A 230,686-nucleotide genomic window follows, 5' to 3' on the forward strand; every position below is an offset into this window, starting at 1 on the left:
GCCAGACCATGGCATATGGGAGATCCGGGGCGAGAAGCGTGAGTTCCTGCACTCTCGCCTGATGTGTTGGGTGGCTATGGACAGAGCGATCAAGATCGCTGAGCAACGCTCGTTCCCATACCCAAGGGCCGAATGGGAACAGGTACGCGATGAGATATACAAAGACATTTACCACAATTTTTGGAATGAAGACATAAAGGCCTGGGTGCAGTATAAAGGAAGCGACCAAGTAGATGCCAGTGCGCTGCTGATGCCGCTTACACACTACATAGCCCCGTTAGAGCCCCGCTGGCTGAGCACCATGGACGCGATCGAGAAACAGCTCAAGTCTGACGTGCTGATCTACCGCTATCGCATCACAGAAGATGCCATTGACGGGTTAGAAGGCGAAGAGGGCACGTTCAACATGTGCTCGTTTTGGTTCATTGAATCGCTGGCCAAAAGCGGGCGTGTGGAAGAAGCGGTGGAGAACTTCGAGAAGATGATCGGTTATGCCAACCACCTGGGCTTGTTCAGCGAAGAGTTGAGTCACAAAGGCGAGCATTTAGGCAACTTTCCGCAGGCGTTCACGCACCTATCATTGATAAGTGCAGCACTTGAATTGAATAAGCAATTGGATCGGCTGTGATCAGATCTTTGCTTATGGGTATAAGATCATCTTAGTGACGTGGCTTTCTTTTGAGCACACCGCCGGCGGCCTCTTTGATCGAGCTGGTAAAGATGAACGCTTTAGGGTCTATCTCATGCACCAGGTTACGCAGGCGGCGTACCTCTAAACGGGTCACTACCGTGAACACGATATCTACCGGCTGGCTAATGTCAAAGCTTTCTTTCAAAAAGCCGCGTTCGCCTTTGTAAACCGTGATGCCACGACCTAACACCATGACCAACTTTTGCTTCACTTCCTCGCTGCAACCTGATATAATAGTGACGCCGGTATATTCTTCCAAACCCTCGATCACAAAGTTGATCGTGCGCGATGCGGTGTAGTAAGTTAAGATAGAGTACAAAGCGGTAGGTAGCCCAAGTTTGATGGCCGCGATCAGGAAGATGATGATATTTATACCGAGGATGATCTCGCTTATGGTAAAGCTAATGCGCCTGCCGGTGTAAAGTGCGAGAACCTCTATACCATCCAGGGCACATCCACCACGAATGGCCAGGCCAATGCCAATACCCATGAATACCCCGCCAAAGATAGATACGAGCAACTTATCTGAAGTGACCTGCGGGTAATGGATGAATGACAAACAAAGCCCCAGTCCCAGTATCGCTACCAGTGTTTTGATGGCAAAGGCCTTGTTCACCTGGAAAATACCCATGATGATGAACGGGATGTTGGCCAGCACGATCACATACGCGATATCGAAATGATAGATCTCATGCAACAGGAGTGAGATACCGGTAACACCGCCATCAAAGAACATATTGGGTACCAGGAAACTCTTTAGGGCGAACCCGCAGAACAGGATGCCTGCTATGATATGTAAGGTATCAACAAGCCAGTGAGGCAGATCTAATTTTTTCACGTGAGGTATCATTATCGTTATCGCCCGGCCACCATGATCAGCTGAGCGATAAGCATTGTTAGGATCGACCATGCCTGCGGTACCGTATGTCAAATATGGCCTGCAAAGGCCGCATGATCGATCTTCTTTGCACTGCTAAGATATTCAATTGTTTGGCAAGTTTGAAACTTTAGCCACAATAGGTACACAACTTTCGGGGATCGGCCAACGATCAGCTGTGACCATCGCACTTAATGCAGCAGCTTGCCCATACTTCGGTACAGCATCGAATAAGCGGTTTTTTTAGTTATTTTAGCAACACAACCCAAAGCACCTATAACCATGCAGGTATTTACCTTTCTTGCAGCCTTTTTGCTCTCCATACGCCTGAAGAAGATATTACATCCAACGCCCCTGTATCCTAAATGGCGGGCAAGGATCAACTACGCCTGGTTCATATGGGTGATCTACCTGATCGCTCAAACCACGAAGAACGAAGGTGTGGTAGGTCTGATCGGGGCTGCGGTATTACTGGGCTGCATCATGTACCTCAACAGCGACCCTGATCTATCCACATTCAAATTCTACATCACGGCGCACTATCCGCTCATCGCTATCACCTTTATTGATTCATTGGTATACCTGATCGATGAGTCATTTTACGAGTCATGGCAGGTTTACTTTGTATGCGCTACATTATTTGCCTTTGGGTGGATATTTGCCCGATGGGCCAGCTCGCAAAAGCAGCGTAAAGAACTGGAAATGGCCACCCGCCGCAACGCCGTACTTGACCAACTGGTAGCCGAACGCACTGCCGAGCTCACTAAACAAAAGGAAGAACTTCAAGAGACCATCAAACTCTTACAGGCTACCCAGGCGCAATTGATCCAGCAGGAAAAATTGGCCTCACTGGGTGAGCTTACTGCCGGTATCGCCCACGAGATACAGAACCCATTGAATTTCGTCAACAACTTCTCGGAGGTAAGTGTAGAATTGATAGATGAGATGCAGGAAGAACTGGCCAAAGGCGACACCGAAGAGGCTGGCTTCATAGCCGACGACCTGAAGCAAAACCTTCAAAAGATCATCCATCACGGTAAACGGGCCGATAGCATCGTGAAAGGCATGTTGCAACACAGCCGTGCCGGTGGCGACAGTAAGGAACCTACCGACATTAACAAACTGGCTGATGAGTACATGCGCCTCAGCTATCACGGTCTGCGCGCCAAGGATAAATCCTTTAACGCCGAACTGGTGACCAATTTGGATGAGAACTTGCCTTTAGCTAAGGTCGTTGCACAAGATGTAGGCCGCGTACTGCTCAACCTGTTCACCAACGCCTTTTATGCCACGCATCAAAAAAAACTGGCTGATCCTTCATACCGGCCAGTAGTGGAGTTGACCACCATGCAGCAGGGCAGCAATATCATCATCACGGTAAAAGATAACGGTACCGGTATACCAGATGCCATTAAGGATAAGATCATGCAGCCGTTCTTTACCACCAAGCCTACAGGCGAGGGTACCGGGCTGGGCCTTTCTTTAAGCTATGACATCATTGTGAATGCTCATGGCGGCAAGATCGACATTAACAGCGCCGAGGGCCAGGGAGCCGAGTTCAAGATCAGTTTGCCGGTGTAAAACTGACCTGCTTTATAGTTACAAGGCCACCGGCCGGTAATGCAAAGTTATGTCAAAAGGCCCGTTAGCGGGCAATGGCCCGCACAGGGCATCAAAATAAAAGAAGTATATTTAACGCACATGAAAATATTGGTTGTTGACGATGAGGCTGACGTGCAGCCCCTGTTCCTTCAGCGGTTCCGTAAAGAGATACGCGGACATGAGTTCGAGTTCGATTTTGCCATGTCGGGCGAGGAGGCTTTAAGCTACATGGAACAAAAACACTCTGAGGTGGTCCTGATCCTGTCAGACATCAATATGCCGGGGATGAGCGGCCTTGACCTGCTATCAAAGATCAGACATGACTACGATGCACCGCCGCCGGTAGTGATGATGATCACCGCCTACGGCGATGAGGAAAGCCACCGCCAGGCCATAGAAAATGGAGCCAACGACTTTTTGACCAAGCCGCTTGACTTTGACCTGTTAAAACAAAAACTTAAAACTGTTATATTATAATGGCTAAAATATTGGTAGTTGACGATGAGACCGATCTGGAACTGCTGGTAAAGCAAAAATTCAGGCGCAAGATCCGCGAGAACGTTTATGAGTTCATTTTTGCTCATAACGGCGAGGAAGCGCTGGAAAAGGTAAAAGAGCACGCCGATCTTGACATCATCCTGAGCGACATTAATATGCCTGTGATGGATGGCCTTACCCTGCTTAGCCATTTGCCCGAGGCCAACCCCATGGTAAAAGCCGTGGTGGTATCGGCCTATGGTGATATGGAGAACATCCGCACCGCCATGAACCGCGGCGCTTTCGACTTTATATGCAAGCCTGTTGACTTTGACGATCTTGACGTGACCATGGAGAAGACCATTATGCACGTGAAGCAGTTGCAGGAGACCATCAAGGCCATCAAAGAGAATAACATCCTCAAGATGTACGTGGATGAGACCGTGCTCAACTTCATGACTCATAAGGAATTTGAGAATAGCCTGTTGCAGAATGAGATGCTTGACGCCACCGTGATGTTCATTGACGTATGCGGCTTTACCTCTATAACCGAGCAAACGCCTGCCAATGAGGTGGTGAACCTGCTGAACGGCCTGTTCGATCGTATCGTGAAAGAGATCATTGCCCAGGGCGGCCACGTAGATAAATTTATGGGTGATGCCGTGATGGCCGTATTCAGGGGCAATTATCACCTTGACCGCGCCATTGATGCTGCGCTGATGGTGAGGCACCATATCGGCCAGTTGCCGCCGTTCACTTCGGGCGATAAGACCTATCAACCCCAAATATCCATCGGCATCAACTCTGGCGAAATGATCTCGGGCAATATCGGTTCGGCTTCCTTAAAACGCCTGGACTATACCGTTATCGGTGATGTGGTGAACCTTTCGCAACGCTTACAATCGGCAGCAAAGGCCGGCCAGATCATTGTGAGCGAGAACGTGCATGAAAAGATCAAAGAATCATTCAGCTGCGAAAAACTTGGCGAGGTAAGCCTCAAGAACAAGGCTAACCCGATCACCATCTATAACGTGATCGAGTAATAATAGCCGATAGACATAAAATAAAAGGCCGCTCATCGCGGCCCTTTTATTTTAATTATGGTCCATATGCTCATCAAAGTAGCTCATGCCAGGCATACCGATCGGTGCGCCGGGTGGCATCTCTAATGCAGGCATTGGTTCGTACTTGCCGGGATCGGCCTTAAAGTTCTCGATCTGCGCCAGCGCGAACTGGATGTTGGCCTTTTGCTCCGCGGTGGCCGAAGCTTGCTTAGCGGTCAGCCAGTCCTTCAGGTCGGCCACCTTAAGCATGGCCTGGCCACGCACGATCTTTGATGCACGGGTATTACCCGCCAATTGCAGCATATACTCCAGCACCAGGTTATTCACCATGCTTTGTAACTCGCCATGGTAACCTGCTTGTACCGGTGCTTTCCAGGTACGTTCGATCAGCTTATCGGCAACGGCCAAAAAGCCGGGCTGCTTACTGTCGCGGCCATGGTACTCGATCAGGCGGGCCGCACGTTCAGCGTTCAATAACGATGATATGGTCTCGCCTGCGGCTGATTCGGCCGCGGCGATCGGGTCAAAGGTGGGGCCGGTGTTACCACTAAAGGTCTCCATGGATGCCGGATAGCCGGTAGGCCGGGGCGGAATATTAGCGATCAGTTTCTCCGGCAGGGCCAGTGCCTCTGGTGTAATGGTGTTGGTCAGCGCATCAAAGGCTCGCCATTGCTGGGCGGGGTCTACCATTTGGGTAGGCACTTGTCCATCGTTCTTAACGGCGTGAGTAAAGTACAAGCCGCCAACTGATTTGGCCACCGCCTCTATCTGGTAACGGTGCAACAGGTACATGGGCACTAACACTTCCTCCAAAGTGGCCATAGGTGCCCCTTGCGGAATAGCTTTTTCTGAGAAGTTGTTAAGCACCTGGCGCCTGATCTTCATTAGCTTGTCCAGCTCATCTATCGGGTTCACGCCATCGTCCCACTGGTTGGAGGCCGGGTGGGTATAACCACCGATATCAGGGATGTATTTAAAGCCCATCTTGATGGTCTCGGCCATGATCTTATCCAAGGCGGCATTCTCGTCAGCTTCTTTCGAAAGGTCCGAATAACCCCAGATCACAGCACGTTTATCCCAGCTACCGATCCCTTTGGCATAAGCATCGCTCAGGTCTATGGTCCCATCGGCCTTTAAGGTCATGCGTGGGAACGGGTAGTCCATTACCGAAGCACGCTCCTTAGGGCTGGCGGCAAAGTTGTGCGTGAAACCCAACGTGTGGCCTATCTCATGAGCAGACAGTTGCCTGATACGCGCCAGGGCCATATCCTCCATCTTTTTGCTTACCGGCTTGCCATTCTCATAAGGTTGCAGCAAACCCTCTGCGATCATATAATCCTGGCGATGACGGTCAGACCCTAAAGTGACCACACCTTTAATGATCTCGCCGGTGCGCGGGTCGCAGTATGATGAGCCGAAGGAGAACGCACGGGGGTTGCCGGCACGATCCACCCAGTTCACGATGTTGTAACGGATGTCCATCGGGTCGGCACCTTCGGGCAGTTCCTTTACCTGGAACGCGTTCTTGTACCCTGCGGCCTCAAAGGCCTGGTTCCACCATGATCCGCCTTCGATCAAAGCACGCTTTACTTTTTCGGGCGCACCTCGATCCACGTAGTAAACGATAGGTTTGACCGCTTCGCTCACCGCAGCCTTAGGGTCCTTTTTCTGCAAACGGTGCCTGCGGCTAAAGCGCTTTACCAGCGGCTCATCCATCGGTGCCGAAAAATCCATATAAGTAAATTGGAACAGGCTCGATCTTGGGTCGAACTTACGAGGCTTGTAGTTGCCATCAGGCAGTTCAACAAAGGACTGGTGCATACGCAGCGTTACAGCACCAGGGTCGGGTGCTATGCCGCCTCCGTAACCACGGCCGCCACCTGATCCGCCCACCAATGTTACCATGGCCTCGAATTCGGTATTCTTAGGAAAATTTTTGGTATTAGGGAGAAATATGGCCGAGCGGGTCTCATCTATCCGGTAGCCCGCGCCACCTGCAGCAGCGCCGCCACGTGTTGCCGCACCACGACCACCAGCACCACCTGATGCCAGTCGCGGGCCAAGGTTTTGGCTGTCACGTACCAGGAACGGTGTCAGATCGATCAGTACCTTATCCCCTTCAACGGCCACAGGTGTAAAGCCCCATATCACCGACTTGGCAAAGGCTTTTTCTACCGCTTCCTTTTCATCAGCGTTACCACTGGCCCGGTAATCATAGTTAGGCTCGAGCAGCATCACCTTCGGCCCCACTTTAATGAATTTGGCTATATCGATAGATGCACCGCCACGCTCAGCCGCACGGCCGGCCCCGTCTATCAACGAGGTATAATACAGGAACTCCTGGTCGAACTTGTCGATCTCCAGTAATACCTTCCCCGTCTTCTCGTCGTAATAAAAATTAAAGAAGCCATCGTACTTTTTCATGCCCTGCGTGGCCGAGGCGATACTTGCGGCGGGCGCTGCCGTTGTGGTACGTGCCGCCCGGCCCGGCGGTGGGCCATCTTGTGCCAGGGCAAAGCCACTAAGGGCCATGGCGCCAAACAATAATGCTAAACGTGATCTCATGTTGCTATAAATTTGTGGCTAAGGATGGGGTCCGTCGCCGGTGTTCAGTTAGTCCGCTTCAATTTATCGATAAAGCAGCAAAAACCTGCACGACCTCTAAGGTTCGGCCATAAAAAGGCGGCTTGTTAACAAGATCTTTACGAAAAGCATTGGTCACCCATAGGTAAAGTGCAGTGCTGGTCGGTCATGATCAGCGCGACCACCGAACATCTGCCGTAAATTTGAGTTAGTGATATATGTCATTGCCCGAAGCAACCGAAAAGATATACATTAGAGATAAGCGCTCACCTACGCCTAAACATGCAGGCGTATCAAAGGTAATGAGCGCCAATAAGGCCAAGGACACCAAACCCGAACTGACCTTGCGTAAACTGCTCTGGGAGCAAGGTGTACGCGGCTACCGGCTCAACTGGAAAAAGGTTCCGGGCCGGCCCGATATTGCCTTTCCTGGTAAAAAGGTGGCCGTATTTGTACATGGCTGCTTTTGGCACCGCTGCCCCATTTGCGCCCGTACGCTGCCCAAGCACAATACCGATTTTTGGAAAGCCAAGTTTGACCGCAACACCCAGCGCGATGAAAGCAAGAAAGAGCAACTGGAAACCCTGGGATGGACGGTAGTGACCGTTTGGGAATGCGAGATCAAAAAGGATGCGGCAGGCGTGACCAAAAGGATCACTGATACACTTGGTAAAGGGCCGTTCACTGATGCTGAAGCACCCGCATCAGCTGCGACAGGTCAACAGGCTTAGTGATATGATCATCCATACCGGCCTCAAAGCATGCCTCTTTATCCTCTAACATGGCATTGGCGGTCATGGCCACTATGCGCGGCTGTTCCTGGTGATGCTTGCGGATGTGGCGCGTAGCGGCCAGGCCGTCCATCTCGGGCATCTGAAGGTCCATCAATACCAGGTCGTAGTTTTGTTTCTCCAGTGCGGCAACGGCCTCTATACCGTTCTCGGCCAGATCAGGACTGTATCCTAACTTCTTCAGGATCCTCATGATCACCAACTGGTTCATTTTATTGTCCTCGGCCACTAATATGCTCAACGGATACAGCTCGGCGTGATCGCTTTGCAAGGTGGCGGTTCGGGCTGGTTGCTGGCGGGCCCGCTGCTGGTCAAGCAAACTCATAATGGCGTTGCTTAGTTGCACTTGCCGTACAGGTTTACTCAGTATATTCACGAACAGGTCGCGGTCGGCCTTGGGCACATCATGCCCTGGGCTGCACAACGCGATCATGGATAAGGCCGGGTATTGCTTGCGTACCGTAACCGCCAGTTCGGCACCTGTACCTACCGCCAGTCCCTGATCAATGATCAATAGCTCCGGCGTCCAACCACTGTTCAATATGCTCAACGCCTCTTGAGCTGATGCCACATCCTTTACCTCCATTTGCCATTGCTGCAACTGCAGAGAGAGGAAATGCCTGTTAGTGTCGTTATCATCTACCAGCAATACTTTTTTGCCGGCAAATACCGAACGGTCAGGCCCAGCAGCAGTAGTAGACTCCTCAGCTTGTGTACCGGGCAGATCGATCACAAATTTGAACTCTGACCCTACCCCCATTTGGCTGCTTACCTCAATGTTGCCGCCCATCAACCCTACCAGTTTATTACTGATCAACAGCCCCAGCCCCGATCCGCCGAACTTACGGGCCGTACTCATTTCAGCCTGCGAGTAGGCCTCAAATAAGGTGGGTATCTTATCGGCGGGAATGCCGATACCGGTATCGCGTACTTTGAAGTGCAGCCTTGAGGCATCGCCGGTATCACTGGTATCGATAGTAAGCACCACTTCGCCTTGCTGCGTAAATTTGATGGCGTTACCGATCAGGTTAATGAGTACCTGCCTCAGGCGCATACTGTCGCCCGTGAGGTGAGTGGGTATGGCAGGATCAATGTAGTAGGTGAGCTCTACCGGTAGCCCCCAGAGTTTGCCTGGGAACAGGTCCATTACACTCTCGATGCAATTGCGCAGCTCGAAGGTGTGGGGATCAAGCTCCATTTTGCCCGATTCGATCTTCGAGAGGTCAAGAATGTCATTGATCACATTAAGCAGGGCCTCGGCGCTTTGCACGATGGCGCCGGCGTATTCCTCCTGCTCGGCGTTCAGCTCCGTGTCTTTAAGCAAGGCAGCCATCCCCAGTATACCGTTCATCGGCGTACGTATCTCATGGCTCATGGAGGCCAGGAAGATACTTTTGGCCTGGTTGGCCTTTTTATGCCTGAAAACGTCTAACTGTTTACGGTAGATCACGATCAGAAAACACACAACAATGGTGAATGAGCACATCATGCCCATGACCACCAATGCTTCTATGTTATCTTTTATTTCGTTCATTTAAAAACGCCACCAAAAAAATGATGTACATGATCAGTACCAGGGTAGCATGCATGCCCCATATCAGCCGGTTGGCCGTTTTGGAAGCCAATTGACCCACTACGTTGGAGAAGATGAACTGGATGATCGCACTGCAAAAATAGATCAGGAAGCCGCCCGCAACGATGCGCCCCGATGTAGTGCTGTGATCCGCCCTAGTCGCATTGTTCTGCAACGAGAGGTACATGATACTGGCCACAATGATCAATATGGCACCTATTGGCCTTGTATACGTGTTGTACTCGTAAATGCTTTGAAAAAAAGTAAAATTGATCACGCAGTACACCGGGAAGGCGATCATGCCCAGGTTGAACCAGGGGTCAAGCTTTCTATCATTGAACGCCAGTTTGTAGTACCACATCACCACCACCGTTTCGAACAGGGTATACAGGTGCAGGCCCGGCATGTTATTGCGGTGCATAGTGGCCACCACTATGCCCGCGATATTGATCAGTAACGCGCCGCAAAGGTAAACGAGCAACCTTTTTAATGGCGGGTCTATCTTTTTATAGTTCAGGAAGCCCGCACCTATAGGCAATAGGGTGCTTGCAGGTACGATCACTCCCTGGTAATAGTATAAAAAACTCCTCATAAGGTTAGGTTATGCCTGTTGGGCTTATCCGCCAAAAAGGGGACTATCTTCATCACAAGCAGTAGGGCAAGGCATGGTGTAATCGTACACTTCCGAATCATCCGGATCATTGATGTCCTTACCACTATCTGCCTTGTATAACACATCTTCACCAAAGGTCTTACCTTCAACCTTGCGCACCGGCACCATCACAAAACTCACATCGTTCACCACCTCTTCTTCAGCAGGTATGTCGATGGTAAAGTAAGCGCGTACCCCTACCAGATCTTCGTTCTGGTGCATCAGTCGTGACAGTTTCTCGATATCGTCCTTAGAGATGTAAACCGCTTTGGGCAGTTTGCGCGCACTTGCCGAAGGGCTCACTTTGGTAACGAAGTTGCGCCAGTTGGTAGTACGTTCGATAGCGGTAGCTACCGGAATAATAACGGTTGTCGGCTGAGTAAGATCAATTTTGGCCATAATGCAATAGTTTAATTTATTTGATAAAAATAATGTTCTTTCAAATAAAAACGCCAAAACGATACTATTTTTTAGCTTTTAAGATCCGCCATTCGTAATGCTAACGCGGCCGCTTTATGAATGCTCAGGCCCCTTGAGGAACCACATCTTGACCCATTGATCGATTCTTGCTTATATTACCCTCCTGCATAAGCAAAACATAAAGCCGAACGTTGTAAAGTTATGACCATGAAGATACCTGCCCGTTATTTGTTCACCTGCATGCTGCTGCTGATCGGCCTAGCCACCCGCGCTCAGGATGCCGGATCACTGATCATGCAGGGCACTCAACTAAGCAACGCCGGCAATTACAGCGCCGCCACAGACCGCTTCCGCTCGGCGTTGGCACTGGATAGCACCAATGTGACCGCAAAATATCAACTGGCCTTTGCGCTTAACGCCATGGGTAAAGGCACTACGGCGCTACCTTACTTGCAGCAGGTAGTAGCTGCGCCTGGTCAAACACCTGCGGTGTTGAGCACTTCATACGGGTTAATGGCCGGCATCTACGACCGATCGGGGCAGGCAGGGCAGGCGATCACCAGTTACCAAAAAGCCTTGAAGATCGATAGTGGTAACTATGGGCTCCTGTATGGTTTGGGACTGGCCTACTTCCGCGACCGCCAGTACGCACAGGCCGAACGCGCGGCCATCAAGGCTATCAAAGCCGACCCGGGACAGGCGGGTAGCATGCGGCTTTATGGGCTGGTCACCTTCCATCAGAACAAGCGGGCACCTGCCTTGCTGAGTTTGTGCTACTTCCTGTGGCTCGAGCCTAAAGGCCCCCATAGCGAGGAAGCCTATACCAACATCCAAAGCATCATTCAAGGTGGTGTGCTCAAAGCCGAGCCCGGCGCCAGGCCGCCACGTACCGATGCGGCCAACCTTGCCTTTAACCAGGCGCTAACTGGCTCGGTAGCTGCCGTGAACAAACGTAAGTACATTGCCCCTGCTGATAGATTCACTGATCAGTTGCAGGCCATATTTACCTCGGTAGGTACACTGGCCCAACGGCAAACGGGTGAGCCTTTCTTCCGTACGGAGCTGGCCACATTTTTTGAGCGGCTGGCACGATCAGGACACATACAGGCCTTCGCGCGCTCCATCGCACAGGCCGGCGATAGTGGCTCGGCGGCGTGGCTGGCATCTCACGAAAAGGAGACCGCCGCACTGGCCGAATGGATGAAAGTCAACAAGCGATAATACCACCAGATCGAGCCACAGCCACCTAAAGCTAAAATGTTGATAAACAGACAAATGTTAACAAATAAATCACGCGCTTTTAACGTTCATATGAATAAGTATCACTTATTTTTATAGACCCCTCTTACGGGTCATCAAAAACCACATCTGTATGACCTGGAGAAAATTTAGCGGCGAGATCCTTCGCACCCCCATTCTCGAAGAAGTTGAAAAGGCCATTGAGCGGGAGACCGCACTGGGCAACAAGTTAAAGGTTTGCATTGGCACCGATTCGCAGGTGAAAGGCGACGTGACCGACCTGGCCACCGTGATCGTTTTTTTGCGCGAGCAGCGCGGCGGTTTCATGTTCATCCACCAGGAACGCACCACCAAAAAATGGAGCATCAAGGAACGCATGCTGAACGAGGTACAGCGCTCCATCGATGTGGCCTACAGCCTGTGCGACCTGCTCGACCTTTATGATGTTGAACTGGAGGTGCATGCCGATATCAACACCAACCCCATGTTCAAATCGAACCAGGCGCTGCATGAGGCCATGGGCTACATCCTGAGCATGGGTTTCGTGTTCAAGGCCAAGCCTGAGGCTTTTGCCAGTTCATATTGTGCTAACAAGATGGTGCAATAGGTACGATAAGCCTTTGATCCTGAACCAACTTAAAATGCCCGGACCGGGCATAAAGGGCACCGCTTGCGCCGGTTAAAACCTTAGCGGCCAATGTTGGTTAGCTATGAGTGAGAACATATGAACGCCGTTGGGAACAATTTATTCCCATTACCCTTGATGAAGCCTGGGACTTCTTTTCGTCGCCGCTGAACTTAGCCAAGATCACGCCTGCCGATATGCGGTTCACGGTAACATCACCTTTTACAGCCGATACAAAAATGTACGCGGGCATGATCATTACTTATAAGGTAAGTCCACTGTTCGGTATCAAAATGAACTGGATGACCGAGATTACGCACGTACAAGACAAGGTTTACTTTGTTGATGAGCAACGCTTTGGGCCCTACGCCTTGTGGCACCACCAGCATCACTTTAAAGAAGTACCCGGCGGAGTAATGATGACCGACATCCTGAACTATGCCATTGGCTTTGGCCCTGCCGGACCTATCGCCAATAAGATATTGGTAAAGAACAAGATCGAGCAGATATTTAGGTACCGCACCAAAGCCATTGAAAAGATGTTCGGTCAATAATCGACCCGCTTGCCCAGGAAGTTATCTATTTTATAGATAAATGCTAACGACCCATTACTGGCAATACCGGTATTACGGCCTATTACGAACTGGCTTGCTGTTAAGAAGAGAGAGATACTACTGTTAAAGGTGTGGCCGTAGCTCAGGCTAACCTGTGTAAAAGTGTAATCGCGTGCGGTATAAATGTTACGGGTAAATGCCGTGAGAACACTCTTGGATATGATCCCCGACACCCCTAAACTAAGCTGATCACGAAATCTTTTATCCAGCGTTATTCCAAATGAAGCGCTGTATCGGTCTTGAATGGGGCCATCGTTACCAAAATATTTACGAACTCCGTTCTCGATACTGAGCGAATAAAAACTCTTACCCAATTTGCCTGCGCCTGAAAAACCCAACCGCAGCTCGCCGCCCGGTTGTGCATAACCCAATCCTTGCGTAGTGTATAAAGGAACAATAGCTGTGCCCTGTAACGTAAAATAATATTTGTAACTGATGTTGGCCAAATAATAACGCAGGCCAAATTCTGCATCACCAAAACCAGACCTTGAAAATGGTGCACTAACGCTATCGGTAAGCCTATAGCTTAAGTAGGGCACCGAAGCGAAAGCTGCCAATTTACGCACAATGCCATACTCGGCACTAACGCTAAAGCTACTAGTGGTGAACGATCCATTATTGGCCCGGTTCACGCGCCTGCCGGTCGAATCCCAATACTGGTGAGAGGTATAATAACTAAAAGATGGCGAAACAATGAACCTGCCCGGCCGCGTTGGCCAGCCACAATAAGCCTTTAAACAAATGAACAGGCAAAAAGCGGTAGCTGAAAGTATCTTTTTAACCAAAACTTAGTGTATTATTCTTGATCGATCTGTTAAAATAAGGCGAACGTATCACGCATCCACCGGCCTTCGTACTCCTTGTAATATAGCGCGACCTCATGCCCCAGATCCGGGAACAGGATCATATGCTTCTTTACCATAAGATTATTGAAGGCCGTATATTCATTATCAGGCGGAGCCAAATGGTCCAGCAGGCCTATACCCATCAGGGTAGGACATTTGATATTGGTGGCAAAGTTCTTGGTGTCAAAATAAGATAGATTGTCCAAAAGCTTTTCCATGGTCAAACCCCGGTTACGCCGTATGTACCGGTTAAAATCGCGCAGTGGCCAAACAACCTTGCCGGGCAGGGCTTTTACATCGCATAAAATAGGGTTTTGTGCCGAACACAATTTAATGCGATGATCCAAACTGGCCGTGGCTATGGATAAAAACCCGCCCATACTTCCCCCCGACACCATGATATTATCATGATCCAGTTCATCGCGCGAAAATATGAAATCGACCATGCGTACACAGTCCATAATGGCACCACGCATCACGTATCGTTTCTTATCTTCTAAGCCTGTAAATATATAATCATCGCGAAGGGTCCGGATCCGGTCCTTACTGTTGCCTTGCCCCCTCACGTTAAGTACCACAATGGCAAGATCTTCGTCTGAACCGAACATGGGCTTCAGATCGACCTGGTAACCTGGTAAACCTAACAATACCGGGAATTTTTTCCGATTGTTCTTGGTTTCGGGTATGGTCATCCATCCACGAACAGTTATATTATCGAGCGACCTCATCTCGATAGCATATACCCGTCTGTTATCACGTGAGGAGTCGGGTAGTTCGGTAACCTTAAAATTGGCCTCAACCTTGGACAAATCTTCGAGGGTCTTTGCCCAAAAACTATCAAAATCGGCGGGTTTGCTATTTTCTGACCTGATCTGGGTAGGATCCACTCCAAAAACGCGCCTTACAGTATCATCATACTCCGGAAAATTGACCATGAACTGCACTTTATAAAACCCGGCAGATTGCTCAGGGATGCGCAGCGTAACATTTTTAGATCCCTTTTTACCGATGCTTACGTTGACCGATCTTTGAGTGACCTCCTTGTCGGCCAGTGTCAGTACTCGATAGCCAAGTGTTCCGGTTTGCTTGCTGTTGAAGGTGTTTTGCAATTCAACATTGTATACAATGCTACTGTTAGCACCAAATACCGCATCTTTTTTTGCGGGCGTACTCTTTATTACCACCTCGCCCTCATCATCCTGGGCAAGTACCCTGTTGCCCTGCAAGATCAAGCATAGCAGACATGCACACAAGGTGATAAGTTTAAAAACAGATATTTTTTGTGCTCTTATAAACATACGTTGATCTAACAAAGCATCAACCGATCACTGACAACTGGTCAAGATCACGGTATCATGCAAAAACATACATGACCGACCGCCTTACGAAGATACGATAACTGCACTTCGTTTGTTTAGGCGTTTTGATCATTATGATCAAATGCGGTATCAATGTCCAAATTTTTAATTAGGCGCCCGTAATGATTCTTTGAACCACAGTAACTGGAACATGAAATAATCAAATGTCATTTCGTGGGCCTTATCGGGCGCTACCTTAAATTCCTTTTGGTCAGTAGTAAGTTTGTTGTACATACCAAAACTGCAGCGCGGCGGACAAAACTCATCTAACAGACCTACCCCCATTAATACAGGCACTTTTATACGGTTTATAAAGTTTTGCGGATCATAATAATCCCATATTGAAAGGAACCTTTGCAGTGTGAAGGTACGGTGAAGTTTTAGGTATTCCTGGAAGCGGCTCATTGGCCAAGTCGTTTTAGGGTACGATGTCCCTATGCGATAAGCATCGTGCATATCAGCGTATAACGGCAGCTCAAAAGTACAGGCCGTTATGCGTTTATCTAAAGCCGCCGTCACAATGGCCAGCGTAGCACCCTGGCTTCCCCCGTAAGCGCAAACGCGGGTAGTGTTCAATTTATAATCGGCGCCTTGCGACATAATGAAATCGAGCCCGCGTATGCAATCCATATAAACACCGTGATAGATATAAAGATCGCGGTTCTCGATATTGGTCAGGTTATACCGGTCGCTTTGGGGAGCAACGGTCTCCCGACTTAAGCCGTTGCCACGCACATCTAAAGAAAAAACGGCAAAATCTGGCTTATCGATCTCAGGGGTCATGGCTATGTTGTAACCGGGCAGTTTGTATATCACCGGCCAGTTCTTCCCCTCGGTGGGTACGGTAAGCCATCCATAGATCTTGGTATTATTCCACGATCGCATCTCCACCTTGTAAACCGTTACATCTTTGGTCGATCGCTTGGCATCCTCGGTCACCTTGTAAGCGGGCGCGATCTTAGCCAACTGATCTTTCGACTTAGACCAAAACTCGCTAAAATCGGCTGGCATGAACGATTCCGTCCTTATCTTCTCGGGGCTTACCACCACCACTTTTTTTACCGTATCGTCATAGTAGCTCAGGTTAAAAGCAAAATGCACCCGATAAACGCCTGCGGCCTGATGCGGGATCCGGATGCTGTAAGAGTTAGAGCCTTTTTTGCCTAAACGAACGCTTTTTGACCCGGTAAAAACTTTCTTCCAATCATCGGTAAGCAGTTCGTAGGTCAGCTTACCATCCTGCTTTACGTTATAGGTGCTTTTTACGTTCAGCTTGTAAGTAATGCTACTATTATCGTCATAGATCGCATTTTTGTTGCCGGGCTTAGTGTCAATAAATATTTCGCCTTTAGGATCATCCTCTTGTGCACGCACCTGGGTCACGGTCCCAAAGGCCATCAAACAAACTAATAATATGGTGAGCTTTGACATGATGAACGTTAACTGAATATATATTGATGATCTGATCAAAACTTAAATATAGCAAATACGGCAAAGCCCGAGCCTTGCGCCGCGTTCTCTCCTGTCAGCGTGGTAAAGCCACTGCCGAAAATTGAGAACTTGTTGGTGAACTTGTATCCGTAATTTATCGATCCTTTAATGTAATAACCGTTATAAACCAAATTAGGATTAATGGCCACTAAGTTGCGATTGGTGCTGTAGGAGCTGATGCCACCAATATCTGCGCTGAGTTGATGTTTTTTGCGCTTATCTAATGCCGAACCAACGGTCAACGATGCTACGATCTGGTTGGGTCCCTTCTCATCAAAATAATGGCGAAACCCGGCCTCGGCATTAAAGTATGACGGGCCAGCCAGTTCACCCGCGAACATCAGTTTGCCCTCGGTGCCCAATACACCGTATCCTAAGGTATTACCCGTATTTTTTATGGTGTACAGCGGTGCGATCACCGTGCCCTGCACTGATAGAAATCTCTTGTATTTCCAATGTGCGATGTTGTAACTTAATCCAAGTGTGGCATCTCCCAGGCCGGCAACAGATGGCAGTCTGCTACCCCCTATACTACTGGTTTGGCTTGTAAAGTTAACGCTGGCCAAAATATCAGCCCGGCGGCTTATGCCTACCCCGCCGTATAACCCTACCGAGTATGCGTTAAAACGGCTGCCGTTGCCTCCGTTTATTTTATTACCGTTTTGATCCCATTGGTTCTTTGAGGTATAATAGGTGAACGAGGGTGTGAAGATGTGTCTGTACTTGCCTATAGGCCAACCTGCATACACATTGGAAACGCTGCCAATGAGCAATATGGTGAAAACACTTAACAGGTAATTTTTTTTCATCGATCAGCAGTGTAACAATAGTTCTATTAGGGTATAATTTAATTTTTGATCAGCGATGGGTCGTTATTTGGAGTGCGGGGTTTAGCCTTGATCAGAAGATCAGAATTGCGGATATAATGATTCAGAGGCTCTTCTATCATTTTAAATAACAATATCGATGCCGCATTCAATAGCACGAACTGTATCACAAGGTTCACCACATCGTTCTCCAACGGCGAGTGCTCAAAGGATAGACCGTGCTTGTCATAGAAATCGAAGATGAGATCGTTGCCCCAATTTAGCAGATCATTAAGCAGATCTTTGATGTAGCCCAGGTGGATCAGGTAAAAGATGTATGAGCTTTTGCCTAACAGTTCCACAAATTTAAAGGATAGGATGGTCTTGAACACGGTGCTTTCGGTAAGAAGCCCGTAAAAGAACATGGCTATACACGGTGGCAGCAGGTAATTGTTAGTAAGGATACCGAACGGGTTATGTAAACCGGCCATCCATCCTTGGGGGATGCTTAGTTGCGACATGATGCCCACGCAAACCATCATCAGCAAAAAGCCTAAATAGGTGTATTTGATCTTGTTGGTACGTGTGGTGCCCCGGTTGAGCATAATGAGCGCCAGCTGTATACCTACAAAGAACTCGAAACAACGCCCCAAAAAGGTGTATACCATGGTAAAGGTGAAGTTGCCGAAGAAACCGTAGAAGTTGACATTACGAAAGATGACCACCAGCAGCAAGCCTACCGCCGTAATGAGCGCGGGTTGTAAAAAGAATACCCTGATACGCTTGTTGATCAAAAAGATGAACGGGGCCGAGAAGTAAAAACACTCCTCTACCGTGAGCGACCAGCCCTGCGCTATACCCGTATCCCACAATTGCGCAAAAAAACCACGTACAAAGGTCACGTGCATAATGAGTAGGCCCAACGGGCTCGGAAAGCCATGCGTGATCTTTTGATCGCCGGTAAAATAATAATATACAAAGGCCAATACCGTGAGCAGGAAGTACATAGGATAAATGCGTGCTATCCTATTTTTTAGATACTGCTTGAACCAATCTTTAGTTAAATGAAAATTATTATAATAGCGGAATGTGATCAAAAAGCCTGACAGCACAAAGAATATGGTCACACCCATATGAAATTCCTGTAGAAATCTTTGCACAGCATGGGGAAAATTCCCGTCAAACACGTAATCAAAGTGAGATATAAAGACCAGATACGCTGCTAACGCACGTACACCGGTAAGGGCAGGTATGTAATTAGGCTGGTTTCTTTGCGACACGATAGGCTGTTTGAACTCTAAATTAATGATCAGTTCATTACAAAGCAAATACCAGATCCAAAGTTAACGCCAGGCAGAGCCCTGTATCACACCCCGATCAATGATGCGCTGATCGATGTAGTGCTGTATCTCTGATTTTTTTAACTGCCAGTTAGGGGCTATAAGCAATTCGCGGTCGCTCAGTCCGAAAAGGCGCTGTACCACCACATCGGGGCGTACCAGCGGCAGCAGGTCGCACAAAAAGTCGGCATACTCATCAATACTGAACAGCTTGAACGGTTCGCGCTTGTACTTAACGCCCATTACCGATCCCTCAACGATGTGCAGGTGATGGAACTTCACGAACTTGATCTGCGTGTGGCGGTTGATCTCGTCAGCATAGCGCAGCATCATATCACGCGTTTCCCACGGGAAACCAAATATGGTATGCACGCAAATATCCAGCTTGCTGTTCTCCACCAGTTTCAGTGCGTTCAGCAGGTCCTCATGGCTACATCCACGGTTGATCTGGTCAAGCGTTTCGTTGTAAATGGATTCCATGCCCATTTCCAGGTCCACATCAAAGCGGTCGGTATAGCTTTCTAACAGAGCTATCTTTTCAGCATCGATACAGTCGGGCCGGGTACCTATAGATAGACCTACGGTGTTCTCCGGATCAACGCTCAATGCCTCGTCATACATCATTTTGAGATAATGCGTTGGTGCGTAGGTATTGGTATTGGGCTGAAAGTAAATGATGAACTTATCGGCCTTGTTACCGTTGCGGGCGCGCTCGATACCCCTGATCACCTGCTCGCGCAAATTGGGAGTGCTGCGCGATACCGAGGGCGTGAAAGAGTCGACATTGCAGTAGGTGCAACCTCCGTAGCCTTTGGAGCCATCGCGGTTAGGGCAGGTGAAACCACCATCAACGATCACTTTGAACACGCGCTGACCATCGTACTTGTTACGCAGCCACGCGCCGTAATTGTTATATCCCTTAAACCCCTGTCTAGCTGTTGTTTCTGTTACCTGCATGTGAACCACAAAGATACAAAATAGCCGCAATGTACTGTCCGTGTGTTGTTGATATTGCTTTGTGCTGATGCACGTACCATATCAGCGCATATCAAAACAATGACACCTTAGGATAAAAAATGAACCGGATACCCGGCTAAAGCTACGTTAAGCCGCCTTGAAATTACCGAAAACGTAAGCAATGGCACATTGATTGCGAAATGATAGCTATTCTATCCGTTCCGTATGACAGATTTTTTGATCAAGTATGATGCCGAGATCATTGCCTTTTTGGTCTTTGGCGCTGTGGTTTTGTTGGGCTTCGTTTTTATTGGCAAACTTGGCCGCCGGTCGACCAACGCCGATCAAAAGGACTCGGGCACGAGAGCTTATCTTACTGGCATCAACGCCGAAGAGAAAGAAGAAGACGAGTAAAACTCAGCAAGTCACCGCAAAGACCGATCTGGACAAATGATCAGAAACAAAAGGTCCCCTCAAGCTAAGCGCCGGAGGGGACCTTTGTTGTTTTATATGGATATCTTTCGCCTTAGCGCTTCTCTACGCGATCGTAAAAACCACCAAAAGAGTTGGTCCGTACCGCTTCCTCGGCAAAAAAGTCGCCTGGGAAACCGAGACTGATCTTGCTGGCCTCATCCAGTTTGGCCAATTGCTCGTTGGTTAGCGTCAGATCAACGGTGCGCAGGTTCTGCTGCAACTGATCCACTTTGGTAGCACCGACTATCGGGATGCACGAGAAATTCTGCTGCATCATCCATTTCAAAGCCACGTGAGCCGGCTCGGCACCTACCTCGGTGGCTATATCCATCACCACGCGGGTAATGCGTTCGCTATTTTCGTTACGTCGGTTGCTTTCGGCCTTAACCCGACCGTTCTCGCCACGCAGGTATTTACCGGTAAGTGCACCACCAGCCAGCGGTGCCCATGGGGTAATGGTAAGCCCAAAGTGTTTGGCCATAGGTATCAGCTCGCGCTCGGGCGTACGCTGGATCAGGCTGTACTCTACCTGTAAGGCCACAAATTGACTCCAGCCCATCAGTTCGGCCAGTGTGTTGCCTTTAGCCACAACCCAGGCCGGTGTATCACTAATGGCCGCATAGTTCACCTTGCCCTGGCGAATCAGGTCGTCAAGCCCGCGCATCACCTCGTCAATAGGCGTAAGGTCGTCCCATATGTGCAGGTATAGCACATCGATAAAATCGGTATTAAGGCGCTTTAAACTACCTTCCACGCTGCGCATCATGTTCTTGCGGTTATTGCCCGATGCATTGGGGTTGGTGGTGTTATCTTTCAGGGTATACTTGGTGGCCACCACAAAATGATCGCGGTCATGGTTACCCAGGTATTCGCCAATGATCTTTTCGCTGGTGCCCAGCTTATAGATGTTGGCCGTATCTAAAAAGTTGCCACCCGCCTCGGCATAAGCATCCATGATCTTGAAGCTGGTGTCCTGATCGGCCCCCCAGCCACCTTCGGTACCGAAGCCCATGGTACCCAAACATAGTTCAGAAACTTTGAGGCCCGACCGGCCCAGTAATTTGTATCTCATAGGTGTAGATGTTCGGGCTCCTTTAGCGGAGCGCGTTAAGCAAAACTAACACAATTGACCGATCAATGGCAACATGTTCACTGTTTCGATCATGTAACACTTTGGGGCTTAAAAACGGTGCCACATCGGCTTGCGAAACCGACTTTTTCAAACTTATTTCAAGAAATACCTGCAAATGTCAACATTTATCCTCGCCACCAGGTGTGTGATACGCTGGTGAAACAAAACCAGCATCGCACGTGTACCTAATTTACCTAACCCCATAACGTAACCATTATGAAGATCATCCACACCAAAGAGCCGGTGGCCGCGGCCGAAATCAAACAGTTCCTGGAGCGTGAGCTACCACCACAATTCAAGCTGCAGCGCCACGCCGACATCGACCTCATCTTCACCGAAAGCACCAACGGCCTCCAGATCGGTCAACCTGACCTGTACGAGGACTGGTTATTCAACATTGAACTCGTGAACCCTGAGGAGATACACATCACCAAATCGGAGCACTACACCGACGATGTGAATGTGTTGACGCTGGAAGACATCATGAACAACCTGTTCCTCCAATTTCCGGGCCGTCAAAACATTGACCATATCGCGGAGGAGTCATAAGCCATACAGCCACAATAAAAAAGCCATACTGATGATCAGTATGGCTTTCGTGTTTTATATGGAGCGGCTGTTAACCGTGGATCCACGAGAATTTGTATTCGAGCATCGGGTTCTTCATACGCTCGGCCACCCTGATCAGGCGGTCAGGCAAGCTCGTGATATAATCACGGGCTTTTTCGCCGGCCTCGTTCAGTTCGGTGCGGCTTTCGATCTGCCACTCATCGATCAAGCTTTTCAGGATGTCCACATAGTCAATGGCGGTATAGATACCCAAACGTTGCGCAGCATCGGTAAAGTGACCGAAGGTTTGACCGATCTTTAAACCAACCTCACGCAGGAAGTGGGCCGGCATCACGATCTTTTTGCGCATCATATCCTCAAAGGCGATCATGGCCTCGTTGGCGTCTACCTCGAATATCTTGCTGATGAAGTGCTTGTATGCCTTAGCATGGCGGGCCTCGTCAGATGCGATCACACCACACATTTTTGACAACAACATATCACCATCTTTTTTAGCTTGCGAAGCTACCCTACGGTGCGATACATTGGTGGCCAGCTCCTGGAAGGAGGTATAGATAAAGTTTCGGTAAGGGTCTGTACCGGTACCAATGTCAAAACCATCGGCAATGAGGTATTGGGTAGATACTTCCATGGCGCGCATGTTCACACGACCTGATAAGTACAGGTACTTGTTCAGCAGGTCGCCGTGGCGGTTCTCCTCGGCGGTCCAATGGCGGGTCCAGGTCATCCAGCCGCCATGCTCGGTCTTATCCACACCTTCTACCATGCTCAGCCACGACTCGTAGGTAGGCAGTGCTTCCTCGGTAATAGTATCACCGATCAGTACGGCCACCAGGTCATATGACAGGCCTTTGGCGCTTTCTTGTAATTCCTTGATCTCCTGGAAAAAAGTATCACGTGTTGAGTCGGGCAACAGGTCTGAAGGCTGCCATATCTGATCGATAGGCTTCAAAAATTCATGCATCTTTTCGAGCATGTATTTTTCAATATGCTTCATTACCTCGCGACGCTTCTCTTCGAAAAATCTCATAATTATATAAAGTACGCAAAGATACTCATAAAAAACGTTATGACTTCATTTATTATTTGACGCCTACCGGTTCAAGGCCGATAGCATCCTGCATGCAAGCAGGTAGTGTTGCCATAGATGGTTTACCCGAAAAAATGGAGAAATTCCCATTATATTCCCACAAAATGCCGGATATTTGCATCTCTTTCAAGGTTTCGTTTACGGCTTTTATATAACGGCATCGGCTATCGGCATCGGCGTATTTGTTATACACTCCATACTCGCTGCATAATATTGGAACGTAATACTTGCCCGCCCAGTTTTTAACGATCTGCATTTTATCTTTGATAGAGCCTGCATTACCATCATTGCGGTACTGATAGTAGTTTGTTTCACCCCAGGTGCCTTTTGCTTTAGGAGCAAGTGCGGGAAATTTTTCCACACTGTAGGGAAATGGCACCCCGATCGTAGATACCTGATCCCCTACCCAAGTGGCCCCTTGGTGAGTAAAGAAAAAAGGTTCATAAAAATGAAATGTGTAGATAATGTTCTCATCGGCCAGCCGCACCATACGGCTCAACTCATAAATGCTGTTGTAATTCGATGCACCCACCAGCAGTGTACGACCCTTATCGATCTTGCGGATGGCCGTCACGATGTTATAGGCTGCGTCCTTCCATAGCTGCGGGTCCATGGGAGGCGGCTCGTTGTAGATCTCGAAATACAGGTCATTGGCGCTCAAGTTCCGGTAAAGCCGTGCCAGGCGCGCCCAGGTATCGATCACGGCCTTTGTTTCAGCTGTATGGTTACTATCGGCCAGTGTGCCATAATGATAATCAATGATCAGTTTTAACTTATATCGCTTGCACCAGGCCCATACCTGATCAATGTTCTTGAACAACTTGGCGTTGGCCGCCTTATGTTTTTCGTAATACTTAAATGCTACCGGCAGCCGCACACTGTTAAAGCCAAGTTTTTTGATGAGGTCAAGGTCGGCCGAGGTGATCGGGCGCCGGTCGAGTGCCTTTGGGTCCCAGGTCTGTTCGAGCCATGAGATATTAATGCCCTTACCTAAGGATGCTGCCCTACGGAAGGCAGTTGCCCTGTCCTGAGCCAATGTTGGTGTGCTTTTTGCAAATGTGAAGCAAACTGCAAGGAAAAATATAAGGGCACATGTTTCATAACAGTTTAGATCTGAGTGATCAGGTTTATTATCTTTTATGTAAAATGCCATTTTTTTTATAGTTTTAACAAGATCTGACCGAACGTCAAGATCTTGACCTTTATCCAATACTAACGATCATAATGATTGCTCAGATCAGTAAAGAAGAACTTGTCAAGGAGACCCGGAAGAAAGCCTGGTTCTTAACCAATAACATCATTTGGTCAATCATTTTCCTGTACCCGCTTTTAGGTATCATTGATTTTGTGTACGCACCTAAGTACTGGGCCGAGTTCACGGTGGTGCGCATCATTGTGGTGGTGATCATCTACGGCGCTTACACCTTTGTACAGCAACGCAAATACGACTATAAAGTTCTGTTACACATCAGTTTCTTTTTGCTCTCGCTGGTGATGGCGGTATTGGTGAACCTGGTAGATATCTCCAATCTCACTATCTACTTCCTGATGTATGCCATCATTATTCTGTTCTTTAACATTCAGGTATTTTGGGAGCCGGTCAATTCACTCATCCAATCGTTAATGGCGATCCTGATGGTAGCCATCTTTTACAACCTGCTGAATGAGTACACGCTCGATATCTTTATCTCCAACGGTGGTCAGTACTTTTTCATCATCGCACTGGCCTCATGCCTGATCCCTAACTCACGGTATAAGATCCTACAGCGTGAGGTAAGCTCTCAGCTCATCATCGAGCAAACCAACGAGCAGCTAAAATCGCAGAACCGCGACATCCTGGAGAAGAACAGCATCATTGACCTTCAATACGATAAACTGCTGAGGTTAGACGAGCAAAAGAACAGCTTCATCAACATAGCAGGCCATGATCTAAAGAACCTGGTAGGCTCCATAGTAGTGAGTAATAACATGATCCTGGAAGAGGACCATCGCCTGAGCGAAGATCAAAAGGAGTTCTCGAAATTCATAGGCGACTCGGCCGAGAAGATGCAATACTTGCTTAAAACGCTGATGGACGTTAAAGAGATCGAATCGACCGAGATCAAGTTCAACATGGAAGTGTTCGATGCCAATGCCGTCGCTTCGCAGGTATTCAGAGGTCTTATCGATACTGCAGCATTGAAGAACGTTCACCTGGTGAACAACATCCTCAAATTGCCGATCAATGTAAGGCTCGATAAAGTATTTACCAGCCAGGTATTCCAAAACCTGCTTTCGAACGCTATCAAGTTCTCGCAAACCAATAACAACATCAGGGTGGTCACCAGCCTGCAGCGCCAAAAGTTCTCGTTAGAGATCATTGACGAAGGTTTGGCCATCGGTCAGCATGAACTGGATATCATGTTCAATAAACTGAAGACCCTGAACGATGCATCAGGATCGGCCGCCGAAAGCCGCATGGGCCTGGGCCTATCGATCGCCAAGCTGATGACCATTGAGATGGGCGGCGAGCTGACCTACCGCAGCGATGATAACGGTAACTACTTTAAAGTTGAATTTCAAGCCATAAGCTAATATAACCTGCAAACCCGATATGAATAAATTTTTTACCTTCTTAGTTTTACTGACCACCTTGCTGACCAAGGTAACGTTGGCCCAAACTAACATTTCTTTTAAGACCTACGGCCACGACGATGAAGTGGTTTACGGTATGAGTGGTGTGAGCTCGTTCTACTTCAGGATGGACCCACAGGTTGACATGAACCGTAGTAAACTGGTCTTGTTCTATGAGCCATCACAGGCCCTGATCAAGAACATGTCGTTCGTTAACATCCTGATCGCCGACAAACCAGTGTATAGCGGGCGTATGACCCAGGATTCGATCCAGCGTTTGGTGATCCCTCTTGACCGCAGCTACCTTACAGACAATAACCAGTTCCTGAAGGTACAGGTAAAGACCTTGCTGACCATTACCGACAACAAGTGTAAGGATCTTGATAATCCAGCCATGTGGATCAAGGTAAAAGGTTACTCATTCCTGTCGTTGGTTAAAAATGCTAAGGACCTAAACAACCACGTGAACATCAGCAACGCCTTTGAGTCAAAAACAGCTATCGTTTACCCGTCGGTACCAAGCCTGAATGACCTTAAAGCTGTGGCATGGGCATATAACAAGATCAAACGTTCATTAGCGGTTAGCGACCTGCGTGTTTACGCTGCCGATCGCGTGCCTGACAGCATTCGCAACTATGTGATGGTAGGTACACTGGATGCTTTACCTGCCGATAAACGCAGCCTGATCAAAGTAACTCCGGGCGGTGGTCAGGGCTTGATCTACATCCACAAAGGCGGTGTCGATTCTGCAGCTTTCCGTCCTCATTTCGTGTCATCCATATCGGGCGCACGCCAGGCTTTCTCCAATAACGAGATCATGTTCGTTACCGGTGCCGATGATAGCGGCTACGAAAAAGCGATCACCGCTTTAGGTAACTACAGCGTGCTTAACTCATCATTTGGTAACTACCTGGTGATCAACACTGCCGATAATGATAAGCTCATGACCCTGAACCGTCAGCGTACCAAGCTGACCTTCCGCGATGTGGGTGGCGTATCGAACTTTATGTCGGGTATCGGTTCGTTACGTAGCGTTTATAACTTCAAGAACAGCGATTTCACTTTCACACCGAAAGAGATCGAGATGCACTTTGTGGCCAACTACAGCGGCATGAGCGCTAATGATCGCGGTTTCTTTAATATATACCTGAACGGTATGCTGATCAGCAGCGAGAAACTGAACGAATCGGGCAAGTTGAACGCAACGGTAGTAGTTAACCGCTACCAGCACCGTAAGTACAACTCATTGACCGCCGAGTTCCGTTTTTACCCATCTAACGGTAACTGCCAAAACAGCTTCCTGAACTTCTTTGGTGAGATCGATGTTGACAAATCATACCTCGAGTCACGTAATCCATTCGTGAACAATACCCTGAGCTTCTACCAATATCCTGAAGCATTTAACGAAGGTGACACCCGTATAGTAGTGAGCAAGAACGCTGCTAAATATGCTGCCGGCGCTATTGGTGAGGTGGTATACGAGCTGAACAATAACCTGAACAGCAACAACTTCCCTACCTTTGCCTACTCTGACGAAGTTACTGATGCTGACCTGAAGAAATACAACGTGATCGCGTTACTATCGAAAGATGATCAGCTGATGGAAAAATTCCCTGATGCGCCGATCAAATTCAACCATGCGTTCCGCCTTTACCGTAACGAGGATAACAAAGATGTTTATTCCCTGTCTGACTCGGTATCTAACGGTCTGTCGCAGATCTTCTACGGTCGTGGTAGCAACAATGCTTCATTGGTATTGACCGCTACCGGTAGTGACCTGAGCGGTGCGTTCCTGTCGGCCGCCAAAGCGATCACCGAGCAGTTATCTACTCTTAACAGTAACGTTTGCGTGTCTGACGTGATGGGTAACAAATACCTGTTCAACATTGACAAAGCATCTGACAACATCGAGTATACCGATGCTAAAAGCGGCCTGGCCCGTTTTTGGGAAAATTATAACCTGTACATCCTGTTAGGCGTATTAGTGCTGATCTTACTGGCATTCTTGTACGTACGTTCAAGAGTACAACGCTCGCAAGATTTCCTGGGCGAGTAATTCACCGGGAGTTATTTGTCTTAAACAGAATAACAATAGCAGAAGATCTCGCATTTTCTGCTATTGTTCATTACAATATCTTATTTCTACACCAAGCTTATGCGTAATACCCTGGGTCACGGTCAAGTTTCTCATGATACCGGCGATATCTATTCGGGCGCACGTAATTCATCAACCTTTGGTTTGCTGGTACAGGACGGGTTCCTGAACTATGGCGAACTGGACAGGATCGATGAATATGCGGCCAAGATCGGTGGATCGGCCATTAAGATCGCGTTGAACTTTGGTTTCATCTCACGTAAGAACTACGAACGCTCACTATCCAATGCAGGTTATGTTTTTGAGCAGATACGTGAAGAAGCCTTTGACCGCGAGGTGCTGGACAAGGTCGATCTTCGTTTCGTTGACGAGCACCTGGCCATCCCCCTTCGTATAGAGAACGATAAGGTGGTGACCATTATGGCCGACCCTGATGATCAGCTGTTCATCGACTTTATAAGGCTTACGTATAACAAAGAGCCATCCATCATACTGGCATCCGATCTTGACATCACCTGGTTAAGCCACAAGCTGCTGGGTGAGCAATATGTAAAGTCGGCCGTGTTCGAGTTGTTGAACAATGATAATAAAAGCTCGGCACTTACCACCTTTACCTCTGGCCAGCTCATCTTCATCTTTGGCTTTATTGGCTTGCTGGCAGCTGGTCTGGTGCTCAACTTCAAGATCACCTCCATCATCCTGAACGTGATCATGAGTACGTTCTTCCTGCTTACGATCACTTTTAAGCTATTCTTATCGCTGGTTGGATCTAAGTTCGAACTGTACCAGGCCGTTACCCGCAGCGAGCTTAAAGCGATCAATGATGATGAGTTACCGGTGTACACTATTCACTTGCCGGTTTATAAGGAAGATAAGCTGATCAAAAAGCTGATCTGGAACTTGCAGAGTATCGATTACCCGCGCGACCGCTTAGACATCAAACTCCTGATCGAGGAGGATGATGACAAAACGCTGAACGCGGTACGCAACCTGGATTTCCCGGCCATTTTTGAGGTGATCGTGGTACCGTTCCACATGCCCAAGACCAAGCCTAAGGCTTGTAACTATGGATTGCACTTTTCGCGCGGTACGTTCCTGACCATTTATGATGCGGAGGACATTCCGGATACGGATCAGCTAAAAAAGGTGGTAGCGATGTTCAACAAGCTGCCTGAAGAGTATATATGCGTACAATGTGCATTAAATTACTTCAATCGTAACGAGAACTTCCTGACCCGGATGTTCACGCTGGAGTACTCCTACTGGTTCGATTATGTATTGCCGGGCCTTGATACACTGGATATCCCGATCCCGCTGGGTGGTACCAGTAACCACTTTAAACTGGCGCAACTGGTAGAGCTGGGCGCCTGGGATCCGTTCAACGTGACCGAAGACGCCGACTTGGGTGTGCGCGCCTATGCAAAGGGCCACAAGATCGCGGTGATCAACTCCACCACGTACGAAGAAGCTAACAACGACTTTTTTAACTGGATCCGTCAGCGCTCGCGCTGGATCAAGGGTTATATGCAAACCTACCTGGTACACATGCGCAACCCGCTGGCACTGATCCGCAAGATCGGTTTCAGGGGTTTCCTAGGTTTCAACTTCTTCGTGGGCGCTACACCCATCATGTTCCTGATCAACCCGATCCTGATCCTGATCTTTGTTGCCTACGTGGTGTTCGACCTGGGGATCATCCGCACGTTATTCCCCGACTGGGTGCTGTTCATCTCCATCTTTAACCTGATGGTGGGTAACATCCTGATGATCTATGTGAACATGATGGCCGTTTTTAAACGCCGTTATTACGAGCTGATCCTATTCGCGATAGCAAATCCGCTATACTGGCTCATGCACTCGATAGCTGCGTACAAAGGCTTGTATCAGCTGATCGTGAATCCTTTTTATTGGGAAAAAACGAACCATGGTTTGAGTAAGACCCATAATCAAGTTACTACGCCTAAACAATGAAACGGTCAAAAAATTTCTATCTCATACTCATAGCCCTCATACTGGCGGTATACTACATTTTTGTTGGGGTATATCTTAACAAATTGGGTTATACCAATCATGAGCAGCTTTTTTATATCGAGAAGGCCAAGATCGTGACGCATGGTATAGGCAACAAGCTCCGTGTAATGGGTCTGACCTCGCCATTGTTGCCATTTTACGGATCATACATCTTCAGCTTCATCAATAATACCCTTGCACCGGTGCTGGCCTCGGCCGTAGGGACCGCGCTGTTATTCTTTATGATGGCCAACTCCTTGGTAAAACGTAATAAGGATAACTTTTACCTGGCCTTGCTTGTGATATTATTCACGTTCCACCCGGGTTTGATCTATACCGCTTGTTCGGGTAAATCCACCTATATGGTGCTGATCTTCTTTTACCTGTTCTTCCTGAACATGCTGAGGTTCTATAACTCCAATACTACTTACCACATATCCATAGCCAGTATATTTTTCGTGCTATTGGTTTTTAGTGATTACAAGTGCGTATGGTTGGCACTGTTCTTTATACCGTTGGTGTTATCCATCTCACTGCATAGTTTGAACCTGAGCGAAAAGGAACCAGTGTTCAGGTTGCATTTGAGCTTCAACAATCCGTCGTTAAGGCGTAAGTTGGTGAACAAAACGTTCTCGATATATAGTATCATCTTCATCCTGCCACTGGCCTCGGTGGCCTTGTACAAGGTATTGAACCTGACACACGCCGATGACCTGAATTACTTTTTAGATAGCCCTTATGCTACCTGGAACATCATTGCCGACCAGTTCGAATACAGCAACCATGCACTGGCATCAAGGTATGATATTCCAGAGATATCGATATTGGTGTCATTAAAGGCGATCGTATTTTGCCCGATGGTGGTGTTGGCCATCTATCTATTCAAGCAGAACACCTACCAGATCCTTACACTGCTTACCCCTTTCGGCCTCATCGAGTTCCTGAAGGTGAAGTATGATAAGGTGAATCTGGTTTACGGTTATTACCTGCTTTTCCTGGTGCTGGCATTGCTTTGTATCATCTTCAGAGCCCGTTTCATCCGTAACCAGAATGCTCTTAAATTAACGCTGGTGATCGTGGCAGTGGTACAGATCTACATTGGTTACATCTTTTTGGCCAGATCGTACATCCACGAAGAGAGCCACTTTGTTGAAGTGTTGCGCGAACGTACTGCTGATAAAGTTGACGAGCAGAACCGGGAGATAGCCGATTACCTGAACAAGTTAGGGAAGAACGACAAGGTGCTGGTAGACGACGCCGTAGCATATACTGTAGGCTCGTACGTGAAAGACATAACCAAACTGACCCTTCCATATCAGGAAAGCTATTTGAGTGCCGTAGAAGCGCCGGAAAAGTACGACGGCTACGTGCTGATCGCCAATGATGAGAACCCGATGTTGGGCTATACCCAGCTGACCGATTTTTACATGACCGGTATTAGGCGTAAGAACCCAAAACTGAACGCATACAAAATATACGTGACCGACTACTGGACCTTATACCGGTTATTGGAATAACATTTAATTGAGTAATTATAATACGAAGGCCTGGTCGTTTGACCAGGCCTTTTATTTTTGTTTATATGCATGTAAAGATCTGCAAGAAATGTAATACCTCAAACTGGGGAACATAGACATCATCCAGTTCGGGCAAGCTACATACTTATTGTCGTAATGGTCGTGCCCTTAAATATAGCTCGTTCAAGAAGGCCAATGGCGGTAAACATACTCGTATGGAGTGGCTGCAAAAATTATCATCAACTCCGACGTGTGCTCTCTGCCATAGGATGTGGTATACTATACCTGCAAGACCAGATAAGCGCTATCGTAACGTTTGGACAAAAGGTCTTATCATTCTCTTAAGCAGGGGTGTTTCGGATGATATTGACAATATACAGGCCATGTGCTATGCCTGTAACTTTGCGAAGTGCAATAGAGCGTAGAGCCTGCTCACTTTGATAAGAATTGGATATGGTAAGCAAGGCGAATGTAGATAAGCTCGAGAGAAAGTTGGAACCACAAGATCGAATAAGACAGCCATCAAGGCAGTGTCACATTGAGGATCAGGTGTAGGACGATATAGATTTTATAGGCCTTCACAAACCCGTTATAAACGACAAAAGCCCCGAGGTTTTGAGGACCTAGGGGCTATTTGTTGTAAAGGTTGGCACCGACCTACTCTCCCACGTTTTACCGCAGTACCATCGGCTCAGGCGGGCTTAACTTCTCTGTTCGGAATGGGAAGAGGTGGACACCGCCGATATAGGCACCTGAATATCTTAATGTTCGTTAGGGTAGTGAGTATCTGGTATCAGGTATCAAGACATTTTATCTTGTTACTTGCTACTATGTACTTGTTACTCCACGGAACAATGACATATTATTGGAAGAAGTGATCTTATTATACTGAGATCAGATTACAGTACTATTTGTGTTTTTGAGTTCGGTGGTGAGACCGGAAAGATCTCACCACCTTATCTGTTATTGAAGAAAGCGTCGGGCAATTAGTATCACTCGGCTATGATGTCACCACCTTTACACCTATGACCTATCAACGTGGTAGTCTTCCACGACCCTCAAGGGAAGTCTCATCTTGTGGCTAGTTTCGCACTTAGATGCTTTCAGCGCTTATCTATTCCGAACGTAGCTACTCTGCAGTACAGCTGGCGCCATAACAGATTCACTAGAGGTTCGTCCAACCCGGTCCTCTCGTACTAAGGTCAGCCCCACTCAAACTTCCAACGCCCACAACAGATAGGGACCGAACTGTCTCGCGACGTTCTGAACCCAGCTCGCGTGCCACTTTAATCGGCGAACAGCCGAACCCTTGGGACCTTCTCCAGCCCCAGGATGTGACGAGCCGACATCGAGGTGCCAAACCTCCCCGTCGATATGAGCTCTTGGGGGAGATCAGCCTGTTATCCCCAGCGTACCTTTTATCCTTTGAGCGATGGCCCTTCCATGCAGAACCACCGGATCACTATATCCGTCTTTCGACCCAGCTCGACTTGTCTGTCTCACTGTCAAGCAAGCTTATGCTATTGCACTCCGCGTACGGTTACCAAGCGTACTGAGCTTACCTTTGAAAGCCTCCGTTACCTTTTTGGAGGCGACCACCCCAGTCAAACTACCCGCCAAACAATGTCCTCCGCTTTGCGGAGTTAGACACCAGATACAGAAAGGGTGGTATTTCAACGTTGACTAACCGACTCCTAGCGAAGCCGGATCACAGTCTCCCACCTATCCTACACATCCTGTACCCGATATCAATGTTAAGTTGTAGTGAAGGTGCATGGGGTCTTTCCGTCCCGTTGCGGGTAACCGGCGTCTTCACCGATACCACAATTTCACCGAGCTCATGGCTGAGACAGCGCCCAGATCGTTACACCATTCGTGCAGGTCGGAACTTACCCGACAAGGAATTTCGCTACCTTAGGACCGTTATAGTTACGGCCGCCGTTTACCGGGGCTTCGATTCAATGCTTCGCCTTGCGACTAACATCCCCTCTTAACCTTCCGGCACCGGGCAGGTGTCAGGCCTTATACGTCATCTTTCGATTTTGCAAAGCCATGTGTTTTTGTTAAACAGTCGCCTGGGCCTTTTCACTGCGGCTTGCATTGCTGCAAGCGCCCCTTCTCCCGAAGTTACAGGGCCATTTTGCCGAGTTCCTTAGCCATGAATCACTCGAGCACCTGAGGATCCTCTCCTCGACCACCTGTGTCGGTTTGCGGTACGGGTCTTTATGACCTGAAGCTTAGCAGGTTTTCTTGGAAGTCTGATTACCATCACTATCCACTCGCCCGAAGGTCTGCGGTACTATCAGCTTTCAGCAAACAGGGCGTACTTTACTACCCCGCCTATACCTACGGCCTTTAACGTTCTATTCCGTCAGAACGCGGATGTGTCACTACTCCGTCACTGCATCGCAGTCATAAAAAGTACTGGAATATTAACCAGTTGTCCATCGGGATCTCCACTCGGATTACCCTTAGGCCCCGACTAACCCTGATCCGATTAGCGTTGATCAGGAAACCTTGGTCTTTCGGTGGGCGGGTTTCTCTCCCGCCTTATCGTTACTTATGCCTACATTTGCTTTTCTGCAACCTCCACATGCACTTGTCGTGTCATGCTTCGCCGGCGGCAGAATGCTCCCCTACCAGTACACTTAAAAGTGTAATCCATAGCTTCGGTATACTATTTAATGCCCGTTTATTATCCATGCCCGGCCGCTCGACTAGTGAGCTGTTACGCACTCTTTAAATGAATGGCTGCTTCCAAGCCAACATCCTAGCTGTCTGTGCAGCCGGACCTCGTTAGTTCAACTTAATAGTAATTTGGGGACCTTAGCTGATGGTCTGGGTTCTTTCCCTCTCGGCCCTGGACCTTAGCACCCAGAGCCTCACTGCAGCGTATATTATTCAGCATTCGGAGTTTGTCTGGATTTGGTAGGATATGACTCCCCCGCACCCAATCAGTAGCTCTACCTCTGTATAACTTTACCGCCACGCTGTTCCTAAAAACATTTCGGGGAGTACGAGCTATTTCCCAGTTTGATTAGCCTTTCACCCCTACCCACAGGTCATCCGGAAACTTTTCAACGTTTATCGGTTCGGTCCTCCAGTACCTGTTACGGCACCTTCAACCTGCCCATGGGTAGATCACAAGGTTTCGCGTCTACCTCCTCTGACTGCACGCCCTATTCAGACTCGCTTTCGCTTCGGCTTCGTGTCTTAAACACTTAACCTTGCCAGAGAAGAGTAACTCGTAGGCTCATTATGCAAAAGGCACGCCGTCACAGAACAGGTCTGCTCCGACCGCTTGTAAGTACACGGTTTCAGGTTCTATTTCACTCCCCTGTTCGGGGTTCTTTTCACCTTTCCCTCACGGTACTGGTCCACTATCGGTCTCTCAGTAGTATTTAGCCTTACCGGATGGTGCCGGCAGATTCCTACAGGGCGTCTCCGACCCCGCAGTACTCAGGAACTCACTAGGTCATCATTTATTACGCGTACGCAGCTCTCATGCTCTATGGCGGGCCTTCCCATGCCCTTCCGCTTCTATTTGATGTAACCATGTCGTGGTCCTACAACCCCCAGTATGCCGTAACATATTGGGTTTGGGCTGTTTCCCTTTCGCTCGCCACTACTCAGGAAATCACTATTGTTTTCTCTTCCTCTGTTTACTTAGATGTTTCAGTTCAACAGGTTCGCGCTTTTGCGATCATCCTTCAGATGATCAGGTTTCCCCATTCGGACATCTCCGGATCAATTCATATTTGCTGATCCCCGGAGCTTTTCGCAGCTTATCACGTCCTTCATCGCCTCTGAGAGCCAAGGCATCCCCCGTGTACCCTTCTTTACTTTCTTCTACGCACCCCGCTTTTGCTCGGGGCGGTATGTTTTATTTAGATGTTGCTCTGGTATCAAGTAGTTAGTATCTCGTATCAAGACCGAGGTCCTGCTACTTGCTACTTCGTACCTGCTACTGATCTCAACGTCCTTCACTGTTGTTTGATTCAGTTTTTACAATTACTTCTTCCAATATGTCAAAGAACTTTCGTACGCATCTGTAACGTCATCCCCTTGTGAGATGACTGTAGTGTACAATGTGGAGAATAACGGATTCGAACCGTTGACCCCCTGCGTGCAAGGCAGGTGCTCTAGCCAGCTGAGCTAATTCCCCTTTCAAAAAGATGTCGTTACCCTGTAGTAGTCTCGAGCAGATTTGAACTGCTGACCCCTACATTATCAGTGTAGTGCTCTAACCAAACTGAGCTACGAGACTATGGTTTGATGTAGCCACTTTACTGATATGGCCTCTTCTTTTTTAAGGGTTTCTCTTTCCTCTTCTTTTTTAACTTCTTAAGAAATACATGTGCGTAGCAGTTTCACTCTTTATCAAGGTTACTTCGACCTCTCTCTTTTCACTTGGATACTGCTCCAGAAAGGAGGTATTCCAGCCGCACCTTCCGGTACGGCTACCTTGTTACGACTTAGCCCCAGTTACCGGTTTTACCCTAGGACGCTCCTTGCGGTAACATACTTCAGGTACCCCCAGCTTCCATGGCTTGACGGGCGGTGTGTACAAGGCCCGGGAACGTATTCACCGCGTCATTGCTGATACGCGATTACTAGCGAATCCAACTTCACGGGGTCGAGTTGCAGACCCCGATCCGAACTGTGAACAGCTTTTTGAGATTGGCATCCTGTTGCCAGGTAGCTGCCCTCTGTACTGCCCATTGTAGCACGTGTGTAGCCCCGGACGTAAGGGCCATGATGACTTGACGTCGTCCCCTCCTTCCTCTCTACTTGCGTAGGCAGTCTGTTTAGAGTCCCCACCTTTACATGCTGGCAACTAAACATAGGGGTTGCGCTCGTTGCGGGACTTAACCCAACACCTCACGGCACGAGCTGACGACAGCCATGCAGCACCTAGTTTCGTGTCCCGAAGGACTGATCCGTCTCTGGATCATTCACTAACTTTCAAGCCCGGGTAAGGTTCCTCGCGTATCATCGAATTAAACCACATGCTCCTCCGCTTGTGCGGGCCCCCGTCAATTCCTTTGAGTTTCACCCTTGCGGGCGTACTCCCCAGGTGGAATACTTAACGCTTTCGCTTAGACGCTGACCGTATATCGCCAACATCGAGTATTCATCGTTTAGGGCGTGGACTACCAGGGTATCTAATCCTGTTTGATCCCCACGCTTTCGTGCCTCAGTGTCAATCACACTTTAGTGAGCTGCCTTCGCGATCGGTGTTCTGTGACATATCTATGCATTTCACCGCTACTTGTCACATTCCGCCCACTTCAACTGTATTCAAGCCCGGCAGTATCAAAGGCACTGCGACAGTTAAGCTGCCGTCTTTCACCCCTGACTTACCAGGCCACCTACGCACCCTTTAAACCCAATAAATCCGGATAACGCTTGGATCCTCCGTATTACCGCGGCTGCTGGCACGGAGTTAGCCGATCCTTATTCTTACCGTACATTCAGCTTCTCACACGTGAAAAGGTTTATTCCGGTACAAAAGCAGTTTACAACCCGTAGGGCCGTCTTCCTGCACGCGGCATGGCTGGTTCAGACTTGCGTCCATTGACCAATATTCCTTACTGCTGCCTCCCGTAGGAGTCTGGTCCGTGTCTCAGTACCAGTGTGGGGGGTCATCCTCTCAGATCCCCTAGACATCGTCGCCTTGGTGGGCCGTTACCCCGCCAACTAGCTAATGTCCCGCATGCCCATCTTTATCCTATAAATATTTGATCACATTGAAATGCTTCATCGTGATGTTATGCGGTGTTAATCTCTCTTTCGAGAGGCTATCCCCCTGATAAAGGTAGGTTACATACGTGTTACGCACCCGTGCGCCACTCTCACAGGGAGCAAGCTCCCTGATCCCGTCCGACTTGCATGTATTAGGCCTGCCGCTAGCGTTCATCCTGAGCCAGGATCAAACTCTCCATTGTAAAATGTTTTGTTCGATACATGACCCTATTCTCTCAAATAGAAATCTGTATTAATAATGATAAGCCCTAAAGCTCATCTTTGTATCTTTATACAGTATCCGAAAAGTTGGTTTATTTGTTGACCTGAAAGGTCTTCTTTAACTTGACTTGGAGTTACCGACATCTCTCGATGTCTCTCCCGCTACGCTACATGTTACTTCTTAAAAGAACTTTGTCGCTTCCCCGTCTCGGTTCAGCTTTTATATCTTCTCACCATTGCGGTGGCCGATCTTCATTTGTTTTGTTTCGCTCCTTCCGGAGCTTTCAGAGACATCGTGCCTCTTACTTCTTGTTCCCTTTCTTTCTGAACTTTCGTTCGTTCCGTTTGGGAGTGCAAAGGTAGAAAGCTTTTTGTTATTTGCAAAATTTATTTTTATTTATTTTGCGGGGCTTTCTTTTCGTTACCGGTCGCCTCTCAGCTCCCTTTCACCCTTTACCTTTTTAAGAACTTTTTCCCTCCGGCTCGTTCGCCTTGGGGCTGCAAAGATGCGAACTTTTTTGTATTCATGTCAAGGGTTATTTTAAAATAATTTTTCACCACTTGAACTTCAAAAAACGACCCGCGTTTCTCATTTGCGGGGCTGCAAAGGTAGAAAAATATACACTCGCCGCAAACTAATCTTGATCTTATTTGTAAGCGATACGCTAATCGACTCTTTTACAGCTTCAAAAACTTCACCAGCCGTACAAGACCTATCAATTCTTGACGCATCGAACGCTAAAACCGCTGTTCCGGTCATCCGTATCGGGTTTTAAAACGTTGTTATTACCTGTGATATTATACGTTATGGCAAAATCAGCATAGGCCTCTGTAGTAGCACTCCACCATGTGGCCGAAAAACCTGCGTTGTCATCAACACCATTGTTGTTACGTCCGCCACCAGGTAAAGCTCCAAAGCCTATCGCACGCCCGTCATCATTACTTGGCTGCTGCCAGTTGCTGTGCTTACCGGCTTTCATCTTACCCCCAGCTATTGCAGTTCCACCCAATGCCTGCATCAAGGTGCGCCACTCGGCATCAGTAGGGATGTGCCAGCCCTTAGGGGCAAGCTTGCGCCGATCCGCCATGGCACGCCAATTATATAGCAGGCCATATAAGGCGACGTTCTTTTCATCATCATTATAAGTACACCATGCACCGGTGGTTCGGTCGCGCCATTGGCCGCTGTCACTTATGTGAGGTATCGCATCACCGTTACTGTAATGGGTCACCCTTAGGTTCTCGGCCATCCATACCTGACCGCCTATCCTGATAGTACGGTAAGTATTTCCATCAATGTCGGTCATGGTACCCGCATATTGTGGTGCTGATGCCCGATGAGCCTCCGGCTTTGCTTTTGTGTTGGCACCATCATGACAACCACCCATCATAATGGCTAATCCTGTTATGTATATATATACGCGCAACATCATATCATATGATCAGTTGTTAAACAAACTATACCCATGTACTACTTATATATACAGCGGTACATGGGTAAGTAAGCTTAGAGGCTACCAACTATCAAAGCTGTCAATAATTGATGGTTTATAAAGTATTACCGCTAGATACGCTGTTGGGCCCGGCTAAACTGAGGCCGTTCCCGTTGAGCTTGCAATTTTTAACGGTGTTATAGTCTGACGGCGATGTTTCGCGAATGCCATACGCATTACTGTAGATGTTCAGGTTTTGCACCAGATTGTCGCGGCATATATAGCTCAGCGTGGTAGAGAAGCGGATACCATCGGACCCATTGCCTGATATGGTGCCGCCGTTGATCCTGATCTGTTGGGCATTTTCCAGCAAGGCACCGTGCGACTGGCAATCCTTTGCGTTCAGCGTACCGATGGTACAACCGTTACTACTGGTAACGCTGAAGAACCCGCGACCGCAGCCGGTAGAGTTAACGGTAGTGACCTGGATATTGGGCCCTGCATTGTTAGCGATACGGAAACCGGCGTAACCGGTGCCACGGCCGCAGTTGGTGGCGTTCACCGTTCCTACCGTACCATTTTTTGATTTATTGAGCAGCAACCCGCAAGCACCAGCATTGGTGGCGGTCACGGTGCCAATAGTAAAGCCATCTACGCCATAGGTCTCTACGGCATTATCACCTGAGCCGCTGATATCGCAACTGGTGAGCGTTAAGTTGCGCGACCAATCGCCCTTGCTGTCATCCACCCTAATACCTAAACCCGACGAGGAGTTGAGCGTCATGATGATATTGCTGAGCGTGATGTTGCTACAGGTTTTTAGCCAGATGCCATAACGGGGGTTACCGGTCACCTTCATGTTCTTGATCTCGATATCGGTGCGGCGTTCGCCCTGTATAGGTACGATGAGCTGATCGCTGCTATTGCAGTTAAAGGTGGTATTGGCAAAATCGAGCACGGTATAGCTGGGGATGTTGACGGCCTTGATGGCACCGCCCGACTGGCCCGAACTGCCGGAGTTCTTAATCAGTACCGTTTCTTTAGAGGTACGGCCGGCGGTAAGGTTATTACAGGCGGCCTGGATGGCGGCAATGTAATCGGTACCGGTGTATTTGGTCACGCCGTTCACCTTGGCGGTATAAGTGCCGCTGGAGCCGGTCACCTCGGCCGAACTCACGGCCGTGACCGCACGTACGTCGGCGGGCGCGTCAGTTTTTGGAGTAGGGTCGGCTTGTTGGTTCTTGGTACAGGCGGATGCGAACAGCAACAAAGCTGCTGCGGCCGCACGCAAAGGCATGCCGCCCGATAGGATGTGTGTTTTCATAATAGGTCTTAATTAGTTGGTTAACTGATAATTGGTAACACAAATGTGACCTCTGTTAAGTGAACGACCATCCTGCGCTTTCCTGAACTGTGACGAAACATGCTATTAACCTATTGTATATGCATGTGCCTACCGAAAGGTTAAAATATGTTAAATGCGCTTTTTGATAAGCTTAAAAGCACTATCCGCCTGTTATTTTCGTCCATAAATAAATAATTGATTGATCTACATTATATAATTATCTTTGCAGGATGTTTAAAAAGCAACGTGCTATAATTGCAAGCTTACTGGTTACCACCGTTTTAATTATCGGGAGTTGTAAAAGCAACTACGAGAAATTGAAAGAGGGTAACGATAGGGCCAAGCAGTATCAGCAAGCCATTAAGTACTACAATAAAAAAGAATACTCTAAAGCACTGGAGCTTTTTGAGCTGCTTACCCCAAAGTACCGCGGGCACGGCGAGGCTGAGGAGTTGTTCTACTACTACGCATACGCTAACTATTACCTAAAGGATTATACATCGGCTCGTTATCATTTCAAGAACTTTGCTGATATGTACCCGAGCAGTAACCGCGCCGAAGAGTGCCGCTACATGTCGGCCTTTTGCTATTACAAGGATTCGCCTAACTATAGTTTAGATCAGGATAATACTACTAAAGCGATAGAGACGCTGCAGCTGTTCATCAACTTATATCCAAAAAGTGAGCGCAGTGCCGAAGCGGCCAAACTGATCCAGAACCTGCGTGATAAGTTGGAGACCAAAGCTTACGCCAACGCTAAATTGTATTTGGACATCGGCGATTATCTTTCGGCAGTGATCGCGTTCAACAACGCCCTGCGCGATTACCCTGATACCAAATATGGTGAGGAGATGGAGTACCTGATGATCAAGGCGCAATACATGTACGCCCGCAATAGCTCAGAGGCCCGCCAGGAAGAACGCTTTAACCAAGCGATCGCCTATGCCGACCAGTTCACCGAGAAATATGCTACCAGCAAGTACAAGGATGATGCTACGGATTACCGCCGATACAGCGAAAGAGGTATAGCCGCCAGCAAACGTACCTTAGCCGCCTGGGAAGCTGAAGGCAAACTGCACAAAAAATTATCGAAGGATAGCACCCGCAGGTCGGGCCAGCAACAATCGGTAGATGATAGAACCAATCAAAAAAGTCCGCAAAACTAAAATATACGAACATGAGCAATAACAATAATAATAAACCGACCGTGGCCAGCAGCACCGTTACACGCGATCTGCGCGACCTCGACCGTAGCACCAACAACTTGTACGAGTCGATCGTGATCATGTCGAAACGTGCTAACCAGATATCTAACAATATCAAAGAGGAGCTTCACCAGAAATTGTCTGAGTTCGCTTCAGCTAATGATAACCTGGAAGAGGTATTTGAGAACCGCGAGCAGATCGAGATCTCGAAACACTACGAGCGTTTGCCAAAACCAACCCTGGTAGCTGTTCAGGAGTTTTTGGAAGACAAGGTTTACTTCCGTAACCCGAACAAAGAGACCAAAGAATAATACACCAGCTTCCCCAGCGGGAAGCAGAAAGAAGTATATAAAGCCGGATAGTGTTCTATCCGGCTTTTTTGATAAAAAGTGATCCGGGTTGAAAAGGATCCAGTACAGGTTAGCTACATTTGTATCATGCTGAACGGCAAAAAAATAGTTTTAGGAGTATGCGGAAGCATTGCAGCATACAAAGCGGCAACGCTGGTACGGCTACTGGTGAAGGCAGGTGCCGAGGTACAGGTGATCATGACCGCCGATGCCGTGAGCTTCATCACTCCGCTAACCTTATCTACCCTATCGAAAAAGCCGGTACTGGTCAATTACTTTGAGCCTACCACCGGCGTTTGGAACAACCATGTGGAGCTGGGCCTTTGGGCGGATATGTTCCTGATCGCACCGGCCAGTGCCAATACCTTAGCTAAAATGGCCAATGGTCAGTGCGATAACCTGCTTACTGCCGCCTACCTTTCGGCTAAGTGTCCGGTGTATTTTGCCCCGGCCATGGACCTGGATATGTGGCGCCACCCGGCCACGCTTAATAATGTGCAGCGCCTGCAAAGCTATGGCAACATCCTGATCCAGCCCGGTACCGGCGAACTGGCCAGTGGATTGCATGGCGAGGGCCGCATGGCCGAACCGGAAGAGATAGTGGACCTGCTCATCTCAGCGGTCAATGACACGTTCCCTTTAAAAGGGAAAAAGATCATGGTAACGGCCGGGCCAACGCATGAGGCCATTGACCCTGTGCGCTTTATCGGCAATCATTCATCAGGGAAGATGGGTTTTGCCATTGCTGAGGAACTGGCCAAACAAGGGGCTACGGTGACACTGATCAGTGGCCCTTCTGCACAGGCAGTGAACCACCCAGGTATCACCCGCATCGATGTCACCTCGGCCGCCGAGATGCTGGATGCCTGCCTCACCAACTTTGAAACAGTCGACGCCTGCGTGATGAGCGCCGCCGTGGCTGATTATACGCCTGTTGAGGTGGCCACGCAAAAGATCAAAAAACAGACCGATAGCTTTAATATCGAACTGAAAAAGACCACCGACATACTGCGCACGCTTGGCGAACGCAAAAGCCCCGGCCAGGTGCTGATCGGCTTTGCCCTTGAAACGCAGAACGAGGAACAGAACGCGGTGGACAAGCTTCGTAAAAAGAACCTTGACCTGATCATCCTTAATTCGTTAAATGATGCAGGTGCGGGTTTTGCGCTCGATACCAACAAGATCACCATGATCGATAAGGACCTGGTGTATACCACCTTTGATATCAAGAGCAAGACCGAGGTAGCTGCCGATATTTGCCGCGAACTGATCAAACTGATGGCGTGATGAAAAAACTGTGCTTATTGCTACTGGTCTGCCTAATCGGCCTTACCGCCGCCGCCCAGGACCTTAATGCCCGGGTGGAGGTGCTATCGCCCAAGATCGCTACCACCAATAAGCGCATATTCGTGACGTTGCAAAATGCCATGCGCGATTTTTTGAACGGCCGCAAGTGGAGCGCCGACGCCATACAACCGCAGGAAAAGATAGATTGCAACTTTATCCTCACCATTACCGCGTGGGATAACAGCACCACCTTTAGCGGCGAGTTGCAGGTACAGAGCACACGCCCGGTATACAATGCCTCATACAACAGTCCGGTGTTCAGCGTGAACGATCGCGACTTCGATTTTACGTATACCGAAGGGCAGACCATCGACTTCAACAACCAGAACTTCCAGAGCAATCTGGCCTCAGTGATGGCCTTTTATGCTTACATGATCCTGGCCTTTGATTATGATAGCTTCAGCAAATTCGGGGGTACGCCTTATTATGCCAACGCCCAAACGGTGGTGATCAATGCGCAAAGTTCATCATATAAAGGCTGGAAGGCTTTTGATAATAACACCAACCGCTACTGGCTCTCTGAGAATACGATCAACCGCACTTACATTCCACTGCGCGAGTTCCTGTACATTTACCATCGCCAGGGGCTCGACCTTATGGCCGATAACGCCGTTAAAGCACGCGCCAACATCGCGGCCGCACTACCTGTACTTACCCAGCTGGACCGCGTGCGCGTAGGGGCCACCTTGCCTACCCTGTTCTTTTTGGCGAAGCGTAGCGAACTGGTCTCCCTCTTTGCCCAGGCCTCACCGCAGCAACGCACACAGGCCATGAATATCCTGAGCCAGGCCGACCCGGCCAACGGCAACCTTTACAAAGCGCTTCAGCAGTGATCCTGAGCTAGTTTTAAAATATTTTTATCAAAATATTTTGATATACGAAATCCATCGTAGATATTTGTACGACAAGATTCGTACATAATGGATATCAAACCAACAGAAAGTGAATTAGAGATATTGCAGGTGCTTTGGAAAAAGGGCCAGTGCTCGGTACGTGATGTGCACGAGGAACTGCTTAAAACCAAGGAGGCTGGTTACACCACTACCCTCAAGCTCATGCAGATCATGCATGATAAAGGACTGGTAACGCGCGATGCCTCGGCCAAAACGCACATCTATACTGCGGCCATGAGCGAGCAGCAAGTGAAAAAGAGCGCGCTCGATAAATTCATCAATACCGTGTTCAAAGGTTCGGCGGCCGATCTGGTGATGCAGGCCCTGGGTAACCACCAGGCCTCTAAAGATGAGATAGCGGCCATTAAAGATTATCTGAAAAAATTTGAATGATCTGATCCCTAAAGTCTCATGGAAACACTGCTGTATAATTTAGGACAAGCGCTTGGTATGGCCATATTGCATTCATTATGGCAAGGGCTGCTCATTTACCTCCTGCTCAGGTGCCTGTTGGGCGCACTGCCGGGCATAGGTTCAAGCGGGCGGTACAACCTTTCGGTAGCTGCTATGCTGGGTATCGGGGTTTGGTTCATGGTCACCCTGATCAGTGAACTTTACGAACAGGACTGGAACACCTACACAGCAGTGATCCCTCAGGCTTATCCTTTTTCGCTGAAAACGCTGGGCACATCGGCCATTAAAGCTTATGAGAGTTACAGCATCAGCCTGCGCCCACAATTGCCCTTCATCAGCATGTTGTATGCATGTGGACTGCTCTTACAAGGCACGCGGCTATACTATGGGCGCCAGCAATTAAGGGCACTTAAAAAGACCCTGCTACCTGACGCTGCCTTGCACGCACAGATCCAGCGTTTGGCTCAGCGCCTCAAGATCAGTAAGCCAGTGCAGGCCGGTATGAGCCATTTGGCTACTGTACCCTGCGTGGCCGGCTACCTTAAACCGGTGATCTTTATGCCTGCGGCCATGTTCACCTGCTTATCGCCTCAGGAGATCGAGGCCATATTGGTGCACGAACTGGCCCACATCAGGCGGCATGATCATTTGATCAACTACCTGCAGCAATTGCAGGCGGCCGTCCTGTTCTTCAATCCTTTTAACATCCTTATAGACCGGATGATCGATACTGAGCGCGAGCATTGCTGCGACGATATGGTGGTGAACGTGACCGGCCAGCCGTTGCATTATGCTTATGCCCTGCTTAAGATACAGGAAGCTCAGCCTCAACAGAACGCCCTGGCCTTGGCGGCCGGTGGCAAGAACCATTTACTTAACCGAATAGAACGCATCATGAAAACGACAACACCTGCGGGTAACGTACGTCACCTCGCACTATCATTGGTATTACTCACCGGCAGCGTATGCAGCATCGCCTGGTTCAACCCCGAATTTAAGGACGGCAAATTACTGGTCAAGCACGTTGATGTACCTGCCGTACTGCACACCTTTATTGACACCGTACCTAAAGCACCTAAGCCCCCAAAACCGGCCAAACCCGTTGCTCCGGTAAAAGCCATGATGCCTGTGGTGCCACCGGTAGCAGCAAAAAGCATAGCCGAGGACCCTAACATGGACAGCCTGGCGGCCGAAGTGAGAAAATATTCGGACCGGGTGACCAAATTTTACCTGAGCCCAAAGTTCGCCTCCATTCGCAAAGAGTTAGAGCAGACCACGGTACAGATCGCCACCCGCATGAAAGACCCTGAGATGCAGGCCCTGATCGCTCAACAAATGCAGCATGCCAGCCGCATCACCAGCTCCCCCGAGTTCAATGAACTGGTGACCGAAGCCTCGCAAAAGGCCCTGGAACTGACCAAGTACATGGGCGATACCACCAGCAAGGATTATCGTAAGACCTCGATCGAGCTACAGGCTATCAGTAAAAAGTTGGAATCATTAGGCAAAGGGTTCGAGGTTAGTGCCAACGGCGAAAGAACACGCACCCTGGACAAAAGCCTGGATAGCCTCAACGCCAAAATAGCGGCACGCCAAAAAGAGCTGAACATTGCGCCACTACAGGCCAAGATGAAAAGGATACAAGCGCAGATGGAGCAGTATGCTAACTCGCCTGAGATCAAGAAAGACCAGAAAAAGCTTCAGGAAGCTGCGGCCAAGCTATACCAGCGTAGCAGCAAATTGGGTTATAATAATGCTAACGAGATCAGAAAGCAGATTGATATCAAAGAAAGACCTGAACAACCCGAACTGAAAGAAAAGATAGAGATCAGGGAGAAGCCTGAATTGAAGGAAAAGATCGAGATCAAAGAGAAGTCCGAAAAGCCTGAACTCAAAGAGATCCAGATCAAAGAAAAGACCGAAAAGCCGTAAGGCGGGTGCAGCTGCACCAATTGCTATACATCATCCCATCCCGTCATGCCGATGCATATCGCCATCCCTCAAGTGCGCTACCTTGCATGTGGGATGCTGAAACAAGTTCAGCATGACGGGATGGGTTACTGTGCCCCCACCTTCACCAACCCCGTCATGCCGATGCATATCGGTATCGCTCAGGACAAGTAGCCAACCTTGCTGTGAGATGCTGAAACAAGTTCAGCATGACGGGATGGGTTACCACAGTGCTATCCTACACACTGTCATGTTGAGCGTAGTCGAAACATCTTATACATGCGAACCGATCGTGTTACTTGATAGGACGCTTCGGCTACGCTCAGCATGACATTTTTATTTAAGGATTTAAGAGCTGCTCTCACCCCCGAACCGGTCATGCCGATGCATATCGGCATCCCTCAGGACAAGTAGCCGACCTTGCTGTGACAATACCCTATACCTTGTCATGTTGAGCGTAGCCGAAACATCTTATACATGCGACCGATGGTGTTACATAATAGGATGCTTCGGCTGCGCTCAGCATGACATTTTTATTTAAGGGCTTCTCTCCCCCCGACCGGTCATGCCGATGCATATCGGCATCCCTCAGGACAAGTGGACAATAAGCTAACCTTGCATGTGGGATGCTGAAACAAGTTCATCATGACGGAATGGGTTAATATGGTAACACCCCACACGCTGTCATGTTGAGCGTAGTCGAAACATCTTATACATGCGAACCGATCGTGTTATTCGATAGGATGCTTCGGCTACGCTCAGCATGACATTTTTATTTAAGGATTTAAAAGCTGCTCTCACCCCCGAACCGGTCATGCCGATGCATATCGGCATCTCTCAGGACAAGTGGACAATAAGCTAACCTTGCATGTGGGATGCTGAAACAAGTTCAGCATGACTGGATCTGAGTAGATAAAGCCCGTCCAAAAAATAACGCCACCCTCACCTGTAGGCATTGCTTTTGCATTTGAGTATCTTTGTGGTACCAATACGAACATCTGCATGCTGCAACAGCTAACCATTCATAATTATGCTTTGATCGATAACCTGCAGATCAGTTTTGATGCAGGGCTGAACATCATTACCGGCGAAACAGGTGCCGGTAAATCGATCATATTGGGGGCATTATCGCTCATTTTAGGTCAGCGTGCCGAGAGCAAGTATTTTTTTGACCAGCAAAAGAAATGCATCATAGAGGGTACGTTCCATATAGACGAACTGCACCTCAAGAACTTTTTTGAGGAAAATGACCTGGATCACCACGCCGAGACCATTTTGCGCCGCGAGATATCGGCCGATGGTCGGTCGCGGGCCTTTGTGAACGATACACCTGTGAACCTGGCCACGCTTAAACTGCTGGGCGAGCAACTGATCGATATCCACTCACAGCAGGCCACACGCGAGATCAACGACCCGGCCTTTCAACTGTTGGTGGTGGATAGTGTGGCCAAGCACCAACCTTTGCTGGCCGAATATCAGACCAACTATCGCGCGTATAAAAAGGCCACCACTCGTTTACAACAACTCATTGCCGACAACGACAAGGCCAAGGCCGACCTGGATTATTACCAGTTCCAGTATGATGAGCTGGAAAAGGCCGGTTTACAAGCCGACGAGCAGGCCGACCTTGAGCAGGAACTGTACACGCTGAACAACGCCGAAGAGATCAAACGCAACCTGACCGGCGCCTTGTACCTGATACAGGATGGCGAGGCTGCCGTTACGTTGCAGCTCAAAGAGGCTTACCAACAATTATCGGCCCTTGAAAAATATAACCCTGCCATTGCCGAACTGCATGAACGCCTGAACAGCACCCTGATCGAGCTGAAGGATATAGCGGCCGAGATAGAGACCATTGAGCAGCAGACCATGACCAATGAGGCCCGCGCCGATGAGGTGAACACTCGCCTGAGCATGATCTACAACCTGCAAAAAAAGCACCGGGTTAATACTAATGCCGAGTTACTGGCCATACAGGAGGACCTATCGGCCAAAGTACAGCAAGCCCTTTTTGGCGACGAAGAGATCAGCGGTTTACAACAAGAGATCGATCTGCAACGCAAAGACCTTACTACGCTGGCCGGTCAGCTGTCAGCCAACCGGGTCAAAGCATTACCCGATATCGAGAAACAAGTGATGAGCACCCTGGCCGAAATGGGAATGGGTAATGCCCACCTGAAGATAGACCATACCTCCACCCCCGGTCATGAACTCACCCGTACCGGTACCGACCAGATCAAGTTCCTGTTCACGGCCAACAAAGGGCATAACCTGGCCGAAATGAGTAAGGTGGCGTCGGGGGGTGAGCTTTCGAGGTTGATGCTGAGCATCAAATCCATCATTGCGCGCTATACCGCATTGCCCACCATTATTTTTGACGAGATCGATACAGGGGTGTCAGGTGAAGTGGCTAACAAGGTGGGCGTTATTATGGAGCGCCTGGCGGGCAACTTGCAGGTGATCACCATTACACACTTACCGCAGATCGCCAGCAAAGGCGAAAGCCATTATTTTGTGTATAAGAACAACGACTCGGCTACCACTTATACCCAGATCAAGCAGCTTAACGAGCAGGAACGCGTGACCGAGATAGCCAAAATGCTGAGCGGCGACAAGCCAGGCGAAAGTGCCCTGCAAAATGCCCGCGAACTACTGAATAGCTGATCATTATGAGGGAACTCCTTCTGTTGATCGGCTTATTAGTTCTTTGCAGTACCGGCAAAGCGCAATATGTACCCAAAACGCAGTATAGGGACACCATATTCCTTAGAGGTTATATTTATGACCACAAGGGGAACCCGGTTTCAGGAATGGTATTGCGATCAAGACATAACGATACTACTTATGGTTCGCCGCTTTTAAGTGAAACAGATGCTAATGGATATTTTGCTATAAATGGAGCAATGGTGAACGATACCCTCACTATCGAAAGGCACTTTTTGTATAAAGAACAAAAGCTATATAATAAAGGTAGTCGTTATATGGTGATCTATTTACCATTACCTAATGATAATATAGACCTTAACGCCGATAAACCTATAACAGTAGCGCATGTGAGGCAAACTCAAAGAATGCCCTTTATATTTCAGCCTCCTAATAGTTACCCTAATCCCGGTGTATTTTCTAATGTACAGCAATACCCGCATTATAAGGGCGAAACTCCGGCTTTTTTAGACTCAGTTAAAAAACATCTGATATATCCTCACCAAGCGGTAGCTAACAATATAGCAGGCATGGTCAAAATATCGTTCCTTGTAGATCGTGATGGTACACCCAGAGATCTTACAGTGTTAAACGGCTTAGGCTATGGCTGCGATCAAGCGGTGATGGACGCTATAAGATACGCCGGCAAATGGGACCCTGCGAAAAGTAACGGACGAGCCACAACAATTCATCAAACTATTACTGTTGAATTCAAATTGACCGATAAGTGATCGCATCTTATTGACCGCTCTTCATGTGCCCTCATATCAAGTGACACTTTCATTTTATAAGAGACCTCGATCCCGGCCGAAGAACACGCACCCTTAGTGTACCGAAAAGGTGTTACATCGCTGTAACAAAATTCCCTGAATTTCCCCACTTTTCAGCATTACGAATTTCATAAAAACCCAACTTTTTCCACATTTTCCAACAAAAAGCTGAAATGTAACACCATTTGTAACACGGTAACACTTGGATGTAACAGCTCAAGACAGCGGGCTAAGTGTTTTAAAGGTGATAAAACCGATAGTATCCACCCCTTTTTGCGAATTTCATAACGGGCAGTTGACTGATATTAGGAATGGACTACCGCCTTTGACCGCCGATCTTTTTTTATCCTGCTGGCTTACTGCTAAATAATTTTTACCTTTACCACCCGATAATCAATTCCACTATAATGGCTTATAATTTATTACAAGGTAAAAAAGGTATCATTTTTGGCGCCTTGAACGAGCAATCTATCGCCTGGAAAGTAGCACAACGCGCAACCCAGGAAGGTGCCCAGATCGTACTTTCGAACGCCCCTATAGCCCTGCGCATGGGCGAGCTTAACAAACTTGCCGAAGAGTGCAATGCCCCGGTGATCGGTGCCGATGTTACCAATATGGATGATATCAACAACCTGTTCACCAAAACGCAGGAGCACTTTAACGGTGGCGTGGATTTCATTCTGCACTCTATCGGTATGAGCGTTAACGTACGCAAGAACATCCCATACACCGACAATAACTACGATTTCACTTTCAAAGGATTTGATATATCGGCCCTGAGCTTGCACCGCATCCTGCAGGCGGCCATGAAGCATGACGCTATCAACGAGTGGGGTTCGGTAGTGGCTTTGAGCTACATCGCCGCTCAGCGCTACTTCCCTGGTTACAATGATATGGCCGATAACAAAGCCGTATTGGAAAGCATTGCCCGTAACTTTGGTTACGAGTACGGCATGAAAAAGAACGTACGTGTGAACACCATCTCACAATCACCTACCCGCACCACTGCCGGATCAGGCGTTAAAGGTTTTGATGGCTTTATCGAATTCGCCGAAAAGATGAGTCCGCTGGGTAATGCCACCGCCGACCAGTGCGCCGACTACGCGATCACCCTGTTCAGCGACCTCACCAAAATGGTGACCATGCAGAACCTGTTCCACGATGGCGGTTTCTCATACACTGGTGTTACACAGGCAGTTATTGACCAAATGAGCAAATAAAACATACCCCACCGTTATAAAAAAGCCGCAGCTTGCACTGCGGCTTTTTTATTTTGAAAACAACTAACTATTTAGTTAATTGCATCATGCGGATCAAGTTCTTACTGTATCTCCTGGTGTTGCCCTTGTGGGTAAGTGCGCAAAATACCATTAGCGGTAAGGTGATCGGGCTGTATGATAAAAAGCCTATCGTTAAGGCAAGCATCTTTTTAAGCAACACCACTGTAGGAGGAGCCACAGGCGAGGATGGTAGTTACTTGCTCACCAACGTAAAGCCCGGACAGTATGATATGGTGGTATCGGCCATCGGCTTTGAGACCGTCCATAGGACCGTGATGGTGAACGCCAACGTGACCATACCCTTCATCGAACTGGAACCCAAGACCATTGACCTCAAAGCCGTAGAGGTAAAACCCGACCCCGAATGGGAACAGAACTATAAGCTATTTAAGACCGAGTTCTTTGGCGAACATCCCTTTGCGCAGCAATGCAAGATACTGAACCCCGAGGTGATCAACCTGACATATGACAGAAAGGCTAACGCACTGATCGGCTCGTCTAACGATTATATCGAATTTGAAAATAATGCGCTGGGCTATAAGATCAAATATCTGTTGCTCGACTTTGAACGCAATTATGCTAATCAGAGGTTCTATTACCAAGGCAATGTCTTGTTCAGCCCCATGAAAGGCACACCCCGCCAAATGAAAAAGTGGATGAAGAACCGGCTGGAAGCATATAACGGCTCGTCGCAACATTATCTGAGGTCGGTATTGCAGCGATCGGCCGAGGCTCAGGGTTTTAAAACGCTTACCTTGATGCGCAAGCCTAATCCAGCCCGCCCGCCTGACAGTTTGATACAAGCTAAATTGAAAGAGTTTAGAGCGAAAAGGTTACAAGGCAGCAGTATGGTCATGTCGGGCGGAGATTCTCTTATTTATTGGGGGAACAAGAACCGATTATCAAAAACGGTGGAGATACTGGTTACCAAACCACTCCGGGTAGACAGCCTATTGAAACGCACAGACCAGCGGGGGATATTTGCTTTTGGCTATCAATACATACCTTATGTTATTTACACCAAAAAAAGTGATGATGGCAGCTATACTAATAAGCCGCTGAACGCACCCAACAACCGAACCAGCCTGATGGTGATCAATGACCCCTACATCTTTTTTGACATGAACGGAGTGATCATTAATCCTACCTCCATAATTTTTGAAGGCTATTGGGCAAAAGACCGTATGGCCAAAATGCTTCCGGTAGATTATGACCCTAACGAGGCGGACAATAAAAAGTAAAATTAGAGCTTACACATAAAGCAAGAATTTCCCAGATAATTCAATAATTTCCATACAAATTTTCGGGTTCAACGGTAAAACCTGTACAACTAAAAAGAGCCGCTGATCGATCAGCGGCTCTTTTTAGTTGTACAAGAAGTTCTTAGCCTTCTTGCTCGGTCTCCGAGGTCTTGCTCTCGCCGCTGTGCTTGGCGATCACTTTGATCTCGTTGGCCTCTTTGTCAAAGTCAACTTCCATAACGTCACCATCGGTCAGTTCACCTTTCAAGATTTCTTCTGCGATCGGATCCTCCAGGTATTTTTGGATGGCTCGTTTCAACGGACGTGCACCGAAGTTCTCGTCGTAACCGCGCTCTGCGATCACTTCTTTAGCATTTTCGGTCAGTTCAACTTTATAACCCAATCCATTGATACGGCCGAACAATGAAGCCAGCTCGATATCGATGATCTTGTAGATGTTCTCTTTGGTCAATGAGTTGAACACGATCACATCGTCGATACGGTTCAGGAACTCAGGAGCGAAAGCACGTTTCAAAGCGTTCTCGATCACGCCTCTTGAATGGGCGTCAGCCTGGTTAGCTTTAGCGGTAGTGCTGAAACCAACGCCTTGACCAAAGTCTTTTAACTGACGGGCACCAATGTTAGAGGTCATAATGATGATCGTATTCCTAAAGTCCACCTTACGGCCTAATGAATCGGTCAATTGACCTTCGTCTAATACCTGTAACAGAATGTTGAACACGTCAGGGTGAGCCTTCTCGATCTCGTCAAGTAATACTACCGCATATGGTTTGCGACGTACCTTTTCGGTCAATTGGCCACCTTCTTCGTAACCCACGTAGCCCGGAGGCGCTCCTACCAAGCGTGACACAGCGAATTTCTCCATGTACTCGCTCATATCGATCTGGATTAAGGCATCCTCGGTATCGAACATAAAGCGCGCAAGCTCTTTGGCTAACTCGGTCTTACCAACACCGGTAGGACCTAAGAAGATGAACGAACCGATCGGCTTTTTAGGATCTTTCAATCCGGCACGGGTACGTTGAATAGCACGGGTCAATTTCTTGATCGCATCATCCTGGCCAATGATCTTGTCCTGAATGCTCAAGCCCATATTCAGCAGTTTTTGGCTGTCGGCCTGACCAACTTTTTGAACCGGTATACCGGTCATCATGGCCACAACTTCGGCAACGTTCTCTTCAGATACGGTGTAACGTTTCGATTTGGTCTCAGCTTCCCAAGCTGCTTTAGCTTGCTCTAACTCTTCCAACAAATGCTTTTCAGTATCACGAAGCTTGGCTGCTTCTTCGTACTTCTGGCTGCGAACCACCTTGTTCTTCTCAACCTTGATCTGCTCGATCTTTTGCTCGATCTCCAGTATGTTCTCTGGCACGTGGATGTTGGTCAAGTGTACCCTTGAACCAGCCTCATCCAATGCATCGATCGCTTTATCAGGTAAGAACCTGTCGGTGATGTAGCGGGCAGTTAAGCTTACGCAGGCATTGATCGCTTCAGGAGTATAGGTAACACCATGGTGCTCTTCATACTTGTCCTTAATGCGGGTCAGGATCTCGATGGTCTCATCAGGGCTGGCAGGTTCCACCATCACCTTTTGGAAACGACGATCTAGCGCGCCATCTTTTTCAATGTACTGGCGATACTCATCTAAAGTGGTGGCGCCAATGCATTGTATCTCACCCCTGGCCAAAGCCGGTTTAAACATGTTCGACGCATCCAAAGAACCTGAGGCACCACCGGCACCTACTATGGTATGGATCTCGTCAATGAACAAGATCACGTCTGGCGATTTTTCCAGCTCGTTCATCACGGCTTTCATACGCTCCTCGAACTGGCCACGGTATTTAGTACCGGCCACAAGAGAAGCAAGGTCTAACGTAACCACTCGTTTGTTGAACAACACGCGCGATACTTTACGTTGAACAATGCGCAAGGCAAGTCCTTCGGCAATGGCCGATTTACCCACACCCGGCTCACCGATCAGTATCGGGTTGTTCTTTTTACGGCGAGACAGGATCTGCGATACACGCTCGATCTCTTTCTCACGACCAACGATCGGATCCAGGCGGCCTTCTTCGGCAGCTTTGGTCAGGTCGCGGCCAAAGTTATCCAGCACTGGTGTCTTCGATTTAATGTCTGACACTTTTTTAGGCTGGCTGAATGATTCTTCTTCTTTAAAATCATCATCACCACCAGTAGATGAACCTGGCATCTCATCAGTGATGTTCTTATGCGCTTCTACCTCACCTTTAAAGATCTCATAGTTCACATTGAATTGCATCAGCAATTGTGAGGCTATGTTATCTTCATCACGTAAAATAGAGAGTAATAAGTGTTCGGTTCCAATGATATCACTTTTGAATATCTTGGCTTCCAAATAAGTTATTTTTAAAACCTTCTCGGCTTGTTTGGTCAAAGGAATGCTGCCGATATGAACGTTGGTTCCGGTAGTACCTTTAACAGCATCTTCAACAGCGCGGCGTAACTTGGCGGTATCCACATTTAAGCCTTTCAGCAATTTTATGGCTATCCCGTCGCCGTCGCGAATAAGTCCTAATAACAGATGTTCTGTTCCTATGTAGTCATGACCAAGGCGCAGAGCCTCTTCCCGACTGTAGGAGATCACATCCTTAACACGTGGCGAAAATTTAGCTTCCATCGAGTACCTTTCTATATTTTAATTTTTTTTGACCCGATCAAATATCGTTTTAAGGGTACCCAAAAGGATCTTATAAGTTTTAACAACAATGTTGCCAACCTTCAACAGCGGCTATTTTAAATTGCTATTTAATTGTAATGTATGGTCGGCTGGCCCGCGGCCCGGCTCACCGGGTCGACAATTATGACATTCAACGCTAAATAAACACGTTCAACAACTGCAATTTAGTATTTGATGCGAATAATTGTATAAAGTTTAACAAAATATATCGGCCAGCTTCACTTATGCCTTTCCTGAAAATTAGTCACACTAACTGTGTCAAATAGGCATAAGGGTTGAACGCAAAGTTGCGGTATAGAGTTTCAGTTATTTACAAATCGATATCAGCACTGAGATATGTTCGGTCGAACGCTTATCGAATGATGCTATTGTAGTTGCAAAGCCCCGCTATTTGGCTGATATTTGAATTTCAACATATCAAGAATGGCTGACGAAAAGATCATATTCTCGATGGCTGGTGTAAGTAAGATATACCCGCCTCAAAAACAAGTACTAAAGAACATATACCTATCTTTTTTCTATGGCGCTAAGATCGGCGTTATAGGTTTGAACGGTTCAGGTAAATCATCATTGCTCAAGATCATTGCAGGGTTAGATAAGTCGATCCAAGGCGAGGTCGTTTTCTCACCCGGTTACTCAGTAGGCTACCTGGCACAGGAGCCTGAGCTCGACCCTGAAAAGACCGTACGCGAGGTAGTGGAAGAAGGCGTTGCTGAGACCACTGCAATATTAAAGGAATACGAAGAGATCAACGAGAAATTCGGCCTTCCGGAATATTATGAGGATGCCGATGCGATGGATAAGTTGATGACCCGCCAGGGTGAACTGCAGGACATCATCGACTCATCGAACGCTTGGGAACTGGACACCAAATTGGAACGTGCGATGGATGCCCTGCGTTGTCCTGACCCTGACACCAAGATCGCCGTGCTGTCAGGTGGTGAGCGTCGCCGCGTGGCTATGTGCCGCTTGTTGTTACAAGAGCCAGATGTGTTGTTGCTGGATGAGCCTACCAACCACTTAGATGCCGAAAGTATCGATTGGCTGGAGCAGCACTTAAAGCAATATAAAGGTACCGTGATCGCCGTAACGCACGACCGTTACTTCCTGGATAACGTAGCCGGCTGGATCCTAGAGCTTGACCGCGGCGAAGGTATCCCGTGGAAAGGCAACTACTCGAGTTGGCTGGATCAAAAGGCTAAACGCTTGGCTCAGGAAGAAAAGACCGAAAGCAAACGCCAAAAGACCCTTGAGCGCGAGCTGGAGTGGGTGCGTATGGCTCCCAAAGCCCGCCATGCCAAGGGTAAGGCCCGTTTGGCTAACTACGAGAAACTGGCCAGTGAGGAAACACGCGAGCGTGAAGACAAACTGGAACTGTTCATCCCGCCAGGCCCGCGGTTGGGCAATGTGGTGATCGAGGTGAACAACGTGACCAAGGCTTATGGCGACAGGGTATTATTCGAGAACCTGAGTTTCTCGTTACCTCCGGCAGGTATCGTAGGTATCATTGGACCTAACGGCGCCGGTAAGACCACCCTGTTCCGTTTGATCACCGGCCAGGAGCAGCCTGATGCAGGTACCTTCCGCGTGGGTGAGACCGTTAAGTTAGGTTATGTTGACCAGATGCATGACGACCTGAAGGCCGACAAGTCGGTTTGGGAGAACATCACCGACGGGCAGGAGACCATTATGCTGGGTAACCGCCCGGTCAACTCGCGCGCTTACGTATCGCGTTTTAACTTCAACGGCGGGGATCAGCAAAAAAAGGTAAATGTTTTATCGGGTGGTGAGCGTAACCGGGTACACCTGGCCATCACGCTCAAAAAAGGCTCGAACGTTCTGTTACTCGATGAGCCTACCAATGATATTGACGTGAACACCTTACGTTCATTGGAGGAGGCGCTTGATGATTTTGGTGGTTGCGCCGTGATCATCAGTCACGACCGCTGGTTCCTGGATCGTATCTGTACCCACATCATTGCTTTTGAAGGCGACTCGCAGGTGTATTTCTTTGAAGGTAACTATAGCGACTACGAAGAGAACCGCAAGAAGCGCCTGGGCGATGTAGCGCCTAAGCGCATTAAATACAAAAAACTGGTAGAATAGCATCTACCGATTTATAAACAAAAAAGGTTGCCCTTGATCAAGGGCAACCTTTTTTGTTTTATTGAACAGCTGGCTGAACTTCCAGTTCGTTAGAGCCTTTAGGGCTCGGGCCGTATTGGTTGGTGCCCGGGTCACCTGCGGCGAACAGCATCCACAGACCGTAAAAAGGAATAAGCTGATACCAGCCCGAGTTGCCACGGTCATGGCAGCGTTTGGTATTTTGCGCTAACGCGAACCACAACAACACTGGGAAGGCCAGCAATAATAACATAGAGCCACCTGCAAGGATGCTCATGATCGCGAAAGCAGAGATAGCAGCATATACTACGAAAGATAGTACATACTCGGTACGGCCGATACGGCCTTTGAGAGATAAGGGTCTTTTGAACATGGTTGGTTGGTTTAAGACCATTAAGCTAAATACTATATTTTATTATTGCAAAATTTTTTAGCAAATTAATGTTAAAGCAATAAAATCATTGCTGAACAGCATTATAGTTGCTTGATAGTTACTGAACAGAAGTACAGGCGAGACAAAGCGATGGGCGAATAACCATGATCAATAGCCGATCAATAATGACCTTTTAAGGCAATGATGACGCCGTAACCATCTGGGTCATTATACTGGGTACCGTTTTGTTGCCAATATGGATTTTTAGGCACGACCGGCATCACATCAAATGAGGTGAACCTTTGCTGAACAGTGGTCAGTTCCTCAGCGCTGTCCATATAAAACACCAGCGGGTCATCAGCATCAGGATGATGAACGGGTGGATGTTGGGATGTAGTGAACTCTAAATGCCAGGGTGCTTTCGGGATGCCGATGAATACACCATCGTAGCCATTGTGGTCGGCGAATCGACCCAATACCTCCAACCCAAGTATATCGCCATAAAAGCGGATCATTCGGTCAAGGTCGGTAGTATGGCGGGCCACGCGCAGCGTCATAACGCTATTTTTGGCTGGCCCATACCCCAGCCATTGGTAAAGTACGAATTGATATTGACCGGTAACCGCCCCGAAGGAGTAAGCTGACGCGAAAGCACCCGGGCCGCAGCACGTTGCATGCTTTCATCTTTTTGGTAAGCCGCTAATAACACCCCCGTACGCTCGATGCCCGGCATGGATGCCAGCGTGTAAGGGTTAGCAAAAAGGCTGAGCGCTGCATTCGGCATCTCGGCGATCTGGACTACAGCATCCTTAACTTGTGCCGTAAGGTCCAATTTGCTTTGCGGGCGCAAGCGTTCATCATGCACGCCAATGATGATCTGCTTGTAACCCTTAAGATCGTTGATCAGCTTATTGATCTCGTAAGGCTGGGCGTTCTTTTTCAGCGTGAAGAGCGTACTGTTCAAGTAATATTTGGCCAGTTCTTGCTGGTAAACGGTAGGCAGTGTAACGCCTATGCTCACCAAGGCGGTCTTCTGCATAAAGTTGAACCTTTCCAACAGGCCGTTGTCCTGTAGCATGGTCACGGCATTATCGCTCAATTGCTGCACCAGCTCTTTGGCGGTGTTGCGGTTGAGGTCGGCACTGATGCCTTGCACATCGGCAGGACTATAATTGGCTAACCCAGCCCAGTACTTGGCGTACAGTACTTTTTTTACCTTGGCATCCAATACCGCATCGCTTACCTTGCCGCTACGGATGGCTCGCCTGATCGCCTTGATGGCTCCGTATGAGTTCTCTGATAGCTCGATGATATCGGTGCCGGCCATGAACGCCCGAAGGTCGGCCTCACCATTAGGGAAATATTTGGTCACGCCTTTCATCTCCATGGCATCAGACACTACCAGTCCTTTAAAACCCAACTGGTTCTTGAGTATACCGGTAATGATGGGCCGCGACAACGACGAAGGCATATTTTTGGCCGGTTCCAATGCCGGAATACTCAGGTGAGCCACCATGACACCACTTATACCCGCCTTGATGGCTTCTTTAAAAGGATACTCTTCCAACGTATCTAACCGCTGGCGGGTGAACGGCAACTGCGGCAGGTCAAAATGCGAATCGACGTTGGTATCGCCATGACCCGGGAAGTGCTTGGCGGTGGTAATCAGCCCAGCCTGCTGCATGCCCTGCATGTAAGCGATGCCACGCAGGGCCACTTTGTATTTGTCATCACCAAATGACCGGTAGTTGATCACCGGATTATTGGGATTGTTGTTCACATCCAACACCGGAGCAAAATTGATATGGGCACCTATACGCTTAAAATCGAACGCGATCTGTTTACCCATTTCGCGAATGAGCTTGTCGTTCTGTATAGCGCCCAACGTCATTTGGTATGGGTATGATATGGTCGAATCCAGTCGCATGCCCAGCCCCCATTCGCCATCCATGGCCACCAGCATGGGTATGTTGGATAGTTTTTGATAACGGTTTGTGAGTTGTGCCTGCCTTACCGGCCCACCCTGGAAGAACACCAGACCGCCGGGTTGCTCTTCCTGGATCACTCGTGCCACCGAATCGGCATAGGCCTGCCCCTTATTAGTATGCGCCCTGATGAAGAACAGTTGCGCGATCTTATGCTTGCGATCAAGGGTCTTAAAAACCGAATCGACCCAACGGTTGGGTGTATTCAATGACGAGATAAAGTCAGCTTTTTGGGCAAAGCTCGCAGTGGCGGTCAACAGTAGCGCGGCGGCAGTTACCGTACTTCTTTTCAGGATGTTCATAAATTACGTACGTCAAAAGTAAGCAAAGCAGCCCTTAAAAAGTTTTTAACTGAACGGTCAAAATATTGGCGGCAATATTCAGCTACAGCCCCAGTACCTGTGCAGCTTTGTCGGCGGTCAAACCGAGGCCATCAATTATCACCTTGGCGCGGGTATAAAATGGTTCGCGTTCGGTCAATTTTTCGGCAATGAAAGCTACCAGTTCGTCGCCATGCTTATCGCGAAGGATCGGCCGTGCCTCTTTCCCGTGCTCTAAGCGATCGGCCAATGTCTTAGGTGACAACTTAATATACAGGGTGGTGCCATTGGCGTTCATCCAATCCATATTGTCAAAAAAGCAGGGGGCGCCGCCTCCGGTGGAAATGATCACATTTTCGGGGTAGGCGGTTTGCCTCAATATCTCTGACTCGGCCACGCGGAACGCTGTTTCGCCAAATGAGGAAAAGTATTCGGCTATGGTCATGCCGGCCTGCTCTTCCAATGCGTGGTCAAGGTCGATGAAGTCATAGTTGAGCCGGCTGGCCAGCTTACGGCCAAGGGTGGTCTTGCCGCTACCCATGTAGCCGATCAGGAAGATACGCGCCATTTATTTTTTAAGTAAAGATCTTTTGATAAAATAGGTCATGAGCAGTACGATGCCCTCGGCCGCTGCTGCAGGGATGCAGAAAAATCCTGCAAAAAGTGGGTTGCCGTTATATTCGCCCCAAAGCACTAAGGTGAAGATGAACGCGATAATGAGCGACACCAACAGGATAAGCACCAACCTGCCCTTGCCAAAGAACGGCTTAAGCAACAGCCACTGGATCACCCGTGCGATCACGAATACCGGGAAGCTCATGTAAGCGATGAGCATGAACAGCTCGGGCAATGATATTTTTTGGTGAAGCATCGGTTAACTGAATTTGACCCGCGGATCGATCCATACGTAGATCACATCGACCATAATATTGATGATCACAAAAATAAAGGCAATGAATAAGATCGAGCCAATGATCACCGGAAAATCAGACATCTCCAGGGCATCCACCGTCACTTTTCCCAAGCCATTATAGCCGAACACATACTCCACAAAGAACGAACCTGCCAGCAACGAGGCGAACCAGTTGGCAATGGCCGTGATCACCGGATTGATCGCATTGGGCAGCGCATGACGGTAGATGACCGTATTTCTGCTCAAACCTTTGGCCTTGGCGGTGCGGATAAAATCCTGCCCTAACACCTCGAGCATAGAGCTGCGGGTGAGTTGTACGATGATAGCCAACGGGCGTAAACCCAGCGTGACCGCCGGCAGGATGACGTTACTCCAGGTGAGCACCTCGCCTTTGAACGGGTCGTAGCTGTATAAACTACCGGTCATGTTCAACCCGGTATAACGGTTCCAAACAAAGCCGAACAGCCAGGCAATGATGATACCGGCAAAGAACGATGGTGCCGATATACCTAGCACCGAAAAGCCAACTGCCAAGCGGTCGATCCAGGTATTTTGATGGACGGCGCTTAGCACACCCAACAATATGCCTAATACGATCGCCATCAGCATAGCCAGCACGGCCAGCACGAGGGTATTAGGGATAACTTGCATTAGCAGTTCGGCCACATCCTTATGTGTCTGGTACGAACGGCGCAGGTAGGGCCATTTCAGGCAAACTGCATGCGTGGCCGATACTGGGAACAACTTTATATATCCGTACCGCTCCTGCTCCTCGGCACTGCGCTCATGTATGCCAATGGGCGAAAGATCATTTAAATAATAAAGGAACTGCACGGGCACAGGCTTATCTAACCCGAACTCCTTACGCACTGCCTCCAACGACTGTACATCGGCGCGCTGACCTTGGGTCATGCGGGCAGGGTCCACCGGTAGTATGTTGAACAGGAAGAACACCACCACCACGATGCCCAGCATCACGGCCAGGCTATATCCTATTTTACGAAGCAGGTAATTGATGATCATGCCACTATTGCTTTTGCAGGTATCGCTTCACCAAACCATCATACGAAGGTATGGTATGATGATGCCATTTATTGATCACCGTGCCATTCTTGAGCAGTATCACACCCGGGTTAGCCCGTACCATGGTCTTGAGCGGCACGCCATCAGCATGAAATATCTCAAAGACCAGATGGTGCTGCTTGCTGAATGCTGCCGCATCGGCAGGTGAGGCTGCGGTAAGCATGACCGTACGCATGTTGTAATTTTGCCGCAGATCAATGGCCATAGCGTTCAATTTGCCCAAGGCGGCCTCATTGGCATGATGGAGGTCATACGCTACGACCACCAGACTGTAGAACGGGTTGCCTAATAGTTCTTGCGTATAATCACTGCCATGACCATCATTGATACCCAGATCGCGGATCTTGGGTTCAAAGCCTTTTTTGATGAGTTTGCGCTCCGGGTCGCCCTGTATCTGCCAATTAGCGTCTTTCCAAATGCCGCTTTTCAGGTACTCCTTGTCGTTCATGTTCTTCTCGGTACCAGTGGCTTTATTCTTGAGATGATAGGTCAGTTCGTACTCATCGGGCAAAGCACCGGCAGGGGTACTCATTTGTTGCGGGATGTTATTGCCTATCCTGTAAGGCAAAAAGTCGAACACGGGCAGGAAGTTGTAGGTGTACAGTCCGATGCCTAATGACACTACAACTGCGGCGGTAAGCCAGATCTTCTCGGCCTTTTCGCTCACCAGCGGCCTGATGCTTTTGCGGTTGAAGAACACGACCAGCACCAAGGCCAGCAATACCATATCCTTACCGAACGATTGCCATGGCGTAAGCGGTATGGCATCGCCAAAACAACCACAGGTTTGCACCACCTTAAAAAAGGCAGAATAAAACGTCAGGAACCCGAAGAAGATGATCAGTAGCAAAAGCCCCCAGGTCACGGTGTTGATGCGTATACCGATCAGCAACGTAAAACCCAGCACCATTTCCATGGCACAAAGTATTATACATAAACTTAGCGACAGATCATTCAAAAAGGTCATGTGGAACACCTCAAAGTATTCTTCCAGCTTATACGAGAAGCCGAGTGGATCATTAGCCTTGATCAGCCCCGAAAATATAAAGAGCAGGCCTACGGCTATGCGGCAAAACCATACCCCCCAGCCCCCTAAAGGGGGAGTTGGAACGTTGTCCTTATGATATGTAGATGTATCCAATCTATTATTTTTAAATACTTCAAGAGTTCCCCCTTCAGGGGGTTAGGGGGTTTTGATCAATGCGAATACCGCGTAGTTGAGCATATCCTGATAGTTTGCCTTTACCCCTTCTGATGCCAGGGTAAGTCCCTGATTATCCTCGATCTGTTTTACACGGAGCAATTTCATCAGGATCAGATCAGTGAGCGAACTGACACGCATATCGCGCCAGGCCTCTCCGTAGTCATGATTTTTGGCCATCATCAGGTCACGGGTCTCGTTGGCAAAGCGATCAAATAACTGCGCCACCTGGTCGACCGGCATTTCCAATGGCGTATCCGCACCACATTCCAGTTGCATCATGGCGATCAAGCAGTAATTGACGATGCCGATGTACTCGCCCTTGATGTCATCGCCCACCATCGATACTTTTTTCTCCTCCAGCGTGCGGATGCGCTGCGCCTTGATGAAGATCTGATCGGTAATGGATGATGGCCTAAGGATGCGCCAGGCCGTACCGTAATCGCGTGTTTTTTTGATGAACAGGCTTTTACAGTTGTCGATCACGGCATTATATTCTGCTATGGTATTGCTCAAAACGGTAGATCTTACTTTTAGTGAACTATATTTGCGGCACCGGTAAATATACCCGGCCGTAAATGGCTAAAGATACAGTTTTTCGTAAAAAGGCGATCATTAATGCAGGTGGTAAGCTGATCGATCTGAGTGTGCCTCAAGTGATGGGCATCATCAACCTTACGCCCGATTCTTTCTTTAGTGCAAGCCGCAAACCTGCGGTAGATGACGCCGTGCTGCAAGCCAAGCAAATGCTTGCCGAAGGTGCTGGAATGCTCGATCTGGGCGCTTACTCATCTCGCCCGGGCGCTGCTGACATTGGTCCGCAGGAGGAGAAGGACCGTCTGCTACCAGCGGTTGAGGCTATCGTAAAAGCTTATCCTGATGCGGTATTATCTATCGATACCTTTAGAGCTGATGTTGCCGAGGAGGCCATTAAGGCCGGAGCACACATTATTAATGACATAGGCGGCGGCACCTTAGATGAGGACATGTTCAGCACCGTGGCCCGCTTGCAGGTTCCTTACATATTAATGCACATGAAAGGAACTCCACAAAACATGGTACAAATGGCCAGTTATACCGATATATTCAGCGAGGTGTTCGACCATTTTGTGGAGCGTTATGAGACCCTGCGTGGCATGGGCATCCACGATGTGATCCTTGACCCCGGCTTTGGTTTTGCCAAGACCGCCGAACATAGCTACGAATTGCTTGATCGTATGAGCGGCTTCAAGATGTTGCAACTACCTTTATTGGCAGGCGTATCGCGCAAGCGCATAATCTACGGGCTATTGGGCACCACCGCCAACGAGGCATTGAACGGCACCACCGTGCTGAACACCATAGCGCTCAACAAGGGGGCCGACATTTTAAGAGTGCACGATGTTAAAGCGGCAGTAGAAGCCGTGAAGCTGTGGCATGCGGTAAGCAATGCAGGCGAACACGACAAATAACGACCAGAAAAATCTATTACTGATCTCGGTCAGGCAACTGCAAATACTCGCCTTCCTCGATCACAGCTTTCTTTTTAATCACCAGGCGTTGCTGCGAGATATCGTAACGGTCGAAGATGGACATCACGTGGACCTTCAGCCCGTCGATAGATACCGGCGCGCCCAGTTCTACGTCGTAAATATTGGTCTCTACTATATTACGGCCATCTACCACAATGGTCAGGCCCGAACCTATGGCCTCCATCATGTTACCTTCGGTGATCAGCAGGCCGGCATCTTCGCCCAAACCTATACCCAGCATGCCCGGGTTACTGGCCACTGCGTAGAACAAACGGCCTATGCGTCCGCGCTGTACAAAGTGGGTATCAATGATCATGTGATCAATAAAGCCTAAACCGGCGGTGATCTGCACCTCGCCTTTTACAAGGGCCTCATTGCTCGATCCACGGTAGATCATATTGGTAGACGCGGCTGCCGCCCCTGCCGAGGTGCCTGCTATAATGAAATTTTCTTTTTGATAGCGGTTCTTCAAGATCTGCAAAAATTCGGTACCACCGAATATGGAACTTAAGCGCAACTGATCGCCACCGCTGAACATCACCACATCGGCCCTGCGAATGCGCTCGAGCACCTCAGGGTCCTGGGCATCCTCGCGGCTGCGGATATCTAAAATGTTGATGTTGGTGATCGATAGCTGGTTGAAGGATCTAATATATTCCTGACCTACTAACTCGGGGATCTGGGAGGCGGTCACCACGATCTCGACCTGTGAACCTAAGCCTTTTGCCGATTCGTTGATAATGCGGCGAAGGATACCGCGTTCGAAGAACTTGATGTAATGCGGCTGCATGATGTGTTCTTCGGCACTCAAATTAGTGCCCATATCTACTGCTCCGCCTATGATAACTAATTTACCTTTCGGCTCATTCATCCTTTTAAATTAACTGGTACAATTACAAAGTAATAAAAAAATGAAAGGATACCACACATTTGATCGATAAAATTGCTTTATATCAGCAAAAACCGTAACGCCTTAACACTAACATTAAATTAAAGCACGATATAGTCCCGCCAAAGCTGCTTTGATAGAACATACTGAGTTATTGACCCATTACGAACGATACTGATCGATCATCATATATGAAAATAGAGAACATTCAGGTGCTGCGTGGCCCCAACATTTGGAGCGTTACGCGCAAAAAACTGATACAAATGCGCCTGGACCTGGAAGAGATGGAGCACAGGCCCACCAACACCATCGAAGGCTTTTACGAACGCCTCAAGACACTTATACCCAGCATGTACGGCCACCGCTGTTCACCTGGCGTACCTGGTGGTTTTTTTGAACGGGTGGAACAAGGCACCTGGATGGGCCATGTGATCGAACACATTGCCCTGGAGATACAAAGCCTTGCCGGCATGTACACCGGTTTTGGCCGTACCCGTGAGACCAAGACACCAGGCACCTACAATGTAGTGTTCAACTACGTGGAGGAGAAGGTGGGCGTTTTTGCGGCCGAGGCTGCCGTGCGCATAGCTGAAGCCCTGATCGCCGGTGAGAGCTACGCGCTGGAGGCCGATATACAGACCATGCGCGAGATAAGGGAGAACACTCGTTTAGGACCGAGTACCGGATCGATCGTGGAAGAGGCCATAGCGCGTGATATCCCTTGGATAAGGTTGAACAATCAATCGTTGGTGCAGCTGGGCTATGGTAAGAACCAGGTGCGCATCCGTGCCACCATGACCGAGAAGACCAGCAGCATAGCCGTGGATCTGGCCAGTAACAAGGAAGAGACCAAGCGTATATTGCAGGAGCAGGCCATCCCCGTGGCCAAAGGCATGACCATATCCTCAGCTGCCGATGTGAAGACCGCCATCAAGAAGGTCGGCTTCCCACTGGTATTTAAACCGCTGGATGGCAACCACGGCCGTGGCGCCACCATTAACGTAAAGACCGAAGAGGACGCAGTGCTGGCTTTTGAGCATGCGTCCAAGATATCGCGCAAGGTGATCGTAGAGCGATTCATCAGTGGTTTTGATTTCAGGGTATTGGTGATCGATAACAAGATGGTGGCCGCAGCGCTGCGCGTACCTGCCCATGTTAAGGGCGATGGCCGATCGACCATCCAACAACTGATCGATAAGGAGAACATGGACCCACGCCGTGGTTACGGCCACGAGAACGTGCTGACCCACATCTCGATAGACCGCGATACGCTGGACCTGCTGACTAAAAAAGGTTATACGCTGGAAAGCGTGCCTGCCGACGGGGTCACGGTATATTTGAAATCGACCGCTAACCTGAGCACAGGTGGTACCTCTATCGATGTGACCGACCAGGTACACCCCGAGAACGTTTTTATTTGTGAGCGTATATCGCGCGTGATAGGACTGGATATCTGTGGTATAGATATTATGGCACCGAACCTGACCGAGCCACTGATCGAGAATGGTGGTGTAGTGTTAGAGGTGAACGCAGCACCCGGCTTCAGGATGCACATTGCCCCAAGCGAAGGTTTACCACGCAACGTGGCCGGCCATGTGCTGGACATGCTATATCCGCAGGGGCGTTCGGCACGCATACCGATCATTGCCACAACTGGCACCAATGGCAAGACCACCACTACCCGCCTGATCGCCCACATTGTTAAGAATAATGGCTACCGCGTAGGTTTTACCACCAGCGATGGCATCTACGTGCAGAACACCATGCTGGTGAAAGGTGATACCACTGGTCCGCATAGTACGGAGTTCATTTTAAAAGACCCGACGGTAGAGTTCGCGGTGTTGGAAACTGCCCGTGGCGGTATCTTACGCTCAGGTTTGGGTTTTGGCCAGTCAGACATTGGTGTGATCACCAATATACAGCCAGATCATTTGGGCATATCTGACATCCATACGCTGGAAGATCTAGCCCGTGTGAAAAGCGTGGTGATCGATTCGGTGAAAAAAGGCGGATGGGGCGTGGTCAACGCTGATAGCAAACATTGCGTAAGCATCGCTAAAAAAGCACATTGCCAGATCGCCTACTTCAGCCTCAACGAGGAGAACCCTGTGGTGAAGGCGCATTGCCAAAAAGGCGGCGTGGCCTGCGTATTGGAGAACGGCTTCATCACCATTAAAAAAGGCGACTGGAAGATCAGGGTGCAACGGGTATCGCAAGTGCCGGTGACCTTTGGCGGAACGGTGAGCTTTATGATCGAGAACGTGCTGGCCGCCACGCTGGCCACTTACCTTTGGGGCTTCAAGACCGAGGATATCAAAACATCACTGCAAAGTTTTGTACCGTCGGCGGCGCAAACACCTGGACGCATGAACATCTTCAACTTTAAGGAGTTCAGGTTCATGGTCGATTTTGCACACAACCCGAATGGCTATCACGGCATCAAGGATTTCCTTTCGCATATCGATTCGCCGCAAAAGATCGGTTTGATCGCCGGTACAGGTGACCGCCGCGATGAGGACATCCGCGAGTTGGGCCGTATAGCTGCAAGTATGTTCGACCACATTTTACTGCGCCAGGCCGATCACCTGCGTGGCCGTACCCGCGAGAACATTATGGACCTGATGATCGAGGGCATCAGGGAAGTAAAACCTGACATGCCATACGAGCGCCTCGAAGATCATGTGGATGCCATTGCCTACGCGATCAATTTAGCCCAACCCGGTGCCTTTGTGACCACCCTGAGCGATGCCGTACATGGTGCCATCGATATCGTGCAGAACTATCATGAGCGGGAACGCACCGGGAGCTGATGCTTAGATAGATGAAAATAAAAAGGTGGTCGATGTGGCCGCCTTTTTTATTTTACATACAAAATGATCACTTGATGATCTTGTAATTGCGGTATTCGCTTACGCGCCAGCCGGTCCAGTCCTCGATCTTTTGCAGGATGCGGCGCCTTAACGGCATTTGCCTGGCAATGGCTTTCTGATCTACGTTCAGGTTCCAGTTCTGGGCTTTGATGCGGCGCTGCATGACGGCAGGGTGGGTGCCTTCAAAAGGTAACAAACGATCGGCGTTCTTAAAGTCGAACTCAAAGGTTTGCGGCAGGTTCTCGTTCAGCCAGGCATCATCATGGTAGAACTGGTTGAAATTGCGCAGCTTACTTTCTAACCCTTTGGGTGCTTTGACCCAGCCATAATGGTAGATGTAAGCATCGATCAATTTCACATTGATCTTCCGGTCGTTCCACCTAAAGCCTTGAGCATCCCGGTAAGAGTGGATATTTTGGTTATTGCGAACGATGCGTATCTCGCGGCGATACCACCGGCGCGAATGGGCGATGTAGCTATATGAGCCGTAAAAGTGCAGGTACTTGAATAGTAGGCCTTCCACTTTTTTATCTTGTAGGTTATCATGCATGGCCTGTTGGATCACGGGCAGGTACTTTTCGTGTACCACCTCATCACCTTGTATGTAAAAGGCCCAGTCCACATCGGGTGATAGGGCCGCGAATGCTTTGTCGGTCTCCTGGGCAAATACCCGTCCGCCCTCGCGCAGGCTTTCGTCCCAAACGGTATCAATGATGCGGATCTTGGCCGAATCGATACCCCTTACCAATTCTTCGGTACCATCGTCACTACTGCCCAGGGCGATCACGAATTCATCGCAAAGGGGTAGGATGGACGTAATGGCTTCCACCACGGGGTAATCGTTCCTGACCGCGTTACGGATAAAAGTAAAACCGGCTACCTTCATGCTGCCGCTACGCGTTTAGGTTTTAACCTGCGGAACACGATGAAGATCATGCCCAGCAAAGCCAGGCCACAACCGCCTTTGGCCAGATAATCGCCATGTTTGGTATAAAAAGTAAGCTCTGAGTTGAGGTTGATCTCTTGTTTCAGGGCGGCCTCTACCCACCAACCTGAACGTTGTATCACATCGCCGCGCTGGTTAATGAAACCCGATATACCGGTGTTGGCCGAGCGGCATACCCAGCGGCGGTTCTCGATGGCGCGCAGCTTGGCATAATCGATATGCTGATCCTTGCCAGAGGTATTTTCCCACCAGCCATCATTAGTGATAATGGCGATGAACTGCGCCCCTTTACGCACCGAATGCGATATCCAATCGCCCCAAATGGTCTCGTAGCAGATCACCGGGTCGGCGCCTATGCCGCTTTGGGAGTAAAATACATCGGCATCGGGCTGGCTGCCAAAGCCGCCGGTTGAACCACCCAAATGTTCAAAAACAGGCGTCAGGAAACTCAATGCCGCACCAAATGGCATGGCCTCGGCACCGGGCACCAGTTTCGATTTATGGTAAAATTGCACTCGATCTGAGTTCTCGATCTGCACTGCGGTGTTGAACACATCAAAATACTGATGGGTATTCTCCGAAAAACGGGCCGTAGGGGTATGCGCATCATTATAGATGCGATAGGTGGAAACGCCGGTGATCAGGTTGCCGTTACGGTAATTTTTCAGGAACTGCCTCATCTGGCCATACTGGGTCGACTGCGTAAAGCGGTCCTCGTCGGTATCTTCGGCTATGGCGGTCTCCGGCCAGATAAAGTATTCGGTATTCGGCTGCGCTACTGACGCCGACAAGCGGGTGAGCTTACTCATTTCCTGGTCGGGAGCAAGGTCAAATTTGGTATAAGGGTCAACATTAGGTTGCACCACTACCACGTTAGAGGGGTTAGGCTGCTCCTGGTAGCTGTAATAGGTGACCAGCGAATACCCCAAAGGCAGGATCAGGCTCAAGGCGAAACCTACGGTCAGTTTTGAACGGTATACTTTAGGACGTGATTCCCGCAAACTGATATACAGCAGGAACAAAAAGATATTACAAAGCCATATCCATATGGTACCGCCGTAAACACCGGTATACTCGTACCATTGCACCCATTTGTGACTTACGGCAAAGCCATTACCCAAGGTCATCCATGGGAATTTAAGGTCCCAGGATTGGTGCAGGTACTCGTAGGCGATCCAGAAGCAAACCAAAGCCGCTAACGACCAGCCGCGTGCGGTACTGAGCCGCATGCGGTAGTACAACCAACAGGTGCCTGCCATTAACAACGGACCTAAGGAATACGGGATCAGCGTGATCGGGATGGCCACCAACGGACCGATGGTCTTGAGCGAATTGTATACCCAATAGATACTCAGGCTGTTCCAGATGAAGAAACCGATAAAGGTAGTGGCAAAAACGAACTGCCCTTTTTTCGTCGAAGGTGAATTGATGATATTCTCGATAGCAATGAGCATCGGCACCAAACCAACGAACAGCAAAAAGGTGGTGTAAGCGGTTGGCGGCCAGGCTATCCATAGTAATAAGCCCGAAAATACGGCAAGCAGCAAGTTCTTCTTCATGCGGATACAAAGGAACGAAATAAAAGTGGCATCGCCTTGTGGTCAGCTTTCTAACGTGGTTTTAGGTGGCGTAGGTATGCAGCTTACTGATCATTGCCAATTTTGTAATTGATCGTCGCACGTAGGGCAAAGCGGGCCGATCGCGACGATCAGCTGCCTGCCGCAGGTGTTACATTTGCGTGTTCAAGTGTTACATTTGGTGTTACAAATTGAATAAATGCTGAATTTTCTTGATCTTTCTGGGTTTTTGCGAGTTTCGTAACGATGAAAAGTGGGGAAATTTGGGGAAATTTGTTACATCGGTGAAACATTTGTAACGCCTTTTGAACATGACCAAGAGTGAACTCCGAAAGCTATTCAAGGCCCGGCGGGAACAGCTATCGCAGGCCGAGTATGATGAGCTGAACCAGCAGCTACTTCAGCGCTTTGCCCGCGTTGGACTGAGTGGAGTAAGTTGCGTTCACCTGTTCCTGCCGATCCGTAAATTCAAGGAGCCCGACACCTTCCTGATCAGGGAGTGGCTTCGGGAACATCACCCGAACATTCAAAGGTTATTCCCCAAGGCTAACTTTGCCGACCATACCATACAGAACTATGCTGATGACGACCAACTGGAACTGGCCGTTAACGCTTTCGGTATCCCTGAGCCGGTTAGCGGCAACCTGGTACCCATCCAAGATGTGGATCTGATGCTCATCCCCCTATTAGCTCATGACCAACAGGGCTACCGGGTAGGTTACGGAAAAGGCTTTTACGATCGCCTTATGGCCCAGTGCCGCCCCGGCACCCGTTTTATCGGCCTGTCATTTTTTGAGGCAGTAGACCTTATAGATGATGTGAACGAGTATGATATGAAGATGGATCTGACACTAACGCCAAGCCGCAACTCACACCCCCAGCCCCCTGAAGGGAGTATGACCGAACACCGCTTACTGCTTCATTCCCCCTTCAGGGAGTTAGGGGGTTTGGGTTAGGGGGTGACATCCAACTCCAGTAATACCGGGCAATGATCAGAGTGCCTGGCTTCGGGCAGTATGGCGGCACGCTTTACGGCGCTTTGCAGGTCGGTGGTCACCATGTTGTAATCGATGCGCCAGCCCAGGTTCTTGGCGCGGGCGTTGGCCCTGAAACTCCACCAGGTGTAGTTGTGCGGCTCCTTGTTCAGCAACCTGAAGGTGTCCACAAATCCCATCTCCACAAAACGGTCCATCCAGGCACGCTCTTCGGGCAAAAAGCCCGATGAGTTGGCGTTCGACTTAGGGTTGTGGATATCGATAGGCTTGTGGCAAATGTTATAATCGCCGCAAACCACCAGTTTAGGGTAGGCCCATTTCAGCTGGTTCAGGTATTCGCCAAATTCATCCAAAAAACGATATTTGAATACCTGACGCTCATCTCCACTCGACCCCGACGGGAAGTAAACGCTCATTACCGACACGTCCTCAAAGTCCACCCTGATGCAGCGGCCTTCGCGGTCAAAATCTTCTATGCCGCACCCGTACTCCACATGCTTGGGCGTGTGGCGGGTAAATATGGCAGTACCACTATAGCCTTTCTTTTCGGCCGGGTACCAATAGTGCTGATAGCCCATTTGCTCTACCAGCAACAGGTCGGTCAGAACATCGGGCGTGGCTTTGATCTCTTGCAAGCAAACCACATCGGCATCGGTGGCTTGCAGCCATGATAACCAGCCCTTGGTCATGGCGGATCGTATGCCGTTCACGTTATAGGTAATGATCTTCATTGAGGTGATCAGGTGTTTATAGTAAGGTTGTCATCCTGAGCGATAGCGAAGGATCCTATGCTCAGAATATCTGAACTACATGCAGGGTATATAAGATGCTTCACTGCGTTCAGCATGACAATTCGGTTGTTACTTATCCAAATTCAACAATTTATCCAGTTGACGGCACTGCCTTTTGCTCAGCAATTCCACTTTCATAGGTACATCCTGTACGGGGCGGTCGCGTTTGTCGGTCTTCACGGCAGCAATGCGGTCAACCATATCTATGCCGCTCACCACTTCGCCGTAAACGGTGTAGCCATGGTCGAGCTGTGGCGTCCCCCCTACCGACCTGTACCAGGCGCGCTGCCACTCGGGTATATGGTAACCTTTCAGTCGGGTGGTCTCTAACGAGTCGATACGGGCATCGGTCACCCGTTTGCCTTCCACTATGTAGAACTGCGTAGCGCTCGATGCCTTTTCGGGGTTATTGTCGCGTGCGGCGGCCAATACGCCTCGCTTGTGGAACAGGCTGTCCCTGAACTCGGCTGGCACCTTGTATTTGAGGTCGCCCTCGCCCAGTTCGGCACCCGGCTTGGCGTTCTTAGAGTCGGGATCGCCACCCTGGATCATAAAATTCTGGATCACGCGGTGGAACAATGTACCATTGTAAAAGCCTTCTTTAGCCAGCTTCACAAAGTTATCGCGATGCTTGGGCGTTTCGTTATACAGGCGAATGATCACTTGGCCATACCCGGTACTAATGCGTACATATTGGTTACGCGGTGGCTTGGCATAGGCCACCGAGCCGGTGATCAGCAGGGTCAGCAATAAGAGTTTGCGGGTCATGAGTTCTGCATCTCCTCGAAATAATTGATGATGAGCGACTTGATCACCATTTCCTGCTCCAGCAAGGTATAGTTTGGGATCGGTTTGACCAGTTTCCAATGCGGCCAACCGTCCTGATCGGCACCTTCCAGTTCGTAAAAACCCATTTGGCTGAACAGCTTGCAATTAGCTATGTGCATCAGTTCCTCCTTTTGGCGTTTGCTGAACTTTTTAGGCCCCTGGCCCAGTTCCTGCACGCCGATCAGGAATAACATGACCTTCAGGTCGGGCAGTTCGTTGTCAAAATCCTCAGCTATGCGCTGCTGCAGCTTGCTCCACTTTTCGTTTATTTCAGCAGGTGTCATTGTGAGGGTAAAGATACGCTTTTCGGGTTCACTTGATCATTAGGGTAGCTGTTTCAATTCCCTCTCAAGAGGGAATTCTGAGGGCTGTTCATTCCCCTCTTGAGAGGGGGTGGGATGGAATGAGCGGAGGCAGGGGTGTGTAATGTCAAGGCGACCCGAAACTTTGCAGGATGTATAACACACCCCTAACCCCTCTCGAGAGGGAAATTATGGTAGAGTTGATTGGTGGCCGGGCTTGTGGGATAGCTATTGAAACTTTGCAGGATGTACAACACACCCCTAACCCCTCTCGAGAGGGGAATTATGGTAGAGTTGATTGGTGGCCGGGCTTGTGGGATAGCTATTGAAACTTTGCAGGATGTATAACACACCCCTAACCCCTCTCGAGAGGGGAATTTTGTTGGGATAGCAAATATTCGTCGATGGCATTGACGGCAGCATCGTAGCGGGGTTGGCCTATGCCTGATATCACCTGGTAGTTGGCGTTAAGGGCTTGTAGTTCCTGGTGCCATACCTGCATAAAGTGTTCGCGTTTGGTGGGGAAGTTGCGCAAGGGGTCATCCTGCCAGGGCAGGTCGATGTTGAGCAACAGGTATAGGTCATATCGATGCTGGGGCAGCAGGTCCAGCACTTCCTGTGGGGCCTTGCCGAACATCTCGTCGCTCCAGATCTTGATCGTGATAAAGGTGGTATCGCAAATGAGCAGCTGGTTGGCCTTGGGCAAGTACTCTTTTTCCAGCTCCAGCTGACCGTAGAACATGTTCACTTCATCCTGCCAGGTACAATCGCCCGTGAGCTTCTCGCAGTATTGGCGGGCGTACTCGGGCACCCAAACGGTGTGGTAGTGATTGGCCAGATAGGCCGACATGGCCGATTTGCCAGTACTCTCGGGCCCAACAATGGCTATTTTACGGATCTGTTGCATGCTATGGTGAGCAAATATAAACGCTTTTTGTTCAGTACCCCGGTATCAGGTGGGCTCTTCGCGTATCAATCTGTAGAAGGCCTCGCGGTAGGTCTCGCCTACGGGTAAGGCCTGATCGTGTATGTAGATCATGTGCCCATCGATCAGCCGGATCTTGTTCACGGCCACGATGTACGAGCGGTGCACCCGGCAAAAGGCCGGCTGAGGCAATTGGTCTTCCAGATCGCGCAGGGTTTGGTAAGTGATGATGCGCTGCCCCTGCACAAATATGGACACGTAATTTTTCAACCCCTCGATATACAGGATGTCGTCCAGATCCACCTTGATGAACTTGTTCTTGCTATCGCTTTTAACGAACATGTGGCCCTGCTGGGCAGGAGCGGCCATCGCTGCGGGTGCAGTAGCCGGGGGCAGCGTTGCGGCCATTTGCTGCCATGCCTTTTGTGCGGCCTTCAGGAACCTATCGAAAGGGACAGGTTTTAGCAAATAGTCGATCACATCATGCTCATAGCCTTGCAACGCATACTCAGGATAGGCAGTGGTGAGGATCACCTTGCACTTGCTTCCGCAAAGTTTCAGGAACTGGATGCCGCTCAGATCGGGCATTTGTATATCCAGGAACACCAGATCCACCTCGCCCTGCTGCACCAGCGCCAGTGCTTCAATGGCATTGGTACAAATGCCTACCAATTGCAGGAACGGCACCTTACCGACGTGGTCGGCAATGATCCTGGCCGCGTAGGCTTCATCATCAACAGCGAGGCAACGTATCTTCATCTGGGTAAAAAATTAAAGAGGTGTGAGGAATGAGATAAGATCACAGATCGATGTTGAGCGTGATCTTGTAAGAGCGGCCGTTATCGGCAATGAGCAATTCGTGTTTGTCGGGGTACAATAAGGCCAGCCGCCTGCGGGTATTGGTAATACCTACCCCGCTCGAGTGATCTTTGGGCCCGTGGTTGACCTTGTTACTTACCGTGAACATGAGCCGATCGCCGATCACGCGCAACTGTATCTTGACCGGCCGTTGCGGATCGTTCATCACCCCGTGTTTAAAGGCGTTCTCTACAAAAGGAATGAGCATCAGCGAGGCGATACGCTTACCGGCCAGGTCGGTATTGGCCTTGAACTCCACATTGAACTGATCGCCAAAACGGAGGCGGAAGATGTCGATATAGTTTTGCAGGTGGTCCACCTCGTGTTGCAGGTCCACCTTGCCATCGGCGCTTTGGTCGAGCGCGTAACGCATCAGTTGCGATAGCTTGATCACGGCGTTGGCCAGATCATCAGATACCGGGTAGGCCAGCGAGTAGATGTAGTTGAGCGTATTATACAAAAAGTGCGGGTTGATCTGCGACCGCAAAAAGGCCAGCTCGGCCTCCTGTTTCTCGCGGCGCAGGGCCTCGTTCTCTGTCTGGTTCCTGAACTGTTCCTGCATGTTCCAGATCGCGGCACTGATCACCGCCACAGGTACGCCCTGGTAAAGGTTATCATACAGGTAGCTCGTTACCGTGATGTGGCCGTAATAATTACTGAACCCGAACACCAAAGGATAAAGCGCCTGCTCTAACCCGAACCGCACTGCCGAGAACACCACCGGCACCGCCAGCAAGGCGAATGCAAGCGCAACGAAACGCTTTTTACGAAGCAACTGTGGGAACACCCACAGGAAAAGGTAATAGAACACCGCCACCAAACTGAGGCAAAAGGATAGCTGCAACAGCATTAGCACCTTTACATTGGCCACACCCGCGCTGCGCCATATGCTTACCAGATCATACCCGATCACGGCCAGCCAGCCCAGTACATGGTAAAATATGGTCTTTTGCTTCATCCCGTAAAATTACGCATTGCTTTGGCCACGGCCAGTTTTTTATACGAAAGTACCTGATCGTTATGCTAACCCGTTTTGCCGGGTTTATATAATGAAACGAGGCGTTGGGATAATAGAATTGATGCCGAATGGTTGCGAGGGCACCTTTGCTTCATCACCAAGAACGAACACCCAGATATGAAAAAGCAAAGCATCCTCTTTTCTCTACTTATAGCTCTGACCTTACTATCAATAAGCGCGAAGGCACAGGTCATCAACATTGATGCGGCCCTGCAGTACTGGCAACTTACGGATAGCCTGCGGCATGACCGACCGATCACCGATGAGCAGTGGAAACAGTTCATCGCCATGGAGGGCAACAAGACCTACATACGGTCGGTGTTCGATAGCGCCTCGATAGCCGATTACCGCAAAGCGGTGGAGATGGTGTACATGCCTAAGCAGGCTGCACGGCTGCAAAAGAACCTGGCCGCCAAATATTGGTACGCCATACTGGTGCAACGGTATAAGGATAAAGAGGACTCGCTCAAGACCTATCTTAAAAACACCCTCGCCAGCCCGGCCTACAGCACGGTGATGTACGATAAGGTATACCAATGGCTGCCCAAAAAGGCCAGGCACCAGATCCCGGGCATCAAGTTCTTTTATAATGCGTTGGGAATGGATGCGGTATCTTACGCTAACGGTATCTTTATTAGTGCCATGGCGGCCTTTCAGCATGCCAAGATCAGCACAGGTATATTGGAAGCGCACGAGATGCACCACCAGCTAAGGCCGCAAAGAGCATTGCGCAAACCAGAGACCGCTCACCAAGGCATCCTCTACGCTATCCGCAGCATTCAAAATGAGGGCATTGCCGATATGATCGATAAAGAGCCGATCTACACCCTGCCTGGCGACCCTGAAGAGATCGGCGACTGGCTGATCAAACCCGCGCCCGAGGCGATCAGAAAATTGGATTCGGCCATCGTGATGATGGCCCGGTCAGACAGTCATACGTTCGAGAACGAGCGTTATTACCGGCAGGTGCTGCGCTCGTCGGCCGGGCATATGCCGGGGTTCTACATGGCGCGCACCATTGTTCGTAATGGCTATGGCAAACAGATGATCAAACATGCCGATGACCCTTTCGCCTTCATTTACCTGTACCACAAGGCAGCTCAAAAGGACGATACCAAACCCGCGATGTTCAGCGCCGAAGCGATCGCCTTTCTAAAGCGGCTGGAAAAGCTATACGCGGAATAAGCCGTAGGGCGGCTAAACTTTTGCATCGGTCGGTTGTCAATAGCTATGAAATATGCACGGGCCTGTTATGAACCATCAGCAGGTGCCGTATATCAACAAGAACGAACATTATACTTACACATGAAAAAGTTATTTTTATTAGCCGCCCTATCAATTGTTACTATCACTGGTTTTGCGCAAACCACCGACCTGCGCCGCAAGATCGAGGTGATGGGCAGCGCCGAGCAAGAAGTTACGCCCGACATCATCTACGTTTCGATATCATTAAAGGAATACATGGATGGCAAAAAGAAGGTGGACATATCGACCTTAGAAAAGCAATTGCAAAGTGCCGTGACCGCTGCCGGTATCGCTAAAGAGGATTTCACCATCAGCAGTATCAGCAGCTATAACTACGTGATCGAAAAGAAGAAGAATCCCGACTTTTTGGCCAGCAAACAATACCGCATCAAAATGCGCGACCTGAACGCGATCAACATCATCCTGAGCAAGATAGACGACAAGGGTATCCAATCGACCGGTGTGGATGGTTACGACTACTCTAAAATCGCCGAACTGCGCCGCGACCTGAAGATCCAGGCCCTGAAAGCTGCCCGCGAAAAAGCTACTTACCTGCTGAGCAGCATTGGCGAAAAATTAGGTGGCGCGATCGACATCCAGGAGATCGACAACGAGCCGATGAACCAGCCGGTACGTTATAACCTTGCCTTCAAATCGGCCGCTGCCCCAATGATGGATGCCCAGCAGTCTGATGTTGATTTCAAGAAGATCAAACTGAACTACCAGGTACGTGCCGTGTTCGAGATCGTTAAGTAAGTGATCACCCGAACAACAGCCCGAACACCTCCTCAATACGGCTCACGGCCTTCACCTCGATCTTGTAATGTGACAGGTCGAGCTGATGCTTATCCTTACCCGATGGCAGATTATACTTGGAAATGAATATTTGCTCGAAGCCCAGTTTCTGGGCTTCGGCAATTCGTTGCTCTATACGGTTAACGGCCCTCACCTCGCCCGATAGCCCCAACTCTCCCGCAAAACAGATCTTTGATGATATGGGCATATCCTCGTGCGAGGAAATGATGGCCGCGGCCAAACCCAGGTCGATGGCCGGGTCCTCTACCCTGATGCCACCTGTGATGTTCAGGAACACATCCTGCGATCCCAGGCGGAACCCACAACGTTTCTCTAATACGGCCAACAACATGTTCATGCGGCGGGTGTCAAATCCGGTGGCCGAGCGCTGCGGTGTCCCATATGCTGAGGTACTCACCAAAGCCTGTGTCTCGATCAGCATTGGCCTCAGGCCTTCCAACGTGGCACTGATCGTGATGCCGCTTAAGGCCTCATCACGCTGCGATAACAGTATCTCCGACGGGTTGGACACCTCGCGCAAACCAGCGCCCTGCATCTCATAGATACCCAGCTCTGATGCCGAACCAAAACGATTTTTAATGGCCCGTAAAATGCGGTAAACGTGGTGACGGTCGCCCTCAAATTGTAGCACGGTATCTACCATGTGCTCCAGTATCTTGGGTCCGGCGATCATGCCATCCTTGGTAATGTGCCCGATCAGGAACACCGGCGTCGAGCTTTCCTTGGCAAAACGCAACAGTTCGGCCGTACACTCACGTACCTGCGATACGCTGCCCGGCGTCGACTCGATGTGGGCCGAATACAAGGTCTGTATCGAATCGATGATCACCATATCGGGCTGCAGGATCTCGATCTGTTTGAAGATGTTCTGGGTAGATGTCTCGGTCAGCACGAAGCAGCCTGTGGTGCCGTTCTGTAATTCAACTCCACTTTTAGGGGACTGTGGGGCAGCTATACGCTCGGCCCGCATCTTGATCTGGCGGTCGCTTTCCTCGCCCGATACATACAGGATCTTGGCGGCAGGCATGCTCATGGCGATCTGCAACATCAGGGTCGATTTACCGATGCCCGGCTCACCACCGATCAGCACCAGCGATCCTGCCACGATGCCGCCGCCCAGTACGCGGTTGAGCTCGTTGTCGGGCGTAAGGATGCGGTGCTCCTCGGCAAAACTGATCTGTGATACCGGTACGGCCTTGTTAGCCCGCTGCATAGAGGTAGAACCACCCGGTGCCTTCCAATCAGGGATGGCCGCGTTGGGTTTCTCGATCACTTCCTCTACAAAGGTGTTCCACTGCGAGCAGGCCGGGCATTTACCTAACCACTTGGGCGACTCGTAGCCGCAGCTCTGACAAAAATATGCCGACTTAGTTTTAGCCAAAACGTAACTGACCTGCTATTGGAGCAGATGCACAAATATGCGGATAATATTGCTATTTTTATTAGCAAAAGTATCGGAGTTGCTGGTTTTTGTTGCAGTGCGGGTAGTGCGATCCGTGGCATAACCATAAGCGGTGGCCCGCCACGGTGCCCGGCCGGGAGCTGGCCCGAGCGAGGGCAGGGATCAGCGTGGCTTGAATTTTTTGTTACTTTTTGTTTCAAGACAAAAAGTAATAGCCTTAGCGGCTATGAGCGTTACCAAGCGACCAGTTCATTGTCCTCCGCAGAGATGGCTTCGTGCCTCGCCATGACGGGGAGGCGTGGTGATCGTTCAAAGTATGGATGGCTTTGCACCTCGCCAATGGCGTGGTATTATTAGCTTAATGCACCTAACCTGATCAGTGCGTAATAAAGCGTACTAACGTGCAGGGCTTGGGTGATCTGGTTATCGGCCAAGAGCTGTTTTACTTCATCTATGGTGTATTCTTCAACAATGATCTGTTCCTGCTCGTCAAGGTGCTGGGCTTGTACTTTTTTGCCGCCTCGGGCCAGGTAGCAGTGAGTGATGTTGTCGCCGGTGGATGGGTTGGCGCGGAGCTCACAAAGGGGTTCGAGGTGGTCGAACTGGTAGCCGGTCTCTTCCAGCAATTCCCGTTTCATGCCTTCTTCGGGATCTTCGCCAGGCTCGATCACGCCGCCTGGTATCTCTAATGATATCACACCTGCCGCATGCCTGTACTGGCGCACCATAATGATCTTATTGTCCTCGGTAAGTGCCACAGCGTTGGCCCAATCCGGATACTCCAACACATAATAGCCAGGAATGATACGCCCGTCGGGCATCTCACATTTATCGACCCGCAGGGTGGCCCAGGGGCCGCGGTGTATATATTCATAGGAAAGTACTTTCCATTTAAGATCGGTCATAAGTAGACGAGTTGTTTTTCCTCTGTTCGAGAGGAATAAGGCCACCTGGCCTGTGTAGAAATTCATAAGTTAGAAGACCTGTCCCCGCGCTTATGATAAGGCAAGGACAGGTCTTTTGAGATATTTTACCAGCTGCCGCTGCTGCCGCCGCCGCCGGAGCTACCGCCGCCCCATCCGCCGCCGAAGCCTCCGCCACCACCACCGAAGCCGCCTCCGCCGCCCCAGCCGCTGCCTCCGCCCCAGCCGTCGCCACGGCGACCACCGCCGCCTAATAGGTTACCGGCCAGGAACCACCAAAACGGGCTTGCGCCGCCACGGCCGCCAATGATCTGGCCTCCGCCACCGCCACCCCGGTTCCTGAAAATAAAGAACAGGATGACGATCACAATGAGTACCACGATACCGGCCGAACCACCGCCGTCCTTTTCGCGGCGTTTTTTAGGCTTGCCCACATCGTTGGCATCGGGCTTGAACTCGCCTTTTGTGGCCGCTATAATATGGTCGGTAGCCAGGTCAAGGCCTTTATAGTAATTGCCCGCCTGAAAGTTGGGTTTGATATCATTCTGTATGATCTGCTGCGTAAGCGCATCGGTCACCGAGCCTTCGACACCGTAACCGGTCTGTATGGTCACCTTGCGGTCGCTAATGGCCGCCAATACCAATACACCGTTATTTTTGCCCTTTTGGCCTATACCCCAATTACGGATCAGCAAGGTGCCGTACTGGGCAATATCATAATCACCGACCGACTTCATCAAAACCACAGCCACCTGGGTGGACGTTGAATCATTGAACGCTAAGAGTTTGTTCTCGAGGCGTTGCTTATCATCGGCCGATAGGGTGTTGGTATAATCGGTTACAAGGGTGCTTGACCGGGGCGGAAATTGTTGCCCCAGGGCCAGCAGGCCGCACAACATGATGTTGAGCAGGAGCAGTATCTTTTTATACATGGTCGCAAAAAGAATTATTGGTCGCCATCCATATAGGCAATGTCGTCCGAAAGTTCGTTCTTATCACCTGCCTGCGCAGGGAAGTACTTTTTGAGCTCCTTTCCGGCACGGTCTATACCGGTAATGATGCCCTGGGCCAGTTGGCCGTTCTTGAAGCACTCGAGCATGGCCTCTTTGGTGCTGTCCCAAAAATCAGGAGGCACCACGCGGTTGATGCCGGCATCGCCAATAACGGCGAACTTACGATCGGCCGAGGCCAGGTAGATCAGCACACCGTTACGCAAACGGGTCTTCTCCATTTCGAGTTGAAAAAAATAGCTCACCGCACGGTCCATCGGCTCCGCCTCTGGGCAATTCTTTTCTACGCAAATGCGTATCTCACCCGAGGTGTTCCGCTCGGCCCGCTCAATGGCCTGCCGGATCAGTTGCTGCTCTTCTTCTTTGAACATGATGGTGATATTTCGGATATCGGATGTTCCATTTCGGATATCAAATTCCGACATCGAAGATCCGGCATCCGCCCTCAAATTAAAACTCTACCTTAGGTGCTTTTTGTGCGGTGGCATCGGCCTCAAAGTAGCCTTTTGGCGTAAAGCCGAACATCTTTGAGGTCAGGTTGGCCGGGAACGCACGGATCTTGCTGTTATAGGCCTTTACCGAATTGTTAAAGTCCATACGGGCTACAGCGATGCGGTTCTCGGTACCTTCCAACTGTCCTTGCAGGGCGGTGAAGTTCTCGTTAGCTCGCAGGGTCGGGTAGTTCTCGGTCACACTTAACAAACGGCCTAAAGCTGCGCTTAATTGGCCTTGCGCTTCCTGGTATTGTTTAATGGTCTCGGGGGTAAGCTTTGACGGATCGACCTGTATAGAGGTAGCTTTGGCGCGGGCCTCGGCCACTTCGGTCAGGGTACTTTTTTCAAAGTTGGCCACACCTTTAACGGTGGCTACCAGGTTAGGTATCAGATCGGCGCGGCGTTGATACTGGCTTTGCACAGTTCCCCACTTGGCCTTGGTATCTTCGTCCAGTTTGACGATGCTGTTATAACTGCAAGAGCTTAACGACATTGCTGCCACCAAGATCATGACGGCCGAAAGTAACTTTTTCATGGTTTTGTTCTATTTGTTAATTAAAGTTGAAACTTTGTTATATTAGATAAAGCCTGTATATCATTGTTACAGCTTTAGCATTTAATGCCAATTTGGCAATTATGTTTCAACATCGCTACTCAATACTACACAAATTTGAAAAAACATCCGTTGCTGCTTGCCAGCCTGCTGATCGGTGCGTTAACGGCAGCCGCTCAAAAGCCAGCCGAAAAGCTGGTGCCTTACGTTAAACCGATCATTGGTACCCAGCGCATGGGCCACACCTATCCGGGTGCCACCGTACCCTTTGGCATGGTGCAGTTAAGCCCCGAGACCGACAGCATCAGCTACGAACTGAACGGTAAATACAACCCCAAAGTTTACGAATACTGCGCCGGTTACCAATATGAGGACAAGACCATCACCGGCTTTAGCCATACCCACTTTAGCGGCACCGGCCACTCTGATCTGGGCGATCTGCTTACCATGCCTGCCGTGGGTAAAGTGAAACTGAACCCAGGCACGGCCGATAAGCCTGGCAGCGGTTACCGCTCGCGCTTTAGCCATGCCACCGAAGTAAGCGAGGCCGGCTATTACAAAGTAAAACTGGAAGACCCTAACGTACTGGCCGAAATGACCACCACCAACCGCGTAGGTTTCCATCAATACACCTTCCCCAAAACCGATAGTGCACACCTGATCCTTGACCTTACGGCCGGCATCTACAATTACCCTGACAAGAACGTGTGGACGTTTGTACGCGTGGTGAACGACACGCTGGTGACCGGTTTCCGTCAAACTAATGGCTGGGCCAAGAACCGGGTACTGTACTTCGCTATCCGTTTCTCTAAACCGATCATGTCGCACGGTTTCCGTAACGAATCGACCCGGCAGGTATACCGCGGCTTCTGGGGTAAGTTCGATCAGACCCGCAACTTCCCCGAGATAGCGGGCCAACGCATCAAAGCTTATTTTGACTTCAAGACCAATGCCGGCGAGAAGATCAAAATGAAGGTGGCCCTATCGCCCGTGAGCATGCAGGGTGCCGTTAACAACATGCAAGCCGAGCTACCGGGCTGGGACTTTGAGCGCACTAAAGCACAGGCTCAGCAACAATGGGAGACCGAACTGCAAAAGGTGGTGATCCAGTCGCCAAGCAAGGCCACTAAAGAGAACTTTTATACGGCCATGTACCACACGCTGATCAATCCTACCATTTATATGGATGTTGACGGCCAGTACAAAGGCGTTGACCAGAACATACATAAGGCCAACGATTTTACCAACTATACCACCTTTTCCCTTTGGGACACCTACCGCGCGCTGCATCCGCTATTCAACATTATTGACCCCGAGCGCAACCGCGATATGGTGAAAAGCATGCTGGCCCATTTTGAGCAAAGCCCCGAACATATGCTGCCCGTGTGGTCGAACTCCGGTAACGAGAACTGGTGCATGTCGGGCTATCACTCGGTGGCCGTTGTGGCCGATGCCATTATTAAAGGCAACGCCGAAGGGGTTGACGCCAACAAAGCGCTTGATGCCTGCGTGACCACCGCCCGCAAACGCAGCTACGAAGGCATAGGCTATTACATGGACATGGGCTACATTCCTGATGAGCGTAACGGTGTATCGGTATCGAGCACGCTGGAATACGCTTATGATGATTGGACCATTGCCCAACTGGCCAAAAAACTGGGCCGGCAAGACATTTACGAAGAATTTAACAAGCGTGCGCAAAACTACAAGAACGTTTATGATAAGGCCAGCGGCTTTATGCGCCCGCGGTTGGCCAACGGCGGTTTCAGGCCTAAGTTCGACCCGTTGACCACTATCGGGCAGGGCTTCATTGAGGGCAATGCCTGGAACTACACTTTATTTGCCCCGCAAGACCCTAAAGGACTGATCGAGCTGATGGGCGGCAACAAGCGCTTCGTGCCTTACCTCGATTCGTTATTTACCATGCATTTGCCCGACAAGTTCTTTGAGGAAACGGAGGACATTACCCGCGATGGTATCATTGGTAATTACGTGCACGGAAACGAGCCATCGCACCATGTGGCTTACCTGTACAACTGGACAGATCAGCCCTGGAAAACGCAGGAACGCGTACGCATGATCCTGCCTAAAATGTACAAACCAACGCCTGACGGCTTGGGTGGTAATGATGATACCGGCCAAATGAGCGCCTGGTTCATTTTCACCAACCTGGGCTTTTACCCGGTGGCTCCAGGCAGTGATGAATACGCTTTGGGTAGCCCGGCTATCAACAGTGCCACCATCAAACTACCGGGCGGCAAGACCTTTACCGTGATGGCCAAGAACCAGAGCGATAAGAACGTTTATGTAGAGAAGGTCCTGCTGAACGGGCGACCGCTCAATGCGCTCTCCATCAAACACGCTGACATCATGGCCGGAGGGAACATCACCTTTTACATGAGCAGCAAACACCGCTAACAAAAAAGACCAGCCGTTGAGGGCTGGTCTTTTTTTGCTTTTACAAAGGCCTGTTAGGTACCGGCACGTCGGCAGGCACCGACTGAGGCGGTTTTGCCCGCTTAGGCTTTTTGTTGAATATTCCTTTTACGTTATCCCATATCGAGGTCACCGAATCGCCGCTGATGTAGGTTGATGCTTTTTGCGAAAGCAGGCCTACCAGCGTTTTCACGATCATATTGGATCTTTTGAACAGCGTTTTGTTCAGCGTGAGCGGTAAGATGAACCGCGAGGCCAGGCTCAACAGATCAGGCGAGAAGAAAGAGCCGATGCCCTCACCTTCAGGTGCCTTAGGGAATATGGAACGTACCGACGAGATAATGGCCGCAGGGGTAGCAACGCGCTGTTTAAGCACCATCTCCTGCTCCTGTTTCAGTTTCTCGAGGCGTAGTATCTCTGACTGCAGGTCGAATATATTTTTGATAGGGACGGTCATGGTCATTTGAATAGTTTACTGATCAGCAAATTAATGATCGGCTTCTCAAAGCTTGACTTAGCTGCCACCATGATCACCGAAATGAGGAGGTAGAACAAGGCCACAACGCCAAAACCTTTCCAGGTAGCACCCATCACATCACCCAGGAACAGGGCCAGTGTGAATGTGCCGAACAGGAATGTCAATAACAGCGCCAGCACGATCACAATGATCACCGCTAAGCTTGCTGCCACCGATGAGCCTTTCTCAATGGCCTGGTACTTGGCCAGCAGTACGCGGGTCTCCACATACTCTTTTACCTGATCCAGTATATTGGGTTGAGGTGGCGTTTGTTCCGCTTCTTTTTTCTCTTCCATGCAGTTATTTGAAGATGAACCCCGGTTTCCGTTTCCGGAGCCGGGGTCGTGAATGGTTATTATGCGTGTTCCAGATCGTCTTGGTATTCGGCTTCTTCGCCGCTGATCTTGGTCTTGATGTTATCTACCACTTTGGTTTTCAGGCTGGCCAGTTTATCGATCTCGGCAGCGGCGGTCTCTTTGATGCTCTCGCCAAGGTTAGCCAATGATTCTGAAAGTTTGTCGCGGGTCTCGGTACCTTTATCAGGTGCGAATAAAATGCCTATGGCGGCACCTACAGCAACACCGGCCAGTAATGCGATCGCCACCTTGGCGCCATCGCCCAGGCCGGCCTCTTTTTTTAACCCTGGTATCTTGCTGATCAGGTTTGATACGTCTTTTGTATTCATGGTGATTTAAATTAATAAATGTGATCGTTCAGTTATTATCTAACGGCTTAACTCCCGCTTTGTTTATGGGCAACTTTAAATTATTCGTGGTTAGGCGATGCTTTGATCCGCTCCAAGCGGTCGGCGGCCATGCGGTCGGTCTCGTATATCTGCACCATCAGGATGAAATATGACAGCAGTACCGGCCCGAATACGAGGCCTAAAATACCAAATAGCGGCAAACCGATGAACACCCCAATGATAGATATTATAGGATGCGTATCGGCGATGCGCTTATTGATCACCAAGCGCAGCACATGGTCCAAATTACCTATAAATAAAAGTCCATAGGCCATGATACCGATACCGCTCCAGGTTCGCCCAAGCAGCATGAGGTAGATGCCCGCCGGTATGGATAAGGTAGGCGCACCCACTACCGGTAAAAAGGATATAAAGGTGGCCACCACACCCCAAAACACCGGGTCGGGTATGCCGGCTATCCAAAAACCGTTGGCCAGTAACACGCCCTGTACCACGGAGATGATGCCCTGTCCCAATACGTTCGAATAGGTAGCGTTCTTCAGCGCCGTGGCAAATTTGAGCGCATGCTGCTCGCTAAAGGGTGCGTACTTTAACAACCCGGCCTCGAACTTGCGCAACTCCACGAACATGAAATACAGCATGAAGTACAACACCAGCAAGGTGAGGATGATGTTAGCCGCACTGCCCAAAATGGACGGGAACAGGTCAGCCGCGTAGGTGGCCAGTTTTTGCAGGGTATCCTCGGCAAAGCGTGGCTGGTTGATATGCTCGGCCGTGAACATGTCGATCTTGTCCACCCACGAGTCGATCGGCAGTGCCTTGGTATTAAAGCCCAGTATCTTGTTAATGAGCATAAAGCTCAGCAGCAGGAACGGGATCACGATCACCACCAACGATAGTACGATGATGAGCAGCGCCGATATGCCTTTATTCCATCCGCGCTTTTCAGATATATATATGTAAAGCGGCCTGAAAAGTACATATAGCACGATCGCACCCAGTATGGAGCTGAAGATGGCGCTCAAGGCATAGGCCAACACGCAGCCCAACACAATGATGCTTACCAGTGTGATATTATTACGCTGCTGACGATCAAATAAAGGCATGACGGTTGGAGTGGATATACAGAAAACAAAAAAGCGCCGGTTTGTTCGGCGCTTTCAAAATTATTCGTGCTATGCGGTGCGGATCATTCCTCGGTCCTGACCAGAATGTTGATCTTGGCGCAGCTTTGAGCAATGGTGTCCATGTAAAAGATCATGTCCTCAGTGGGCCTTTCTATCTCATAACGCAACTGATCCAGTGCCAAATGGATGTTGGATAGCTGGTTCTTGATATCGTGCCTTAGCAAACGCATATCCTGCTCGGCGTTGTTATCGTTACCGGCAGCCATATTATTTGAGGTTGATCGCTTTCATTTTGTTATATAAGGTCTTACGGTCTATGCGTAAGATCTCGGCCGCTTTGGTCTTGTTGTAATTCACCTGGCGTAGTACTTTAACGATGGTCTCATACTCGGCTTCCAAGGCAGCGTTCTTCAGATCTGGGCGGTCGTCCTTTGGTTGCTGAGGTTCGGTGGCACCTTCGTTATTGCTACGCGGAGCGGTATAACCGTCAGAGGTGCCGGTATCAAATGATGAAGCACGGCTGTAGGCCAGCATCTCAAGCGGTAGGGCCTTCAGCTGGATCTCGTCGCCCTCGGTCAATAAGGTAGCACGGCGTACCACGTTCTTTAACTCGCGGATGTTACCCTGCCAGCGATAGTTCAGGAAACATTCCACCACATCAGCCGAGAAGGTGGTCACATTGCGGCCCAGCTCTTCATTGGCTATGCGTAAAAAGTGCTCGGCCAGCAGGATCACGTCGTTACCCCGCTCACGCAGTGGCGGCATATAGATACCGAACTCGTTGAAACGGTGGTAAAGATCCTCGCGGAAACGGCCTTTTTGAATGGCATCCTGCAGGTTCTCGTTGGTGGCCACAATGATGCGTACATCCAGGTCTATCTCTTTGGTCGATCCTATACGTTTCACCTTGCGCTCCTGCACGGTACGCAACAGGGCGGCTTGTATATCGTACGACAGGTTACCCACCTCATCCAGGAACAGGGTACCGCCATTGGCCATTTCGAAGTGACCGATCTTGGTATATAATGCGCCGGTGAAAGATCCCTTTTCGTGGCCGAAGAACTCACTTTGGGCCAGTTCTTTGGTCAGTGAACCACAGTCCATGGCAATGAATGGTTCGTTGCGGCGCGGGCTGTTCAGGTGTATACTTTTGGCCACCGATTCTTTACCAGTACCGCTTTCGCCAATAATGATCACACTGTAGTTGGTAGGGGCCACCAGTTCGATCTGCCTTACCAGCTCTTTGGAGGCACGGCTGCTGCCGGTCACAAATTCGCTGCTCAGCACCTGTTTGCCACCTTTTTCTTTAGTGCTGGTCTTGCTTACGGTAACCGGTCCGCTTACTTGTTGCTCGGCGGCTTCCAGCAAGGCGTGGTGGGTCTCGATGGCCTTGTTGATGGTGGTCAGGATCTCGTCAGGGTATAACGGCTTGGTGATATAATCATAAGCCCCCATCTTGATCAGTTCCACGGCCATCTTGATATCAGAGTAGCCGGTAATAATGATCACACCGGTCTTGGGGTACTGGTTCTTGATCACCTTGAGTATCTCGCGGCCGTCGGTATCTTCCAAACGGTAATCGCAAAGTACCAGGTTGAATTCGTTGTTCTTTAGTAATTCGAGGCCGGTGCTGCCATTTGACGCTGTAGTTGCCTCGAACCCATTACGGGAGAGGAACTTAGATAGCAGCAGCGCGGTGTTTACTTCATCATCAATGATGAGGATCTTCTTCATAGCAGCATTGACTCGTTAAGGTAACTATTTCACAAAGGTAGCTCTATGTACAAAAATGATAATTTTTACGACATATCGGCAATATCACGACACATATTTGACCAAAGATCAAAGTATTTTCAGGCATCGCATTTCGGCTCTGGTAATTTTGATCATTTTTATAGCGATCAGGTATACCGGGTAATGACCCGAACGCCTATTTTAGTACATTTGCCATTGTATGACAGAAGAAAGAGCATTGAATTTTATTGAAGAGATCGTTGAGGAAGATTTGGCGAGCGGCAAGCATAATGGCCGCCTGCATACGCGTTTCCCGCCCGAGCCTAATGGCTACCTGCACATCGGGCACGCCAAATCTATATGCCTTAACTTTGGTTTGGCCAAACGTTATAACGGAAAGACCAACCTGCGTTTTGACGATACCAACCCTGTAACTGAAGATACCGAATATGTAGAGAGCATCAAAGCCGACGTACGCTGGTTAGGTTTTGAGTGGGCCAACGAGTTGTACGCATCCGACTATTTTGACCTGCTTTATGCCTTTGCGCTTAACCTGGTGAAACAAGGACTGGCCTATGTTGATGACAGCTCTCCGGAAGAGATAGCTGCTCAAAAAGGTACCCCTACCGAACCGGGTACACCTAACCAGTACCGCAGCCGCAGCATTGAGGAGAATGTGGCCTTATTTGAAGAGATGAAGGCCGGCAAATATCCTGATGGTGCCAAGGTATTGCGAGCCAAGGTGGATCTGGCATCGCCCAATATGCACATGCGCGACCCGATCATGTACCGGATCAAGCATGCCCCTCACCACCGTACCGGCGACAAATGGTGCATTTACCCAATGTATGACTTTGCCCACGGCCAGTCGGACGCTATCGAGGAGATCACCCACAGTATATGTACTTTGGAGTTCATTCCGCACCGCCCGCTTTATGAGTGGTTCATTGATAAACTGGAGATATTCCCATCGCGCCAGTACGAGTTCGCACGTTTGAACCTCACCTACACCGTAATGAGCAAGCGCAAGCTGCTGCAACTGGTGAACGAAGGACACGTTGAGGACTGGGACGACCCACGCATGCCTACTATAAGTGGTTTGCGCCGCCGTGGTTATACACCGGCCTCCATCCGCGACTTTTGCGAGCGCATTGGCGTAGCCAAGCGTGAGAATCTGATCGATGTTGGGCTGCTGGAGTTCTGCATACGCGAGGACCTGAACAAAACGGCCTGGCGCCGCATGGCGGTATTGGACCCGATCAAACTGGTGATCACCAATTACCCTGAAGGCCAGACCGAGACCCTGCATGGCGAGAACAACCCTGAGGTAGAAGGTGGCGAAGGCGGACGCGATATCCCGTTCAGCCATGAGCTTTACATCGAACGTGAAGATTTTATGGAGGTACCTCCTAAAAAGTTCTTCCGTTTGGGGGTAGGCCTGATGGTGCGTTTAAAGCATGCCTACATCGTAAAATGCGAAAGCTTTGTAAAAGATGCTGATGGCAACGTGACCGAGGTGCATTGTACTTATATCCCTGAATCAAAGTCAGGACAAGACACCAGTGGCATCCACGTGAAAGGTACCATACACTGGGTGAGCGTACCACACGCCAAGACCGCCGAGGTACGTTTGTACGAGCGCCTGTTCAAATCGGAGAACCCTGCTGCCGAAGAGGGCGACTTTAAGGACGACCTGAACCCCGACAGCTTGCAGGTGATCACGGCTTTTGTTGAGCCTGACCTGGCCACCGCCGTGCCGGGCAAAGGCTACCAGTTCATCCGTAAAGGGTACTTTACTTTGGATGCCAAACATGCCACGGCCGATAAGCTGGTATTTAACCGTACCGTAACGCTTAAAGATGCCTGGGCCAAAGAAGTGAAAAAAGGATAACAAATTCTTTTCTATGATATGAAAGCCATCCCGATAGGGGTGGCTTTTTGTTTTTAGAAGTAAATGAGTATTTTAGGTTACTTTTTTATGCAAGAAGCGACCGACCTTATCCCTGAAACCCCACCGCAGGAACCCACTTGTGCAACATGCGGCAGTCCTGAGATCCTGGATGGATATCCAGCAAGACTTTGTGCACCGTGCCGACAGGCCTACATCAAATTTCCCATCCCTAACTGGGTAAAATTATTTGGCGGTGCTATCCTCTTATTGGTCGTTGTTTCATTCACACTATCCTGGAAGAACTTCAATGCTGGTATATCCATTTCACGCGCTGAGAAATTTGAAGAGCAGCACGACCATATGTCGGCGCAAAAGGAGTTGAAAAAGGCTCTGGACATTTCGCCTAATAGCGTAACAGCACTGGGGCATTTAGCTATCGCCTCGTTCCACAACGGCGACCTTGGTACATTTGGCATTACCCTAAGCAAGTTGACCGGTAAGGAGATCGAGGACAAAGAAATGCTCACGACCTTGAATGGGCTGAATGACAAGTCGGTGAATTATTACCCCTCGGAGGCGTTCCAAAAATTGGGTGAGCGCTATCCTAACACCATTCCTGATAGTGCACTGCTCAATTACATCAATACCCACCCTGGTGATGTTTTTGCCCGTTTTACCTTTGCCTCTCTGCTCATGGACAGAGACGATGACCTGGGAGCCGATAAGCAATTGGGAGCAGTATTGGCTGCAGAACCCGGGCATATGTTCGCACTTTATTTACGTACCATAACCAAACGTGAGCTTAACCAATTAGACTCGTCTATATATTATGCTAACCAGGCACTGCATGATAACCGTCAGTTCACCGTAGCACTTTCATCAAAAGCACGCACATTGCTTAAACAACGTCATTACAAAGATGGCCTGGCCTTGGCGCAGCATGTAGACGACCTGGATAGCGAACTGCATTACAATAAAGCAACGCTGGCACTGGCCTATCACCTCAATAATAATTTTAAGGAGCGTGATGTGTTGCTAAAGAGCGCTCAAAAGGATTCGACGCTTGGCATGGCGATGAGTTATGTGAACGATGTAATAAGCGGTAAAAAGAATTTCTAAAGCACTTAAACCCTCATTTTATGTTCATTCCTGGTATTTTGATCACGCTGCTTACCTTCCCGGGTGTGATCGTTCACGAACTTGCTCACCAATTATTTTGCCGTTGGTTCAAGGTGCCTGTATTTGAGGTAGTGTACATGCGTGTTGGCAACCCCGCAGGTTATGTGTTGCATGAAAAGGTCAACAACAAATGGCAAAACATGATGATCAGCGTTGGACCATTCATTTTGAATAGCCTGTTGGGAGCGCTCATCGCATTGCCGGCGGCTCTGCCAGTGTTTAAATTGAATAACGCCAATCCGCTCGACTATGTACTGATCTATTTAGGCGTATCCATAGCTATGCATGCTTTCCCCAGCACAGGAGATGCGACAAATATATGGGAAGACGTAAAAGAGGCCGACACACCATTATTGGTCAAACTGGTGGGTTACCCAGTGGTGGGGCTCATTTATTTAGGTTCATTAGGCAGTTTCTTTTGGCTTGACCTGGCTTACGGTATCGCTATAGCTATCGGCCTTCCTAATTTGATCATTGCTTTACTGGCCTGATCTTTTAGTGGTGCCTCTTTGCAGCATCTTTACTTTACTATTATATAGATATTGAGCCTCGGGTGTTCACCTGCTTTTGCCGATCTGTTAATTGTTGACCGCCCGATTGTCTTTACCGAAAAGTGGCGTACTTTTGCGGCACATTCTTCAACTATCTTCCTATGATCAACACTAAAACACTCACCACTGCTAAACTTGTGCTGTGTACGATACTGCTGCTTACCTTTGTCGGCTGCCAGAACGCCGACATCAGGCCAAGTTATTCCACGAGATACATCCAGGAAAATAAAGGCAAACTCACGGCAAGTGTACCCGAGGTTTATGAGCTGGGCTATACCGTACTCGCGCTAACCTCCACCGGGCAGAAAGATGCATCGGTGATCAACACGTCGTCACCTTATTACCAAGACCTGAAGGCTCAGTTTGAAAAGTACAAAGATCACCGCGCAGTAAAAGAACTGGACCAGAAACTGACCAGGTTCCCCGGCTTAGTGGATGATTACCTAAAAGGTCTATTCGCTTACCGGATGAATGATGGCCGCGTGGTACAACGCGAGAACTACCGCATATACCTGAACAAGATCGAGTTTAGCCGTTACCAGTTGCTGTTACAGGATTTTTATCGCGCTACTGATTTCCAAAAATTCTATAACGAACACCGCGGCACGTATGATGAGCTGATCAGGAACTCGAACGAACTGGTGAACCTGGAAAAAGCTAAAGCCATGATCGGTGATGCGGACGGTTACCTGATCGTGTTATCGCCGCTGGCCAAAGGCCATGCCGGTAAGCTCATGCTCCGCACCGAGGCTTATAAAGAATGTGTGGTATTCCCTACCGTAATGGCCGATCAGTTCACATTCGGCAAAGGTGAGAAGGACTTGATCAGTATAAGGTAAATGAATTTACTCCAGGTCGTCCTTTAGGGCGCTGGGCGGTATCTGTTTGTTGGCCTTTGCGCCAAGCCCCTTTATGCGCTCGGCAGTGGCGGTGAGGTTGCCGCGGCCTTCACTCAGTTTGTTGAGCGCTTTTTCATAAGCGTCCTGGCTTTGCTTGAGGTTGCGGCCAATGCTATCCATATCGGTCAAAAAGCCTACGAATTTATCATACATATCGCCGCTCAGGCGGGCGATCTCCATCACGTTACGGTTCTGGCGCTCTTGTTTCCACATGCTGGCAATGGTGCGCAGGGTAGCCAGTAAGGTTGATGGGCTTACGATCACCACACGCTTGTCCCACGCGTCGTTGAACAGGTCGGCGTCCAGCTGCACCGCAAAGCTGAACGATGATTCGATAGGAACGAACAGCAGCACAAAGTCGGGAGAGTTGAGCTTTTGCAGGTCGTGATAGTTCTTTGACGATAGTCCCATCACGTGGTTGCGTAAAGACATCACATGCTCCTTGGCAAACAGTTTACGCTCGTCCTCGGTGTCAGCGTTCACCAGCCGTTCATAGGCGATCAGCGATACTTTGGAATCAATGATGAGGTGTTTACCATCGGGCAGGTCAATAATGGCATCGGGCATAAAGCGTGTACCATCTTGTGCCTCGTGCGCGGCCTGTAAGCGGTACTCACGGTCCTTGATGAGGCCCGACCGCTCAAGTACTTTCTCTAAGATAAATTCGCCCCAGTTGCCTTGCTTTTTGTTATCACCTTTTAAGGCACGGGTAAGGTTCTGGGTCTCCACACTCATGAGGCGGTTCAGTTCCATCAGGCGGTTGATCTCGCCTTTAAGTACGTTGCGTTCGGCCGCCTCGGCATTATATACCTTCTCTACCTTCTCTTCAAAGGCCTTAATGTTCTCTTTCAAAGGGTTGAGGATATGGTCGAGCTGACCTTTGCTGGCCTCCATGAACTCGAGCGACCGCTCCTTTAGCAACCGGGCCGATACGTTCTCGAATTCGCGTTGAAAATGCTGCCTCAACTGCTCGATCTCGGCCTTTTGCTCGCGAAGCTTATCCTTTTCGGCTTGGTAGTAAGACCGCGTACTCTCCAATGCCTGGCTTGCCGAGGCCAGTTCTGCACGCTCGTGGGCCAGTTGCTGGGCGAGTTTATCATTCTCTTGCCGAAGTAGTGTTGAGAGGCTTTCTTTTTCGGCCTGTGCACTTTTTATTCGCTCGTGAAGTACACCTTCCTGAATGTGCATCTGCTGGTTCTCGGCCTTGAGATGGTCATATTCGCTTTGTGATACGCCCATTCCCTTCTTTTGCCAAAGCACCAAGAAGATGACCGCCAATATCAAAAACACAACTGCCGCAACGCCTAACACTACTTCCATTTGCCTGATAAATATTTTAGCAAATTAAAGCAATTACATTGAGAATGCTAAACGGATGATAAGCTATGGACGTGCGCGACGGCCGGTATCCACAGTGGGTTCGGCAGCGCCCTGGTTGCTTTGGATGGTGCTGGTATCGGTACCGCCGGTAGAACTGCCTGCCGGGCTGCCCGGACTGACCACGCCTACACTATCGGCAGGACCGGAGCTGCCTGCACTGCCAGAGTCGGCCACGTCGCCGCCGGTCTTACTGGTCGACCCTTTACAGGCCACTAACAACATTGATGAAGCAACTAGGAACGTATAAAGAATCTTTTTCATGACCAAGCGTTTTAAACTCAACAGGATAGCACCCTGATCGTTTCATAAAAGATCATGAAGGTGGAGTTCGCCAGAGAGATTATCTGCTCTTCTCGACCCGTAAGCCAACATTGCTTACCGCACGCAGAGGGTTATCGCGCATGTTCTGCTCGATCTCGAAACGGTAGCGGCCTTTTGCCGGGAAACGGTAATTTTTGTGGAAAGGTATCTGGTAGCTATACATACTACCCGACCCCTGGCCCAGCCACTCGCCGGTAGGGCTGGCCAGTTTGAGTTCGTAACGGGCCAGGTCGGCCTTTTTCATGCTGCCACCGCTTTGCGTGATCAGCACGAACATGTTGGAATAACGGTAATTGGCCGTTACCCGCATGTTGATGTACAGGTTGTAAGCCACCGAAGGGTCATCGATCTGCACGTCAAAACGGATCTTATTACCGTAGCCCCAGTTCTGGTTGGCAATGGGCTTGTTATCATCGATCACCCGGTCAGGATCCGAGCATGAGCTGATGCAAAGCGTCACCAATACCAGTAAGAACGCAATACATTTGAACAGGTCACTACGCCCGCTTGTCATGCCGAATGTCCTGCGTGAAGCATTACCTTTAATTGGCTTTGACGCGCATGGCAAGTTGTTAGACCCACTATTGGATCCACTTGCCTGCTCAGCGTAGTTCATATGTTCGCCTTGGTTCAACATTATGCCTGTGGGGCCTGTGGTTGCTGGTTATTATTGTTATTGCCGCCACGGTTACGGTTAGGCCTGCGCCTGTTGTTACGGCGCGCACCTCCGCCCTCGGTCTTTGCACCTTCTGGAGTTGCTGCAGTGGCTTCTTTATTAACGTTCTTGTCGCGGGCTTGTTGTTGTTGCTGCTGAGGCTGACGCGGTTGCTGCTCACGCTTGGGCTGATCATTACGCTGTTTAGGCTGCTGATCCCTTGGCTGCTGTGGTTTGCGCTCACCGCCGCCAGCTTGCTGCTGGTCCTTCGGCCTGTTCTCACCACTACCCGGTTTTTTGTTCTTGTTCTTTTTAGGCCTGTTACGGTCGCGGCTGCGATCATCCAAACGTGTCAAGCTGTCCTGACCTACCACGTTCTCGTAATCAAGCTTTTTGGCCTCCGGTTCTTTCTCGATCACCTCATCGGCCAGGTATTCAGGCGTTACGCCTTCTTTATTGAGCTTTTGGATCTCTTTAACACGATTGATCGGCAGCACGATCCAGTTCTCAAAACCGGGTATACTGAACCACATCAAGCGTTTAAAGATATCTGTCTTTTGCAGCTTGGCGTCGCCCTGTTGGGTTCGCAGGTAGTTCACGTTATCGGGGATGTGTTTTAACGCATCCATGTAACCATCCAGCTCGTAGTTGAGGCAGCATTTCAGCTTACCGCACTGGCCGGCCAGCTTTAAAGTATTGAGCGATAGATTTTGATAGCGCGCGGCTGAGGTAGATACCGTTTTAAAATCGGTAAGCCAGGTAGAGCAGCACAGTTCGCGGCCGCAAGAGCCGATACCGCCTAAACGACTGGCTTCCTGACGCATCCCGATCTGGCGCATCTCGATACGGATGCGGAACGATTCGGCCATCTTTTTGATCAGCTCCCTGAAATCCACACGGCCTTCGGCAGTGTAATAAAAGGTGGCCTTGGTCTTGTCGCCCTGGTAATCCACATCACTGATCTTCATGCTCAGGTTAAGGTCAAGCGCCAGTTTGCGGGCCTTATGCATGGTCTCCCACTCCAGTTCTTTGGCCAGTTTCCACTTATCCACGTCGGCTGGTGAAGCACGGCGATAGATCTTTTTGGTCACATCGGCCTCTTTAACGTGGCGTTTGACCATTTGCATGCGCACCAGTTCGCCCGTGAGCGATACGTGGCCTACGTCATAACCGCCGGTAGCGGTCTCAACGGCTACCAGTTCACCGGCCTCTAAGTATATATTGTCGGCGTTAAGGTAAAAATCCTTACGCGATCCTTTGAATTTGATCTCCACCACCTGGAAAGGCTTATAGCTGGAGGGCATATCCATGTGCGATAGCCAGTCATACACATCCAGCTTACTACAGCCGTTGGTCATGCATGACCCATTACTTTTGCAGCCTGCAGGCGTACATCCGCCTCCGGTCGAGCAACTTCCACATCCCATATCAGGTTATATATTGATCCCTTTCGGGAGAATTTTAAAATGTAATATCTTAACGATCTGCAAAGATACATCTAAAAATAAAATTTTAGGATTTGCATTTCGCTCCACCGCGTAGTGTGCTTTTTCGAGCACCTGGCTGATGTGCAGGGCCATATCGAGGTCCATCACAGCGGCCATTTTCTTTGCGGTCTCCTTTTCGGCAGCAGGCAAATGCACCAGGTCTGCCGCATCGCTCAGGATCAGGCAGCACTCGCGTATATAGCTGATGCCGTAACGGATAAAGTTCTTTTGTGGTTCGCGCCCAGCCTTGGCCATCACGTCCACCAGTTTCATTAGTTCAAGCCCTTTATTACTGTAGCACTTACGCAGCCAGTCCACAAATTGATTGTGGAAGTTATTACTATCCTGCTGCAGCATGGCCATGGCCTCGGTCAGGTTGCCGTTACTTAAATAAGCGGTCTCTTCGGCGGTCTGTGCAGGCACGCCTTTTTCTTCAACCAGGTAACGGCGTATATCATCAAAGCTCAGACCCGGTACCTTGACCAGTTGCGTACGCGACAGTATAGTGTTCAGGATCTGGTCCTGGTTCTGCGCCACCAGCAGGAACACGGTGTTAGGCTGTGGCTCCTCAATGATCTTGAGCAGCGTGTTGCCTTCCTTGTCCAAGTACTCCGGCAGCCAAAGGATCAGGATCTTGTATACCGATTCGAACGGCTTTAAGCTCAGCTTCTTGATGATCTGGTGGCACTCGGCAATATTGATGTTAGCCTGTTTGTTCTCGGCCTCCAAATAGCCGCGCCACACGTCAAGGCTCAGGTAAGGGTTGTTCAGCAGGGCCTCGCGCCACTGCTCTATAAAGCTCAACGCCGTATCATTTTTATCTGATGCGAAGAACGGGTACGAGAAATGCAGATCGGGGTGCACCAGTTTTTCATACTTGCGGCATGACGAACATGCCCCGCACGAATCATCGGCACTGCGGTCCTCGCACGACAGGTATTGCGCATAGGCTACCGCCAATGCTAAACTACCTGAACCTTCGGGACCTAAAAATAGCTGGGCATGGCTCACACGGTTCTCGTGCACCGTGTTCAATAAACGTTGCTTTATCGCTTGCTGTCCAACTATTTCCTTAAACTGCATTGGTGCAAGTTAACGATTAGATATGAGATTTGAGATATAGTGCCGGTTGGTCTATCTTTGACCACAAGAAAATGACCTTCGCGAAACACACCGCGAGGTTCATTATAAATAACACTGATATGGCCCGAGTTATGGCTTTTGATTATGGTACCAAGCGCATTGGCGTGGCCGTTACCGACCCTATGCAAATGATCGCCACCGGGTTAGACACGATACACCCCAACCAGATCATCGACTACCTGAAGCGCTATTTGCTGACCGAACAAGTGGAGACCTTTGTAGTGGGCGAGCCGAAGCAGATGGACAACACGCCATCGCAGTCGGCAATGCATGTAAGGGGTTTTGTGAATCTGTTAAAGAAGACCTTTCCGGAGATACCGGTGGAGATGCTTGATGAGCGCTTCACATCTAAAATGGCCTCGGCCGCTATACTGGCCGGTGGGGTCAAAAAAGCAGGACGACAAAATAAAGCTTTGGTGGATACAGTATCGGCCGTTATCCTTCTCCAATCATGGATGGAAGGCCGGGCATTCAAATTTTAGGCAGCCAACTGATACCCGATCTTATCGATCAGTGAGCCGATGGTGAATGGCTTAAGAACGAAATCATCAGGTACTCCCTGCTTATCGGTCAGTAGCTGGGATGCTGCGCTGTAGTTGCCTGAGATAAATATCACCGGTATGTGCTGGGTCTCGGGGAAGGTCTTGAGGGCAGAACATATAATGGTACCATCGAGGCCTGAAGGCATCACATCTAACAGGATCAGGTCGGGTTGAAATTTGGCCACTTCACTGAACAATTGCTCGGCATGAGTGAGCATTTGCACCTCATAACCCTCCTTGCTCAGCGCACGGTTCAGCACCTCTAACATCGCTTTATCGTTGTCTACAGCCAAAATCTTCTTTTCCATAACCGATATATGTCACAACAAACAACAAGGATGCCATCAGCCGGCATTGGTGTGTTTGCAATAAAATTGTGACGATCTGATCATTTACGAAAGTTGGATGGCTGAAGCCCGTGAGAAGGGTAAGAGGTGCGCGATCTACGTAGTTTTTCTTTTGGTTGCGGCCTCGCTCAGGTAATAGTGCCATAGCAGCATGGCCGCAATGCTACGGTATGGCCGCCATTGATCAGCGATCAGCAACAACTGCTCGCGGGTGACGGCTGGCGGTACGGGTAACAACCTTTTCATGGCGTTAATGATCGCCAGATCGCCTATGGGGAAAACATCGGTGCGGTGCAGCACCATCAACAAATAAATGTCTACCGTCCAATTGCCAATGCCTTTTAAAGCGGTCAAATGAGTGCGCACTTCGTGATCAGGCAAGGTGGTTAAATGATCCAGGTATATCGTGCCGCTCAATATGGCTTCGGCCAGATAGCGGCAGTAGGCAGCTTTTTGCCGGCTAAAGTAACAGGCCTTTAGCTCTTCATCGGTAAGAAGCAGCAGGCGCGAAGGGGTGATCTCCTGTATCCGTTCACGCAATTTGTTCAAGGCGGAGAGTGCGGACGCCAGTGATACCTGCTGCTCCAGGATGATATGTACTAACGTTTCAAAAGTATTGGCCCGATGCCAAAAGGGTGGATAACCATATCGTTCGAGCACCTGGGCAAAATAAATATCTTGAGCAGCTAAACTATCGCACAGGCTGTGCAACTCTTCTTCATGGAAGGTAAGCATTATGCCTGTAGCTGAATAAGGCCCCTGCTCGCCAACCGGTCAAGGTAAAGATCCAGCTCGGCATCACCCATACCGTAAACGGGCTGTTCGTTCCAAAAGGCTTCGTAAAGTTCAGCGCGTTGATCGATACCGCTTTTGTTAAGGCGGATCAGGATGCGCTCGACATTGTTTAACCCGTCGTCGCCAACGCGTGAACGCTGTACCTGTGCTTCCAGTGCTGGCTTAAGCTTGTGCAGGCTTCCCCAAAATGGATTCGTACTGATCCATTGCTGTAAGGCATCTGAATCGTTAGGGGTGTATTTTTGCCAGGCTTCGGTAGATAGGGTTAGATCATACTCTGTCAAATGCAGGCGAGCATCATACAGATCTTCCAGCTCATCGCCATTAAGCTGCGCCATGCCTTTGAAACCAGCGCTATCCTGCTCAGCGCCGGGCGACACCAGGTAAATGCCGGGAGCCGATAGGTCTACCTGATCTTTGAGCAGCTGTAATACGCCTAACAGATTCACCTGGCAATGCAGGTCATTGTCGAACCAGAGCGTGATCTCATCATAAGGCTGACTAAGTTTCTCCAGTTCAATTAACACCATGTCTTGATAACTGCCCGGCGCATCTTCAAAAGTGCCGGTGATCCACTGTTGCCTGGTTTCCCAAAAGGAGGCATCGATGGTGGGTGCGAGCGGCCCTTCAGATAATACTTCCCGCCAAACCATCACCTCACCATCGAGGCCGGTCTGATCAAAGGCGTTTAGCATAGCATCACCGTTAAGGATGTGTAACTGGGTCATAAGCGTATCGGTATTAAGCAAATAAAGCTACTTAAACACATTGATGATCAGCAAATGTTTTGCAGGATATAGCACGCCCCGTGGTGTAAGGGCAAGATCTGCTATATTTAGCGCTATGAAAAAACTGCTCTGGTTGGCATTGGCCTTATATTGTGGTAGCGCTTACGCGCAGGTCACCCCGTTCGAGCTCAGCACCGACAAGAATTACACCGCGACCTATGCAGAGGTGATGGCGTATTACGCTAAATTGGTTAAACAATACCCTAAGCAGGCGAGGACGTTCAACTACGGCAGCACTGATGCCGGTAAACCCCTTACGCTGCTGGTGCTCTCTAAGGACGGCACTTTTGACCCGGCCAAGATCAAGGCGCAGAACAAGCGCGTGATCCTGATCAACAACGGCATCCATCCTGGTGAGCCCGAGGGTATAGATGCCAGCATGATGCTCAGCCGCGATCTGCTCAAAAAAGGCCTCATCCCTAACGATGTGGTGATCTGCTTCATCGCTCTTTACAATATCGATGGTAGCTTGAACCGGGGTATATCGCGCGTGAGCCAGAACGGGCCTCGTGCTTATGGTTTCAGAGGTAACTATCGCAACCTTGACCTTAACCGCGACTTCATCAAAGCCGATAGCCGCAATGCGTTGGCCTTTATGCAAATATTCAATACCTGGCAGCCCGATGTGTTTTTAGATAACCATGCCAGTAACGGGGCCGATTACCAGTACGTGATGACGCTGATCGAAACGCAAAAGAACAAACAGCACCCCATACTGGCCAAGTACACTGCCGAGCAGTTGAGCCCAGAGCTTTACCGGCGTATGGCCAAAAGCGGCTATGACATGATCCCGTATGTGGAGAGCATGAAAGGAACGCCCGATTCGGGCATTGTAGCGTTCCTGGAAACGCCAAGATTTTCGACCGGATATACCGTACAGCACAATACCATTAGCTATGTGAGCGAGACGCATATGCTGAAGCCTTACGACAAGAAAGTGTATGCAACCTATGCCCTGATGCAACACCTGATCGATGTGACGCACCGCGATGCGTCACAAATCGGCAAGTTAAAACGGGAGACCGATGAGGCCGTGAAACAACAAAAGACCTTTGCCCTGAACTGGGACCTTGACGATCAGCACTACGATATGATCCCTTTTAAAGGCTATGAGGCCGCGCGCAAACCTAGCGACATTAGCGGTTTGCCCCGCCTGTACTACGATCGCAATAAGCCATATACCAAGAACATCAAATACTTTAACACTTACCGGGCTACGCTAACGGCTGATAAACCCGTGGCATATATCATTCCGCAAGCATGGGGTAAGGTGATCGATCTGTTCAAGCTGAACCATGTGGCCATGCGCCGTTTAACGCACAATACCACACTTACCGTGCAAACCTATTACATAACCGACCTCAAGACCGGCACCCGCCCGTATGAGGGGCACTATGTGCACAGTGGCGTTAAACTGAACGTGATCAATGATAATAAAGTAAAATTTTACCAGGGCGACTACGTGGTGAGCACTGACCAGCCGATCAACCGCTACATCGTTGAAACGCTGGAGCCGCAGGGCGTAGATTCCTTTTTTGCATGGAACTTTTTTGACTCCATGTTGAGCCAAAAAGAGCATTACTCTGATTACGTGTTCGAGGACATTGCGTACCAGTACCTGAAACAACATCCTGAATTACAAAAGAAGCTCGACGACGAAAAGAGCCGGAACCCGCAGCTGGCCAACAGCGCTGCCGCACAGCTGGAGTTCGTGTACCGCAACTCGCCGTTCTTTGAGAACACTTATATGCGTTACCCGGTAGCCCGGTTAATGAACAACACTAAACTTGATCTGCAATAATGGAACAATTCTTAAATGCCACACCGGTAGCTTCGGCGCTTTTTGCCATCAACATCATCCTATCGCTGCTGGCCTTTTATAACGAGGACCTGCATTACACCCTGATGCTGCATCCGTACAGTATTGCCCGTGGCCGCAAGGTGTACACGGTGATCACCAGTGGCTTTATCCATGCCGACTGGATGCACCTTTTCTTCAACATGTGGTCGTTCTTTGCCTTTGCCTTCACACTGGAGCAGATCATTGGGCACTGGCAATTCGCCCTGTTGTATTTTGCCAGTCTGATCCTAAGCGACCTGCCCTCGATCAGCAAACATAAGGACGACCTTAACTACCATAGCTTGGGCGCTTCAGGCGCGATAAGTGCTGTGGTGTTCAGCTTTATCCTGTTCAACCCGAGGGTACCCATGCGTATATTTCCGCTGCCTATACCCATCCCGGCCGTATTGTTCGGGGTGTTGTACCTGGTGTATTGCGCCTATGCTTCTAAACGTTCATACGGTGGCATCAACCATGATGCTCACTTCTTTGGTGCGCTCAGCGGCATCATGATCACCATACTGTTGTATCATGAAGCGATCAACATCTTCATCAGGCAATTAGGCTTTTAAGTAGACATCATTAAAGAAGGCGAACCCATCAGATAAAAGGTTCGCCTTGTTTATTTTCTGCCGAGGTCGGTGATGAGCAGTGGGTCATTAGCTCTCAGTTGAGTGATGACCTCTTCCACGGTCTTGTCACCATTATTAACGGTCAGGCTTTTAAATTCATCTGTAGTAAGACCTACTATTTGTAAAAATTGGACTTGTCCATGCGGGGTGTCTATCGTACCTAATTCAGGGTCGGTCACAAAGGCTAATGCCGTAATATCAGTATCATATCCGATCCTGATCGGCCCCCTGGCATCAAGGGCGTGGTACTCCTCGAACCACCTTTTGCTGCTGAACACGTACCTCGCCAGGTTTTGCATCATATTCATGGCCCATGCTTGATCAGAAGGGCTTTCACCATTGGCTTTTTTAACACGGAAGGTCAGCTCAAATCCCCATTTACTGAATTCTCCGCCGGCGCTCTCCTCGTTGTAATACAGTTCAGAAAGACCATAGCTTACGATATGAAAGTGATCGGTATGTTTTGAACTCTCGTAGATACTCAAACCATCCAAAGGGTCATTACCACCGATCATGTATTTGACCACAGTGCCGTAATGTTGCGGCTCCTGTCCGGGATAGAGCTTCTCAAGCTGTTGGTCGATGGACATCCAACCCACAGCATCCTCGTCTGTGAAAGTCTGTTTATATTCTGCTTTTGTCATAGATGATATGTACTACATAAATGTTAAGGGACCTAACATCCAATGAATAGACAAGAGAAAAGTTTGGGCATGAAAAAAGCCTTCAGATATGAAGGCTTTTAAGTTGTGGAGAGTATCGGAGTCGAACCGATGACCTCTTGCATGCCATGCAAGCGCTCTAGCCAGCTGAGCTAACCCCCCGTTGCGGGCTGCAAATATATAGATCGGTTCTTGTTATCAAAAATTTAATTCAATTTATTTGCAGCCCTCGTTATCAGGTCATTTCATCAGGCTTTGCTGATCAGCTTGTCAGGTGTGATCGGCAACTCGCGTATGCGTTTACCTGTGGCGTTGTAAATAGCGTTGGCCACTGCGGCGCTCATACCGATCAGCGCGATCTCGCCCATGCCTTTGGCTCCCATGGGGTTCACTTTGAAGTCGGGCTTGTTCACAAATAAGGTATCGATCTGCGGTATGTCGGCGTGTACAGGCACGTGGTAATTGGCCAGGTCGGCATTCACGTAGCGGCCATAACGATGGTCCATAATACCTTCTTCCATCAGGGCCATACCTATGCCTCCTATTGCACCACCAATGATCTGGCTTCGGGCCGTTTTAGGGCTCACGATGTGACCGGAGTCAGCTACCGATACCACGTTGCTTACCTTTAGGATGCCGGTGGTAGGATGCACCTTTACCTGCACAAAATGCACAGAATAGGAATAGCTTGAAAAGTTACGTAACTCGGAGCTGCCCGAACCTGTGATGGTCACATCTAATGATGGCAGGTTCTTGTCTTTAAGGACCTTAACGTAATCAGGGTTATCGGTGCCGCCGTTACCTATCAGCTGCTGGAACTTTTGCTTTAATGCGGTACAGGCATCATGTACAGCACCCCCAACCGTAGAAGTGATCATAGATCCACCCTGCGTTGGCGATGGAGGTAATGACGAATCACCCAGCTCGAACCTGATCTTTTTGACCGGCACATTGGTGAATATCTCCGACGCGATCTGCGTCATGGCAGTACCGGTACCCACGCCAATATCGGTCACAGACGTTTGCAAGAGCAGAACGCCATCGGCTTGCATGGTGGCCTTCACCGTAGCGCGGCCACGGCCTGCACCAAAAACACCCGTTCCCAGGCCATAGCCTACCAACCAACCATCTTTCATATTGGTACCCGGCTTGGCTTTTCTGTCCTTCCAACCTATTTTATCGGCACCCATCTGGTAGGCCTCTTTCAGGTTCTTGCTGCTGAATGGTTTGCCGTTCTCCGGGTCGGTATCAGCATGGTTGATCACCCTAAGCTCGATAGGATCGATGCCCAGTTGATCAGCCAGTTCGTCAATGGCCGATTCCAGGGCGAATGCGCCGGTAGCTTCACCAGGGCCGCGCATCCAGGTAGGTGTGTTCACATCCAATGGGGCTATGCGGTACACGGTGCTCACGCCCGGGCAGGCGTACATGAAACGGGTCATGTTCACGGTACCTTCAGTGAACTCTTCAAAGCTGGACGTTTGTCCTGTGGCCTCGTGTATGATGCCGGTAAGCTTACCATCGGCCGTGGCACCCATGCTGATCTTTTGCCAGGTGTAAGGCCGGTAACCTACCGTATTGAATTGCATTTGACGTGTGATCACCGTTTTAACCGGTCGCTTCACCAATTTGGCGGCAGCAACGGTGGCGATCTCATGCGGCCAGGTACGCAAGGCATTACCAAAGGCACCACCCACAAATTTGGCGGTCACCTGCACATTATCAGGCGGCAGTTTAAAAGCTTGCGCAATGGCGTTCTGGGTCGACTTTACACCCTGTGTTTTACCGTATACAACGATCTTGTCGTCGGCGGGCCAATGCGCTATCAGCGCACTCAGCTCCATCGGGTTGTGCACATCTATCGGCACCACGTATTCATGTTCCAGCTTTACCGCGGCGGTCTTCCAGTCTTCAGGGTTGCCGCGTTTATAGTCGGCACCGCGGTTACCTTTAGGTGCTGCGGCCTTGGCCATGTTCTTGGTCAGGTCGGTCTGGTGTTCTTCTTTATTGTATGTGGCTTTCACCAGTGAGGCCGCATGCGTGGCCCGTTCGAACGAATCGGCCACTACCATGGCTACCGGTTGACCACTATATTTAACGGTATTATCTACAAAGAACTTAAGCGGACCGCCGCCGGTGGGCGGTTTACTCGGGTCGCCGCCGGTATCGTAACCGGGTACTTTGGGGGCGTTAAGGTAAGTGATAACTGCCAGTACACCGGGGGCACGTTCGGCAGCTTTGGTGTCAATGCTTTTGATCGTTCCTTTGGTGATGGTGCTTAGCGCAAATACGGCATAGCTCATGTTCGGCATATCGTACTCGGCCGAGTACTTTGCTGCACCGGTCACCTTCAGTCGTCCATCCACCCGGTCAATGCCATCGGTGAAAGGAGGAGGTGCTATGTTGAGTTGATCGTTATTCATGATGATGATAGGCAATGGATCAGATAAGCCCTGCGGCGTGGCTCAGCGCTTCAACGATAGCGGCCGGTGCCATTTGCAGTTTAAAATCGTTATACTCGTATGCTTTGGCACCCTGCATGGCCACGGCTGCGGCCTTTTCAAAGTTGGCCACGGTAGCAGGCTTGCCTTTCAGCATTTGCTCGGCAGCGGTATGCCGCCAGGGTTTGTGAGCCACTCCGCCCATGGCTAAGCGTACATCCTTGATCACGTTGCCGTCCATCTCCAATGCAGCCGCTACCGAAATCAATGCGAACGCATACGAAGCGCGATCGCGTAATTTTAAATAGTAGCTGTTCTTGGCAAACCGGTTATCAGGCAAATGTACCTCAGTGATCAGTTCATCCTTGGCCAACGTGTTATCCAATTCAGGATGATCGCCTGGCAGGCGGTGAAATTGTGTGAAAGGTATCTCGCGTTTGCCTTTACGGCCCTGCACCACCACAACAGCATCTAACGCAGCTAATGCCACGCACATGTCACTTGGGTGTACGGCTATACATTTATCGCTGGCCCCAAATATGGCATGCATACGGTTGATGCCACCAATAGCACCACAGCCACTGCCGGGGTTGCGTTTGTTGCAAGGCATGGCCGTATCATAAAAATATGAACAACGGGTGCGTTGCATCATATTGCCGCCAACGGTAGCCATGTTACGGATCTGGGCCGATGCACCGGCATTCAGCGCCATCGATAATAGCGGGAAATGTTTTTTGACCTGGTCATTCTCGGCCACCTGACTGTTGAGCGCCATAGAGCCGATGGTCAATCCACCTTTATAAGTATTGATGCCTTTGAGAGGAAGTTTCTGAATATCGACCAGTTTATCGGGTGCCATCACACCATTCTTCATCAGGTCCACCAGGTTACTGCCACCTGCGATCACTTTAGCGCCGGACTTACTGACGGCATCGATCACGCTTTGCTGGCTGGAAGGGCGAATGTATTGGAACTGCTTCATACCTGCTGCCCTCCGTTCTTGACCTCCATAATGGCGTTCACGATATTCGGATAAGCACCGCAACGGCAAATATTACCGCTCATAAACTCGCGTATCTCGCCCTCGCTGTTCGCATGGCCCTCGCGTATGCAAGCCACAGCCGACATGATCTGCCCAGGCGTACAATAGCCGCATTGAAAACCATCGTGCTTGATAAAGGCTTCCTGCATAGGGTGCAGTTCTTCGCCTTTGGCCAACCCTTCAATAGTGGTCACCTTTTTACCATCGGTGGTCATGGCCAGGGTAAGGCACGAGTTGACACGATGCCCGTCAACATGTACGGTACAGGCACCGCATTGCCCAAGGTCGCAGCCCTTTTTGGTACCTGTTAAATGCAGTTGCTCACGCAACAGGTCAAGCAGGGTAACACGTGGTTCGATGGATAATTTATGAAGCTTATCATTAACGGTAAGGCTCAACGGCATCTTTTCAAACACGGCGGCCACTTTTTCGTCAAGATGATTCTCGGCCGCTTTGATGGCCACGCCGGGTGTTAAGGCCACAGCGGTAAGCAGGGAGGAGGTCTTCAGGAAATCACGTCGGGATCTTTCCTTGGGCTGATCGCTTTCTCCCGATCCCGCCCCTTTAGCAAGGTCTTCCATAAGTTAGATCTGTTATATAGCAAGCTACCTAAACTATCGAAAATAGTGTGAGGTAATTAGCTATTTATACTGATCCCAAATAGGGGAGGCTATATGTGAAAACTACAGCAGGCTTGAATTCTGCAACGCACCACTATCTCTCAATTTGGCGAGATAAGGCATTTTGAGCGCATTGCGTAAGGCCTCAGCATGACGTGGATGGTGCATATCGCTCGAAATGAAATCCACCAGTCCGGCATCGATGAATGCCTCTGCACTTTCTTTAACCCCCTTACCATAATAGCCGGTCAGGCTGATGGTATTGATCTGCATACGGCAACCCCAGCTACGTAACTGCTCAGCCTCTTGTACGGTGAAGTATGGATAACGCTCGGGGTGAGCCATGATCGGTATAAGCTCTTTCTCGGTAAGTTTATTTACTGTGGGCAACACGTTGTGTGGCTTACTCGCGAACGACATCTCGAACAATACATATTTATTGTTGATCAGCATAAGGGCATCAGTATCGATCAGGTTCATAAAGAACTCATCAAAGTAATGCTCGGCAGCAGCTTCGATCTCTACATCTATGCCCTCACTGGTCAAATGCTGGCGCAAGGTAGCCAACGCTGCATTGATGGTTTGCGCATTATTCCGATAATAGTCGGCCATGACGTGCGGGGTGGCAATGATCTTTTTGATCCCCATATCCATCATCTCACGGATCAGCACGGCCGAATCTTCAACGGTTTGCGCGCCATCATCGATACCGGGGAGCACGTGAGAGTGCAGGTCTACCGATACAAAACCATAATCTGCCAAAGGCGTGGTCGCTGAAGTGGATTTCTTTTTGAACAGTCCGAACATAGGTAAGTGTGGAATAGAACGGGATATAATTACCGGTCAGGCAAAGTTACGAATGATCGGCAAAATTGTTTATAAAAGCTGCTGGACCAATAGCCATTAGCCCTGATCAGCTTTGAACGAGTTGGCCAATGTGATCCCGATAGGTTCATACTTGCTTTTAAGAGTGGCTTTATATCGGTACAGGAAGTGGGAAAAGATCAATTCGTCAGACCCGGGCATCTCGGCCACGATCACCTTATAAATGTATTCAGTATCGCCACGTGAGCCTTTAACGCAGATCGTGTAGCGGTAGCCCTTTACGCCTTTGCAGAAAGAGGTGATGCTGACCTTGCCCAGTTCTTTGTCGCTACCGGCCCTGATAGCTTTGATGTGGTCGCTAACTGCCTTATCTACGGTTAAGATGTCGGCCACTTTTAGCATCCGGCTCTTCTCGACCGGGAACGGGATCACCCGGCCAGCATAGATCTTAAAGGATGCCTCGTCATCCACTTGTTGATAGGTAACGGTATCTATATAAGCGTCTGTCTTTTTACGAACCTCGCTTACCACTTCTTCCTTCGGCCATATCTCCTTAAAATTCTTAGGATACATGTAGCTGTAACTGTATGATACGTTACGGCTCTCGGCGTAGTGCGCGGTGTCGAGGGTAACCGTGGTGCCCTCAAAAGCACAATGATTGTCTCTGTCCAACAACCGTATTAACGTAGGCTCTTTGGCCTGCGCCCACACCATGCACTGGCAAAAGGCGATCAGTAAAAGGGTGAACAGTGGTCTCATTATGGTATCCGTAAAATTTCGCTTAAAGAGCAAAAAGCCCTTTGGCTTTCACCAAAGGGCTTCTCTATAAAAAGAGTGTTCTGTATTATATCAATAACCTTACCGGTTCTTCCAGTAATGATTTTACGGTGTTCAGGAACGCAGCGGCTGTTGCACCATCCACCGTACGGTGATCGGCGCTCAAGGTCACTTTCATTACGTTACCTGGTACCACTGCACCATTCTTCACAACAGGCACCTGCTGTATACCGGCAACGGCCAGGATACATGAGTCAGGAGTGTTAATGATGGCGGTAAAGTCTTCCACACCGAACATACCTAAGTTAGATATGGTGAATGTTGAACCTTCCCAATCAGATGGCTGCAGTTTTTTATCTTTTGCTTTCTTGGCAAATTCTTTCACTTCGGCGCTGATGCGGCTTAATGATTTACCATCTGCAAAACGTACTACCGGTACCAGCAGACCTTCGTCTACCGCTACGGCGATACCGATGTTCACGTGCTCGTTGAAGCGGATCTTATCACCTAACCACGATGAGTTGATGGCCGGGTGTTGTTTTAAGGCAACAGCACAAGCTTTGACTACCAGGTCGTTGAAAGATATCTTCACAGGAGCTACCTCGTTCATCTTGTTGCGGGCAACGATGGCCGAATCCATATCGATAGAAACGGTAACGAAGAAGTGAGGAGCAGTGAATAAGCTTTCAGACAAACGCTTAGCGATCACCTTACGCATTTGGGTAACCGGTTTCTCAGTGAATTTCTCTTCACCTACGAATGGTGCCAGGGTAATGGTCGGGCCAGCTTTAGCGGCACCTTCTTTAGCGTTAGCGCTAATAGCGGCCTCTTCGGCAGCAGCTTTTTGTGATACTTCTTTGGTAGAAGGGGTAAAGCCTTCGATATCCTTTTTGGTGATACGGCCGCCTTCGGCACTACCTTTAACTTCGTTAAGGTTGATGCCTTTATCTTTAGCGATCTTGCGGGCAAGCGGAGATGCTTTTACGCGGCTATCATCAGCATTAGCTGATGACGCAGCAGGAGCAGCTTCTTCAGCTTTTTCTTCTTTAGCTTCGCTCTTTTCTTCGCTTTTGGCAGCAGGTGCACTACCACCGCTTTTCAACAATGGCTGTATATCGGTTCCTTCTTCACCAACAATGGCAATGATGTCGTTCACCTTAGCGGTGCCACCTTCTTCAACACCGATGTAAAGCAGAGTACCTTCTTCGTAACCTACCACTTCCATGGTAGCTTTGTCGGTATCCACATCAGCTAATGAATCATCAGCTTTAACTTTATCACCAACCTTGAAGTTCCATTTATTGATGGTACCCTCGGTCATGGTATCACTCAACAAAGGCATACGGATCACCGCAGCTTTGATGTTCGAGGTATCCACAGCCTCTTCGGTCTTTTCTTCTTTTGGTTTCTCCTCTTTAGGAGCGTCAGCCTTTTTATCAGCAGCTGGTTTGGCCTCTTTAGCCTCGCCTGAACCGCCTTCTAACAACGGCTTATAATCTTCGCCCTCGTTACCGATCACTGCTATAACAGCATCGACCGGTACGGCGCTACCTTCTTCAACACCAATATAAAGCAGTGTGCCTTCCTGGTACGATTCGAAGTCCATGGTGGCCTTATCGGTCTCGACCTCGGCTAACAGATCGCCCGACTTAACTTTGTCGCCAACTTTTTTATGCCATTTAGCGATCACACCTTCGGTCATGGTATCGCTCATTTTGGGCATTTTAACTACTTCAGCCATATATAATGATGATAGTTTGGATCAGATAATATTATAAATAGAGACTACGACTCGCGGATGTATGGATAGTCAGACTGAACGTACACATCAGTGTAAAGCTCAGAAGCCTCAGGCCATGGTGACTCTTCGGCAAATTTAACTGCCTCGTCTACCTGTCCTTTGATCTTGGCAGCTATCTCCTCGAACCATTTCTCGTCAGCATAACCGTTCTTTTCGATCTCTTGTTTTACGATCTCGATAGGATCTTTGGCTTTGTAGCTTTCAACCTCTTCTTTGGTGCGGTATTTTTGAGGGTCAGACATGGAGTGACCTTTGAAACGGTAGGTACGCATTTCCAGGAAGGTAGGTCCTTCACCGGCACGGGCACGTTGAGCGGCCTCGTCCATAGCGTTGTGTACAGCCACCGGATCCATACCATCAACAGCTGATGAAGGTATACCGTAAGGCAGACCTAATTTATAGATATCGATATCGGCGGTACTACGGGCCACTGAGGTACCCATGGCGTAACCGTTGTTCTCGCAAACGAAGATCACAGGCAATTTCCACAAAGCGGCCATGTTAAAGGTCTCGCCCAGGGCACCTTGACGAACGGCACCATCACCCATGTAACAAACGTTCAGGTTATCGGTACCTTTAAATTTTTCGGCAAATGCGATACCGGCACCCAGTGGGATCTGGCCACCAACGATACCGTGACCGCCGTAAAAATGGTTCTCTTTATCGAACATGTGCATCGAGCCACCTTTACCTTTAGATATACCGGTAGCTTTACCGTACATCTCGGCCATGATAGCGCCCGGTGAGGTACCTTTAGCTAAAGCGTGTGCGTGATCGCGGTAAGTGGTGATCATGCTGTCCTCATGACGTAAGGCCGAAACGGCACCGGCCAGAACGGCCTCTTGTCCTATATATAAGTGGCAAAAGCCTCTGATCTTTTGCTGTCCGTATAGCTGGCCTGTTTTTTCTTCGAACCTGCGCATGAGCAGCATCAGTTCGTACCACATCAGGTAAGTGTCTTTAGTTATTGCAACTGAACTCATTTCCTTTACGATCGATTTCTGTTTTGAGATGCGCAAATCTATACTATATCCACGAAAAAAACAGATCGCCCTACCCTTTTCTTCAAATTAATTTATCTTGCGCGCCGTTTATGCAACCTAAATTTAATCGGCAACGTATAAAAATTAATTTTAAAAAAAATTGTTTTCGACATTTGGATATATGCAAAGATCCTTTAGCTTTGTATCTAACAATAGACACCAGTGTCCATTTTAATAAACAAGTAACCTGATCTGTTTAAAGAACTGTTGATTAAATGAAGAAATTGTCCCTTGCTATTGCCCTAATTTTGAGTGTTTTAGCGTCATCTGCGCAAACAAAAAGTGTTCCAGAACAATCGGCGCAAACCGAGACAGAAGAAGATAAAAGCTTAGCAAAAGATTACTTCTCGCAGATCATGGGCGTGGCGTTATCAGCTACCTCTAACGTGAAGCTTTTCCAATTCGTTTATGACTGGGTAGGAACGCCTTACCGCTTGGGTGGTGATACCAAAAGAGGTATCGATTGCTCGGGTTTTGCTTATCAGTTATATACTAAGGTATTTAACACGGCGATCGGCAACAACAGCCGTAATATATTCAGCATGGTGAACCCTGTTGGTAAGGAAGACCTTAAAGAAGGTGATCTGGTCTTCTTCAAGATCCACAGTCGTGCCATCACCCACGTTGGTGTATACATCGGTAATGGTAAATTCGCACATGCCTCTACCAGTAAAGGCGTTATGGTAAGCTACCTGGCCGATCCATATTGGACCCGTTATTACTACAAAGGCGGCCGCTTATTAGCAGATGCCGGCCAAACTTCAACAAGCCACTAATTAGTACGAACTAAGATATACCCCGGGCCTCAGCTGAATAGCTGGGGCTTTTTTATTGCTCATACATTTCTTTGCTTACTATACCCGATAGAAGCACTTACGACCATATTAGTGCCGCTTTGCGTATCTTTGCGGCTATGATCGAGGTGATCCTTAAAAAAGGGAAAGAAAAAGCAGTATTACAACGCCATCCATGGGTGTTCTCAGGGGCTATCGAACGGGTTAAAGGTAAGCCGGCCAATGGCGACGTGGTACGTGCGGTAGACGCTCAGGGCCGGTTCATGGCCTATGGCTTTTATAACGATGCATCGCGCGTGGCACTGCGCTTGCTGGAATGGGACGAAAGTGTGGAGATCAACGCCGACTGGTTCAGGCAAAAGGTAGCTATCGCGGTGCAAAGCCGTGCCGACATTTTACAAAATGGAGATACTAATACCTGCCGACTGATCTTCAGCGAGGCCGATTACCTGCCGGGACTGATCGTTGACAAATACGCCGACCATCTCTCCTTACAGATCCTTACCTCGGGCATACAGAACAGCCTACCGGTGATCATTGACGAATTACAGCGTTTGCTTCAGCCCAAAGGCATCTACGATAAAAGTGATGCCACTTCACGTGCTCACGAAGGCTTGGAGACCGCTAACGAAGTGCTGGCCGGATCAGCGCCACCTGAGTTGGTTGAGGTTAAAGAGAATGGCTTGGTTTACGGCATTAACATAGCCGAAGGCCAAAAGTCAGGTTTCTATTGCGATCAGCGCGATAACCGCCGCATACTCGCCGACCATACCGCTGGCAAAAGCGTGTTGGATTGCTTTTGCTATACCGGTGGCTTCACGCTTAACAGTTTGAAAAAAGGTGCCGCATCAGTAACCAGTGTGGATAGCTCCGAACTGGCTATCGAGACCTTACGCAAGAATATCGAATTGAACGGACTGGACGCTGCTAAGCATACCGCCATCAAATCGGACGTGAACAAGCAGCTGCGTAAATTCAAAGAAGACGGACAGACCTTTGATGTGATCATACTTGACCCACCTAAATACGCACCATCGCGGTCGGCACTTGACCGCGCCTCACGTGCTTATAAAGACCTTAACCGTATAGCTATGCTGCTGCTCAATAAAGGTGGACTGCTGGCCACCTACTCCTGCTCGGGCGCTATGGACCTCGAGAACTTTAAGCAGGTACTGGCATGGGCCGCACTTGACGCCGGTAAACAAGTACAGTTCATCTACCAGTTCTGCCAACCCGAAGACCATCCGGTCAGATCATCGTTCCCCGAGGGAGAATACTTGAAGGGGCTTTTGTGCAGGGTTTATTAGAAGTAGAAATTTGATCAGGGTTCCCTCCCCCGGGAGGGCCAGGGAGGGGTATAGCCAACTAAGATTATAGTCTTTTCAGGAGTTCTCTGTCAAACCCTTTTGGAAGTTGGATATCATTGTTGTTCTTCACCATGAGCAGTATGGTGCTTTCGATCGTTCGTAGCACGTTAAACATGTCGTGCCTTACCTCCGCCTCACTAAAGCGTAAGAACGTGATGCCAAAGCTTTCGAGTCTTTGCTGCCTAACGACATCGTTCTCGTAAGTTTCCGCATTTTCGTGCGACCGTCCGTCTATTTCTATCGCGAGCATTAATTGCTTGCAGTAGAGATCGACGATATAGCGATCTATACATCGCTGACGGTCGAAGTCAAAGCCAAGCATTTTGTCACCTTTGAGTTCATTCCAAATTAGCACCTCACCTAAGGTCATGTTTTGGCGTAGTTCCTTGGCTAAGGCTTTAAGTTTGGGGTTGTATGGAATAATCTTGTTCTTCATATATCTGATAACGAACCCCTCCCCGCCATCGCGCAACCCTGCGCACCCCTCCCGAGGGAGGGGACTCTAAAACGATATATCTGCTTGTATCCTTACTTATTCCTTGACCACCCTTTTTATAGCCGTGTTACTTCCCTGTTTAACTACCAGGTAGTATACGCCATTGGTGCCAAGGTTAAAGGTCTTGCTAAAGGTAGCGGTCATCGCTTTTTCTTTCCAGATCACTTTGCCATCGGTATCAGTGAAGCTTACCTCGGCGTTCTTGGCCGGCAGGGTAAAGCTGATCGAGGTCTTACCGGTCGAGAACTGTGGAGATAGCAGCAGGTCTTGCAGGTCAAGTGTGCTTTTTTCCGAGCCGGTCATCTTCTTCATCACATCAGGAAATGCCTCTGAAACACGGTAGCGAATGTGAGTATTGATCCCGCTTTTATCAAAATGACTATAATCAAAATTTTGGCTGTTGCTCAGGCTGATGGTGCGTACCCTTATCGGCCTATCGAACAAGGCCCGGTCAGTGCCTTCGCGGCGCATATCCATATCAAACGACATACGGTTAGGCCGGTTACCGCCCCATGCCGAATCGGTCGTGAAAGTATACATACGCACACGGCTGCTGTCGGCTATGCCCGAAAGCCCTAAACCATGAGGCATCAGGCGGCCTTTGGGCCTAACGGTCTTGCTGATCTCGGCCAGGGCCTGTTGTTTCTCCGGAGCCGACATATCTTTTAAGTTCTTACCATTGAAGGTAGTGTCATTCCCTTTGATCGTGATGTTGATCTCTCTTATCTTATCGTTCTTATCTTGTGCAAAGATCAATTGTGGAATGGCCAGTGCGGCCATGATACCTACCGAGAAGATGAACTCGAACCCGGGGTCGAAGAAACGCTTTTTCATGATAACGAAGCTTTTAGGTGTACAAAGTGTAAATGTAAAAGATTTAGCTATCAGCTGTTTAGCCTGATGAGTAAAAATGTGTTAAAATTTGTTAAATGGACCTGAGCGCATGCTAATTCGGTTAATTTTGTTGAACGATGAAAAAAAGAAGTATAGCCTTGATCATGGGCCTGATGGGTTTTGCCTTATTAGGGGTGGTGGCCATGCAATATTTTTTTCTTCGCCAATCGTTCAAGCAACAAAGTGAACTGTTCGACCGGGATGTGAACGATGTGCTTACCACCGTGCGCACCAAGATGGAGAGGCAAGACGCCAACCGCTTTGTGAAAAGCAGGGTCGATAGCGTAAGCGTGAACAAGACCACCGTGACCACCTCCAGCAGTACGGCCGAAAAACTTTTTGGCCCGACGGCCGAGGCCGCCCGCGAAAAACAACAACACGACCGCCGCATTTCCTTGCTGCGCGATAGCCTGCAGCGCTTACTGGTACGCTCACGCCTTGACGATGAATTGTACGGCCAGCCACAGGAAGATATGGTGAACGTACGCATGCGCGTGGTGGAGGTGACCGACGAGAATGGTTATGTTTACCAGCGTCAGTTACCACCAGAGATCACCGCCATCAAAAAAAGCCGCAAGCTTCATAAATACGACACCGCATATTATCAATACAGCGACCCTCAGTTAGGGCGCCAGATCGTGGCCGTGCCGCAGATCAACCCGTTATGGCAGCGCGAGCAGAACCGTAAGGCTAAAGAACGCCGCATTGCCCAGATCAGGCAATTACTTAAGGATGATTCTATCGGTCAGTCGAAACACCCGGAGGTCACCGTTATGGAAAGCCTTGCCGCCGAATACAAAAAGGTGGGCCAGCCGCTGAAGGAACGTATCGATCGGCTGTGGTTGGATTCGTTGCTGCGCTATGAATTTGCCAACAAAGGCATCAGTATGCTATTTGATTACGAGGTGACCACCGCCAACAACGACTCGCTCATTTATACCAATGCGCACGACCAGTCGGGCAAGGCTCCTGTATTCAACACTGATGACACCTACCGCTCGCCCATTTTTACCGATGTGGTGAACGACCCCGGCCAACTAAAGATCCGCTTCCCTGATAAGAACGCGCACATCATCAACACCATGACCTATATGCTATCGATCAGCGGCGGGTTACTATTGGTGCTGATATTCTGTTTTGGGTTCACACTGTTCTCCATCCTGCGTCAAAAGAAGATATCGGAAATGAAGACCGACTTCATTAACAACATGACCCACGAGTTCAAGACCCCGGTATCTACCATTATGATCGCCAGCGAGGCTTTGAAGGATAAGGAGATCATGGAGGATAAAGCGCGCGTGGGCAGGTTGGCCGACATTATTTATGAAGAGAACGCCCGCCTGGGTAGCCACATAGAGCGGGTACTGAACATTGCCCGCATCGAAAAGAACGACTTTAAGCTGGACAAACAGCCGATAGAGGTGAACGAGCTGATCATGGATGTATTGAGCAGCATGTCGTTAAGGTTGCAAAAAAGCAATGCCCATGTGGAGATGCATTTAGATGCTGAGGATGCCGTGATCGAAGCCGATGAGTTGCACTTCTCGAACGTGATCTTTAACCTGGTAGATAATGCCATTAAATACAGCCGCGATGAACCCCAGCTCACCATTACTACCCTCAACAAGGGCAATCAACTGGTGATCCGCGTGGCTGATAAGGGCATAGGCATGAGCCGCGATCAGCAGGCCAAGATATTTGAGCAGTTCTACCGGGTACCTACCGGTAACCTGCATGATGTAAAGGGCTTTGGCTTAGGCTTAAGCTATGTGAATACTATTGTTAAACGCCTGGAGGGTATGATCAGCGTGCGGTCGGAAAAAGAGAAAGGCTCTGAGTTCGAACTCAAATTTAATGTTGCTGCATGAAGAGAATACTACTTGTTGAAGATGATCCGAACCTGGGCACCCTATTACAGGACTACCTGCAATTGAAAGGAAAATTTGATGTGGTGCTTTGTAAGGATGGTGAGGCCGGTTTGCGCGAGTTCACCCAGCAAGAGTTCGACCTACTGATCCTCGATGTGATGATGCCCAAAAAGGACGGCTTTACCCTGGGTAAGGAGATACGTAAGATGAACGAGCATGTGCCCATCATCTTTGCCACGGCCAAAGGCATGATCGAGGACAAGACCCAGGCCTTCAACTTAGGCGGCGATGACTACATCACCAAACCTTTCCGTATCGAAGAATTGCTGTTACGCATCAACGCACTGCTCAAGCGTTCGGCCGCGGGCGCCAAGGAAGAAGAAAAGGCCACCCGCTTTAAGATCGGTAAATACGACTTTGATTTCACCTCGCAACTGATCACCTCCGATTCGGGCAACCAAAAACTATCCACCAAAGAGGCAGCCCTGTTACGTTTGCTTTGCCTGCACCAAAATCAGGTACTTACCCGCGAGGAGGCTTTGCTCAATATCTGGAACGACGACAATTACTTTAACGGCCGCAGTATGGACGTTTTTTTAAGCAAGATCCGCAAGTATTTAAAAGACGACCCCCGTGTCGAGATCATTAACGTACACGGGCGGGGCTACAAACTGCTGGTCAATTAAGTATAGCATTCTTCCCTAACGATACTTTTTACTTTTTTACTGGCTGGCGCTTAAGTTTGGCTTTTGGAAGGCCTGCTATACTATTGTGTAACAGCTTTTTCACAAGACCATCTGCGGCAATTGAATAAGTTTGTACAAAGCTATTCAACCACTAAAAAGTATGAAGAAACCATTACTATTCACGCTTCTTGCATCGGGTATAGGCCTTACGGCTATGGCCCAGGAATCCGTTGATGCAACGGCAGTACAAAAGATCCGCGAGGAGGGCCTTAACCACTCGCAGGTGATGAAGACCGCATTTTACCTAACCGATGTTGCCGGCCCACGTTTGTCTGGCTCACCAGGTTTGAAAAAGGCACAGAACTGGGCACTTGACCAACTAAAAAGTTATGGCTTAGCGAACGGCAAACTGGAGCCATGGGGTAAATTTGGCAAAGGCTGGCAGGTGAACAAAAATTATGCGGCCATCACGGTCCCGTATTACCATGCGATCATCGCCATCCCGAAGGCCTGGACCGGTAGTACTAAAGGCCCCGTTAAAGGCGAGGTGATGCTATTGAAGGTAGATACCGTTACCGATCTGCCTAAATATAAAGGTCAGCTGGCCGGCAAGATCGTGATCGTTGATAACAACGCCCCTGCACTGGTGCGCAGCAAAACTCCAGATCTTTCGCGCTATACTGATGATGAACTGGCTAAGATGGCCGCAGCTACGTCTACGCCTGCAGGCGGCAGGCGTAATGCAGGCAACCCACAAATGGCCGCTTTTATGGCTAACCGCGCAAGGGCTGCCGCCAAGCGCAATGCCATCAGCAACTTTTTACAAGCTGAGAACGTTGCGCTCATCCTGAGCCAGGGCCGCGGCACCGATGGTACCGTGTTCACCACCAATGGTGCATCATATGCCGATACCGCAAAAATGGCCTTGCCTGAGCTGGAGACCAGCGGCGAGGATTACCTGCGCATCGTACGTTTATTGCGTGCCGGCCAAAAAGTTCAAATGGAGGCGGATGTTCAGACCCAGTTCTTTACCGATGATCTGAAAGGCTACAACGTAGTGGCCGAAATACCAGGCACCGATAAAAAGTTGAAGGACCAGGTGGTGATGATCGGAGGGCACTTTGACTCATGGCATGCCGCTACCGGCGCTACCGACAACGCTGCGGGAAGTGCCGTGATGATGGAAGCCATGCGCATTCTGAAAGCCATTGGCTTTAAACCAAAACGCACCATCCGTGTAGCGCTGTGGAGTTCAGAGGAGCAGGGTCTGTTCGGTTCGCGTGGTTATGTGGCCGCACACTTTGGCAAACCCGATTCGGCGGCGAAAGCTGAGCGAGCCAAAGTATCTGCCTATTATAACTTAGACAACGGTACCGGTAAGATACGTGGCGTATACCTGCAAGGCAATGCAGCTGTTGGTCCTATTTTCCAAAGCTGGTTAGAGCCATTCAAAGACCTTGGCGCTACTACAGTGACCATCAGCAATACGGGAGGCACCGATCACCAGTCGTTCGATGCGGTGAATATCCCGGGCTTCCAGTTCATACAAGATGGCATGGACTACAATACCCGTACCCACCACAGCAACCAGGACACCTACGATCGCTTAGTGGAGGATGACCTGAAACAAGCGGCCACCATCATCGCCTCATTTGTGTACCACACCGCTCAACGTGCCGAGATGCTTCCACGCAAAGAAGCGCCAAAGGCCGGTACTAACTAAGATATCGTTTTAATTTTGATCATGAAGTCCCGCAGATCTTTTTCTACGGGGCTTTTTATTTATATTGGTGTCATGAAAAAAATGCCTATTCTTTTATCACTTATTGTTACAATGGGTTGTAATGCCAATAAAACAAAAAGCCTCTCTACTGATACTGTAGCTGTAGATACCATCAAAAAGATCTCGATGGTCGACTCAGCCAAACTCATGCTTGACAGTTCAGACTTTTATATGAGAAAAGGTGTAAAGAAAGAAATGAGTGTTGAAGCGACCCGGACGAAAGTGGGGATTTTCATGGATAAGTTCTTTAACATCTACGGCCAGCTTTCCCCAGCTGATACTGCGGAGGTATATGAATATCGGTTGAAGAGTTTAAATGAGCTTATAGACCTACAGGTTGAGCAAACTAAAAAGGAATCAAATAGATAATACAGGTGTGGACCGATGACCCGCCGCAATCATTTTACACGATCACCTTAAAGGCATCCTTCATCCTGCTCAATTTCGACTGGAACACCGTAGCCATAAGCAATGCCCGGCTTTTGGCTTCAGTAGCTACCGGCCCTTCAAAATGCTGGTCAACGGTGCTGTTAAATAGCTCGAGCCAGCGTTCAAAATGTTTTGGGGTAATAGGAAGCGGTGCATGCCGTGCAAAAGGGTTACCCCTGAAACCGGGCACACCGAACAAGGCGGCGTTCCAAAAGTCGTACATCTTATCTAGGTGAGGCTGCCAATCGTCATGCACCACATCAGCGAACACCGGTCCTAACAGGTCATCCTGCCGTACCTTGGTGTAAAAGTCATTCACCAGGAGTTTGATCTCGTCTTTACCCTTGATGTCCATAATTGTTGCTGATCAGGCCTCGTCAGAGGCATTTGGTTTTGACCGGGCACCGGCCAACTCACCCGTATGGGCCTTGATACGGCTGTAGAGATTTTCCTCATCCAGGGCATCCTCGATCTGACCCAGCACGCTAAGCAGGTTATGATCGGCTTGCGAGAGCAGGCGTTGTATCTCCTGTTTGATCAGGGCCAGTACAGGTGCCAGTTCGTCAAGCATACGCTTGCCTTTGGCTGTTAAGCAAACCATGCGCTTCCGCCCGTCGATCTGGTCTTTTTTTGCCGTAATAAGTTTGGCTTTTTGCATCTGATCCACAAATTGAACGATGGCCGGGTGCGTAAGACGCAACTCATCGGCAATGTCAACTATCGAGAGCACCTTGCGGCGGCTCAATAGCTCAAGCACCAGGAACCACTTGGCCTCAAAGTCGAAATCAAGTTCTTTATATATCTTGTTCACATCCTGTGCCAGTCGTTCGCTCAGCCGCTTTAAACGCGTAGCCATAGCTAACTCGGCCAGTTCAGAAATGAGGTCCATTGTTCAGTGTTAATACAGCTACCAATATACGTTTAAAATACAGTTTTTAGCTATTGCAGCAGCGTTGTGTAGAAAGGGTCCGTAAAATCTGCAGAGAAGTGTATGATGTTGTTCAAATGCACGAATTCATGCTTTTGATGCGTGGTGGTGAGTACTACGGCAGGCATCTGGGCGTTCAAAGCGGCCTCAGCCCCTTTGGGTACATCCTCAAATACCAGGCAATCTACCGGGTCAACCCCTAACAGCTCAGCAGCTTTTAAAAAGGTCTCCGGATGGGGCTTACTGAAGGTCACATCATCGGCACTTACCACGGCTTTAAAGTAATGACGGATGTTCAGGTTATGGATCACAAAATCGATATTGAATGGAATGGCGGCCGAAGCGATAGCCATGGGTATCTGTAACTCGTAAGCACGTTCCAGGAAACGGTCCAACCCGGGCAGCAGAGCCAACTGGGGCAGGTATTCTTCCTGGTAACGGCGCTCTTTGGCAAAGGATAATTCGGTCATTTCCTCAGCAGTAAATCGCTGCGGACCGAACACGCGCTCCAGCACTTCCTGGTTCTTGCCGTACATCTGCGCTTTAACCTCATCCCAGGTAAAATTGCCACCAAGTTCTTCATTAAATATCCGTTGCCATGCCCGGGTATGGTGATCCATGTCATTGATCATGGTGCCGTTCATATCAAATATCAGAGCCTTGGGTCGTTGTGTCATGGCCGCAAATAGGGAAAAATAGCAGGCATGGTCAAGTATAATTTTAATTAATGTTATAACAATGATATGGTGGTAAGGGCATTCGATCATGCATCGGGCAACTTTTTAGTAACTTGCGGTTCCTATTTTTAACAATGAAGTTCAGCAAGATCATTGCCTCCTGGGGCGGTATCGGTTATATCAAAGGTGGTGGCACGGTGGCAGCGGCGGTAACGTGTTTGATCATCTATTTGCTCCGCCAGCAAGGTAGTTTTGAGCACCTTTGGGTGCTTCCGGTAGCGGCGGTCATCATCACGCTGATCGGCATTTACACAGGAGACGTCGTAGAGGCCGATTGGGGCAAGGACAGCTCGCGCGTGGTGATCGACGAGGTGGCCGGGCAAATGATCAGCCTACTGCTCCTACCGCTAACTAACACCAACCTGGTCATTGGCCTCCTCCTGTTCCGTTTCTTCGACATTTTGAAACCCTTAGGGGTACGCAAAATGGAGGCCTTAAAAGGCGGTACCGGTGTGATGATGGATGATGTGTTGGCAGGGGTGTACGCCAATATCGTTCTACAGATACTGGTTCGCGTATTTAACCTTTAAGAGATGCATCTCGCTTTATTGCTCGTCGGCAGGTTTGCTTTTAAAGCGTGGCTTGAAGCCTAATTTCAAGGCAGGTGCCTCGGTCGGGTTTTCCTCTTTTTTCTCCTCTACTGGCTCAGGACTATCTGATGGAGTTGCGGGCAAAGGCTGCTCTTTAGCGGGATCGGTCGCCGGGCTTTCATCAGCTGACCGGGTAGTGGTCACGCCTGCTTTAAAGCGCGGTTTAAAACCCATTTTGGGTGCTGGTGAAGCAATATCTGATGTCGAGGTCTCATTCTTCACTTCAGCTTCAGCGATAGGCTCAACATCGGTTCCAGGCTCCGCTGGAACTTCCTCTTTTTGAACATCAACAGCCGGCTTAGTAGTGGTCACACCAGCTTTAAAACGAGGCTTGAAGCCCATTTTAGGTGCCGGGGTTACTTCGTTCGATGAAGTATCAGCTTGTACAGCCGTATCGGTATTTGGTGTAGCCGGACCATTGTCAGCTACTGGTTCGACGTTTTGTTCTGCGTCTTGTGTTGAAGGTTTAGTGTTGGTCACTTCGGCTTTGAACCGAGGCTTGAAGCCCATTTTTGGTGCAGCAGGCGGTTCATCAGATGGGGCATCTGCTTGTGCTGATGCAGGGGCCGGCTCTTCAGCAGGTTTGGCGGTGGTCACCCCAGCTTTAAAACGAGGCTTAAAGCCCACCTTAGCTACAGGTGCTGCTTGTTCTTGAGGCGCATCAGCATCTTTTGTAGGTTTTGATGGACCAGCTTCAGCTGTTGCCTCAGTTGTCGGTTCGGCAGGTTTAGACGTAATGACACCCGGTTTGAATCTCGGCTTGAAGCCTACCTTGGCCGTTGGTGCTTCGGCAGGTTTGGCTTCATTGGTCGATGGCGTTTCAGTTGCGGAGGCCTCCTTTGTTTTCGTTTCATCAGTAGCGGGAGTTGCCGTAGGGGATTTGAACCTTGGCTTGAAACCGCCCGGTTTGGGTCCTTCCTGGATCTGATCGGCCACAGGCGGAACAGTGAGCATATCGCTTACCGTTTGCTCGGCGATCTGGTTCTCCGGGCGCAGGCGTTCAGCTTTTACCTCGGGTGGCAGCGGGAACTGGTGACGCAGCTTATTGAACCAGAACTTTTTGGTATGGTCAAAGCTCTTTTCGCCCATTTGCTCGTAGTGTTCCTTAAATTCCGAAAATAGTCCCGGCTCACTTTGTTGTAAGCTGCTGAGGTCTATCTTCTTCTTTTTAAAAAACTCTTCGAACAATAACATGATCGTTAGATATTGATGTCCACATTCAGGTCCTTCCACCTTATGCCGGTAGTGGTTTGCTCCCAATTCTGCTTTTCCTCATCCGTGGCCTTCATCAGCGCCGGGAAGAACGTTAATGGGAATACCTGCTGTTTACCGTCAGGTTTTTCCACCAGCAACATATCATCCTGAAAAGATAATTTGATGTTGCCTTGCTGCTTACGTGAGGTGAATAGTGGCATGTTTATTTATCAACGTCATTGCGAGGAACGAAGCAATCTATGAAATATGCTTGGTCAATATGCCTAACGCAGAGGTTGCTTCGTGCCTCGCAATGACGAGTTTGGGTAATTATACTCCCCTCCTTTAACGGGGCCGAAGCTTACTCCGCCATGTTATGGTACACGGCCTGTACGTCGTCGTCCTCTTCCAGTTTGTCGATCAGCTTCAATACATCGGCTGCATCGGTCTCGCTGATCTCGGTGGTCGATAACGGGATACGCTCCAGCTTGGCCGACTTCAACTCGATGCCCATGCCCTCAAGGGTCTTTTGCATCTTGCCAAAATCTTCGTAAGCAGCGTGCAATACGGCTACGTCCTTACCTTCTTCGTCGCTCTCCACAAATAGCTCTTCCAGGCCGGCATCGATCAGTTCAAATTCCAATTCTTCCAGATCGCGTTCGCCCGGCTCAAAACGGAACACCGATTTACGGCTGAAGATGAAATCCAATGAACCTGTTTTACCGAGCGCGCCACCTACTTTAGTAAAATAGCTGCGTACGTTAGCCACGGTACGGTTGGTGTTATCAGTAGCGGTCTCTACCAGTACGGCCACACCGTGCGGGGCGTAACCTTCGTATACTAATTCCTCGTAATCTTTTTCGTCCTTGCTTGAAGCGCGTTTGATCGCCGCCTCTACACGATCTTTAGGCATGTTCACGGCCTTGGCATTTTGCATGGCCGTACGCAGGCGGGAGTTGCTCTCGGGATTAGGACCGCCATCTTTAACGGCCATCACGATCTCTTTGCCTAAACGTGTGAACTGCACGGCCATTTTGGCCCAGCGCTTAAATTTTCTCTCCTTACGGAACTCAAATGCTCTTCCCATTTATGTGTGAGTAGTTAACGGTAAATTGAACGTCCACACCTTAGACATGACCAGGTCATGCTGAGTTTGTTGAAGCCTATCGCATGTTCAGCTCTCAGACCAACAAGCGACCACTACAACAATGGGTATGAACAGATCACAAAACTAAAGTATTCTTTAGATTTTTCAGCATCTCGGCGGTCATCCGTTGCAGGTCGTATCGTAATTGCCAGTCCCAGTCCTTTTGAGCATAACTATCGTCAATGCTTTGAGGCCAGCTATCGGCAATGGCCTGGCGGGGGTCACGATCGGCATAGCTGATCTCGAATTCCGGCATCTCTGTCCTGATCGCGTCAGCCAGTTCGGCTGGGGTAAAGCTGATGCCCCCTAAGTTATAGCTTGAGCGGATGCTGATCCTTTCGGCCGGGGCGTCCATCAGCGTCAGCGTAGCGCGTATTGCATCGTCCATATACATCATCGGCAGGCGCGTATCGGCTGTTAGGAAGCTTTCATATCTTCCATCCTTAACGGCCTCATGGAAAATGTGTACGGCATAATCGGTTGTGCCGCCGCCCGGGGCAGCCTTCCAGCTGATCAGGCCGGGGTAGCGTATACTGCGGACATCTAACCCGTATTTAGCATGGTAGTACTCACACCAGCGTTCGCCGGCCAGCTTACTGAAACCATAAACCGTGTTAGGATCCATCACGCAATACTGAGGCGTATCTATACGTGGCGAATGCGGACCGAACACCGCGATAGAACTTGGCCAGAACACCTTTGCCGTTTTGAACTCTACCGCAAGGTCAAGCACATGGATGAGGCCGTTCATGTTAAGGTCCCAGGCCAGTTTGGGCTTTTGCTCGCCAGTGGCCGATAGTATGGCCGCCAGCAGGTATACCTGTGTAGGAGCATGTTCCTTGAAAACATGCAGCAGACTCTCCTTCTCCAGCACATTAGCGTACTCATACGGGCCATGCTCGCGCAGGGCGGTCGTTGGCTGGTTGATATCTGATGCGATCACTTGCTCGGCACCGTAGCGTGCGCGTAAGGCTGTCACCAATTCGGTACCGATCTGGCCATTGGCGCCGATCACTAATATCTTTTCGCTCATGCAGTATTTTATTTGGAGAGATACAAAACTACAAAAATGCTGCTAACAAGATCACATGCAGCCATTTTTACCGATCATCTTGTAACAACAGAACCTTTACCTCGCGTCGACCCGGATCAAGACCCGCTCACCATATCCAAATTATATTTGGCATTATGGATAGACACAGTGCTTCCATATCGCCTAAAAACCTCATTTATAAAGCGCTTAACCGGTTTTTGTTTACCAAAATGCCTAACTTAGCCAACTAATATTTAATTAATTACATAATTTATTCGAGACAAATGAAAGTCGCAGTAGTAGGTGCTACCGGTTTGGTAGGCACTAAAATGTTGCAGGTCCTTGAGGAGCGCAACTTCCCGGTAACCGAGTTGATCCCAGTGGCATCCCCAAAAAGTGTAGGTAAGGAAGTTACCTTTAAGGGTAAGCCATATAAGGTGGTACTTGCCGAGGATGCGATAAAGCAGAAGCCCGACCTGGCCTTGTTCTCGGCCGGCGGCAGCACTTCATTGGAGCAGGCCCCACTTTTTGCAGAGGCAGGCATCACCGTTATCGATAATTCATCGGCCTGGCGTATGGATCCTACCAAAAAGCTGGTAGTGCCCGAGGTAAATGCCGACGTACTTACCGCCGAGGACAAGATCATTGCCAACCCCAACTGCTCAACCATACAAATGGTGGTTGCCTTGAAACCCCTGCACGATAAATATAAGATCAAACGCGTGGTAGTATCTACCTACCAATCAGTGACCGGTACCGGCGTTAAGGCAGTGGATCAGCTGTTCAATGAGCGTAACGGCGTTGAAGGCCCTAAAGCTTACCCGTACCAGATCGACCTGAACGTGTTGCCGCACATCGATGTGTTCACCGAGAATGGCTACACCAAGGAAGAGATGAAAATGATCAAAGAGACCCAAAAGATCATGGGCGATAATAGCATCCGTGTAACGGCCACTACCGTGCGTATACCGGTAATGGGCGGTCACTCTGAATCTGTTAACGTGGAATTTGAGCAGGATTTTGACCTTGACGAACTGCGCACCCTGCTGAGCGAAGCTCCGGGTGTGGTAGTGGTAGACGATGTGGCCAACCTGAAATATCCAATGCCATTGGATGCTCACGAAAAGGATGAAGTATTTGTTGGTCGTCTCCGTCGTGATGAGACCCAGCCCAACACGCTGAACGCCTGGATCGTTTCAGACAATCTGCGTAAAGGTGCTGCCACCAACGCGGTACAGATCGCTGAGTACCTGGTAGCTCAAAAATTGGTGGGCGAGGCTGTTGAAGCTTAACCGTTTATTAACCACCTGTAAAAAAAGGGTGCTGACCATGGTCAGCACCCTTTTTTTATCCTTCCACTTTTATAAGGGCTATACCTGCGGCACGGCGACGGGCAAACAATTCAAAACATTTTATAGTTTCAGTTAAATAGCACATGCAGGTAAGCACCTGTACAAGACCCGCGATTTAGTTGAGACACCTATATTATTTAAGTCCTGATCAAAGATCAGCACTGATCAGATCGTTGTTGTTGATGACGCTGTTGATAGCGTTCGGCAGCGCCTACGCCCAGGTGATCGCTCCTGTGGATTCGGTGAAGGCCGATTCGTTGCGTAATGCTGCCAAGGCAAGGCCAACGGTTGATACCCTGCACAAACAATACGACTTTGGCGACCTAGTGAAAGCCATACTGCATCCGCACGGCCGTAAGGATACCGTACAAAAGAAACCTTCGGGCATCACTGTGATACCCAACATCGCTTCTAACCCGAGCATCGGTTTTCAGATCGGTATCAAAGCAGTGGCCGGTCGTAAACTTGGTACCGACCCTACCACCCTCATGTCGGTAGCGGCCACCTCGGCATCTATCACCACCAAGGGCATCCTGTATTTTTACATCAACCATAACGTATATACCAATGCCAACCGTTGGAATTTCCAGGGCAACATCGTAACGGCCAAAACGGTCACGCCCGACTTTGGTGTAGGCATTGGCCACGATGGCGGTGGCGATCAGGGCGACCAGATCCTCAACAATGCCGGCCGTAAGGCCTATGTACTACACTCGGTCTACTATAACATTCGCGAAAAGGTTTACAAAGAGGTAAGTAATGGCCTGTTCGTAGGGGCCGGGCTGTCGTTCGATATACGCCGCAGCATCGAAGACCGTATATCTACTACGCCGCTTACGCCTAACAATATCTATTCGGACCGGTATGGTTTCAATCCTGGTAATTACTCGGCCAATGGCTTGTTGTTCAATTTGCAATATACCACGCGCGATAACTTGAACCGGGCCTACAAAGGTATCTATGCAGACGTCGGTATACGCGCCAACCAGACCTGGATAGGCAGCACCAAAAATGCGGTACAACTAGTGACCGACTTTCGTAAATACTGGAGCCTGAGCTCCCGCAACCCCGAACATGTGATCGCCTTTTGGAACTGGGGAGCTTACCTGCTTGGCGGTGCGTTGCCCTATCTCGAACTGCCTGGCACCGGTCGTGACCCGGCCTTTAGGAGCGGCAGGGGATATACGGTCACTTACTTTAAGGGTACGCAATACTTTTATTCGGAGGCCGAATACCGCTTCCCGATCACCCGTAACAAGTTCATTAGCGGGGTAACGTTTTTCAATGTGCAAACCGCCAACGATGATATCAATATTCCCCTGTTCAAATACTGGCAACCGGGTGGCGGCGTCGGCCTGCGCATATTGTTCAACAAGGCCACGCGTACCAACCTCTGCCTGGACTATGCCTTCGGTAAGTTCGGTTCCAAAGGATTCTTTTTGGGGTTGAACGAGGCTTTTTAGAAAGATACTTCTCTTGATATAAATACCGTAAAAACACGGTCCGTATACTTATAGGCAAAGCACTATATTGCGCTACCTAAACAAGTGACTATTGGTACTTATCAAAAAAGCCCTGGCCTACAGCCGGGGCTTTAAGTTCAATGCCCATACAACTCTGTGGAGTGTCCAAGACTCTGTTTTGCTAAAACAATTAGCCAAACATCATGTTGTTATTTGAAATTGAATAACCATGGCAACTGAACATAAGAACACTGAGCAAGACGACATTAACCCAACACCACTCAACGGCTCTAACACCGTGAAAGACCCTGATGAATGGACCACCGGCGATGAACCGATGACCGGCGCACAGCATTCCTATTTAAAAACACTGTCTGACGAGGCTGGCGTAGAGTTCGATGGTTCGTTGAGCAAGGCAGAGGCTTCTAAACGGATCGATGAGCTTCAGCACAAGACGGGCCGCGGACTGGAAGAGAACAACGTGGATCAATAGTCCTGCTATCATCATTACGGCCACAGTGCAACTGCTGGTGATTGTGGCCGTAGTGATGTAATAGCTCTGTTCATATCATATTCTGGTTGATCTGAGATAATATCTACGCGGTCGTGTGTAAATGCTTTAGATACATTTGAACGCATCAACATCTTATCCCTATCATGAAACATCTATTGATCGCAGTGGCGCTTACAGCCTTTGCAGCCATCGCTTCCGCGCAGGTCATGACACCTGAGGACCGTGCCAATTGGAACGGCTTTGTCGATTTTTTAGATGCCAAGGGCATGAAGGGTTCCACCAAGTTAGATAAGCCCTGCCAAACCACTTCCCTCAACCTGTTCAATGAATATTGCGCCAGCCGTGGTTTAAAGCTCGATTATCACAACTTTGTCACCATGGTACAGACCAATATATCCGAATATCGAAAATTAGCACTTCAGGAGATCAGGCAAGGTAAAGCGCTTTTTAAAGGTACTGATGATGAGTTCATGCCTGGACTTAGCACTATTGACGGTTGGGCAGGCTCCCGGACCACCACTTATAAGTTCCCGGCCGAAAAGACGGTAATGACCCGCAATGGCCAGGTATTATCCGATCAGCGCAACGCCGTTTACCTGAACATGAAGGCCAGGCAATGATCGCCGGTATCGACCTGAATTCCTGATCACCATTTTCGTAATTCAATGTCTGCACGTTGCCCAAAGAGGCTAATTGCGACGATCAGATACACGTTGCTGGTGTTACATTTATGTGTTACCGCGTTACATTTGGTGTTACAGATCGGCTTTTTGTATGCTTTTTCTTGAAAAAGTTGGGTTTTTACAAATTTCGCAACCGTGAAAAGTGGGGAATTTTGGGGAATTCTGTTACAGGCTGTAACACCTTCTCGATACACTAAGCTACATTCGGTAGGCGGTAAACACATAGGGTCAGACCGGTGAACGTAGCTTCCTTAACCAAGTGAACGGAATTGTTTAAAGGCTCAGCGGATCAAGATCGATCTGTATAGTATCACTGATCGTTTGACGCGATCTCACTTGTAACATACCCAGATCTGAGGCGTCTATAGAGTAAAGCCCATCCATGCATAGGATCAAGTTCAACCTCACCTTATACCTGCTTATCTTATTTATCCCATACTTTTCTAATGCCCAGGTGAACCCCGACTCTGTTCGTAAATTGATCAGGGAACAAATGCTTGTACGCAGGATCCCTGGGTTACAGGTAGCGATCGTGAAAGGCAACAAGCTATGGTTCTCTGAGGCTTTCGGGACCGCTAATATTGAGCATCAAGTACCGGTGACCAACAACACCTTGTTCTCTATCAACTCTGCGACAAAGGCGTTCACAGGTGTGGCTATCATGCAACTGGCCGAAGATGGAAAGATAGACGTGATGCAGCCCATAGGCCGTTACCTGGATAGCCTTCCTCTGGCCTGGAGTAACATTAAGGTTAAAAGCTTACTTGATCACACCTCTGGTATCCCCGACTTTGTGAATGTGAAAAAGGGAGGTTTTATTGAGGGCCTGCCTTATCCGCAAGCGTTAAAAAGAACGCGCGACCTGCCTATGGAGTTCCCTGAAGGAGAAAGGACCTCTTACAACCAGACCAACTATGTGCTGTTAGGATAGATCATTGAAAAGTCAAGCGGTAAGCGTTTTGAAGAGTTCGTTAAAGAACGACAGTTCGTACCTGCTGGGATGACGCTCGCAGGCTTTGGTGATTCAAGAGACGTTATTCCTAACAAAGCACCTACCTATGCCGTGTCAAGAACTACAGAGCGTAATTTCATAAAAGGTCAAACGCTGGAAAGAACGTGGGAAGAGTTTCCGGAGCTACGGTCGACCGCCGGTATCAACTGCACGGCAACAGAGCTGGCGCAGTGGATCATGGCCCTTCAGAATGGCAAACTATTAAGATCTGCGAACAGCTTAAAACAGATGTGGGCACCTCAAAAACTGAACGATGGCAGCTATGGTGGCTGGGCATTGGGCTGGGTGGCTAAAAGAAATGTTGCTCCACGTGCTGTTGCTGGTATAGGTGGCTCCAGGTCTTGGTTCTACGTTTATCCGGATCATGACCTTACCGTCATCGTACTTACTAACATGAAGTCGATCGGTCCTGAGAATCTGGCCTCTGAGATCGCTGGCCTTTTCTACCCTGAACTCAAGGCAGCCAATGGCGGTAATTTGTCTGATGCGCTAATACCATTGAATGAACTTTGGAGATCAAAGAAATATAAAGACCTGAACGCTGCTTATGAGCATTTACTATCGAAGCAGCCGGGTTACAAGATCCCCGAACGTGACCTGGTGAACTGGGCCTATTCGGTGTTATTACTGGATAAACGGCCTGCTGAAGCACTTCCCATTTTCCGCCTTTTACTGAGGCTTTACCCCAATAGTGTTGATGGGAAGGAAGGGTTAGAAGCCGCTACCAATGGCTTGAAAAAATAATGACCACTGTAACGTAATGATCTAACACGCGGCCGGCCGGCAACGTGACCCTATCTTACTCAGCCACAACTTTTTTGAAATAATTTTTTTGTCATGTGTATCTAATTATTTAGATTTGGTCTAAATTACCCACACCAACACTTATCGATCAGTTCATGGCTACCCGATCACTCCAAAACAAAAAGGCCTCAGGCCCATCGTTATTTAAAAAGATAGCGGCCTGGTTGCATTTGTGGATGGGACTGCTGACCGGTATCGTGGTGGTGATCATCAGTATTACTGGTGCCATCTATGTTTTTGAGCGCGAGTTCAGGGGCATAGCCGAGCCATGGCGATTTGTTAAGGAGCAAAAAGGTGGTATGCTGTCACCAGCAGCAGTTGTTGAAAAAGCTTTGCCTGCCTTTGCGGCCGATAGCCTAAAGCCCAACGGCATCACCTACGGCATAGCGGGTGAAGCTGCCGAGGTGCGTGGCACTAACCGCAAGTCGGGCGTGTTCGTTCGTGCTTTTGTTGACCCCTACAGCGGCAAGGTGGTGCATGTGAAACGCCTGCGTGGCAAAAGCAAGGCAGCCAGGGAGTTCGACTTCTTCCGCTTCATATTGGACGGGCATCGCACGCTTTGGCTACCGCGCGAAGTGGGCCACATGGTGGTGGGCTCATCGGTATTGATGTTCTTTTGCATCGCCATTACCGGCCTGGTGTTATGGTGGCCCAAAAAATGGACCAAGGCCATTCGCGATAAAAGTTTCAAGATCAAATTTGATGGTAGCTTTAAGCGCACCAACTACGACCTGCATAACGTGCTGGGCTTTTACAGCTCTGTTTTCCTGATCATCATATCACTCACGGGACTGATCTGGAGCTTTCAGTGGGTAAGCCGTTCGGTCTACTGGGCCACATCGGGTGGCAACTCACTTACTGAAAAAGGCGATATGCGGTCAGACACGCTGCACATGACCGAACGCAGTTTGGCCTCGATCGATAAGGTTTGGCAACGTGTGAACAAGATCGATAACCCTAAAGGATTCTATATTTCCATCCCGGTAAAAGCTGCCGATGCCATCGGCATCACCGCCTACCTGCGCGAGGGCACATATTACAAGACCAACGTTTACCAATTTGATCAATACAGCCTAAAGCAACTTAAAGCCAGCGGACCCTTTTCGGGCCGATATGCTGATGCCTCGGCGGCCGATAAGCTACGCCGTATGAACTACGACATCCATGTAGGTGCCATATTGGGCATTCCCGGCAAGATCATTGCTTTTATAGTGGCCTTGATATCGGCCAGTTTGCCGATCACCGGGTTCTATATCTGGTGGGGTAAGCGCAATAAGAAGCCTGCAGCACGCAAACGCCCTGCCGGTAAAGGTGCAGCTGCCCAACCCAAGCTGGTGTTGCGCCCTAACGTGAGCACGGTAGAGGCATAAGCGAATCGATCAGCTCCATGAGCTCATCACTCATCGCCCAGCAGTGCTTTCAGCGTATCTATACTGTCGGCCTCTTCTTTAGGTTTATCCTGACGCCAGCGTAAAATGCGCGGGAAGCGTAGCGCCACACCCGATTTATGCCTGTTAGACCGGTTGATCCCCTCGAAACCGATCTCGAAAACCAACTCCGGCTTTACAGTACGTACCGGGCCAAATTTTTCCAGCGTATTGCGTTTGATGAAATGGTCTACCTTGTTGATCTCGGCATCGGTAAGGCCCGAATAAGCTTTTGCAAAAGGCACCAGTTTATCGCCATCCCAAACCGCAAAGGTGTAGTCGGTATACAGGTCGGCACGGCGGCCATGGCCTTTTTGCGCATAGATCATCACCGCATCTACCGATAGCGGATCGATCTTCCACTTCCACCAGTCGCCCCGGCGGCGGCCCACCTGGTAATGGGCATCCTTGCGTTTCAGCATAATACCTTCGGCCACCATCTCTCTTGAGCGTTCGCGTATGGTGCTCAGCTCTTCCCAGCTCTCATAAGTAATGAGCGATGAGATGTTGAACACCTCGGGGAATGAGGTAGCGGCTTGTAACCCTTCCAATAATGCACGGCGTTCGGTCTGCGTTCTATAGCGAATATCCTCACCTGCATACTCCAAACAGTCGTACGCGATCAGGGCCACCGGGCTATCTTCCAGTATCTTTTTGCTCAGGGTCTTGCGGCCAATTCGGGTCTGCAACACGGCAAAGGTCAAAGGCGATCCGCTGCGGAACGACAGGATCTCGCCATCGAGCACGGTACCGTCGGGCAGTTCATTTAAAAAGGGATGCAGCTCGGGGAACTTGTCGGTGGCAAGGTCCTCGCCCCGGCTCCAGATAAAGATCTCGCCGTTACGTTTGATCAGCTGGGCGCGTATGCCATCCCACTTCCATTCGGCCTGCCAGTTGGCGGCATCGCCCAGCAGGGTCTGCATGGCCTCGGGTGTTCTTTGCTTTTCAGATGTTTCCTGAACAGGATAAGCCAAAAAGAAAGGATAGGGCCTCGATACATCTTCCAGTGCGGTATCGGTATGCACCAGCTCGGCATACTGGTAGGTGTCGGGCATCCAGTTACCCATTAACCGGTGGGTAATGGTAGCGGCATCAAGGTCGGTCACATCGGCAATGGCCTTGATCACCAGGTTTTGCGATACACCTACCCTGAAACTGCCCGTCAGGATCTTGTTGAACACAAAACGTTCCTGTGTGCCTAATGAGGCCCACGAGTTCAGTAGCCAGTCGTGCTTTTCCTGTTCGGTCTTGTCGTTCAGGTCATTGATCTCGGCTATCCATTCGGTGAGCGTCTTGTCGCTGCTGCTATCGTTGTCGGGCAATAGCAGGGCCACGGTCTCGGCCAGGTCGCCCACCACGTGGTAGCTTTCCTCAAATAACCACGACGGGATGTTGGATGCCTCAATGGCCCACAGCCTGAACTGCGTAGCATTGATCTGCCGTTTAGGTTTACGCCCGGTGAACAGACCCAGCATGTGCATTTTGTCGGTATCGGGCACGCAGGCAAAATAAGCCTTCAGCGCTTTTACCTTCTCGTTGGTCTTGTTGGTCTCATCGAGTGCGGTGAAGAGTTGGGCGAATGCTTTCATATAGTACCTCCAGCCCCACCCCGGCCCTCCCCGGTAGGGAGGGAGTTAAGTTCTGTATCTAAAGCCTCGCCTTCCGGGGGAGGTTCGGTGGGGGCTTCTTCGTTCAGCTCCCTCCCTTCCGGGGAGGGCTGGGGTGGGGCCGTTTCCTCCTCATCCCCACCATACAAAGTATGTACCTCGCGGGCGTCGAAGCCGATCTCTGATAAATATCTTGAAAAACTGGCGGTATAGCCATGGGTCAGGTACACGGTCTCGCAGCCCGTGGCATCTATGGCGCTCACCAGGCCATCCCAGTCGGCATGGTCTGACAGCACGAAGCCCCTATCGGCCGCCCGGCGGCGCTTGGCCCCACGGATGGACATCCATCCCGAGCAATAACCAAAGCTGTAAGGCTGGAACTTGCGCAACCACGGCGTACCCACGGCCGATGGCGGCGCCAGGATGATCCCCTTGCGCACCTCCTCCTTTACCGAATCAACGGTGATACGATGGGTAGGTTGCAACTCAACACCATTGCGGCGCAAGGCCTCGTTGGTATTCTCGATCACGCCGTGCGTGTAAGCCTTCCCGATGCTGAGGTCGAGGTTCTGCAAGATGCGCTGCGCTTTACCGAGCGAATAACCTACGATCACCGTGGCCAGATCGTGCTCTACATTATGACGCCACCAACGGTTCACATCGTTAAAGATGTCGGCTTGGGGCAGCCATTTGTACACCGGCATCCCAAAGGTGCACTCGGAAATAAAGTGGTGGCAGGTCACCGGCTCGAAAGGTGCACAAACGCCGTCGTCCTCCACCTTATAATCGCCCGATACCACCCAAACCTGCCCGCGGTGCGCGACCCTGATCTGGGCAGAACCGATCACGTGCCCCGCCGGGTACATAGATATCTCCACACCGTTCTTCATCACCTTTTCGCCATACTCGACCGTCTGTAGTTGGATCTCGCCCAGGCGGTAGTACAACACCTCGCGCGATAGGTGATGCGCCAGGTAGCGTTTATGGCCCATATAGGCATGATCGGCGTGTGCATGGGTGATCACGGCATCGTCCACAGGTTTCCAGGGGTCGATGTAAAAACCACCCTCGGCACAATAAATGCCTCTGTCAGTGAACTCAAGCAACGGTCGTTGGGCCATAGGTAAGGATAACGGGGGGAAGGGCGATTTGGTTTTATGGCCTAACCCAAGTTCTCACTCGGGGAGCAGCCCCCTCCAAACCTCCCCCAGGAGGGGAGACTTTAAGATGTATAGTTCTGAATCCCTCCCTCCCGGGGAGGGTTGGGGTGGGGCTACTACACCTCTGCTACTCACTACCGCTACTTTTACTATCTTGCCTTCAATAGCTACTTATGGAAAAGATTATTGTACTGACAGGGGCGGGCATTAGTGCCGAGAGCGGGTTGAAGACCTTTCGTGATAGCGACGGGCTTTGGGAGGGTTATAATATCGAAGATGTGGCCACGCCGCAGGCCTGGCAGCGCGACCCGGTGTTGGTACAGAATTTTTATAACGAGAGACGCAAGTCGGTGATCGAGGCGGAGCCTAACGCGGCTCACTTTGCCCTGGCCCGCCTACAGGAAAAGTTCAATGTGACCATCATTACCCAGAACATCGATGACCTGCATGAGCGCGCCGGCTCAAACGATGTACTGCATTTGCATGGACTCATTACCCGGTCGCGGTCGAGCATTGACCCTAAACTGACCTACCCCATAGAGGGCTGGGAGCTGCGCATGGATGAAAAGTGTGAATTAGGCTCGCCGTTGCGGCCGCACGTGGTGTGGTTCGGTGAGGATGTGCCCATGATCTCGAAAGCGGCGCAACTATGCACCACCGCCGATCTGTTCATTTTGGTGGGTACCTCACTGGCGGTCTATCCGGCGGCAGGATTGGTGGACTATGTACCTTTCGACGCTCCTAAATACATCGTTGATCCTAACATACCCACAGTAGGCAGTACCAATAACCTGTACAAGATACCCGAAAAGGCTACCACCGGCGTAGTAAAACTGGCGAACGAGCTGATGGCTTAAAGCTTATCGATGCGTACCCAGCGCATACCGGCGGCATCGGCGGCATCACAACCGGCCTTGCCGTCCTCAAATACCAGGCAATGTTCGGGGGCAACGCCCAACAGTTCGGCCGCTTTCAGGAAAGGGTCGGGGTAAGGTTTGCCATGCGGCGTTTCACCGGCGCATACCATCACCTCTACCAGGTGGTCGATGCCCAGGATCTGCATGGTACGCTCTACCACTATGCGGCTGCTGCCGCTCACCACGCCTATGCGCACCTGGCCGGCATGGTTCTTCAGGTGGTTCACTACATAGTCGATCGGTTGTGTCTTTTCCATGTATTCCTCAATGAACACCTTGTACTTAGCATCCTTAAAGGCAATGGGATCAAATGTGCTCTGGTAGCGCTCGTTGATCTTTTCTACCACGTTCACGATAGGCAATCCCGCGAACTCGTCAATGATGGCGCCGTCTATCGCTACGCCTTGCTCGGCCGCCACGCGGATGTAGGTCTCCACGTGCATGGGCATGTTATCGGCCAGTGTACCATCGCAATCATACAGAAAGGCTTTAAAATTATCCTGGCTGATCTTGACCAGTGCATCGTAACGCTGTTGTGAGGTGGCATTCATGGCGGCAAAGGTAGGAAAATAGCCCCACCCAAACCCTCCCCGGGAGGGAGGGCTTACCAAACTTCTCTTTTTAGCTCTCCCCTCCCGGGGGAGATACAGAGGGGGCTACTCCCAGAGAGGGTTTGGGTGTGGCTTTTATGGAGCATGTTAAGAGATCGTTAATTTTCAACAATTGCGCGGGCATTCTTTTATTTGCTGCAAATTCTTCATACGTTTGAGATTTTTGTTGATGTAGCTTCAACAATATTTTTACCCTGAACGATGCTACGAGTAGACAGCAGTAAACCCTGCAAGCTTATATATGCCCTTGCCCGCCACGAGTACCTTTCGTGGCTGATCGAGCCGCATATCGTACAGCTTAATCCTAACGGAGAGTTCTCGCTCACGCATCAGCGCCTGTTCAGTAATACGGCACAGGAGTTCAGCAATTGTATCGATGATACCGACCTGAAACTCATCAAGATGCTGGAGGATATCGAGCAGGGGCACATCATCAAAAAGTATCATAAAAAGCCGGTACGTCCGTACGAGTTCTTCAGTAAGGTTTTCAATGACCAGCTTTATGAGGTGATCAGGCCCAAGATCGAGAAGAAGCTGACCGAGGCTTTAGCCCTGATGGCCGAAAAGCCGATATACCTGATGAGCAAGGAAGGCTACCCGGCCGAAAAGCAGCTGCACATAGCGGCTGAGGCCGCCACGGTACTGTTCCACTTCAAGCGCGACGATACCGAGATACGCTATTACCCTACCATCAAGTATCAGGGCATGAAGATCGAGTTCATGTTCAAGAACGCCGATATTATTTGCAACCACCCGGGCTGGATGATGCTTGACGATACGCTGTACTACTTTGACCGCGAGGTGGAAGGTAAAAAGCTACAGCCGTTCCTGAACAAACGCTATATCGCGATCCCGCGTAGTGCCGAGCGCTCATACTTTGAACGCTTTGTGGCGCCGCTGATCGAGAAACATCATGTACATGCCGAGGGCTTTACCATCAACACCGAAAAGTATGATGCCCGCCCCGTGCTGAAACCCATATATGTGGCCGGCGGCACCTCTCAGATACAACTTTTCTTTAAGTACGCCGGTTATATCTTCCCTCATGGTGATGGCCGCCAGATATCGGTCAAGATCGATAATAATGGCGACGATTACATCTTTCACCGCATCAAGCGCTCGGTGACCTGGGAAAAGAACAAGCTGCAATTTTTGGAGAACCTGGGGCTAACGGCCTCTTCGTCGCTGTTCCAGAACCTGGAGGTTAAACAGGCCGAGGATGATACCGACCGCTCCTTCTCCGTGTTCGACTGGCTGAACGAGCACCATCAAAAACTGGTGGATGCCGGCTTTGAGATCGAACAGCCAGACGGACAAAAACGCTACCTATTTGGCAATAGCAAGATCGACCTGCAGGTGAAAGAGAACAATGACTGGTTCGACATACACGCCATTGTCCACTTTGGGCCGTATAAGATCCCCTTCCTTGATCTGCGTAACCACATTCTCAACCGCAAAAAGGAATTCACCTTGCCCAGTGGCGAGATAGCCGTGATCCCCGAAGAATGGTTCGCTCAGTATGGTAACCTGCTCAACTTTGCGGAGGGTAACAAGGAACTCAAGCTGCGTAAGCACCACTTAGGCCTGATCAATGACTTGGCCGAGGGCGACCTGGCCAGCGTGACCATCAACCGCAAACTGCAAAAACTGGCTGATTTTGAAGAATTGGAGGACATTGCGCCGCCCGTTAACTTTGCGGGCAGCCTGCGCCCTTACCAGCAGGCCGGTTACAACTGGTTCCACTTTTTACGCGATTACCATTTTGGCGGCTGTTTGGCCGATGATATGGGTTTAGGTAAGACCATTCAAACCCTGGCCCTGCTACAAAAGAACAAGGAAAATGCCGAGGCCATCGGCGCTACCACTACCTCGTTGCTGATCATGCCCACCTCGCTGATCTATAACTGGATCAATGAGGCGGCCAAATTCACGCCATCGTTACGCATGATGGTGCATACCGGCGCGTTCCGTTACCGGTCGCCCGAGGTGTTCGGTAATTACGATGTGGTGGTGACCACCTATGGCATCAGCCGCATCGATGTGGAGATGTTCAAGTCGTTCTTTTTTGATTACATCATTTTAGATGAGAGTCAGAACATCAAGAATCCATCATCCAAATCATACCAGGCGGTCAAGCAGCTTAAATCACGCCATAGGCTCATATTGAGCGGTACCCCGGTAGAGAATACTGTTAACGATCTTTGGACGCAGATGTCGTTCATCAACCCGGGGTTGCTGGGCAGCCAGCAATTCTTTTTGAACGAATTTGTAACGCCTATAGAGAAGAAGAAGGACGAGGACAAAGCGCACCGCTTGCAGGCGCTGATCAAACCCTTTGTACTGCGCCGCACCAAGGAGCAGGTAGCCACCGAGCTTCCGCCCAAAACGGAGCAGCTCTTTTATTGCAAAATGAGCGATGAACAAAAGAACGTTTACGAAAAAGTAAAATCAGAATATCGTAACGAACTCTTGCAAAGCCTGGAGGACGGCTCCTTTGCCCAAAGTCAGATACAGGTATTACAGGGCCTGATCAAACTGCGCCAGATCGCCAACCACCCGTCCATGATCGACGAGAGCTACGAGGGCGATTCGGGCAAATTTGAGGACGTGGTGCATACCCTGGCCAACGTGCTGGATGGCGGCCACAAGGTCCTCATCTTCTCGCAGTTCGTGAAGCAGCTGAACATCTACCGCCAGTATTTTGATCAGCAAAACATCAAGTACACCTACCTCGACGGCGGCACGCAGAACCGCGGCGAGGTGGTAAAACGCTTTCAGCAGGATGAAGCCACGCAGGTGTTCCTGATATCGATCAAGGCCGGTGGTGTAGGTCTCAACCTTACCGAGGCCGATTATGTGTTCATCCTCGACCCTTGGTGGAACCCGGCCGTTGAGCAGCAGGCCATTGACCGTACCCACCGCATCGGGCAAACCAAGAACGTGTTCATCTACAAATTTATCACCAAAGACACGGTGGAAGAGAAGATCCTGGCCCTGCAGCAGCGCAAACTCAGCGTGGCCCGCTCGCTCATCACCACCGAAGAAAGCTTTATCAAATCCCTTTCGGCCGACGATATACGGGAGATATTGGGGTGACCCCACAGCCCCACCCAAACCCTCCCCGGGAGGGAGGGCTTTAAGAAAATGTCATCGGTCTTTCAAGTCTCCCCTCCCGGGGGAGATACAGAGGGGGCCGCGGACAGTTTTCACTACCTTTGCACTCCACTTCAACAAACACTACTTAACTACTCATGACCAGGCAACGCCATTTTTTCCTGATATTGATACTGGGGTCGTTAACGGCATTAGGACCGTTCTCGATCGATATGTATCTGCCCAGCTTCCCGGCCATTGCGGCCGATCTGCACACTACGGTGGAGCGGGTCACCCTTTCGTTATCCAGCTATTTTGTAGGCATATCGGCCGGGCAGCTTATTTATGGCCCGTTGCTTGATAAATATGGCCGCAAAAAACCATTGTACGCCGGGTTAGCGGTATACCTGCTGGCCTCATTCGGCTGTATGATGGTGCATACGGTTGATGGACTGATCGCGATCCGCTTTTTGCAGGCCATAGGCAGTTGTGCCGCGGCCGTAGCGGCCATTGCTATGGTGCGCGACCTGTTCCCGGTAGAAGAGAATGCCAAAGTATTTGCCCTGCTGATGCTGGTAGTGGGTGCATCGCCCATGCTGGCCCCTGCCATTGGCGGCTACGTGACCGAGGCCTTTGGCTGGCATGCGATATTTTTGATACTGGCCCTTATTGCCATAGTGATCCTGCTGGCCGTGATCTTTGCCTTGCCCAGCTCATACCAACCTAACCATCAGCTCTCGTTAAAGCCTGGCCCTATGGTGGCCAGCTTTTGGGAAGTGATGCGCAACCCGCAGTTCTTTACCTATGTGCTGGCGGGGTCCTTCTCTTTTGCAGGCCTGTTCACCTATGTGGCAGGATCGCCGTTGGTATTTATGGAACTATACAAGGTAAGCAAGATCAACTACGGTTGGATATTTGCCGGGCTGTCGGTGGGCTTTATTGGTGCTAGCCAGGTGAACAGCTGGTTACTTAAAAGCTTTACCAGCCAGCAGATCGTACCGGTGGCGCTTACCGTGCAGGTGATCGCCGGGATCGTGTTCGTGGGTGTGGCCGCTACCGGTTGGTTAGGCCTGGCCGGTGTACTGATCATGTTGTTCATCCTACTCAGCTGTATAGGTCTTATCAGCCCAAACACTTCGGCCTTATCCTTAGCGCCCTTTGCCCATAACGCGGGTACGGCCTCGGCACTCATGGGTGCTTTGCAGTTAGGTGTAGGCGCGCTGGCCTCTACAGGGGTGGGCTTTTTCCAGTCGTTAACGGCCGTACCACTGGCCTCTATCATGGCCGGCACGGCTGTAGTAGCTGCGCTGATCTATTTTACCGGCCGCCGCCTGATCAAAGCGCCGGTGCTGGCTACCGAGGGTGCCGTGGTAATGCATTGATACTCGATACTGATCAAAAAAAATAGCCGGACATGCCGGCTATTTTTGTTTATAAGTGAGTTGTTGGGTAAGGTTATCGCCTACCAGTCCTCCACGGTGATGTTGAGGCCATAGATGCCTTCTGCCGTGCCATCATCAATGGTCACATTGTCTAACAATTTGTACTCGTTAAAGCCGTACTGCCATAGTACGCCGTTACCGGACTGCCCTCTTGACGACCAGTTGAAATAGCCCCAGTCTGAGTCGCGCACCTTGATGTACACGCTGTACTTGCCGGGCGGCACATAGCCTAACTTGTAAGTGTTGTAATCGTCCAACGGCGCCAAAATGGTCTGTAGTTCGTAGCCGTCCTGTTTCTCTTCATCGTGCAGGTAAAGGTCAAAACGGGGCCTTACATTGCTGGAATTGTAGGTGATGTACACCGGTACAGGGTTCACGGATGTGGTTTGGGCCAATGCATCTGCCCCGAACGAAAGCGCAGCAATGACCATTGCCCACGCCAGCAGGAATTTTCTTCTTTTCATAATAAGCAGGTCGTTTATAATGGTTTACATCTCAAAGATACCCGCCTCAGGTTAGCCTGATCATACTTTATTACCTATTGTATGCACTATATTGCCATCAGCTTTCAAACGAAGAAACGGCCCTGAGCATTTTGATAGCACGCTTTTTAAAGCTACTTTGCCGGTGCTAATTTATATTCGAACTGCATATTTCCCTGTATGACCTATTGCTTAGGCATTAAAGTAAAAGAAGGCCTGGTGGCCATTGCCGATACCCGCATCACCTCAGGCACCGATGTGACCATTAAAAAAAAGCTCACCACCCTGCAACGCGACAACTGTTCCCTGTTCATTATGACCAGCGGACTGCGATCGGTACGTGACAAGGCCATGGTATATTTTGACGAACTGCTGGAAGGCGGCGTGGAAGAATATAACAAAATGTTCAAGGTGGTTAACGCATTTGGCGAGCAGGTCAAGCGCGTGGGCGAAGAGGACCGCGAAACACTGGAACGATCAGGCTTTAAATTTAACCTGAATACCATTATCGGCGGGCAGATGAAGGACGATGAGGAACATAAACTATTTCTGCTGTATCCCGAAGGTAACTGGGTGGAGCTGGGCAACGGCGCCCCTTATGTGATCATTGGTAACGCGGCCCAAGGTAAGGCCATCCTTAACCGCATCCTGAACGAGAACACAGGACTTAAACTGGCCTTGAAGGCGGCCTTCCTGTCGTTCGATTCGACCAGGATCAGCGCTGCCGACGTGGATTTCCCGATCGATGTGGCACTTTACCGTAACGGAAGCTTCAATTTGGTGGAGCACCATTACGAGCAGGAGGACCTGGCCAGCGTATCGGCCCAGTGGGACAAAGAACTGAAGAACGCATTGAAAAATATATCGAACCAATGGATGGATGCTGCGTTCGATAAATTGGGGCGGTCAACTAAACGATCAAAAAAGAAATGAGATTCAAGGTAGGAGGAACATTAGCGTACGAGGTGCTTGAACCATCTACGTTCATCATTAATATTCATGCACTACATACCCCTGCCCAAACCCTGGTGGAGGAACGCTTTACCGTAGACCCTGCGCACCACATCGAAGAGTTGAGCGCTGCTCATGGCGAGAGCCGTTTTATTCGCCTGGATGCGCAGCAGCCCGGTATGCTCAATATCACTTACAGTGCCCTGGCCGAAACCTCTGTTAAACTGATCCCTGCCGATCAGCTGGCCAGCGTGCAGCTCATGGGCATGGATACCTCAGTGATCCCTTACCTATACCCCAGCCGTTACTGCCAGAGCGATAAATTATACCGATTTGCCCATAACCACTTTGGCCACATTGACAGTGCGTTCGAGAAAGTGCTGGCCATTACCGATTGGATACATGACCATGTGGAGTACCTGAGCGGGTCTACCAACTCACAAACATCGGCTTATGATACCGTGACCGAACTGGCCGGCGTATGCCGCGATTTTGCGCACCTGGGCATCGCCTTATGCCGGGCTTTGGATATACCAGCACGCTACTTTACCGGCTATGCCTGTCAATTGAACCCACCCGATTTTCATGCTTGTTTTGAGGCCTACCTGGGCGGCAACTGGATCATTTTTGATCCTACCCATTTGATACCCTTGAACGGACTGGTGAAGATCGCCACAGGGCGCGATGCCGCCGACGCTTCCATTGCCACCATGTTCGGCCGTGTGAATGGATTGTCGGTCACAGCCTCATGTGAGCTGGCAGATGAAGGCTTTGAGCCGATATACTACGTGGACGGCCAGCTATCAGGCTTGAGCTATTTGTAAAATAGTCCTACGCCGTACGGTCTGTTCTTTGCAGATACCGCTTGGTAAGCCATTTCCTAACCGGCTCATCGAACCATTTTAAACACGCATAGGCGATCAGTATGGCGGCAACCAACAAGGCTACGCCCATCGCCCAACCTTTTTCCAACGGTATCTTGTTATCTACAACCCACGCGGTGTACAGGTAGATCAGCGGATAATGAGTGATGTAAAGCGGATAAGAGATGTTCCCTAAAAAGCGGTTGAGTTGGAGTTGACGTCCGTCGTGCATATCGCTGCCTGCTCCCATGGCAATGATCAGCGGAAAAGCGATCATGATGCAGAACAGCTCATAAAGGCCATTCATCCATAATTGCTGGGCGTTACCTATGCGCGGCATACACAACAGGATGGTCAACAACAGGCTACACCATAAAAAGTCATTTTTCACCCGGATCACCTTACCTGATCTTGACAGCAGCATACCCGCCAGGAACGGGAATAGCAAGCGCGTGAAACCGATCGGTAATTGTATCTCGTCCAGGGTCCACCCGCCGATCACGTCGCCTTGGGGGCCCATGAGCAGGTAGTTGATGGATAAGGCGGCCGCCGCCAGAGTAAGTACCCAAAGCACCACTTTATTGCAATGCCTCAATAGCAATGCATATAAGATGTTTGCGATGTACTCAAAGAATAATGACCACGCAGGCCCGTTGAGCGGGTGCATCTCCTGCCAGCCACGTATATCCATACCTACGGTAACCGGTATCAGCGTGCAGCCGATCAGCATGATCAGCAACATGCGCCAAACCGACGTTTGATCAATGATGGGGAACAGCGTACCACCTTGTGTATAAAAGAATGCCGCCCCAATGAGCGACCCCATAATCACCATGGGTTGCAGACGCACCAAACGCCGCTTGAAGAATTCGCCTATGGTCATTTTGCCCCAACGGTCGTCATACGCGTAGGCCACCACAAAGCCCGACAGGAAGAAGAAGAAATCGACAGCCAGGTAGCCATGGTTAATGATCAGCTTGAAACGGTCGCCACCGGCAAAGGCCTCCAACACGTGAAAGATCACCACAATGATGGCGGCCACTCCGCGCAGGCCGTCAAGCGTTTCATAATGGGTCTTGGTGGGTAGGTATGCTTTGCTGGTCATATGAGTGGATATTGCGGTATAAGCTGGTCGCAGCCACTAAAAATGCAGCAATTTATCAGGGCCACCAAATTTAACCTGAAATTAAAGCGTAGTGTATTCAATGGATCGGGCCTTGAAATAGCTAGAACGACCCGCCCATTTACCGCCTCCGGATATGCGCTGCCCGCATTACAAATGATCTGTTATCTTTGCGGCATGGCTTCTGTTAAACCTTCGGTACCTAAAGGCATGCGCGATTTTTCGCCGGCCGAGATGGTCAAACGTAACTATATATTCGATACCATCAAGTCGGTGTTCCGCAAGTACGGCTACCAGCAGATCGAGACCCCGACCATGGAGAACTCGGCCACCTTGATGGGCAAATATGGTGAAGAAGGTGACCGTTTGATCTTCAAGGTGTTGAATAGCGGCGATTACCTGGCCAAGACCGATGAGCAACTGTTAGCTGCTCGCAACTCTAATGCGGTGGCCTCATCCATTTCTGAAAAAGCCCTGCGCTACGATCTTACCGTGCCTTTTGCGCGGTATGTGGTGCAGCACCAAAACGATATCACTTTCCCGTTCAAGCGTTTCCAGGTGCAGCCGGTATGGCGTGCCGACAGGCCACAAAAAGGCCGTTACCGCGAATTTTACCAGTGCGATGCTGATGTGGTGGGTTCTGACTCTTTACTGAACGAGGCCGAGTTCATCCTGATCTATGACGAAGCTTTGAGCAAGCTGGGGTTGAAAGACTTTAGCATTAAGATCAATAACCGTAAGATACTGGCCGGCATTGCCGAGATCATTGGCAAACCCGAACTGATCGTGGATATGACCGTGGCCATAGATAAGCTGGACAAGATCGGCCTTGATGGTGTGGTGAACGAGCTGCTGACCAAAGGTTTTACCCAGACCGAGATCGATCAGCTGGAACCGGTGATCCTGCTGGAGGGCAGTAATGCTGAAAAGCTGGAGAAACTGAAGGGGATACTGGCTACCTCTGAGGTGGGCCTGAATGGTATAGCCGAACTGGAGGTGATCTTCAAGTACCTGCAAAGTTTTCAACTGAACAAAGCCACCGTTGAGCTGGATATCACCCTGGCCCGCGGACTTAATTACTATACCGGTGCCATTTTCGAGGTGAAGACCAACGAGACCTTCATGGGTAGTATAGGTGGCGGTGGCCGTTATGACGACCTGACCGGCATGTTCGGCCTGAAAGGACTGACCGGTGCGGGTATCTCTTTCGGTGCCGATCGTATCTATGACGTACTGGAAGAATTAAAGCTGTTCCCGGAGACCAGCAACCAGACCACCCGCGTGCTCATTTGCCCGTTCGATGCGGAAGGTGAGGCCTATGCGTTGCCCCTGTTACAGCAACTACGCTACCAGGGCACTAATGCAGAGCTATACCCGGCAGGAGCAAAGATCAAGAAGCAATTAGATTACGCCAATAACAAAAGCATCCCCTACGTGATCGTGATCGGCAGCGACGAGATCAAGAGCGGCCTGCTCACCTTCAAGAACATGGTGACCGGCGAACAGCAAAAACTGAACGGCGCCGATATACTGGACGCAGTAGCGATATAGCCCTTTAAAGCTCGAAATCAGATTGAAACTCCCCCTCCTTTGGAGAGGGCGGGGAAAAGGTCAGAAACTTTGTAGTTTCGCCTTAACCTTTTCCATCAGCCACATCGGGGTAGATGTAGCGCCGCTGATGCCTATGGTATCGCCGGGGTTGAACATCTCGGGATGTACCTCCTCCACGGCCGATACAAAGTAAGTGTTAGGGTTATGCTTGCGGCATACCTCGAACAATACCTTGCCGTTAGATGATTTTTTACCTGATACAAATACCACCTTGTCGTACTTCACGGCAAAGCTGCCCAGGTCCTTATCGCGATTGGATACCTGGCGGCAAATAGTATCGTTAGCCTTCACTTCATACCCACGGCCGATCAGCTGATCTTTAATGTGATAAAATTTATCGGTGCTTTTGGTTGTTTGGCTGTAAAGGGTGATCTGTTGTGGCAGTTCCACATTATCCAGCTCGGCCAGGTCCTGGAAAACCAGCGCTTCACCGTTAGTTTGCCCCTGCAGGCCGATCACCTCGGCGTGGCCATGCTTGCCAAATATCACGATGTTCTCTTTGTTATCGTGCGATGTCTTGATACGGTTCTGCAATTTAAGCACTACCGGGCATGAGGCGTCGATCAAAGTAATGTTATGCTCTAATGCAAGCCGGTAAGTGTCGGGAGCCTCACCGTGGGCACGGATCAGCACCTTTTCGTTGTACAGGTCTTTCAAAGCTTCATGGTCAATAATGCGCAGGCCTTTGGCCTTCAGGCGTTCTACTTCCTCATCGTTATGAACGATATCGCCCAGGCAGTACAGATACCCATCCTCGGCCAGTATCTCTTCGGCCATATCAATGGCGTACACCACGCCAAAGCAAAAGCCCGAATCCTCATCAATGTTTACCTGTAAATTATACGCTCCCATGGTGATACAAAATTACGAAACCCCTGTCAGATACATCCTGCTGCCCTGCACTTTATTTCAACTCGATACATTTCATGGCTCACGGCCGTGATCACACCACAAGTTGCAGTATCCCGAAAAAGATGAACTGTACCAGCAACAGCACTGGGGCAACAATGGTTTGCTTTTCAAAACAGGCACGCTCGAACAGGTAAAGCAGCACCGCGCCCAGGCCGAACCAGCCAATGTAGTTCTTAAGTGGCGGATGGCCTTCGGTCCAGGTCCAGTAGTCAAAGCGGATGGCTACCGGCTCGATCAGTAGGTCAAGTGCCACCAGTATGATCGCGCCCAATAGTACCCGCAACCAAATATTACGGATACCCAGCCAACGCGTCAGGATGCCGGTACTATATACCAGCACGAACCAATTGACACCAATGGTAAGCGGAATATCGAACAGTTTGGCACCCAATGTGGCGCCGTAAGTATAATCGCCAAATATCCAATGCTTGTGCACGCCGATCCACTCGGCCACAAAACCAGCCAAAAAGGCCACTACAGCAAATAGCCAAAATCGTTTCTCATCACCATCATGAGCAATGGCTACCACGGCCAGCATCAGCATCAAATGGAAAGGCACCAGCCGCAGGAACATGGTACGCAGATCAGACACCAGGAAGCCTGCCAGACCGACGGCATGGAACAGGATGATCACGATGATGCAAATGGTGGACTTGCTCAACCTCATACCGGCCTGCCTTTCCAAACATTTTTGCGGGTCAGGTGATTTTGTATGGCCGATATACCCAGGATCAGCAAACTCAGCATTTGCAGCGGATGCAGTACCACATTATAAAAAGCATTTTGGCCCGATGATAACGAGATCATGATGCGGGTAAGGATGATGAGCCCGCACAGCATCAGGATCAGCTGCACGTTCAAGGTGGCAAAAATGAGCATTGGTCCGCCCAAGATCACCAGCAGATAACAGATAAAGCCAAAGATATTATAGTTGAACGCTGCCAAAAAGTTCTTGCTAAATCCACTGATCGCACTGCTAAAACCGGTATACATGCGGCAACTGATCAGTCCGTTGGCCAACAGGCTTTCCCCTTTCTCGCCTTTCCATTTCAGCAGCTTCATGATCTCCACATCCTCCACCACCCGGTCGCGGGCCATTTCGTGCCATTGGTAGCGCTTATATACGGCGGCATCAAATAACATAAATTGTCCGCTGGCTGCCGAAAAGCCCGGGTTTTTGGATAGATAGATCAGCTTGATGGGCAATAGGTTCAATAGCACGTAGTGCATCAGCGGCACCACCATGCGCTCGCCAATGGTGCGCATATCCTGATCGGTGAACAGGCTTAACAAGGCCAGTCTACGTAGTTGCATGCGGTACACGGCTGCGCTGATCAACCCGCTATATAATTGCTCATCGGCATCAACAAATAACAGGTACTTGCCTTTGGCCGCTTTAGCCAATTGGTGGCAGGCAAAGTTCTTACCCAACCAACCATCGGGCAGCGGCTCGCCTTTAATGACCCTGAACTGCGGGTGTTGGCTGCAAAAATCGCTGCAAAGCTGATAGGTGCCATCGGTGGAATCATCATCCAGGATGATCACCTCGTAATGCCCGTGCTCCTGCTCCAGTACCGAGTTGAGCAGCGTCAGGATATTATCCTCTTCGTTGCGTACGGGGATCAGGATGCTGACCAGGTCGGGCAAGTCGCGGTTCACCCGCCGTAGTTTAGGGTCAGATATGAAGTTAAATAATGTTACCGTGAATCGCAGGATCAGGAACAAGAAGATGATGTAGATAGCAATGATCACTGGTTATATGACGATCTGTGTTTGTTGTAGTTTGGCCTCACGATAATGCTGATCAAAGGCTTGTTTTAATTCACCAAGATCATTAAAATTTTCGTTAGATACTTTCAGGTGAACGTATGCACCCGGCTTTTTGTGCTGAAAGTTCTCGATAAAAGTTGCCGCGAACACGAACTGGAATTTGCCTGCCGCATCTTTCATGATCTTTTGCAGGCCACTTTCAAAGTGGATATCATCAACAAAGTTGGAGTACAACCTTGCTTGCGGAAAAACGACCACCACGTTACGCGGGGCACTGAGCAGATCTGCCGTATACTTGAGTGACTCGATCATGGAGCGGGAGTTCTTGAGTACCGAGTAAGCCCCACGATAGCGCAGGATCGGGTTCTTGCGCAAGGTATCTTCCAGCACCATCACCTTATAGTCCTTTTTGATAGCTGTATGGTTGAGCCAGTACAGTAAAAAGCCATCCCACCAGCTAAAATGGTTGGCCAGCAACAGCACCGACCGGTTAGGGTCTATGTCTATCTCGTTGGCTTTAAAACCATGAAAGTTGCGCCTGATGAGCCAACTGACGTAATGGTGAAAGAAACCGCCGATGAGCTTGTTTTGACGTGGGTATAGCATATAAAGGCAATATAGCTACTCTTACGCACCTTTACGGCATATCAATGCTCAACATGCAGCTGATCGGCCAGCGCTTGTTGATGAAAGGTGTTCATGCGTTGCGCCAATTCGGTAAAAGGCACTTCGCCCGCTACGCCACAATCAAAAAGATGAATAAAGGCCGAAGGTTTGAGGCTCTCAAAATAATCGATCAGTGTACAGCTGTAAATGATCTGGCAGGGCCCTTTTATCCGTTTTACCAGCCGCTCTATTCCCTGCCCGATCTCTATGTGGGTGGTATGGTTCGATATCAGTTCGCCCTGGGGGAACACCACCACCAGGTTACGCGGATCGTTACAAAGGTTGGCTGCGTAATTCAAAGATTCGATCATATCGCGCGCGCCTTTTTCGATCGAGAAGCCACCCGTGAGATTGAAGAACATGCGCTTTTCCAAATGGTCGCGCTGCATCATGATGAACAGCGTTCTTTTCAGGTGCCAAAAGGCGAGGTAATTGGCCAAAAACCCATCCCACCAGCTAAAGTGATTACATAACAACAATATGGAGTGTCCCTCTTTAGGCTCGAACGGGGTCACCACCACGCGGTTGAACGCCTTGAATATGCGGTAGCGCATGTACTTAGCGAACCAGTCGCTCACGAACTTATTGCGTCGGTGTGGGATCATATATACTGGGTAAGGTACTCGTCCAATTGCGGGGTCACCAGCCAGTGGCCCAGTTCTACTTCATGTATATGCGCAAGCGAAGGATCGATCCTGTTCATAAATGGCATACCGGCACTTTTGGGGAAAAGCATATCATGCTTGCCGAACACGAAATGGCACTTGACCTTGTGCCGGTTAATGGCATCGGTTATAGCAACGGCATCGGGCTGCAGTTGTTTGATGAGGTTAAGCGTGTAATAAACATCCTGCCGTTTTTGCGGCGTGTCCATTTCGCTATGGGCGATCTTGTAAAGGCTTTCATCGATCACCCGTACCCTTTTCAGCCCTTTCAGCAAGCCCGGCGCGATCCAGCTACTCTTGGTCACGGTCTTGAAAAGGAACTTACCGGCAGCCCGGTGCATCAAAAAGTTGAACCCGGGGTAAATGAATAAGCCATCAGGCGCCATAAGTAGCACCTCATCCACCAGTTCGGCATAGTCCTCCAACAGCACCAGCGCCACATTAGCACCTATGGAATAACCCATGAGGCTGATGTGCTGCCGGCCATGTATCTCGAACCATTTTTCGAGATATTGACGGACGAGCGCTTTGGGCATTCCCTCCACGATCTGTTTTTCGGGCCAGCCTTCTAACCGGCTTTGCCCATGAAAAAAATGATCAAAACTGTATACCCGGTACTTGGGGATTACCGATCGCCGCAACACCTCGAATTGGCGCCCCGTCATGCCGTAGCCGTGAAAGGCCAGCATGGGACGTGTGCCCGTTCCGTACTCGTGATAATGTAATTGGCCTAATTGCGGCAGATGCAGAAACCCCATTGTTAAGGCAATATTAATGATCTTGCCTCAATCAAGCAAAGCACCCGCCGCTAATTGACAGTATTTCTGTAGCAGACCCGTTCACAACTCTTAACAGACCATGTAAATTGGATATCCTTTTATATATTTATTTCAAAATAGAGTCTATATGGACCGAATAACAAAAGGTCGATCTGAGTTGAGAGCGCTATGTATCATTGCGATCCTAGCAGACATTTCTGGAGTTTTAATGTATAACTACCTTATTGGCCCTGACAAGTTATTTAGCCAAGCTACTCGAATAATATTCAGTTGTGCTTTAATGTATTCGACCATGACTGGTAGCCGTATCGCCAAGTGGATATTACTTTTCACATTCGTTTATTCGATAGAGAACTTTATAAAAGAGTTTTGGGGTTATCAATTTAATGACTGGTTAGGATCAGTGATCTTTTTGAAAGTCGCTTATAACATCTTCTTCGTTGTACGTATATTATTCTCTAAGAATATCAACACCTTTCTTGACCGCAAGCAAGAGAAGAGGCCAGGTGTGGTTACGTAACAGGCTCCATCCATATGACCACTTACATTTTCATGCCGCTCATATCCATCCCTTTTTGATGGCGGTGGCCGCTCATGATCTTCATTAAGGATGGGTTGATGCGCAGGTAAACTTCGAGCCCTACCGGCGTGGTACCGTACAGAGGACGTAGGGCAGTTGGCGAAAAGTTGAGCGTGGCCTGTGCGCCTAAACGCAGGTCGGTGTTCTTGATCTGTGCCAAAATGTAATTGGCACCAAAGGTGGCCGCATTGATGTTGAAGGTAGGGTTGCCCGGGAATTGTTGCTCCAGGTCGAACTCTTCCGCGTTCTTACGTACAAAAGTGTAGGTGCCGTACAGGGCGGTGCGGTGGAGTTGCAAATTGCTCTCCAGCAAGGCCGACGGCAGGGTATGTCCCTCACCTACCACATGGTTCTGCCCGTAAACCAATGATGCCGTAAAATGGCTGTCCTCGTTCAGTTTTTTAGCATACAAGGCCGATGCGGTCAGCAACCTGACATCGTGCCCGGCGTGCATGGCCTCGGGGTCCTTCAGCCATCCGTGCGACACTTGTAAGGCCCAATTGCTCGATGGGTTGTATGATAAACGCATGGAATACGAGTCGAACTTAGGCGCATCAAAGCCGTAACGTTCTTCATCAGGTTCACGCCCTTTGAAGGTTGAGCCCTCGATCTTAACGTTCTTGTAACGGAAACCCAGCGTGGCCACACCAAAGGTGATGTGCGTGGCATCGGCGTAATGGTGCTGCAATGGTGCATCGGGATTATTGCTGGCGGCCGTGCGGTGCATAAATACCGGCGGACCCAGCGCAGGTTCGGCCGGATAGCCCACCGAGGCGTAAACATCGGTATTAGGTGCGATGCGATGCGCGTAAGATACGTTCAGCTCGGCAAAAAGGTCGTGCGGGTGCTGACGATCTACCAGTTTGCGGCCTTTGTATGATTCACCTGTTTGGTACAGTAAGGGGTAGCCATCCAGACCCACCAGTAACGGATCAAGTGATATCATGGCATTGATGCCCAGCAAGCCATTGCGGCCGATCTTGCGCTGGGTCATACCCATGAACCAGTTAGGGGCATCAAATTCGTGGCCGCCGCGGCTACCGTTCTTAAAAATATCCTGCCCGGTATAACGTGCCGTAATATTGCCATGCACCATGCTCATCCACTTTTTACCGTGTATCATGTAACCGTAAACAGGTGTCTCGTCAGGCATCCATGATGAACCTGATCCGTTACGGCTCATGGGCAGATCACGCGATAGCTGACTGCTCATCATCATGGTATCGGCCTGCTGCATCTTATCAGTGCGTGGCTCCAGCTTGCGGATTCCCTCTTTAGGATTCATATCCTTACGACGTTGCGCATTGGCCGCGCTATCCATCGGCATGTGATGATGTTCGTGCTGGGCATAGGCCGTAACGCTAAGCGTTAGCAGGATCAGTGTGATATATTTTTTCATTGATGGTATCGGTTAGGTAAGCATTGCCGCGCCATATAGAACGATAGCATAACACTGATCGCTCTGCTATCGTTCTTATAAATGACGGTACGCTTCGTTTTAATGAAAGATATTGAACAAATTGTATTCTACACGCACCAGGTACATGTTCTGGGTATTACGCTCCATGCGGTTAGTAAGCGGCGTCCGGTACGACAGATCCACCCGCAACACACTGTTGAAGATGAACTGAACGGCCGGTGCCACGTCCAGATAATACTGCCCTTTGCCTGGGTTCACCTTACCTAACAACTCTGCGTACAGGTTAATGTTGGTTTGATCGTAGTTGGTGTACTTTTTAGGAAAGGTCAGATATCCTGCCGAAAGCGTATACCCAATAGCATCTTGTATTGCCGGTATGCTGCCGCCACGGTTCTCCCAGGCACGCAGGTAACTCAACGAACCCGACAAGGCCAGCTTGTGCAGCAGTTCGGTAGCAACCAACCCACCCTGAAAACCGCTGTTATCGCCTTCTAAGGATATCTCCTGGTTGGGCGTTGGGTTGCTGATGCTGGACACCTTGGCAAATGCCGCCATGCGGAAATGTCGTTGCACGGTATCGGCCGAGTAAAAACGGTATTTGGCGTAGCCGCTAAAACCTTCCACATGCTGACGCTGCTGGTAGTAGTTGGACATGTACACGCTGCTGTGCACCATGAAGTACTTATTGATGCCATACATCAGCTCCATGGTACTGCGGTTCCTGAAATCAGGCTTAAAAAAGCCCTGGTTCTCTACCCGTATACCTAACGATCGTGCCGCCATGTTGCTGGCGGGCTCGGTGTTCACATATAGTTCCTGCGCCATGGCCGCGCATAGCCAACACAGCATACCTACGGTAAGCCCTAATTTTTTCAAATACATGACCGCTGATTAGATGATCACGTGATAGTTCTTGCCATTACCGGTCTTGCTGTTGGCCGCGTCACTGTATTTTTTAACAGTGGCCGCAGGTGCGAAACCTTTGTTCACCACGGTAAGGTTCACCTGGCCATCAAGGCTCTTGGTGTTGCCGTTCAGGATATGGAAGGTATCGCCAGCGTAATTGAAGGTATTGTTGTTGAGTTTAAGTTTGCCCAGATCAACGGTAGTGGTTAGTTGATTGATCGAGAAGCCCGCGCCCTGCACCTTTTTGCTCATTTGCTCCAGATCCACCGGGGTATTGCTTTTAAAAGTGATGGTGAACAGGTTGCGGTTAAGGTCAGGCTTAACGGCGGCAATGAAAGGAAGAGAGCTAAGTGACTTTTCAGTAGCTTTTGAGCACATAGAGCAGGTAAGACCGCTAACTTGTAACTCAGCTTTAACGAATTGGGCTTTGGCTGCGCCGATAGAAACGGCCAGCAGGAATAGGAATATCTTTAAGGTTTTCATGTAAAGTATCAATAAAATAATTAGAATAATGACTTTTAAGCATAGGCCAACAAGGCCATGCTTAACACGGATCCAATTACTTGATCTTTACAGGCGGAAAATGCAGTTTTTGATATAAACAGATACTTTGCTTGATGGGTCGCTATCGGGTGGACCGCGGTCAAAAAGCTTTTCAAGCAGTATCCTTTGCGCCGAGAACAGGATGTCCTCGAACGGAAGTTTAGGTATCTCGAACGAGAATAACTTGGCCATGAAAGAGCTTTCTTCCTGAGCCTTGTGATCGTCCTTAACCTTAACGTCAACATGGTGGTTCTTGCAGCAATCCATCTTCATGCCACAGGTGGCCTCTTTGGTTTGCTGCTTTTTGGCAGGTACGGTGATCTTTACCGATGCCACCTTGCTGCCGCAGTAATGTAAGTTCAGGGCAAAGCCTAACACCGTAATGGTGTATAACAAGGCTAAACATATGGCTCCTGACCTTTTGAACATTACGCAAAAATAGACATCGCCCTGCTATTAAGCAAATCAAATTTGCATGTCGTTATGTTAAATAAGTGAGTTACAACGCAAAGTTGGATGAGATCTAAGCCTATTCACGGTCAATATAAAAGCCACTGAGTACCAGATGGTCGTCCCATCTGGCACTCAGCGGCTTCAAGATCAGATGTGTAAAAGCTTATTTAAATTTTGACCTTAACGCAGCCAGTTTGGTTTGCAGATCGCCTTCGGGCTCACGGCGACCGCGGTCGTCGTTCTTCTTGTTACCACCGTTGTTGCCGTTGTTGGATGACACGGGTTTACGTTGTTGCGGAGCGCTTTTCTCGTCGCCCTTCATACTTAACGAGATGCGCTTACGGTTCACATCAACCTCGGTAACGGTCACCTCGACCTGCTGATGCACTTTCAATACCTCGTTAGGATCTTTGATGTAACGGTTGGTGATCTGGCTTAAATGTACCAATCCATCCTGGTGGACACCTATATCCACAAAGGCACCGAAGGCCGTGATATTGGTCACGATGCCGGGCAGCTTCATACCTACCTTCAGGTCCTTGATCTCGTTCACACCTTCGGTAAAGCTGAACGCCTCGAACTTTTCGCGTGGGTCGCGGCCGGGCTTGGCCAATTCTGCCATGATGTCGGTCAGGGTTGGTAAGCCCACCTTTTCATTGGTATACCGTTGTAGCGGAATGCTTTTGCGCAGCTTATCATCGGTCATGAGGTCGCGGATGCTGGCGTTAGCATCTTTGGCCATCTGCTCCACCAAAGCATAACGCTCGGGGTGCACACCGCTTGCTTCTAACGGGTTGTCGGAACCCTGTATACGCAAAAAGCCCGCTGCCTGCTCAAAGGCTTTATCGCCCAGGCGGGGCACTTTTTTCAATTGCTCGCGGCGTTTAAAGGCGCCGTTGGCGTTGCGATAGTCCACTATATTTTGCGCCAGTTGCGAACCAAGGCCTGATACGTAGGCCAGGATCTGTTTAGATGCCGTGTTCAATTCTACCCCTACGGCGTTCACACAACTGATCACGGTATCATCTAACGAGGTTTGCAACTTGGACTGGTCCACGTCGTGCTGGTACTGGCCTACGCCGATCGACTTAGGGTCGATCTTCACCAGCTCGGCCAATGGGTCCATCAAACGACGACCGATCGATACGGCACCACGCACGGTCACGTCCTTATCCGGGAACTCTTCGCGGGCAGCTTCTGATGCCGAGTAGATGGATGCACCGCTCTCGTTGACCATCACGATGGTCACGTTACCCAGTTTAAGGTTACGTACAAAGGTCTCGGTCTCACGGCCGGCGGTACCATTACCTATGGCAATAGCCTCGATCTTATGCAGATCTGCCAAATGCTGGATGGTCTTTTCGGCCTCGCGCGCCTGGCCGGCACCCGTATGTGGGAACACTGCCGTGTACTCTAACAATTTACCTTGTTCGTCCAGGCACACCACCTTGCAGCCCGTACGGAAGCCGGGGTCAATGGCCATCACTCTTTTTTGACCCAGCGGTGCGGCCAGTAAAAGCTGACGGGCATTCTCGGCAAATACACGGATAGCTTCTTCATCTGCCTTTTTCTTGGTCAGCAGTCTTGCTTCCGTCTCCATAGATGGTTTGAGCAGGCGCTTATAACCATCGGCAATGGCCAGCCTTACCTGATCTGACGAGGAATTATTGGCCGACACGAAAGTACGGTCGAGCAGTGCGATGGCCTCATCCTCCGGCGGCATGATATCGAGGTAAAGGATCTCCTCTTTCTCGCCCCGGCGCATGGCCAGTATACGGTGTGATGGGGCGCTCTTTACCGGCTCCTTCCAATCAAAATAATCTTTGTATTTGATACCGCTTTCCTCTTTGCCTGGTGCTACCTTACTCTGGAAGGTACCTTTTTGTATGAACAGGTCGCGCAGTTTGGCGCGTACCTCGGCGTTCTCGCTAATGGTCTCGGCAATGATGTCGCGTGCGCCGGCCAACGCTTCCTCGGCCGATGTTACGCCTTTATCAGCATCCACATATTTATCAGCTTCGGCGGTCAGGTCCACACGGTCTTGGGCCAGTACCTGTTCGGCCAGTGGCTGCAGGCCTTTTTCGCGGGCGGCGGTGGCGCGGGTCTTGCGTTTAGGGCGGTAAGGCAGGTATATATCCTCCAGGTTCACCATGGTGTCAGCCTCGTTGATCTGCTGCTGCAGTTCGGGCGTGAGCTTGCCCATATCGGTGAGCGACTTTAAGATGGCCTCGCGGCGCTTGTCCAGATCGCGCAATTGCTGCATGCGATCGCGTATAGCGGTTATCTGCACCTCATCGAGGCTGCCGGTAACTTCTTTACGGTAACGGGAAATGAAAGGAACAGTGGCACCCTCGTCCAATAATGCTACGGTGGCGCTTACTTGTTTTGAAGCCACAGAAAGCTCCTGGGCTATTTTGATATGATGATCTGTCATTGCTATCAGCACAAATTCTTTTAAAGCGACAAAGTTAAAAGATCCGATTTACCCGGCTGAGGCACCAGTGAAAATAAAAGTTTGCCTGATCAGCAATGCTGGGTAACTTGCAGCCGCTATCAGGGCAAGGCAAGCCCGCACGATAAGGAGCAGCGATGACTTATGGAAAATATACGCTTATTTGAACTGAAGTTGAAGGAGATATGGGAGCGGACCGAGTGGTTGCAGTACGAAGTGAGCGAGAGTGGCTTCATCGCGCTTTTCCCCATTGAGTTCAAGGACGACGTTCCTCTGCGGCCGGACTTTCCCGAAGATCTTGACCTTGACCGGGATACCCGTTTAGCAGTACTGGTGGCCTTTAGAGAGGCTTTCAGCTGAACTTACTTCTTTTGTGCACGTTCCTGCTTACCCAGTTGGATCAGCATCATGCCCAGCATGGTGGTAAAGCATACCACACCGATCGCGGCCAAAGCCACACGCCAGTTCTGGTGCAGCAACATGCCTTTGTAAATGCTACGCACACCTACCACGATCATGGCACTAAAGATCAGGAAAGGCACAATGAATTTTTGCCGCGGTGTTAAATTCGATCCCATCTTTTAAAGATAATCTTATTGGCCGTTACCTGCAAGTGCAACGTTAGCGCATCGGAACCAACGATCGATCTTTAACTTTCAGGAACATCATATTTTAGCTTAAGCTAATTTACCTGCGTTTTCAAGAAGATCTGAGCTTGCGATTAGGAAAGCGGTTTTGATAGATGTATGTTTAACCATCGTTCACACGCAACCTTTGCCTCTGACCGCCTTTGTAGCAGTTCGGACCATCCCCCTGGTCGGCAAAAGCTGTATACCTTTCGGTCATTGATATTGCTGTTCGTACCTGTGGTGATGACTTGAGATGGCTGCACATTTTGCTGATCGTATAGATATTGAAAAACTGATCGACAAGGGGCATACCGGCATCATTTTGCTGGATGCGCGCCTTAGGCCGATCTACATCAGTCCGGCTGCGCAACGCATGACCGGCCTGACCGCTGATGCCGCAGCCGAACTAAGCATTGCTGATCATGTGCACCCGGCCGACAGGCCTCATCTTGACCTGTTCTGGCCAGGTTTCGTTTCCACACCCGGGCACTCGTCACCTAAACGCGTCCGTTTCCGTACCCTTACAGGATCTTACGTGTGCTTTCAATGCACCTTTACCAATATGCTTCATGAAAATGACGTGGCGGCGGTAGTGTGCAACTTCATTGACGTGACCGAGACCACCGAGCCTGAGAGCCTGGTGCCGGTATCTACCGTGGGTTACAGCCAGGTATTTGATGCCGTACCCGATATTATTTGTGCAGCACACCTTAACGGGATGATCAGGATGGCCAACCCGGCCATGTGCTACCTGCTGGAGTACACCTGTGAGGAGCTGTTGACGTTCAGCATATTTGACCTCATCCATCCTGATGATGTGGCACAAAGCAAGGAGCGCATGCGCCTATTCGCGACCGAGTCCGGCCTTAGCTTATATTTTGAGAACCGTTACATTACTCGTACTGGTAAGATCAGGTGGCTGGCCTGGACGGCCTCGAACGGCAACCAGACCGAACTGGTGTTCGGCGCCGCCAAGAACATGACCGAAAAAAGGGAACTGGATACGTTATTGGACCGCTCGTCGGCCCTGGCGCGTATAGGTGCCTGGGAGGTAGATATGACCAGCGGCAAGGTTTACTGGTCGGCTATCACACGCGCCATATATGAGGTGGATGACAGCCTTAAACCTGACCTGATGAGCTGCATCAGTGCGTGCAAGGATGAGGAGGAACGCCAGACCTTATCAGAACGCCTGAACGGTATGATCATCGAGGGTGGGCAAATGGATGTAGAGATGCTGATCGTGACCGCTCGCGGCAACGAAAAGTGGGTACGCTTGATCGGCGATGCCGAAGTGGCGAATGGTCAATGCACCCGTATTTACGGTAGCCTGCAAGATGTTGACGACCGCAAACGTGCCGAGATAGCCGCAAGTTACGTTATCGAAGAGCGCGACCGCAAATTCTCCGAGATCACGTGGCTGCAATCGCACGTGATCAGGGCCCCGCTTTGCCGGGTAATGGGTTTGGTAGATATACTGCGCACCACAGGTATACGCGAGGGCGAGAGCGACGAGATATTGGAATACCTGATAGCATCGGCCAATGAGCTGGATGAGGTGATCAGATCCATCACTTTACTGGCCAGCGGCAGCGAGACCGAAGACACCATTGCAGAGTGACCGGTTGAGTTACATAATCAAAAACCTATTAATATTTTCACTTGAGATCACCGTGTAATCTTTGATGACCTTAGATAAATGTCATAAAGTACAAAGCCCCGACATTTACATGCCGGGGCTTTGTACTTATGTTAAGCGGAATAGCCATTAAGTGATCAGGTCACGGGAAGCGGTATACCACGCCGAGGGCCAAACTTTCGGTGCCTTGTATGCCGGGGCGCTGATCCTTATCATAAAGGGCCACGCCGGTAATGGTCACGTTGATCAAACGGTTAACACGTGCCGCCAGCGTAAGATCTAAGCGATGGTCAATGTTCTCGATCGAACGGCCATATGGAACAAAGATCTGGTAACGTGAATTTAAGTGCAGGTTGGGCATAATATCCTTATCGAACAGGGCTACGGCTTGAAAGGCGAGCTCGGTATATACGTTTTTGCCGCGTTCCACATTGTAAGCCCTCTCCGAGGTCACATTGTTGACTGTGTTACTGGTATATTTAACATCATGGTTGAGTACGAAGGTTTGACGGGCAGTACCTGTACCGATACGCAGATCAAAGTAGCTGGTGGGCTTATACTCAAAACCGAATGATTCCGTAATGTAGCCCGGTGCCATGAAACTCGAGATCAGTACAGGTGGCAACACGTTGTTGGCATCGTACACAAAACCCTTATCGAACTGCGATTCAAAGCTTAATGATCCGAACAGGAACCAGCTTTTGGAGAGTTGCGTAGCTATCTTGTTATCCCAAAATATACGGTCGTTAGATTTACGGCCCGATTGGCCTTTGTTCTTGCTGCGACCATATAAAAGGATCAGCTGTGTGGTATATACGAACGGCTGCTTGTTATACTCCACCTTAAGATCAAGGTTACCACCCAATGCAAAGGAGTTAACACCACCACCGGCCCAGTTATCACTGAACCCGGCCTGGTTAAAGTTGACCCCGAACAACACTGCCTTGTGCCAGTAGCTCACCTTATAGTCCATCATGGTAACAGGGATCAGGCTTGGCCGGATCAGCAACGGGCGGTAGCGCTGAGGCAGTGCATTACGACGAGGGTCGATGCGCAAGCGGCTCAACAGGTTGGTGTCTATCTTGATGGCATCGCGGCGCAAGCTATCGGCGCGGCGTACACTATCAGATGCAAGGCGCATTTGTTCGGCCAATGCACGGTTGAGGCTATCCACCCTTCGCAGGCTATCGGTTTGAGCGTAGCTCAGATCACAGCAAAATAAAAAGGCGATGGCAGATACGAGTATAGGTCGTAACATATTACAACAAAGTAAAAGAAAAATGTCCTTTGTTTAAAGATCTATGAACAAATAGGCTCTTTAGAATCAAATATATTTCGTCCAAGCCCAAAGTCTGCGTTGTTTCAGGTACTGCCTATCGTTCTCGTGCGCATAAGCCTCCCGTTCAAAAACGATATGCATGTAGGCCCGATGGTGGTCGCGGTAACGCACGAGCCCTATCAAATAATTGATCAGATAGAATAGATAAAATGGGATCACCAGCAGCTCTGCGGCCTGCCTTAAATGAATGGTCTCGTGCCTGATCAGTACCTCATCGGTCATGAGTTGGCGGTTACGCACTAAAATGAAGGGGAATAAGGCCATGCCATCTACCTTTAACCATGGCGCTATGATCACTGGCGGCCTCATTGCTGCGGCGTGCTGGCAAAGGGATCCTGAGCGATATAGTTAGGATTGCGTTTGAAGCGCTTCAAGTTGCCTTTGATCCAACTCAGGAATTCATAATCACTGGCGGTAGATGCCTGGTAGTAGCTGGGCCGGTAGCGGTTCATGAAATTAGTGAGCTGTTGATCTTTCAGGCCGGTCACCTTTTCAACCAGCGTACGGTTAAAGCGCTGATCGATCACGTTCAGCTTGTAGTCCTGCTCAATGAGTTCGCGCAGGTGTGCCGCGTTGCGCCCGCTTCGGCTGATCATGTTCCATATAGCATCGATGCTCAAGCCTGCACCCGCCCCGGGCGATAGGGTAAGCAGATCACGCCGCGCAAGTGAGCCATACACCTTGGTGTAATCACGCTTGGTCTGTTCTAATCTTTTTTGGGCACTGAGTACCGTATCGCGAACGTTCACGGGCTTGAGTACGATACTGCTGGCTTTCAGGTAGGCCAATACGTCACCTTTAGCTTGCACTTTGATCGTGTCGGTAAAATAGCCCATTTTACTCAGCACCAGCAGATCGCCGGGCTGACCTTGGATCCTGAACTCGGCTTTTAAATTGTTGTACACCGACTGACCGTTACGCAGGTTACGAATGTTCACCAACGCGATACGCTCTTTGGTATTGCGATCAAATACAAGACCGGCCAGCGGTTTATCCTGAGCAAAGGCGCCCAAGGCAAAAACACATAATATGACCAATAGCCGGTATCTCATCAAAGCAAAATTATCAGATCTGCATAATTAACTCAAATTAGCCACTTATGGTATAGCGTTAACTATTTTTAACAACACCATGCGGGCATGCCAGATCTGGCGCATAACAATGAACAATTATTGTGCTATGATGAGTTGCTGACCGATCTTGATGCTATTATCGGTCATGTTGTTGAGTGCTTTAAGCTGATCAACAGTGAGGTTAAAACGTTTGGAGATGTTGTAAAGCGTATCGCCGGTAGTAACGGTGTAGTACCGCCCCTGCGTAGATGACGATATGGTCGTCGGGGTGTTATTGCGGCTGCCCGGATAAAGCGAACCAGGGGCAATGCTTACGATCGAATCCTTGGCAGCTTTACCCGCATTCTTGTTGATCTGGGCCAGTACGCGGTCCTCGCGCTTGATCTTTTGTATCTCGCCTTCGGGGCGGTCATACTGAGCCAGGTTGTATTTAACGATGGCGTTGATCAGCAATTGAGGGTACTGCGGATTGGTGGCATAACCACACTCCTTCAAGCCAAAGGCCCAGCCTTCATAATCGTTCTTGTCCAGTTCGAATAACTTGGCGTAACGCTTACGTTTTAGGAATTCCGAATGGTCACGATATGATTCCTCAGGGTTATTGTATACCCTGAAACAATCATTGGGGCGATCATCATCCTTATAATAGCTGCGGCCGGTCCAGTCGCTGGTGCATTTGATGCCGAAGTGGTTATTGGCCACACGGGCCAGTTCGCCGTTACCAAAACCCGACTCGAATAGTCCCTGCGCCAGCGTGATACTGGCAGGGATACCATAAAGATTCATTTCCTTAATGGCAATGGCCTTAAAACGGTCAACGTAGCTAGCTACGGTATAAGCAGGATAGGTAAGCGTTCCTGGTGTTACTTTGTTCTCGCGTTGTACACGCTCATTGTTGGTCTTAGCGACCTCTTTAGGAATAGTTGGGGTTTCTTTAGCACGCGGAGTATTGGTCATGACACCGCCCACCGTCTTTTTACGGCTTGAACACGCCGAAAGTGCTAATACGATGACAGAAAAATAGAACAGCTTCTTGATCACAGGGCCTTGCGTGGAATAACGTTATGAAAGACGGCCGTACAGAATTCGCTGAACGGCCTTGATAACGTCAGGTATCTTTGTTAGTGCTTTTTAGGTTCGGCGTTGGCTGAATCAGGTTGCTCATCGTAAGCGTGCAGATCATATTTGTGGATCAGGCCTAAAACCTGTGAGCCCCATTTACGACTGCTGGCATATCCGCTGCGCTGTATACCTTTTACCCAGCTTTTGTAATCATAATGTGAAAGACTGCTTGATAAATGACTGAACTGCTTACGCTCGGTCATGATGCGGGCAAAATCCTGGAACGACTCCATGGCCGAATCGTATTGTTTATAAGATGACCTGGTGGCCTTGCGTCCGATATTTGATACAGGGCTTCTGCCTTTTACGCCAAAGTGGTTGTTCTGTGTGCGGGCAAGTTTGCTGTTACCGTTAGCACTTTCGTGCATGGCTATAGCTAAAATGATGCTGGCCGGAACGCCGCTCTCGTGCATGATGCGGATGGCATTGTTTTTGAACTTATCGATGTAAGAATCAGATGTGTTCTTTTGTTGTGCTGATGCCGCAAAGGTGGTGGCTAACAAACAGGCGAACAGTAAGAGTTTCTTCATAATTACTTTTTTCTGATGATGAGTACGCCGTCGCGCACAGGTAGTATTAGTTTTTCAACCTGTGTGTTAACAGCTATCCTGTCATTTAGTTCTCTGAAAAGTTGAGTATCGGCATCATTAGCATCGCCATACACTTTTCCTTTCCAAAGTACGTTATCAATTATTATTAAACCTCCCGGTCGTAACTTGTCAATGATCAACTCGAAGTAAGTAAGATTGTTCTTCTTATCCGCGTCAATAAAACTAAGGTCGTAAACATTTTCGGTTAATCCAAATAAGATCTCACAGGCATCGCCCATGTGCAGCTCTATTTGTCCTTGTACGCCAGCCAGTTGGAAATTGTTTCGGAGCGTATCCTCCAGCTCGGGGTTGCCTTCAATGGTGTGTACCTTACCTCCTTCGGCAAGGCCCTCAGCCAGGCAAATAGTGGCATAACCGGTAAATGCGCCCACTTCTAACACCAGTTTAGGCTGTATCATTTTACTCAGCATGCTGAGCAGCCGACCCTGGTAATGGCCGCTCATCATGTGCGGTTTCAACTGCTTCAAATAAGTTTCACGACCTATTTTTTTTAATGCCTCAGGCTCTGCATCGCAATGGGTATCGAGGTAGGCTTGCAGTTCAGGATCCAGTATCTCCATGCGGCAAAGGTAGGCATTTTGAAATTAGCCGTTCCTGACGCGGATCTGTCACTCACCGTTCGCCTATCCAGCCCTTCGATTTCAGGTATAACAACCCGATCAGCGTGAGTACGATAATGCCCATGATCCCGTTGGCCAGCGGCTTACGGCTGTCACCTTCTTTATAGAACGGAACATCGTTCTTTTCGATCGTGTACACACCCCGCCTTACTGATTGCTCCTCTTCCTTGTAAATGTCCTCGTAGTACACATCGATCACATCGCCGGGTTTGAGCTGGTCTACCTTGTCAACTTCCGGGGCAAATTCGAACTGATCATGGCCGACGAAAAGCTCAAGTGGTTTGTCAAAGTTTTCGAGAGTGAGATAACGGTACTTACCAGCATCACGCGAAGGCAGGTCCTGGTAGGTCTTCGCGATGGAAGCTATACGGCGCTGAATATGCAAATGCTCGCTCTTAGGCTTATCTTGCTGATACAGCAGCTTCAAGGTCAGGAAGGCGGCGAAACCCAGACCTAATAGGTACTCCCAAAAGTGGGCATGACTTAGTTTTTTCAAAACGCGTATGGGTAGGTCACAAAAAAGAGGCCTGATAACTCAGGCCTCTTTTGATATGATATGTAAGTTGGATCAACCTTTTACACGCTCGATGTAAGCCCCGGTAGCGGTATCTACCTTTACTTTATCGCCTTCGTTAATGAACAACGGTACGCGGATCTCGGCACCGGTCTCCACTGTTGCGGCCTTCAAGGCGTTGGTCGATGTATCACCTTTAACGGCTGGCTCCGAGTAAGTGATCTCTAACTCTACAGAAGCTGGTGCTTGTGCCATGATCGGCTCATCACTTTCAAAAGCGATGATCACGTTCACACCTTCCTTCAAAAATTTAACAGAGTTACCGAACAGGAACTTAGGGACGTTGAATTGCTCATAAGTGGTGTTATCCATTACCACCATATCGTTACCATCCTCGTACAAGTACTGGTAATCATTGGTCTCCACACGGGCAATGGTCACCTCCTCATCGGTACGGAAACGGTATTCTACCAATTTACCCGACTTAACGTTACGCATACGGGCCTGGTAAAAGGCACGTAAGTTACCTGGGGTACGGTGAATGAACTCCTCAACCTGCACTAATTCTCCGTTAAAGCGGAGTATATTCCCATTTTTTACTTCTGATGCTTTAGACATAATATATTTTAGTGGTGCAAACTTAGCCACTTCATGGCAAACATACAAACAGTTAATCACTTAGCCTCTACCGGATCGCCATCGGCATTCAGCTCCACAATGTCGTAACCCAACTTTTGCAGGCCAGGCAGGATGCGTGCCTTATCACCAACCAATAGTATGTTCAGCTTATCAGGCTGGATGTACTGCTTAGCTATAGCAGTGGCTTGGGCCGGGGTCAGGCTATTCAACATGGCGGTCTGTTTGGCTACGTAGGTCGGCTGTAAGTTGTAATCCAATATGCGTGAGATGAAGCCTGCTTTTTGCGGACCGGTCTCGAAACGCAAAGCATTACCCTGCCCGATCGCCTTTTTCAGGAACACAACTTCCTCGGCAGTTGGGCCATTGGTGATATAATTCTTTAGCTCGTCCATCAAGGCTACCAATGCACTATCGGTCGATGGTGCGCGGATACCAGAACTAAAGAGGTAACCACCGGCATATTTATCGGCACTTACACGTGTGCTGGCCCCATAGGTCCAGCCTTTGGTCTCCCGTAGGTAAGTGTTCAAGCGGCTGGTAAAATCGGTACCGAGCGGATAATTGGCCATGTAGAATTTGTAGTACTCGCCGGTCGGGTCATAACGCAGGTTGTTACCATAGCCCACACTGAATTGGGTTTGAGCGGCCTTAGGCACATCCACCAGATAGATCTTGGTCTTGGCCACAGGCAAGGCTGCAGCAGGCGCAGCCAGCGTTACCTTTTTAGATGGCAACTTGCTCAGGAAACCCAATTGAGCCAGTGCGGCCGGTTCCTTGATATCACCTACGATCACCACTTTAGCACCGTTCGAGGTCAGATAATTGTTGTAGTAGTTTTGTACGTCGGCCAGCGTGATGTTGGCTACGGTACGTTCGGTACCGGCCTCAGGCAGCCCCAGCACATTGTCAGCACCATAGTTCAGCTTGGCGAATACCACACCGGCAATAGCGGCCGGTTGTGCTTTGGCAAGCTTGAACGATTCGAGGCGTTGTTTTTTTAAACGGTCGAACGCCTCTTGCGTGAACTTAGGGTTCAATAACCTTTCCTGCAACAGTGCGATAGTTTTGCCTAAGTTGGCTTTTAGCGATTGTACGCGGAAGACCAATCCATCCACATCATTACCGATCGAGATGCTGCTACCCAGTTTTTGCAGTTCGGCCGCAAATTTTTCGGCAGTATAATTTTTAGTGTCCTCGTTCATCATAGCCGCGAACATGCTCGATAAGCCAGCTTTTGACAGGTCGGCACCATCGGCCAAACGGCCCCCCGGAATGGTCAGGTTCATGGTCACCACCGGCACCTCGGCATTCTCTGAGCCGATCACTCTCACGCCCGAAGGCAGTGTCTTGGTCCAGTAAAGCGGCACCTTGGTCACAGGAACCGGACCTAATGCCGGCGCTTTGCTACGGTCAAAATTATCTTTGCCCGGTTTGTATTTTAGGCCGGCATAACCATAGTCAGGGGCTTTGTAGTGGGTGGTATCAATGGTGTAGTTATCAGCTTTAGCTGCCGCGATGTTGCCGCCTTTGGTCAACACGCTCACGATCACAGCGCCTTTGTTCTTGATGTACTTGTTGTAAGCGTTCAGCACATCCTGCCGGGTCAATGCGGTGTATTGATCGATCTCTTTTTGCACACGGTTAGGATCACCGGTAAACGTTTGGAACTGGGCCAACTCCGATACCTTACCTTCCACACTTTGCAGCCTGTTGATCGATTGCGACTTGATACTGCCTTTGAACTTGGCCATATCCTCTTCAGTAATACCGCGTTTCTCTAAGCTATCCAATGCAGCACGGTAAAGCTGTTCCATATCGGCCAGTGTTTTGCCCGGCAGCGGTACCATTTGGATGGTGAACTCGCCGGCCAGTTCGGTATTGCTTTGGTAAGCCGAGGCCTGCAGGGCAAGTTGCTTTTTAACAACGGTCTGGTACAGCACCGAATTCTTGCCCTGGCCTAATATCTCGGCTAGGCAATCCAACGCGGCCATATCCTTATCATAGTTCGGTACGGTAGGATAGGTGATGGCCAGTAATGGCAACCTTGCATAATTATCGGTATACGATACGTAGCGGTTAGCGCTAAGGCTTACCCGTGGTGCTACCACAGGCTTCACCTCAGGACAACGAGGAATAGTGCCAAAATACTTCTCTACCAGTTTGATGGTGCTGGCCGAGTTCAGATCGCCACCAATGGTAAGGGTAGCGTTGTTAGGACCATACCAGCGCAAAAAGAAATTCTTAAGGTCGTTAACATTGCTGCGATTCAGATCCTCGATATAGCCGATGGTGAGCCACGAGTAAGGGTGACCGTATGGATAAAGGTTCTTGCTTGAATACTGACTTACCAAACCGTAAGGGCGGTTATCATAATTCTGGCCACGTTCGTTCTTCACGGTGGCGCGCTGTATCTCGAAGCGCTCTTGCGTTACTTGTCCCAGCAAAAAGCCCATGCGGTCGGCCTCAAGCCATATCGCGTTTTCCAATACGTTGGCCGGTACGGTCTCATAATAGTTGGTACGATCACGGTTGGTCGAGCCATTGTTCATACCACCGTTACCGATGGTGATCTTATCGTGTACACCTTTAGGTGCATGCTCCGATCCCTCGAACATCATGTGCTCAAAGAAGTGGGCGAAGCCTGATTTGCCTATCTCTTCACGTGCCGAACCTACGTGGTAGGTCATATCCACGTGTACTAAGGGGTCAGAATGGTCCTCGTGCAGGATAACGGTAAGGCCGTTGGGTAATACATATTTTTCGTAGGGGATCACCAGACCGGTACCGGTCTTGGTCACCTTTTCCACCAGCTTGGCCTGGCCAAATGCAGTGGCACCTGCCGTAAGCAGGGCAATTGTGATGATCGAGGATCTTTTCATGAAGTTAAATCGCGTTGCAGCTAATTTAAACTTTTTAAAGCAACCACGCCAGACCGCTCCGTATTAAACCGTGGGCTATTTTTTAAAGTCGGTGATGAGTAAATGCTCGGTGCAAAAGTCATACTCCTGCTCCTGGTTAGAGCCTACGATCACCAGCCTGCCCTTGGCAAAGCGTTCTACTAGTGTACGGTACCAATGAGCTCCCTGCACGTCCAGGTTGGCGGTAGGTTCATCGAGCATCAGCATGACCGTGTCTGAACAGAAGGCCAGGGCCAGTTTGAGCCGCTGTTTCATGCCTGATGAAAAGTAGCGCACCAGTTTGTTGCGGCTGGCCTGCATACCTAACATATCGATCAAGCCTGCTTGATCCATCCCGGGCACATAAGGCTTGAACTTAAAATGCATCTCAATCACTTCCAGTAGCGTGAAATCCTCGATGAGTTCGAGGTAAGGGGCGGCCAAACTTACGTGGCGATAAAGGTCCTCCACGTGCAGATCCTTCCCTGCATAGCTAAAGCTGACCTTGCCTTCAGAGGGAGACAGGCTGCCGTTCAGTATTTGAAGTAAAGTGGATTTTCCAGAACCATTGGGGCCTAACACCGCATAGCTGCTGCCCGAGGTAAAGGTGCGATCGATACCCCTGAATATCCAGTCGCGGTTAAAGCGGCGGCCGGTATTGGCTAAGGTGATGTTCAGTGCATGGTCCATAATAGATGGTTCATGACCGTGAAAGCGGGGCGTCTATTCGCCAAGCTTCAACGACCATGAACCTAATGCGGTCAAGCGTTGCCGAAACCCTTCATGATACCGCGCTGCGAGCCCTGTATAAAATTCAGGATCTCGTCGCGCTCGGCGGTCGGCTTAAAATCGGCTTCAATGATATCCATGGCCTTACTCACATTGCTGTTCTTAACGAACAGAGTGCGATAAATATCCTGTATCTCATTGATCTTTTCGTCCTTGTAACCCCGGCGGCGCAAGCCTACCGAGTTGATGCCGGCATACGACAGTGGTTCGCGCGCCGCCTTTACGTATGGTGGCACATCCTTACGTACCAGTGAACCACCGGTAACAAAGGCATGCGAACCAATGTTGCAGAACTGATGTATGGCCACCATACCTGCCAACACCACATAATTACCGATGGTAACGTGACCCGCGATGGTGGTGTTATTAGAGAATATGCAGTTATCTCCGATCACGCAATCATGCGCTACGTGGCAGTAGGCCATGATCAGGCAGTTGCTGCCGATCTCGGTCTTCCAGTGATCTTTGGTGCCACGGTTAACGGTAACACATTCACGTATGGTGGTGTTATCGCCAATAGTGGCCAGGGTATTTTCTCCTTTGAATTTAAGGTCTTGCGGAATGGCCGAGATCACAGCGCCCGGAAATATGCGGCAATTTTTGCCAATTCGGGCACCATCCATGATCACCGCGTTAGAGCCGATCCATGAACCTTCACCTATCTCCACATCCTTATGAATGGTCACAAATGGCTCGATCACCACGTTATCAGCGATCTTGGCCTGCGGATGTATGTATGCTAATGGCTGGATCATACTTACTTGGTTTTAACGATCTGTGCCATTAACTCAGCCTCTACCACAATGCGCTCACCTACCATACCGATACCTTTCATTTGGGCGATGCCACGGCGTATAGGTGCGATCAGGTCGCAACGGAAGATCAGGGTATCGCCTGGTACCACTTTGTCTTTAAAACGAGCATTCTCGATCTTAAGGAACAGGGTGATCCAGTTCTCAGGGTCAGGTACAGTGTTCAGTACCAAAATGCCACCTGTTTGAGCCATAGCCTCGATCTGCAACACACCCGGGAACAAAGGTGCGCCAGGGAAGTGACCGGTAAAGAAAGGCTCGTTCATGGTGATGCCCTTCAAACCTACCACGTGGGTCTTGGTCAATTCCAGGATCTTGTCCACCAGCAGCATTGGCGGGCGATGCGGCAGTATGTCCATGATCTGCACGGTATCATATACCGGCTTAGCATTCGGGTTATATACTTTGATGTGTTTACGGCTGCGCTCTTTTTTGATCAGTGCTTTGATCTTTTTGGCAAAGGCCACGTTGGCCGCATGGCCAGGACGGGCCGCCATGATGTGGCCACGCAATGGCACACCTACCAGGGCCAGGTCGCCTATCATATCTAACAGCTTATGACGGGCAGGCTCATTTTGGTGGCGCAGCTCTATATTGTTGAGGATGCCTTGAGGGGCGACATCGATGTCCTTACGATTGAACAGGGTAGCTAAATGCTTTAGCTCCTCTTCGTCAACATGGCGATCAACCACTACAATGGCGTTGTTGATATCGCCGCCTTTGATCAGGTTATGTTTCAGCAACATTTCCAGCTCATGCAAAAAGCAGAAGGTACGGCTGCTGGCCACTTCCTTTTTGAACTCAGAGATAGAAGATATAGTAGCATGCTGAGTACCTAATACCGGTGAGTTATAGTCCACCATACAGGTGAAACGATAATCATCGTCAAGCGGCATGGCCACCATCTCTACCTTACGGTCGGTCTCAGAGTAATGTATGTTGTAAGGGATGTGATAGTATTCGCGATCGGCCTCTTGCTCCAGGGTACCAGCCGCGGCCAATGCCTCTACAAATGGCATCGAACTGCCATCCATGATCGGAGTTTCAGGACCATCAAGATCGATCAGTACGTTATCCAGCTCCAAACCTACCAGTGAGGCCAATACGTGCTCAACGGTGTTAACGCTGGCGCCGTTCTGGGTAATGGTGGTACCGCGCGAAGTATCGGTCACGTTATCAACGTCGGCATCAACAATGGGGCTTCCCGGAAGATCCACCCTTCTGAACTTGAAGCCATGATTTTCGGGCGCCGGGTTAAAGGTCATGGTCACCGGCTCACCGGTATGAAGCCCAGTTCCTGATACGGTAACAGGGGCTTTTATGGTTCTTTGCTTTACGTTCATAAACTTTGTACAGCTGCTCACCGTATGGTCTCCGGGTCATTGCGCAGCTCAGCAATTGTTTTTTCTAATTCTTCTATTCGTTTTTTGTACTCGGGCAATTGCTGTACCACCACCTGAGCACGTAAAAAGTCCTTATAAGGCTGCAGTAATATGCCCGCCCATTTCTTATTCTCTTCCAGTATGCTGCGGTTTATGCCGGTCTGCGCCTGGATCTGTGATCCTTTTGCTATCGTTATATGCCCAACAACACCCACCTGGCCACCCATGATCACGTTCTCACCGATCTTGGTACTGCCTGATACACCTGTTTGCGCAGCGATGACCGTATTGCTACCCACCTCTACGTTGTGTGCGATCTGGATCAGGTTATCGAGCTTTACGCCTTTACGTATAATGGTCGATCCCATCGTGGCACAGTCTATCGTGGTGTTAGCACCGATCTCCACATCATCCTCGATCACCACATTACCGATCTGGTTAACTTTTTTATAGGTACCATCGGCAGTAGGTGCAAAGCCAAAACCATCGCTCCCGATCACCGCTCCAGAGTGTATGGTCACGTTATTACCGATCACACAATCAGCATAGATCTTTACGCCTGCAAAAAGGGTAACATTATTGCCCAAAGTTACATTATCGCCAACATAACTGTTAGGGTATATCTTGCAATTATGGCCCAGCTTTACGTTGGTGCCAAGGTACGCAAAAGCACCCACATAAGCATCTTCTCCAGGCACCACGGTAGGGTGTATGAAACAAGGCTGCTCGATGCCTTTTTTATTGTATTTTAAGGTGTTATATTTTTCAAGGAGTACAGAGAAAGCGCTATAAGCGTCGGCTACACGCACCAAGGTTGCGGTCACCGTATCGGTAAGTTCAAGGTCCTTGTTAACGATCACTACCGAGGCCTTTGTTTGATACAAAAAAGGCTCGTATCTGCGATTGGCCAGGAAAGATAATGAACCTGCCGATGCCTCCTCGATCTTCGCCAATGAACTCACGACCACCGTTGGATCGCCCTCAATAGTTCCGTTCAGCAACAAGCTTATCTCCTGTGCAGTAAATCGCATCGTACAAAGTTATATGTTAAAACTTAAGCAACAAATAATAAACATAGCCTTAACAAACTAAATAAGGTCTTTAGTATAGCAAAATATATATTTTTCTACAGTTTTTGCCAGCGCTTCCAGGTTGGCGTTATCACTTGCGGTGGTGATATCGCTTATGGCCCCGCCCTTCCTTAATATGCTGATATTGGTATCATCTACCTTGTAAGCATTGTTGCTGATCACGTCGGTAAACACAAAGTACCATGACTCATCATAGCTGATGCCGTAGCGTTGTACCGCACGCTGGCGTAGCTCCTCCATACGCGCTGCATCTGGCGGTGTGTTAGTGATATCGACATGATAGAGCCTGCGCTGTATGAAACGCTCACATAATTGCGACAATACCTTATCAGGATGCCGTGTCCACACTTTTACCGAGGCCATAATGTCGGCATCATCCAAACAGGTGAAGGTTTCGAGGTGACGCTCATCGCTGATGAACTCTTCTTTAGTTATGCTGGCCTGCAAAAAGTGCTCGAGCGCCGGCGTGCAAAATAATTGCTGACCCTGTAACGCCATTTCACGAGCACGGCGCAGGGCCTTACCCAGCATTTGCTCGCCCGAGGTAACGGTCTTGTGCAGGTATACCTGCCAGTACATCAGCCTGCGGGCCACCAGGAACTTTTCGATCGAGTAGATACCTTTTTCCTCTACTACTATGGCATCATCCACCACGTTAAGCATCTTGATGATCCGCTCGGAGCTGATCACCCCTTCTGATACGCCGGTGTAAAAACTATCGCGGTTCAGGTAGTCCAGCCGGTCCATATCCAACTGACTGGATACGAGTTGATGCAGGAACCTTTTAGGATAAGTATCATTAAATATTTGGATGGCGGTGGTGAGCTTGCCGTCGAACCGACGGTTCAGCTTATCCATGATCAGGGTGCTGATGTCCTCATGGTCGATGCCCTTCACGATGTGCTCTTCCAAAGCATGCGAAAATGGACCGTGACCGATGTCATGCAGCAGGATGGCGATCATCACTGCTTCTTCTTCGTGCGGGGTAATGTAATGGCCCTTATCGCACAGCGTTTTGACGGCCAGCTGCATTAGGTGCATGGCACCCAGTGCATGGTGAAAACGGGTGTGCAGGGCGCCAGGGTATACCAGGTGTGCCATACCCGTTTGTTTGATATAGCGTAGACGCTGAAAATAAGGGTGCTCCATCAGATCGAACACCAGATCGGTAGCTATGCTGATGAAGCCGTAGACCGGGTCGTTTATTATTTTTTTCTTATTCAAGCGTACTACATTATAATTTTGCAAAAGTGTTAAATTAACCCAAAGTGGCAACCATTGAAATGTTATTTTTTGTTAATACACACCGTTTTGGACAACAATTAGCTATACTGGCAGTTATAACCCAACATTAGTACATATAACATGCAAGACACCACCATACTTTGGGCCGACGACGAGATAGATCTGCTGAAACCACATATACTGTTCCTGAAAGAGAAAGGCTACAATGTAAAGACCTTTACCAATGGTGCCGATGCGCTTGAGGCTTTTAAAGAAGATCATTTTGACCTGGTGTTCCTGGACGAGAATATGCCCGGCCTGACCGGCCTCGAGACCCTTACCAGGATCAAAGAGGTGAACACCGATGTGCCGATCGTACTGATCACCAAGAACGAGGAAGAACCCATGATGGAAGACGCCATCGGGTCGAAGATAGATGACTACCTGATCAAACCTGTTAACCCTAAACAGGTGTTGCTCACGATCAAAAAACTGACCGAGAACAAGCGCCTGGTGAACGAAAAGACCACCATGGCCTATCAACAGGATTTCCGTAACCTGGGCATGACCCTGAACGATAACCTGAACTTCCAGGAGTGGGTAGATGTATATAAAAAACTGATCTACTGGGAACTGGAACTGGGCCAACTGACCGATGCCGGTATGCACGAGATCCTGACCCTGCAAAAGGCGGAGGCCAACGTACAGTTCTGTAAATTTATCGAGAAGAATTACCTGAACTGGATCAAGAACCCCGATACCGCGCCTACGTTGTCGCACCAGTTGTTCAAGAAAAAGGTCTTCAATAAACTGGAAAGCGATGTGCCGGTATTCTTTATTTTGATCGATAACCTGCGGTATGACCAGTTCAAGATCATTAACCCGATCATTTCCGAATATTTCCGTTTAGAGGAAGAAGACACCTATTATAGTATACTACCTACGGCCACTCAATATGCCCGTAACGCCATATTTGCCGGCCTGATGCCGCTGGATATGGAAAAACGTTTCCCCGGCATGTGGCAAAATGATGAGGACGAAGGCGGCAAGAACCTGCACGAGGAAGCCTTTTTGGGCGACCAGATCAAACGGGTGTTACGCAAGGATTGCAAGTTCTCGTACCATAAGATATTGAACATTGATGAAGGCCGATCGCTGAATGACTCGGTGAACAACCTGATGAACAACGAGCTGAACGTGGTGGTATACAATTTTGTGGATATGCTATCGCACGCCCGTACCGACATGCAAATGATCCGCGAGCTTGCCAGCGACGATGCTGCTTATCGTTCATTGACCTTGTCATGGTTCGAGCACTCACCATTGCTTGACCTGTTGAAGTTCCTGTCAACCAAACAAGTGAAGGTGGTGATCACCACCGATCATGGTACCATCAGGGTTAAAACACCAAGCAAGATCATTGGCGATAAGAACACCAATACCAACCTTCGTTATAAACAAGGCAAGAACCTGAACTTTAACGCCAAGGAAGTGTTCCACATCCGCAACCCGCATGATGCCATGCTGCCTAAGCTGCATGTGAGCAGCAGCTTTGCCTTTGCCAAAGAGGACAGCTATTTTGTTTACCCGAACAACTACAACCACTTTGTCAATTTTTACAACGAGACCTTCCAGCATGGCGGCATCTCGTTAGAAGAAATGATCATTCCGGTGGTCACTTATGGCGTGAAGTAAATATTTTTGTCGGCATCATGACAAGCAGTGATCTTCTTAACCTCATGATGCCGATGTTATTATGAACGGTACGCACCATATCACCATATCATCCCTTGCCAATCTTCCTCAGGCGGCGCAGGAAATCATTAGTTTTGCCGGGGAGCAAAAGATATATCTTTTCTACGGCCACATGGGAGCGGGCAAGACCACTTTCATTAAGGCCATATGCGCCCAATTAGGCGTTGCCGATGAGGTGACCAGCCCTACCTTCGCCATTGTGAACGAATATAATGGAAGTGACGGGCGCATATTCCACTTTGACCTGTACCGCCTTAAAGACCAGACCGAAGCTTTGGATATGGGCTATGAGGAATACTTTTATTCGGGCGATCGCTGCCTAATCGAGTGGCCCGAAAAGATCCCCGACCTGCTGCCGCCGCATTATATTAAGGTGAGTATAGAGGCCACCGGTGCCGACAGCCGTAAAATTACCTTCGAAAGTATATGAACATTGTCATGTTCTTAGTATCTTCATCAGCCTTAACTACAACTACCTGTTACAAGGCTTTGCACAACAACGAGATATGAGCTCAGGGTTATATAGTGGGTTTTCTGACGTGGCCAAGCAGGCCATGATGCAGCCGCAGGAGTCGATGCTGGAGACCAAAAGCCGCAAGAACAAACTTTATATAGGCATACCACGCGAGGTATCGTTTCAGGAGAACCGGATCGCACTAACCCCTTTATCAGTAGCGTTACTGGTGGATAACGGGCACGATGTGCTTTTAGAGACCAACGCCGGCAAGGCTGCAAATTTCTTAGATAGCCATTACAGCGAGCAGGGTGCACAGATCGTTTACGATACCAAAAAGGTATACGAGGCCGACATCATACTAAAAGTGGCACCACCCACCATGGCCGAGATCGAGCTGATGAAGCCCGGCCAGATCCTGATCTCGACCTTACAGATATCCACCCTTAAGGCCGAATGCCTACAGGCCATGATCAACAAAAAGATCACCGCCCTTTCATTCGAGCATTTGCGGGATGAAGGCGGTACGCTGAGTGTGGTACGAGCCATGAGCGAGATCGTTGGCGCCACCTCTATAGCCATCGCCAGTGAATACCTGAGCAATGTTTTCGGTGGCAAGGGCCTAATGCTGGGCGGCATAACCGGTGTACCACCTACCGAGATCGTGATCCTGGGTGCCGGCACCGTTGGCGAATATGCCGCACGCACCGCTATATCATTAGGTGCACAGGTGAAGGTGTTCGACCCATCGATATATAAACTACGTCGCTTGCAAAATAACATTGGCAACCGGGTATTTACCTCGGTGATCCAACCGATCGTGCTGGAGAAGGCCGTTACCACTTGCGATGTGGTGATCGGTGCTCTACGGTCAGAGGACGGACGAAGCCCTTGCATCATCAGTGAGAGCACCGTGAGTCGAATGAAACCTAATTCGGTACTCATTGATGTGAGCATTGATCAGGGAGGCTGTTTTGAGACCTCAGAGGTGACCAACCATACCCACCCGGTGTTTCGCAAGTATGATGTGATCCATTATTGTGTCCCCAATATCGCTTCGCGCGTGGCCCGTACGGCAACCTATGCGCTTACCAACATCTTTTCGCCCATCTTACTCGACATTGGGGAAAAGGGCGGCATCAATAACCTGATATGGCAAAAGGTAGGCGTTCGCAATTCGGTATACATTTATCATGGTCAGCTGACCAACAAGCATCTAGGCGAGCGTTTCAACATCCCTTGTAAGGATCTTGACCTGCTACTGGTATCTAACCGTTGATCAACCTGCACTTCCGCACGGACGGCTAATAATTCAACGATCGATCTGTTCAACTTTGTTGCTAATTTTCGCCTAAATATCAAGTACTTGATGTAGTTTAATTCCTTGTTGCGCAACAGACAGTAAGCCCTGTTTCTGTGTACCCACATTCATTTTTTCTTACCCGGTCGTTGCCGCTAAGAGTACATTGTTCAAAACATTTTGCTCTGTAATTAATTACTTCTAAACATTCTATCCGCCTATGAAAGTATTTAGCAAAGACTACTTAAAAAATCTATGGAAGATACTGGTTGCCACTTTTTCGAGCTTCAGCGATGACAACGGTTTAAAAATGAGTGCCTCGCTGGCCTACTATACCATCTTCTCTATTGCTCCGCTACTCATACTTATCCTATCGCTGGCAGGTATATTCCTTGGAGCCGATGCCGCTTCGGCCAAGCTTTACTTCCAGATCAAACAATATGTAGGGGCTGAGGCCGCCTTACAGATACAAGACATCATTAAGCACCTACAGTTCTCAGGTAAATCGGGCATTGCGCTGATCTCGGGTATCGTTACCTTGCTGATCGGTGCCAGCAGTATGTTCCTCGAGATACAGGACTCCATCAATACCATTTGGCGGGTGAAGGCTAAGCCTAAAAAGGGCTGGGTCAAAATGCTGCAAAATCGTTTCCTATCCTTTTCGCTTATTTTAGCATTAGGTTTTTTACTGATGGTGACGCTGATCGTCAACGTGGTAGTGAATGCAATTAGCGATAGGATCACTCACTTTTTACCGGCCATTACCGAACGCCTGATCGAGCTGGTGAACCTGGGCATCTCCTTCCTGGTGATCTCGACCTTATTCGGCATCATCTTTAAATTCCTGCCCGATGTTAAGATCAAGTTCAAAGATGTTCGTTCAGGAGCCTTTTTTACCGCTTTGCTTTTTATGATCGGCCAATTCGCGATCGGCTTGTATCTGAAATATTCGGCCCAGGGATCTGCCTATGGCACGGCCGGCTCACTGATCGTGTTACTGGTATGGATCTATTATACTGCCGCCATATTGTACATCGGCGCCGAATTCACCAGGATATACACTGAAGCCAATTGCGGCACCATAGAGCCTGCTGATTATGCAGTGTACATACACCAGACCGAAGAAGAGCGTCAGGTAAGTGAGATCCCGCCTAAAGTACCTGAGTTACATGAATCACTTAAGGACCCGAACGAAAAGCAGGAATGACCCATTCATCATCCATATTGAAAGCAAGCCATTGAGCTTGCTTTTTTTGTGAGATACGCACATCCATTAGCTTGTGGGATAGCAAGCGTCAGGACTTTAAACTGTTCATCCTTTGTTGTAACTTTATATAACCAGTTATAAACAGGATGTTACGCTTGCCTCACATAGCGAAATGCCTGCTCCTTTTTTTGCTTTTATACCGGACGCCGCTGGCCCATGCACAGCAGTTCGATCTGATCACGAAAAAGAAACAGGCCTGGATCAGGTTCACGCCCGTGCGCGATATGGTGGTGGTACCGCTCATGATCAACGGCAGCGGACCTTTTAACTTTGTGTTGGATACTGGCGTAGGTATCATGGTGATCACCGACCCAAAACTCGTTGATTCCATACACATCGATCAAAAGCGCACCATCAAGCTTTATGGTGTAGGCAATCTTGATGACCTGGAGGCCTATGTGACCTCGCCGCTTAACATCATAATAGGCAACAGTGTCAAAAGTGAATATGTATCGGCCGCCATATTGAAGGACGACCATTTTGGCCTGTCCAATTACGCCGGGATCAAGATACATGGCCTGTTGGGTTACGAGTTCTTTTCGCAACTGGCCGTGAAGATCAACTTCAGCGATAGCACTATCACGGTGGCACGCCCCGGCCGCTTTAAGCCTTTCAGAAAAGGCACCGTTATTCCGCTTAGTATCGAGGACCGAAAGCCTTACGTGAACACCAACGTAGCGGTAAATAACAGCAATGCCATACAGAACAAATTGCTGGTTGACCTGGGTGCAGGTCATGCCTTATTATTATAGAACCAACGATTCCGGGCCAATGATCACGACCGCTACATTACTGCCAATTTGGGTCAGGGCCTTACCGGCCCACTCAACGGACGCATAGGCCGCATAGGCGAGATCGAGGTGGGAAAGTACCGGTTCAAAAGCGTGATCACCTCGTTCCTGGATACCATGCCACGACCCGCATTCACCGTAGCGCGTGATGGTAACCTTGGGATAGGCATCCTCAAAAAATTCCTGATGGTATTCGATTATGCCAACAACAAGTTATACCTGAAGCCTAACTACAAGTTCAAAGAACCCTTTGAGCATGACATGAGTGGGTTAGAATATTACGCGGCCGGCAATGAGCTCAAGAACATTATCGTGAGCAGGGTAGAGCCCGGCTCAGCAGGGGCCGATGCGGGTATCAAAGCAAATGACCAGATCACTGGCATTAATTTAAGGTCGGTAGGTCAGATGACCATGACCGAGATCGATAACTTGTTTCGGTCGAGGGATAAGCGGAGCCTGGTAGTAGAGGTATATCGTGATGGTGAGTACCTAACGGTGATCCTCACCCTAAAGCGGCGGGTATGAAGGAGAGATGTTCGGGGCGGATGTGCCCTGTAAGTATCAGACTAAAAAGACACATCCGCCGCCTAACTCATTTCAACTGGCTGATGTTCTCGTAAAAAGCCATTTGCAGGTCTAATAACGACCGTACTTTCAGCTGTTCTCCGTAGGCATCAAAACAAATGAATCGTGATCTTTCAGGTTTGTCCTGACTTACCTTCTCCAAAAAATTGAAGGTCTCGAAAAAGTAGTGCCGTGTGGTCACCTTACTCTTGTTGTTGGTTTGTGATGAATTGAGCCGAAAGCCGATCTTGTCCATCCAGTTGTGCACCCGTGAGTGCAAATTAGCGCGCATTGTGTTCATAGGGTATCATTTAAGGTCAGTGGGTCATAAAAAATACTTGAGTCATTTTTATGAACTTAAAGTTAATATCGTTCTCGCAACGATGGTCAACCCGATAAAATGTATGTCTTACCCTCACATATTGTGCCGATCAGCACCAACTAATACTTTGATCGTCAATATTATACAATATACTATTACACCTTGGCTTAGGCCGATCCATAGCAGCGCGATATACCGTCCACATTAACGTATAGTTCAATGAACACCACCGACCTTAACCTGCTGCAACTACGCTGATATTGTTACAATATCATTTAAAACCTTAGCAGCTGCTTTGAGTTAAGATTGCCGATGGTCACCTTAACAACTGATCAGCAATCATTTGCGTGATCGGCCGCTGAGGGTCTGTTCGGTCACAATTATGAAACATAAGGGTATATCTTGTAACAATACTATGGTCGGTGTATATAATATTAAAAGAAATGGGAACTTTGTCAGCCAATAATTCAACGCACGTTATCATTAAATCATATAAGGCCTTTAACGATCTTATGAAAAAAGTTCTCCTTTTAATGGCCATACTGTTCAGTGTGGCGACCTATACCCAAGCGCAGACCGGACGCCAGGTCCATGGTATGGTGGTAGATTCTACCAAGCAGGCACTGGTGGGCAGTACTATCAAATTGACCTCCGACAAGAACGAAACAGCTAATACCATGGCCGATGCCACCGGTAAGTTCTCATTCTCGGGGATCAAAGGCTCTAAGCTTACCCTTACCGTTAGCTCGATCGGCTATGAAGGGTTGATCAAACATTATACACTTGCTGCCGACGGGCAAGCTGCCGATGTGGGCAGCATTGTGCTGAAACCTGAAGCAAGACAGCTGAACGCGGTGACCGTTGTAGGCACTAACCCGGTAACTTTGAAAGAAGATACGGTGGAATACCGCGCCAGCGCTTATAAAGTAAGGGCCAACTCGCCAGTTGAAGATCAGTTAAAACGCATACCCGGCGTTGACGTAGATGCGCAGGGCAATGTGAGCGCACAAGGCAAGCAAGTTACCAAGGTGCGTATAAACGGTAAAGACTTTTTTGGCGGCGACGTACAAACAGCCACCAAAAACCTGCCTGCCGACCTGGTAGAAAGCTATCAGATCGTAGATGATTATGGTGATCAGGCCAACGTGACCGGTATCAAGACCGGCGAACCTAACAAGATACTGAACATCACCATTCGTAAGGATAAGAACCACGGCTACTTTGGTCAGGCTACCGCAGGCGATGGATCTGACCTGCTACCTAAAAAGGCGAGCAGCTCCAATACCCTTTTCGACCCTGATACCAAGAACGCCAATCGGTATGTTGGCATACTAAACATATTCAAATTCAACAACGATCAGCAGATCGCTGTGTTAGGCAACATCAACAATACCAACGTTAACACTTTTTCATTCGGTAGCGCTACCGGCGGTGGAGGTGGCGGCGGTGGCTTTGGTGGAGGAGGCGGCGGTTTCGGCGGCGGCGGTAACCGTGGTGGCGGCGGCTTTGGCGGCGGTGGCGGTGGCCGGGGTAATGCCGGCAGGGGCGGCGGCGGTCAAACCACCAATGCGGCCGGTATTAATGATACCAAGACCATCGGTACTAACTTTCGCGATCAATGGGGTAACATGTCGGTATACGGCAGCTACAGTTTTGAGGACAAGAGCGTATATACCAAAAGCCGTAACTTTCAACAGAACATCAACCCGGGAGCGGCCACCACAAGTGACCAGCAGAGCGAGCAGACCGATAATAACACTAACCATCGGTTGACCTGGAATATGGAATATAAGCCAGACACCCTGAATTACTTCAAGCTCAATCCAACCTTCTCTTACACCAGCACCGGTACAGTAGCTGATGAAGTGGTCAAGTCTACGCTTCGTGGTGCCGACAACCTTGCTTATAACACTAATACTAATAGCACATCGGCATCGCCTAACTTAGGTGCTACATTATTATATAACCACCGCTTTAACGGTGTTGGACGAAATTTGAGCATCAACCTGTCGTTCAACAGCACCCGCAATTATAGCTTTGACAACCCGATATATACTTACGAGCCTACCACTGTAGCACGTTTGGCCATTCCGGTGAATCAATTGGTGAATACATATTACCGCGCCATTACTTCGGGCGCTACGTTATCATACATTGAGCCGTTGAGCAAGGTATCTTTCCTGGAGTTGAACTATGCGTACAACCGTACCACCAACAAGAACGATAATCACACCGATACGCTTAATATCGTAGGCACACCGATCGTTTACCCTATCGGTACCAATAACTATGATTATACCTTTACCACGCACCGTGTGGGCTTGAACTACCGTTTCATCAAACCTAAGTACAACCTTACTTTGGGTGCCGGCGTATTGCCGAGCAAGTTAGAGGGCTCAGGTACCGCTTATGACCCCATCAAGCTGGCTAACGTTAACCCGGTGACCAACCGCAGCACCTTTAACTTTGTACCTACTGCACGTTTTGCTTATAACTTTTCAAGAAGCCAGTCACTTAACTTTAACTACAACGGATCGAACAACCAGCCGAGCTACAACCAACTGGTACCTGTAGTTAACCTGTCTAACGCATTGTACCCCGTACAAGGTAACCCTGATCTTAAACCAGAGTTCACCAACAACTTCAACCTGCGTTATAACAAGTTTAGCTTCGAGACCGGGAATATCTTCTTTACCAACCTGAGCTTCACGCAAACTAATAATAAGATCGTGACCACTTCTACCGTATACGATAACAAGTTCACGGCTGCAGCACTGGCCGCTAATCCGGGCATCAGGGTGTTCAAGAATACCATCTTCTCTAACTACCTGAACGCTGATGGCTACTATCAAGGCCAGGCCAACGTATTGTTCGCTAAGCCATGGGCACAGCGTAAATACACCGTGTTGTTAGGTGCAAGCCTCACCTACACTAATAACATCTCGTTCACCAACCGTGTCGACTCAAATAACATTGCTACGCCATTCGAAAAGAACGTAGCCAAGAACATCGCTTTTGCACCAAACCCACGTTTTAGGATCAACATTTTAGATAAGATCGATCTGGAAGCAGGTGGCCGTTATACTATTAACAAGACCACCAACTCGCTTACTAACTCGAACAACCCGTTATTGAACGGCAATACCAACATCCGTACATTGGACCTGACGCTTAATGGCAAGCATTACATTTTAAAGGACTGGACCTTCGCGTACGATTTTACCCGTACCGTGAACTATGGCTACTCGTTCGCTGTGCCTAATCCTAACATCTTGAACATGTACGTGGAGCGCCGTTTCCTGAAAGCTAATGCGGCGACCATCCGTTTACAAGCATTCGATATATTTAACCAGAACGCGGGCTTCTCGGCCAGCAGCAATGGTAACGTGATCACCCAAACGCAAAACAACCGTTTAGGCCGTTATGCCTTACTGACCTTTACTTACCGCTTGCAAAACTTTGCAGGCCGCTCACCTGCTCAAAACGGCGGTGATCGCAGAGGCGGCTTTGGTGGTGGCGGTAACCGCGGTGGAGGCGGCGGCTTTGGCGGTGGTGGCAACGGCCCTGGCGGCGGTCCAAGCATTTACTAACACCATTTAGCCCAACATAAAAAGCCCATCAGTATGACACTGATGGGCTTTTGTATTTATAGGCAGAGAGAGTTATTGGGATATCACACCTTTACCAACACATTGTTGATCGTGCGTTCCAGGTCGTCAAGGTCAAATGGTTTGGCCAGGTAGCTTTCGGCGCCGGCGTTGCTGGCCAGTAACTGGATGTCACTGTTGGCCGAGAAGTATATCACCGGGATCTCTTTGAGCTTGATATTGCTTTTGAGGGTCTGAGTGGCAACGATGCCACCCGCATCAGGGATCCAGTTATCCATCAGGATAACGCGGGGCATTACCGACGATACCTTCTCCACGATGTTATTACAATCGGTGAAAGTGTGCACGTCCCAGCCCTGTTCCTCTAATATGTATGCGCAGATAGATAGTATATCCTCATCGTCATCAAAGATCACGATCTTTTTGCTGTCAAAGTCGTTCATAGGTATGGCAGTAGTAGTATAGTATACAGATCGGTGCAGAACTGTATAGTTTAATGGAATTTAGTTCGTACGTAAATAACCTTGTGATCAGTTTCCTGATGATGATACTGTTTACTAAGCGGCCTGTTTAGTTATCCAGGCATGGAACATGGCAAAGGTCTGGTCGGCCGTGTGTATCATTTTGGCCTCTTCCTGCTCGTTTTTAGGCTTCTCATCCAAACGCTGTTTAAATGCTTGCCACATGGCGTCGGTATCTTCCCCGTAGCCGTTAAAAAAAGACAGGCCTTTACCATCTGGAATATTCAATTGTTGTGCCATCATTTTGCTGATGATCTTTCCGCCCAATGTAGATCCCTCTATCACATACATAGCGGCAAATGCATCGAGTGTATCATTGATCGGCGGCAGATCAGCCCCTGTCGCTTTAGGTAACGGCTGGCCACCGAGGTCAATAATATCCTGAGCCAGCGCGGCCGACTTGCGCCTCGCAGCATGATCAGAAAGTTCATTGGCGTTGATGTGCTGATCGATCAGGGTTTCGAGTCCGCCAAAGTAGGTGTAAAAAAGCTGGAGCAGATCCACATAGTCCTGCGGTGAGCGAATGCTCTTCATTTTTACCACCAGCATCTTTTCGAGCTGTTGGTGATTGGCCAAGGTTTCCTTTTTTAAATTTTCTGAGAGCATTTATAGATAGTATAGTTAGATATATCGTTGATCTTATTCCAACACGTCGGGATAGGATATCTTGAGTTCGTCGGTCACCCTTTGTCTTGATGGCCTCAGGCTGCCCATTAAGACAAGCAGTAAAATGGCTACGCCAACGTTCAATAGTGAACCCGATAACAGGAACGCCACTACGTTGAACAATGCGGCACCTTCTAATAAAGCCCAACGCGTAATATTGGCACTAAGTATTGCGGTAGTTTTTGGCTCAGCGGCAAACTGGTATCGATCTTACCCAAAAGGTTATTGAACAGCGCACTGCTGATGATGACGCTCACTACGGCCATTCCACAAGCAACATATACCAGGGTTAAGTGTGTTTCATCGACCGGTAACAGCGCTAAGCTATTGGCATTGTTAACGAACGAGATGACCATGAACAGGGCCACACCGATCATCAGTGCCAGGTGAACGATCTGCATCGACCTAAGGGTAAGCTTGGGGTTCGCGGTTTCCATAATATATCAGTTCATTTAAAATATCAGATCAGCCGGCCCAGCCTTCGCGGTCCAAACTGCGAAAGTGGATGGCCTCTGCTAAGTGTTCCATTTGTATGTTTTCGGTACCGGCCAGATCGGCTATGGTGCGCGCCACTTTCAATATGCGGTCGTAAGCCCGGGCTGAAAGCCCCAGCTTTTCCATCGCCTTTTTAAGCAGCAGTTGCCCGGCCTCGTTGATCTTGCAAATATCACGTACCATTTGCGGCGTCATTTGCGCGTTAGCATGCAGGTCGGGCTTGTTGCCAAAGCGTTCGGTCTGGATATCGCGTGCTTTGATAACCCGTTCCCTAATGATCTCACTCTTTTCGGCCAAACGGTCCGATGCCAGCTCATTGAAGTTCACCGGCGTTACCTCTACATGTAGGTCAATACGGTCAAGCAATGGACCCGATACCTTGCTCAGGTATTTTTGCACCACGCCCGGCGGACAAACACATTCCTTTTCGGGATGATTGTAATAGCCGCAGGGGCATGGGTTCATGCTGGCGATCAGCATGAAGCTCGACGGGTAATCGACCGTGAATCGAGCACGTGAGATGGTCACCCTGCGCTCTTCCAATGGCTGGCGCATCACCTCCAACACGGTGCGTTTGAACTCCGGCAACTCATCTAAAAAGAGCACCCCGTTGTGCGCCAGCGATATCTCACCGGGCTGGGGGTTGCCGCCTCCGCCCACCAAAGCCACATCACTGATCGTATGGTGCGGCGAGCGGAACGGCCGGGTGGTCACCAGCGCATCGGCCGCAGCCAGTTTACCGGCCACAGAGTGTATCTTGGTGGTCTCTAATGATTCCTGTAAACTCAATGGGGGCATAATGGTGGGCATGCGTTTGGCCAGCATGGTCTTACCTGCACCGGGCGGGCCGATCAGAATCACATTATGCCCACCGGCAGCCGCTATCTCCAGTGCCCGTTTGATGTTCTCTTGCCCTTTTACCTCGCTAAAGTCGTTGGCGTAATTGCACAAGCTATCGTAAAACTCCTCCCGGGTGTTCACTACGGTCAGCTCAAGGTTGCTCTCACCATTGAAAAAGCCGGCCACCTCGCGTATACTTTCTACACCGTAAACTTCAAGGTCGTTCACAATGGCCGCTTCACGGGCGTTCTGTTTAGGCAGGATGAAACCCTTGAAACCCTCTTTGCGTGCCTGGATAGCGATGGGCAACGCGCCTTTGATCGGTTGCAAACCTCCATCAAGTGAAAGTTCGCCCATGATCAGGTATTTGTCCAAACCCTCGGTCTGCATCTGGCCACTGGCAGCGAGTACACCGGCAGCAATGGTCAGATCGTACGCCGAACCCTCTTTGCGAATATCGGCGGGGGCCATGTTCACCACCACCTGTTGGCGGGGCATCTTGTAACCGCAATTCTTTAAGGCCGATTCGATACGGAAATAGCTTTCCTTGATGGCCACGTCGGGCAGGCCAACAATAAAATACTTCGTGCCGGCAGCAATATTCACTTCCACCGTTATAGTGGTGGCCTCGATACCGTATACGGCACTGCCGAAGGTCTTTACTAACAAGTCGGGTATGATTAAGAAAAAGAAAGCTGAAAGATAACAGATTTTACTTATAACACCTACAGCTAAAATAATATGAGAGCGCTCGTAAGAGCGACCCTATATCGATCAAAGACCATTGATCTTAATTTCGTATATTTGCCGCTCATTTAACGCTGTTTGCAGCAGTATCGATGTTTTATGGCAAAATATAACACCTTACTTTACTATTGTTATTCAACAATAGCTGATGCGGAGCAATTTGCTGCCGATCACCTCAAATTTTGTAAAAGCCTGGGCCTTACGGGCCGCATCATCGTTGCTGATGAAGGTTTGAACGGTACAGTTTCGGGTACGCCAGAAGCCTGCCGTGCTTACATGGATGCCGTGCATGCCGATGAACGCTTTGCCGCCACCGATTTTAAGATCGATGAGGTGGATGAGCCTTCATTTGTGAAGATGCACGTGCGCTATAAATCTGAGATCGTGCACTCGGGCCTTCGCGATCCCAACATCATCAACCCTAACGAGCGTACCGGCAAACACCTGGAGCCGGCGGAGTTCATGGCCATGAAAGATGATGAAGATGTGGTGGTGCTTGACGTACGCTCCAACTACGAACACTCAGTAGGCAAATTCAAGAACGCGGTGACGCTCGACATCGAGAATTTCCGTGATTTTCCGGCCATGATCGACCAGTTGGCACAGTACAAAGACAAAAAGATCCTGACCTATTGCACCGGCGGTATCAAATGCGAAAAGGCATCGGCCTTGCTGTTGCACGAAGGCTTTGAGAACGTATACCAGTTACATGGCGGCATCATCAAATACGGTAAAGAAGTTGGCGGTAAAGATTTTGAGGGCAAATGTTATGTGTTCGATAACCGTTTAACGGTAGACGTGAATAGCGTGAATCCGGAAGTGATATCGACCTGTCGCAACTGTGGAAAGATCACGCCTAAAATGATCAATTGCGCTAATCCGGAGTGCAACGAGCATTTCACTCAATGCGATGAGTGCGGTACCCAATTGGAAGGTTGCTGCTCTACCACATGTCAAAGCCATCCACGCAAACGTGTTTATGACGGTACCGGATATTATGTAAAAGTTCCGCAGCCGATCAACACCAGTAAAAAGAACAAAGTACAATTGGTACAAGAGTAACTGATGTAGATGGCATTCAGAGAGCTATCACTGAATCAAACCACATAAAAAGCCTTGCTAATGGTGACCTTAGGTAACCATTGCAAGGCTTTTTCAATTACATAGCGCTTAAAAAACAATGCCCCGGCCTGTTGTGCAGACCGGGGACATGGTTCAAAAAACTATTAATGTAACGCTATTTTAATTGCTGCTTTGTTTGGCTTGTTGCTTCAACTCGTCGTTAGCAACGATCACGATCTCCACACGACGATTCTGTGCACGGCCAGCTTCAGTAGTATTATCAGCGATCGGCTCGGTCAAACCTTTACCTTGAGTGCTCAAACGGCTGCTGCTCACACCATGTGAAGCGATGTACGCTTTCACAGCTTCCGCGCGGCGTACGCTCAGGTCCTGGTTGTAAGTAGCGCTACCGGTGTTATCGGTATGACCCACGATCAGGATGTTGGTTTGCGGGTTGTTGGTCAGCGAGGTAGACAAGTTGGTCAGGTTAGATTGTGCGGCACCTTTCAGGTTGGTCTTATCCACATCGAACAGGATCCCTGAATCGAATTTCACTAATATACCTTCTCCCTGACGTTCAACAGTGGCACCTGGTACACTTTGCTTGATCTCGGCAGCCTGGCGGTCCATTTTGCGACCAATAAAAGCACCTGCGGTACCACCTACAGCGCCACCTATAATGGCTCCTAACGCTGTGTTACCAGCACTTTTACCTATAATGGCACCTATGGTACCACCTGCACCGGCACCAATGGCCGCGCCTTTTTGTGTTTTGGTGAGTGAGTTACAGCCCGCACCGATCAAGGTAGCTGTAGCAAGGGTAACAGCAATGATAGCTGTTTTGAATTTTACGATCTTCATGGTTAAATGTGTGAACACTTGATATGTTGCCATATTGCAAAGGCAATGCCAAAGCACGGTTGTGGGCTTCACATTTAACTACACTTAACTACCACGACGATGAACGCCTTGCAGGTTAAGTATTTTTATTATTCAGAAAGCTACGGGTGCGACAGGTCATACTTAGTGTCCTTAAAAAGGTATGATCACCGTATAAAAATATGGGCTATGTGTACGCAACGTCAAAGCGCCAACTTTAAGTGGATAAACCCCGAATAAATAGCGATATTGAGCGCCATAACACGTATTCAGGATATTGAGCACTCTTACACCGGCACAACGTACATGGCAAATATTTCAACGCAACCGATCAGCCCTTGCGGGCATGGTGATCATTGCGCTGGCCGTGCTGGCTGCGATATTGGGCTACCTGATCATGCCCGATAGCTCGCCCAACGGCAACAACATGTCGTTACCTCTGAGCCTTAAAAAGCCCGGAGCTAGTTTTACCCTCTTACTTGTCCCCAAGACCGACCAGATCGAGCACACCAATATCTTTCAGAGAATGCTATACGGGCAGCCTGTCATCAACAACGAAGTGCCTATCACCGGTTACAGCTTTAAAGGCGATTCCATCCTCATCGACGAATACATCAGCGATGAGGATAAGCCCGAGCGAAAGGCCTTCCATTTACACGAGGTACTCACCGGCCGCCCTATGCCTGCGGGCAGTTCCATGGGCGGGCATAAAGATGTATACCAAGCCCAGATCCGGCAAAAACATATCATTGACCGTACCTTTTGGCTGGGGAGCGATATTTATGGCCGCGACCTGCTGAGCCGCATCATATTAGGTGCCCGCATATCACTGGCGGTGGGCATTATGGCCGTGCTGATCAGTTTGCTCATCGGAGTAAGCGTAGGCGCACTGGCCGGCTATTATGGTGGAAAGGTAGATGCCGTGCTAAGCTGGCTCATGAACATCCTGTGGTCGTTACCAGCACTGCTGCTGGTGATCGCCTTATCATTCGCGCTGGGTAAAGGGCTTTGGCAGATCTTCATCGCGGTGGGGTTATCTATGTGGGTGGAGGCGGCACGCTTGGTACGCGGGCAGGTGATCAGCCTTAAGCAAGCCGAATACATTGAGGCGGCCCGGGCATTGGGTTATAATGACCGTCGCATCATCATTAAACACATTTTGCCTAATATGGCCGGCCCGATACTGGTTATAGCGGCCTCCAACTTTGCCTCGGCCATATTATTGGAGGCGGGCCTCAGCTTTTTAGGCTTCGGGGCGCAGCCACCAACACCTACTTGGGGCGGCATGATCCGCGAGCATTACGGTTATATTATTATGGATGCTGCCTACCTGGCCTTGCTGCCCGGTGTGGCCATTATGCTTATGGTTTATGCGTTCAATCTGGTGACCACCGGCCTGCGCGACGCTTTTGATATAAGATCACAAAACATTCGGTTGTGAACAAAATTTTCTAATTTAGGACACCTTACAACAAAAATGCAGAATATAGACGACGCGTCGGGCGAGGATGAACTGATCAAACTGCTATTGAAAAGGCAGTGGGAGCTTAACTCCCTGCTCGAGGTCACACAGGCTATCAACAAGAACACCACTGCACCGGTGTTGCTGCAAATGCTGGAAGTTATTTTAAAGAACTACTTGCAGGTAGGGAAGTTGCGCTTTTTGATCGAGAAGCAAGGCAGCTATGTTTGCGTTTCTAAATACGGCGGCGAGTTCGAAGGCGTATCTGTACTGCATAAGGCCTGCACCATCCTCAAAAAAGCCAAGACCCCGACCACGTTAAAAGGACACACTGATAAGGTACTCTCTCAATACAACTACTTCATCCCCATCTATCATAAGAACAAGCCTTTGGCTTACGCCCTCATTGGCGATTTTACGCTATCGGGTGAGATGATGAGCAATGACCTTAACTTCATGCAAACCCTCATTAACGTGATCGTGGTGGCATTGGAGAATAAAAAGCTATTCAGGGAGCGCTTACAGGCCGAACGTTTTCAGCGCGAGATGGAGCTGGCCGTTGAGGTACAGAACATGCTGATCCCGGTAAAGACCCACAAGGATCACGCCGTCGAGGTAAGCGCCAAGTACCTGCCTCACCAGGATATCGGTGGCGATTACTTTGACTTTTTCCGCATCAACAACGATGAATTTATTTGGTGCATTGCCGACGTATCGGGTAAAGGTATCGCCGCAGCCTTGCTGATGGCCAACTTTCAGGCCAGTTTGCGTGCCTGGGCCACCGTGGAGAACGACCTGGGCAACGTGGTGCAAAAGCTCAACAGCATTGTGATCCGCAATACCAAAGGCGAGCGTTTCATCACCCTTTTCCTGGCCAAATACAACGAGCGGAGCCGCAAACTCTGCTACGTGAACGCAGGTCATAATCCTACCATGCTCTTTAATGGTACACAGGTGCAAAATCTCAAGACCGGCACCACCATGATCGGCGTATTTGACGAGCTGCCCTTCCTTACCCAAGGGGATGTTACCGTTGAACCCGGATCGCTGGTATTCAACTATACCGATGGTTTGATGGACTACGAGCAGGACCAGGACAATCGCTGGAACGAAGAGCGTCTGTCGGCCTACATCACTGAGCATGGCCACAACCCTCCCGAAAAATTCAACAAGGGATTGATGGATCACTTGGGCCGGGTGATCAAAGGCAAACGTATCGACGATATCACCCTCCTCACCATTAAGATCCTTTAACCAGGCCCGCATCTCCGACCGAAAGCTATTTCATCAAAACATCAACGTTCCTGAACGATCGTTACAGACGTCACAGCCTGTTACAGGTTTGTAACACTTGGCCTTCATTCAAGCTGGTCGCCTGCTTATAAAAATCTGCAAAAACCAATATTTTTCCAGATATCGTCATAAAAACCAACATCTTGAACCAACTTTATACTAAGCGGCCGTGATCACCGTAAATAGTAAGTAAAGGCGAACCGACCGATCACCCTTGAGGCTTTGGATAGGTTTGATTAACTTTAACCTTCATTAATTAGTGTATGGCAAGAACAACGGTCAAGATCAAAAAGGTGGTCAAAGCGCCCGCAAAAGGGGTAAGGGCTTTGCTGGCCCGCTACCAGCATGAGCTAATCGAGGCGGGTTGCGATGAGGCCGGCCGGGGCTGTTTGGCGGGTCCGGTATTCGCCGCTGCTGTGATACTTCCGCCTGATTTTGAACATGCTTTGCTGAATGACTCCAAGCAACTTACTGAAGCCGAGCGCTATCTGTTACGGGCTGAGATAGAGCAATGCGCGTTGGCCTATGCCGTGGCATCGGTAGATAATTTAGAGATCGATCAGATCAACATCCTGAACGCCTCGTTCCTGGCCATGCACCGCGCCCTGGATATGCTGAGCATCAAACCCGAATTTGTGATCATTGATGGCAACCGCTTTAATAAATATGGCACCATCCCTCATCAATGTATTATACAGGGCGATGGCAAATATTTCAGCATAGCGGCAGCATCGGTACTGGCCAAAACTTACCGTGACGACCATATGGCCCAGCTTGCCTTGGAGCACCCTGAGTACGATTGGCATAGCAATAAAGGTTATCCTACCATCAAGCACCGGTCAATGGTATTGCAGCACGGGTTCACGCCTTACCACCGCCGAACTTTTAGTGTCACAGATCCGCAACTAAGTATATTTTAATTTGGTTAGGGTCGCAAGGCTTGATACTTTTGTTAGCAACCAATTCGCCTTGTGAATATCCTCATTGTTACCCATCTTGCTCCTTTTCCGCAAAATAGCGGCTATCCGATCGTGGTGGGTAACACGATCAGAGGCTTGGTCGATACCGGTCATCAGGTATCCTTGTGCTCACTTGACCCACATCCACATAAGGATCATGAGGACCATACTGACGAGCTGATCAGCCGGATCAAATACCAGCGCCACACCATCGATACCAGTATATCGGCCACACAAGCCTTTTTAAGCTTATTTAATGGTAAGCTCTACACCATTGATCGGTACTATGACAGTCAGATCGAGCATGCACTGATCAAAGAAGTAGCCGCCGGAAACTACGATATCATCCAATTCGAAGGTCTCTATGTAACGCCTTACCTGGCCGCAGTACGCAAAAGCACTAAGGCTAAGGTGATCTACCGTGCGCACCACATCGAGTACCTGGTTTGGGAACGGCTGGCCAAGCAAAAGAACGATCCCGCCAAAAAGTTCTATCTGAATTTGATCGCCAAACGCATACGCCTGTATGAGACCAAGCAGTTTGACCTGTTCGACGCCGTGGCGGTATTCACCGATCAGGATAAAGAATGTATCAAAGGGCATTGCAACAAGCAATTGTCGGTTGAGATCCTACCCGTTGGACTTGACCTTGAACGCTACCGCCCTGACCATAAACGTACGGAGTTCCCGAGCCTGTTCTTTTTGGGCGCCATGGATTGGATGCCCAATCGTGAAGGGATCGAGTGGTTCCTGGAGAATTTTTCGAACGAGCTGGTGAACGGTGATCTGCGCACCCGCTTTTACGTGGCTGGTAATGACATTCCGGAGCGTTTTGATGACTACGAGGTGGTGGGCAAGATCTTCATTCATGGAGAGGTAGATGATGCCTTGGAATTTGTGAACAGCAAAGCGATCATGATCGTGCCGCTGCTTTCGGGCGGGGGCATGCGGGTGAAGATCGTGGAGGGCATGGCCATGCAGAAATGCATCATATCCACATCGTTAGGTGCCGAAGGTATCAACTACTCCAATGGCGAGAACATCCTCATCGCCAATACGCCGCAGGAGTTCCACCGGGCCATTAAGCGCTGCATCACCGATGAGAACTATTGCCGCCGCATAGGCCGCAATGCAAGGGCCCTGGTGGAGGAACAGCACGAGACCCATAAGATCAGCCAGCGCCTGGCCGATTTTTACCAACGCACGCTTTTGGCCGGTTCTTAGTCTATTTTTAGTTACTTTTGCCGGTAACGAAATCCCTGTTTTAATGAAAAATACTGCTTTGACCGAAGTACATATACGCGAGGGTGCCAAGATGGTGCCGTTCGCTGGTTACAACATGCCCGTACAATACGCCGGGATCAATGCCGAGCATGACACCGTGCGTAAGGCAGTAGGCGTTTTTGACGTAAGCCACATGGGTGAGTTCATCCTGAAGGGCGACGGCGCGCTTGACCTGATCCAACAGGTGACCAGCAACGATGCCTCTAAATTGTATGATGGTAAAGTGCAGTACTCTTGCCTGCCTAACGAAAATGGCGGCATCGTTGACGACCTGCTGGTGTATCGTATAGACGAGAAGACCTATATGCTGGTAGTGAACGCTTCTAACATCGAAAAGGATTGGAACTGGATCAGCAAGTACAATACTTACGGTGTGGACATGAAGGACATCTCTGACCGTACCTCGCTGCTCGCCATCCAAGGCCCTAAAGCTACGGAAGCACTGCAAAGCCTGACCGATATCGACTTGGGTTCAATGGAGTATTACACCTTCAAAAAAGGCCAATTCGCGGGTATCGATAATGTGCTGGTATCGGCCACAGGTTATACCGGTGCCGGCGGTTTCGAGATCTATTTTGATAACGAGCATGCCGAAGCTATCTGGAACGCGGTGTTCAAAGCAGGCGAGCCATACGGAATCAAACCGATAGGCCTTGGCGCACGTGATACTCTGCGTTTAGAGATGGGCTTTTGTTTATACGGTAATGACATTGATGACAGCACATCTCCACTGGAAGCTGGCTTAGGATGGATCACTAAATTCACCAAACCCTTCACCAACAGCGAGGCCTTGCAGGAGCAAAAAGCGCAAGGCGTCAGCAAAAAGCTGGTAGGTTTTGAAATGGTAGAGCGTGGCATTCCCCGCCATGATTATGAGGTGGTTAATGCAGAGGGTAACAACATCGGTCGCGTGACGTCAGGTACCCAATCGCCATCATTGCAAAAAGCCATCGGTATGGGTTATGTAGATAAGGCTTATGCCAAAGAAGGCAGCGAGATCTACATTAAGATCCGTGACAATAAAGTAAAGGCACAAGTAGTTAAGCTACCTTTCATCAAATAACAAGTTCATTTATTAGTTTTTATAGCGAAGAACGAAGCGAGATCTGCTCAGGCTCTAATAGCTGTAAACGGTCAAGTTCGCTTCCTTCCACCGCCATAACGTTCATATCTTAAATGCAAAAGCTCGCACTCGAAGTTTGCCTTACCCCCGCACTTATTCCATTATATAAGGTCGAAGATAGCATTGTAATCATTATCGATATTTTCAGGGCCACTTCATCCATTTGTTACGGCATTGGCAACGGTGCCGAGGCAATCATTCCGGTGTCGGAGGTGGAGGAATGTGCGGCCTATCGCGATAAAGGTTTCGACTATCTGTTAGCTGCGGAGCGTAATGGAGAAGTAGTGAGCGGGTTCGATTTTGGCAATTCGCCATTTGCTTATACAGCTGAAAAGGTATCCGGCAAAACGGTAGTATTGACCACTACCAACGGTACCCATGCCCTGCACTTATCGCGCGCGGCCAAAAAGGTGGTCATTGGCTCGTTCCTGAACCTTACCGCCTTGTGCGATTGGTTAAAGACTCAAAATGAGAATATCCTGCTGGTATGCGCTGGGTGGAAGAACAACTTCAATTTGGAGGACACTCTTTTTGCAGGAGCAGTGATCGAGCAGCTTAAAGGCGATGGATACCAACTGGACGACCCGGCCCTGGCCGCTAACGATCTTTACCAGTTAGGCAAGCACGATATCAGCGATTACCTGAAAAAGACATCGCACGGCGAACGCTTGAAAAAATTGGGTATCGAGAAGGATATCGCGTTCTGTTTACAGATCGATATCACCACCGCCATACCGATACTTGATGGTGAGAAACTCGTGAAATTAACTTAAAAAACAAAGGCGCTCATCTGATGGAGCGCCTTTCCTATTTATGCCTGTCTGGCCTTTCGCCTTCTCAACCATTTCCTCAATACAAAGATCACAATGACCGAGATCAGGATGACCGGCCATGCGGTGATGATCCCGAAGAAGATGTTCTGCAATAGGTCCCAGCTATTGCTGACGGCCATTTTCAATTTATAGCCAAAGCCATTACCATCATTTTTGGCATCGATGCTGCGGGTAAAAAAGGTGACCTGCAACGAGCTGTACGCGATCTGCTTGTTCAGATAATTTAATTGACCTTGCGTGGTCTCGATATCTGTGCGGATCTCGTTGAGTTTGTTCTCCACCTCCAACACGTCCGACATCTTGCTGGCCTTGTCCAGCAGACCTTTGTAACGCTCTTCCAATAATTTCTTGTTGGCTAAGCGCGTGGTCACGTCGATAAATTCGGTGGTCACGTCTTTCACACGGATGCTCTTGGATTCGACCCTGTCTGCGGATGATGACACGGCACTCAAAAAGCGGTCAAAGTTTTGCGCAGGAATGCGCACTTTGAATGTATATTCCTTTATATCAGAGCCTGCATTATTGTTTTGGTTCTCTTCTTCTACATAACCACCTATCATTTTGAGGCTGTCGGTCAATGCCTTGCGTGCTTTGATCAGATCATTGGTCTCTAAACGGATCTCACCCTCTTTGATGATCTTTTTCGATGTTGCAACGTCGGGGGTTATATTTCCCGGTTGGTCACCTACTTTGCTCCCTGGCGCAGCTCCGATCAGGTTATTAGCTTCGGCATCAGCCATTGGTGGAGGGGGCACAAGGGTGACCTCACGTACCGCATATTTTTCAGATGCTGGCTTACAGCCTATTGTAACTAGGGCCAGTAAGGCGATGATCATTAACTTTCTCATATCGGTCAGGGTTTAAGTTTCTCGTTATTACGGTGCCGGTCTGCGTCGCGGATGCTTTTCTTTTCGAGATTCTTTTCCAAGGCCTCGGTCAGGTCGATGCCCGTTTGGTTAGCCAGGCAGATCAATACAAAAAGCACATCGGCCATCTCATCGGCCAGGTTGATCTCAGTATCCGACTTTTTGAATGACTGCTCACCATATTGCCGCGCCATGATCCGGGCAACCTCACCCACCTCCTCCATCAGTATTGCGGTGTTGGTGAGTTCATTAAAATATCGGATGCCTGTGGTGTTGATCCACTGGTCTACCACTTGTTGAGCTTCTTTGATCGTCATGGCTAAAAGTAGCAGTTTTTAGTGGCAGTAGCAGTTATAACCTGTTTAATGATTCTCCTTATCCTTCGTATCCATGATGATGGTGACCGGGCCGTCGTTCAATAGGCTGATCTTCATGTCGGCGCCGAAGATGCCCGTGGCGGTGGGTTGGCCGGTAAGCTGGTTCAGCAGTGTAATCATATGCTCATACAACGGAATGGCCTTATCCGGCCGGGCAGCTCGAATAAAGGATGGTCGGTTACCCTTCTTGGTCTGCGCAAAAAGCGTGAACTGTGAGATAAGCAGGATGCGCCCACGTACATCAGCCAACGATCTATTCATCAGGCCGTTCTCATCGCCAAAAATGCGCATGTTCACGATCTTTTGAGCCAGCCACTGGGCATCCTCTTCAGTATCGGCATCTTCGATGCCTAATAACACCAAAAAGCCACTATCGATCTGGCCGGTGATCTTGCCGTCGACAGTGCAACTGGCCTGGGTAACACGTTGAAGTATGGCACGCATAAGTATAAAGATGCAAGAGATTAGACACAAGAGCCAAGATAGTAGTTGTTTTGATCAAGAAGAAGGCATTGTGTCGGTCGGCTATCGAGTAAGTGACTTGACGATCAGCAAGTGCTTCGACAAGCTCAACATGATATGCTCACAGAAGTTCGGTCTTAGCTCTTGCCTCTATGTTCTTGACTCTCTTTTCCTTGATTACGCTCTTGTATCGTTACCGTTATAAATGCTCAGGTAACTATCATAGCGTGATGGCTCGATCTCGCCGTTCTCTAATGCCTCCAATACGGCACAGCCCGGCTCGTTGATGTGGCGGCAGTTGTTGAAGCGGCAATCGTGCATGCGCTCACGCATCTCGGGAAAGAAATGGCTAAGCTCCTGTTGCTCGATGTCGATCACGCCCAACTCACGTATGCCCGGTGTATCAATGATGTCGCCGCCACCTGGTAGGTCGTACATCTCGGCAAAGGTGGTTGTATGCATCCCCTTATCGCTCCACTCCGATATTTCGGTGGTACGGAGTTGCAGGTCAGGTAATATAGCGTTCATCAGGCTTGATTTGCCTACCCCCGAGTGCCCGGAGAACAAGGTCATTTTGTCCTTAAGCTTAGCTTTCAATTCGGGGATGTTGGTACCCATAAGGGCCGATACCTCATAGCAGGGATAACCGATGCTTTCATAAATGCTCTTATACTCGGCCAATATCTCCAAGCCCTCGTCGCTGAACATGTCGAGCTTGTTGAAGACCAGCGCGGCAGGAATATCATAGGCTTCGGCGGTCACCAAAAAGCGGTCGATAAAACCCAGCGAGGTGCGGGGTGATGCCAGCGTGACCACCAGGTAAGCCTGATCCATATTGGCAGCAATGATCTGTGCTTGTTTACTCAGATTGATGGACCGGCGGATAATATAGTTCTTACGCTCATGTAGTTTGGTGATCACTCCCTGATCAGAGTTGGGTTCCATCTCCATATCCACCCGGTCGCCCACGGCAACCGGGTTAGTGGTGGTAAGCCCCTTGATGCGGAACTTACCTTTAATTCGGCAATCATAACGTTTGCCACCAGGCGTGCGCACCTGATACCAGCTTCCTGTCGACTTAGTTACGATACCCTGCATAAGCTGTCAAAGTTAAAATTTTATCGGTTCACCACTTATATCAATATACATAACAACCTCAGCTGGAAAATGCGTAATGAAGCACCAAATAAAATCTTCTTTTTTGGCGTTTTTTAAAATTTAATTTGCAATTGCCAATTTTAAGCCCTTAATTTACGGTCGTAAGCAAAAGGCATACAAGCACATGATATTTAACAGCACCATTATTACTACAATTATTACCACCGGCAGTGTGTCAGGAGGAAGGTAATTGTATGGTGCATCGAGCATAAAAGAACCAACAAAAGCGCCTTCCTCCTCAAGGGGAAGGCGCTTTTGTTTTATAACAAGAAAATGAAAGTTTTAAAATTCGGAGGAACATCGGTAGGTACGGCACAAAGCATCAAGGCCGTGATGGACATTGTTGAACAGGAACATCAGGCCAACCCAAGCCTGGTGGTAGTACTATCGGCCATGAGCGGGGTGACCAACCTGCTGGTGGATATGGCCGAACGTGCCGCAGCCGGTAACGATTTCTCGAAACATCTGGCCGCGCTCGAGATCCGCCATTTTGAAGTAGTAAAGCAATTACTTGATATTCCGCAGCAAAACCCGGTATATACCCGCTTAAAGATCTACTTTAACCAACTGGAGGATCTGCTGCAAGGGGTGCTGGTACTGCGCGAGCTTACCCCTAAAACGCGTGACCTGATCCTAAGCTACGGTGAGCGTTGCTCGACCCTGTTGATCAGCCGCATGGCGCTTCAGCATTTTGAAGGTGCCGTTTATGTGGATGCCAGCGAGGTAGTGAAGACCGATAGTAACTTTGGCCAAGCCCGCGTGAACACCGACCTGACCGACCTGCTGATCCGCGGCCTGGCCAGCGAGAACGAAGGCAAGGTACTGTTCGTGACCGGTTTTATCTCGAGCAACGAGGCAGGCCAGGTGACCACCTTAGGCCGTGGTGGTAGCGACTATACCGCAGCCATATTCGCGTCGGCCCTGGGTGCCGAAGAGATCCAGATCTGGACCGATGTGAACGGCATGATGACCGCCGACCCGCGCATCGTTAAAAAAGCTTTCTCCCTTTCCGAACTGACCTATACCGAGGCCATGGAGCTATCTTATTTTGGCGCCAAGGTGATCTACCCACCTACCATGACCCCGGCCTTTTTAAAGCGCATCCCGATCGTGATCAAGAACACTTTTGATCCGGCCTTTGGGGGCACCGTTATCCGTCATGATTGTAATGAGAACGGGTTACCGATCAAAGGGATATCCTCTATCGATAAGATCAGCCTGATCAACCTGCAGGGTAGCGGCATGGTGGGTAAAGCAGGCTTTAGCGGTCGCTTGTTCTCCTTGCTGGCCCGTGAGCGTATCAACGTGATGCTGATCACCCAGTCATCATCTGAGCACAGCATCACCTTTGCCGTACAACCGGCCGATGCCGAACGTGCCTGCAAACTGATGGAGCAAGAATTTGAACTGGAACTGGTAGCCCAAAAACTGGATACCCCGGTGATCGAGCGCGACCTTTCGGTACTGGCCATCGTAGGCGAGAACATGCGCCATACGCCGGGTATGTCGGGCCGTTTGTTCCACGCGTTGGGCCGTAACGGTATCAACGTACGGGCTATCGCGCAGGGCTCGTCAGAGTATAATATCTCGGTGATCATATCGGCCCATGATCTGGGTAAGGCTGTTAACGCCGTGCACGATGCGTTCTTTGTAGAATTCAACAAAACCTTGAACGTGTTCTGCCTGGGTACAGGAAACATCGGTAAAACGCTTTTTGCTCAACTGCAACAACACAGCGAGTACCTGGCCAAACAGCTCAGCATACAAGTGCGTATAGCCGGCATCAGCAACACCCGCAAAATGCGTTTCAGCGTTGACGGATTGAAACTGGACGACTGGGAACAAGACCTCGACGCTTATGGCGAACCGGCAGACCTCTCTGCATTTGTGGCCCGTATGAAGGAAATGAACATGCCGAACGCCGTGTTCGTTGACAATACCGCCAGCGCACAGCCGGTGGCATTTTATGAGGAGATCTTCAAGTCGACCATATCCATCGTGACCTGCAACAAGATCGGCAACTCGGCCTCATACAGCCAGTACGAGACCTTCCGTGATACTGCACGCAAACATGGGGTCGATTTCTTTTATGAGACCAACGTAGGTGCAGGCTTGCCGATCATCCGCACGCTGAAAGATCTGATGGTAAGTGGCGACCGCGTTCAAAAGATCGAGGCCATATTATCGGGCACTATATCGTTCATCTTCAACAACTTTAAAGGCGATGCCAACTTTCATGATGTGGTGAAGACCGCTCAGGATAAAGGCTATACCGAACCTGATCCACGCGACGATCTGAGCGGTAAGGACTTTATGCGTAAGATCCTGATCCTGGCACGTGATGCCGGCCATCAAATGGAGGCCGAGGATGTACAGATCGAGAGCATATTACCGAAAGCTTGTTTGGAAGCCAAAACGGTAGCTGAGTTCTATGCATCATTGAAGGCTGAGGAAGCCCACTTTAACAACCTGAAGCAACAGGCCGAAAGCGCCGGCAAAGTGCTGCGTTATGTAGGTCAGCTGTACGAAGGTAAGGCCTCGATCACCCTGCAAATGGTGGGCGAAGACCATCCTTTCTATAGCATGTCAGGCGCCGATAACGTGATCGCGTTCACTACCGATCGTTACAAGGACCGCCCGATGGTAGTAAAAGGCCCTGGTGCAGGTGCCGAGGTGACCGCCGCGGGTGTATTTGCCGACCTGATCAACGTGGGTGCTAATTAAGAATTTAGAAACAAGAGCCAGGAAACAAGAGAGGCTCTTAAGTAATCACAATGGAACAAGAGATAGAAGCAGCAATGCCAGTTCAAGATACAATTAACGATAGACCTGCACACAACCTCCCACCGGTAGGCACCCAGATCAGAGTATTTGCCCCGGCCACGGTAGCCAATGTAGTGTGCGGGTTCGATGTGCTGGGCTTTGCCGTCAATGAACCGGGCGATGAGGTGATCATGCGCGTTACCGAGACCCCGGGCATTACCATCAGCAAGATCACCGGCGATAATGGTCGCCTGCCCTTAGCACCCGAAAAAAACACCGTAAGCGTAAGCGTACAGGCTTACCTGGAAAGCATTGGCCGTACAGATATCGGCCTGGATATCGAGCTGCACAAGAAGATGCCGATCGGCAGCGGATTGGGAAGCAGCTCAGCCAGTACAGTGGCCGGTTTGTTCGCCATCAAAAATTTGATGGGCGATGATACCGACGTGGCCAAACTATTACCCTTTGCTATGAAAGGCGAGGAGATGGCCTGCGGTCATGGTCATGCCGATAACGTAGCCCCGGCCTTGTTAGGCGGGTTTGTATTGATCCGCAGCTACGAGCCGTTGGACGTGATCAGGCTGCCACACCCTAAAGACCTGCATTGCGCCATCGTATTCCCTGATGTGGATGTACCAACGCGCGAAGCCCGCCAGATCATTCGTACCAAGATCAATATGAAGGATGCCGTTACCCAATGGGGCAACATAGCCGGATTGGTGAGCGGACTGTACACGCAAGATATTGACCTGATCGGCCGCAGCATGCAGGACGTGCTGGTGGAGCCGGTTAGATCGATACTGATCCCTGATTTTTACAAGATGCGCGAACTGGCCATGGAGGCCGGTGCAGTAAGTTTTGGCATATCGGGTTCGGGTCCGTCAGTATTCGCCTTTACACGCGATGAAGAGACCGCTAAACGCATTAACCAGATCTTACAGCAGCATTTGACCAGCCTAAAGATCAACTCATACGCATACACGTCGACCATTAACGATGCTGGTCCGCGGGTGTTGTAAACGGAATTAAGAAGATCTTGGCATACGAATGTCGAGGGACTTTGTATATAAATGGAAATCAGCCTGTAACAGGCGCTCTAATAATCAAGAATGAAACTCTACAGTACCAATAACGATACTAACCAAGTAAGCTTTGAAGATGCCGTATTCAACAGCATGCCGCAGGATAAAGGCCTGTATATGCCGTTGTCGATCCCACGCCTGCCTGATAGCTTTTTTGAGCAGTTACCTAACTATACCCTCCCACAACTGGCCTTTGAGGTATCGAAGCATTTGTTGAGCGATGCTATTCCAGAAACTGACCTGAAGGCACTGATCGATGATGCCGTGAACTTTGATGCTCCTGCCGTTAAACTGGATGAAGATGTTTACGTGCTGGAGTTATTCCACGGGCCATCACTGGCGTTCAAGGATTTTGGCGCCCGGTTCATGAGCCGCGTAATGAGCTACTTCTTACGCGAAGGCCAAAAGCAATTGGATGTGCTGGTAGCTACTTCGGGCGATACCGGCGGTGCCGTTGCCTTGGGTTTTTTAGGCGTGCCCAACACGCGCGTTACCATCCTTTATCCTAAAGGCAAAGTAAGCGACATCCAGGAACTGCAACTTACCACCAACGGGCAAAACATCCGTGCCGTGCAGATCGAGGGTACCTTTGATGACTGCCAGGCCCTGGTTAAACAAGCGTTCGTAGATGCTGAGTTGAATGAGCAGTTCCGCCTAACATCAGCGAACTCGATCAACATTGCCCGGTTGATCCCGCAAACCTTCTATTATTTTAATGCCTATGCACAACTGCTCCGCGAAGGCAAAAAGGATGTAGCATTCTGCGTACCGAGCGGCAACTTCGGTAACATAGGCGCCGGCCTGCTGGCCTGGAAGATGGGCTTACCGGTAAAGCAGTTTATTGCCGCTACCAACGCTAATGATACCGTGCCGCAATATTTTAAAACAGGTATATACGAACCTAAGCCATCGGTACAGACACTTTCGAACGCTATGGACGTAGGCAACCCAAGCAATTGGGCACGTATAGCCAACTTATTCAAAGATGACGCTGAGGCGCTTAAAAAGTTAGTGGTGAGCTATAGCTATACCGACGAGCAAACCCGCACGGCTATATCAGAAGTATTTGACAGATATAATTATGTGGTTTGTCCGCATACGGCCATCGCCTGGAAAGCACTTACCGAGTGGCAACAAGAGCATCCGAACGTTTCAGGTGTTTTCCTGTCTACCGCGCACCCATGCAAGTTCCCAGATGTGTTCCCGGCCAACATAGCGGCTGCCATCAAAGTGCCCGAGCAGATGAAAGAATTGGAGCAACGCAAGCGACAAGCCACCACACTGGATAAGAATTTTGATAGCTTCAAAGCTTACCTGATCAAGCAAGCATAGATATATAGGAGGTCACTTAAAAGGCCTCCTTTCTTATTGCCTTCCTCTTTGAATAACAGCGGCGACAATGGTCATGATCAAGCCTATGCCAAAAGCCACCAGCACATCAATAATGAAGTTCTGCAGGTTAAAAGATACTACACTACCAATACCTGCCCAACTACTGTAACTACCAGAACCGTAGAACACTTTGGGAAAACCTATTGCTGTAGTGCTCGTTTGGTTGAATACTACCGAGAAGATGCTCAAACCCATAAAAGACACCAGCGTCCAGAAAAGTATTTGTTTGATCGCGTTCATTTGTTGGTAAGCTAATATCACCGATCGTGGGCAAATAAAAAAGGGGCTGCATGTTATGCAACCCCTTGATATCTTGCTAAGCTTAGCCTAAGCTAATTTGCGTTTAACCTCTACGTTCTCGTAAGCTTCAACGATGTCGCCTACTTCGATGTTGTTGAAGTTCTGGATGTTCAAACCGCACTCGTAGCCTTGTTTCACTTCTTTTACGTCATCTTTATAACGTTTCAGTGAGGCCAGTTCGCCAGTGTAGATCACCACACCTTCGCGAATGATACGGATCTTGCTGTTACGGGTGATCGTACCATCCAATACCATACAGCCGGCAATGGTGCCCACCTTGCTGATCTTGAAGGTCTCACGGATCTCCACGTTAGCCACGATCTTCTCTTCAAAGGTAGGCGCAAGCATACCTTCCATAGCGGTCTTGATCTCGTTGATGGCGTCGTAAATGATCGAGTACAGGCGAATATCGATCTGCTCCTGCTCGGCCAGTTTGCGGGCACTTCCTGATGGGCGTACCTGGAAACCGATGATGATCGCATCTGAGGCCGAGGCCAGCAATACATCCGATTCAGAGATCTGACCTACACCTTTAGAGATGATGTTCACCTGGATCTGATCGGTAGACAGTTTCAGCAATGAATCTGACAACGCCTCGATAGAACCGTCCACGTCACCTTTAACGATGATATTAAGCTCTTTAAAGTTACCGATTGCCAAACGACGACCGATCTCATCAAGGGTAATGTGTTTCTGTGTACGTAAACCTTGCTCACGTTGTAATTGCAAACGTTTGTTGGCAATATCACGTGCCTCGGTCTCACTTTCCAGCGCGTTGAAACGGTCGCCCGCTGTAGGTGCGCCTTGCATACCCAACACCTGTACCGGTGTGCTTGGGCCAGCTTCATTCACACGTGCACCACGCTCGTTAGTTAACGCCTTAACACGGCCGCTATAGCTACCGGCCAATATAGGGTCACCAACACGTAGCGTACCTGCTTGTACCAGTACAGTGGTCACGATACCGCGGCCTTTATCTAAGGCTGCCTCGATAACCGTACCTACGGCACGTTTGTTAGGATTGGCTTTCAGCTCCAGTAATTCGGCCTCAAGCAATACTTTCTCTAACAGCAGGTTAACGTTCAAGCCTGTTTTGGCCGATATCTCTTGCGATTGGTATTTACCACCCCACTCTTCCACCAAAATGTTCATGGCAGATAACTGCTCACGTACCTTATCGGCATTAGCTCCAGGTTTATCGATCTTGTTGTAGGCAAAGATGATCGGCACGTTAGCTGCCTGCGCATGGTTGATAGCCTCACGCGTTTGCGGCATCACGCTATCATCCGCTGCGATTACAATGATCACGATATCTGTCACCTGGGCACCACGTGCACGCATGGCGGTGAACGCCTCGTGACCCGGTGTATCCAGGAAAGTAACTTTACGTTTATCTTCAAGCGTGACCTCGTAAGCACCGATGTGCTGGGTGATACCACCCGCCTCACCGCCGATCACGTTGGTCTTGCGTATAAAGTCAAGCAATGAGGTCTTACCGTGGTCAACGTGACCCATGATGGTCACGATAGGTGCACGTGGGATCAGTGATTCCGGTGCATCCTCTTCCTCAATGTTGATCTCTTCTTCGTCAGGTTTAACGAACTCGATCTGATAACCGAACTCGTCTGCCACGATGCTCAGGGTCTCGGCATCCAAACGTTGGTTGATGGATACGAACATACCCAAGCTCATACAGGTAGAGATGATCTGCGTTACCGATACGTCCATTAACGAGGCCAGCTCGTTAGCGGTAACGAATTCGGTCACCTTCAGTACTCTTGACTGCAGTTCTTGTTCCAATGCTGCTTCCTCAGCCGATGCAGCCACATCATCACGTTTTTGACGACGGAATTTAGCACGTTGAGCGAACTTACCTGATTTACCGGCACCGCTCAAACGAGCAAGTGTTGCCTTGATCTGGTCTTGTATCTCTTTTTCTGTAGGTTCTTCTTTAGGGGCACCAGGCGCAGCGTTACGATTACCAAAGCCTGGGCGATTGCCACCCGGTCCACCCGGACGGTTGCCAAAACCTGGACGGTTGCCGCCTTGTTGGAAACCCGGACGGTTGCCACCTTGCTGATTGCCTCCTTGTTGATTGCCACCTTGGCCTTGCTGGAAGTTGCCACCCTGACCCGGACCATTCTCTTTACGCTTACGTTTGCGCTTTTGATCGGCACTGTTAGGGTTAGATGATGAGGCAACTGGTCCGCCACGGCGGTTGTTCTCTACCGGCAACTGGATCTTACCGATCACCTTTGGCCCGGTAAGGCGTTCGGCATTGGCACGGATCACACTGTTCTCGCCACCTTCTTCGGCAGGAGGAGTGGTAGGTGTGGCAGGTGTTGCCGGAGCAGCAGGAGTTGTAGCAGCGGCCGGTTTAGCAGGCTCGGCCGCATCAGGGGCGGCAGGAGCTTGTGCAGCTGGAGCGGCAGGCTCTTTTGCTACTGGTACAGCAGGCTCTGTTCTCACAACAGGCGCTTCCGGTGCTGGTGCCGCGGCAGGGGCTGCAGGCTTAGAGGCAGGTGCAGCAGCCGCAAGCTCAGGTTTAGCCTCTGGGGCAGGCGCTGATGCCGAAGCAGCAGGCGCTTCCACTTTAGGCTCAGCCTTGGCAGCCGGCTTGTTCAAATTGTCAAGATCGATCTTGCCGATCACTTTCACACCCGGTAATGAACCGTCTGTGCGCTCCTGTGGCTTCTCAGCCTCCTTAGGTTTTGGCGCAGGTGCGAAGTTGCCCGCATTTTTGATCAGGATCTCGTCCTTTTCAAAATCTTTGGGGCGCTGTTCGGTCGGCTTATCCGGAGTGGCAGCAGGCTCTGTACGGCGTATCTGTCCGATGTTGATCTGCTTGGCCTCTTCCTTCACGATCTTGTCGGCAGCAAATTGCTTTACCAATGTGCTGTACATTTCACCGTTCAGCACTGAGTTAGGGTTCTTGTCGACCTTGTAGCCTTTGCCAGCCAAAAAATCAACAATGGTGCCCATACCAATGTTAAGCTCTTTTACTGCTTTGATCAGTTTTATACTCTTGTCTTCTGACATTTAATAATTCTTTCTCTGCTTATTATATGCAAATTTACTATTTTTTATTGGCATATCAGATGTTATTCGAACTCGGCCTGCAGAATTGAGATCACCTCCTTAATGGTCTCTTCTTCCAGGTCGGTACGCTTCACTAATTCGCCAATGCTCAGGGCTAATATCGACTTCGCTGTATCCAAACCAACGCGTTTGAACTCGTCGATTATCCAGCTGTCGATCTCGTCCGAGAATTCTTCCAGGTCCACATCTTCCTCGTGCTCATCAGCCTCGCGGTACACATCCACCTCGTAACCGGTCAGTTTACCGGCAAGTTTGATGTTATGGCCACCACGACCGATCGCCAACGATACCTGATCAGGTTTCAAATATACGGCAGCCGTTTTGCGCTCGTCATCTAATTTGATAGAGGTGATCTTGGCCGGAGACAGGGCACGCTGAATGTATAACTGAATATTGTTGGTATAGTTTATAACATCTATATTTTCATTTTTCAGCTCTCTAACGATGCCGTGGATACGTGATCCTTTCATACCTACGCAAGCTCCTACCGGATCGATACGATCATCGTAAGATTCTACCGCTACCTTGGCACGTTCGCCCGGTTCGCGTACGATCTTTTTGATGGTGATCAGGCCGTCGAATATCTCAGGGACCTCCAGTTCGAACAAACGTTGCAGGAACTCAGGAGCGGTACGCGAGATGATGATCTTCGGGTTGCTGTTCATCATATCCACCTTGCTTACCACTGCCTTAACGCTATCTCCTTTTTTGAAGTAATCGGCTGGGATCTGCTCGCTTTTAGGCAACAATAGTTCGTTACCTTCATCGTCAAGCACCAAGGTCTCTTTTTTCCATACCTGATAAACCTCACCGGTAACCAGTTCGCCTACGCGGTCCTTATATTTTTTGAAGATCTCGTCCTTCTCTAATTCTAAGATCTTAGATACCAGGGTTTGACGGGCGGCCAGGATGGCACGGCGGCCAAAGCTCTCCAGGGTGATCTGCTCAACAAATTCGTCGCCTACTTCCAGATCAGGGTCATGCTTGTGGGCCTCGGCTAACTCGATCTCCAGATCGTCATCTTCCGAAAAACCGTCTTCCATAACGGTACGCGTGCGCCAGATCTCTAAGTCACCATTGTCGGTGTTCACGATCACGTCGCAGTTCTCGTCATTACCGTATTTTTTACGGATCATGCTGCGGAATACATCCTCCAACACACTCATCATGGTCGGGCGGTCAATGTTCTTGAAATCTTTGAATTCCTGAAAGGAATCGATCAAATTAATATTGCTCATCTTATTTAAACGATATTAAAACTTTTGTTTCTGCTATGCTTTCTGTCGGGATGGCGTTCTCCACCAGCTCCGCTTTTTTGCCTTTTTCTTTTATTTTTTCTTCGATGATCACCGTATCGGCCGTTATACCGATCAGCTTGCCCTCGCGTTTGCTGCCATCAGTACCTTTGATGGATACCTGGCGGCCTACGTTCTTCACATATTGACGCGGCAGGCTCAGCGGTGTATCTATACCCGGCGATGATACCTCCAGGTTGTAAGCATCCTCAATGGCGTTCTCTTCTTCCAGGTGATAACCCACGTGGCGGCTCACATCGGCACAATCGCCTACGCCAAGGCCATTATCGCCATCTATTAAAATGATGAGTTTGCCGTTGCTGTGCATCTTCACACTCACCAGGAACACTCCCGGTTTTTCGGCGAGTTTTTCCTCTACAAGTTCGGTCACCCTTTTTTCGATGTTCATTATTCAGGGTAAAATTTGAATGATAAATAAAAAGAGGGGACACAGGTCCCCTCTTCAGATAATGCAAATATACAATAAAATATTTTACGGTCAATAGGTTAGCACAAAGCTGATCTTAGCTCAATTACCTGTTAATGAGTTTTTTTGAAACATAACCCGGAACCGCCTTGTTAACTAATTCAACAAAACATCAACCAATATGAAAAAGCTAAGAAACATCGCGGCGATTGCCATAGTTGCCCTAAGCCTGTCGGCCTGTGGCGGCAATAGCGATAATAAATCGATCGGTGATAGCGCCGACACCGGACAAACCATGTCTAACGAGGGCGCTACAAGCGTAGGTGGACTGGATACGACCGCTACCGACAGCGTGACCGACACTACTACTAAAGGTAACGCCGACCCGACCGGACGACCACAATAATTAGTGGATGGTCATAAAAAAGGAATAGGGGCTCGTTGATGAACGAGCCCCTATTCCTTTTTTTTACTTTGTCAACACTTAGTCTATCCACTCAAAGCGGGTGTAAGGCACCAATACCTCAGGTATCTTGATGCCTTTTTCGGTCTGGTTGTTTTCCAGCAAGGTGGCTACGATACGAGGAAGGGCCAATGCGCTACCGTTAAGCGTGTGGGCTAATTGGGTCTTGCCTTCGGCATTGCGGAAGCGTAATTTCAGGCGGTTGCTCTGATAGGTCTCGAAGTTGGATACTGATGACACCTCCAACCAGCGTTGCTGTGCGGCGCTCCAGGTCTCCATATCATAGGTGAGTGCGGCCGCAAAGCCCATGTCGCCACCGCATAAACGCAGCACACGGTAAGGCAGCCCTAACTTTTGCAATAATCCCTGTACGTGGGCGCTCATTTGCTCGATCACCTCGTATGATACGTCAGGGTGTACCACTTGTACCACTTCCACTTTATCGAACTGGTGCAAACGGTTCAGTCCACGCACGTGGGCGCCATAAGAACCGGCCTCACGGCGAAAACATGGTGTGTAACCCGTGTTCTTTACTGGCAACTCGTCCAGTTTCAAAATGGTGTCTCGATATAAATTAGTTATCGGCACCTCTGCAGTTGGTATCAGGAAAAGGTTATCCTGACCTACAAAGTACATCTGGCCTTCTTTGTCAGGAAGCTGACCGGTACCAAAACCTGAAGCCTCGTTCACCATCAAGGGTACCGACACCTCGTTATAGCCTGCTTTTTCGGCCTCATCTAAAAAGAAGGTGATCAGCGCACGCTGTAGTTTAGCGCCTTTGCCCTTATATACCGGGAAACCTGCACCGGTGATCTTCACGCCTAATTCGAAATCGATCAGGTCATATTTGGCGGCCAGTTCCCAGTGCGGTAAAGCGTTCTCGGGCAATGCCGGAGTATCGCCATTGGTCAATACCACTTCATTATCTTCAGGTGTTTTGCCTTGTGGTACGCTGCTATGTGGCAGGTTAGGCAATAACACGATCTTTTGATGTAATTGCTGCTCAATGTTGTTCAGTTTTTCGCTCAACTGCTTGATCTCTTCTTTCCAAGCACCGGTCTTGGCCTTGATCTGCTCAGCTTCATCCTTTTTGCCGGTACGCATCAGTTCACCGATCTGCTTGGCGGCGCTGTTGGCCTCGGCCGAGGTGCTGTCCAAACGGTTCTGAGTGGATCGGCGATCGTCATCAAGAGTGATCACTTCGTCGACCAGCTCGGTCTGTTTGAAATTTTTTACAGCCAATCGGGCTAAAACCTCTTCACGGTTATCGCGGATATAACTAACTTGCAGCATTGAATTTTTAGTTTTTCGAGTAGCAAAGATATAATTGGTGAGTGGTTAATGGTGAATGGTGAGCGGTTTTATTTCGGCTTTCTGCTCCCCGCGATCGCTTAACTGACCAGCTGCGTAACCCCTTACCTCAACATGACGGGAAAGTTATATTTAGTACCCACCCCCATAGGCAACCTTGAAGATATGACCTACCGCGCGGTACGCATCCTGAAAGAAGCCGACCTGATCCTGGCCGAAGATACCCGTACATCAGCCCCTATGCTGAAGCATTTTGGCATCGAGAAAAAGGTATTTGCCCACCATCAGCACAACGAGCATCAATCATCGGCCGAGATAGTGAAATTCCTGAAAGAGGGTAAGAATATCGCGTTAATATCCGACGCGGGTACGCCGGCCATATCCGATCCGGGGTTCTTCCTGGTGCGAGAAGCCTTGCGTAACGAGTTGCCGGTGGAATGTTTACCGGGCGCTACAGCATTTGTTCCTGCGCTGGTCAACTCAGGTTTCCCGACCGATAAGTTTTGCTTTGAAGGCTTTTTGCCATTGAAAAAAGGCAGGCAAACACGCTATAAGTTCTTGGCCGAAGAAGAGCGGACCATTATTCTATATGAATCGCCGCACAGGTTGTTGAAAACGCTTGATGAAATGATCACGTACTTTGGTGCCGAACGGCTGATATCTGTATCACGCGAATTGACCAAGGTGTTTGAGGAGACGGTACGAGGCACAGTGACCGAGATCAAGGAGTATTACGAAACACATCCTGTAAAGGGGGAATTTGTGATCTGCGTGGCAGGTAAGGAGTGATCTGGTCAGATCAATCCAGCGACTGCTGCATTTTGATCTTTTGTAGCTTTTGATCTTTAAAAACGAAGGTGCTGCGCAAAAAGCCGACCTCATCGAGCACGTAAATGGTATCGTACTTCACAAAGTTGGCATTCAGCAGCTTCATGAACTCCGCTTTGGGCATGCCGATCTTCACGTCTTTACGCAGCCTGAAAACTGTGTCGGCTATGTTGGCGTGGTCGATGTAGAATCCTTCGGTAGGATTGCGGAACAAGTCGAGCGTATCGGTATCGTTGGCAAAATGATAGATCTTATACTTACCTAATGAATCGGCCTTATCGATCACTTGCAATTGCACCGGTTTACCGAAAAGTTTTTTGATCTGGTTGGTATCGGCCAGGTATACCCGCCTTTTAAATAGGTCGCGGGTGAGGTCGTTGTTTCCGGTAAATACCGTGTCGCCATAATTACCGGATGGCAAGCGGGCAACGTTCTTTTTAGCACCCTCCTTGCAACCCGCACCGACCATGGCGACCAATAATAAAACAACGACCCCTACCGCACCTCTCATCAATATTCTATCTCTTATTCTGTAAAGGCAGCAACACCTTTTTGTATACGGGCGATCACTTCCTGTTTGCCTAACAAAGCGGCTATATCGAAAACGTGCGGACCAAATTTGCCACCCACCAGCATAATGCGGAAAGGCAGCATGGCATCACCAGGCTTCAATCCCTTTTCGGTAAGCAAGGCCTTAAAATCTGCTTCCAGTTCAGCCGCGTCTATCGTATCTTTTTGCTCCAGATGCGCGATCAACGTATCGAACAGCTCGGTCTTGGCGTCGTTCCACTTAGGCTTTACGGCATCCAGGTCATAGCTTTCGGGCTGTTTAAAGAAGTACCACGACTGATCGTAGATGTCTTTTAACAATACCAAACGTTCCTTAACCATATCGAGCACTTTGACCAGCACAGCATCATCGGCAACGTCGATACCTTTTGCTGAAAGAACAACTTCGGCTTCGTCCTTCAATTTGTCGGCATCCATCCGTTTGATCCACTCGGCGTTATACCATTTCGCTTTCTCAAAGTCGAACTTCGCGCCAGCCTTGCTGATACGCTCGATCGAGAATTTTTGTGATAATTCTTCTAATGAGAACAGCTCCTGGTCGGTACCATCGTTCCAGCCCAGCATGGCCAGCAGGTTCACAAACGCCTCTGGTAAAAAGCCCAACTCGCGGAAACCTTCGGTCAACTCGCCGCTTTTAGGGTCGGTCCAGTTCATGGCATATACCGGGAAGCCCAGGCGTGCACCGTCGCGTTTGCTTAGCTTGCCGTGGCCATCAGGTTTTAGGATCAGCGGTAAATGTGCCCATTGCGGCATTTTATCCTTCCAGCCCAGGTATTCCCACAACAGCAGGTGCACCGGTGCCGATGGCAGCCATTCCTCACCTCGGAAAGCGTGAGTGATCTGCATCAAAAAATCATCCACCACTACGGCCAAATGATAGGTCGGCATTCCGTCGGCCTTAAGCAGTACCTTATCATCAACAGTGTTGGTATCAAAGGATACATAACCGCGGATCATGTCATTAAAGTTGATGGTCTGATCCTCTGGTATCTTGATGCGGATCACGTGTGGTGTTCCGGCGTCAAGCAAGGCATCCACCTCATGCTGAGGTAGCGATAACGAGTTACGCATCTCGCCACGGTACATCATACCGTATTGAAAGTTCGGCACTTCGCTACGTTTTTTTTCCAGCTCTTCGGGGGTATCAAAAGCATAATAGGCGTGGCCATGCATCACCAGCTTTTCGGCATACTCACGATAAAGTGGCTTACGTTCGCTTTGTCGGTAAGGCGCAAATGGACCACCTTTTTCAGGGCTTTCATCGGGGTCGAGACCGCACCATTTCAGGCATTCGGTTATATATTCCTCCGCGCCGGGCACAAAGCGATTCTGGTCCGTATCCTCGATACGTAGTATGAATTTGCCGTTATTCCGTTTAGCAAATAAGTAATTGAACAATACGGTGCGCACACCGCCCAAATGCAGGCCCCCGGTAGGGCTTGGGGCAAAACGCACCCTAACTTGCTGATCAGACATGGAGGCAAATATAAAAAAGGCGCGTTGGATTAGCTAAACACGCATCATATGATCACATTATGATGATGCACAGCTAAATATCAGCTTTGTATCAACTGTATATTTTTCTTAATAATTACAAGATCCATAAAGTTAGCGGCTGCGGGCCTACATGTATTATCACTTTTTTGTTTTACAACATGATAAATATTTAAAAACATATTTGTTAGGAAAAATGTATCATATGTAATTAATATTTACGTACTTTGTAATGAAGAACAGGATTTAGTTATACTTTAACAATTACACCTATGAAAGTCCTTACTACGAATACTGGTTCTGATAACCACACACCGAAGAACAACGCCGACAATTTGTACCTATTTGCCATGCTTTTTATGGCCGTTCTGCTATTTGTAATTGCTTATTACGATCAGATCGTTAGCAAGGTACTGTAGTTATTGCCCCTGATGAGGGTGTTGCAAAGCTTTAAAGGTGGTCCTTTGAAGCTTTTTTTGTGCGGTACCTTTGGCATCAGTTAGGGTTACAAAATAAATAGGCACCTTTGTGCATGCCTTTAGGAACGCTTTACCTGATACCCGTCCCCCTTGCCGATGATGCTGCTTCGGCATCTTTTACGCCTTACCTGGTACATACTATTAACCAGATCAGCGAGTATATTGTGGAGAATGAGAAGACCGCCCGCAAATTTTTAAAGCAGGCCGGACTCACCATTCCGCAAAGCCAGCTCATCATTCATGATTATGGTAAGCACCAGCGCGACAAGGACCATAAAGAGTTCTTTACCACATTGATGAACGGCAAGGATGCCGGACTAATGAGTGAGGCCGGTTGCCCCGGCGTGGCCGATCCAGGTGCCGATATAGTGGCTCAGGCGCATAAACGGGGCATCAAGGTGGTGCCGCTGGTCGGTCCGAGTTCGATCCTGCTGGCGTTGATGGCCTCTGGTTTCAACGGGCAAAGTTTTACCTTTCACGGCTACCTGCCAATTGATAAGGCCCAACGCAGCAAACGCATCAAAGACCTGGAAGGGCAGGCCGAGCGATTCGGGCAGACGCAATTATTCATCGAGACCCCGTTCCGTAACAACCCATTGCTGGAAGAGATCCTGCGCACCTGTAAGCCCAATACCCGCTTATGCATCGCGGCCGACCTGACGGCCCCCACCGAGATGGTGATCACCCGCACCATTGCCGAGTGGCGTAAGCAACAACCCGACCTGCATAAACGCCCCGCCATATTTTTGCTCTATAAGGCTTAATTAAACCTCTTTGATCTTCATATAACGTGATATTTTAAGCATATTTGAGTTATATGACACCCATACCGCATGGCCCTGTAAAGGTATTGATCGTTGGCGCCGGCCCGTCAGGTTTAATGATGGCCGCTCAGCTTTTGCGGTATGGTATACAGCCTGTGATCATTGATCAGCGGCAGGGGCCCACGTCTCGCTCCAAAGCGTTGGCGGTACAGGCCCGGTCGTTAGAGATATTCAGGCAGATGGGTATCGTTGATCCGGTGATCGCCGGGGGGAAGCCAGCCAAGGGCGTACAGCTTTACTTCAGAGGCAAGGCGTTAGCCAACTTTCCGTTGAGTGATGTGGGGAAGGGACAAACCCCTTACCCATTTGTGCATATTTACCAGCAGTATAAGAACGAGCGGGCTTTGCTGGATGTGCTGACCCTGAACAGTTGCCCGGTGTACTGGAACACTACTTTGGAGGCCTTACAGGAAGGCACCGGCGTGGTAAGTGTAACCCTCAATAACCAGGAACAGACCTACAAACTGGTATGTGATCACCTGATCGGTGCTGATGGCCACCACAGCACGGTGCGTAATAAGTTGCATATTCCTTTTGTAGGCGAGGCCTATCATAACCTGTTCTACCTGGCCGATGTAACGCTTGATCACGACGACGACCAGATGGATATGTACCTTACACCGAACGGTTTCGCGGCATTTTTCCCCATGCCGGAGAAGAACAAGTGGCGCATCGTGGGCAGCATTACAGGTAAACGCGCCAAACGTGACGACCTGACCTTTGAAGAGATATTACCGCTCATCCGTGATAAAACCCGCAAAAGCATCGAGATCCAACATTGCGACTGGTTCAGTACTTACCGGTTGCACCACCGCATGGCCGAGAAATTCTCGCATGGCCGTTGCTATTTGATCGGTGATGCCGCTCACGTGCATTCGCCGGTGGGCGGGCAGGGCATGAACACGGGTTTACAGGATGCCTACAACCTGGCCTGGAAACTGGCCGGGGTGATCAACAACAGGCTGCGCCCCGCCATACTGAGCACCTACGCGGCCGAACGCATACCCATAGCCACCGAGCTGTTAAAGACCACCGACCGTGCGTTCAACATCATCATGTCCAGGGGGTTATTGGCCGGGTTGTTCAAACGATGGGTGTTGCCCTTTGTGCTTAAGCGCGTTTGGAAGAGCGACAGGATGCGGCAGCAACTGTTCCAGCGGGTATCGCAGATCGGTTTGAATTATACGCATAGCAGCCTGAGCTTACACTTAAGCCAGTTGCAAACCATCAAAGCGGGCGACAGGCTGCCCTATCTTAAAGTATTTGACGAGAAGAAGTTACAGGAAAGCGACCTTCATGCCTGGTGTGCTCGCCCAGGCTTCACGCTGCTAACCATTGGACCATTGCAGGATATGTACATTTTTAGTCTGGCCAAGTACATCAGCCAGAATTATAACGGCTGGCTCAACTACTTCCATCTGCCGCCGGGGGTCAAAAATCAGCATGTTTATGATGCATTTGGCATTAAGGCGGGGCAAAGCCGCTCGGTGATCGTACGGCCCGATATGTATATCGGTTTTATCAATGATGTGGTGGACCTGGAAATGATGCGCAATTATTTGGAGAATGTGGTAGGCTGCATCCCGACAAACACCAGCGAATAGCATCATTATCAAATTTGCAAAACCGTAGCACTTTACTCTTTTAACGAATATAACAGCGCAATGTAGCGGCTGTTGCAGTGTTACATTCCGTCCCAAAAGTGTTACATCTGGTGTTACATTCTTGAAAAATGTCGGTTTTTCTTGCAAAAGTTGGTTTTTACCGATTCTCAATGCCCATAACAGGGAAATCTATAAAAAAGGGGAGTTGGGGGCGGGGGGGGGGCACTAAAGGTTCTATAAAAATGTGAAGATCTGACACTACTCAAATGCACAAAGAGGTGTATAAGATGGCGCAAAAGCCCTTTGCATTCTAAGGCACCTAAGTGCCATTTAGAAAATGGCTCGCTTCATTCCTGCGAAGGCATTCAGTATTAAACCAACAGACATCGTTAAATTCTGACCCTCAATAAATGACCACAAACTTAACCAAGCCTTTCGGGTCACAAGGATGTTTAAGGACAATCCAGATATTGATTATTTGATTCGACAGCAAAGACCTTTCACCCAGGCTATAGCGGCTGTACAAAGCAATATACCGGATGGTTAGATAACATACTACAAGAAAAAAAAATGAATATCAAGCGGACTTGGTCTGTAAAAAGCCTAACTTCTAAAAAGGGAGTACGCTGCAAAACGTGGGTACACTGTCAATTACCTTTTTAAAACATCGCTAATAAACGCATGCGCCTTAATTTAAATAATTCAGGAGCGGATAAGCGCATTATTACAGTATGATCTCCAATGATTAAATTAAAGCGGTGTTGGTCTTTAGCAGTAGCGGTAACGTATTCAACTATACTAATCTTGTGCCCAAGACCACTCACTGTTACTGGGTGATCGATAAGAGCTTTGGTATGCAAATTCAGACCTCGGTGTAGCCTCGGCGGCCAAAATAGGTGCAAGCACCTCATATTTCCATTAACATTATCATAAAAAAAATAAATGAAAGACCTCAACGGAATTATTAACAACGTTATGAACGACACGGTTGCAAATACCGAATGGTATTTGTTGGCTTTATCTGCGCAAGAGTTGCAGGGCACACTTAGAGCTAAAAAGTCATTTTGCCTCGGCGATAGTTTTACCCAAGAGAACACCTATCCGAGCCAATTGGCCGACGCGTTGGGGATGACCTTGACCCACGACGGCATAGGCTGGCCTTGCATGACAGGCGGCACTAACAATGCCGAGGGTGATGGTACGAATCGTTCTTCAGCCGTTGACCGAATCGATACAGCCCTGGCTAGTAACCCTGATGTGATTATACTTGAATTCGAATCGAATGATGGTACTACTCTGTGCCGATGGAAGATTTCTTCAACAGATTGAAATACCTACGAAGGACCATAGAAAGAGGCACTTTCAAAATGTATGTCGTGCAATGCAGCACTTACGGTAATCCTGGTAACGCTTATGTAGTGAAATATCTCGACCAAGAATGGCGTGGTAGTTGGCTGGGCAAACTACGGGGCTCAGAAGGCTTTTGCAGATGCGATAGTGGAAATTTGTAAGCCTTTTGGCATTGCGGTGGGGACTGTGTTTGCGGCTTCGGGAATGACGTATGGGAATGCCGGTGTTTACACCCGGGGTGCTCCTCACCATGTATCGCTGCAGGTATGACAACTTACATGATTTTTTAAGCCTCATTCATTAGGAATGCAATTACTTCGCCTGAAAGTTGCTCACTTGGTTTTCTGTTCACATTCAGGTGTGCCCGATATAGCCTAGGGCTCCAACGGCACCGCTGCATTTGACAAAGTGAACAGTACTTTCTACCAGAAAATCGGCGGTGTTTGGGTGTCTCAATACGTGATTTCGACCATACCTCCGGACCCGGCAATCCTTTCTGCTAAGATGGTCAGTACTATATAAGTCAAGGTCACCTTCAACAAGGCCATGTCGGTAACGACGAGCGGTTGTAGCTTCCTCATTAATAAGGCAATAGCGAATGTGACTGCTCTCTGGATTGGCCAAGGAGTGGGCGTTCACCTTCTCGAACACCATTACTGTGCTAACAACTCAAATTACGCTTACAATCAAACGCCCGGCACTACCAATGACGCATCTAACATCGCGCTCTTAGCTCATCTGGCTCAATCAGGAATATTATAGGTCAGCTGATAATATGGAGAACCTATTCAATGCGACTTACTCTAGTAGTTCACTTATCCAGACCACAAATAGCGGTAATTGGAGCACATCGGCTATAGGTCAGATTGCGTGGAGTTATGCTGCACAGCCGGTGAACAATGCTCGCTTAGGGCTTTAACCAAGTTTTAAGCCACTGTCTTGTGTTTGGCTTCTCTGACGTGGTCACCATCTTGGCGGTCCCGACTTATACGAATATACAGTGGGGAAACTATATTAAACCTAGAGCGGCATGGATTTTCGAAAAAGGTGTTCAAAAAGTTGAAATAGCACTTCCAGAAACTACTATCGACCTTGAGATTAAGATCATCTACAATGTGGTATGCTGCTTTGCGAACGGGACGATGTTTACGCTTCAACCGTAATTCCTATGACAAAAATGTATGTGGTCGCTTCATTAAGTGATTATGACACGGCAAGCGCAACCTCAACAAGCTTGACGGGAGCTACGATAGTTGGCCGAACGACAGTTGCTTCAGGATATTAATTATGTTAAATTAGCAACACGATGCGGAACAATTTTATTGACATCATAAAAGGTTTGGCCATATATCTTGTAGTATGGGGGCATTGCCTTCAATTCTGCGGAACAATCGATTTTCTCAGCAACCCTGCATTCATATTTATCTACTCGTTCCATATGCCTTTGTTCATGGGGACCAGCGGCTATCTGTTCTATAGTGGGGTCCAGAAGAGGGGGCTTGGCGAACTGGTGGCAACGCGGATTCGGCAATTAGGGCCGCCTTGGATACTTTGGTCTGTGGTGGCCATTCCTACATATTTGCAAAAGCCATTAAGTGTAAGCTTATATTTCAATAATTTGGTGTTGGTGCTTTGGTTCTTACCTGCGCTGCTGATATCATCTGTAGTGGTTGCGGTTTGCGAGAAATTATTAAAATACGGCTGGTTGGGTGTATTGGCTTTCTTCATTATGCTTTTGCCCTTTCCAGATGCGTATGGCCTTGTGTTCCTAAAGTTCATGCTTCCTTTCTTCGCTTTAGGGTATTACTACAACATGTTAAAGCTGAGCACTCAGAATATTGATATTTTAGGCGGGTTGAGCTTGTTGATTTTCGCAGTGATGCTATATTTCTGGAAAGTAGAGCACTATATCTACACGTCAGGAATGAGACTTACGAGGGGTAACTTCACCCACATGGCACCGATCATTACATACCGGTACCTTATAGGTTTGGTGGGTTCGATAAGCTTTATTTGGGTTTTAAACAGGATAAAACTGCCAAGATTTGCTTCAAGGGCTTTGATTACTGCAGGTAGGCATACATTAGGCATATACATTTTAGGCGTTATACTGAACCCCTTTCTCAACTACGTAAATTACCCGATGCCCGTCTTATTATATAGTTCTGTTTATACAACCATGGTCGCTGTCGTGGTTGCATTTGCCACAGAGCAGCTCTCAGTGCAGATACAGAGGGTGGATGTGCTTAATAGACTATTATTTGGTGCAAAGGTTAATCGTTAATTCACGTACTTATTAAGCAAGACGGACCAATCCAAATAGCCTTGCTCATTAATGTGAACACCATCACCGCAGTAAAATTTAGAGTTTAACGCACCATTCACGGTAAAGGTATCTGTTGCGATGATTTGCGCTTTGCATTTTGTCGCAAGCTTTCAAATCTTCGTTAAAGCTGTGCACAGTACCCCCTTATTCACAACTTTTGTCGGAAAAATTCCATCAATACAAATCCCCGTCTTAGGCGGGATTGCGTTTATTTTGTCAAGTATATGAGAGTAAGACCGCAATGCACCGTCTGCTGTAAGATGATAGAGAAAGATGTCGTTGATTCAACATGCAAAAGATTTTTTGAGGGTGATTTTTTAAAGTATTAGGCATACGGGCGAGAACTCCGACCGAATAGTCTCCATTGATACCGCGGTTGATGACCGATGCACTTTTGAAAAACTCATTTAAAGGGAACGACTAAATTTAACTGTCTCCGAAAAAACTACATCATTAGAATCGACTTTTAGCTAATCATATATCGATGGCGATCGCCCATATAGCTGATTCCTTTTTTTAGAAGTATCAGTGGCTTTAGGTTGTCTGTTTGAGTAATAGTATCGTTTTGCAAAATTGACACATCCTAACAAATTAACCAGTATTGAAAGGGCAAAGAATACCTTAAATTTCATCCAACTAAAATACGGATACATGAAATACATTATCAAACGCGGCATGACGACCGTAGCCACCGTTAAACCCGAAGCCAAGCAAAGCAAAAAGACCATGGACGTGAACACCGTTAAGACGTCTCTCACGCTTTCGGCTGCTGTGGACTGCCGCATCGGCGACTACGTGGATGTTTACGACGAGCGTTACGTCTTGCTGGATGAATCAACTACGATAAGAACTCCACCAAATAGCACGTTTACAAATTGCTTTTCAAAGGCCACCCCTACGAGCTGTGAAAAGTGGCTTTTATGCAGCTTGATGGCAATAACGAGTTGACCGAAGGCCAGTTTGAACAGATGGCTAATGCAAGTTTATCTGGATTTGGAACTGTATGTGGCCACTATCGGTTTGCTCAAGCTTATACCGGGCAAGCTGAATGATGATAGCACGGTAATCTTGCAGTTGCTGCTATTGCTCGATAAGATAAATAAATTGAAGTATAGACCGGTAAAAGACGACCGGCTCTCCCATTGTAGAGTCTCACCAAGACAAGAAGGAAATGCACAAAGTACACATGCCGAGGCGTAGGCCAATAGGGTGCTTACTTGTGCGTTCTGTCTAATACCGTAAACGCTTCGTTCGCCATGCGTAAGCCAAGGTGATTCATCAGATGAATCATTTCCGTCGGTCGGCACATCAAAGGATGTTTAGTGCGTGATTATTGTAAAAAGCAGTTCATTCTTCATACTAAGTACATGCCCCGTTTCACTCAGCGCGTGTTCAAATTATACGCCTGCCCCATCAAGGCATCGGAACGGTCGAATTGTACTCCTGCGGCTCCATGCCCTCTGCCTTACAGCATCGGCACAACCTCCTGTATTTCCTCCCGTTCGAGCGGGTCGCCTTCATGAGGTCGACCACATACTTCGTTAGAAAAACGTACGCATTAGCGGTCCGTCTTAATGACCAACTGCCGCCGCCATAGAACAAACTCCCAAGTCGGCAATTGAAACGTTGATTACCAACATACACATTCAACACGATATCGTTACCTTATTGAGATGACACGATATAAATACCATGGTTTATTTTTGTGTGATGCGAGATGGACTTACAACTATCCAATCATACCACGCTTGAAGCATTAACCTTTATCAACGTCACTGATGAGCATAGACGTGAAGTGGTAGTTTATACGTTTAGACGGGGTTAATCAACGTTGCAATAATGGTCAAAGGAGAGATAATTGTGACTCATAAAGATTAGCGGGTTGTTGGTCCACTCGCGTTAGATGACCTCAAGGACGCAATCAACAGACTTTAAAAACGTTGAATGCATTCAAAAACAGGAAACTTTCCGTTTTGCAATTTCAGACTTTTTCGTTTTTGACTTCTATTTTGGGGAATTCTGTTACATCGGTGTAACACCTGTAACAAGCAGATCAGCGCCTGTGATCCACCATGACCCAGGCCTCACACCACCCGCTTCGGTCCTCTCAAATGTTATCCGTGTATGGTCTCTTTCTTACCGTAATTCTGGATCACCTTGGCCTCGTAAGCCAGGAACTCCGTCCAGCGGGCATCAACATCAACGGTCTCGGCGTATTTTTTGGCTAGCCTGATAAAAGTGGCATAATGCGTGGCCTCGCTTACCATCAGTTCATGGTAAAAGGCGGCCAGTTCAGCGTCGTTGATATTTTCAGACAGTACCTTGAAGCGCTCGCAACTGCGGGCCTCGATCATGGCAGCAAATAATAAGCGGTCGATCAGTTGTTCCTCACGGCCACCGCCCCGGCGCATAAATTTGAGCAGCTCGCCTACATAATCATCCTTACGCTCACGGCCCAATACATAACCTCGAGCCAGTATAATGTCATGTACGCGTTTGAAGTGGTCCATTTCTTCCTGCACCAAAAGCGCCATTTCCTGCACCAGGTCGCTCAGGTTAGGGTTCTGCACGATCAGGGTGATCGCATTACTGGCCGCCTTTTGCTCGCAAAAAGCATGGTCGGTCAATATCTCTTCAATATTACTCTCCACCACATTGGTCACCCAGCGCGGATCGGTAGGCAGTTGCAGTTTTAAAATGGTACGTTCGCTCACGGGAGCAAAGATAAGAAAGATAGAGGCAAGAAGTTAGAGGCAAGAAACAAGACATTGAACCATGTTACCTCTTATAGAAGGTTATGGCAACGTGAAAACATCAAAACAAGGGATATGATGAACTTAACAGCCCTCAGCCCTCACTCACCATCCCTCACTTATAGAGATTTTTGCTCTCTATGAACTTCAGTACCGGGTCGGGCACGAAGTATTGCACGTTCTTGCCATCGGCAATGGACTGGCGGATGAAGGTGGCCGATAGTTCCATAAGCGGGGTCATGGTGATGGTGACCGATGGGTGCGAGGCCAGCTCAACGTTCTCGTAACCGGGGCGCGGGTAAACAAATACATGGTAGTCGCGCAAAATGAGGCGGTAATTCTTCCATTTGTGCAGGCCGGCCAAATTGTCGGATCCCATAATCAGCACAAATTCGTGCTGCGGGTACTGCTCCTTTAAGTGGGTCAGGGTATCAATGGTATAAGAAGGTTGCGGCAGTTTGATCTCCACGTCGCTTACCTCCAGCTTGTCGGCATTGTCGGTAGCCAGGCGGGCCATCTCCAGCCGATCGTACATGTTGATCAGTCCACCGTACTTTTTGAACGGGTTTTGTGGTGTCACCACCAGCCAAACCTTATCCAGATCAGTATGGTTGGCCATGTAACTGGCAATGATCAAATGCCCGATGTGAACAGGGTTAAACGAACCAAAAAGCAGACCTATTTTCATAACATTTCAGTTAAGGTAGCACTTTGCTCTCAATATTGAAACAATTATAGCACTATTTTAACAAAATTCTAACTGTTGGCACCAGCCTGCACTTCGGCTTTTTTACGCTTTTTAGCGCGTGCCTTCAGGTTAAGCAACTCCACCAGTATGGCGAAGGCCATTGAAAAATAGATGTATCCTTTAGGTATCTCCTGGTCAAAGCTCTCGGCTAATAATGATACGCCGATCAGTAACAGGAACGACAGGGCTAGCATTTTGACCGTAGGGTGCTTGTTCACAAAGGCGGCGATCGGTGTAGAGGCCCACATCATGATACCTACTGACACCACCACGGCGGCCACCATCACTTCTACATGATCGGCCAGGCCCACGGCCGTGATCACCGAATCGAGCGAGAAAACGATATCGAGCATCATGATCTGTACGATGGCTCCCCAAAACGAATGTGGTTTAACGTTGGCCTCACCATCTTCTTCGGCATCGATGTTCTCGTGTATCTCGTGTATGCTTTTATAGATCAGGAACAGGCCACCCACCAACAGGATTATATCACGACCCGATAGGGCAAGCCTTTCCATCCATTCGGGATCGGTAGCGTTAATGATGCTGCCCAGGTTAATGAAGGGTTTGGTAAGCTTCATGATCCAGCTGATGGACAATAGCAACAAAATGCGGGTGATCATGGCCGCCGCCAAACCCAGCTTACGCGCACGGCCCTGCTGCTCTTGCGGCAACTTGCCGGCCTGTATGGAAATAAAGATGATATTGTCTATCCCGAGTACGATCTCGAGCAGGGTCAATGTAGCCAATGATACCCAGGCCTCGGCGTTGGTGAGCAGTTCCATAGTGATGTTGCGCAGCGTTGATGTTGATAGCGCTAAAATAACAAAACCCCTGCCGTAATTGGCAGGGGTCTGTCCTTAATATATTCTCATTTAACAGGCGGTATTACTGATCGATCTTTACGGTGGCGTAGGTAGACCTAACGGTGATCAGCTTATCGGCATCACCCTTGTTCACCTGACCTTTAAAATTTCGGGTGGTGCTGTAATGGCGACTATTTTCGGCCGGTGTGCTGGTGGTCACTTTCACGGCATTCTTGTCATAATCAAAGCTGCCCAGTGTGGTGGTCACATCAAAATCGTAATCGAACTTGGTGCTCAGGTTCACCTTGGTATATTGTGCTCTAACGTTAACAGCCTTGCAGTTCTTATCCAGTTCGTTAATGGTCACGCCGTCACCATAAGTGGCCGATATATTTCCTGATGAGCGAAGCTTATCAACATTCATGGTGCCATAAGCCACCCTGGCGGTCAAATTATCAGCGGTACCCAGTTTCAGGTCTCCATAAGTGACGTTGATGTTGCCGTTGTTGATGGTGTTGATCTTGGCATCACCATAAACGATCTTGATCTGCGGGTCGGTCAGTTCTTTTGACACCAGCCCACCATAGGTCACCTTTACGCTCACTTTGCCAACGCCATCAGGAAGGGTCACGTTGCCATAAGTGTTGGTCAGATCCAGCTGGGTTTTGGCAGGCATGTACACCACGTAGTTCACCTCCACCTTATTGGTGCGTTTTTTACCATCGCTGAATAAGGTGCCAAAAGTGAAGCTGCGGCTTCCGTTACTCAGGCTGTTAGGTTCGATGTTGGTCTTGAACGATATCTGGTCAGCCTCTTTACTGTCGGCGATGTTGATCTTATCCAGTAGTTTTTGCGCGTCGTCCTCCTCATTGGCATAAGCCTTCATCTGCACCTCCACCTTGATCTCTTTTTTGTTCCAGGTGTTTACTGATATCTTACCAAAGGTGTTCTTGATGCTCAGCTTATCGTCGGCACCGGCGCTGTAGGTCTTGGAGTAGGTCTTGGTCTTTTCCTTTAACTCACCGCTTTGCAGTTGTTCTTTCAGCTTACTGTCATCATCAGTGCTGTAACTGTACGACCTGCCATCAACATCACGGGTGATAGAGCCCAACCCCTTTAATGAGTTGGTAGAAAAGGTCATACTATTAAAAGCCGTGTTCAAATTCCCATCTAAACGGGCCAGTGTTTGTGCGCTCAACTCCTTGGACGTTTTGCGCAACTCCTCGGCCGAGCGGCGGAACTTTTCAGTTCGCAGCTTGCTCATCTCGCGCTGCAGGTCGCGCATTTGACCTTGCAGCTTTTGCAGCTTCTGATCGTATTCTTTATCGTCCTCTTTGTCTTGCTTGTCGGCCTTTGCGGCCTTTTCAGCTCTCTGTACTTTCTCCGGTTTTTCGTCCTGAGCAAAGCTGCCTTGCGCGGCTAAGCTCAAACCACCGATCAACAGCAGTTTGGCGTTAAATATTCTTAATTTCATTGGTGGTTCCTTCTTTTTTGATCTCTTTGAATTGTTCTATCACTTGTAATTGCTGATCTAACACCTCCGCTTGTATCTGCAAGTTCCGGATCATTGCACGTAGTACGCGTTCCTGGTTAGGGCTGGTGGCCAGATCATGTTTAAGTTTTTTGTAAGATGCTTCCATCTTTTTTATCTCGCCGTTGAACTCCTCGTACAACTGAGGATCACTCTTGGTCTGCTCTTTAAGCTCGCTACGCTTGGTTTTGATCAGCGAGGCATACTGCACCTGCTTTTTAGCATACTCGGGGTTGATGGACGCCAGATCCACACCTGCCGTACGCTGGCTGCGCAGGTAAAAGGCAAAGCCCACACCCATCACCACCACGATCATGGCCGCTACCCGCATCACGAATCCTAATGAAAAGGTTCGTGCCTCTTTCTTTTCGGGCAGTTCTACTACCTCGGCCGGCAGTTGTTTCTCTATTCGGTCCCAAAGCTCCATGCGGGGCTCCAGGTCATCAAATTCTTCCTTGTTGTTTCTTATCAGGTCCTCTAATCGCTTGCTCATTACGCTACTCCTTTTATTCTTAACACTTCGCTCAACTTACGTTTTGCCCTCAGGAACTGGGTTCGTGAGGTATTTTCAGTGATGTTCAAAATTTGTCCTATCTCTTCGTGGTCATACCCCTCTAACAGGTAAAGTGATAGTACCACGCGGTAACCCTCGGGTAAAAGCTTCATAGCTTCTTTTACCTGGCTTACTTTATATTGCATCTCCTCTTCATCTCGCTCCTCCTCATCAGCGATGTTTTCCAACTGTTCACTGTCCATCTCCACCCATTCCAACTTGCGCTTGCGCAGCATGTTGATCGAGCGGTTGACCACGATCTGTTTAAGCCAAAGGCCAAAGGTGGTCTCCTGCCTGAAATCCTTTACCTTATTAAAAGCATCCAGGAAAGCCTCCTGAAGCACATCCTCGGCCTCGTCCAGATCGTTCAATATCCTGAAAGCCACGTTAAGCATAGCTTTGGAGTATAGGCGATACAACTCATAGCAGGCCTTACGGCTACCCTGCTTACACTCAACCACCAGTTGATAATGCTTGTCTATATATAAGGCTTCCAAGTAATTGTGAACAGTTATCGAATTAAAAGACGCAGCGTTATCACCAGCGTTGCACGTACGCTCAAAAAAAGATCAAATAAATTCAAAAAGACCGTCGAAGGATGCTATTTCAGCTTTTTGCGCATCACATAATAAGTGCTCGCGCTATCATTAGCCACATTGTAGGCCTGCACGAACTGCCAGCCGCGCTCGGCCATGTAATTGAGCGCGTCGGCCACGGAATTTAGGCTCACCACCTTGCCCGATTCGTCTTTTAGGCGTCTCACAAAAACGGACTGCTGCTGCCCGAAATCGGCATCTATGGTAACACGGTTGCTAAATACCTTGCCCTGTACCCTCATTACACAGTAAGCTTCGGTAGCCTTGGAAGATGTAGTGTCGGTCTGTGCCATCAGCGCCATAGGCACCGAAAGCAAAATGATGAATAATAACTTTTTCATGCCCTAATATAGCAGGTGTAAATTAGAGAGTGCTTAACTGCCGAACAAAATGCTTTTACAGGCGTAGTTGAAAGATGCGAAGCATTATAACGTCCCTGTTCATCATCCTGCTTACCTTAGGCCGTGCGGCGGCCCAGTCAGACACCTTATCGATCACGCTGGAGAACGTGCCTTATCCTTACGCGGTTATCCACCTACCGCTCACCATTGAAGGGCAGGATGTGCGCATGGCCTACATGGACGTTAAGCCCGCTACACCCAACGGCCGCACGGTGATGCTGTTCCATGGCAAGAACTTTGGCGGTTATTACTGGGGCGATGTGATCAGACCCTTAGTGGCCAAAGGTTACCGGGTGATCGTGCCCGATCAGATCGGTTTTGGCCGCTCGTCAAAACCGTTCATCCATTATAGTTTGCATAAAATGGCCGCCATGAACAAGCACCTGCTCGACACCCTGGGCATATCCCGCGCGCTGGTGCTGGGCCACTCGATGGGCGGTATGCTGGCCACCCGTTTTGCGCTGATGTATCCGCAAAGTGTGGAAAAGCTGCTGTTAGAGGATCCTATCGGGTTAGAGGATTACCGCACCTTTGTACCCTACCGCTCGGCCGAGCAGGATTACCCCACCGAATTAAAAACGAGCTTTGAAAGTGTGAAGAAGTACTATCAAAGCTCCTATTTCACCAAATGGGAACCCCGCTATGATCAGCTGGTGAAGATCGGCGCGGGCGTGGCCCAAAGCGCCGACTTCCCGCGTTATGCCAAGGTGGCCGCACTTACCTTCGAGATGATCTACGAGC

The 230,686-nt window shown here is 49.3% G+C and carries 211 protein-coding genes, 3 tRNA genes, 3 rRNA genes and 1 pseudogene (2 of these 218 only partly in view); 86 read left to right on the plus strand and 132 right to left on the minus strand.

What is annotated here, in order from left to right; all coding sequences use genetic code 11:
- Window positions 1-628 carry the 3' portion of a glycoside hydrolase family 15 protein gene (locus tag LLH06_RS19280; RefSeq protein WP_228170924.1) on the plus strand. Its footprint begins 1,193 nt before the window's first position, so only the last 628 of its 1,821 coding nucleotides appear in the window; the start codon falls outside the window, past its left edge; its stop codon occupies window positions 626-628.
- A 31-nt stretch (window positions 629-659) separates the two neighbouring features.
- Here the strand turns inward: LLH06_RS19280 and LLH06_RS19285 are convergent, their stop codons facing one another.
- On the minus strand, window positions 660-1,529 hold the full coding sequence (locus tag LLH06_RS19285) for a YitT family protein (RefSeq protein ID WP_228170925.1): 870 nt from the start codon (window positions 1,527-1,529) through the stop codon (window positions 660-662).
- A 321-nt stretch (window positions 1,530-1,850) separates the two neighbouring features.
- Between LLH06_RS19285 and LLH06_RS19290 the strand changes: the two genes are divergently transcribed.
- The 3 genes from LLH06_RS19290 (at window position 1,851) to LLH06_RS19300 (ending at window position 4,690) form a co-directional block, all read left to right on the plus strand.
- Window positions 1,851-3,149: a sensor histidine kinase gene (locus LLH06_RS19290; RefSeq protein WP_228170926.1), complete on the plus strand. Its 1,299-nt coding sequence runs from the start codon at window positions 1,851-1,853 to the stop codon at window positions 3,147-3,149.
- A gap of 120 nt (window positions 3,150-3,269) precedes the next feature.
- Entirely contained in the window at window positions 3,270-3,647 is a 378-nt protein-coding gene (locus LLH06_RS19295) for a response regulator (protein WP_228170927.1), read from the plus strand.
- Complete coding sequence (locus LLH06_RS19300) at window positions 3,647-4,690, plus strand: adenylate/guanylate cyclase domain-containing protein (RefSeq protein ID WP_228170928.1); 1,044 nt, start codon at window positions 3,647-3,649, stop codon at window positions 4,688-4,690. Before LLH06_RS19295 ends, LLH06_RS19300 begins: the two co-directional genes overlap by 1 nt.
- A gap of 51 nt (window positions 4,691-4,741) precedes the next feature.
- Here LLH06_RS19300 and LLH06_RS19305 read toward each other — a convergent pair whose 3' ends face one another.
- Window positions 4,742-7,276, minus strand: a complete 2,535-nt coding sequence (locus tag LLH06_RS19305) for a zinc-dependent metalloprotease (protein ID WP_228170929.1) — start codon at window positions 7,274-7,276, stop codon at window positions 4,742-4,744.
- A 236-nt stretch (window positions 7,277-7,512) separates the two neighbouring features.
- Here LLH06_RS19305 and LLH06_RS19310 point away from each other — a divergent pair, with 236 nt between their 5' ends.
- Window positions 7,513-8,025, plus strand: coding sequence for a very short patch repair endonuclease (locus tag LLH06_RS19310; protein ID WP_228170930.1), 513 nt, complete (start codon window positions 7,513-7,515; stop codon window positions 8,023-8,025).
- On the opposite strand, the gene LLH06_RS19315 is transcribed toward LLH06_RS19310, so the two are convergent.
- Genes LLH06_RS19315 through LLH06_RS19325 form a run of 3 tightly spaced genes read right to left on the minus strand, consistent with a single transcriptional unit; the run spans window position 7,976 to window position 10,709 of the window.
- Window positions 7,976-9,619: a response regulator gene (locus LLH06_RS19315; protein WP_228170931.1), complete on the minus strand. Its 1,644-nt coding sequence runs from the start codon at window positions 9,617-9,619 to the stop codon at window positions 7,976-7,978. The two genes, LLH06_RS19310 and LLH06_RS19315, sit on opposite strands and share 50 nt — an antisense overlap.
- Window positions 9,600-10,250 carry a hypothetical protein gene (locus LLH06_RS19320; RefSeq protein WP_228170932.1) on the minus strand — a complete coding sequence of 217 codons (651 nt, stop codon included), beginning with the start codon at window positions 10,248-10,250 and terminating at the stop codon, window positions 9,600-9,602. The genes LLH06_RS19315 and LLH06_RS19320 overlap by 20 nt, the downstream gene beginning before the upstream one ends.
- A gap of 24 nt (window positions 10,251-10,274) precedes the next feature.
- A complete protein-coding gene (locus tag LLH06_RS19325) occupies window positions 10,275-10,709 on the minus strand; it encodes a hypothetical protein (protein ID WP_228170933.1) in 435 nt (144 codons plus the stop codon).
- 222 nt (window positions 10,710-10,931) lie between these two features.
- On the opposite strand from LLH06_RS19325, the gene LLH06_RS19330 reads away from it, so the two are divergent.
- The 3 genes from LLH06_RS19330 (at window position 10,932) to LLH06_RS19340 (ending at window position 13,148) form a co-directional block, all read left to right on the plus strand.
- Complete coding sequence (locus tag LLH06_RS19330; protein WP_228170934.1) at window positions 10,932-11,951, plus strand: tetratricopeptide repeat protein; 1,020 nt, start codon at window positions 10,932-10,934, stop codon at window positions 11,949-11,951.
- A 151-nt stretch (window positions 11,952-12,102) separates the two neighbouring features.
- Window positions 12,103-12,576, plus strand: coding sequence for a ribonuclease H-like YkuK family protein (locus LLH06_RS19335; protein WP_228170935.1), 474 nt, complete (start codon window positions 12,103-12,105; stop codon window positions 12,574-12,576).
- Window positions 12,577-12,683: 107 nt separating this feature from the next.
- A complete protein-coding gene (locus tag LLH06_RS19340) occupies window positions 12,684-13,148 on the plus strand; it encodes an SRPBCC family protein (protein WP_228170936.1) in 465 nt (154 codons plus the stop codon).
- On the opposite strand, the gene LLH06_RS19345 is transcribed toward LLH06_RS19340, so the two are convergent.
- From LLH06_RS19345 to LLH06_RS19370, 6 genes are all read right to left on the minus strand, one after another.
- On the minus strand, window positions 13,142-13,993 hold the full coding sequence (locus LLH06_RS19345; protein ID WP_228170937.1) for a hypothetical protein: 852 nt from the start codon (window positions 13,991-13,993) through the stop codon (window positions 13,142-13,144). The genes LLH06_RS19340 and LLH06_RS19345 overlap by 7 nt on opposite strands.
- Before the next feature lie 29 nt (window positions 13,994-14,022).
- Entirely contained in the window at window positions 14,023-15,279 is a 1,257-nt protein-coding gene (locus LLH06_RS19350; protein WP_228170938.1) for an acetylxylan esterase, read from the minus strand.
- Window positions 15,280-15,516: 237 nt separating this feature from the next.
- Window positions 15,517-16,842: an acetylxylan esterase gene (locus LLH06_RS19355; RefSeq protein ID WP_228170939.1), complete on the minus strand. Its 1,326-nt coding sequence runs from the start codon at window positions 16,840-16,842 to the stop codon at window positions 15,517-15,519.
- 35 nt (window positions 16,843-16,877) lie between these two features.
- Window positions 16,878-17,711 carry a hypothetical protein gene (locus LLH06_RS19360; protein WP_228170940.1) on the minus strand — a complete coding sequence of 278 codons (834 nt, stop codon included), beginning with the start codon at window positions 17,709-17,711 and terminating at the stop codon, window positions 16,878-16,880.
- A gap of 38 nt (window positions 17,712-17,749) precedes the next feature.
- Window positions 17,750-18,988, minus strand: a complete 1,239-nt coding sequence (locus tag LLH06_RS19365) for an acyltransferase family protein (RefSeq protein ID WP_228170941.1) — start codon at window positions 18,986-18,988, stop codon at window positions 17,750-17,752.
- Between the two features lie 63 nt (window positions 18,989-19,051).
- On the minus strand, window positions 19,052-20,005 hold the full coding sequence (locus LLH06_RS19370) for a TIGR01212 family radical SAM protein (protein ID WP_228170942.1): 954 nt from the start codon (window positions 20,003-20,005) through the stop codon (window positions 19,052-19,054).
- 225 nt (window positions 20,006-20,230) lie between these two features.
- On the opposite strand from LLH06_RS19370, the gene LLH06_RS19375 reads away from it, so the two are divergent.
- The gene (locus LLH06_RS19375) at window positions 20,231-20,419 is read left to right on the plus strand and encodes a hypothetical protein (RefSeq protein WP_228170943.1); all 189 of its coding nucleotides are present in this window, start codon (window positions 20,231-20,233) and stop codon (window positions 20,417-20,419) included.
- A gap of 112 nt (window positions 20,420-20,531) precedes the next feature.
- On the opposite strand, the gene LLH06_RS19380 is transcribed toward LLH06_RS19375, so the two are convergent.
- Window positions 20,532-21,551 carry an aldo/keto reductase gene (locus LLH06_RS19380; protein WP_228170944.1) on the minus strand — a complete coding sequence of 340 codons (1,020 nt, stop codon included), beginning with the start codon at window positions 21,549-21,551 and terminating at the stop codon, window positions 20,532-20,534.
- Between the two features lie 276 nt (window positions 21,552-21,827).
- Here LLH06_RS19380 and LLH06_RS19385 point away from each other — a divergent pair, with 276 nt between their 5' ends.
- Window positions 21,828-22,160 (plus strand): hypothetical protein, encoded by a 333-nt coding sequence (locus LLH06_RS19385; RefSeq protein WP_228170945.1) that lies wholly within the window; start codon window positions 21,828-21,830, stop codon window positions 22,158-22,160.
- A gap of 70 nt (window positions 22,161-22,230) precedes the next feature.
- On the opposite strand, the gene LLH06_RS19390 is transcribed toward LLH06_RS19385, so the two are convergent.
- A complete protein-coding gene (locus LLH06_RS19390) occupies window positions 22,231-23,211 on the minus strand; it encodes an acyl-ACP desaturase (protein ID WP_228170946.1) in 981 nt (326 codons plus the stop codon).
- Between the two features lie 52 nt (window positions 23,212-23,263).
- Window positions 23,264-24,307 (minus strand): glycoside hydrolase family 5 protein, encoded by a 1,044-nt coding sequence (locus tag LLH06_RS19395; RefSeq protein WP_228170947.1) that lies wholly within the window; start codon window positions 24,305-24,307, stop codon window positions 23,264-23,266.
- A 188-nt stretch (window positions 24,308-24,495) separates the two neighbouring features.
- On the opposite strand from LLH06_RS19395, the gene LLH06_RS19400 reads away from it, so the two are divergent.
- The 4 genes from LLH06_RS19400 to LLH06_RS19415 all read left to right on the plus strand — a co-directional run bounded on the left by LLH06_RS19400 (window position 24,496) and on the right by LLH06_RS19415 (window position 31,506).
- Window positions 24,496-25,845, plus strand: coding sequence for a sensor histidine kinase (locus LLH06_RS19400; protein WP_228170948.1), 1,350 nt, complete (start codon window positions 24,496-24,498; stop codon window positions 25,843-25,845).
- A 19-nt stretch (window positions 25,846-25,864) separates the two neighbouring features.
- Entirely contained in the window at window positions 25,865-27,940 is a 2,076-nt protein-coding gene (locus tag LLH06_RS19405) for a cellulose biosynthesis cyclic di-GMP-binding regulatory protein BcsB (RefSeq protein WP_228170949.1), read from the plus strand.
- A gap of 99 nt (window positions 27,941-28,039) precedes the next feature.
- Window positions 28,040-29,950, plus strand: coding sequence for a glycosyltransferase (locus tag LLH06_RS19410; protein WP_228170950.1), 1,911 nt, complete (start codon window positions 28,040-28,042; stop codon window positions 29,948-29,950).
- Window positions 29,947-31,506: a hypothetical protein gene (locus tag LLH06_RS19415; protein WP_228170951.1), complete on the plus strand. Its 1,560-nt coding sequence runs from the start codon at window positions 29,947-29,949 to the stop codon at window positions 31,504-31,506. Before LLH06_RS19410 ends, LLH06_RS19415 begins: the two co-directional genes overlap by 4 nt.
- A 644-nt stretch (window positions 31,507-32,150) precedes the next feature.
- On the opposite strand, the gene rrf is transcribed toward LLH06_RS19415, so the two are convergent.
- From rrf to LLH06_RS19450, 7 genes are all read right to left on the minus strand, one after another.
- Window positions 32,151-32,262: ribosomal RNA gene (gene rrf / locus LLH06_RS19420) — 5S ribosomal RNA — on the minus strand.
- 210 nt (window positions 32,263-32,472) lie between these two features.
- Window positions 32,473-35,356: ribosomal RNA gene (locus LLH06_RS19425) — 23S ribosomal RNA — on the minus strand.
- 241 nt (window positions 35,357-35,597) lie between these two features.
- Window positions 35,598-35,671: transfer RNA gene (locus tag LLH06_RS19430), tRNA-Ala, on the minus strand.
- Window positions 35,672-35,698: 27 nt separating this feature from the next.
- Window positions 35,699-35,773, minus strand: a tRNA-Ile gene (locus LLH06_RS19435).
- Window positions 35,774-35,932: 159 nt separating this feature from the next.
- Window positions 35,933-37,454: ribosomal RNA gene (locus tag LLH06_RS19440) — 16S ribosomal RNA — on the minus strand.
- Together the 16S, 23S and 5S rRNA genes with 2 tRNA genes alongside form the textbook arrangement of a ribosomal RNA operon.
- Window positions 37,455-38,189: 735 nt before the next feature.
- A complete protein-coding gene (locus LLH06_RS19445) occupies window positions 38,190-38,906 on the minus strand; it encodes a fibrobacter succinogenes major paralogous domain-containing protein (protein WP_228170952.1) in 717 nt (238 codons plus the stop codon).
- Window positions 38,907-39,021: 115 nt separating this feature from the next.
- Complete coding sequence (locus LLH06_RS19450; RefSeq protein ID WP_228170953.1) at window positions 39,022-40,230, minus strand: right-handed parallel beta-helix repeat-containing protein; 1,209 nt, start codon at window positions 40,228-40,230, stop codon at window positions 39,022-39,024.
- A 251-nt stretch (window positions 40,231-40,481) separates the two neighbouring features.
- Here LLH06_RS19450 and LLH06_RS19455 point away from each other — a divergent pair, with 251 nt between their 5' ends.
- The 10 genes from LLH06_RS19455 (at window position 40,482) to LLH06_RS20830 (ending at window position 52,404) form a co-directional block, all read left to right on the plus strand.
- Entirely contained in the window at window positions 40,482-41,417 is a 936-nt protein-coding gene (locus tag LLH06_RS19455; protein WP_228170954.1) for an outer membrane protein assembly factor BamD, read from the plus strand.
- 11 nt (window positions 41,418-41,428) lie between these two features.
- Complete coding sequence (locus LLH06_RS19460) at window positions 41,429-41,767, plus strand: DNA-directed RNA polymerase subunit omega (RefSeq protein WP_228170955.1); 339 nt, start codon at window positions 41,429-41,431, stop codon at window positions 41,765-41,767.
- Window positions 41,768-41,893: 126 nt separating this feature from the next.
- Window positions 41,894-43,093, plus strand: coding sequence for a bifunctional phosphopantothenoylcysteine decarboxylase/phosphopantothenate--cysteine ligase CoaBC (gene coaBC / locus LLH06_RS19465; protein WP_228170956.1), 1,200 nt, complete (start codon window positions 41,894-41,896; stop codon window positions 43,091-43,093).
- On the plus strand, window positions 43,093-43,986 hold the full coding sequence (gene porD, locus LLH06_RS19470) for a type IX secretion system protein PorD (protein WP_228170957.1): 894 nt from the start codon (window positions 43,093-43,095) through the stop codon (window positions 43,984-43,986). Before coaBC ends, porD begins: the two co-directional genes overlap by 1 nt.
- Before the next feature lie 87 nt (window positions 43,987-44,073).
- Entirely contained in the window at window positions 44,074-44,439 is a 366-nt protein-coding gene (locus LLH06_RS19475) for a BlaI/MecI/CopY family transcriptional regulator (protein ID WP_228170958.1), read from the plus strand.
- 18 nt (window positions 44,440-44,457) lie between these two features.
- On the plus strand, window positions 44,458-46,392 hold the full coding sequence (locus LLH06_RS19480; protein WP_228170959.1) for a M56 family metallopeptidase: 1,935 nt from the start codon (window positions 44,458-44,460) through the stop codon (window positions 46,390-46,392).
- A gap of 1,020 nt (window positions 46,393-47,412) precedes the next feature.
- Complete coding sequence (gene recN / locus LLH06_RS19485) at window positions 47,413-49,074, plus strand: DNA repair protein RecN (protein WP_228170960.1); 1,662 nt, start codon at window positions 47,413-47,415, stop codon at window positions 49,072-49,074.
- Window positions 49,075-49,079: 5 nt separating this feature from the next.
- Window positions 49,080-49,844 (plus strand): energy transducer TonB, encoded by a 765-nt coding sequence (locus LLH06_RS19490; protein WP_228170961.1) that lies wholly within the window; start codon window positions 49,080-49,082, stop codon window positions 49,842-49,844.
- A 446-nt stretch (window positions 49,845-50,290) separates the two neighbouring features.
- A complete protein-coding gene (locus LLH06_RS19495; protein ID WP_228170962.1) occupies window positions 50,291-51,103 on the plus strand; it encodes an enoyl-ACP reductase FabI in 813 nt (270 codons plus the stop codon).
- Window positions 51,104-51,189: 86 nt separating this feature from the next.
- The gene (locus tag LLH06_RS20830; protein ID WP_228170963.1) at window positions 51,190-52,404 is read left to right on the plus strand and encodes a carboxypeptidase-like regulatory domain-containing protein; all 1,215 of its coding nucleotides are present in this window, start codon (window positions 51,190-51,192) and stop codon (window positions 52,402-52,404) included.
- Window positions 52,405-52,546: 142 nt separating this feature from the next.
- On the opposite strand, the gene LLH06_RS19505 is transcribed toward LLH06_RS20830, so the two are convergent.
- A complete protein-coding gene (locus LLH06_RS19505) occupies window positions 52,547-55,081 on the minus strand; it encodes an ATP-dependent Clp protease ATP-binding subunit (protein ID WP_228170964.1) in 2,535 nt (844 codons plus the stop codon).
- A gap of 483 nt (window positions 55,082-55,564) precedes the next feature.
- Here LLH06_RS19505 and ettA point away from each other — a divergent pair, with 483 nt between their 5' ends.
- The gene (gene ettA / locus LLH06_RS19510) at window positions 55,565-57,247 is read left to right on the plus strand and encodes an energy-dependent translational throttle protein EttA (protein ID WP_228170965.1); all 1,683 of its coding nucleotides are present in this window, start codon (window positions 55,565-55,567) and stop codon (window positions 57,245-57,247) included.
- 58 nt (window positions 57,248-57,305) lie between these two features.
- On the opposite strand, the gene LLH06_RS19515 is transcribed toward ettA, so the two are convergent.
- The 8 genes from LLH06_RS19515 to LLH06_RS19550 all read right to left on the minus strand — a co-directional run bounded on the left by LLH06_RS19515 (window position 57,306) and on the right by LLH06_RS19550 (window position 63,656).
- Window positions 57,306-57,638, minus strand: a complete 333-nt coding sequence (locus LLH06_RS19515) for a DUF805 domain-containing protein (protein ID WP_228170966.1) — start codon at window positions 57,636-57,638, stop codon at window positions 57,306-57,308.
- Between the two features lie 179 nt (window positions 57,639-57,817).
- A complete protein-coding gene (locus LLH06_RS19520) occupies window positions 57,818-58,195 on the minus strand; it encodes a VOC family protein (RefSeq protein ID WP_228170967.1) in 378 nt (125 codons plus the stop codon).
- Window positions 58,192-59,925 (minus strand): glycoside hydrolase family 3 protein, encoded by a 1,734-nt coding sequence (locus tag LLH06_RS19525; protein ID WP_228170968.1) that lies wholly within the window; start codon window positions 59,923-59,925, stop codon window positions 58,192-58,194. The genes LLH06_RS19520 and LLH06_RS19525 overlap by 4 nt, the downstream gene beginning before the upstream one ends.
- Window positions 59,926-60,007: 82 nt before the next feature.
- Window positions 60,008-60,511: a shikimate kinase gene (locus LLH06_RS19530; RefSeq protein WP_228170969.1), complete on the minus strand. Its 504-nt coding sequence runs from the start codon at window positions 60,509-60,511 to the stop codon at window positions 60,008-60,010.
- Window positions 60,512-60,814, minus strand: a complete 303-nt coding sequence (locus LLH06_RS19535) for a hypothetical protein (protein WP_228170970.1) — start codon at window positions 60,812-60,814, stop codon at window positions 60,512-60,514.
- Between the two features lie 3 nt (window positions 60,815-60,817).
- Window positions 60,818-61,879, minus strand: coding sequence for an ABC transporter permease (locus tag LLH06_RS19540; protein ID WP_317206694.1), 1,062 nt, complete (start codon window positions 61,877-61,879; stop codon window positions 60,818-60,820).
- A 4-nt stretch (window positions 61,880-61,883) separates the two neighbouring features.
- Entirely contained in the window at window positions 61,884-63,080 is a 1,197-nt protein-coding gene (locus LLH06_RS19545; protein ID WP_228170971.1) for a BT_3928 family protein, read from the minus strand.
- Window positions 63,081-63,122: 42 nt separating this feature from the next.
- Entirely contained in the window at window positions 63,123-63,656 is a 534-nt protein-coding gene (locus LLH06_RS19550; protein ID WP_228170972.1) for a DUF1599 domain-containing protein, read from the minus strand.
- A 62-nt stretch (window positions 63,657-63,718) separates the two neighbouring features.
- Between LLH06_RS19550 and folP the strand changes: the two genes are divergently transcribed.
- Window positions 63,719-64,591, plus strand: a complete 873-nt coding sequence (folP, locus tag LLH06_RS19555; RefSeq protein ID WP_228170973.1) for a dihydropteroate synthase — start codon at window positions 63,719-63,721, stop codon at window positions 64,589-64,591.
- A gap of 16 nt (window positions 64,592-64,607) precedes the next feature.
- Here the strand turns inward: folP and LLH06_RS19560 are convergent, their stop codons facing one another.
- The gene (locus tag LLH06_RS19560) at window positions 64,608-65,522 is read right to left on the minus strand and encodes a cyanophycinase (protein ID WP_228170974.1); all 915 of its coding nucleotides are present in this window, start codon (window positions 65,520-65,522) and stop codon (window positions 64,608-64,610) included.
- Between the two features lie 209 nt (window positions 65,523-65,731).
- Here LLH06_RS19560 and cphA point away from each other — a divergent pair, with 209 nt between their 5' ends.
- A complete protein-coding gene (gene cphA / locus LLH06_RS19565) occupies window positions 65,732-68,350 on the plus strand; it encodes a cyanophycin synthetase (protein WP_228170975.1) in 2,619 nt (872 codons plus the stop codon).
- 67 nt (window positions 68,351-68,417) lie between these two features.
- Here the strand turns inward: cphA and LLH06_RS19570 are convergent, their stop codons facing one another.
- Both LLH06_RS19570 and lnt read right to left on the minus strand, forming a co-directional pair.
- The gene (locus LLH06_RS19570) at window positions 68,418-69,296 is read right to left on the minus strand and encodes a glycosyltransferase family protein (RefSeq protein ID WP_228170976.1); all 879 of its coding nucleotides are present in this window, start codon (window positions 69,294-69,296) and stop codon (window positions 68,418-68,420) included.
- The gene (gene lnt / locus LLH06_RS19575; protein WP_228170977.1) at window positions 69,293-70,915 is read right to left on the minus strand and encodes an apolipoprotein N-acyltransferase; all 1,623 of its coding nucleotides are present in this window, start codon (window positions 70,913-70,915) and stop codon (window positions 69,293-69,295) included. The genes LLH06_RS19570 and lnt overlap by 4 nt, the downstream gene beginning before the upstream one ends.
- A gap of 329 nt (window positions 70,916-71,244) precedes the next feature.
- Between lnt and LLH06_RS19580 the strand changes: the two genes are divergently transcribed.
- The gene (locus LLH06_RS19580; RefSeq protein ID WP_228170978.1) at window positions 71,245-71,889 is read left to right on the plus strand and encodes a 5-formyltetrahydrofolate cyclo-ligase; all 645 of its coding nucleotides are present in this window, start codon (window positions 71,245-71,247) and stop codon (window positions 71,887-71,889) included.
- Here the strand turns inward: LLH06_RS19580 and LLH06_RS19585 are convergent.
- From LLH06_RS19585 to LLH06_RS19610, 6 genes are all read right to left on the minus strand, one after another.
- On the minus strand, window positions 71,886-72,659 hold the full coding sequence (locus LLH06_RS19585) for an exodeoxyribonuclease III (protein WP_228170979.1): 774 nt from the start codon (window positions 72,657-72,659) through the stop codon (window positions 71,886-71,888). The two genes, LLH06_RS19580 and LLH06_RS19585, sit on opposite strands and share 4 nt — an antisense overlap.
- Before the next feature lie 129 nt (window positions 72,660-72,788).
- The gene (locus tag LLH06_RS19590) at window positions 72,789-73,487 is read right to left on the minus strand and encodes a peptidylprolyl isomerase (protein ID WP_228170980.1); all 699 of its coding nucleotides are present in this window, start codon (window positions 73,485-73,487) and stop codon (window positions 72,789-72,791) included.
- A complete protein-coding gene (locus LLH06_RS19595; RefSeq protein ID WP_228170981.1) occupies window positions 73,484-73,831 on the minus strand; it encodes a hypothetical protein in 348 nt (115 codons plus the stop codon). Before LLH06_RS19595 ends, LLH06_RS19590 begins: the two co-directional genes overlap by 4 nt.
- Before the next feature lie 373 nt (window positions 73,832-74,204).
- A complete protein-coding gene (locus tag LLH06_RS19600; protein ID WP_228170982.1) occupies window positions 74,205-74,756 on the minus strand; it encodes an AAA family ATPase in 552 nt (183 codons plus the stop codon).
- 45 nt (window positions 74,757-74,801) lie between these two features.
- Window positions 74,802-75,533, minus strand: coding sequence for a LytR/AlgR family response regulator transcription factor (locus tag LLH06_RS19605; RefSeq protein ID WP_228170983.1), 732 nt, complete (start codon window positions 75,531-75,533; stop codon window positions 74,802-74,804).
- Window positions 75,534-75,573: 40 nt separating this feature from the next.
- The gene (locus LLH06_RS19610) at window positions 75,574-76,590 is read right to left on the minus strand and encodes a sensor histidine kinase (RefSeq protein ID WP_228170984.1); all 1,017 of its coding nucleotides are present in this window, start codon (window positions 76,588-76,590) and stop codon (window positions 75,574-75,576) included.
- Window positions 76,591-76,767: 177 nt separating this feature from the next.
- Between LLH06_RS19610 and LLH06_RS19615 the strand changes: the two genes are divergently transcribed.
- Together LLH06_RS19615 and LLH06_RS19620 are read left to right on the plus strand one after the other, a co-directional pair.
- The gene (locus LLH06_RS19615; protein ID WP_228170985.1) at window positions 76,768-77,835 is read left to right on the plus strand and encodes a DUF5700 domain-containing putative Zn-dependent protease; all 1,068 of its coding nucleotides are present in this window, start codon (window positions 76,768-76,770) and stop codon (window positions 77,833-77,835) included.
- A 120-nt stretch (window positions 77,836-77,955) separates the two neighbouring features.
- Window positions 77,956-78,651, plus strand: coding sequence for an SIMPL domain-containing protein (locus tag LLH06_RS19620; protein ID WP_228170986.1), 696 nt, complete (start codon window positions 77,956-77,958; stop codon window positions 78,649-78,651).
- A gap of 4 nt (window positions 78,652-78,655) precedes the next feature.
- On the opposite strand, the gene radA is transcribed toward LLH06_RS19620, so the two are convergent.
- The 5 genes from radA to LLH06_RS19645 form a co-directional block, all read right to left on the minus strand.
- A complete protein-coding gene (radA, locus tag LLH06_RS19625) occupies window positions 78,656-80,092 on the minus strand; it encodes a DNA repair protein RadA (RefSeq protein WP_228170987.1) in 1,437 nt (478 codons plus the stop codon).
- Window positions 80,093-80,466: 374 nt separating this feature from the next.
- Window positions 80,467-81,018, minus strand: a complete 552-nt coding sequence (locus tag LLH06_RS19630) for an NUDIX hydrolase (RefSeq protein ID WP_228170988.1) — start codon at window positions 81,016-81,018, stop codon at window positions 80,467-80,469.
- Between the two features lie 125 nt (window positions 81,019-81,143).
- Window positions 81,144-81,968 carry a TPM domain-containing protein gene (locus LLH06_RS19635; protein WP_228170989.1) on the minus strand — a complete coding sequence of 275 codons (825 nt, stop codon included), beginning with the start codon at window positions 81,966-81,968 and terminating at the stop codon, window positions 81,144-81,146.
- Window positions 81,969-81,982: 14 nt separating this feature from the next.
- Window positions 81,983-82,417, minus strand: a complete 435-nt coding sequence (locus LLH06_RS19640; protein ID WP_228170990.1) for a TPM domain-containing protein — start codon at window positions 82,415-82,417, stop codon at window positions 81,983-81,985.
- Window positions 82,418-82,496: 79 nt separating this feature from the next.
- On the minus strand, window positions 82,497-83,075 hold the full coding sequence (locus tag LLH06_RS19645) for a LemA family protein (RefSeq protein WP_228170991.1): 579 nt from the start codon (window positions 83,073-83,075) through the stop codon (window positions 82,497-82,499).
- Between the two features lie 84 nt (window positions 83,076-83,159).
- On the opposite strand from LLH06_RS19645, the gene LLH06_RS19650 reads away from it, so the two are divergent.
- Entirely contained in the window at window positions 83,160-85,511 is a 2,352-nt protein-coding gene (locus tag LLH06_RS19650; RefSeq protein ID WP_394800299.1) for a GH92 family glycosyl hydrolase, read from the plus strand.
- A gap of 40 nt (window positions 85,512-85,551) precedes the next feature.
- On the opposite strand, the gene LLH06_RS19655 is transcribed toward LLH06_RS19650, so the two are convergent.
- The 6 genes from LLH06_RS19655 to LLH06_RS19680 form a co-directional block, all read right to left on the minus strand.
- The gene (locus LLH06_RS19655; RefSeq protein ID WP_228170992.1) at window positions 85,552-85,992 is read right to left on the minus strand and encodes a hypothetical protein; all 441 of its coding nucleotides are present in this window, start codon (window positions 85,990-85,992) and stop codon (window positions 85,552-85,554) included.
- On the minus strand, window positions 85,989-86,342 hold the full coding sequence (locus LLH06_RS19660; protein ID WP_228170993.1) for a phage holin family protein: 354 nt from the start codon (window positions 86,340-86,342) through the stop codon (window positions 85,989-85,991). Before LLH06_RS19660 ends, LLH06_RS19655 begins: the two co-directional genes overlap by 4 nt.
- Before the next feature lie 59 nt (window positions 86,343-86,401).
- Entirely contained in the window at window positions 86,402-86,731 is a 330-nt protein-coding gene (locus LLH06_RS19665; protein WP_394800300.1) for a YtxH domain-containing protein, read from the minus strand.
- Window positions 86,732-86,811: 80 nt separating this feature from the next.
- Window positions 86,812-87,858 (minus strand): AI-2E family transporter, encoded by a 1,047-nt coding sequence (locus LLH06_RS19670; RefSeq protein WP_228170994.1) that lies wholly within the window; start codon window positions 87,856-87,858, stop codon window positions 86,812-86,814.
- 83 nt (window positions 87,859-87,941) lie between these two features.
- Complete coding sequence (locus LLH06_RS19675) at window positions 87,942-88,145, minus strand: hypothetical protein (protein ID WP_228170995.1); 204 nt, start codon at window positions 88,143-88,145, stop codon at window positions 87,942-87,944.
- A 1-nt stretch (window position 88,146) separates the two neighbouring features.
- The gene (locus LLH06_RS19680; protein ID WP_228170996.1) at window positions 88,147-89,613 is read right to left on the minus strand and encodes a sigma-54-dependent transcriptional regulator; all 1,467 of its coding nucleotides are present in this window, start codon (window positions 89,611-89,613) and stop codon (window positions 88,147-88,149) included.
- A 220-nt stretch (window positions 89,614-89,833) separates the two neighbouring features.
- Here LLH06_RS19680 and LLH06_RS19685 point away from each other — a divergent pair, with 220 nt between their 5' ends.
- The 4 genes from LLH06_RS19685 (at window position 89,834) to LLH06_RS19700 (ending at window position 94,073) form a co-directional block, all read left to right on the plus strand.
- The gene (locus LLH06_RS19685; protein WP_228170997.1) at window positions 89,834-91,504 is read left to right on the plus strand and encodes a glutamine--tRNA ligase/YqeY domain fusion protein; all 1,671 of its coding nucleotides are present in this window, start codon (window positions 89,834-89,836) and stop codon (window positions 91,502-91,504) included.
- 63 nt (window positions 91,505-91,567) lie between these two features.
- Window positions 91,568-92,623 (plus strand): tetratricopeptide repeat protein, encoded by a 1,056-nt coding sequence (locus LLH06_RS19690; RefSeq protein WP_228170998.1) that lies wholly within the window; start codon window positions 91,568-91,570, stop codon window positions 92,621-92,623.
- Window positions 92,624-92,643: 20 nt separating this feature from the next.
- Complete coding sequence (locus LLH06_RS19695) at window positions 92,644-93,174, plus strand: DUF3267 domain-containing protein (protein ID WP_228170999.1); 531 nt, start codon at window positions 92,644-92,646, stop codon at window positions 93,172-93,174.
- 161 nt (window positions 93,175-93,335) lie between these two features.
- On the plus strand, window positions 93,336-94,073 hold the full coding sequence (locus LLH06_RS19700; RefSeq protein WP_228171000.1) for a DUF4932 domain-containing protein: 738 nt from the start codon (window positions 93,336-93,338) through the stop codon (window positions 94,071-94,073).
- 6 nt (window positions 94,074-94,079) lie between these two features.
- On the opposite strand, the gene rmuC is transcribed toward LLH06_RS19700, so the two are convergent.
- The 5 genes from rmuC to LLH06_RS19725 form a co-directional block, all read right to left on the minus strand.
- Window positions 94,080-95,453, minus strand: a complete 1,374-nt coding sequence (gene rmuC, locus LLH06_RS19705; protein ID WP_228171001.1) for a DNA recombination protein RmuC — start codon at window positions 95,451-95,453, stop codon at window positions 94,080-94,082.
- Window positions 95,454-95,516: 63 nt separating this feature from the next.
- Window positions 95,517-95,774, minus strand: a complete 258-nt coding sequence (locus tag LLH06_RS19710; RefSeq protein WP_228171002.1) for a hypothetical protein — start codon at window positions 95,772-95,774, stop codon at window positions 95,517-95,519.
- A gap of 79 nt (window positions 95,775-95,853) precedes the next feature.
- Window positions 95,854-96,450 carry a gliding motility lipoprotein GldH gene (locus tag LLH06_RS19715; protein WP_228171003.1) on the minus strand — a complete coding sequence of 199 codons (597 nt, stop codon included), beginning with the start codon at window positions 96,448-96,450 and terminating at the stop codon, window positions 95,854-95,856.
- A gap of 20 nt (window positions 96,451-96,470) precedes the next feature.
- A complete protein-coding gene (locus LLH06_RS19720; RefSeq protein WP_394800301.1) occupies window positions 96,471-97,847 on the minus strand; it encodes a PSP1 domain-containing protein in 1,377 nt (458 codons plus the stop codon).
- A 75-nt stretch (window positions 97,848-97,922) separates the two neighbouring features.
- The gene (locus LLH06_RS19725; RefSeq protein WP_228171005.1) at window positions 97,923-99,059 is read right to left on the minus strand and encodes a DNA polymerase III subunit; all 1,137 of its coding nucleotides are present in this window, start codon (window positions 99,057-99,059) and stop codon (window positions 97,923-97,925) included.
- Window positions 99,060-99,178: 119 nt separating this feature from the next.
- Between LLH06_RS19725 and ruvX the strand changes: the two genes are divergently transcribed.
- Window positions 99,179-99,601 (plus strand): Holliday junction resolvase RuvX, encoded by a 423-nt coding sequence (gene ruvX, locus LLH06_RS19730; RefSeq protein ID WP_228171006.1) that lies wholly within the window; start codon window positions 99,179-99,181, stop codon window positions 99,599-99,601.
- Here the strand turns inward: ruvX and LLH06_RS19735 are convergent.
- The 3 genes from LLH06_RS19735 to LLH06_RS19745 all read right to left on the minus strand — a co-directional run bounded on the left by LLH06_RS19735 (window position 99,598) and on the right by LLH06_RS19745 (window position 101,531).
- On the minus strand, window positions 99,598-99,969 hold the full coding sequence (locus LLH06_RS19735; RefSeq protein WP_228171007.1) for a response regulator: 372 nt from the start codon (window positions 99,967-99,969) through the stop codon (window positions 99,598-99,600). The two genes, ruvX and LLH06_RS19735, sit on opposite strands and share 4 nt — an antisense overlap.
- A 135-nt stretch (window positions 99,970-100,104) precedes the next feature.
- The gene (locus tag LLH06_RS19740) at window positions 100,105-100,743 is read right to left on the minus strand and encodes a DNA-3-methyladenine glycosylase family protein (protein WP_228171008.1); all 639 of its coding nucleotides are present in this window, start codon (window positions 100,741-100,743) and stop codon (window positions 100,105-100,107) included.
- Window positions 100,743-101,531 carry a DUF1835 domain-containing protein gene (locus LLH06_RS19745; RefSeq protein WP_228171009.1) on the minus strand — a complete coding sequence of 263 codons (789 nt, stop codon included), beginning with the start codon at window positions 101,529-101,531 and terminating at the stop codon, window positions 100,743-100,745. The genes LLH06_RS19740 and LLH06_RS19745 overlap by 1 nt, the downstream gene beginning before the upstream one ends.
- Window positions 101,532-101,646: 115 nt before the next feature.
- On the opposite strand from LLH06_RS19745, the gene LLH06_RS19750 reads away from it, so the two are divergent.
- Entirely contained in the window at window positions 101,647-103,392 is a 1,746-nt protein-coding gene (locus LLH06_RS19750; RefSeq protein WP_228171010.1) for a M14 family zinc carboxypeptidase, read from the plus strand.
- Window positions 103,392-104,003: a rhomboid family intramembrane serine protease gene (locus LLH06_RS19755; RefSeq protein WP_228171011.1), complete on the plus strand. Its 612-nt coding sequence runs from the start codon at window positions 103,392-103,394 to the stop codon at window positions 104,001-104,003. The genes LLH06_RS19750 and LLH06_RS19755 overlap by 1 nt, the downstream gene beginning before the upstream one ends.
- Before the next feature lie 50 nt (window positions 104,004-104,053).
- On the opposite strand, the gene LLH06_RS19760 is transcribed toward LLH06_RS19755, so the two are convergent.
- The 9 genes from LLH06_RS19760 to pdhA form a co-directional block, all read right to left on the minus strand.
- Window positions 104,054-104,707: a suppressor of fused domain protein gene (locus LLH06_RS19760; RefSeq protein ID WP_228171012.1), complete on the minus strand. Its 654-nt coding sequence runs from the start codon at window positions 104,705-104,707 to the stop codon at window positions 104,054-104,056.
- A 106-nt stretch (window positions 104,708-104,813) separates the two neighbouring features.
- Window positions 104,814-104,887, minus strand: a tRNA-Ala gene (locus LLH06_RS19765).
- Between the two features lie 86 nt (window positions 104,888-104,973).
- On the minus strand, window positions 104,974-107,148 hold the full coding sequence (locus LLH06_RS19770) for a xanthine dehydrogenase family protein molybdopterin-binding subunit (protein ID WP_228171013.1): 2,175 nt from the start codon (window positions 107,146-107,148) through the stop codon (window positions 104,974-104,976).
- A gap of 19 nt (window positions 107,149-107,167) precedes the next feature.
- Entirely contained in the window at window positions 107,168-108,148 is a 981-nt protein-coding gene (locus tag LLH06_RS19775; protein ID WP_228171014.1) for an FAD binding domain-containing protein, read from the minus strand.
- On the minus strand, window positions 108,145-108,789 hold the full coding sequence (locus LLH06_RS19780; protein WP_228171015.1) for a (2Fe-2S)-binding protein: 645 nt from the start codon (window positions 108,787-108,789) through the stop codon (window positions 108,145-108,147). The genes LLH06_RS19775 and LLH06_RS19780 overlap by 4 nt, the downstream gene beginning before the upstream one ends.
- A gap of 102 nt (window positions 108,790-108,891) precedes the next feature.
- Window positions 108,892-109,635 carry a tyrosine-protein phosphatase gene (locus LLH06_RS19785; RefSeq protein ID WP_228171016.1) on the minus strand — a complete coding sequence of 248 codons (744 nt, stop codon included), beginning with the start codon at window positions 109,633-109,635 and terminating at the stop codon, window positions 108,892-108,894.
- A gap of 96 nt (window positions 109,636-109,731) precedes the next feature.
- Window positions 109,732-110,412: a hypothetical protein gene (locus LLH06_RS19790; protein WP_228171017.1), complete on the minus strand. Its 681-nt coding sequence runs from the start codon at window positions 110,410-110,412 to the stop codon at window positions 109,732-109,734.
- Between the two features lie 85 nt (window positions 110,413-110,497).
- Complete coding sequence (locus tag LLH06_RS19795) at window positions 110,498-112,171, minus strand: pyruvate dehydrogenase complex dihydrolipoamide acetyltransferase (protein WP_228171018.1); 1,674 nt, start codon at window positions 112,169-112,171, stop codon at window positions 110,498-110,500.
- 44 nt (window positions 112,172-112,215) lie between these two features.
- Window positions 112,216-113,214 carry a pyruvate dehydrogenase (acetyl-transferring) E1 component subunit alpha gene (pdhA, locus tag LLH06_RS19800; protein WP_228171019.1) on the minus strand — a complete coding sequence of 333 codons (999 nt, stop codon included), beginning with the start codon at window positions 113,212-113,214 and terminating at the stop codon, window positions 112,216-112,218.
- Between the two features lie 275 nt (window positions 113,215-113,489).
- Between pdhA and LLH06_RS19805 the strand changes: the two genes are divergently transcribed.
- Together LLH06_RS19805 and LLH06_RS19810 are read left to right on the plus strand one after the other, a co-directional pair.
- Window positions 113,490-114,050, plus strand: coding sequence for a C40 family peptidase (locus LLH06_RS19805; protein ID WP_228171020.1), 561 nt, complete (start codon window positions 113,490-113,492; stop codon window positions 114,048-114,050).
- Window positions 114,051-114,187: 137 nt separating this feature from the next.
- Window positions 114,188-115,375, plus strand: a complete 1,188-nt coding sequence (locus LLH06_RS19810) for a class I SAM-dependent rRNA methyltransferase (RefSeq protein WP_228173319.1) — start codon at window positions 114,188-114,190, stop codon at window positions 115,373-115,375.
- 64 nt (window positions 115,376-115,439) lie between these two features.
- On the opposite strand, the gene LLH06_RS19815 is transcribed toward LLH06_RS19810, so the two are convergent.
- Window positions 115,440-115,871: an endonuclease domain-containing protein gene (locus tag LLH06_RS19815; protein ID WP_228171021.1), complete on the minus strand. Its 432-nt coding sequence runs from the start codon at window positions 115,869-115,871 to the stop codon at window positions 115,440-115,442.
- A 96-nt stretch (window positions 115,872-115,967) separates the two neighbouring features.
- On the minus strand, window positions 115,968-116,765 hold the full coding sequence (locus LLH06_RS19820) for a T9SS type A sorting domain-containing protein (RefSeq protein WP_228171022.1): 798 nt from the start codon (window positions 116,763-116,765) through the stop codon (window positions 115,968-115,970).
- A 137-nt stretch (window positions 116,766-116,902) separates the two neighbouring features.
- On the opposite strand from LLH06_RS19820, the gene LLH06_RS19825 reads away from it, so the two are divergent.
- The 4 genes from LLH06_RS19825 to LLH06_RS19840 all read left to right on the plus strand — a co-directional run bounded on the left by LLH06_RS19825 (window position 116,903) and on the right by LLH06_RS19840 (window position 121,531).
- Complete coding sequence (locus LLH06_RS19825) at window positions 116,903-118,693, plus strand: sensor histidine kinase (protein ID WP_228171023.1); 1,791 nt, start codon at window positions 116,903-116,905, stop codon at window positions 118,691-118,693.
- Window positions 118,690-119,379 carry a response regulator transcription factor gene (locus tag LLH06_RS19830; RefSeq protein WP_228171024.1) on the plus strand — a complete coding sequence of 230 codons (690 nt, stop codon included), beginning with the start codon at window positions 118,690-118,692 and terminating at the stop codon, window positions 119,377-119,379. The genes LLH06_RS19825 and LLH06_RS19830 overlap by 4 nt, the downstream gene beginning before the upstream one ends.
- A 160-nt stretch (window positions 119,380-119,539) precedes the next feature.
- A complete protein-coding gene (locus LLH06_RS19835; protein ID WP_228171025.1) occupies window positions 119,540-121,102 on the plus strand; it encodes a M28 family metallopeptidase in 1,563 nt (520 codons plus the stop codon).
- 21 nt (window positions 121,103-121,123) lie between these two features.
- Entirely contained in the window at window positions 121,124-121,531 is a 408-nt protein-coding gene (locus tag LLH06_RS19840) for a hypothetical protein (RefSeq protein ID WP_228171026.1), read from the plus strand.
- A 34-nt stretch (window positions 121,532-121,565) separates the two neighbouring features.
- On the opposite strand, the gene LLH06_RS19845 is transcribed toward LLH06_RS19840, so the two are convergent.
- Genes LLH06_RS19845 through LLH06_RS19855 form a run of 3 tightly spaced genes read right to left on the minus strand, consistent with a single transcriptional unit; the run spans window position 121,566 to window position 123,196 of the window.
- Window positions 121,566-121,946 carry a group III truncated hemoglobin gene (locus tag LLH06_RS19845; protein WP_228171027.1) on the minus strand — a complete coding sequence of 127 codons (381 nt, stop codon included), beginning with the start codon at window positions 121,944-121,946 and terminating at the stop codon, window positions 121,566-121,568.
- A 12-nt stretch (window positions 121,947-121,958) separates the two neighbouring features.
- Entirely contained in the window at window positions 121,959-122,480 is a 522-nt protein-coding gene (locus LLH06_RS19850; protein ID WP_228171028.1) for a MarR family winged helix-turn-helix transcriptional regulator, read from the minus strand.
- 50 nt (window positions 122,481-122,530) lie between these two features.
- Window positions 122,531-123,196, minus strand: coding sequence for an HAD family hydrolase (locus LLH06_RS19855; RefSeq protein WP_228171029.1), 666 nt, complete (start codon window positions 123,194-123,196; stop codon window positions 122,531-122,533).
- A gap of 134 nt (window positions 123,197-123,330) precedes the next feature.
- Here LLH06_RS19855 and LLH06_RS19860 point away from each other — a divergent pair, with 134 nt between their 5' ends.
- Entirely contained in the window at window positions 123,331-123,786 is a 456-nt protein-coding gene (locus tag LLH06_RS19860) for a phosphatidylglycerophosphatase A family protein (protein WP_228171030.1), read from the plus strand.
- A gap of 15 nt (window positions 123,787-123,801) precedes the next feature.
- Here the strand turns inward: LLH06_RS19860 and LLH06_RS19865 are convergent, their stop codons facing one another.
- From LLH06_RS19865 to LLH06_RS19880, 4 genes are all read right to left on the minus strand, one after another.
- The gene (locus LLH06_RS19865; RefSeq protein WP_228171031.1) at window positions 123,802-125,040 is read right to left on the minus strand and encodes a hypothetical protein; all 1,239 of its coding nucleotides are present in this window, start codon (window positions 125,038-125,040) and stop codon (window positions 123,802-123,804) included.
- Window positions 125,041-125,045: 5 nt separating this feature from the next.
- Window positions 125,046-125,261 (minus strand): DUF2442 domain-containing protein, encoded by a 216-nt coding sequence (locus LLH06_RS19870; protein WP_228171032.1) that lies wholly within the window; start codon window positions 125,259-125,261, stop codon window positions 125,046-125,048.
- Window positions 125,262-125,401: 140 nt separating this feature from the next.
- On the minus strand, window positions 125,402-126,127 hold the full coding sequence (locus LLH06_RS19875; protein WP_228171033.1) for a YebC/PmpR family DNA-binding transcriptional regulator: 726 nt from the start codon (window positions 126,125-126,127) through the stop codon (window positions 125,402-125,404).
- Between the two features lie 136 nt (window positions 126,128-126,263).
- Window positions 126,264-127,220: an NAD-dependent epimerase/dehydratase family protein gene (locus LLH06_RS19880; RefSeq protein ID WP_228171034.1), complete on the minus strand. Its 957-nt coding sequence runs from the start codon at window positions 127,218-127,220 to the stop codon at window positions 126,264-126,266.
- Window positions 127,221-127,504: 284 nt separating this feature from the next.
- On the opposite strand from LLH06_RS19880, the gene LLH06_RS19885 reads away from it, so the two are divergent.
- The 6 genes and pseudogenes from LLH06_RS19885 to LLH06_RS19910 all read left to right on the plus strand — a co-directional run bounded on the left by LLH06_RS19885 (window position 127,505) and on the right by LLH06_RS19910 (window position 134,418).
- Window positions 127,505-128,512, plus strand: a complete 1,008-nt coding sequence (locus LLH06_RS19885) for an aspartate-semialdehyde dehydrogenase (RefSeq protein WP_228171035.1) — start codon at window positions 127,505-127,507, stop codon at window positions 128,510-128,512.
- Between the two features lie 242 nt (window positions 128,513-128,754).
- Complete coding sequence (locus tag LLH06_RS19890) at window positions 128,755-130,035, plus strand: BamA/TamA family outer membrane protein (protein ID WP_228171036.1); 1,281 nt, start codon at window positions 128,755-128,757, stop codon at window positions 130,033-130,035.
- Window positions 130,036-130,264: 229 nt separating this feature from the next.
- Entirely contained in the window at window positions 130,265-130,528 is a 264-nt protein-coding gene (locus LLH06_RS19895; RefSeq protein WP_228171037.1) for a DUF3072 domain-containing protein, read from the plus strand.
- Window positions 130,529-130,692: 164 nt separating this feature from the next.
- Entirely contained in the window at window positions 130,693-131,169 is a 477-nt protein-coding gene (locus tag LLH06_RS19900) for a hypothetical protein (protein ID WP_228171038.1), read from the plus strand.
- Between the two features lie 445 nt (window positions 131,170-131,614).
- A pseudogene (locus LLH06_RS19905) lies at window positions 131,615-132,988 on the plus strand (serine hydrolase domain-containing protein).
- Between the two features lie 155 nt (window positions 132,989-133,143).
- Window positions 133,144-134,418 (plus strand): PepSY-associated TM helix domain-containing protein, encoded by a 1,275-nt coding sequence (locus tag LLH06_RS19910; RefSeq protein WP_228171039.1) that lies wholly within the window; start codon window positions 133,144-133,146, stop codon window positions 134,416-134,418.
- 26 nt (window positions 134,419-134,444) lie between these two features.
- Here LLH06_RS19910 and LLH06_RS19915 read toward each other — a convergent pair whose 3' ends face one another.
- Together LLH06_RS19915 and LLH06_RS19920 are read right to left on the minus strand one after the other, a co-directional pair.
- Window positions 134,445-136,064, minus strand: coding sequence for an ATP-dependent DNA ligase (locus LLH06_RS19915; protein WP_228171040.1), 1,620 nt, complete (start codon window positions 136,062-136,064; stop codon window positions 134,445-134,447).
- Window positions 136,061-137,203 carry a ligase-associated DNA damage response exonuclease gene (locus LLH06_RS19920; protein WP_228171041.1) on the minus strand — a complete coding sequence of 381 codons (1,143 nt, stop codon included), beginning with the start codon at window positions 137,201-137,203 and terminating at the stop codon, window positions 136,061-136,063. The genes LLH06_RS19915 and LLH06_RS19920 overlap by 4 nt, the downstream gene beginning before the upstream one ends.
- Before the next feature lie 212 nt (window positions 137,204-137,415).
- On the opposite strand from LLH06_RS19920, the gene LLH06_RS19925 reads away from it, so the two are divergent.
- Window positions 137,416-138,099: an SIR2 family NAD-dependent protein deacylase gene (locus LLH06_RS19925; protein ID WP_228171042.1), complete on the plus strand. Its 684-nt coding sequence runs from the start codon at window positions 137,416-137,418 to the stop codon at window positions 138,097-138,099.
- On the opposite strand, the gene LLH06_RS19930 is transcribed toward LLH06_RS19925, so the two are convergent.
- Complete coding sequence (locus LLH06_RS19930; RefSeq protein WP_228171043.1) at window positions 138,096-138,710, minus strand: HAD family hydrolase; 615 nt, start codon at window positions 138,708-138,710, stop codon at window positions 138,096-138,098. The two genes, LLH06_RS19925 and LLH06_RS19930, sit on opposite strands and share 4 nt — an antisense overlap.
- A 261-nt stretch (window positions 138,711-138,971) precedes the next feature.
- On the opposite strand from LLH06_RS19930, the gene LLH06_RS19935 reads away from it, so the two are divergent.
- Together LLH06_RS19935 and LLH06_RS19940 are read left to right on the plus strand one after the other, a co-directional pair.
- Window positions 138,972-141,866, plus strand: coding sequence for a DEAD/DEAH box helicase (locus tag LLH06_RS19935; protein WP_228171044.1), 2,895 nt, complete (start codon window positions 138,972-138,974; stop codon window positions 141,864-141,866).
- 155 nt (window positions 141,867-142,021) lie between these two features.
- Window positions 142,022-143,245, plus strand: a complete 1,224-nt coding sequence (locus LLH06_RS19940) for a Bcr/CflA family multidrug efflux MFS transporter (protein WP_228171045.1) — start codon at window positions 142,022-142,024, stop codon at window positions 143,243-143,245.
- Window positions 143,246-143,325: 80 nt separating this feature from the next.
- Here LLH06_RS19940 and LLH06_RS19945 read toward each other — a convergent pair whose 3' ends face one another.
- The gene (locus LLH06_RS19945) at window positions 143,326-143,769 is read right to left on the minus strand and encodes a hypothetical protein (protein ID WP_228171046.1); all 444 of its coding nucleotides are present in this window, start codon (window positions 143,767-143,769) and stop codon (window positions 143,326-143,328) included.
- Window positions 143,770-143,967: 198 nt separating this feature from the next.
- Between LLH06_RS19945 and LLH06_RS19950 the strand changes: the two genes are divergently transcribed.
- Together LLH06_RS19950 and LLH06_RS19955 are read left to right on the plus strand one after the other, a co-directional pair.
- A complete protein-coding gene (locus tag LLH06_RS19950; RefSeq protein WP_228171047.1) occupies window positions 143,968-144,720 on the plus strand; it encodes a peptidase in 753 nt (250 codons plus the stop codon).
- Entirely contained in the window at window positions 144,717-145,562 is an 846-nt protein-coding gene (locus LLH06_RS19955; protein ID WP_228171048.1) for a transglutaminase-like domain-containing protein, read from the plus strand. Before LLH06_RS19950 ends, LLH06_RS19955 begins: the two co-directional genes overlap by 4 nt.
- Window positions 145,563-145,569: 7 nt before the next feature.
- Here the strand turns inward: LLH06_RS19955 and LLH06_RS19960 are convergent, their stop codons facing one another.
- Entirely contained in the window at window positions 145,570-146,706 is a 1,137-nt protein-coding gene (locus LLH06_RS19960) for an acyltransferase family protein (protein ID WP_228171049.1), read from the minus strand.
- A gap of 195 nt (window positions 146,707-146,901) precedes the next feature.
- Here LLH06_RS19960 and hisS point away from each other — a divergent pair, with 195 nt between their 5' ends.
- Complete coding sequence (gene hisS, locus LLH06_RS19965) at window positions 146,902-148,275, plus strand: histidine--tRNA ligase (RefSeq protein ID WP_228173320.1); 1,374 nt, start codon at window positions 146,902-146,904, stop codon at window positions 148,273-148,275.
- A gap of 60 nt (window positions 148,276-148,335) precedes the next feature.
- Here the strand turns inward: hisS and LLH06_RS19970 are convergent, their stop codons facing one another.
- The 6 genes from LLH06_RS19970 to LLH06_RS19995 all read right to left on the minus strand — a co-directional run bounded on the left by LLH06_RS19970 (window position 148,336) and on the right by LLH06_RS19995 (window position 153,106).
- The gene (locus LLH06_RS19970; protein ID WP_228171050.1) at window positions 148,336-149,187 is read right to left on the minus strand and encodes a 4-hydroxy-3-methylbut-2-enyl diphosphate reductase; all 852 of its coding nucleotides are present in this window, start codon (window positions 149,185-149,187) and stop codon (window positions 148,336-148,338) included.
- Between the two features lie 91 nt (window positions 149,188-149,278).
- Complete coding sequence (locus LLH06_RS19975; protein ID WP_228171051.1) at window positions 149,279-149,914, minus strand: carotenoid biosynthesis protein; 636 nt, start codon at window positions 149,912-149,914, stop codon at window positions 149,279-149,281.
- Entirely contained in the window at window positions 149,911-150,999 is a 1,089-nt protein-coding gene (locus LLH06_RS19980) for a glycosyltransferase (protein WP_228171052.1), read from the minus strand. The genes LLH06_RS19975 and LLH06_RS19980 overlap by 4 nt, the downstream gene beginning before the upstream one ends.
- Before the next feature lie 3 nt (window positions 151,000-151,002).
- The gene (locus LLH06_RS19985) at window positions 151,003-151,623 is read right to left on the minus strand and encodes a 1-acyl-sn-glycerol-3-phosphate acyltransferase (RefSeq protein WP_228171053.1); all 621 of its coding nucleotides are present in this window, start codon (window positions 151,621-151,623) and stop codon (window positions 151,003-151,005) included.
- A 41-nt stretch (window positions 151,624-151,664) separates the two neighbouring features.
- Complete coding sequence (locus LLH06_RS19990) at window positions 151,665-152,288, minus strand: lysophospholipid acyltransferase family protein (RefSeq protein WP_228171054.1); 624 nt, start codon at window positions 152,286-152,288, stop codon at window positions 151,665-151,667.
- Window positions 152,285-153,106: an alpha/beta fold hydrolase gene (locus LLH06_RS19995; protein WP_228171055.1), complete on the minus strand. Its 822-nt coding sequence runs from the start codon at window positions 153,104-153,106 to the stop codon at window positions 152,285-152,287. The genes LLH06_RS19990 and LLH06_RS19995 overlap by 4 nt, the downstream gene beginning before the upstream one ends.
- Before the next feature lie 313 nt (window positions 153,107-153,419).
- Between LLH06_RS19995 and LLH06_RS20000 the strand changes: the two genes are divergently transcribed.
- Window positions 153,420-153,647 carry a hypothetical protein gene (locus LLH06_RS20000; RefSeq protein ID WP_228171056.1) on the plus strand — a complete coding sequence of 76 codons (228 nt, stop codon included), beginning with the start codon at window positions 153,420-153,422 and terminating at the stop codon, window positions 153,645-153,647.
- A 22-nt stretch (window positions 153,648-153,669) separates the two neighbouring features.
- Here LLH06_RS20000 and LLH06_RS20005 read toward each other — a convergent pair whose 3' ends face one another.
- From LLH06_RS20005 to LLH06_RS20025, 5 genes are all read right to left on the minus strand, one after another.
- A complete protein-coding gene (locus LLH06_RS20005; RefSeq protein ID WP_228171057.1) occupies window positions 153,670-155,106 on the minus strand; it encodes a hypothetical protein in 1,437 nt (478 codons plus the stop codon).
- Window positions 155,107-155,205: 99 nt separating this feature from the next.
- The gene (locus LLH06_RS20010) at window positions 155,206-156,009 is read right to left on the minus strand and encodes a hypothetical protein (protein WP_228171058.1); all 804 of its coding nucleotides are present in this window, start codon (window positions 156,007-156,009) and stop codon (window positions 155,206-155,208) included.
- A gap of 9 nt (window positions 156,010-156,018) precedes the next feature.
- Entirely contained in the window at window positions 156,019-156,516 is a 498-nt protein-coding gene (locus tag LLH06_RS20015; RefSeq protein WP_228171059.1) for a heavy-metal-associated domain-containing protein, read from the minus strand.
- A gap of 87 nt (window positions 156,517-156,603) precedes the next feature.
- Window positions 156,604-157,005 carry an HYC_CC_PP family protein gene (locus tag LLH06_RS20020; protein ID WP_228171060.1) on the minus strand — a complete coding sequence of 134 codons (402 nt, stop codon included), beginning with the start codon at window positions 157,003-157,005 and terminating at the stop codon, window positions 156,604-156,606.
- A gap of 187 nt (window positions 157,006-157,192) precedes the next feature.
- Window positions 157,193-159,463, minus strand: coding sequence for a Tex family protein (locus tag LLH06_RS20025; protein WP_228171061.1), 2,271 nt, complete (start codon window positions 159,461-159,463; stop codon window positions 157,193-157,195).
- Between the two features lie 162 nt (window positions 159,464-159,625).
- On the opposite strand from LLH06_RS20025, the gene LLH06_RS20030 reads away from it, so the two are divergent.
- Window positions 159,626-159,841 (plus strand): hypothetical protein, encoded by a 216-nt coding sequence (locus tag LLH06_RS20030; protein WP_228171062.1) that lies wholly within the window; start codon window positions 159,626-159,628, stop codon window positions 159,839-159,841.
- A 2-nt stretch (window positions 159,842-159,843) separates the two neighbouring features.
- On the opposite strand, the gene LLH06_RS20035 is transcribed toward LLH06_RS20030, so the two are convergent.
- Window positions 159,844-160,059 (minus strand): hypothetical protein, encoded by a 216-nt coding sequence (locus LLH06_RS20035; RefSeq protein WP_228171063.1) that lies wholly within the window; start codon window positions 160,057-160,059, stop codon window positions 159,844-159,846.
- A gap of 304 nt (window positions 160,060-160,363) precedes the next feature.
- Here LLH06_RS20035 and LLH06_RS20040 point away from each other — a divergent pair, with 304 nt between their 5' ends.
- On the plus strand, window positions 160,364-161,731 hold the full coding sequence (locus LLH06_RS20040) for a PAS domain-containing protein (protein ID WP_228171064.1): 1,368 nt from the start codon (window positions 160,364-160,366) through the stop codon (window positions 161,729-161,731).
- Between the two features lie 160 nt (window positions 161,732-161,891).
- Here LLH06_RS20040 and LLH06_RS20045 read toward each other — a convergent pair whose 3' ends face one another.
- The 14 genes from LLH06_RS20045 to LLH06_RS20110 all read right to left on the minus strand — a co-directional run bounded on the left by LLH06_RS20045 (window position 161,892) and on the right by LLH06_RS20110 (window position 175,862).
- Window positions 161,892-163,007, minus strand: a complete 1,116-nt coding sequence (locus tag LLH06_RS20045) for a DUF3078 domain-containing protein (RefSeq protein WP_228171065.1) — start codon at window positions 163,005-163,007, stop codon at window positions 161,892-161,894.
- Window positions 163,008-163,073: 66 nt separating this feature from the next.
- The gene (locus LLH06_RS20050; protein ID WP_228171066.1) at window positions 163,074-163,397 is read right to left on the minus strand and encodes a hypothetical protein; all 324 of its coding nucleotides are present in this window, start codon (window positions 163,395-163,397) and stop codon (window positions 163,074-163,076) included.
- Window positions 163,394-164,140 carry a carboxypeptidase-like regulatory domain-containing protein gene (locus LLH06_RS20055; RefSeq protein ID WP_228171067.1) on the minus strand — a complete coding sequence of 249 codons (747 nt, stop codon included), beginning with the start codon at window positions 164,138-164,140 and terminating at the stop codon, window positions 163,394-163,396. The genes LLH06_RS20050 and LLH06_RS20055 overlap by 4 nt, the downstream gene beginning before the upstream one ends.
- 117 nt (window positions 164,141-164,257) lie before the next feature.
- On the minus strand, window positions 164,258-165,199 hold the full coding sequence (locus LLH06_RS20060; RefSeq protein WP_394800336.1) for a glucosaminidase domain-containing protein: 942 nt from the start codon (window positions 165,197-165,199) through the stop codon (window positions 164,258-164,260).
- Between the two features lie 83 nt (window positions 165,200-165,282).
- The gene (locus LLH06_RS20065) at window positions 165,283-165,813 is read right to left on the minus strand and encodes a glucosaminidase domain-containing protein (RefSeq protein WP_228171069.1); all 531 of its coding nucleotides are present in this window, start codon (window positions 165,811-165,813) and stop codon (window positions 165,283-165,285) included.
- Between the two features lie 2 nt (window positions 165,814-165,815).
- Complete coding sequence (locus LLH06_RS20070; protein ID WP_228171070.1) at window positions 165,816-166,454, minus strand: O-methyltransferase; 639 nt, start codon at window positions 166,452-166,454, stop codon at window positions 165,816-165,818.
- 52 nt (window positions 166,455-166,506) lie between these two features.
- Entirely contained in the window at window positions 166,507-167,010 is a 504-nt protein-coding gene (locus tag LLH06_RS20075) for a hypothetical protein (RefSeq protein ID WP_228171071.1), read from the minus strand.
- A 72-nt stretch (window positions 167,011-167,082) separates the two neighbouring features.
- Window positions 167,083-167,646 (minus strand): elongation factor P, encoded by a 564-nt coding sequence (gene efp / locus LLH06_RS20080; RefSeq protein WP_228171072.1) that lies wholly within the window; start codon window positions 167,644-167,646, stop codon window positions 167,083-167,085.
- Between the two features lie 56 nt (window positions 167,647-167,702).
- Window positions 167,703-170,546: a M16 family metallopeptidase gene (locus LLH06_RS20085; protein ID WP_228171073.1), complete on the minus strand. Its 2,844-nt coding sequence runs from the start codon at window positions 170,544-170,546 to the stop codon at window positions 167,703-167,705.
- 75 nt (window positions 170,547-170,621) lie between these two features.
- Window positions 170,622-171,254: an ABC transporter ATP-binding protein gene (locus LLH06_RS20090; protein ID WP_228171074.1), complete on the minus strand. Its 633-nt coding sequence runs from the start codon at window positions 171,252-171,254 to the stop codon at window positions 170,622-170,624.
- Window positions 171,255-171,325: 71 nt separating this feature from the next.
- The gene (lpxA, locus tag LLH06_RS20095) at window positions 171,326-172,108 is read right to left on the minus strand and encodes an acyl-ACP--UDP-N-acetylglucosamine O-acyltransferase (protein WP_228171075.1); all 783 of its coding nucleotides are present in this window, start codon (window positions 172,106-172,108) and stop codon (window positions 171,326-171,328) included.
- 2 nt (window positions 172,109-172,110) lie between these two features.
- Window positions 172,111-173,508, minus strand: a complete 1,398-nt coding sequence (locus LLH06_RS20100) for a bifunctional UDP-3-O-[3-hydroxymyristoyl] N-acetylglucosamine deacetylase/3-hydroxyacyl-ACP dehydratase (RefSeq protein ID WP_228171076.1) — start codon at window positions 173,506-173,508, stop codon at window positions 172,111-172,113.
- A gap of 17 nt (window positions 173,509-173,525) precedes the next feature.
- Window positions 173,526-174,578, minus strand: coding sequence for a UDP-3-O-(3-hydroxymyristoyl)glucosamine N-acyltransferase (gene lpxD, locus LLH06_RS20105; protein ID WP_228171077.1), 1,053 nt, complete (start codon window positions 174,576-174,578; stop codon window positions 173,526-173,528).
- A 57-nt stretch (window positions 174,579-174,635) separates the two neighbouring features.
- Window positions 174,636-175,862 carry an HD domain-containing protein gene (locus LLH06_RS20110; RefSeq protein WP_228171078.1) on the minus strand — a complete coding sequence of 409 codons (1,227 nt, stop codon included), beginning with the start codon at window positions 175,860-175,862 and terminating at the stop codon, window positions 174,636-174,638.
- Between the two features lie 141 nt (window positions 175,863-176,003).
- Here LLH06_RS20110 and porX point away from each other — a divergent pair, with 141 nt between their 5' ends.
- From porX to LLH06_RS20140, 6 genes are all read left to right on the plus strand, one after another.
- Window positions 176,004-177,557: a T9SS response regulator signal transducer PorX gene (porX, locus tag LLH06_RS20115; RefSeq protein WP_228171079.1), complete on the plus strand. Its 1,554-nt coding sequence runs from the start codon at window positions 176,004-176,006 to the stop codon at window positions 177,555-177,557.
- A gap of 61 nt (window positions 177,558-177,618) precedes the next feature.
- Window positions 177,619-178,047, plus strand: coding sequence for a tRNA (adenosine(37)-N6)-threonylcarbamoyltransferase complex ATPase subunit type 1 TsaE (tsaE, locus tag LLH06_RS20120; RefSeq protein WP_228171080.1), 429 nt, complete (start codon window positions 177,619-177,621; stop codon window positions 178,045-178,047).
- Between the two features lie 76 nt (window positions 178,048-178,123).
- Entirely contained in the window at window positions 178,124-179,350 is a 1,227-nt protein-coding gene (locus LLH06_RS20125) for an alanine dehydrogenase (protein WP_228171081.1), read from the plus strand.
- Between the two features lie 241 nt (window positions 179,351-179,591).
- Window positions 179,592-180,578 carry a YihY/virulence factor BrkB family protein gene (locus tag LLH06_RS20130; protein ID WP_228171082.1) on the plus strand — a complete coding sequence of 329 codons (987 nt, stop codon included), beginning with the start codon at window positions 179,592-179,594 and terminating at the stop codon, window positions 180,576-180,578.
- Between the two features lie 146 nt (window positions 180,579-180,724).
- Window positions 180,725-181,390, plus strand: a complete 666-nt coding sequence (locus LLH06_RS20135; RefSeq protein WP_228171083.1) for an aspartyl protease family protein — start codon at window positions 180,725-180,727, stop codon at window positions 181,388-181,390.
- A gap of 48 nt (window positions 181,391-181,438) precedes the next feature.
- Window positions 181,439-181,954, plus strand: a complete 516-nt coding sequence (locus LLH06_RS20140) for a PDZ domain-containing protein (RefSeq protein WP_228171084.1) — start codon at window positions 181,439-181,441, stop codon at window positions 181,952-181,954.
- Between the two features lie 67 nt (window positions 181,955-182,021).
- Here LLH06_RS20140 and LLH06_RS20145 read toward each other — a convergent pair whose 3' ends face one another.
- Complete coding sequence (locus LLH06_RS20145) at window positions 182,022-182,294, minus strand: hypothetical protein (protein WP_228171085.1); 273 nt, start codon at window positions 182,292-182,294, stop codon at window positions 182,022-182,024.
- A 533-nt stretch (window positions 182,295-182,827) separates the two neighbouring features.
- Between LLH06_RS20145 and LLH06_RS20150 the strand changes: the two genes are divergently transcribed.
- Window positions 182,828-185,905, plus strand: coding sequence for an outer membrane beta-barrel protein (locus tag LLH06_RS20150; protein ID WP_228171086.1), 3,078 nt, complete (start codon window positions 182,828-182,830; stop codon window positions 185,903-185,905).
- Window positions 185,906-185,988: 83 nt separating this feature from the next.
- Here the strand turns inward: LLH06_RS20150 and LLH06_RS20155 are convergent, their stop codons facing one another.
- The 5 genes from LLH06_RS20155 to LLH06_RS20175 all read right to left on the minus strand — a co-directional run bounded on the left by LLH06_RS20155 (window position 185,989) and on the right by LLH06_RS20175 (window position 189,114).
- Window positions 185,989-186,366, minus strand: a complete 378-nt coding sequence (locus LLH06_RS20155; RefSeq protein WP_228171087.1) for a response regulator — start codon at window positions 186,364-186,366, stop codon at window positions 185,989-185,991.
- A gap of 114 nt (window positions 186,367-186,480) precedes the next feature.
- Window positions 186,481-187,050 (minus strand): biliverdin-producing heme oxygenase, encoded by a 570-nt coding sequence (locus tag LLH06_RS20160; RefSeq protein WP_228171088.1) that lies wholly within the window; start codon window positions 187,048-187,050, stop codon window positions 186,481-186,483.
- 33 nt (window positions 187,051-187,083) lie between these two features.
- A complete protein-coding gene (locus LLH06_RS20165; protein ID WP_228171089.1) occupies window positions 187,084-187,233 on the minus strand; it encodes a hypothetical protein in 150 nt (49 codons plus the stop codon).
- An 11-nt stretch (window positions 187,234-187,244) separates the two neighbouring features.
- Window positions 187,245-187,547, minus strand: coding sequence for a hypothetical protein (locus LLH06_RS20170; RefSeq protein ID WP_228171090.1), 303 nt, complete (start codon window positions 187,545-187,547; stop codon window positions 187,245-187,247).
- A 28-nt stretch (window positions 187,548-187,575) separates the two neighbouring features.
- Window positions 187,576-189,114, minus strand: a complete 1,539-nt coding sequence (locus tag LLH06_RS20175) for a YifB family Mg chelatase-like AAA ATPase (RefSeq protein WP_228171091.1) — start codon at window positions 189,112-189,114, stop codon at window positions 187,576-187,578.
- Window positions 189,115-189,291: 177 nt separating this feature from the next.
- Here LLH06_RS20175 and trhO point away from each other — a divergent pair, with 177 nt between their 5' ends.
- Window positions 189,292-190,254: an oxygen-dependent tRNA uridine(34) hydroxylase TrhO gene (gene trhO, locus LLH06_RS20180; RefSeq protein WP_228171092.1), complete on the plus strand. Its 963-nt coding sequence runs from the start codon at window positions 189,292-189,294 to the stop codon at window positions 190,252-190,254.
- A 180-nt stretch (window positions 190,255-190,434) separates the two neighbouring features.
- Here the strand turns inward: trhO and LLH06_RS20185 are convergent, their stop codons facing one another.
- Window positions 190,435-191,148, minus strand: coding sequence for an OmpA family protein (locus tag LLH06_RS20185; protein ID WP_228171093.1), 714 nt, complete (start codon window positions 191,146-191,148; stop codon window positions 190,435-190,437).
- Window positions 191,149-191,410: 262 nt separating this feature from the next.
- On the opposite strand from LLH06_RS20185, the gene LLH06_RS20190 reads away from it, so the two are divergent.
- From LLH06_RS20190 to LLH06_RS20215, 6 genes are all read left to right on the plus strand, one after another.
- Complete coding sequence (locus LLH06_RS20190; RefSeq protein ID WP_228171094.1) at window positions 191,411-192,574, plus strand: ABC transporter permease; 1,164 nt, start codon at window positions 191,411-191,413, stop codon at window positions 192,572-192,574.
- 36 nt (window positions 192,575-192,610) lie between these two features.
- A complete protein-coding gene (locus LLH06_RS20195) occupies window positions 192,611-193,849 on the plus strand; it encodes a PP2C family protein-serine/threonine phosphatase (RefSeq protein WP_228171095.1) in 1,239 nt (412 codons plus the stop codon).
- Window positions 193,850-194,151: 302 nt separating this feature from the next.
- The gene (locus LLH06_RS20200; protein WP_228171096.1) at window positions 194,152-194,808 is read left to right on the plus strand and encodes a ribonuclease HII; all 657 of its coding nucleotides are present in this window, start codon (window positions 194,152-194,154) and stop codon (window positions 194,806-194,808) included.
- A gap of 51 nt (window positions 194,809-194,859) precedes the next feature.
- Complete coding sequence (locus LLH06_RS20205; RefSeq protein ID WP_228171097.1) at window positions 194,860-196,071, plus strand: glycosyltransferase family 4 protein; 1,212 nt, start codon at window positions 194,860-194,862, stop codon at window positions 196,069-196,071.
- Between the two features lie 43 nt (window positions 196,072-196,114).
- Window positions 196,115-197,194, plus strand: a complete 1,080-nt coding sequence (gcvT, locus tag LLH06_RS20210) for a glycine cleavage system aminomethyltransferase GcvT (protein WP_228171098.1) — start codon at window positions 196,115-196,117, stop codon at window positions 197,192-197,194.
- 113 nt (window positions 197,195-197,307) lie between these two features.
- Complete coding sequence (locus LLH06_RS20215) at window positions 197,308-198,027, plus strand: 2-phosphosulfolactate phosphatase (protein WP_228171099.1); 720 nt, start codon at window positions 197,308-197,310, stop codon at window positions 198,025-198,027.
- A 38-nt stretch (window positions 198,028-198,065) separates the two neighbouring features.
- On the opposite strand, the gene LLH06_RS20220 is transcribed toward LLH06_RS20215, so the two are convergent.
- The 4 genes from LLH06_RS20220 to rsgA form a co-directional block, all read right to left on the minus strand.
- Window positions 198,066-198,935 carry a DUF4349 domain-containing protein gene (locus LLH06_RS20220; protein WP_228171100.1) on the minus strand — a complete coding sequence of 290 codons (870 nt, stop codon included), beginning with the start codon at window positions 198,933-198,935 and terminating at the stop codon, window positions 198,066-198,068.
- 5 nt (window positions 198,936-198,940) lie between these two features.
- Complete coding sequence (locus LLH06_RS20225; protein ID WP_228171101.1) at window positions 198,941-199,270, minus strand: nucleotide pyrophosphohydrolase; 330 nt, start codon at window positions 199,268-199,270, stop codon at window positions 198,941-198,943.
- 45 nt (window positions 199,271-199,315) lie between these two features.
- Window positions 199,316-199,774 carry a D-aminoacyl-tRNA deacylase gene (dtd, locus tag LLH06_RS20230; protein WP_228171102.1) on the minus strand — a complete coding sequence of 153 codons (459 nt, stop codon included), beginning with the start codon at window positions 199,772-199,774 and terminating at the stop codon, window positions 199,316-199,318.
- 195 nt (window positions 199,775-199,969) lie between these two features.
- Window positions 199,970-200,890, minus strand: coding sequence for a ribosome small subunit-dependent GTPase A (rsgA, locus tag LLH06_RS20235; protein ID WP_228171103.1), 921 nt, complete (start codon window positions 200,888-200,890; stop codon window positions 199,970-199,972).
- Window positions 200,891-201,223: 333 nt separating this feature from the next.
- Between rsgA and thrA the strand changes: the two genes are divergently transcribed.
- The 3 genes from thrA to thrC all read left to right on the plus strand — a co-directional run bounded on the left by thrA (window position 201,224) and on the right by thrC (window position 206,127).
- On the plus strand, window positions 201,224-203,674 hold the full coding sequence (thrA, locus tag LLH06_RS20240; RefSeq protein ID WP_228171104.1) for a bifunctional aspartate kinase/homoserine dehydrogenase I: 2,451 nt from the start codon (window positions 201,224-201,226) through the stop codon (window positions 203,672-203,674).
- Between the two features lie 50 nt (window positions 203,675-203,724).
- Window positions 203,725-204,732 carry a homoserine kinase gene (locus tag LLH06_RS20245; RefSeq protein ID WP_394800302.1) on the plus strand — a complete coding sequence of 336 codons (1,008 nt, stop codon included), beginning with the start codon at window positions 203,725-203,727 and terminating at the stop codon, window positions 204,730-204,732.
- Window positions 204,733-204,822: 90 nt separating this feature from the next.
- Complete coding sequence (gene thrC / locus LLH06_RS20250) at window positions 204,823-206,127, plus strand: threonine synthase (RefSeq protein WP_228171105.1); 1,305 nt, start codon at window positions 204,823-204,825, stop codon at window positions 206,125-206,127.
- Window positions 206,128-206,160: 33 nt separating this feature from the next.
- On the opposite strand, the gene LLH06_RS20255 is transcribed toward thrC, so the two are convergent.
- The 4 genes from LLH06_RS20255 to rimP form a co-directional block, all read right to left on the minus strand.
- Window positions 206,161-206,427, minus strand: a complete 267-nt coding sequence (locus tag LLH06_RS20255) for a hypothetical protein (protein WP_228171106.1) — start codon at window positions 206,425-206,427, stop codon at window positions 206,161-206,163.
- A gap of 87 nt (window positions 206,428-206,514) precedes the next feature.
- The gene (gene infB / locus LLH06_RS20260; protein ID WP_228171107.1) at window positions 206,515-209,526 is read right to left on the minus strand and encodes a translation initiation factor IF-2; all 3,012 of its coding nucleotides are present in this window, start codon (window positions 209,524-209,526) and stop codon (window positions 206,515-206,517) included.
- A 62-nt stretch (window positions 209,527-209,588) separates the two neighbouring features.
- Window positions 209,589-210,824, minus strand: a complete 1,236-nt coding sequence (gene nusA / locus LLH06_RS20265) for a transcription termination factor NusA (protein ID WP_228171108.1) — start codon at window positions 210,822-210,824, stop codon at window positions 209,589-209,591.
- A gap of 1 nt (window position 210,825) precedes the next feature.
- On the minus strand, window positions 210,826-211,290 hold the full coding sequence (gene rimP, locus LLH06_RS20270; RefSeq protein ID WP_228171109.1) for a ribosome assembly cofactor RimP: 465 nt from the start codon (window positions 211,288-211,290) through the stop codon (window positions 210,826-210,828).
- A gap of 199 nt (window positions 211,291-211,489) precedes the next feature.
- Here rimP and LLH06_RS20275 point away from each other — a divergent pair, with 199 nt between their 5' ends.
- The gene (locus LLH06_RS20275; protein ID WP_228171110.1) at window positions 211,490-211,714 is read left to right on the plus strand and encodes a hypothetical protein; all 225 of its coding nucleotides are present in this window, start codon (window positions 211,490-211,492) and stop codon (window positions 211,712-211,714) included.
- Window positions 211,715-211,792: 78 nt separating this feature from the next.
- Here LLH06_RS20275 and serS read toward each other — a convergent pair whose 3' ends face one another.
- A complete protein-coding gene (gene serS, locus LLH06_RS20280; protein ID WP_228171111.1) occupies window positions 211,793-213,064 on the minus strand; it encodes a serine--tRNA ligase in 1,272 nt (423 codons plus the stop codon).
- A 132-nt stretch (window positions 213,065-213,196) separates the two neighbouring features.
- Here serS and rsmI point away from each other — a divergent pair, with 132 nt between their 5' ends.
- Window positions 213,197-213,871 carry a 16S rRNA (cytidine(1402)-2'-O)-methyltransferase gene (rsmI, locus tag LLH06_RS20285; protein WP_228171112.1) on the plus strand — a complete coding sequence of 225 codons (675 nt, stop codon included), beginning with the start codon at window positions 213,197-213,199 and terminating at the stop codon, window positions 213,869-213,871.
- Between the two features lie 10 nt (window positions 213,872-213,881).
- On the opposite strand, the gene LLH06_RS20290 is transcribed toward rsmI, so the two are convergent.
- A complete protein-coding gene (locus LLH06_RS20290) occupies window positions 213,882-214,421 on the minus strand; it encodes a hypothetical protein (RefSeq protein WP_228171113.1) in 540 nt (179 codons plus the stop codon).
- 14 nt (window positions 214,422-214,435) lie between these two features.
- On the minus strand, window positions 214,436-215,956 hold the full coding sequence (gene gltX / locus LLH06_RS20295; protein ID WP_228171114.1) for a glutamate--tRNA ligase: 1,521 nt from the start codon (window positions 215,954-215,956) through the stop codon (window positions 214,436-214,438).
- 290 nt (window positions 215,957-216,246) lie between these two features.
- Between gltX and LLH06_RS20300 the strand changes: the two genes are divergently transcribed.
- The 6 genes from LLH06_RS20300 (at window position 216,247) to LLH06_RS20325 (ending at window position 223,505) form a co-directional block, all read left to right on the plus strand.
- Entirely contained in the window at window positions 216,247-216,393 is a 147-nt protein-coding gene (locus tag LLH06_RS20300; RefSeq protein ID WP_228171115.1) for a hypothetical protein, read from the plus strand.
- A 113-nt stretch (window positions 216,394-216,506) separates the two neighbouring features.
- Window positions 216,507-217,217: an SAM-dependent methyltransferase gene (locus LLH06_RS20305; protein WP_228171116.1), complete on the plus strand. Its 711-nt coding sequence runs from the start codon at window positions 216,507-216,509 to the stop codon at window positions 217,215-217,217.
- Window positions 217,218-217,270: 53 nt separating this feature from the next.
- Entirely contained in the window at window positions 217,271-218,881 is a 1,611-nt protein-coding gene (locus LLH06_RS20310; RefSeq protein WP_228171117.1) for an FAD-dependent monooxygenase, read from the plus strand.
- Between the two features lie 942 nt (window positions 218,882-219,823).
- Entirely contained in the window at window positions 219,824-220,210 is a 387-nt protein-coding gene (locus tag LLH06_RS20315; protein WP_228171118.1) for an SGNH/GDSL hydrolase family protein, read from the plus strand.
- A gap of 1,327 nt (window positions 220,211-221,537) precedes the next feature.
- Complete coding sequence (locus LLH06_RS20320) at window positions 221,538-222,515, plus strand: acyltransferase family protein (RefSeq protein ID WP_228171119.1); 978 nt, start codon at window positions 221,538-221,540, stop codon at window positions 222,513-222,515.
- A 693-nt stretch (window positions 222,516-223,208) separates the two neighbouring features.
- On the plus strand, window positions 223,209-223,505 hold the full coding sequence (locus LLH06_RS20325; protein WP_228171120.1) for a hypothetical protein: 297 nt from the start codon (window positions 223,209-223,211) through the stop codon (window positions 223,503-223,505).
- 1,166 nt (window positions 223,506-224,671) lie between these two features.
- On the opposite strand, the gene miaE is transcribed toward LLH06_RS20325, so the two are convergent.
- From miaE to LLH06_RS20360, 7 genes are all read right to left on the minus strand, one after another.
- Window positions 224,672-225,271: a tRNA-(ms[2]io[6]A)-hydroxylase gene (miaE, locus tag LLH06_RS20330; protein WP_228171121.1), complete on the minus strand. Its 600-nt coding sequence runs from the start codon at window positions 225,269-225,271 to the stop codon at window positions 224,672-224,674.
- Between the two features lie 154 nt (window positions 225,272-225,425).
- The gene (gene nadD / locus LLH06_RS20335; protein ID WP_228171122.1) at window positions 225,426-225,998 is read right to left on the minus strand and encodes a nicotinate (nicotinamide) nucleotide adenylyltransferase; all 573 of its coding nucleotides are present in this window, start codon (window positions 225,996-225,998) and stop codon (window positions 225,426-225,428) included.
- Window positions 225,999-226,066: 68 nt separating this feature from the next.
- Window positions 226,067-226,843, minus strand: coding sequence for a TerC family protein (locus tag LLH06_RS20340; RefSeq protein WP_228171123.1), 777 nt, complete (start codon window positions 226,841-226,843; stop codon window positions 226,067-226,069).
- 103 nt (window positions 226,844-226,946) lie between these two features.
- Window positions 226,947-228,338 (minus strand): hypothetical protein, encoded by a 1,392-nt coding sequence (locus tag LLH06_RS20345; protein ID WP_228171124.1) that lies wholly within the window; start codon window positions 228,336-228,338, stop codon window positions 226,947-226,949.
- Window positions 228,319-228,888 (minus strand): hypothetical protein, encoded by a 570-nt coding sequence (locus LLH06_RS20350; protein ID WP_228171125.1) that lies wholly within the window; start codon window positions 228,886-228,888, stop codon window positions 228,319-228,321. Before LLH06_RS20350 ends, LLH06_RS20345 begins: the two co-directional genes overlap by 20 nt.
- Window positions 228,888-229,445 (minus strand): RNA polymerase sigma factor, encoded by a 558-nt coding sequence (locus LLH06_RS20355; RefSeq protein ID WP_228171126.1) that lies wholly within the window; start codon window positions 229,443-229,445, stop codon window positions 228,888-228,890. Before LLH06_RS20355 ends, LLH06_RS20350 begins: the two co-directional genes overlap by 1 nt.
- A gap of 104 nt (window positions 229,446-229,549) precedes the next feature.
- Complete coding sequence (locus tag LLH06_RS20360; RefSeq protein WP_228171127.1) at window positions 229,550-229,885, minus strand: hypothetical protein; 336 nt, start codon at window positions 229,883-229,885, stop codon at window positions 229,550-229,552.
- 74 nt (window positions 229,886-229,959) lie between these two features.
- Here LLH06_RS20360 and LLH06_RS20365 point away from each other — a divergent pair, with 74 nt between their 5' ends.
- A protein-coding gene (locus tag LLH06_RS20365) for an alpha/beta fold hydrolase (RefSeq protein ID WP_228171128.1) crosses the window boundary here: on the plus strand, window positions 229,960-230,686 show its 5' portion. It continues 254 nt past the right edge of the window; only the first 727 of its 981 coding nucleotides appear in the window; it begins with the start codon at window positions 229,960-229,962; the stop codon falls past the right edge of the window.

The organism is Mucilaginibacter daejeonensis, assembly GCF_020783335.1.
In the GTDB taxonomy this organism is placed as follows: domain Bacteria; phylum Bacteroidota; class Bacteroidia; order Sphingobacteriales; family Sphingobacteriaceae; genus Mucilaginibacter; species Mucilaginibacter daejeonensis.

Bases quoted from the DNA above. Each gene is read 5' to 3' on its own strand.
- LLH06_RS19300 (WP_228170928.1), top strand. From the start codon at position 3,647: ATGGCTAAAATATTGGTAGTTGACGATGAGACCGATCTGGAACTGCTG.
- LLH06_RS19995 (WP_228171055.1), bottom strand. From the start codon at position 153,106: ATGGGGTTTCTGCATCTGCCGCAATTAGGCCAATTACATTATCACGAG.
- LLH06_RS20830 (WP_228170963.1), top strand. From the start codon at position 51,190: ATGCGGATCAAGTTCTTACTGTATCTCCTGGTGTTGCCCTTGTGGGTA.
- LLH06_RS19750 (WP_228171010.1), top strand. From the start codon at position 101,647: ATGAAAAAACTGCTCTGGTTGGCATTGGCCTTATATTGTGGTAGCGCT.
- LLH06_RS20225 (WP_228171101.1), bottom strand. From the start codon at position 199,270: ATGACGATCAAAGAAGCTCAACAAGTGGTAGACCAGTGGATCAACACC.
- LLH06_RS20200 (WP_228171096.1), top strand. From the start codon at position 194,152: ATGGCAAGAACAACGGTCAAGATCAAAAAGGTGGTCAAAGCGCCCGCA.
- LLH06_RS20300 (WP_228171115.1), top strand. From the start codon at position 216,247: ATGAAAGTCCTTACTACGAATACTGGTTCTGATAACCACACACCGAAG.
- folP (WP_228170973.1), top strand. From the start codon at position 63,719: ATGGCTAAAGATACAGTTTTTCGTAAAAAGGCGATCATTAATGCAGGT.
- LLH06_RS19310 (WP_228170930.1), top strand. From the start codon at position 7,513: ATGTCATTGCCCGAAGCAACCGAAAAGATATACATTAGAGATAAGCGC.
- LLH06_RS20030 (WP_228171062.1), top strand. From the start codon at position 159,626: ATGGAAAATATACGCTTATTTGAACTGAAGTTGAAGGAGATATGGGAG.
- LLH06_RS19405 (WP_228170949.1), top strand. From the start codon at position 25,865: ATGAATAAATTTTTTACCTTCTTAGTTTTACTGACCACCTTGCTGACC.
- LLH06_RS20290 (WP_228171113.1), bottom strand. From the start codon at position 214,421: ATGAGAGGTGCGGTAGGGGTCGTTGTTTTATTATTGGTCGCCATGGTC.
- LLH06_RS19915 (WP_228171040.1), bottom strand. From the start codon at position 136,064: ATGAAAGCATTCGCCCAACTCTTCACCGCACTCGATGAGACCAACAAG.
- LLH06_RS19605 (WP_228170983.1), bottom strand. From the start codon at position 75,533: ATGAAGATACGTTGCCTCGCTGTTGATGATGAAGCCTACGCGGCCAGG.
- LLH06_RS20040 (WP_228171064.1), top strand. From the start codon at position 160,364: ATGGCTGCACATTTTGCTGATCGTATAGATATTGAAAAACTGATCGAC.
- LLH06_RS19955 (WP_228171048.1), top strand. From the start codon at position 144,717: ATGAGATTCAAGGTAGGAGGAACATTAGCGTACGAGGTGCTTGAACCA.
- LLH06_RS20220 (WP_228171100.1), bottom strand. From the start codon at position 198,935: ATGAGAAAGTTAATGATCATCGCCTTACTGGCCCTAGTTACAATAGGC.
- LLH06_RS19930 (WP_228171043.1), bottom strand. From the start codon at position 138,710: ATGAATGCCACCTCACAACAGCGTTACGATGCACTGGTCAAGATCAGC.
- LLH06_RS19355 (WP_228170939.1), bottom strand. From the start codon at position 16,842: ATGTCAAAGCTCACCATATTATTAGTTTGTTTGATGGCCTTTGGGACC.
- LLH06_RS20045 (WP_228171065.1), bottom strand. From the start codon at position 163,007: ATGTTACGACCTATACTCGTATCTGCCATCGCCTTTTTATTTTGCTGT.
- LLH06_RS19360 (WP_228170940.1), bottom strand. From the start codon at position 17,711: ATGAAAAAAAATTACCTGTTAAGTGTTTTCACCATATTGCTCATTGGC.
- LLH06_RS19630 (WP_228170988.1), bottom strand. From the start codon at position 81,018: ATGACCGATCTTAAATGGAAAGTACTTTCCTATGAATATATACACCGC.
- LLH06_RS19680 (WP_228170996.1), bottom strand. From the start codon at position 89,613: ATGAAGAAGATCCTCATCATTGATGATGAAGTAAACACCGCGCTGCTG.
- rsmI (WP_228171112.1), top strand. From the start codon at position 213,197: ATGACGGGAAAGTTATATTTAGTACCCACCCCCATAGGCAACCTTGAA.
- LLH06_RS19385 (WP_228170945.1), top strand. From the start codon at position 21,828: ATGAAGATCATCCACACCAAAGAGCCGGTGGCCGCGGCCGAAATCAAA.
- LLH06_RS19975 (WP_228171051.1), bottom strand. From the start codon at position 149,914: ATGAGGTTGAGCAAGTCCACCATTTGCATCATCGTGATCATCCTGTTC.
- LLH06_RS19655 (WP_228170992.1), bottom strand. From the start codon at position 85,992: ATGACCATGACCGTCCCTATCAAAAATATATTCGACCTGCAGTCAGAG.
- LLH06_RS19495 (WP_228170962.1), top strand. From the start codon at position 50,291: ATGGCTTATAATTTATTACAAGGTAAAAAAGGTATCATTTTTGGCGCC.
- thrC (WP_228171105.1), top strand. From the start codon at position 204,823: ATGAAACTCTACAGTACCAATAACGATACTAACCAAGTAAGCTTTGAA.
- LLH06_RS20345 (WP_228171124.1), bottom strand. From the start codon at position 228,338: ATGAAATTAAGAATATTTAACGCCAAACTGCTGTTGATCGGTGGTTTG.
- serS (WP_228171111.1), bottom strand. From the start codon at position 213,064: ATGCTGCAAGTTAGTTATATCCGCGATAACCGTGAAGAGGTTTTAGCC.
- LLH06_RS20065 (WP_228171069.1), bottom strand. From the start codon at position 165,813: ATGAAGAAACTCTTACTGTTCGCCTGTTTGTTAGCCACCACCTTTGCG.
- LLH06_RS19715 (WP_228171003.1), bottom strand. From the start codon at position 96,450: ATGAACTACGCTGAGCAGGCAAGTGGATCCAATAGTGGGTCTAACAAC.
- LLH06_RS20350 (WP_228171125.1), bottom strand. From the start codon at position 228,888: ATGAGCAAGCGATTAGAGGACCTGATAAGAAACAACAAGGAAGAATTT.
- LLH06_RS20160 (WP_228171088.1), bottom strand. From the start codon at position 187,050: ATGCTCTCAGAAAATTTAAAAAAGGAAACCTTGGCCAATCACCAACAG.
- hisS (WP_228173320.1), top strand. From the start codon at position 146,902: ATGGCTTCTGTTAAACCTTCGGTACCTAAAGGCATGCGCGATTTTTCG.
- LLH06_RS19835 (WP_228171025.1), top strand. From the start codon at position 119,540: ATGAAGAAACCATTACTATTCACGCTTCTTGCATCGGGTATAGGCCTT.
- ettA (WP_228170965.1), top strand. From the start codon at position 55,565: ATGGCTGACGAAAAGATCATATTCTCGATGGCTGGTGTAAGTAAGATA.
- LLH06_RS20015 (WP_228171059.1), bottom strand. From the start codon at position 156,516: ATGAAAACCTTAAAGATATTCCTATTCCTGCTGGCCGTTTCTATCGGC.
- LLH06_RS19505 (WP_228170964.1), bottom strand. From the start codon at position 55,081: ATGGAAGCTAAATTTTCGCCACGTGTTAAGGATGTGATCTCCTACAGT.
- LLH06_RS20055 (WP_228171067.1), bottom strand. From the start codon at position 164,140: ATGAGATACCGGCTATTGGTCATATTATGTGTTTTTGCCTTGGGCGCC.
- LLH06_RS19415 (WP_228170951.1), top strand. From the start codon at position 29,947: ATGAAACGGTCAAAAAATTTCTATCTCATACTCATAGCCCTCATACTG.
- LLH06_RS19410 (WP_228170950.1), top strand. From the start codon at position 28,040: ATGCGTAATACCCTGGGTCACGGTCAAGTTTCTCATGATACCGGCGAT.
- lpxD (WP_228171077.1), bottom strand. From the start codon at position 174,578: ATGCGATTTACTGCACAGGAGATAAGCTTGTTGCTGAACGGAACTATT.
- porX (WP_228171079.1), top strand. From the start codon at position 176,004: ATGCAAGACACCACCATACTTTGGGCCGACGACGAGATAGATCTGCTG.
- LLH06_RS19525 (WP_228170968.1), bottom strand. From the start codon at position 59,925: ATGAACATCCTGAAAAGAAGTACGGTAACTGCCGCCGCGCTACTGTTG.
- LLH06_RS20035 (WP_228171063.1), bottom strand. From the start codon at position 160,059: ATGGGATCGAATTTAACACCGCGGCAAAAATTCATTGTGCCTTTCCTG.
- nusA (WP_228171108.1), bottom strand. From the start codon at position 210,824: ATGAGCAATATTAATTTGATCGATTCCTTTCAGGAATTCAAAGATTTC.
- LLH06_RS19990 (WP_228171054.1), bottom strand. From the start codon at position 152,288: ATGATCCCACACCGACGCAATAAGTTCGTGAGCGACTGGTTCGCTAAG.
- LLH06_RS19600 (WP_228170982.1), bottom strand. From the start codon at position 74,756: ATGCAACAGATCCGTAAAATAGCCATTGTTGGGCCCGAGAGTACTGGC.
- LLH06_RS20360 (WP_228171127.1), bottom strand. From the start codon at position 229,885: ATGAAAAAGTTATTATTCATCATTTTGCTTTCGGTGCCTATGGCGCTG.
- LLH06_RS19840 (WP_228171026.1), top strand. From the start codon at position 121,124: ATGAAGTCCCGCAGATCTTTTTCTACGGGGCTTTTTATTTATATTGGT.
- coaBC (WP_228170956.1), top strand. From the start codon at position 41,894: ATGCTGAACGGCAAAAAAATAGTTTTAGGAGTATGCGGAAGCATTGCA.
- LLH06_RS19400 (WP_228170948.1), top strand. From the start codon at position 24,496: ATGATTGCTCAGATCAGTAAAGAAGAACTTGTCAAGGAGACCCGGAAG.
- LLH06_RS19325 (WP_228170933.1), bottom strand. From the start codon at position 10,709: ATGGCCAAAATTGATCTTACTCAGCCGACAACCGTTATTATTCCGGTA.
- LLH06_RS19815 (WP_228171021.1), bottom strand. From the start codon at position 115,871: ATGAAGAACAAGATTATTCCATACAACCCCAAACTTAAAGCCTTAGCC.
- LLH06_RS19960 (WP_228171049.1), bottom strand. From the start codon at position 146,706: ATGACCAGCAAAGCATACCTACCCACCAAGACCCATTATGAAACGCTT.
- LLH06_RS19690 (WP_228170998.1), top strand. From the start codon at position 91,568: ATGAGTATTTTAGGTTACTTTTTTATGCAAGAAGCGACCGACCTTATC.
- LLH06_RS19665 (WP_394800300.1), bottom strand. From the start codon at position 86,731: ATGAATACAAAAGACGTATCAAACCTGATCAGCAAGATACCAGGGTTA.
- LLH06_RS20150 (WP_228171086.1), top strand. From the start codon at position 182,828: ATGAAAAAAGTTCTCCTTTTAATGGCCATACTGTTCAGTGTGGCGACC.
- LLH06_RS19475 (WP_228170958.1), top strand. From the start codon at position 44,074: ATGGATATCAAACCAACAGAAAGTGAATTAGAGATATTGCAGGTGCTT.
- dtd (WP_228171102.1), bottom strand. From the start codon at position 199,774: ATGCGTGCCATACTTCAACGTGTTACCCAGGCCAGTTGCACTGTCGAC.
- LLH06_RS20245 (WP_394800302.1), top strand. From the start codon at position 203,725: ATGGAACAAGAGATAGAAGCAGCAATGCCAGTTCAAGATACAATTAAC.
- LLH06_RS19805 (WP_228171020.1), top strand. From the start codon at position 113,490: ATGAAGAAATTGTCCCTTGCTATTGCCCTAATTTTGAGTGTTTTAGCG.
- LLH06_RS19885 (WP_228171035.1), top strand. From the start codon at position 127,505: ATGAAAGTCGCAGTAGTAGGTGCTACCGGTTTGGTAGGCACTAAAATG.
- LLH06_RS19615 (WP_228170985.1), top strand. From the start codon at position 76,768: ATGAAAAAGCAAAGCATCCTCTTTTCTCTACTTATAGCTCTGACCTTA.
- LLH06_RS20025 (WP_228171061.1), bottom strand. From the start codon at position 159,463: ATGACAGATCATCATATCAAAATAGCCCAGGAGCTTTCTGTGGCTTCA.
- LLH06_RS19620 (WP_228170986.1), top strand. From the start codon at position 77,956: ATGAAAAAGTTATTTTTATTAGCCGCCCTATCAATTGTTACTATCACT.
- LLH06_RS19740 (WP_228171008.1), bottom strand. From the start codon at position 100,743: ATGCTTACCTTCCATGAAGAAGAGTTGCACAGCCTGTGCGATAGTTTA.
- LLH06_RS20090 (WP_228171074.1), bottom strand. From the start codon at position 171,254: ATGGACCATGCACTGAACATCACCTTAGCCAATACCGGCCGCCGCTTT.
- thrA (WP_228171104.1), top strand. From the start codon at position 201,224: ATGAAAGTTTTAAAATTCGGAGGAACATCGGTAGGTACGGCACAAAGC.
- LLH06_RS19810 (WP_228173319.1), top strand. From the start codon at position 114,188: ATGATCGAGGTGATCCTTAAAAAAGGGAAAGAAAAAGCAGTATTACAA.
- LLH06_RS19860 (WP_228171030.1), top strand. From the start codon at position 123,331: ATGAAGTTCAGCAAGATCATTGCCTCCTGGGGCGGTATCGGTTATATC.
- LLH06_RS19295 (WP_228170927.1), top strand. From the start codon at position 3,270: ATGAAAATATTGGTTGTTGACGATGAGGCTGACGTGCAGCCCCTGTTC.
- tsaE (WP_228171080.1), top strand. From the start codon at position 177,619: ATGAACGGTACGCACCATATCACCATATCATCCCTTGCCAATCTTCCT.
- LLH06_RS20215 (WP_228171099.1), top strand. From the start codon at position 197,308: ATGCAAAAGCTCGCACTCGAAGTTTGCCTTACCCCCGCACTTATTCCA.
- LLH06_RS19290 (WP_228170926.1), top strand. From the start codon at position 1,851: ATGCAGGTATTTACCTTTCTTGCAGCCTTTTTGCTCTCCATACGCCTG.
- LLH06_RS20070 (WP_228171070.1), bottom strand. From the start codon at position 166,454: ATGGAGATACTGGATCCTGAACTGCAAGCCTACCTCGATACCCATTGC.
- LLH06_RS19760 (WP_228171012.1), bottom strand. From the start codon at position 104,707: ATGACAAAAGCAGAATATAAACAGACTTTCACAGACGAGGATGCTGTG.
- LLH06_RS19735 (WP_228171007.1), bottom strand. From the start codon at position 99,969: ATGGAAAAGAAGATTTTGGCTGTAGACAACGATAAAGCGATGTTAGAG.
- LLH06_RS19635 (WP_228170989.1), bottom strand. From the start codon at position 81,968: ATGTATAAAAAGATACTGCTCCTGCTCAACATCATGTTGTGCGGCCTG.
- rmuC (WP_228171001.1), bottom strand. From the start codon at position 95,453: ATGGAAGTAGTGTTAGGCGTTGCGGCAGTTGTGTTTTTGATATTGGCG.
- LLH06_RS19845 (WP_228171027.1), bottom strand. From the start codon at position 121,946: ATGGACATCAAGGGTAAAGACGAGATCAAACTCCTGGTGAATGACTTT.
- LLH06_RS19335 (WP_228170935.1), top strand. From the start codon at position 12,103: ATGACCTGGAGAAAATTTAGCGGCGAGATCCTTCGCACCCCCATTCTC.
- LLH06_RS20145 (WP_228171085.1), bottom strand. From the start codon at position 182,294: ATGAACACAATGCGCGCTAATTTGCACTCACGGGTGCACAACTGGATG.
- LLH06_RS19875 (WP_228171033.1), bottom strand. From the start codon at position 126,127: ATGGGAAGAGCATTTGAGTTCCGTAAGGAGAGAAAATTTAAGCGCTGG.
- LLH06_RS19530 (WP_228170969.1), bottom strand. From the start codon at position 60,511: ATGGCGCGTATCTTCCTGATCGGCTACATGGGTAGCGGCAAGACCACC.
- LLH06_RS19780 (WP_228171015.1), bottom strand. From the start codon at position 108,789: ATGGAAGACCTTGCTAAAGGGGCGGGATCGGGAGAAAGCGATCAGCCC.
- LLH06_RS20195 (WP_228171095.1), top strand. From the start codon at position 192,611: ATGCAGAATATAGACGACGCGTCGGGCGAGGATGAACTGATCAAACTG.
- LLH06_RS19640 (WP_228170990.1), bottom strand. From the start codon at position 82,417: ATGTTCAAAGAAGAAGAGCAGCAACTGATCCGGCAGGCCATTGAGCGG.
- LLH06_RS19330 (WP_228170934.1), top strand. From the start codon at position 10,932: ATGACCATGAAGATACCTGCCCGTTATTTGTTCACCTGCATGCTGCTG.
- LLH06_RS20325 (WP_228171120.1), top strand. From the start codon at position 223,209: ATGAAATACATTATCAAACGCGGCATGACGACCGTAGCCACCGTTAAA.
- LLH06_RS19515 (WP_228170966.1), bottom strand. From the start codon at position 57,638: ATGTTCAAAAGACCCTTATCTCTCAAAGGCCGTATCGGCCGTACCGAG.
- LLH06_RS19790 (WP_228171017.1), bottom strand. From the start codon at position 110,412: ATGAGACCACTGTTCACCCTTTTACTGATCGCCTTTTGCCAGTGCATG.
- LLH06_RS20125 (WP_228171081.1), top strand. From the start codon at position 178,124: ATGAGCTCAGGGTTATATAGTGGGTTTTCTGACGTGGCCAAGCAGGCC.
- rsgA (WP_228171103.1), bottom strand. From the start codon at position 200,890: ATGCAGGGTATCGTAACTAAGTCGACAGGAAGCTGGTATCAGGTGCGC.
- recN (WP_228170960.1), top strand. From the start codon at position 47,413: ATGCTGCAACAGCTAACCATTCATAATTATGCTTTGATCGATAACCTG.
- LLH06_RS20010 (WP_228171058.1), bottom strand. From the start codon at position 156,009: ATGTATTTGAAAAAATTAGGGCTTACCGTAGGTATGCTGTGTTGGCTA.
- LLH06_RS19895 (WP_228171037.1), top strand. From the start codon at position 130,265: ATGGCAACTGAACATAAGAACACTGAGCAAGACGACATTAACCCAACA.
- ruvX (WP_228171006.1), top strand. From the start codon at position 99,179: ATGGCCCGAGTTATGGCTTTTGATTATGGTACCAAGCGCATTGGCGTG.
- LLH06_RS19685 (WP_228170997.1), top strand. From the start codon at position 89,834: ATGACAGAAGAAAGAGCATTGAATTTTATTGAAGAGATCGTTGAGGAA.
- LLH06_RS20155 (WP_228171087.1), bottom strand. From the start codon at position 186,366: ATGAACGACTTTGACAGCAAAAAGATCGTGATCTTTGATGACGATGAG.
- LLH06_RS19560 (WP_228170974.1), bottom strand. From the start codon at position 65,522: ATGAATGAGCCGAAAGGTAAATTAGTTATCATAGGCGGAGCAGTAGAT.
- LLH06_RS19910 (WP_228171039.1), top strand. From the start codon at position 133,144: ATGGCTACCCGATCACTCCAAAACAAAAAGGCCTCAGGCCCATCGTTA.
- LLH06_RS20275 (WP_228171110.1), top strand. From the start codon at position 211,490: ATGAAAAAGCTAAGAAACATCGCGGCGATTGCCATAGTTGCCCTAAGC.
- LLH06_RS19480 (WP_228170959.1), top strand. From the start codon at position 44,458: ATGGAAACACTGCTGTATAATTTAGGACAAGCGCTTGGTATGGCCATA.
- LLH06_RS20005 (WP_228171057.1), bottom strand. From the start codon at position 155,106: ATGAAAAAATATATCACACTGATCCTGCTAACGCTTAGCGTTACGGCC.
- LLH06_RS20185 (WP_228171093.1), bottom strand. From the start codon at position 191,148: ATGGCAACATATCAAGTGTTCACACATTTAACCATGAAGATCGTAAAA.
- LLH06_RS19700 (WP_228171000.1), top strand. From the start codon at position 93,336: ATGATCAACACTAAAACACTCACCACTGCTAAACTTGTGCTGTGTACG.
- LLH06_RS20000 (WP_228171056.1), top strand. From the start codon at position 153,420: ATGACTGGTAGCCGTATCGCCAAGTGGATATTACTTTTCACATTCGTT.
- LLH06_RS19880 (WP_228171034.1), bottom strand. From the start codon at position 127,220: ATGAGCGAAAAGATATTAGTGATCGGCGCCAATGGCCAGATCGGTACC.
- LLH06_RS19870 (WP_228171032.1), bottom strand. From the start codon at position 125,261: ATGCCACTATTCACCTCACGTAAGCAGCAAGGCAACATCAAATTATCT.
- LLH06_RS19590 (WP_228170980.1), bottom strand. From the start codon at position 73,487: ATGACCCGCAAACTCTTATTGCTGACCCTGCTGATCACCGGCTCGGTG.
- LLH06_RS20320 (WP_228171119.1), top strand. From the start codon at position 221,538: ATGCGGAACAATTTTATTGACATCATAAAAGGTTTGGCCATATATCTT.
- LLH06_RS19490 (WP_228170961.1), top strand. From the start codon at position 49,080: ATGAGGGAACTCCTTCTGTTGATCGGCTTATTAGTTCTTTGCAGTACC.
- LLH06_RS20310 (WP_228171117.1), top strand. From the start codon at position 217,271: ATGACACCCATACCGCATGGCCCTGTAAAGGTATTGATCGTTGGCGCC.
- nadD (WP_228171122.1), bottom strand. From the start codon at position 225,998: ATGAAAATAGGTCTGCTTTTTGGTTCGTTTAACCCTGTTCACATCGGG.
- LLH06_RS19795 (WP_228171018.1), bottom strand. From the start codon at position 112,171: ATGGCTGAAGTAGTTAAAATGCCCAAAATGAGCGATACCATGACCGAA.
- LLH06_RS19855 (WP_228171029.1), bottom strand. From the start codon at position 123,196: ATGACACAACGACCCAAGGCTCTGATATTTGATATGAACGGCACCATG.
- LLH06_RS19770 (WP_228171013.1), bottom strand. From the start codon at position 107,148: ATGAATAACGATCAACTCAACATAGCACCTCCTCCTTTCACCGATGGC.
- LLH06_RS19890 (WP_228171036.1), top strand. From the start codon at position 128,755: ATGACGCTGTTGATAGCGTTCGGCAGCGCCTACGCCCAGGTGATCGCT.
- LLH06_RS19785 (WP_228171016.1), bottom strand. From the start codon at position 109,635: ATGTTCGGACTGTTCAAAAAGAAATCCACTTCAGCGACCACGCCTTTG.
- LLH06_RS20050 (WP_228171066.1), bottom strand. From the start codon at position 163,397: ATGAGGCCGCCAGTGATCATAGCGCCATGGTTAAAGGTAGATGGCATG.
- LLH06_RS19775 (WP_228171014.1), bottom strand. From the start codon at position 108,148: ATGAAGCAGTTCCAATACATTCGCCCTTCCAGCCAGCAAAGCGTGATC.
- LLH06_RS19670 (WP_228170994.1), bottom strand. From the start codon at position 87,858: ATGCCTTTATTTGATCGTCAGCAGCGTAATAATATCACACTGGTAAGC.
- LLH06_RS19725 (WP_228171005.1), bottom strand. From the start codon at position 99,059: ATGCAGTTTAAGGAAATAGTTGGACAGCAAGCGATAAAGCAACGTTTA.
- LLH06_RS19830 (WP_228171024.1), top strand. From the start codon at position 118,690: ATGAAGAGAATACTACTTGTTGAAGATGATCCGAACCTGGGCACCCTA.
- efp (WP_228171072.1), bottom strand. From the start codon at position 167,646: ATGTCTAAAGCATCAGAAGTAAAAAATGGGAATATACTCCGCTTTAAC.
- LLH06_RS19850 (WP_228171028.1), bottom strand. From the start codon at position 122,480: ATGGACCTCATTTCTGAACTGGCCGAGTTAGCTATGGCTACGCGTTTA.
- LLH06_RS20170 (WP_228171090.1), bottom strand. From the start codon at position 187,547: ATGGAAACCGCGAACCCCAAGCTTACCCTTAGGTCGATGCAGATCGTT.
- LLH06_RS20255 (WP_228171106.1), bottom strand. From the start codon at position 206,427: ATGAACGCGATCAAACAAATACTTTTCTGGACGCTGGTGTCTTTTATG.
- LLH06_RS19820 (WP_228171022.1), bottom strand. From the start codon at position 116,765: ATGAAAAAGCGTTTCTTCGACCCCGGGTTCGAGTTCATCTTCTCGGTA.
- LLH06_RS19570 (WP_228170976.1), bottom strand. From the start codon at position 69,296: ATGAAGGTAGCCGGTTTTACTTTTATCCGTAACGCGGTCAGGAACGAT.
- LLH06_RS19390 (WP_228170946.1), bottom strand. From the start codon at position 23,211: ATGAGATTTTTCGAAGAGAAGCGTCGCGAGGTAATGAAGCATATTGAA.
- LLH06_RS19455 (WP_228170954.1), top strand. From the start codon at position 40,482: ATGTTTAAAAAGCAACGTGCTATAATTGCAAGCTTACTGGTTACCACC.
- lpxA (WP_228171075.1), bottom strand. From the start codon at position 172,108: ATGATCCAGCCATTAGCATACATACATCCGCAGGCCAAGATCGCTGAT.
- LLH06_RS19585 (WP_228170979.1), bottom strand. From the start codon at position 72,659: ATGAAGATCATTACCTATAACGTGAACGGCATACGATCCGCCATGACC.
- LLH06_RS20085 (WP_228171073.1), bottom strand. From the start codon at position 170,546: ATGAAAAGATCCTCGATCATCACAATTGCCCTGCTTACGGCAGGTGCC.
- LLH06_RS19650 (WP_394800299.1), top strand. From the start codon at position 83,160: ATGCCAATTTGGCAATTATGTTTCAACATCGCTACTCAATACTACACA.
- LLH06_RS19520 (WP_228170967.1), bottom strand. From the start codon at position 58,195: ATGACGCTGCGCGTGGCCCGCCATACTACCGACCTTGACCGAATGATC.
- infB (WP_228171107.1), bottom strand. From the start codon at position 209,526: ATGTCAGAAGACAAGAGTATAAAACTGATCAAAGCAGTAAAAGAGCTT.
- LLH06_RS19745 (WP_228171009.1), bottom strand. From the start codon at position 101,531: ATGACCCAGTTACACATCCTTAACGGTGATGCTATGCTAAACGCCTTT.
- LLH06_RS19595 (WP_228170981.1), bottom strand. From the start codon at position 73,831: ATGACACCTGCTGAAATAAACGAAAAGTGGAGCAAGCTGCAGCAGCGC.
- LLH06_RS20135 (WP_228171083.1), top strand. From the start codon at position 180,725: ATGTTACGCTTGCCTCACATAGCGAAATGCCTGCTCCTTTTTTTGCTT.
- LLH06_RS20340 (WP_228171123.1), bottom strand. From the start codon at position 226,843: ATGGAACTGCTCACCAACGCCGAGGCCTGGGTATCATTGGCTACATTG.
- gcvT (WP_228171098.1), top strand. From the start codon at position 196,115: ATGAAAAATACTGCTTTGACCGAAGTACATATACGCGAGGGTGCCAAG.
- LLH06_RS19540 (WP_317206694.1), bottom strand. From the start codon at position 61,879: ATGATCATCAATTACCTGCTTCGTAAAATAGGATATAGCCTGGCCGTG.
- LLH06_RS19935 (WP_228171044.1), top strand. From the start codon at position 138,972: ATGCTACGAGTAGACAGCAGTAAACCCTGCAAGCTTATATATGCCCTT.
- LLH06_RS19970 (WP_228171050.1), bottom strand. From the start codon at position 149,187: ATGGGAGCGTATAATTTACAGGTAAACATTGATGAGGATTCGGGCTTT.
- LLH06_RS20130 (WP_228171082.1), top strand. From the start codon at position 179,592: ATGAAAGTATTTAGCAAAGACTACTTAAAAAATCTATGGAAGATACTG.
- LLH06_RS19380 (WP_228170944.1), bottom strand. From the start codon at position 21,551: ATGAGATACAAATTACTGGGCCGGTCGGGCCTCAAAGTTTCTGAACTA.
- pdhA (WP_228171019.1), bottom strand. From the start codon at position 113,214: ATGAGTTCAGTTGCAATAACTAAAGACACTTACCTGATGTGGTACGAA.
- LLH06_RS20100 (WP_228171076.1), bottom strand. From the start codon at position 173,508: ATGAACGTAAAGCAAAGAACCATAAAAGCCCCTGTTACCGTATCAGGA.
- LLH06_RS20305 (WP_228171116.1), top strand. From the start codon at position 216,507: ATGCCTTTAGGAACGCTTTACCTGATACCCGTCCCCCTTGCCGATGAT.
- LLH06_RS19940 (WP_228171045.1), top strand. From the start codon at position 142,022: ATGACCAGGCAACGCCATTTTTTCCTGATATTGATACTGGGGTCGTTA.
- LLH06_RS19720 (WP_394800301.1), bottom strand. From the start codon at position 97,847: ATGACCAACGGCTGTAGTAAGCTGGATGTGTATGACTGGCTATCGCAC.
- lnt (WP_228170977.1), bottom strand. From the start codon at position 70,915: ATGAAGAAGAACTTGCTGCTTGCCGTATTTTCGGGCTTATTACTATGG.
- LLH06_RS19985 (WP_228171053.1), bottom strand. From the start codon at position 151,623: ATGCTATACCCACGTCAAAACAAGCTCATCGGCGGTTTCTTTCACCAT.
- LLH06_RS19610 (WP_228170984.1), bottom strand. From the start codon at position 76,590: ATGAAGCAAAAGACCATATTTTACCATGTACTGGGCTGGCTGGCCGTG.
- LLH06_RS19695 (WP_228170999.1), top strand. From the start codon at position 92,644: ATGTTCATTCCTGGTATTTTGATCACGCTGCTTACCTTCCCGGGTGTG.
- LLH06_RS19945 (WP_228171046.1), bottom strand. From the start codon at position 143,769: ATGAAAAGAAGAAAATTCCTGCTGGCGTGGGCAATGGTCATTGCTGCG.
- porD (WP_228170957.1), top strand. From the start codon at position 43,093: ATGAAAAAACTGTGCTTATTGCTACTGGTCTGCCTAATCGGCCTTACC.
- LLH06_RS19755 (WP_228171011.1), top strand. From the start codon at position 103,392: ATGGAACAATTCTTAAATGCCACACCGGTAGCTTCGGCGCTTTTTGCC.
- LLH06_RS19305 (WP_228170929.1), bottom strand. From the start codon at position 7,276: ATGAGATCACGTTTAGCATTATTGTTTGGCGCCATGGCCCTTAGTGGC.
- LLH06_RS20315 (WP_228171118.1), top strand. From the start codon at position 219,824: ATGAAAGACCTCAACGGAATTATTAACAACGTTATGAACGACACGGTT.
- LLH06_RS19370 (WP_228170942.1), bottom strand. From the start codon at position 20,005: ATGCAGGTAACAGAAACAACAGCTAGACAGGGGTTTAAGGGATATAAC.
- LLH06_RS19660 (WP_228170993.1), bottom strand. From the start codon at position 86,342: ATGGAAGAGAAAAAAGAAGCGGAACAAACGCCACCTCAACCCAATATA.
- LLH06_RS19950 (WP_228171047.1), top strand. From the start codon at position 143,968: ATGACCTATTGCTTAGGCATTAAAGTAAAAGAAGGCCTGGTGGCCATT.
- LLH06_RS19535 (WP_228170970.1), bottom strand. From the start codon at position 60,814: ATGCTTCACCAAAAAATATCATTGCCCGAGCTGTTCATGCTCATCGCT.
- LLH06_RS19920 (WP_228171041.1), bottom strand. From the start codon at position 137,203: ATGGCCCAACGACCGTTGCTTGAGTTCACTGACAGAGGCATTTATTGT.
- gltX (WP_228171114.1), bottom strand. From the start codon at position 215,956: ATGTCTGATCAGCAAGTTAGGGTGCGTTTTGCCCCAAGCCCTACCGGG.
- LLH06_RS19865 (WP_228171031.1), bottom strand. From the start codon at position 125,040: ATGTTATTGTTCGAAGAGTTTTTTAAAAAGAAGAAGATAGACCTCAGC.
- trhO (WP_228171092.1), top strand. From the start codon at position 189,292: ATGGCAAAATATAACACCTTACTTTACTATTGTTATTCAACAATAGCT.
- LLH06_RS19645 (WP_228170991.1), bottom strand. From the start codon at position 83,075: ATGAAAAAGTTACTTTCGGCCGTCATGATCTTGGTGGCAGCAATGTCG.
- LLH06_RS20020 (WP_228171060.1), bottom strand. From the start codon at position 157,005: ATGTTCAAAAGGTCAGGAGCCATATGTTTAGCCTTGTTATACACCATT.
- LLH06_RS19710 (WP_228171002.1), bottom strand. From the start codon at position 95,774: ATGAAAAAGATTCTTTATACGTTCCTAGTTGCTTCATCAATGTTGTTA.
- LLH06_RS19900 (WP_228171038.1), top strand. From the start codon at position 130,693: ATGAAACATCTATTGATCGCAGTGGCGCTTACAGCCTTTGCAGCCATC.
- LLH06_RS19675 (WP_228170995.1), bottom strand. From the start codon at position 88,145: ATGGCTGCCGGTAACGATAACAACGCCGAGCAGGATATGCGTTTGCTA.
- LLH06_RS19460 (WP_228170955.1), top strand. From the start codon at position 41,429: ATGAGCAATAACAATAATAATAAACCGACCGTGGCCAGCAGCACCGTT.
- LLH06_RS19580 (WP_228170978.1), top strand. From the start codon at position 71,245: ATGACCAAGAGTGAACTCCGAAAGCTATTCAAGGCCCGGCGGGAACAG.
- LLH06_RS19375 (WP_228170943.1), top strand. From the start codon at position 20,231: ATGACAGATTTTTTGATCAAGTATGATGCCGAGATCATTGCCTTTTTG.
- LLH06_RS19925 (WP_228171042.1), top strand. From the start codon at position 137,416: ATGGAAAAGATTATTGTACTGACAGGGGCGGGCATTAGTGCCGAGAGC.
- LLH06_RS19315 (WP_228170931.1), bottom strand. From the start codon at position 9,619: ATGAACGAAATAAAAGATAACATAGAAGCATTGGTGGTCATGGGCATG.
- rimP (WP_228171109.1), bottom strand. From the start codon at position 211,290: ATGAACATCGAAAAAAGGGTGACCGAACTTGTAGAGGAAAAACTCGCC.
- LLH06_RS19320 (WP_228170932.1), bottom strand. From the start codon at position 10,250: ATGAGGAGTTTTTTATACTATTACCAGGGAGTGATCGTACCTGCAAGC.
- LLH06_RS19825 (WP_228171023.1), top strand. From the start codon at position 116,903: ATGAAAAAAAGAAGTATAGCCTTGATCATGGGCCTGATGGGTTTTGCC.
- LLH06_RS19445 (WP_228170952.1), bottom strand. From the start codon at position 38,906: ATGATGTTGCGCGTATATATATACATAACAGGATTAGCCATTATGATG.
- cphA (WP_228170975.1), top strand. From the start codon at position 65,732: ATGAAAATAGAGAACATTCAGGTGCTGCGTGGCCCCAACATTTGGAGC.
- LLH06_RS19450 (WP_228170953.1), bottom strand. From the start codon at position 40,230: ATGAAAACACACATCCTATCGGGCGGCATGCCTTTGCGTGCGGCCGCA.